This window comes from Streptomyces sp. NPDC002870 (assembly GCF_042888505.1).
Taxonomy (GTDB): domain Bacteria; phylum Actinomycetota; class Actinomycetes; order Streptomycetales; family Streptomycetaceae; genus Streptomyces.
The window spans coordinates 1-222,642 of the sequence record NZ_JBIAPW010000006.1 but is presented as its reverse complement, the minus strand read 5'-3'; the positions used below and the strand labels follow the sequence as shown (position 1 = coordinate 222,642).

The following is a 222,642-nucleotide window of genomic DNA, read 5'->3' as shown; positions in this document are numbered from 1 at the left end:
GTGAAGTCCTCGAAGGTGATGCCGCAGAAGAGGGGGTTGTCGTAGCGGGTGCGCTCCAGCTCGGCGAGCCAGTCGGGCCAGACCATGCGCAGCACGACCGCTTCGAGGTTGCGGTCCGGGTTGCCGTTCTGCGTGTACATGGGGAAAAGGGCCAGGTGCTGCAGTCCGTCGGCGCGGGTGGCCGCGGGCTGGAAGGCGAGCAGCGAGTCCAGGAAATCGGGGACGTCGAAGCCGTGATCGGCCCACTTGCGCAGATCGGCGACGAGCGCGCGGTGGTACGCGGCGTCGTGCGGGAGCAGCGGGGAGAGCTCCTCCACGGCGTCGATCACACGGTGGAGCGCGGCTTCGGCGGTGACGCGGGCGGGGGCGCCCTCGGCATCGAAGTCGATCGAGCCGTCCTTGGACTGCCAGGGGCGGATCTGCTCGACGGCATTCTTGAGCGTCAGCCAAGCCGGGTGGTCGATCACCCGGGGTGTATGAGATATGCCCCCGGCGGCAGCGGTCTGCACAAGAATTTCCGTCATGTCACTTCCTTCACAGGAGAACCTCGCGTCAAGACACCGTATCTGTGTGAGCTTCTCCCGTACAAGTAGGACCTTAGGAAATTATCCTGCCCCACCCCCGTGATCACAGGAGTTTTTGCGGTCGAGGGTCGTTCGGGCGATTGCTTCGACCAAGTCGTCAGCTGATCGCAACCTCACGTCAAGCCGCGAGGGACGCGCCCACGGGCGGGTGACGCGACTGGCTGCGGGCGGCCCGCCATGGGTAGTACGGAAGGGTCCGCCCTTCGCCCGTCTCTCCCGGAGCCGACCGCGTGAGCACCCGTGCCGTACTTGTCGCAGCCCTCATCACCGGTTTCGTCCTGGGCATCGCGGCGGCCAGAGCGGACCACTCCACTCCCCCGCGCGAGACCGGTCCCATCGCGGAGACGGGCCGTTAGGCTGCGTGCTTGCCGCGCGGCTGCCGGGATGCGCCTCGCGGGAGCCGCCGTCGACGGAAGCGAGAGAATCTTGACTTTCCTCACCATCGGTCATCGCGGGGTCATGGGCGTCGAGCCGGAGAACACCCTGCGCTCCTTCGTCCGCGCCGAGCAGGCCGGAATGGACGCCATCGAACTGGATCTGCATCTCACCAAGGACGGCGCGCTCGCCGTCATGCACGACGCCGACGTGGACCGTACGACCGACGGAAAAGGCCCGATCGCCGACAAGACGCTCGCCGAGCTGCGGGAGCTCGACGCGGGTGACGGCGAGCGGGTGCCGGTCTTCGAGGAGGTGCTCGCCGCCGTGCGAGCACCGCTGCAGGCGGAGATCAAGGACGTGGCCGCAGCCCGGGCACTGGCCGAGGTGATGCTCAGCCGCGATCTCGTCCACCGCGTCGAGGTGTCGTCGTTCCACGACGACGCGGTTGCCGAGATCGCGGGCCTGGTGCCCGGTGTACGCACGGTGCTCATCGCCAGCCGCTGGGGCGCCGACGTCGTGGACCGTGCCAAGGCCGTGGGCGCCGCCTCCCTCGCGCTGAACATCCGCCGGCTGACCCTGGAGACCGTCGAGCACGCGCACGGCGAAGGACTGCAGGTGATCGGCTGGGTGGTCAACACCCAGGAGCATCTGCGGCTGGTGCGCGCCCTCGAACTCGACGGCGCCACCACCGACTTCCCCGAGATCCGGCGCACCGGCCGGTTCACGGCCTGAGGACGCCGTTCTTGCGACCGTCCCCCTAGGACAGTTCCTTCACCAGCAGCTCGAAGGCGAGATCGTCGCGCTGCGGGATGCCGAAGCGCTCGTCGCCGTACGGGAAGGGGCTCAGCTTTCCCGTACGGCGGTAGCCGCGGCGCTCGTACCAGGCGATCAGTTCGTCCCGAACCGAGATCACGGTCATGTGCATCTCGCGCGCGCCCCAGCGCTCGCGGGCGGTGCGCTCCGCCTCCGTGATGATCCGGCGGCCGAGACCTCCGCCCTGCAGCTCGGGGCGGACGGCGAACATGCCGAAGTACACGGCCTCACCACGGTGCTCGAGCTGGCAGCAGGCGATCGGCTCGCCGCCGCGCTCCACTATGAGAAGAGTGCTGCCGGCGGCGTGGATGACCTCCAGGACGCCTTCCGGGTCGGTGCGCTGTCCGTCGAGAATGTCCGCCTCGGTCGTCCAGCCGGTGCGGCTCGCATCGCCTCGGTACGCGGACTCGATCAGCGGGACGAGCGCGGGCACATCGGCCTCGACCGCGTCACGGTAGGTGAGCTCGCCGGAGTCCCGGGCCGGTGCGGTGTCCATTGAGGGGGCACTCCCATCTCGAGGGTGTACAGGTGTCCCGAGACTAACCCGTCCCTTTCCGCCCTAGGGTTTGGCCATGGTGCATGTGCTGAGCAGCCGGATCCTGCTGCGCCCGACCGACCCCGAGCGGTCGCGGCGGTTCTACGGGCAGACACTCGGCCTCCCCGTCTACCGCGAATTCGGCACCGGTCCCGAGCGGGGCACGGTCTACTTCCTGGGCGGCGGTTTTCTCGAAGTCTCCGGGCGCTCCAAGGCCCCGGCCGCGACCGGTCCCGAGCTGTGGCTCCAGGTCGAGGACGCGGCCGCCGTCCACGACGAGCTGTCGGCGCGGGACGTCGAGGTGCTGCGGCCGCCCAGGCGTGAGCCGTGGGGGCTGATCGAGATGTGGATCGCCGACCCGGACGGTCACCGGATCGCGATCGTCGAGGTGCCGGCCGATCATCCACTGCGGTACCGCCCCTGAGCCGCTGTTCCTGAGCCGCTGTTCCTGACACGCAGTTCCTGGGCCGCAGTTCCTGGGCCGGCGGCGGTCGCCGCGAAGTGGCGACGGCCACGGGGCGTCCGGGGCGGGCCGCATTGCCGCGCCGCGCTCCCCCCGCACCTCCGTGCGCTCGCGTAGCCCCCCGAGCCGCCGGGCATCGACTCCCCGACAGCGTCGAGGGGGGAGGTGCTCCGTGCACGGACCGGCCACGTCCGGCTGGCTGCTCGTGGTGCTGTGCGGCGGGACCGGCGCGTACTGCCTGGTGCGGATGCGCAGTTGCGTCGGCGAGGCACGCGAGGCGGTCGGCGGCGAAGCCCTGATGGGGTGGGGAATGGCGGCGATGGCGGTACCCGCCGCCGTGTTCGCGCCGCCCCGCTGGGGGTGGGTGGTGTACGCGGTGGTCTTCGGGGCGGCGGCGCTGCGCGCTCTGCGGCCTGCCCGCCGCGGCGCTCACCATCTGCATCACGTCGTGGGTTCCCTCGCGATGGTCTACATGGCGGTCGCGATGACGTCCGGCAGCGGCCACCCCGGGCATGCGGCCGCCGGAATCCCCCTGCTCACGGGCGGGCTGCTGGTGTACTACACCGTGTACGTGCTGCGCTCGGGCGTCCGCTTGATACCTGCGCCATACCCGGTGGGCGGTGCGGCGACGGCCTCCTGGAGCGCACAGCCCGAGCTGACGCCGGCCTGCCGGCTCGTCATGGGCCTGGCCATGCTGGCGATGCTGCTCGCTCTGTGAGCCGTCTGCGGCCGGGTGGCACAGAAACCGTGTCGTACGTCACTTGGAGCTCCAGGCCATACCCGCAAGTAGCGCCGCGCTCATAGGCTGACAGCATGTTGGTCTCCCTCGTGCTGCTGCTGCTCGGCGCACTGGCCGCGGTCGTGGCCCCGCGACTCGTGTCGCGCGCCGACTGGCCGGAGCGCGAGCCCGTGGTGGCCCTGTGGGTCTGGCAGTGCGTGGTCGCGGCCGTACTGCTCTGCTTCGCGCTCTCCATGACGTTCAGCGCGGCGGCGGCCTGGCAGCTTGTGCGAGGGCATGTCTTCGCGCCCGCACCGCACGGCGTGGTGGAGGCGTACGCCCTCGGCGCGAACGGGCCGTGGTCCGCCGTCCTCGCCGTCGTCCTGGCCTGCGGGGGCCTGTGGACCGGCGCGATGCTCACCCGCGAGATCCATCGGGCGCATGTCCGGCGCAAGCGGGGGCGCACAGAACTTCTGGTGCGTGCCCCCCTGATGCCGGGCGAGGAGCCGGGCAGCGAACCTCTGGTCGTCCTGGAGGGCGAGCGGCCCGACGCCTGGTCGCTGCCGGGCGCGGCGCCCCAACTGGTCGTCACGACGGCCGCGTTGCGCCGCCTGAAGGGCCGTCAGCTCGATGCCGTACTCGCGCATGAGCAGGGGCACGCGCAGGCGCGGCACGACTGGCTGCTGCACTGTTCCGCCGCGCTCGCCAACGGCTTTCCGCAGATCCCGGTGTTCGCGGCGTTCCGCGACGAGATGCACCGACTGGTCGAGCTGGCGGCCGACGATGTCGCGTCCAGGCGCTTCGGCCGGCTGACGATCGCCCTGGCCCTGGTCGAACTCAACGAGGACCGCGGTGTGTTCGGGCCCTGCCCCACGCCGGACGCCGAACTGCCGCAGCGGGTGAACCGGCTACTGACACCCGTCCCGCGGCTCACCGCGGGCCGCCGGCTGCGGCTGACCGCGGCGGCCGCCCTGGTGCCTGTGATCCCCCTGCTGGTGGCATTCGTGCCCGCGCTGCGCGCGCTGGGATAGCCGTGTGAGCCGGTCAGCGACGAAGATCTCCCCCATGCACTTCCCGCGCTCAGCGCCTCCCACTCCGCCGGCGCACACCCCGGGAGCCGCGGCCGCCCGTACAGGCGCGCTGCTCGCCGCCCTCTCGGCGGTGCTGCTGACCCTGGTCGCGGTCTCCTGGGCCCCCCTCGTCTCCTTCGACCGCACGGTCGCGGACGGCCTGCACGGCTGGGCGGTGACCGAGCCGGGGCTCACCCGGGTGAACCGGGTGCTCACCGACTGGGTGTGGGACCCATGGACGATACGTGCGCTGATCGCGGCGGCCGTGCTTTGGCTGTGGTGGCTGCGGGAACGGCTGCTGGCGGTGTGGGTCGCGGTGACCAGCGCGGTGGGCACCTTCGTACAGCAGGGGCTGAAGTCCGCCGTGGGCCGGGAGCGGCCGCATTGGCCGGATCCCCTCGACTCCGCGCACTACGCGGCCTTCCCGTCCGGCCACGCGATGACGGCCATGGTCAGCTGCATTCTGCTGCTGTGGCTGCTCAGACGGCACGAGGCAGAGGGGCGACCGTGGCACTGGGGCATCGCGGCCGCCGTCGTCTCAGTCGTCGGGGTCGGCCTCACCCGGCTCTATCTTGGCGTGCACTGGCCCTCGGACGTGGTGGGCGGCTGGCTGCTCGGCGCCTGCTGGGCAGCGCTTTCGATCGCCGCGTACGAGCGTTGGGTCTTGTCCCGGCAGCGCTGACCCCGGAAGGATCGTGGCCATGGCGATCAAGGGCGTGCTCTTCGACTTCTCCGGAACGCTGTTTCGCATCGAGCCCGCGCGGGACTGGCTTCGCGCGGCCCTCGACGCACGGGGCGGCAGTCTCCCCGAGGCCGAACTGTCCGGGTACGCCGAGCAGTTGGCGGCTGCCGGGGCGCTACCCGGCGGCTCGTCGCCGCAGCGGATGCCACCGGGTCTCGCCGGGCTGTGGGAGACCCGCGACGAGAGCGCGGAACGGCACCGTGCCGCGTACACCGGTCTCGCCCGCCAGGTGGAGCTGCCGGACCCGGGTCTGTACGACGCGCTCTACGAACGCCATATGACGCCCGCCGCCTGGCGCCCGTACCCCGACGCCGCCGACGTGCTGCGCACGCTGCGGGAGTGGGGGGTCGGCATCGCGGTGGTCAGCAACATCGGCTGGGATCCGCGGCCGGTCTTTCGCGCACACGGCCTGGATGCCTGGGTGGACGCGTATGCCCTGTCGTACGAGCACGGCGTGCAGAAGCCCGACGTACGTCTCTTCCGCACGGCCTGTGAGGCGCTGGGCAAGGACCCGGGCGACGTCCTGATGGTCGGCGACGACAGATTCGCGGACGGCGGGGCCGCGAATCTCGGGTGTGTGGTCCATTTCGTGGACCATCTGCCGGTGGACGAACGTCCGGCGGGGCTGCGCCCGGTGCTCGGGCTCATCGGCTGAAACCGACCGGAGACTCACGGAGGCACACTTAAAGCATGGCAAAGCCACCCGAACCGGACGATCCCCCGCGTCGCCCGGTTCGGGCAGCACCCCCGCTGACCAGCCCCTGAAGGCCTCGCACCGGGGCACGCTGAGTATATTGGCTCAGAGCCAGTCAACGCAGGAGTCAAGCATGTCCCCGCGGAGCGCATCGGTCAATGAAGAGCTTCGTCGGCGTTCCCGGGAGCGGCTCCTGCAGGCCACCGTAGAGCTGGTCGGAGAGCGCGGCTACGAGGCGACGACACTGGCCGACATCGCCGACAGAGCGGGCTCGGCACGCGGGCTTGTCTCGTACTACTTCCCGGGCAAACGGCAGCTGCTGCAGTCAGCCGTGCACCGGCTGATGCATCGCACACTGGAAGCGGCACTGGAGCGCGAGCCCAGAAGCGACGACGGGCGGGAACGGCTGGCGCGGGCGATCGACGCCATCCTCGGGCTCGCGGTCGACCGGCCCATGCTGATGCGAACACATATGTCGGGGGTCCTGCAGGCCGAGGGATTCAGGCAGTGCCCGGAACAGCAGCGTCTTGCGGTCCTGCTGCGCGACACGGTGGAGCGCTACGGATCACCGGATGTCGACTCGGACTATCCGCTGCTGCGCGCCCTGCTGATGGGCGCGGTCTTCGCGGTCCTGCTGCCGGGGGCGCCGATGCCGCCGGCTCGGCTGCGCGCGGAGCTGTTCCAGCGGTACGGGCTGGACTGGGACCTCGGCGTTCCGCCGGGCGAGAGGCCGCCCGGCGGAACGCCTGTTGAGGCAGGGGATCAGTCGCGGTCGAAGTAGTCGGGCTGGGTCTGCACATTGAGCTCGGGCAGCCGCACCCGCTTCGCCGGATCCGTGCGCCTGTCGTTGATCTTCAGGACGTCGAGGCCCTTGGCGATGTCGTTCGAGTAGACGTACCCGTTGTAGTAGTACGCCGACCAGGGGCCTGCGGTGGTGACCCGGTCGAGGGTGACGGGACCCCGCTCGAAGTAGCCGATCTCCTTCGGCTTGGAGGAGTCGGTGAAGTCCCACACCGAAACGCCGCCCTGGTACCAGGCCTGGACCATGATGTCGCGGCCCTTCACCGGGATGATCGAACCGTTGTGGGCCACGCAGACCTCGGCGTCGGCCTGGTGCCGGTCGATCTTGAAGTAGCTGCGGAAGACCAGCTTGCTCCGCTCGCCCTTGCCAACGATGTCGTAGATGCCGTCGGCGCCGCGGTTCGGGCCGATCTCGGCGTTGCAGGTCGCCGCGCCGCCGCCGCCCAACTCGTCGGTGAAGACGACCTTGTTGGCCTTCTGGTTGAAGGTCGCCGAGTGCCAGAACGCGAAGTTGACGTTGTCCTGGATCCGGTCGATGACCTTCGGGTGCTCCGGGTCCTCGATCGAGAACAGGATGCCGTCACCCATGCAGGCGCCGGCGGCCAGGTCCTTCGAGGGGAGCACCGTGATGTCGTGGCAGCCGGTGGTCTTGGAGACGCCCGGGTTGGTCGGCGAGCCGGGGTTGCCGCCGCCGTCCGGGCCCTCACCGGGGAAGAGCACCGGGAAGTTCACGATCGCGGACTTCTCGGGAGCCTTGCGCGGCACCTTGATGACGGAGATTCCGTCGTGCGGCGGCTGGCAGTCCGGGAAGGTCGCGCTCGGCGAGTACGAGGAGACGTAGATGTAGACGTTGCGGCGCTCGGGCACGAGCGTGTGCGTGTGCGAGCCGCATGCGGTCTCGACAGCGGCAACGTACTTCGGGTTGCGAATGTCGCTGATGTCGAAGATCTTCATGCCCTCCCACGACGACTTCTCGGTCGCGGGCTGCGAGGTGCTGTTGCACGAGTTGTCGCTGCGCGAGGAGTCGGTGGAGAGGAAGACCAGATTGCCGGAGACCGAGATGTCGTTCTGCCCACCGGGGCAGAGGACCTGAGCCACGGTCGTGGGCGACTTCGGATTGCTGATGTCGAAGATCCGGAAGCCGTCGTAGTTGCCCGCGAAGGCGTACTTCCCCTGGAAGGCGAGGTCCGAGTTGGTGCCCTTGAGCGCGTCCTTGGGGATGTTGGCGAGATGTTCGATGTTGTCGCTGTGGACGATCTCGTCCACGCCGGGTATGTCGCCGCTCGTGATGGCAGCCCTGTCCTCGGCTGCCTGCCCCGAGGAGACTCCCTGTTGAGCAGGGGTGTCGCCGGGGTCGGGTGTGGCGACCGCGGGTCCGGCCGTCAGCAGTGTGGCGAGGAGCCCGGCCGCGGCTGCCGCCACGCCCAGACGTCTGCGCCGCACTCGGGTGGGGTGCAACAGGGTCACTGCGTCCTCCCTTGTATCCGTTCGCTGTTGAACGGTTCACGGACCCCGGCAGTATCTTCCCTTCCATGTACATCTCAACAGATGGCAACAGAGACGTAATGAAAGTTTTTGATCAACCGCGTATGGAAGCGTGCCAGGAACGTCCCCAAACACCCCAAGTGCCACAGGAGGTCACCGTGTTGAACCGCCGTAGGGCCGCGTGTGTCCGCAGGTCGGTCGCCCTGGCCGCGGTCACGGCCGCCGTACTCGCCCTGGGTGCCTGCGAGTCGGACTCCGGCACTCCCGCCAAGGCCAAGGGGGATGCCGGACCCTCCGTGGTGGCACCCGGCAAACCGGGTGAGCCGGCCAGGACCCTCTCCGCCGAGGAAGCCGCGAAGGCCACCCCCGACGACTCCCCCAACGCGGCGGACTTCTCCTACGCACACATGATGATCGCGCACCACGGCCAGGCGCTGCAGATGACCGCCCTGGCACCGGACCGGGCGGGATCCACGCAGGTCAAGCGACTGGCAGAGCGGATAGCCGCCTCGCAGAAGCCGGAGATCGGCGCGATGCAGGGCTGGCTGAAAACGAACGGTGGGGAGAAGGGCGGTCACGACCACGGGCAGGCCGCGATGCCGGGAATGGCCACCACGGCCCAACTCGCCCAGCTGCGCGGGGCGAAGGGCAAGGCGTTCGACGAACTCTTCCTGAAACTGATGATCACTCACCACCAGGGAGCCGTCACCATGGCCACCGACGCCCTTTCGAAGGGCAACAACATCCTGGTCGAGGAGATGGCGAGCGATGTGATCGCTCAGCAGACGAGTGAGATCAACCGGATGCGCGCGTTGTGACCCACCACCGGACGGCGCCGGGCGCGGGCCAGGAGGGCCAGGGCCGGCGGCGGTTGTGGCGTGGCGCGAGGTAGCCCTCGTCGCGGGCGACCGCAATGAGCCGGAGCGACTTGCGGCGGCTCCGCCCGGTCGCGGCCATCACGGCGAGCACGGGGTCGCGCCCGTCTCGCTGTGCGGCCCGGTAGGTGTCGGCCACCATCCGCCTGCCTGCGCTGCCGCGCGGCACCGCGTGGCGGGCCCGGCGACGGCCGGGACCCGGCGCGTCCGCGTGCCCGCCGGCGCACGGCGGGGCGGGTTCCGGTTCATCGGGGGCAGGGGGCGGCGCGGCCACCCGGCAGGCGTCCTCGAGCGGGCCCTCGATCCGCTCGGCCAGCACCGCGAAGCCCCCGAGCGGCAGCGGCGGGTCGGCGCGCAGATCCTCAATGGCGATCTGCCCGCCGTCGACGACGGCGAGGACGTCGATGCGGACACCGTCGGCGAAGGTCAGCCGGACGTCGAACCAGGGCGGGGGGATCTCCAGTCCGCTGTGCTCCGAGGTGACCGTGCCGGAACCTTGCAGCTCCCAGGCAGGTGGGTAGGGCAGCGCCCCGCCCAGGTCATACAGATCATTAACGTTAAGAAACGTAGTTTCTTGCACAATTAGCACGTAACCAGCCAAATCGCAGCCTTCCGCGGCGGCACGCACGTCGTGACGCCACAAGACACCCCGTTAGAGCATCTCCCTCATCGGCACACACCGGTGCGATGCTGGAATCCCCTGATGGGAAGGAGCGCAGCTGTGCTTCGCGTCGCTGTCGTCGGATCGGGACCCAGCGGGGTCTACGCCGCGCAGGACCTCGTCAAGCAGAGCCGGGTGCCGGATGTGCGGGTGCACGTACTGGACCGGCTCCCCTGCCCCTACGGACTCGTGCGGTACGGAGTCGCGCCCGACCACGAGAAGATCAAGTCCCTGCAGAACAATCTGCGCACCGTGCTGGAGCACGAGCGGATCGACTTCGTCGGCAATGTGGAGGTGGGCAGGCACGGGCTCGGCCCCGAGCGGCTCCTGGATCTCTACCACGCCGTCGTGTACTGCGTCGGGGCCGCCAGGGACCGCAGGCTGGGCATCCCCGGCGAGGATCTGCCCGGCAGCCGCTCGGCCACCGATTTCGTCTCCTGGTACAGCGCGCACCCCGACTCGGCGGGCAACGGCTTCGCCCTCGGGGCCCGTTCCGCCGTTGTCATCGGCGTCGGCAATGTGGCCGTCGACGTGGCCCGCATCCTCGCGCGGGGCGCGGACGAGCTGCGGCCCACCGATGTGCCGCAGACGGCACTGGGGGCGCTCTCACTCAGCCAGGTGCGCGAGGTGCACATGGTGGGCAGGCGCGGCCCCTCGCAGGCAAAGTTCACCACCAAGGAGCTGCGGGAGCTCGGCTCGCTGCCCGCGGCCCAGGTGCTGGTCGACCCCGCGGACCTCTCGCTCGACCCCGCGTACGCGGATCCTTCCGCTGCCGAGGTGTCCGCGCTGCCCGCGGTCAGCCGGCGCAACCTCGATGTCGTACGCGGCTGGGCGGCGCAGCCTGCGCAGAGCCGGGACCGCCGGATCCATCTGCGGTTCTTCCTGCGCCCGGTGGAGCTGCTGGAGCAGGGTGGGCGGGTGGCCGGCGTACGCTTCGAGCGCACCGTTCCGGACGGTGACGGAGGTGTCCGGGGCACCGGAGCCTACGAAGAGATCGAGGCGCAACTGGTGCTGCGGGCGGTGGGGTACCGCGGTGTCCCGCTGCCCGGGCTGCCTTTCGACGAGAGACGTGGCACGGTGCCGCACGCGGCCGGGCGGATACTGCGGGACGGCGTACCGTCGCCCGGGGAGTATGTGGCGGGGTGGATCAAGCGCGGCCCGACCGGGGTGATCGGCACCAACCGGCCGTGCGCCAAGGAGACGGTGGCCTCGCTGCTCGACGATGCCGAGACGCTCGCACTTCGGCCCGTCGCCGCGGATCCGCTGACCGAACTGCGGGAGTCGGGACACCGCCCTGTGCAGTGGCCGGGGTGGCTGGCGATCGAGACGGCGGAGTCGGCGCTGGGTCAGACGCTCGGCCGGCGTACCGTCAAAATCCCTGACTGGCCAGGGCTGTTGAGCGCGGCGGCGATTGAGTGACAAGCGTGGGCGCGCCTGTGAGTGACGGGCGTGGGCGCGCCTTTCAGCCCTCGCCGAGGCGTTCCGCCTGGCCCGCGGCGGCGGCGAGGATTCTGTCGAGCAGCCCGGGGAACAGCGCGTCCAGGTCGTCACGCCGCAGTCCGTTCATCTTGGCGGTGCCCTGGTAGTTCTGCTGGATCACGCCGTTCTCACGCAGGACGCGGAAGTGGTGGGTGGTCGTCGACTTGGTGACGGGCAGGTCGAAGTGCGAACAGGACAGGTCGTCCTCGGCAGTGGCGAGCTCGCGCACCACACGCAGCCGCATCGGGTCGGAGAGCGCGTGGAGCACGTTCTCCAGACGGATCTCTTCGCGCGTGGGGTGGGCAAGCACGCGGGGGCTTGTCGCGGCGGTCACGGCGGCTCCACTTCATCGGGGCCTCCATTGTACGAGGACCCTCGTAGTTTGACACTCACCGTAATACGATGAGTGTCGTACGAGCCGGAGAGCCGAGCCGCACAGGCACCGCGGGACGACGGATGGCATGATCGCCGCGAACCGTGCCCCTCGTACAGCCGGGAGGCACGGTGCACTGCACGAAGGGAGCTGACTCCATGTCCCGGCGCGGAACTGACCTTGACGAACTCGACCGCAAGATCATCGCGGCCCTGATGGCCGACGCGCGGGCGAGTCTGCGGGAGATCGGCGTGTCCATCGGCCTGTCGGCGCCCGCCGTCAAGCGCCGGGTGGACCGGCTCAGGGAGCAGGAGGTGATCGCGGGTTTCACCACGGTGGTGAAACCCGCGGCGCTCGGCTGGCACACCGAAGCGTATGTGGAGGTGTTCTGCGACGGGGCCGCTCCGCCGAGGAGGCTGGCCGAGGTGGTGCGAAATCACCCCGAGGTGCACTCGGCCGTGACGGTCACCGGACGGGCCGACGCGATCCTGCACATCAGGGCGCTCGACGTCGCGCACTTCGAAGACGTCCTCGAACGGATCAGGTCCGAGCCTTTCGTCAAGGCCACCAACAGTTTCATCGTGCTCTCGCACCTTCTGCCGAGCAGCCCAGAGGCCGGGTCGGGAAGTATCGCGCCGGACCTGACGTAACAAGTGGTGGCTCCACATCCCTTACACGCAACATTCTTGCGAGCAGGCGCAATTCATTCGTCTTGTCACTGTCCGTCACCATCTCTAGCGTGGTCAGCAACCCCCGGCCCGGATGAGAGGGAGACGCGGATGCCGTCCATCAGAACCGCGAGGAAGCGCCGGTATCTCGTCTGCCCGCCGGAGCACTTCGACGTCCGGTACGCCATCAATCCCTGGATGACCTCGGAGGAGCCGGTCGACATCGGCCTTGCGCGGAAACAGTGGGACGGGCTTGTAGCCCTGTATCGCGCACTGGGTCACACCGTGGAGGTGGTGAATCCGGTCGTGGATCTCCCCGACATGGTGTTCGCGGCCAATTCGGCACTCGTACTCGACGGCAAGGCGTTCGGCGCACAATTCCATGCGCCGGAGCGGCAGCCGGAAGCCGCCCATTACCGTGCCTGGTTCCAAAGCGCCGGATTCGAGACCCGGATCCCGTCCCACACCTGCGAAGGAGAAGGGGATTTCACCCCGGTCGGCGGCTACATCCTCGCCGGCACCGGGTTCCGCACACTCCCGGCGGCCCATCACGAGGTCCAGGAATTCTTCGGCACGCCGACGGTGAGCCTTCACTTGATCGACCCACATTTCTATCACCTCGACACAGCGCTCTTCGCTCTCGACGACCGCAATATCGCCTACTATCCGGGCGCTTTCTCCGAAGGCAGTCAACGGGTCCTGCGGACCCTCTTCCCGCACGCCGCCGTTGCCACCAGGGAGGATGCGCTGGCCTTCGGGCTCAACTCCGTCTCCGACGGACGCAACGTGGTGATGGCGCAGGATGCGGCGGGCCTCATGGAAGACGTGGCGGCGCGTGGCTACGTCCCCGTACCCGTGGACCTCTCGGAGTTCCGCAAGGCGGGCGGTGGAGCGAAGTGCTGCACGCAGGAGATCCGCGAGTAGGGCGCCGCCGGGGCAATGTACGAGACCTCTCGTAGTTTGACACTCTCCGTACTACGATGAGTATCGTACGAGTCGTACACCGGCCCCGCCCCGATTGGAGTCCGCCGTGAGCGCGCTGTTCCAGCCCTACACCCTGCGGTCGCTTACCGTCCCCAACCGCGTCTGGATGGCGCCCATGTGCCAGTACAGCGCGGAGGTGTCCGGTCCGAACGCCGGCGTCGCGAACGACTGGCACTTCGCCCACTACGCCGCCCGCGCCACCGGCGGCACGGGCCTGATCCTCACCGAGGCGACCGCGGTCAGCCCGGAGGGCAGGATCAGCCCCGCGGACCTCGGGATCTGGAACGACACCCAGGTCGAGGCGTTCCGCAGGATCACCCGCTTCCTGGGGAGCCAGGGGACCGTCCCCGGCATCCAGCTGGCGCACGCCGGGCGCAAGGCGTCCACCGACCGCCCGTGGAAGGGCGGCGCACCGGTGGGCGCCGACGAGTACGGCTGGCAGCCGCTCGGGCCCAGCCCTCTCCCCTTCGACGCGGGGCACCCGGTCCCCACCGAGGTGACGGTCGCACAGATACGGGAAATCACAGGCCAGTTCGCGGCCGCCGCCCGCCGCGCGCTGGACGCCGGATTCGAGGTCGCCGAGATCCACGGTGCGCACGGCTATCTGATCGGCGAGTTCCTGTCGCCGCACAGCAACCAGCGGACCGACGCGTACGGCGGGTCCTTCGAGAACCGCACCCGCTTCGCCCTCGAGGTCGTCGACGCCGTACGCGCGGTGTGGCCCGACGGGCTGCCGCTCTTCTTCCGTATCTCCGCCACCGACTGGCTGGACGAGGCCGGCTGGACGGCCGACGACACCGTTCGCTTCGCCGCCCTGCTCAAGGAGCACGGCGTCGACCTCCTCGACGTCTCCACAGGCGGCAACGCACCGCGGGTGCGCATCCCCGCCGGCCCCGGCTACCAGGTGCCGTTCGCGGCGCGCGTGAAGGCGGAGACCGGGCTCCCGGTCGCCGCGGTCGGCATGATCACCGAGGCCGGGCAGGCGGAGAAGATCCTGGGCAACGGCGAGGCCGACGCGGTGCTGCTCGGCCGCGAGCTGCTGCGCAACCCGTCGTGGGCCCGGCACGCGGCCCGTGAGCTGGGCGGCGAGATCCACATCCCGGAGCAGTACCACCGCTCCGTCTGAGAGCCCCGTGGAGCCCCGGAAATCCCCGTGCCGCCCGTTGCCGTCCCCGTTGCCGTCCCCGTGAGATCCGCGTGAGAGCGGCGTGGGATCCGCGTGCTCCGGCGACCGATGAGTTCCGGGGCCCCGGCCGGTCTGCACTGAGTACGTACGTACTCAGGAGGCACGCCGTGCTGCTCAAGAACAAGAACGCCGTCATCTACGGAGGGGGCGGCGCGATCGGCGGGGCGGTCGCCCGCGCCTTCGCGCGCGAAGGCGCGCGGGTCCATCTCGCCGGACGCACCCGCGAGAGCCTGGAAGATGTCGCCGATGCCATCCGCGCCGCGGGTGGCACGGCCGAGATCGATCAGGTCGACGCCCTCGACGAGGCGGCGGTCGACCGGCACGGCGACGCCGTGGCCGAGCGGGCCGGGAGCCTCGACATCTCGTTCAATCTCATCTCGTGGGCCGAAGTCCAGGGGACGCCGCTCGCCGAGATGACGCTTGCGGACTTCGAGCGGCCGGTCCACAACGCGGTGCGCACGATGTTCCTGACCTCCAGGGCCGCGGCGCGGCACATGATGCGGCAGAAGTCCGGCGTGATCCTCGCCTTCGGCGGCTACGGCGACCCGCCGCGCAACCACTACCTGGGCGGATTCCAGGTGGCGTTCGGCGCCGTGGAGTCCCTGCGCCGGAATCTGGCCTGCGAGCTGGGCCCGCACGGAATCCGCGTCCTCACGCTCCAGACCGGCGGCGTGCCCGAGACGATCCCCCTGGGATTCGAGTGGGGCAAGGCCATCACCGAGGAGATCGCGCGGAACACCATGCTGGGCCGGGCCGCCTCACTCGCCGACGTCGGCAATGTGGCGGTCTTCGCCGCCTCGGACCTGGCTCGTTCGATGACCGCGACAACTCTCAACATCACCGGCGGCTCGGTCGTCGACTGAACCGCTGATCCGCCCGCCGAACCTTCCGCACACATCGCCCAGAAAACCGTACACACCCAGGCTGAACTGCAAGAACACCCGTCCCACGGGCCGCTGTCGGTGGGCGGGTGCAGACTGGCCCGTATCCGCGACAACGGCGTCCTGGAGGTAAAAGATCATGACCGATGTTCTTCTGACTGTAGGCACTCGAAAAGGGCTCTTCATCGGCCGCAGGCGCGGCGGCACATGGGAGTTCGACGGCCCGCATTTCAATGCGCAGGCCGTGTACTCGATCGGGATCGACACACGCGGGCCCGTGCCCCGCCTGCTGGTCGGCGGCGACAGTGCGCACTGGGGCCCTTCGGTGTTCCACTCCGACGACCTCGGCAAGACCTGGATCGAGCCGGAGCAACCGGCCGTGAAGTTTCCGAAGGACACCGGAGCGTCGCTGGAGCGCGTCTGGCAGCTGCATCCGGCCGGTCCCGCCGCGCCGGACGTGGTGTATGCGGGGACGGAACCTGCCGCGCTGTTCCGCTCGGACGACCGCGGCGAGACCTTCGAGCTCGTACGGCCCCTGTGGGAGCATCCGACCCGCTCGAAGTGGGAGCCGGGCGGCGGCGGGGAGGCGGTGCACACCGTGGTGACCGACCGCCGGGACCCTCAGGCCGTGACGGTCGCGGTGTCGGCGGCCGGGGTGTTCCGCTCCAAGGACGGCGGCGCGAGCTGGGCGCCCTCCAACCAGGGGGTGTCGGCGGTCTTCCTGCCCGACCCCAACCCGGAGTTCGGGCAGTGCGTCCACAAGATCGCGCAGGACGCGGGCGATCTGGACCGGTTGTATCTGCAGAACCACTGGGGTGTGTACCGCAGCGACGACGCGGGCGCCAAGTGGACCGACATCGGCGCGGGACTGCCGTCCGACTTCGGCTTCGCGGTCGCCGCGCATCCGCACCGCCCCGACACGGCTTATGTCTTCCCGATCACGGCGGACGCGGACCGGGTGCCTGCCGGACGTCGGTGTCGCGTTTACCGTACGAGCGACGCCGGCGGTAGCTGGGAGGCGATGTCGGCCGGGCTGCCCGAGGGCGATCACTTCGGCACCGTGCTGCGCGACGCGCTGCGCACGGACGACGCGGATCCGGCCGGTGTGTACTTCGGCAATCGCAACGGCGAGGTGTATGCGAGCGCGGACGACGGAGACAGCTGGCAGCTGCTCGCCTCCCATCTGCCGGATGTGCTCTGCGTACGAGCAGCGGCCATGGGTTGAGAGGTGCTGCCGCCGCACCAGTAGAGTAACGCCCCGTGGCAGCACGACCCTTGAAAGAAATCATCGAGCCGGGGTGGGCGGACGCCCTCGCTCCAGTGGCCGAACGCATCACAGCGATGGGCGACTTCCTGCGGGCGGAGATCGCCGCGGGACGCACCTATCTGCCGGCCGGATCGAATGTGCTGCGCGCCTTTCAGCAGCCCTTCGAGGATGTGCGCGTCCTGATCGTCGGTCAGGATCCCTACCCCACACCCGGGCACGCCGTGGGGCTGAGCTTCTCGGTGGCGCCCGAGGTGCGGCCGGTGCCCGGCAGCCTGGACAACATCTTCCGCGAGATGCACGCCGACCTGGGGCACCCCCGGCCGGCCAACGGCGACCTCACGCCATGGACCCGGCAGGGCGTGCTCCTGCTCAACAGGGCGCTGACCACCGCGCCCCGCAAGCCCGCCGCGCACCGCGGCAAGGGCTGGGAGGAGGTGACCGAGCAAGCCATCCGGGCCCTCGCCGCGCGCGGCAAGCCCCTGGTGTCCGTGCTGTGGGGCCGTGATGCCCGCAATCTGCGACCACTCCTCGGCGACCTCCCGGCGATCGAGTCATCGCACCCCTCCCCCATGTCCGCGGACCGCGGCTTCTTCGGCTCCCGCCCGTTCAGCCGAGCCAATGAACTCCTTGAACGCCAGGGGGCGCAGCCGGTCGACTGGCGGCTTCCGTGACCGTGAGCTGGGTCCTCGCAGTGGACTCCGGAGGCTCCGGCCTGCGTACGGCGCTCGCCGACTCCTCCGACCCGGCACGTACCGACAGTGTCGAGTCGAGCGAACCGGTGCGCACCGGCGACGGGGGCATCGACGCGGAGCATCTGCTGGACCAGATGCTGCCGATGGCGCGCACACTGCTGGACCGGGCCGGTGGCGGCACGGTGTCCGCGGTCGCGATCGGCGCCGCCGGAATGGCGACGCTCGGCGGCCGGCTGCGCGCCGAACTGCCCGCCGCACTGGCCGAGTCACTGGGTGTACGCCGTCTCGCTCTCGCTGCGGACGCGGTCACCGCATACGCAGGGGCGCTCGGCCAGCGTCCCGGGGCCGTGGTCGCGGCCGGCACCGGCATGATCGCGATGGGCACGGATCTGTCCGCCTGGCACCGGGCCGACGGCTGGGGCCATCTGCTGGGCGACTGCGGCGGGGGCGCCTGGATCGGCCGGGCCGGTCTGGAGGCCGCGCTGCGCGCCCACGACGGGCGGCGCGGAGGTTCTGCCGCGCTGCTGGCCAGGATGGAGTCGGTGTTCGGTCCGGCGCAGGAGCTGCCGGGAATGCTGTATCCGCGCCCGGACCGGCCCGCGGTGCTTGCCTCCTTCGCGCCCGAGGTCGGGCGGTGCGCGGCGGAGGGCGACGCGGTGTCCGTGGCCATCCTCGCCGGTGCCGCCCGGCATATCGCGGAAGCGGCCGCGGCCGTGTGCCCGTCGGCCGCCAGTGCACCCGGTGGTTGTGAAGTCGCCCTGACGGGCGGGCTGTTCAAGATGGGTGACCCGCTGCTCGTTCCACTGAGGAGCGAGCTGGCCGGACAACTGCCGCACGCCCGGCCGGTGTCCGCGGCCGGCGATCCGCTCACCGGCGCGCTGCTTCTCGCGGCCGCTCTCGCCACCGATTCGCTGCGGCTGCCACGCCATCCGACGCTGCTGCACGTACCGACAGAGCAGGGCAGTTGAGGCGTACGACATTCACCGGATAAATACGGACAGATGACGCTTGAGTGCCCCCTCCCCGAACAGCCGCACCTCCAAAACCAGTAGCATGCGGCGCCATGAGCTCCCCCACTGGGCCCGCATCCGGCCTGCCTGTACGAATGCCGCGACCCCGCCAGTCCGGGCGGCACCGCCGCCCGGAACCCGTGGCGGCTCCTGAGGGCGCGCCCGCGCTTGTGCTCGCCGTTCCCGGCGCTCCCGCGCACGCCACGCGCAGCCTGGCCGAAGAGGTCATAAGCATCGCCCGTTCCGAGCTGCCCGGCCTCGACGTGGCCATCGGGTATCTCGACGGCGACGACGCCGAGTACCCCACGCTCGCGAGCGTCCTCGCGCACACCGCCGCCCGGCGCACCGAGCGGTACGAGATCGCGAAGGCCGCCGGCCGTGAGGTGGCCGCTCCCGAGGGTCCCGCCGCCGTCGTGGTGCCGCTCCTCGCGGGCCCGGACAACGCCCTGATGCGGCGCATCCGCCAGGCCGTCATGGACAGCCGCGCGAGCGCCGAGCTGACCGACGTCCTCGGCCCGCACCCGCTGCTCGCCGAAGCCCTGCACGTGCGGCTCTCGGAGGCCGGCCTGGCGCGCGCCGACCGCGCCCGGCTGTTCACCGTGGCCACTGCGGCCGACGGCATCATCCTGGCCACGGTGGGCGGCGAGGAGGCGGTCCAGGCCGCCGGGATCACCGGCATGCTGCTGGCCGCACGCCTCGCGGTGCCGGTCATGGCCGCGGCGCTGGACCAGGAAGGCTCGGTGGCCGCGATCGCCGAGCAGCTGCGCGGCTCCGGCTCGGCGCAGCTCGCCCTGGCCCCGTATCTCGTCGGCCCGGAGCTCCCAGAGGGCCTGCTGGACTCCGCCGTCAAGGAGGCGGGCTGTGCCGCCGCCGAGGCGCTCGGCGCCTATCCGGCGATCGGCAAGCTGGTGCTGTCGCAGTACACGACCGCGCTGGGCATCTCTCCGCGGCCGCAGGGCTCACCCTCGTACTGAGCAGATACGCAGAAGGGCCCGCACCACTCGAACGGTGCGGGCCCTCGCGCTACGGCCGGGTGATCAGGCGAAGATCACGCAGGAGGCCGCGGGGGCGTCAAGGGAGCCCGCCCTGCGCGGCACGCCGGTCTCCGGGTCGATGTCGAACCAGGTGACGTCCCCGGAGCGCTCGTTGGCCGCGTACAGCCTGCGTCCTGCCGGGTCCAGGGCGAGGTCGCGCGGCCAGTGCCCGCCGCACGGCACCGTGGTGACGAGCTCCGCCTTCTCACGCGTCTCGTCGAGCGCGAGTACGGCGATGCTGTCGTGGCCTCGGTTGGCGGTCCACAGATGCCTGCCGTCGTGCGAGACGACCACCTCGGACGGGTAGACGGGTCCTTCGACGCCGTCCGGCAGCACCGGCGTCTCGCCGACCGGTTCGAGCACGCCCGCGTCCGCGTCCCAGCGGCAGACGGTGAGGGTCGGCTCGAGCTCGTTCAGCACGTAGGCATGACTGCCCGCGGGGTGGAAGGCGAGATGGCGTGGCCCGGTTCCGGGGCGCAGCGCGGTCTCGCCGTGCAGGGTCAGCTCGCCCGCGTCGGTGTCCAGTACGCAGATCCGTATGGAGTCGGTGCCCAGGTCGACGCCGAGTACCCAGCGCCCGGTCGGATCGGGCAGCACCTGGTGCGCGTGCGGACCGCGCTGCCGTTGCGGGTCCGGTCCCGCGCCCTCGTGCTGCAGTACGCCACTGGCGGCGCCCGGCTCTCCGCCGGCCCCGACGGGGAGCACGGTGACGCTGCCCGAGCCGTAGTTGGCGGTCACCAGATGGCCTGCTGCGAGCGCGAGATGGGTGGGGCCTTCGCCGCACACCGGGATCCGCACCCCGATCGGCTTCGGCGAGGGCCCGTTGACGTCGAAGGCCGCCACCGCGCCCTCGGCGGTCTCCGAGACGGCGTAGAGGACCGGGCCGCCGGATCCGATCGCGATGGCGAGATACGACGGGTCGGCGACCGCGTCGCTCGCGCCCGTCTCGGCGAGCGCACCGGTCTCCCCGTCCACGGCGGCGGCGATGATCCCGCGGCCTCCGGCCGAGGTGAACGATCCGATGAATGCACGCCCGGCGCCTTCGTCACCCACAGCGTTTCCCCTCTCCGCCGACTGATCGCTTGTTGCCGGGCCGACGGTAGCAGGCGGTCTAGACCAAGTCCGGCTCCTCCTCGCCCTGCTCACCGAGGGCGCGCGCCTGCGCCTCCGGGTGGTGGACGTAGGCGGGCCGCCACTGGGTGGGGTCGTACGTACGGTGGAAGACGGGCGTCGCGGAGCCCGAGATCGGCGGCACGATCCACGACCAGTCCGCGCCGACGCGGCGGCCCCGGCTCGCCTCCCGGTCCAGGTGGGTGAGGAAGCGGCGCGATTCGGTGTGGTGGTCGGTGACGGTGACGCCCGCGCGGTCGAAGGAGTGCAGCACGGCGCGGTTCAGCTCTACCAGCGCGCGGTCCTTCCACAGCGAGCGGTCGTTCGTCGTGTCGAGGCCCAGCCGCTCGGCGATGCGCGGCAGCAGGTCGTAGCGGTCGGTGTCGGCGAGGTTGCGGGCGCCTATCTCGGTGCCCATGTACCAGCCGTTGAAGGGGGCTGCGGGGTAGCAGATACCGCCGATCTCCAGGCACATGTTCGCGACGGCGGGTACGGCGTGCCAGCGCAGGCCCAGCTCCTCGCACCAGCGCTCCTCCGGATGGTGCAGCTCCACTTCGAGCACGGCCTCGGGCGGCAGGTCGAACCAGCGCGGCTTGCCGTCACCGTCCTCGATGAGGAGGGGCAGCAGGTCGAAGGGCGTGCCGGGGCCGCCCGGCCAGCCGAGCCGTAAGGCGACGTCGGTGACGGCGGCGTTGCGAGGGTCGCCCACGGTGTGCCCGTGGGCGGAGCTGTAGCCCGCGTACCGTACGAGCTGCTCGTTCCAGATCCGCGGGCCGGGGCGGCCGGGCGCGTCCGGGGCGAAGACGGTGATCATCGGGCGGATGCGGCCGCCGTTGGTGGCCTGGCGCAGGTGTTCCGCCGACTCGCGTGCCACGGAGTCGGCGTCATCGATGTGCCTTCGGTCGCGTACGCGCAGGGAGCGCCAGTAGAGGCGGCCGATGCAGCGGTTGCTGTTGCGCCAGGCGACGCGTGCGCCGTAGGCGAGTTCTGCGCGGGTATGGCGGTATGTGCCGGTCTCGCCTATCTCCGCGAGGACGGCAGCGATCCGGGCCGCGGGATCGGCCGCCGCTCGCTCCTCCCGGTGGTGGAGGCGGATGAAGTCCTCGGCCTCCTGGCGGTCCACCTGTGCGCCGGTCAGGCACAAGGGTCTGAACAGAGACTTCCGCATGGTGCGCACCCCCGGGCTCCTGGAGGGACGTACGTGGATGCCGCTGTGGCTACCCCTTGAACAGACTGATCTACCCTGTGTGTGCCGGGGGAATTTGCCTCGTTCAAGGGCTTTGCGGCTATTCCCCAGGTCAGCCAGGCACGAGCGGCGCCCCGCGCCGAGACACGAAGGGGCGCGTCCAGCTCCGCGAGCGCCCGCTGGAGTGCCTGGAGATACCTGAAAGGGCCGCCTCGGCACCGGGGTGTTGCTGAGGCGCCGGTACGGAGCCTCAGCGGGCGTCTCCGCGTCCCCGCCGCCCGCGCCTTCGCTTCCCCGCCTCCCGCGTCCCCGCCGCCCGCGCCTTCGCGTCCCCGCCTCCCGCGTCCCCGCCGCCCGCGCCTTCGCGTCCCGCGCCTCCGCGTCAGGACCCGACCAGCGGAGAGCTCGGGGAGCTGTGCAGCGGCTTGGCCAATTCGGTGAGCACCTTCTCCAACCCGTGGAGGTGGTGAAGCGCGGCCTCGGCGCTTGGGTGGTGGTACGCGTCGGGCGTCTCGGCCTTGGGCACTGCCACGGCGGCCGGCTGGGCGCCGGGCGACACCAGGGCCTGGACGGCGGCCTCCACGCGCCAGCAGGCCGCAGCCAGCCGGGCGTCGTGCGACGCCTGCGGGTCGGCCGCGACGGAGGCCAGCCCCCGAACCTCACGGGCGCAGTCGTCCAGCAGGGCCAGGACCTGGCGGGCGCGGGCCTTGCGGGCACGCAGCGGGTTCAGCGGGTGGACCAGCGGGGCCAGGGAGAGTCGTGCTCGGCCGAGCACCACCTCAAGCTCGGCGGCCGGCGGCGCCGGGTCGGCCTGCTCGTCCCCGGCCAGCCGGCGCGCGGTGGTCGTGGTGCAGTCGTGCACGCTCTGCACGGCGCGCTCGATCCAGGCGTTGGTCGCTGCGTGCGTCGTGACGGGCAACACGAATGTCACAGCCAGCGCCGCACCGATCGCGCCGACGCCTGTCTCCGCGAGACGCAGCACCAGCAGGCCGGGTTCCAGCACCCCGAGCAGCCCGTACAGCAGGGCGACCATCAATGTCACCGCCAGCATCATCCAGCTGTACGAGACCGGGGCGGCGTAGAAGATCGCGAAGACGCACACGGCCACCAGCGCGGCCGTGGGGGCTACCGCCCCGTGCAGCGGCAGGGCGAGGAGGAGTCCGGCGGCGATGCCGACGACCGTACCGAGGATCCGCCGGAAGCCACGGATCAGAGTTTCACCCCGCGAGGAGGTATTCACGAAGATCCACCACGCGGCGCCCACGGCCCAGTACCAGCGTCCCTCGGACAGGACCTGGCCCACCACGAGCGCGAACGCACCCGCGACGACGACTTGGATCGCCTGGCGGGTGGTGATCCGCGCGATGCCCGAGCCACCCGGCGGGACCGGCGCGGCGGGCGGCGGCAGTCGCCGCTCGTAACACCAGAGGCCGAAGCGGACGCCCGAGGAGGCGAGCAGAGCGAGCACGACGGCCGAGTACAGGCCGGGCAGCTGCTCGGGCACCGTGTGCAGGAACTGCGCCACGAAGAAGGTCATGAAGGCAAAGACGCCCAGGGCGTGGCCCCGCGGGCCCCAGCGCCTGGCGTACACCCCGAGGCCGGCGACGGCGAGGAACGCCACGTCGCGCAGCAGCGCAACGTCGTGCAGCCCGGCCGCGAGGGCGAGCACCGGGAAGCCGACGGCAGGCAGCAGGGCAGTGGTGGCGGCCTGGGCGCGGACCGTCGCGTCGGTGACCGTGAAGAGGGCGAGGAGCGCGGCCAGACCGCCGGCGATGACCGCGGTGAGGTTGTGACCGGTGAGGCCGCACAGGGCTACCGCCAGACCGACGCCGAGGACGGACCGAGTGGCGCTGCGCAGCCGCAGCCGCTCCGGATCCGGCACCACGAACATCCTCCGCATCACTGCTTTCCGCCCCGCCTTCGCCCTGACATGGAAAAGGCGCCGCGGAGTCCGCAGCGCCATCGACCTCTACATCAGAACATCCGCAACCCCATTGGCTCAAGCGAGGCCGGAATCACTGGACCATTGACCCAGTCAGACCTGCTGATCACGGCCGCAATGCGAGCCAACGGACTACTGAGTCGAGGTCTGGCCCACCATCGACCCTGGCTACTCGAACCGCGCGGTGTCGCCTGCCCCTCGGCGGACGATCTCGAGTTCGCCGCCGGAGAAGTCGATGACCGTGGTCGGCTCGGTGCCGCAGTCGCCGGAGTCGACCACGGCGTCCACCACGTGGTCGAGCCGTTCCTTGATCTCCCAGCCCTGTGTCATCGGCTCGTCCTCGTCGGGCAGGAGCAGGGTGCTGGAGAGCAGCGGCTCACCGAGTTCGGCGAGCAGAGCCTGAGCTACGGCATGGTCAGGGATCCGGACTCCGACCGTCTTCTTCTTCGGGTGCAGCAGCTGGCGCGGCACCTCCTTCGTAGCGGGGAGGATGAAGGTGTAACTGCCGGGCGTCGCTGCCTTGATCGCGCGGAACACGTCGTTGTCGACATGCACGAACTGACCCAGCTGCGCGAAGTTCTGGCAGACGAGGGTGAAGTGGTGACGATCGTCGAGGTTCCGGATCGACCGGATCCGGCCGATGCCGTCACGACTGCCCAGCTGGCATCCCAGTGCGAAACAGGAGTCCGTCGGGTACACGACGAGCGCGCCGGATCGGATGCTGTCAGCCACACTGCTGATGGTGCGCCGCTGAGGATTGTCGGGGTGCACGTCGAAGTACTTGGCCATCCGCCGAGTCTAGAGCGTGTTGCGGATGGCTGTGATCTGGGCGTTTTCCTCGTATGCGTGGTGTGTTGAGGGCCGAGCCGTTGATGTACGGGCGGGTGAGGTGGTCGGCCGGCGAGGCGCGGTCACAAGCGGACGACGACGACGGCGATGTCGTCGCGGGCGCCGCCGCTGACGCCGAGGTGGGCCAGCAGGGCGTCGGCGAGCCGCTCCGGGCCGAGGCGGCTGAAGCGGGCCAGGGCGTCGGTCAGCCGCTCAAGGCCCGCGTCGATGTCCTCGCCGCGGCGTTCGATGAGTCCGTCGGTGTAGAGGACGAGAATGTCGTCGGGGGTGTAGGGCAGGGCGGCCTGGGGGCGGGAGACGTGCTCGGGCCGGGCGCCCAGCGGCGGGTCGGTCGCCCCGTCGAGCAGCTCCCAGGTGCCGTCGGGGTGCACCAGGACGGGCGGCGGGTGGCCGGCACTGCTGTAGGTGATCTGTCGACCGCTGGTGTCGATTGTCGCTTCGACCGCGGTGGTGGCCAGCGCCCCTTCCACCGAACGGGCGTACAGGCCCAGCACCTCCAGGGCATGAGCGGGGCCCGGGACGGCCCGCGTGGCCGCACTCAACGCGCTGCGGAGCATGCCCATGACGGTCGCGGCTTCCAGGCCGTGGCCGACGACATCGCCGACCGCCACGGCGAAGCCGTTGCCGGGCAGGTCGACGACGTCGTACCAGTCGCCGCACACGTTCAGCGAGCCCATCGCGGGCAGGTAGCGCACTGCGACGTCCCTGTGCCGGGCCAGGTCCGGGGAGTGGAGCATGGCCTCCTGGAGGGTGAGGGCCACCTGGCGTTCGCGAACGTGGGCCTGGCGCAGTTCGTCGTTCAGCCGCTGCAGTTCCCGGGCCCGGGCGTACAGCTCGGCCTCCATCGCATCGGCCCGCTCGCTCAGCGCCCCGCCCGCCGTATGGCGGGAGCGGCGGGAGAGGACGAAGGCGGTCACGTCCTCCACCCGGTGGATGATCCACGCGACCGACCCGTCCGGACCCAGGACGGGGGTGTTGATCGGGGACCACCACCGCTCCTCGAACGCCCCGGCGCGGTGCACGATGGGGATGTCGTACTTCTGCAGCGCCATGGTGTCCGGCTCCCGGGAGGTCAGAGCCCGGTGCAGCGATTCGCTCAGGTTCCGCACGCCGTCGGCATCCGGGTCCGCGGGATTGTCCGGAAAGGCATCGAAGATGTACTGCCCGATCAGATCTTCGCTGGTCCGGCCGGTCGCCTGAAGGTATGCGTCATTGACGTCAACGATCACCAGGTCCGGGCCCAGCACCAGGTACGGGCTGGGCGTGGCGGCGAACAGCGCCCTGTAGTCGATCTCCGGTGTCGTCACCCGCTGCCTGCCCGTCCATGTTCCGGCTCACGGACCTCCCTGTGCCGTCAATCTACGAGACGTCCGGCATCCGCGCCCCTCACGAGCCGCCTCACGGAGGCCGCGGTTTACGCCTCCGGGTCGGTGGACGGACCCGACCGGTGGGCGGGATGTGCGGGCTGAGGTCGCCTCGGCACACGAGCAGGGCGGTTCGGGCTGCCTCTGCCGACGAGCTGGGCATCGTCGAGGCGTAGAGGTCAGGAGCGCGGTGGGCGGGGTTGATCGGCGCGCGCCGCGTTCTTCTCCCTGATGCGCACGGCTTCTTGCCGGACCTCGGCCTGAGTGGCGCGTTCCTGCTGCAGCCACTCGGGGCAGTCCCTCTTCAGCGCGTCGATCTGTTCCGTGGTGAGAGCCTCCGTGACTCCGCCACGCGCGAGACCAGCGATGGAGATACCCAGCTTCGCCGCGACAACCGGCCGGGGATGCGGGCCGTTGCGTCGCAGTTCCAGCAGCCACTCGGGCGGATCGGCCTGGAGCTCGTTCAACTCGGTGCGCGAGACGACACCCTCCTGGAAGTCGGCGGGGGTGGCCTCGAGGTACACACCCAGCTTCTTTGCCGCGGTTGCGGGCTTCATCGTCTGGGTGGTCTGGTGCGACGTCATGACGTCAAGGGTATCGAACGCGTGCGCTAGGTCCGACCATGACCGGTAACCTGGCGGAGTGACAGGCTCGGAAGCATCCCCCTCGTTCCGGCTCGCGTATGTCCCGGGAGTGACGCCCACGAAGTGGGTTCGGATCTGGAACGAGCGCCTGCCCGAAGTCCCACTGACCCTCATCGGGGTGTCTGCCGCCGAAGCATTCGACGTGCTGCGGGGCGGCGGCGCAGACGCGGGCTTTGTACGGCTGCCGATCGACCGGACGGACCTCAGCGCGATCCCCCTCTACGCCGAGACGACGGTGGTCGTGGTCCCGAGGGACCACGTCGTGGCGGCGGTGGACGAGGTGCGCGCAGAGGATCTGGCCGACGACATCGTGCTGCATCCCCTCGACGACACTCTCGACTGGGAGCGCCTGCCGGGACTGCCCGCGAACGAGCGCCCCGCCACGACGGCGGACGCCGTCGAACTGGTGGCGGCAGGCGTGGGACTGCTCGTCGTCCCGCAGTCGCTCGCCCGCCTGCACCACCGCAAGGACCTCACGTACCGGCCGGTGGCGAACGCCCCCGAGTCGCGCATCGCGCTGTCGTGGCCGCAGGACGAAACCACCGAACTGGTGGAGCAGTTCATCGGGATCGTCCGCGGGCGGACCGTCAACAGCTCACGGGGCCGCCCTCCGACCCCGGCGCAGCCGAAGCGCAAGCGTCCCGACACGGGCGGCGCACAGCGGAAGCCCGCGGTCGGCAAGTCGACCGGCAAGTCGACCGGCAAGAGCCCACGGAGTGGTTCCGGCGGCCCCAAAGGCGGCAAGCGCGGCAAGCCTCGCCGCCGGCCGTAGCCCCGGCTTCGCGCATCCGTGCAGGTCTCTTCAGACGTGGACGAGGCGGCGGTACTGAGCCCGGCGGAGATCCCCTCTCGACAATCCACCGTCGTGGGATGCCTTTGAAGCCCTTGCTGTGCGGGGGAAAACCCCACCGCGAATGCTCGTGCAGGCATGATCGATCCGGCGTACGACGACTGTGATCGTGGAAGCATGGAGATCACGCAGCAGCCACATAGGCGTTCCGCCAGTTCGTTAGTTTCGAAGACCTTGGGCAGGCCCGGCCAGAGGTGGGTCTGGCGGGGGATCACATTGCTGCCGGTGTCAACGGCCCGGTTCATGCGCACGGTATCGATGGGGCGCTTCGCCCACGCGCCGGCGGCGCTTCTGGGGATGGGGCTGGGGCTCGTCGCCTGGTTCGTCGTCCTGATCAGCACACAGGCGGCCGTAAACGGCGCTCTCTACCCGCTCTTGGATGCGCACGATTACCAGAACTCCTGGGGCGGCCCTACCCTGGCGGGTGCCTGGGCGGTACACGCGGCACTGGCCGTGCCGATTGTCCTGGCTGCCGTATGGCTGCTGCGTGGCCTGGTCGTACTCGGCTCCTGCGATCAGGAATCATCCACCGTAGCGAGGTCCCACTGGTGGAGCAGGCCGCTCGCCATCCTGTTGGCCGCAGCAGGAGCGGTGCTGTTCGTGGGATGGATCAATCAGCTGTGAACCGGACGGCGTTGGGTCCCGGCTCAGGTGTCGCGCCGAAACGCACGGCCCCGCTGCGGTGCGTCCACCGGGCCCCAGGTCGCGCCGACTGCTGCCGACGGGCCACGTCCCTGTCCGGTTTCGGTCAGCGCTCGTGAGCCTGGACTGGTTGCAGGCGCCAACCTCACCGGACAGTGGCTCAACCCGATCGCCGCAAGCCGGCCATTGGTACAGTCATGCACCGGAGTACCGGACCAGGCGGAGGCCAACGGACCATGGCGGTGGACGCGCTCGACACCCGCATCCTGCGGCTGCTGATCGAGCAGCCGCGCACCAGCGTGCGCGAGTACGCCCGGATCCTGGGCATCGCCCGCGGCACCCTGCAGGCACGAATCGACCGGCTTGAGCGTGACGGCGTGATCACGGGCACGGGGCCGTACCTCTCCCCCGCGGCACTCGGGCACCCGGTCCTCGCCTTCGTCCATATCGAGGTCACCCAGGGGCATCTGGACGAGGTCGGCGACGCGCTCGCGGCCCTGCCGGAGATCATCGAGGCGTTCTCGATCACCGGCGGCGGGGATCTGCTGACCCGGGTCGCCGCGCGCGACAACGGACATCTCGAAGACGTCATCCAGCGGCTGATCCAGCTGCCGGGCGTGGTGCGCACGCGCACCGAGATGGCGCTCCGCGAACGGGTGCCGCACCGGTTGCTGCCGCTGGTCGAGTCGGTGGGCCGGACGGCAGGCACCTCACGCTGAGAAGCACCTTGGCATGCTGGACCGCATGAGCACATCGCGCACCGCTTCGGTCATCTTCGATCTCGACGGCACCCTCGTGGACAGCGAGCCGAACTACTACGAGGCCGGGCGCAGGCTCCTGGCCCAGCACGGCGTACCGGACTTCACCTGGGAGCACCACACGCGCTTCATCGGCATCGGGACGCGGGAGACGCTGGAGATTCTGCGCGGGGAGTACGGGATCGAGGCGCCGGTCGAGGAGTTGCTGGCCGGGAAGAACCGGCACTATCTGGAGCTGGCGCGCGCCTCGACGGTGGTCTTCCCCGAGATGCGGAAGTTCGTGGAACTGCTGCATACGGAGGGAGTGCCGATGGCGGTGGCATCCGGCTCGTCCCGCGCCGCCATCGACGCGGTACTGGCGGGCACCGGTCTTGACGCGTTCATCCCGACGGTCGTCTCCGCCGAGGAGGTCGCGCGGGGCAAGCCGGAGCCCGACATCTTCCTGGAGGCCGCGCGCCGCCTGGGGGCCCGTCCCGACGATTGCGTGGTGCTGGAGGACGCGCCTCCGGGCGCGGCGGCTGCACACGCGGCCGGCATGCGCTGTATCGCCATTCCCTACGTGCCCGCGACGGCCGACGACCCGGCGTTCCGGGCGGCGGGGCTGCTCTTCGCGGGCGGGCAGGGCGAGTTCACGGCGCGAGCCGCGTACGACTGGCTCGTTGCGGCATCAGAGTGACCGTGCAAGAACTGGAGCAAGCCGTACCGGTCACGCCGGCATCCAGTTCCCCATGACCAGCGCGCCCAACGGCCGGCGCCCGCACCCGCGGACCTCGGTGGAGGCTTCAGGCGCGTTTGGTGGAGTCGAGGTGGGCGAACACCACCACGTTGTCCGTGTAGTCCTTCGCCTTCTTGTCGTACTCGCCTCCACAGGTGATCAGACGCAGCTGGGGGGAGGGGGTGTCGGCGTAGACCCGTTCATCGGGGAAGTGCGCCTTGCTGAAGGTTTCGACGGAGTCGACCTTGAACGTGGCGATGGTGCCGTCCTCACGGGTGATGTCGACCTTGCTCCCGGGCTTGAGCAGGCTGAGCTGCAGGAATACGGCGGGTCCGGTCTTGGTGTCGACGTGGCCCGCGACGACTGAGGTGCCGCGCTCGCCCGGTGTGACACCACCCTGGAACCAGCCGACCAGATTGGTGTCGTCCGGGGGTGGTGGGTTCAGCTGTCCGGATGGGCCGATGGCCAACGCCGTGAAGGGCGCGTCGACGGCGATCTCCGCGATCACGAGTCGCTTCGGGACGGAACGGGGCAGCACAAGCTCGACGGCGGGGGCGACAGCCCCAGGTGCGGCGGGAGCGGAGGCCACAGCGCGGGCCGGCGGCTTGAGTTCCGCCGAGGGTGCGAAGAAGTTGTAGACAAGAAGGAAACCCAGCACAACCGCGACAGCAGGCCACAGCAGGGCGCGGCCGAGGGAGCGGGAGGCGAGGGCGGTACCGGGAGGCTGCTGGGCGGTCATGCGAGCGTGCCTTTCGCGTACGGGACGTCAGTGGGGCGCGGGGAGGCGACGGAACAGGCTGCGGTGCGACAAGGGCAATCGCCGCGGCCACCGCCCGGGGAGGGACGGCGGCCGCGACGGCAAGCGAACTGCTACTTGTTCGGTCCCATCAGGCCACCGAAGTGCCCGACGAGTTGCGGCGACGCAGCTGGTACGCCCCTGCGCCGAGACCACCGAGCATCAGCGCCGCGCCGGCAGCCAGGCTCCCGCCGGACATGGCCAGGCCGCCGCCACCGGTGTGAACGCCACCGTTCGGCTTGTCGTGGTCGTCCTTGTCGTGGTCGTCCTTCTTGTACTCGTGGTCGTCCTTGTCGCCCTTGTCGTGGTCGTCCTTCTTGTACTCGTGGTCGTCCTTCTTGTACTCGTGGTCGTCCTTCTTGGAGTCGTGGTCGTCCTTCTTGGACTCGTGGTCGTCCTTCTTGGACTCGTGGTCGTCCTTCTTGGAGTCGTCGTCCTTCTCGGACTTGTCGCCCTTCTCGGACTTGTCTCCGTAGCCGCCCTCGTCCTCCTCGGCCGCGATCATGGCCAGGGCGCCGCCACCGGTGTCAACGCCACCCTTCGGCTTGTCGTGGTCGTCCTTGTCGCCCTTGTCGTGGTCGTGCTTCTTGTACTCGTGGTCGTCCTTGTCGCCCTTGTCGTGGTCGTCCTTCTTGGACTCGTGGTCGTCCTTCTTGGAGTCGTCGTCCTTCTCGGACTTCTCGTCCTTCTTGGAGTCGTCGCCGTTCTCGGACTTGTCACCCTTCTCGGACTTGTCTCCGTAGCCGCCCTCGTCCTCCTCGGCCGCGATCATGGCCAGGGCGCCGCCACCGGTGTCAACGCCACCGTTCGGCTTGTCGTGGTCGTCCTTGTCGTGGTCGTCCTTGTCGCCCTTGTCGTGGTCGTGCTTCTTGTAGTCGTGGTCGTCCTTGTCGCCCTTGTCGTGGTCGTCCTTCTTGTACTCGTGGTCGTCCTTCTTGGACTCGTGGTCGTCCTTCTTGGACTCGTGGTCGTCCTTCTTGGACTCGTCGTCGTCCTTCTTGGACTCGTCGTCGTCCTTCTTGGACTCTTCCTTCTTGGAGTCGTCGTCCTTCTCGGACTTCTCGTCCTTCTTGGAGTCGTCGCCGTTCTCGGACTTGTCGCCCTTCTCGGACTCGTAGCCGTATTCGCTGGAGGAGGAGCCACTCTCGTGGTCCTCGCCGAGGGTCAGCGCGTATGCGGCGGGAGTGGTGATCGCCAGGACCGCGGAGACGGCCGCTGACGCGAACAGGGTGCGGGCAGAGCGCATGAGGCACATTCCTTTCGCCGCGACTACGACGGCCGACACTTCATCGGCTCATGGAATCGCAGGGGCGACGTGATTCACCGTTAGCCGGATTTCGCCTGCGCACCACCGGAGAGCGCCGCATTCGAGCTACACCATGGGGCCCTTCGTGTGACAACCAGCCAATAGTCACCCGTTGGACGGCACGCCGCGCCGAAGGGAGGTTTGAGCCCCGACCCGTCAGCCGAGGAGGCTCAGCCGGACCTGACGGTCCGGGTTGTCGTGGTTCGTGTCCGCCGACCTCCGTGAAGGCAACACTGAACGTCATCGCATGGGTGGTAAGGCACCCGGGGCCACCAGCGCGGCCCGCCCGCCGGGGACCGGGCACCGGCCGGCGACTCCCGTGCCCTGAGACCAGTCGGCCCCGAGCGGACCTTCACGCCCTGCCCATGTCGCGCGTCCCTGGACGAGCCCGCAGGGCTCGCCGTCGACATCGCCCGCCTCCTCCTTCGTCAACGGAGCCGTCCTCGCCGTCGACGGCGGCGTGACGGCCCTCGGCCCCGGCACGCTCGCCTTCGACTTCCGGATCGAACCGCGAGCACCGCGGGCCTGACGCCTGACGCCTGACACCTGACGCCTGGTCAGGGCTTGCGTCGAAGCCGTGCAGAAAGGTGGTGCTGAAGGGGCTGGCCGACCGCCGCCAGGTCATGGACGAAGTCGAGCGTGTCCTCGTCCGTCACGGTGTAGCGGCGGCGGGTGGCGTTCACCTCCTTGGCCGTGGGAGTGAGAGCCACCTCGCGGGTGCTGAGGTCGACCGTCCCGGCGTCGGCGCTGCCGACCAGAATCTCCGCGATGCCGGTGGGCTGGGTGATCAACGCCTCGACCCGTCCATCGGGTTGGAGCCGCCACCAGCCGCTCTCCCGGGCCGACGGCCGCAGCGGGGTACCGTCCGCATCGAGCAGCCAGGCGCGCGCCTCGTAGTGGAGAAAAGGCCGCCCGTCGTGGCTGAAGGTGACCTCCTGCGCGTACGCGAACTCCTCCTCGAGCGTCGGATATCCGCCCCGGCCCCGGCCGGCCCAGGTACCCAGCAGCCCGATCACCGGCGCGAGCAGTGCGTGCGGTGCGGGTGCGTCGTCCGGTCCCAGGGCGTCGGGATACGGGGGCTTGTGGGCGGGGTCGTACATGAGGTGCGCTCCTGGGTCGAGTCCGGTGCCGGACGGCAGCTTAGGCGGACGTGCGAACCGGCCGGGCGTAGGCTTTCGCTCAGCATGGACGCGGCGGCGGGGGGCGGAGCACATGACGGCTGAGACGACTGGGAGATGGGGGTCGACCCTCGATTCGGTCGTGGTGTACGCGCAGGGCGCGGTCTGCCGCCGCCTGGCCCGGGGCAGCGTGCCGCCCGACGGCCGGGTACGGGTGACGGGACTGCCCCGCTCGCTGGACCCGGGTTCGCTGCGGGCCCATGTCCTGGGCGCCCCCGGGGTGCGCGTCACCGAGGCCCGGGTGGAAGTCGAGGCAGAGCCGCTCGCCACGGGCACGCCCGACGAGTCGCGGCGCGAGGTCGAGCGGCTGAGAGATGCGTACGCCGCGGCCCTGGGACGCCGGGACCGACAACTGAGCCTGATCGAGGAGGTAAGGGCCCTCCACCCGGTCCCACCTGTCCGCAGGCGCGAGGACCCGCACCGCCGCACCCCGGTCGACGCGTGGCTGGAGCTCGCCGACTTCGTCGACGAGCGGCTGACGGGACTGCACACCCGCCTCGTCGAGCTGGAGGAGGCGCTGTGCAACGTCGAGCACGAGCTCACCGTCGCCGCCGACAGGCTCGCCCGCGCCTCCACCGACGCGCCGTCAGCGCATGTGGAGACCACGGTCTGCGCGGTCCTGGCCCTGGACGGCACCGGGGACGCGGAGGTGGAGCTGGAGCTGGAATACGGGGTGCCGGGCGCCGTCTGGGTGCCGGCCTACCGTCTCACTCACCGTCAGGGCGGCGGCAGCGGCCGTCTGTTGCTGCGCGCCTCGGTCGCCCAGCGGACCGGCGAGGACTGGACCGGCGTGCGCATCGCCCTGGCCACCGCCGATCTTCGGCGCCGCACCGACCTGCCGAGGCTCCGCTCGATCCGGATCGGACGCAGTCAGCCCGCCCCCGCGCCTTCCGGCTGGCGCGAGCCCCCGGCCGGGCTCGTCGACCTGTTCTCCGGGTACGACGCGGCAGGCCCTGGCCCGGCCACGACCGCGGCGCCCGTGGCTGTCGCGGCCGGCTCCGCGCCCGCCGCGGGCGGCTCCGCGTCCGGTCCCGTCCCGCCACCGCCGCCTCCCCCGCCGCCGGCACCGCAGGGCTACGGCGGTCCGCCGGCCGCGGTCCCGGTGCCCGGCGGCGCGTACGGCGCTCCCCCGGAAGTCTTCGGCGGCGGGATACCCGACCTCGCCCAGCCGGCGGCCCGGTCGCGACCGACCGGCAGGCCGGGTGCCGGCGGCAGGTCCTTCGCGGGTGCCCCCGCCGCCATGGCGCCCGCGGCTCCTGGCCGGGCTGCGCCGCCACCCCCTCCGGCGCCGGTAGCCGGTCCGCCGCAGCCGAGCGGCGCCGAGCTCGACTACGCCGCCCTCGTCCTGTGCGGCCCCGACGAGCAGGGCGGTCGCAGAGGCCGGCTGTTTCCCGACTCTCCCTTCGACCCGGTGGCGGCCGAGTACCGCCGCCGCGCCGAAGCCGTAGCCGCGCTGCCGCTGCCCGGACAGGCCGTGCGGCCCCGCGAGTCCGCGGGCTCCTTCGACCACCGCTTCGATGCCACCGCCCGCGCCGACATTCCGTCGGACGGCGCCTGGCACACCGTCACCGTCGGCGAGATCCCGGTCGGCCTGCGTACCGAGTTCCTCTGCGTGCCGTCCGTGGAGCAGACCGTGTACGCGACTTTGGTGCTCTCCAACGCCACCGACCAGGCACTGCTGGCCGGCCCGGTGGAGGTCACCGTCGACGACGACTTCCTGCTGACCGCCGCACTGCCCACGCTCGCCCCCGGCGGTGTCCGCCGGGTGGGGCTCGGGCCGGCCGAGGACATCCGGGTCACCCGCCGTACGAACCTGCACGAGTCCACCTCGGGCCTGCGCAACAACACCACCGTGCTCGACCACCGCGTCCACGTCGAGCTGGCCAACCGGCTCGCGAGGCCCGTCACAGTCGAAGTCCGCGAGCGGGTGCCGGTCACCTCCGATCCGGACGTCCGGATCGAGGAACGGGCCGACTGGACGACACCCGAGGAAGGCACGGGGCCCGATCGCCATGCGCCGGGCACCCGCGTCTGGCGGCTGGACCTGCCCGCAGGCGCCACTGCCGCCCTCGACGGCGGCTACGAGATCCGCATCCCGACCGGCAAGGCCCTGGTCGGCGGCAACCGCAGGAGCTGACACACGCCATGTCCACGGCCCAGAAGCCGATCGCCCTCCCCGTCACCGCCGTCACTTGCCTTGAGGATCGCGCCCACATCGAGCGCGCCGTCGTGCTCGACCTGGAGGCCGGGGTCCAGCAGTTGCGTCTCGGGCCGGTCAGTTCGCTGACCGTCGACCGGACCCTCCATGCCGAGCTGACCACCGATCACCCCGCGACCGTGCTCGACGTGCGGATCGTCCGCAGCTGGACGCCGCGCGGGCCGCTGCCGTCCACCGACGACGACTCCGCCCTGCGCCACCGCGTACACACCCTCGAAGAGGAGCGGCTGGCCCTGGGGCAGCGACGCGACCGGCTGCATGCCCGCCTTGACCTGCTCGGCCGCCTCGCCGCCGATCTGCTGCGGGAGATCGGCGAAGGCGCCGGCTCGGGGGAGACCGAACTGCCCCGCTGGGCCCGCGAACTGGACCGGGTGGACGACGAGCGCGACGCGCACGGCGAGCAACTCCGCACCGTGGAGGCCCGGCTGGCCGCCCTCACTGCCGAACTCGAGGAAGCCCAGCGGGCCATGCACCTCTCCGAGGAGGAGCCCGCCGAGCTGGTCGGCCATATCGAGTTGACCGTGGAGGCCGCGGTCGCCGGGCCGGTCGGGCTGCGCCTGAGCCACCTCACCCCGTGTGCGCTGTGGCGGCCCGCCTACCGGGCCGTGCTCGACGGGGACTCACTGACACTGGAGACCGACGCGATGGTCTGGCAGCGCACCGGTGAGGACTGGTCGGACGTACGGCTGACATTGTCGACGGCCCGCTCGGCGCTGGCCACCGATCCGCCACGGCTGGGCGAGGACCGGCTGACGCTCAAGGACCGCTCCGCAGCGGAGCGCCGCACGGTCGACGTCGAGCTGCGCGAGGAGGAGATCGGGGCCCTCGGCCCGGTCCCGGTGCTCGGCCTGCCGGGGGTGGACGACGGCGGCGAGGCGCGGGTGTTGAGATCCCCCGCGCCGGTCTCGGTACCCGGTGACGGCCGCGCCCACCGGGTGCCGCTCTCCGCATTCACCACGGCCGCGCGCAGCGAGTACGCGTGCTCAGCGGAGTTGTCCCCCCTGGTCACCCAGGTGGTGCGGTTCGACAACCTGTCCGGCCACGCGCTGCTCGCCGGGCCCGTGGACCTGGTCCGCGGCAGCGGATTCAGCGGCCGCGGCACGCTGGACTTCACCGCCCCCGCCGCCCCCGTTGAGCTGGCCTTCGGCAGCTGCGACGACTACAGGGTGGTCCGGCATGCCGAGGAGTCCCGCGACTTGACCGGAATCACCCAGCGGACCGTGGTCACCCGCACGGTCCGGCTGCACCTGTCCCGGTTCTCCGCCCCCGGAGAGCACGGCGAGCGGGTGGTCGTTCTTCGGGAGCGGATCCCGGTCTCCGAGGTCTCGGCGGTGGAGATACGCCTGCACAAGGATTCATGCTCCCCGGCGCCCGACGTGGTCGACGCCGAGGGCATCGCCCGCTGGGACGTCACCCTCCCGCCCGGCAGCCGCCGCACGGTCACCCTGGTCTACGAGCTGTCGGCGAGCGCCAAAGTCACCGGCCTCTGAGCCAGGTGGGCCGCTGCACGCCTCCTGACGGTCACGAACTGCCAGAGTCGGGCAGTTCGGCGGGCAGTGCGTCGTGTTCCTGCTCGACGGCGGGCTCGCCGGAGGAGGGGAGCAGTTGCGGGATGCCGTCGACGATCGGATAACGGCGGCGCAGGCGCGGATTGTAAAGAGCGCCCCCGATCTCGTCGAGGATCAGCGGACCCTTGTCGAGCGGGCAGGCGAGGATCTTCAGCAGCGGGTTGTCAGGCTTCATGGCCGGGTTCCTTCAGAGGTGGAGTTGTCCGCGTCGTGTCGCGGCATGGTGAGCAGGACCATTAGGGCCAATGCGGTGCCGCCGAGGCGCAGCAGCAACCGCAGCGGGTCCTCTGGCAGGGGCTCGTCGAACGCGATCGTGCCACTGACGATGGTGAACACGCAGGTCACCGTCGAGCAGACCGGGACGATCAGCGACGCGCGGCAGCGCTGCAGGGCGGTCTGGGACAGCACCAGTCCGCTGACCCCGGTGAACACCAGAAGGTACGGGTAGGGGGAGGCGAGCAGGGCCGGCAGGGAGCCTTGGAGGTCCGAGGTGCCCAGGTGCCCGGAGATGCCCTTGATCGCGAGCGAGCTGACCCCGTACAGCAGACCGACCGCCACCGCGTAGGCCACTCCGGTGGTCGGCTGCCGGTGACGCCGGCGGGCTCGCCGTTCCGCGGCCGCGTACAGCAGCAGTCCGGCCGCGAGTGTCGGCACGCACAGTGCCAGCAGGAGACCTGCGGGCGCGCTGCGGCTGATCTCCTCGCTGCTCTCGTACAGCGAGGACACCACCATGACCAGCGCCACCCCGATGACGGCCACCGCGCGCTGCTCACGGCGGGAGGGGCGCTCACCGAGCACCACCGACGAGAGCACCAGCAGGAGGACCAGCCCTGACAGGAACAGACCCTGGGCGGCGGCGATCGGCAGTGTGCGGTAGACGGCCAGTTGGGCGGCGAACCCCAGGGCGAGCGCCGTGGCCCCGCAGATCCACAAGGGCCTGCCGGCCAGCAGGAGCAGGGCCCGGCCCGGCTGTGCGGCGCTCAGCGGCGGCATGCCGGCCAGAGCCCGCTTCTCCAGGACGAAGCCGGTGCTGTACAGGACGTTCGCAGCCAGTGCGGCGGCCACTCCCCACAGCACGGGCTACACCTTCCTCGCGTGAACCAGGAGGATGGAGGCGAGGGACGGCAGTCGGCAGGCCAAGCGGTCCAGCGGGCGGAGCGGGCGCGGCACTCCGTGGAACGGCGCGCCGGCGACCGTCACCACCTCGAACCCTGACGCCGCCACGAACTCGCGCAGCGCGCGCGCCGTGTACAGCCGCAGATGGCCCACCACCTGGCTGCCCGGCCTGCCGTGGATGCGGCGCAGACTCACCTCGGAGAACACCGGTTGGACCCCGGCGAGCAGCAGCCCGCGGTTGTACCAGGCGGCAAGGTTCGGGGTGGAGAGCATCAGATGCCCCCCGGGGCGCAGCACCCGGTGCAGTTCATCGAGGGCGCTGTCGGGGTCGACGAGGTGCTCGACGACCTCGCTGAACAGCACGGCATCGGCGCTGCCGGAGGCGAAGGGCAGCCCGCCGCCGGTCAGCTCGCCGCGGACGACCTGGCTCAGACGCGGCGCCGCCCGACGCAGCGCGTCCTGCGACCAGTCGACTCCGACGATGCGATGACCGTTCAGTACGCGGGCGGCGGTCGCGGCCGCCGAGCCGTCACCGCAGCCCACGTCGAGCACGGTCGCGGCCGGGCGGTCGGGCCCGGCGGGCCCGAGCGCATCGGCCAGGATCCGGGCCTGGCGCAGACTACGGGCCTCGCCGGAGGCGACGGGGACGGTGGGGTCCTCGTAGAAATCCCGCAGCCCGGGGACGGGCCGGATCGGCGAATGCACCGGTGCCTCGGGCGATTTCCCGGCGGCGGAGCCGTTGGACGAGGGGGTCATGACGGCCTCCCACGGTTCTCCCGGGCGGAGCGGGCTCCACCCGGTGTCGGGTCGGGACGCAATGCGTCGCGGTCGTAGGGGCGGCCGGGTCGGCATGCCTTGCCCCGGGCTCCGGGCGCCTCGGGGTCCGGAGCGGTGGCGGCCACCTCCGGAATGTCGGCTTCCGGAACGGCTTCCGGCCCAAAACCCCAAGCGTTCGACCCGGCCCGGGTGACCTGTGACGTCGTCGAAAGCGACTGCTCGAACAAGCCTGCCAGGTGCGCGCCCGCCGCGTCACCGAGCAGCGCCCGCGACCAGCGCAGCGTCACATGCAGTCGCCCGTCGGTGGAAGCCGCCGCCACGCTCAGCCCGCGCGGCATCCGCGCCGGTGCGGAGAACCACACGGCATGCGCCCGGCCGGCGTCACCGAAGTCCAGCGAGTACGGAACGCGTCCGATATTGGTGACCAGCGCCGTCGACGTCCAGGGCGCCGCCGCCCGCCGCGCGCCACGGGTGAGCGCGCCCCGGATTCCGACCGGCAGCAGTCGCGCGGTCAACAGGCTCGCCCCGGAACCCAGCGGCGCACCCTGGGCCGACTTCAGCGCGCGGGTGCGCCGAGCGGTGGTGCCCAGCAACCGGGCCACGGCCGCCAGGTCCGGCCGCTCACCGAGCAGCAGGTCCGTGTCGCGCGGGTCCTCGGAGGTCATCGCCACCTCGACGAGCCGGGTTCCGTTCCCCATCGGCATCTCTCTGCCGCGCGGACGGTCGTCGACGGGCATGGTGATCCGCACCGGACCGGCCGGCCTGCCCTGCGAGACGTTCCAGCGACGCACCATCAGTGACGCCGCGACCAGCAGTTGGTCGTTGACGGTCCACGGCGCGAGCCCGCCGGTCCGACCCGCACGCGGCGGAACGGACAGTTCCGCCTGCAGCATGCCGTTGCCCGCGGCGCGGGCGCGCACCGGCTCGGGGCGGGAGTCCGGCGCGACTCGCACGGGCCGCGCGCACACCGCGCTGCCCGTGCCGTCGGTCGCGGCCGAGGCCGGCCCCGAGGGGTACGGCCGAACCGGCCCGGGGACGGAAAGAGCGGCCGAGCCGCCGTACCGTTCCGCGGTCGTGGCGAGCACCCGCAGCCCCGACCCCGCGTCGAGGGCCGTGTGATGCATCGTCAGCAGCAGCACGGTCCGGGTCGCCCCCGGCACGCCCGCCTCCGGCGGCTCACCGGCGGCCGTTCCCCCGTCCACCTCGATGACTTCCAGGCGCATCGGCGGCGACAGGGCCAGTGACGGGCATTGGGTCAGGGCTCGCGCGCGGGCGCGGCCCAACGCGTCGGGTCCCGGCCGCGCGAAGCTCACCGGGTCGCTGTCCGGTTCGCCCGTCAGCTCCCACGCGAAGGATTGCCGGTGCCAGCGGCCGGGCACTTCCCGCATCAACACCCGGGGGTGCGTCAGCAGCGCCCGCCGGAACGCGGTCCGCAACCGTGCCGGGTCCAGCCGTCCGGGCAGATGGACCTCGACGTGTACGGTCTCCGGCTCGTCGTCACTGAGGCAGTGCCGCGACACCTCATCGATGATCGGAAAGGGAAGCCGGACCCCGCCGGGACGGGTTGCGGTCCCCCACCCGGCTGCGGTCCGCGACGAGGTCATGACGGGCCACCGCCTCCTGGATACCAAGGGGACGGCTCGGGCCAGTCCCCGGCGCCCGTGCTTCCCTGCTGGGCCGTGACCATCTCTCCGGCTTCCGGCGCGTCGGCACCGCCGTCGTCTTCCCGACCGGCGGCCGCGGACGCCGGGCTTACCGCCGTCACCAAGGCGGCGGACAGGGCCACCAGTGCCAGTACCTGGGCGAAGGCGCTGAACGCGCCTTGCCCGGCGGCAGCCGGCTCCCCGGCGCCGACGGCCGCGACGATGCCCGCTCCGGCCATCGCCACCGCGGCGGTCGGCACCAGGACGGCCGGCCGGAACCGGGCCGCCACGGCGAGTACGGGCACCACCAGGGCCAGCGGACCCGCCGCCACCGCGACGACGGCGGTCAGCGCCAGCGTCCCGAGCAGCATCCCGGGGGCCGCCGGTTCGGGCAGCTCCTCGTCGGTTCGGCCGGCGTTGCGCCTGCGGCCCACGAAGGCCAGTGCGGCAAGCGCGGCGAGCGCGATCACACCGCCGATCAGGGCGGCCCGGTACGGCATGGAGGGCTCGAACTCCAGGTTCACCGTGCCGGACGCCCCGGCCGGGACCACCCAGGCCTGCTGCCAGCCGTCGAGCCGCACCGACTCCAGCTCCGTGCCGTCCAGGGTGGCCTTCCAGCCGTCGTTGGCGTTCTCGTAGGTCTGCAGGTACGTGGCCTCGTCGGAGCCGACCGACACCGACACGGTCCGGCTGTCGTCGGTCCACTTGGTGACGGTGGCCTCGCGGCCCGCCGCTCCCGCGATCTCCTGCGGGGCGCCATGGGTCAGCGTGACGTCGCTGATCGCCAGCGGACCCGCGTCACCCGCCTCCACCTCGTGCTTTCCGGCCGGAAGGTCCAGGGTGCCGTCCTTTTCCTCTCCCGCGCAGAGTGCGACGGTGACGGGACGCCGCTCGGTGAGGTCCCGGACGGATCCGGAGGCCTTCGTCTTGTGCAGGACGCCGCCGACGGCAAGGTCCGGGCCCTCACCGCACGGCAGCGAGAAGCGCGCGGACGGCTTCGGAGGCGGCACCCGCAGGTCGGCCAGCGCGGGAACGTGGACCTCACTGAGCCCGACCGGCAGCTGCAACTGCGCGCCCGCCACCGGATTGTGGACGGTGAGCGGGGCGACCCTGCTGACGGTGATGTCGAGCCGGTTCGTCTCGATCTCCGGGAAGCGCACCCGCCCGTTCTCGTCCACTTCAGCCGTCGCGGCGCCGTGCGGCGAGCTGATCAGCACCTGCTCGGGCCGGGTGGACACCCCGCCCGCCGACGCCAGGATGATCTCGTCGACCTTCTCCTTCTTGGGCCAGCTCAGGTGGACGACCGGCCGGTCGCCCGCGATCCAGGCGGTCGTCAGATCACCGTCGACCAGGTTGCGGGCGCTGAGTGACAGGCCGTTGCGGCTGGTGGAGTCCGCGGAGGCCGTCACCCGGTTCTTCGATCCCGGAGCCGAAAGGTCCAGCAGTTCGTCCAACGGGCCGCCGGGCACGGCGACCGCTCGCGCCGACACCTTGTACTCGCCCGCTTCCTGGGTGCTGAACTGCCGGTGCAGTCCCACCTCGGCCGATACGGGCGACAAGCCGCCCGCGTCGCTGCCGCGGTGCAGGGAGTACACGGTTGCCGCCGCGTCGGTGCGCTTCGCGTCGGCGGGCAGCGCCAGCATGCGCGTCACCTGCACATCCGGTATCGACACCTCGGAGAAGCCGGCCCCGGACAGGCCCGGCCGCGCCTGCTGCGCGGCAAGGACGGTGATCTTCATCCAGGAGGCCTCGCCGACGGGCGCCTTGACGGTCTGCAGCTGGCCGTTCGTCTGCAGCGGGCTTTCGGCCGAACCACGGTCGGTCTCGATCCGCACCCGCGTGGGCGCAGCGCGCATGCTGTCGCCCGGGAGGGGCGTCAGCTGGATGGAGGCCGGAATGTCGGTCGGCCCGGAGAAGTCCACCTTGAGCCACTGACCGGCCGGCTTGCCCGGGCTGCCCTCGGCCCACGCGGTGTCCGGGTTGCCGTCGAAGGCGTTCACCGGGTCGTACTGCGGCAGGTGGAACAGCCAGTTGCCGCTGCTGGAGGCCGTCACGGACGTCGCGCCGCGCAGGTCGGCCGTCGTCTGGTGATCGGTGCCCTCCGACGGCAGGATCTGCTTGGGCTTCTCGCCCGGGTTCTGCAGGCTGCCGGAGTGATTACGCTCGTCCGGGGTGTACGTGTACGAGGTGTTGTTGTTGACCAGGCCGAACCGGGTGTCGGCTCGGCGCAGCCCGTCCGCGACGGCCTTCACCGGTGCGGTGACGCCCTTGGGAAGACTGTCCCCGGCCAGTACGGCCGGCCGGTCGGCCATCGAGGGATCGGCCGACAGCTGGAGCAGCGCCTCGGGTCCGCCACTGACCACGGCCGTGTCGGCCACGGCCGACACACCGACCCTGTCGGGACGCCTGTCGCGATCCTGCGGCTGATAGATCTCCACGGACTGGAGCCGCGGATACAGCCCCTGCACCTGCAGCGGGGTGTCGGCGGCGATGCGCCCGCCGGTCACGAGCGGGCCGAACCCTGCGACCTTGCTGTAGCCGGACGATTCCAAGGTCCGTTTCACCGTCTGCGGCGGGACATAACCGATCTGGTCGGGGTCGAGGTCATTACGCACGACCACCTCGTGCATGCCGGCCCGTGCCAGGTACGCCTGAAGGCCCGGAACCTCGGTGCCGGACAGCAGCGCCTGCTCGACGGCGTCCGTCGCACGGCGTGAACCGGGTGTACCGAAGGGGACGAAGTCACGCTGTGCCCAGGGCGTTTCTGCCAGCACGTCGAACGGCTGGTCGATGGGGGAACCCCAGGTGTAGATGCCGTGCGCCGTCGCCGGTACGACCATGGCCCGGCTGTTCGGGGCGTTGTCCTTGAGCCAGTCGGCAGCCTTCTCCCAGTGGGTGGGCAGCTTGGTGAAGGCGCCGGGCTGCAGGATCGAGCCATTGAGGTACGGCAGGGCCAGGCCGGGCAGTACCAGCACCGCCACCACCGCGGGCGCCCAGCGGCGACCGGGAAGTGCGCGAGGACTTCTGCTCACGGAGAACACAGCCGTCAGGTGGGCCAGGCCGAGGGCGAGCGCGAGGGCCAGTCCCGGCTGGAACTTGTAGATGTTGCGGAAAGGCTTCAGCGACCCGTTCAACCACTCCTGCACGACACCGTGGAACGGACCGCCGAAGGCGCCGCCGTACCCGGCCAGCGTCGTCAGGACGACGGCCAGGACGGTCAGCAGCAGCCAGCGGCGCTCCGGCAGGTCCCGGCGTGCCAGGCCCGCCAGCCCCAGTGCCGCGGCGAACGCCGAACCCAGGACGGTGATGACGGAGGCCGCGACGGTCCAGCCGGCCGGCAGCCATGCCTCACCGAAGTTGAGATACGCCACCCAGTTGCCGGCGCCGCGCAGCAGCTCGGTCGCGGACATGGTGGCGGTGGTGGTCTCGGCCTGCTCGACGTACGGCATGAAGTTCTCGCCGTGGACGGCGAGCAGGAGCAGCGGCACCACCCACCACACGGTGGCCAGCACGACGCCCGGTATCCACCAGGCCAGCAGCGCGCGCCGACGCCGGCCGGCCGGGCGGCTGAGCAGGTACAGACCCACGGGCAGCAGCGAGGCCAGCGTCGAGGCGGCGTTCACGCCACCCATGAAGGGGATCAGCAGGGCCGAACGTGCGGCGGCCATACGGGGGCTCAGCGCCGCGGAGGTCAGCGGCAGCAGCACCCAGGGCAGCAGGGCGCCGGGCAGCGCGGCGGCGGAGGTCGAGCCGATGACGATCGTGAAGGTGGGCCACAGCGCGTATACCACCGCACCGAGCAGCCGTGTCGCGGGCGTGCCCACACGCAGCCGTTCGGCGAGCCTGAGCGCACCCCAGAAGGCGGCGGTCACGATGATCGACAGCCAGAGCCGCTCGGCCAGCCACACCGGCACCTGCAGCAGGTCCATGAACGCGTAGTAAGGGAGCGCCGGGAAGGCGTAGCCGATGTACTGGTTGGCTATGCCGCCGAGGCCCGCGTTGCCGTTCCACAGCGAACCGAGGTCGCCGAGGAAGCGCCAGGGGTCGAGGGCGACGCCGAGCTTGGTCTCGAACGTCATCTTCCCCGGTGACACCGCGAGGAAGGACACCAGCACGACGGCCCAGAAGCCGAAAAGCAGACGTCGTCCGCGCGGCGCCCCGGTCGCCTCGGACGGCGTCGCGCCGGGCTGCGGCGCCCGGGTGGGCGCCTGGACCGTAGTGGTCATGACCGTTCCTCGCTTCGCTTGTTCATGGGCTTCGCCTGAGAATCAGCAGCAGATTCCAGGTGGCGATCTCGCGGAGTCCCGGCACCCGGGTGATCGTGCTCGCGAAGAATGGCCAGTAACGGGACCGCGCCGTGACGATCTGCACGTCGTCGCGGCCGCGGACGTGCCGCAGGGTGGGACCGATATGAACGGGGAACAGGTTTTCGCCGACCGTGTGCTTGGCCTCGCGGCCGGTGCGCCGTTCGTAGCGTTCGCGGGCCCGGTCGGCCCCGAGGTAGTGCCACGGCGCTGTCTCGTGACCTCCCCAGGGCGAGAGCCAGTTGGTGAACGACAGGTAGATCAGTCCGCCGGGGCGGGTGACCCGCACCATCTCGCTGATGAACGTCTGCGGGTCCGACACGTGCTCCAGCACATTGGACGAGAAGCACACGTCCGCCGCACCGTCGGCGAGCGGCAGCAGATAGCCGTCGGCGAGCACCGCGTCCTCGGTCACCGGACCGCGGGCGCTCAGCTCCCGCAGGTCGGGCTCGAAGAGGTAGCTCCGCGCGCCGTGGCGGCGGAACTCCTCGGTGAAGTGGCCGCTGCCGCCGCCGATGTCGACGACGATCTTGCCGGGCAGGTCGATGTGACGTGCCACTTGTGCGACCGAGTCACGGGCCAGCAGGGTGTAGCACTGCTCGGGGTCGCTCTGTTCGCGCATGAACGCCCGGAAGAGGGTGGCCGATCGCCGCAGCGACGGATCCTTGAACGCGCGTTGGGTGACGTCAAAAATGGCCGCTCACCTCCCGCGTCCCGGGGCGTAGGCGAGCGCCGCGGCCTCGGCGGCGACCGCCTGGAACTGACGGACCGTCGATCTCCAGCGGAAGCGCTTGGCGCGACGCGCGGCGGCACGTCCCATGGCTGCGCGCCGGTGGGCACTGAGGGACAGAGTGCACCACGCGGCGGCGAACGAACTCTCGCCCCGGGCGAGCACCCCGGTCTCCCCGTCCTCGATGGAGTCGCACAGGCCCGGTATGTCGAAACCGACTGCGGGAGTGGCCCGGGCGGCGGCCTCGGTGACGACCAGCCCCCAGCCCTCGACGAGGGAGGGGTGCAACAGCAGCCACGCCTCGCACATCAGCCGGTGCTTCTCGGCCTCCGACACCCGGCCGGCGAACGTCACGCCGGGGCCGGCCATGGCTTCCAGCCGCTCCCGTTCGGGGCCGTCACCGACGATGACGAGCCGACCGCCGGTGACCGGACGGACCCGCTCCCACAGCCGCAGGAGCAGATCGATGCGCTTGTACTCCACCAGCCGGCCGACGGCCAGGAACAGCGGTTCCTTCGCCTCGGGCAGCAGCACGCCGGGGTCTTCGACGCCGTTGTTGACGATCCGGATGCGGTCCGCGGCCACGCCGATGCCGCGAAGTTCGGAGGCGGTCGACTCGGAGACGGCCACCATCAGGTTTGCGCGGTGGGTGCCTGCCAGCGCCCAGTGCTCCAGCCTGCGGCCGAGCCGGGCCGCCGGGCCCGGGTAGCGCATCTGCCAAAGATCGGTGTGCACATGGTTGACCAGGCACAACGTCGGTCCGCGGTGCCACAGCGGCGCCAGGTACGGCATGCCGTTGCACACCTCGACCAGCAGGTCGCAGGCGCCGACCTCGCGGGCGAAGGTCTTCCTGGCGCGCAGGAAGTGTCCTGCGTCACCGCCCGCGGAGACCACGCGGTAGTCGCGTTCAGCGGCCGGGCCGCCACACACGAGCGTGACCTCGTGGCCGCCGGCGGTCAGACCGCCGGCTATCCGGTCGATGAGCAGTTCCGAGCCGCCGGCGGCCTGGTTGCCCAGGTCACGGCGGGCGAGGAAGGTGATCCGGCGCGGCAGAGGTTCCGCGACGGGTGCGATGTGCGGGTCATCGGCGAGCGAGTTGGTGACTGCGCTGCCGGTGCGGGCTTGAGCGGGAACGGAGTCCTCCTGGCCGGAGGCCAGAGCGGACGCGTGCTGGGGCATAGAGGTGCTCCACTCGGCGGCTGCGGGAGCAGGCGGGTGAGGGATTGCCGGGCTTCCGGGGGTGAAGCGCTGGGCTGGCTCGGTGTGCGGGGTACTGCCGGGACGGTGCCGACCGGGATGTGCGGTCGATGTGTTGAGCATCGGACCGGTGGCGGACTCCTGAGGGTGGGAGCCTGGCACGAACCGGAATAACTGGTTCTACTGCGGGGTAACCCAAGTGTTCGTTCGAGTGATTCGTTCCACTACTCACGCGGGTGCCAAGTTTGGGCTGGTCGGCAGCCCCGCTTTCATCACTCTCCTGAGTGTTCCGTCCGTCGGCGGCCACGGATGAGCATGAGCACGCCGGCGGCGGCGAGCAGACCGCCCGCGATCCCGCCCACAACGGGCACTGTCTCGCCGAGCAGCTTCAGCCGACTGCCGTCGTCCGAGGCCAGCGTCACCTGCTCGCGCCGGGTCGCCTCGGTGAACTCCAGCCGCTTACTGGACAGCAGGGTGATCGCGTCCTTCTTCGAACCCGGGGCCCGCAGCGTCTTCGTCGGCGCGATCACCGCGTTCATGATCCGGCCCGTGCGCTGGTCCACCGTCAGCTCGATCCCCGCGTTGGAGTACCACTCCTCGGCGAGCACCTGGCCCTGCGGGCGGCCCACCAGCACGCCGGGCACCTGACGGGTGCCGGTGGCGGTGGCCGCGACAGTGCCGACGAAGAGGTAGCCCCGGTGGCCGCGGATCTTGGTGGTGCCCTTGAACTCCAGCGGCACGGCGGCACCCAGGGTGCTGTCCCACCAGGTGTAAACGCGCTTCTCGACGTCGAACGGGAACTTCAGGTAGGCCTCGCCCTCGAACCTGGGCTTCTCCTCGCAGCAGCGCACCGGCAGGTTCGTCCGGCGGTCGGTGACCCAGCGTTCCGTGGTCCACTGCAGGGATTTCCGCGGGTCGGCCAGCGGCAGCGTCTTCGGGGTGTCGATCTGTGTCGACACGTCCCAGATCGCGTTTCCGCTGCGCTCGCTGCCTGCGACGTCGCCCAGCACCCGGCGGGTGATCGTTATCGTCTGGCCGTCCACCGTGGAGACGGATCCGGTGTCGAAATAACTACCCTCACCCTTGAAGACCGTCGTGGAGTTCACGTCGGTCGGCGTGCGCTTGGCACGCGGCTCCACGTACCAGACGAGCAGCTGAGTGAGTACCAGCAGAAAGACGCCAGTACCCAGCAGAATCAGGGACCAACGCGATGTTGAACGGCGCATGCCGGTACTCCAATGCGGGCGGGTGATGCGGGGCATTCGTGGACTGTGCGGGAAGGGGTCACACGCACGGATCTCAGCCTGTCCGGGCCGAGGAGTGGCGTACCCGGGAGTAACAGCGCTGTGACCGGCGAAATTAGGCGGAGCTTGACCACCTGTCAATGCGACTCGCATACTGATCGCGCCGGACCGGGCCGGCGCGCTGGGTGACAACCTCATCGATAGAGAGGCCGATCACCCTCATGCCCAGACTGCTCGCCGCCTTCCTGACCTGCGTCGCCTCCGCCGTCCTGGCCACAGGCGCCGCCTTCGGAATCGTGGCCGCCCTCAATGTCACACCCGAGCAGCAGAATGTGCCGCTCGTCACGTTCCCCGACCCTCCCGCCAACGGGACGTCCAGCACACCGAGCCCCAGCACGGGCTAGGTCGTGAAGATCCAGGCCCGCTGATCGAGCGGCATGCGGACCGGACGTCCGGGAGAAGGTGCTGTGGCAGCATCGTCAGCGTGGCACGACGTGCCACGAGAACGGATTCAGCGGTTCGCCGACCGAGCCTTGGAGCAGGTCCCCGAGCTCGCACAGGACATCCTCGTCGCGATCCGACGGGAATATCCGGGTCTGGCGTTCATCGCCGACGAGTCCGGAGAGCCGAAGGCCCTGGTGGCGATCCGGCGCGCGCTGGAGCTCTTCGTGGAGCAGATGACCACGGGCTCGGACCGGCCGCGCGCCCTTCCCGAGATGTTCCAGGACTTCGGGCGCGGCGAAGTCACTCAGGGGCGCAGCCTGGACTCCTTGCAGGGGATCTACCGGCTGGGCGTACGCCTTTCCTGGCGGCGTATGGCGGAGATCGGCCAGCAGGTCGACATCCCGCCCGCAGCCATGTACGAACTCGCCGAGTCCGCGTTCGAGTACCTCGACGTCATGGTGGCCCAGTCGGTACGCGGCTACGCCGAGGCCGTCGCCCGCCAGGCCGGGGAGCGGCTGCGTCTGCAACGACAACTCGTCGAGCTGCTGCTCACCGAGCACCGCACGGATCCGTCCGCTTTCCTCGCCGACCGCGCGGCCGTCGTCGGCTGGCAACTGCCGGAAAAGGTGGCGGTGGCCGTGCTGCTCCGCCCCGCCCCAGAGGCTGTCGCCCCCGCCGTGGGCGTCGAGGTGCTGCTCGACATGGAGGGCGAGCACCCGCGCATGGTGGTGCCGGACCCGGAGGCCCCCGGGCGCGCGGAGTTGCTGCACCGGGGGATGGCCAACTGGTCCGGCGCGATCGGCCCGTCGGTTCCCCTGGCGGAGGCCGCCACGTCGCTGCGCTGGGCGGAGACCGCCGTAGGGATGATCGAGCAGGGCCTGCTGCCGCAAGGGCGGCTCCTGCGCTGCGGCGAGCATGTCGAAGCCTTGGTGCTGCTGCCCGCAGGGGAGTTGATCGACGAGCTGGCGCGGCGGCGGCTCGCCCAGTTGGGCGAGTGTGGCGGCCCGGCGCACGCCCACCGTCTCGCCGAGACCCTGCTGGCGTGGCTGGAAACGCGGGGTGGCGCGCCGGAGGTGGCCGCCCGGCTCGGAGTCCACCCGCAGACCGTGCGCTACCGGCTGAGACAGCTCCGTGAGTTGTGGGGCGAAGACCTGGACGACCCGGACCGCCGCTTCGAACTGGAGCTGGTGCTTCGCGCTCGGCGGCTGCGCGGTGATCTCGTCCCACCGCCTTGACCATCATCGGACCCTGCTCCGCACGAGCGTAGGGAGAATCGGCGGCCACCCCCAGGACGATCTTGATCAACCTAGGAAACTCAGCCGCACCTGGCGGTTCGGGTTGTCCATGTTCGTGTCCGCGAAACTCCGTTAGTGCAACCCCGATTGAGCCGTCAGTGGCGGAGGGCCGCCAGATCCGTACCGGGCAGGTGGATCCAGCCCTCCTGCCCAGCGGCCGTGCGCTCGTCCGGAGAACGCGGCCACAGAGTGTCCCCGACCAGGACGGCGCGAGCTACCAGAGCACAGACCAACGCGTCGAGATGGTCGTGGCTGTTGACACACTGCCCGCGCACCGCCTCGGGGAGGGCCAACCCCAAGCCCGCCTCGACCGAGCCGACGATGTGCTCTCGGACGGCACGCGCTTCGGGCGTGGCGCTCTTGTAGCTACCAGGAAGGCGAATCCCCCACCGCCTCAGTGCGGCAGCGGGGTAGACCTCGGCAATTGGTCCCGACCCGTCCCTGGGCACAGGGGCACCGATCGCCGCGAGGGCATCCAGCAGATAAGCCGCTCGCAGCGCCACGACACCCAGAAGATCGGTGGACACCGACAGCGGAGGCCGCATCGAGGTCGCCTTCCATGTGAGGTCGTCGGTGAACCTGAATCGCAGCGCATCCAGACCGGGCCTCCCGTCCGCACGCTCCTCGAACCTGACGGGGGGCGGCAGCCGCAGGCCCCGGTGGTGGGCCAGGACCGTTGCCACGAAGCTCGACGGCCAGCCAAGAGGGCAGTCGAGGCCGGTCTTGTCGGCCGCCCGGACAACCGCCAGCAGATCCTCATCCCCCTCGGGCTCGACGAACTCCGCCGCCAAGCCGTCCACGCCGCCCCAGACCACCCGGCACACAGCCGTACGCCGTGCACTCGCAGCAAGGTCGACCCCGACCGTCACCGCCTGTCGTTGCCTCATGCCGCGATCCTTCCGCAGCACGCCCGTGGGCCACCGCACCCCCGCGCCACAAAACAGGTGCCATGCCCAGAACCCTCGGGCTCACCGATCCTGAGAATGACCGGCACCGGCCCACGCCGGACCGGCGAGCGATTGACGGCGACAACCTTGAAGCCGTACTCCTTCGCGGCACCGGTGATCGGCGGCACCTCGCCGACGCTTCCCAGGTCGAGCGTTCACCGCGTTCATCGCCTCCGGCCGGTTCAACGTGATGATGCCGATGTGCTCGCGTCGCTCGAACAGCACCGCTGAGTTCTGGGCGGACGACCCCATCACTACTCCTCCTCAGATCCCGGCTTCGCAGGCGAGCCGGCAGGCCTTGTCCACGAGCGCATCGATACGTTCCACGGTGGGCGTTCCCGTCGTGGTCTTGTTCTTCGGTTCATCGATCGCTCGCCTCATCACGCCCTCAGCAATCACGGCCACCTTCCACAGGCCCAGCACGTGCCAGAACGTCAGTGCCGCCGGGTCCCGGCCTGTTTCCGTCAGGTACACGTGAGCGAGCTCGTCACGGTTCGGGAAGCCGTCGAGGACGGAGGCGGCGAAATCGCCCCCGGTCTCCTCCTCTCCCGGTTCCGGCCAGTACGCCAGCAGGCTGCCCATGTCCGCCAACGGATCCCCGAGCGTCGACAACTCCCAGTCGAGCGCCGCGGTCACCTCCCCGCTGTCGTAAGAGGTGATGACGTTGCGCAGATGGAAATCGCCGTGAACGAGCGTCAGTTCGCATTGCTCCGGGACGGCGGCGACAAGGCGCCGGGTGAGGTCCTCGAGGGCGGGCAGCTCGCGGGTCCTGGACTTTTCCCACTGGCCCGTCCACCGCTTGAGCTGACGCTGCGCATACGGCTTGTGGCTGGCCAGTCCGGTCAGCCCGGTCGCCTCGAGATCGACCGCGTGGATCTTCGCCAGCGTCCGAGGCAAGGACATCCCGATCGCCCGGCGGCGCTCCGGCGTCAACGACTGCGCGATCGGCATCGTGTCGACGACCTGGCCGTCCACGAACTCCATGAGCAGCAGTGGGACGTCGGTCACGGCGGGATCAGCGGTCAGCCCGAGCACCCGCGGGGTCGGGACGGCAGTGCCCTCCAGCGCGGTCAGAATCCGCGCCTCGCGAGCCACGTCGTGCGCCGACGCCAACAGGCGACCCAGCGGTGGGCGCCGCAGCACCCACCTGCGGCCGTCCTGGTCCCGTACCAAGTAAGTCAGATTCGACTGACCGAGCCCGATCCGGTCGAAGGTCAGTGGCCCGGCGAAGTCGACGCCGAGGGTCTCGAGCCAGCGGCTCACCGCCCCGGCGTCGACTCCGACGATGTCCGCGCTAGACACCGATGCCGACTCCTTGCCTGAACAGGAGCGCGTCACCGAGGAGTTGCCCGCCGTCGATCACCATGGTCTCGCCGGTGATCCAACTCGCGGCGTCCGAGACGAGAAAGGCGACCGCGGAGGCGATGTCGGCAGGCTCCCCTATGCGCCCGAGCGCCGTCGAGGCAGACAGGGCCTGCTCGTGCTCCTTCCACAGCGCCTCGGCCAGCTTCGTGCGGACCACACCCGGTGCCACCGCGTTGACGCGAACCTTCGGCGAGAGTTCCAGGGCCAGTTGCTTGGTGAGATGGATCAGTGCGGCCTTCGAGGCGTTGTACAACCCGATGTTCGCCTCGAAGGCCATGCCGCCGACCGACGCGGTGTTGACGACCGCCCCGCCGTGCTCGCCCATCCAGGCCCGCGTGGCCAGACCCGTCCACAGGACGGGAGCCCACAGGTTCACGTCGAAAGTCTTGGCGAACCGCCCGTGGTCCTGGTCGAGGACCGGCCCGAAGGCCGGGTTGGTCCCCGCGTTGTTGACGAGGATGTCCAGGCTTCCGAAGCGCTCGAGCGTCAGATCCACACAGCGCTGAGCCGCCCCTTCGTCGACCGCGTGCGCACCGACCCCCAGCGCTGAGCCGCTCATCCGCGCCGCGGCTGCGTCCGCCGCCTGCTGGGACCGGGAGGTGAGCACGACGTTCGCACCGGCCGAGGCAAGGGCCTGGGCGATCGCCAGCCCGATCCCGCGCGAGGCGCCGGTGACGACGGCGGTGCGACCGGTGAGATCGAGTCCTGCCATCTCAGCTCACCGCTGCCGTGGCCGCGTCGCGGTACTGCCGCAGTTCCTGTTTGGCGATGGCCCTCTTGTGGACCTCGTCGGGACCGTCCGCCAACCGCAACGTCCGCAGACCCGCATACATCATCGCCAACGGGAAGTCGTCGGTCACTCCTGCTCCCCCGTGCACCTGGATCGCGCGGTCGACGATCTTCAACGCGATGTTCGGGGCGGCCACCTTGATGGCCGCGATCTCGGTGCGCGCTTCCTTGTTCCCGACCGTGTCCATCAGATACGCGGCCTTGAGCGTGAGGAGGCGGATCATCTCGATGTCGATACGTGCTTCCGCTATCCAGTCCTGGACATTGGACCGTTCGGCAACCGGACTACCGAATGTCACCCGTGACTGCGCGCGCCGGCACATCAGCTCAAGCGCCCGCTCGGCCGCGCCGATCGCTCGCATGCAGTGGTGGATACGACCGGGCCCGAGCCGGGCCTGGCTGATCGCGAAACCCTCACCCTCGCCCTTGAGTACGTCCTTGGCCGGCACCCGTACGTCGGTGAAATCGATTTCGGCGTGCCCCTCACGGTCCTGGTAGCCGAACACCGGCAGCCCGCGCATCACCGTGACCCCAGGGGCGTCGATCGGGACGACCATCATCGACTGCTGCCGGTGCGGGGCAGCGGTGGGATCTGTCTTCCCCATGACGATGAGCACCTTGCAATTGCGGTGCAGGGCATTGGACGCGAACCACTTACGGCCGTTGAGCATGTACTCGGCGCCGTCGCGCTCCATCCGCAACTCGATATTGGTGGCGTCCGAACTGGCGACACGCGGCTCGGTCATCGCGAACGCCGAGGCCATCGTCCCGTCGAGCAGGGGCTTGAGGTACTTCTCCTTGTGCTCGTCGCTGCCGAAGCGTGTGAGCACCTCCATGTTGCCGGTGTCGGGAGCATTGCAGTTGCACGCCTCAGAGGCGATATGGCTGCGCCCCATGATCTCCGCCAGCGGCGCGTACTCGAGATTCGTCAGCCCCGGGCCCCACTCGGCGTGCGGGTGGAAGAGGTTCCACAGTCCGCGCTTCCGCGCCTCCGCCTTGAGTTCCTCGAGGATCGGCGGATGGAAGTGCGGGTCACCCGACGCGCACATCTGCTCGTGGTACACCGCCTCAGCGGGGTAGATGTTCGAATCCATGAATTCGAGCAGATCCGCCTGGTACTTCTTGGCGCGGTCCGACGTCTCAAACAGGGACATCTGAACTCCTGACAGGTAGGGAGGGAAAATTCGGTGGGCGCTTGTCGAGGTGACTGGCCACGCCTTCGACGAAATCGGCCCCGCGGAAGGCCTGGAGCATGACGCCTTCCGCGCGGGCCACGGAATCGGCGTACGTGCCGTCCGCGTCGCTCTGCAGTTGGCTCTTGATGGTTGCCATGGATGCCGGGGAGCAGCGCGTCGCCAGATCGGCGGCGTACGCGACAGCGGCATCGGCGACCCTGCCGGTGGGGACCAGGTGGTCGAGGAGTCCGATACGGAGTGCCTCCTCGGCATCCACCATGCGACTCGACAGCAGCAGGTCCGCTGCCCGGCTGTGCCCCACGAGCCGGGGCAACAGACAGGAGATCCCGTACTCGGCGATCAGCCCACGCTGCGCGAATGCCGTGGTGAACCGGGCCGAGGGCGAGCCGAAGCGAATGTCGCAGTAGAGCGCCTCCACCATGCCCAGGCCCGCGGCAACCCCGTTGACCGCACCGATCAGCGGTTTGCGCAAGGAAAGCGGCACGTCGCGCGGCCGGCACCGCGACCTGTCCGCCTCGGAGACCTCGCCGACCGCCTGCAGCTGCTGGAGGTCGGCGCCGGCGCAGAACCCGCGTCCCGCGCCGGTGACCACGACGGCGCGTACGTCCGGGTCGTCTTCGGCGGCGTCGAGCAGCGTGAAGTAGCGGTTCTCGAGTTCGTCAGTCCAGGCGTTCAGCTTGGCGGGCCGGTTGAACGTGAGCAGCAGCACAGGCCCGCGGTGTTCGGCGAGGACGAGCTCGCCCGGCGCGCCGGTCATGCCTGTGCCAGCAGGGACTTCTGGTAGCGGCGCATCCCGCGCAGCCACCGGTCGTAGTCCGAGCCCTTGTGCCGGTACATGTCCAGAACCTCTTCGTGCGGCAGGATCAGGAAGCGCTCGTCCTCGATCGCGGCGAGGACGGCGTCGGCGACCTCGGCAGGCTCGAGGACGTCACCCGCGGACGTGACGGCCTGCGTGGCCGCTCTCCCCAACGCGTCCTCCGAGTCCTTCCCCAAGGACAGCATGCTGGTGTTCACTCCCATCGGGCACAGACAGCTGACACGGACCCCGCGATCGCCATAGGTGACACTCAGCCATTCGGCGAAGCCGATGGCCGCGTGCTTGGTGACGGCGTACGTGGCGGAGCCGATCTGGGTGAGCAGCCCGGCCGCCGAAGCGGTGCTGACGAAGTAGCCCTCGCCGCGCTCGACCCACCGCGGCACCAGCAACGTTGCCGCACGGATGTGGGCTCGCAGGTTCACGTCGATCGAGAGGTCCCAGTGCTGCTCGCCCGCATCCAGACCAGGCGCCCCGGCGATGCCCGCGTTCGCGAAGTAGAGGTCGACCGGACCGAATGCGCTCTCCGCCAGAGCGATCAACTGCTCGATCCGGGCGGTGTCCGACACGTCCACGCCCGCGCTCACGGTGCTTCCCGGATGGTCGGCGTTGACTGACTCCGATACCGCCCGCGCGGTGTCCGCGGCGAGGTCAGCGACGACGACCCGGGCACCCTCGCGAGCGAGCCGAGCGACCAGCGCGCCACCGATGCCGCCACCGCCGCCGGTGACGATCGCGACTCTTTGTGCAACGTTCACAGCGAACCCTCTCCATAGCCGAGCGTGCGGTGCCAGGGCCCGGCCCGAGATGGTGAGATCGTGGCCGCCGTCCACTTGTATAATTGAATCTGACGTCAAGTTCAAGTAATTGGTGCGCATCAACCCGCGGAGAAGGCCTCTTGGTTCGTCCACCCAGTACGAGCGGCTCACCGAACGGATCGGCAGGGGCTCGGGCCTACGGAGAACTGAAAGGGGACAACGCCTTCGTCGGGCGCGCAGGACGGCCACCTAGTCATGGGCGCCGGGCCGCGCGCCGTGCGCCATCGCGCACCGGCTCTACGCCTTCGACCCGGCCCGCCGGCTCCGTCGCCGCAACTGGTGAGGTTCGCCGGCTTCGCCGGAGCCCCGATGACGGCTGCGGCCACGTGCCGTTCCCAGCCCCGCCGGTCAGCTCGCCCAGCCGCCGGCGCGCGATCGCCACATCCGCGGAGGAGAGGGTGAGGCGAGGCGGCGAGAAGGGCAGAAGGGACCCGGGACCACCCGAGTCAGGCCGTCGAGCGTGCAGGCTCACGCAAGCCCGTCTTCGCCGCAAATGCCGGGGCCAGGGTCGCGAACACTCGTAGGCGGCGGGGCTCCGTCCCGGGCGGGCGCCATTGCCGGATCGTCAGTGGCCGGGGAACCGCAGGGCGTTCGCCCAGAGCCGGGTGACTGTGGAGACAAGCTCCTCGAAGTCCGCCGGCGTACCTTCTTCTTGCCCTTCGCCGCGCACGAAGGCGCTGTAGGCCATGACGCTGACCATGCCCGACAGCGCGCGGGAGGCCATCATCGGATCGACCTCACGGTCTGCGACATCCCGCGCCTGCAGGTCGGCGATGCCGCGGGCGTTGCGATGGATGAACGCATCCGCGCGCCGGCTTCGGAACTCACGGAACTCCGGCTCCACTTGTGCGACCTGCTCAAGCAGTGCCATCAGCTTCGCGTTCCGTTTATACGCCTCGAGATACGCGCGATTGCTCGCCTCGAGTACTGCATACGGATCGTCGGTATCCTGCACCCGGCCCATGCCGGGGTGCATCATGTCCTCCTGCGCCTCCAGCAGGACGGCGGCAAGCACCTCTTCCTTGTTGGCGAAGTAGGTGTAGAAGGATCCCGCAGCGCATTGGGCCTCTTTGGCGATGTCGGCCAGGCGGGTGTCGAGGTAGCCGTCTCGCTCGAACACCTTCCGCGCGGCCTTCACCAAAGCGGCGCGTGTCCGCGCTCCGCGCTTCGTCGTCGGCGGCTCGCGAAGTGGCGAGAGGGGCGCCATCGGAGGTGCCTTCTCGCTGTCCTCGGGCGCAGTGGTGTCCATCCCCCGAAGTGTACTTGAATCTGACGCCAGCATCACAAATGGGCATGGTTCGCGGGCTCGGAGGAATCCCGGAGCCGGTTCCCATCGGCGACGAGACGAGGGGCAGGCGGAGCCGGTCCTGCAGGATGGGGCGCAGGCTCATGAGCAACACACCTGCTTCGCTACTTCTGCGGCGGACACATTTCGCCCGTCGGCGGATGTTCAGTGCCGCAGCGCGGGTACGTCGCCGAGCGCGGGGCTCGGGTCAGCTCCGTACGGTCGATGGACCGCTTGAGGATCTTCCCGCTCGGGCCCTTGGGCAGCGCGTCGACGAACCGGATGATGCGCGGGACCTTGTAGGCGGACAGTCGCTCTCGTGTCCAGCTCGACACCTCAGCGGCACCGAGCTCGGAGCCGGGCCGGGCGGCGACGAGCGCGGCGACCTCCTCGCCGTAGTGGTCATCGGGAACGCCGATCACGGCTGCCTCGATGATGTCCGGGTGCTCGTAGAGAACTGCCTCGACCTCACCGGGGTAGACGTTGTAGCCGCCGCGGATGATCAAGTCCTTGATCCGGTCGACGATGCGCAGGTCGCCGTCCGTGTCGGTAGCGCCCAGGTCGCCGGTCCGGAACCAGCCGTCCGGCGAGATCACCGCGGCGGTGTCCGCGGGGCGGTTCCAGTAGCCACGCATCACCGTGGGTCCCTTGATGTGGACTTCGCCGACGGTACCCGGCGGGCACTCATTGCCGTCGATGTCACGCACCTGAACCTGCAGCCGCGGGACCGCCCGGCCGGTGTACCCGGTCTTGCCGCCGCGGTCGATGTCGTTGAAGGTGCCGAACGCGGTGGTCTCGGTGAGCCCATAGCCTTCGAGGATGGTGCAGCCGAACCGGGCCTCGAAGGCCCGGGCGATCTCCCCGGGGAGCGACGCGCCGCCGGAGACGGCGACGCGGAGCCCGGCGAAGTCCGCCGGATCGGCGTCACCCGCCACGTGCAGCATTGCGTTCCACATGGTCGGTACGCCGGCCATGATGGTGAGCCGGTCGCGGCGCAGCATCTCCAGCATCGACGCCGGGTCGAATCGGGCCAGCAACGACATCGAGCCGCCCACGGTCAAGGTCGCCATCATGACCGATGCCTGGCCGAACACGTGGAACAGCGGAAGTCCGGTGCCGGTACGGTCGGCGCTCGATCCGCTGCTGCACTCGGCGCCGATCTCCCCTGCGGACAACAGGTTCCCGACCGTGAGCTGGGCACCCTTCGGCCGCCCCGTCGTACCCGAGGTGTACAGGATGGCCGCGGTCTCATCGCGGTCCCGGTCGACTACAGGGGCGTGGGCGGCACCGGTGACCGTCGCGCCGGGGGACAGCGTCCAGGAGGGCACATTGAGCGTCGCGGCCGCCTCCGCGACGGCGTGGCCGAGGGCGTGCCATGCAATCGCCAACGCACACCCGGCGTCGCCGAGGACGTACTCGGCTTCGGCCCGGGTGGACATCGTGTTGACCGGCACCACGACGCAGCCCGCGGCCTGGATCCCGAGGTAGGCCACCACGAACTCGGGCACCGACGGCGCCGCCAGCAGTACGCGGTCCCCCGGGGACAGGCCCGCGGCGGCCAGGGCGCCCGCGTACCGGACACTCGTGTCGCGCAGCTGCCGGTAGGTCCATTGATCCGCGCCGCCGCGCAGCGCGATGTTGTCGGGAGTTGCAGCCGCGTGGCGGCAGACCGGATCGAGAACACTGGCCATGGGCGGTGCCTTCCGGGGATGTGAGCAGGTGAGGCAGTGCGAGTCTCCCCCTCACCCCTCAGTAGAATTGAATGCGACCTCAACTTCAAGTCATTCGACTGCGGAAATGCCGGAAGGCTCGTATCACCCGGGCATCTCGCCGTGGACGACGGCGACGCTATCGTCACGAACCGCATAGGGCAGCTCATCCAGGAAGGATCCGGCCTGCGGCGGGACTTGAAGAAGGGTGCATGCGTCCGGCCGCTTGGCGGGCGGAGGTGGTACCGAAGTACATGAGCACCGCACTGGGCGGGCGCGAGCACCGCCGCTCGGCCCGCGGGCGGTGTCGATTCCGGGCATGACCGGTTTCCCGTCGATCGGTCGATCGGGCATGACCGGTTTCCCGTCGATCGGTCGATCGAGCATGACCGGTTTCCCGTCGATCGGTCGATCGAGCATGACCGGTTTCCCGTCGATCGGTCGATCGGTCAGGCGGTGATCCTGAAGCGTTCTGCGAGTTGGCGGCGAGTGTCGGCAGCACCGGTGTGAAGCACACCCCCGATTCCGATCCGCGCCGCTCCCTCGAGGTTCTGCCGCAGGTCGTCGATCATGACTGCCTCCTCGGGGGAGACGCCGAGGCGTTCACATGCGATCGCGTAAATCCGCCGGGAAGGCTTGCGGATCCCGACCTCGGCGGAGATGACGACCGCGTCGGCCACAGCAGCGAGGTCGACGCCATCGTACGTTCCGGTCCCGAAAGAATTGGATACCAGCGCGACGGGATACCCGGCGGCGCGAAGATCACCGAGCAGGGCGAGCATGTCCTGGTCGATCGACATTCCAGCTTGCATCCGGGCAGTGAGCCCCTCGGCGGGTACGTCGGCGCCGTGGACACGGAGACGTTCGGCGAATCCTCGCTCGAAGGCTTCGGCGTCAATACGGCCGCACTCGTGGTCGGCCAGGAGGGTGCGTGATGGCTGATCCCGGCTGAGGAGGTCCAGCGGCAGGCGCGGATCGCCACCGAGCGAGGCGCCGAAGTCGGTGAACGCCCGCAACACACTGGAGGTGATGACCCCGCCGAAGTCCACGAGGACGGCGGTGCGGGCCCTTTCCATCACGCTCGACACAGTATTCACACCCTCCCTCGCGGCCGGCTTCCCACCGGCCGATGCGACCGCGACCGGCTTCCCACCGGCCGCGGCGACGACAGCCATGGTTCGCCGATTCTCATGCGACTTCGAACAGCCCGGCTGCGCCCATTCCGCCGCCGACACACATCGAGATCACTACATATCGGACGCCGCGGCGCTTGCCCTCGATCAGGGCGTGCCCCACCAGGCGGGCACCGGTCATTCCGTACGGATGGCCGACCGAGATTCCGCCGCCATTGACGTTGAACCGCTCCGGGTCGATGTTCAGTTCGTCACGGCAGTACAGCGCTTGGGAAGCGAACGCCTCGTTGAGTTCCCACAGACCGATGTCGTCGATGGTGAGATCGTGCTGCTTCAGCAGTTTCGGAATGGCGAACACCGGACCGATCCCCATCTCGTCCGGCCCGCAACCGGCAACGGCCATACCCCGGTATACGCCCAGCGGCTCCAGTCCACGGCGTTCGGCTTCCTTCGACTCCATCAACACCGAAACCGAAGCCCCGTCCGACAATTGCGAGGAGTTGCCCGCCGTCACGCTGGAGTACGCGGTCACCTGACCGTCCGGCAGCACCGGCGCCAACCCGGCCAGGCCCTGGAGTGTGGTCGACGCGCGGTTGCCCTCGTCCCGGGTCAGGGTCACGGCCTCCTGCCGCACCTCCCCGGACTGCTTGTCCAGGACCTTCTTGACGCTGTCGAGCGCGACGATCTCCTGGTCGAACCGCCCGGCCTCTTGCGCCGCCGCAGTGCGCTGCTGTGACACCAGCGCGAACTCGTCCTGTCGTTCGCGGCTCACGCCGTAGCGTTCGGCGACGATCTCCGCCGTCTGCAACATCGGCATGTAGACACTCGGCTTGTGCTCGACCAGCCAGGGATCCGTCATGCGGTGGGTGTTCATGTGCTCGTTCTGCACCAGGGAGATCGACTCGACACCGCCGCCGACGGCGACCTGCATGCCGTCGCCGACGATCTGCTTGGCGGCCGTCGCAATCGCCATCAGGCCCGACGAGCACTGCCGGTCGATCGTCATCCCCGACACGGAGTCCGGAAGTCCGGCACGCAGAGCGGCCTGGCGGGCGACGTTGGCACCGGATGACCCCTGCTGCATGGCGCAGCCGAAGATCACATCTTCGACCTCGCCTCCCTCGAGCCCGGCGCGCTGCACCGCGTGCGAGAGGACATGGGCGGCAAGTTCCTGCGCCTGGGTGTCGTTGAACGCACCGCGGTACGCCTTCCCGATCGGCGTCCGTGCCGTCGAAACGATGACTGCTTCCCTCATGTCGCCGCGCTGCTTCCTGTCGGTCCGGTTCGTCTGGTCGCTTCAGGGCTGGGATCCCGAGCTTCGTGAGCCGGGGTCGATACCAGTTGGGGCGCGATGCCGCGGTTGGCCGGACTCGATGCCGGTAGGCGGTACCAACGCCAACTGGAGCGCTATGAGCAGTCGGTGACCGTCCCCTCCGTTACCGATCACGTGCGTCACGGCCACGGGGTGACGGGAGCCGACCTCCCGAAGCGGTTATAGTCGAATTCGACGTCAAGTTCAACCAGGCTGACCTGAAGGAGGGCGGCGCCCGGCTACCGTTGGGGAAACCAGGCATGTTCTCGACCTTGACAATCCCCTTCCACAACTTAGGCTGACCGACCAGTCGGTATGAAGGGGCGGATCGTGACCGAGCTGAGCATCTCCACCGCTGCGGGCGTGTTCGACGCGAACATGGCGGGTCCGCCCGAGGGCCGCCCGGTGCTGCTGCTCCACGGCTTCCCGCAGACGCGGCTGGTATGGCAGCGGCAGATCGCTGAGTTGGCCGCGCGCGGCTACCGGGTGGTCGCACCCGACCAGCGTGGGTACTCTCCTGGGGCACGCCCCGAGCGGCCCGCGGACTACCGCATGAACCTCCTGGTCGACGATGTGGTCGCGATCACGGAAGAACTGGGCTGGGGGGCATTCGACCTGGTCGGCCACGACTGGGGAGGCGCGGTGGCGTGGTGGACCGCCGATGCCCACCCCGATCGCGTACGTACCCTGACAGTTGTCTCGACCCCGCACCCGGGCGCCCTGGCCACCACCCTGCGCACCGACAAGGACCAGCGCGAACGATCGCAGTACATGATCGCCTGGCGTGAAACGCCCGCGACCGAGGTGCGCATGCTCGCAGGCGATGCCGAGGCGCTTCGCGCCACTTACGCCGGAAAGGTCCCGCAGGCCAGTGCTGAGGCCTACGTGCGACACCTGTCCCAGCCGGGTGCTCTCACCGCGGCGCTGAACTGGTACCGGGCCGGCCGCCCCGACGGTGCGATCGGCGTCATCGAGGTGCCCACGCTGTACGTCTGGAGCACACGGGACAGCGCGTTCGGCCCGGCGGCCGCGCGGGAGACCGGACAGTGGGTCAACGGACCGTACCGGTTCGAGACCCTCCAGCGCGTCAGCCACTGGGTCCCCGAGGAGGCTCCCAAGACGCTGAGCCGCCTCCTGCTCGAGCATCTGCGAGCGCACGGCGAGCCCGGAACCACAGCCACTACCCCCTCTGTCGACTAACAGAAGAGGTGACCTCCGTGAAAACAGCGCGAGCAGCCTGGCGCCGACTCGAGCCCGTACACGGCATGATCTACTTCGTCCCCGAGGCAAGGCGACGGTACGCGGACCTCGGACTGAGCGGACGCGCCGGGTACTTCGCCTCCCGGAGCGCCGCCTTCGGCCAAGCATCCGCTGAGCTGGTCATCTCGACCTTCTACAACTTCAACCCAGGTCTCGTACGGGAAGCGGTCGACGGGGTCTGGGAATCGACGACGCCACAGCAGGTGCTGGACGCACGGCACGCTGCCGCGAGCGAGGCCCTGCGACGGGCCGGCATCCACGAACTCCCCGCCTTGGACGAGGTCCTGACGCTGACCCGTAGGGCCGCCGACGCCGCCTGCGAACACGCGCAGGGCCGCCCGCTGTTCGCCGCGCATGCCGCGCTGCGCTGGCCAGAAGAACCGGTGCTGCAGCTGTGGCACGCCCAGACGCTGCTCCGGGAGTTCCGTGGAGACGGCCATGTCGCGTGCTTGCTGAGCGAGGGCGTGGGGGGCTTGGAGGCCCTGGTTCTGCACGCTGCCACCGGTGACGTTCCCGTCGACTTCCTCAAGGGAAGCCGCGCATGGCCCGAGGAGGAATGGGCCGCCACCGAGGAGCGCCTGCGCACGCGAGGTCTCCTGGACGGCGACTCCCTGAGCCCGGAAGGCCTACGTCTGCGCCAGCACATTGAGGACCGCACCGACCGCCTGGCCCTTCCCGCCTACGCTGCCCTGGGCGACGCCGACTGCGAACGTCTCGCCGAACTCGCGAGCCCCTTCGGCCGCGCCGTCGTCGAAGCCGGCCTCCTCACACTCGGCTGACCTCCGCCCTTCACCCGGCGCGGAGATCATCGGTGCCGGTTCAGCTCATCCGACGACGCCGAGAAGTCCCTTTGACCAGCGCCAGAGCGGGTGTGGCAGACGAGCCGGGCTGGACGCCGGTTCTGCCCCGCAAGGCCCAGTCCGGCTCATCCATCCCATCCAGAACGAGGATGCGGCCGGGCGCTCCATGGCTCGCTGGCGCACTACCCGAGGAAGCTGAGCCGGACCTGCCGATGCGGGTTGTCCATGTTCGTGTCGACGAGGCAGACGGACTGCCAGGTGCCGAGTACCAGTCGCCCGCCGACCACAGGCAGGGTGGCGTGCGGCGGGAGGAAGGCAGGCAGAACATGGTCCCTGCCGTGGCCGGGGCTGCCGTGCCGGTGCTGCCACCGGTCGTCGGCGGGCAGCATCGCGTGCAGCGTGGCGAGCAGATCGTCGTCGCTGCCCGCGCCGGTCTCGATGACGGCGATGCCGGCCGTCGCATGCGGGACGAAGACGTTGAGCAGGCCGTCCCTGCCGCCCGCGGTCTCCTGGAGGAACTGCTCGCAGGCGCGGGTCAGATCGGTCACCGTCTCGTCGGAGCCGGTGGAGATGTTCAGGATTCTGGTGGTGAAGGGTTCGGACATGCGGCCATCGTCTCGTTCATTCCGCAAGATCGCGTGTCCGAGCACCGAGACGCCATGGACCGGATCCGGAACATCCCCCGAACTGGGGCCGGTGGGCGCCACCTCGCCGCGGCGAGTTCACAGCCCGACCCTTCAATGACGCGCCGTCGCCGCGTGGCGCAGCGCCTCGATCAGGACCTCCACCGACGGCCGCCCGCGGGATGCGGCCCGTACGGCCACCACCACATGGCGTTCGACCACGTCGTGGAGCGGCGCCGGGGCGATGCCCTCCGAGCGCAGTCGCAGCATGAGCCCGGTCAGCGGGGCCACACCGAGCCCCGCGCCGACCATCGCCAGCGAGGTCGCGGTGTCGGTGACCTCGTGAACGACGCGCGGTTCGAACCCGGCCCGGCGGCAGGCCGTACGCACAGCACGTCCGTAGTAAGAATCGGGGGCAGGCAGGATCCACTCCCGCTCGGCCGGCTGGGTCAGCCGCCAGGCCGTCCCGGCCGGCGGCGCGTCCGGCGTCGGCACGGCCACGGAGAACCGCTCGGAGTGGAGCCGTACCAGCTCGGAGGCCTCGTCCCGGGCGAGCGGGGCGTCGGGGTAGTCCAGGCCGAGCGCCAGGTCGACCCGTCCGGCGGAGACCTCGGCGTGGGCCTGGTCGACGTCCACCTCCTGGCTGACCACCCGTACACCCGGGTGGTGCTCGCAGAGCCACTGCAGGGCGGGCGGCAGGAACGCGGACCGCCGCCGTGCCGAACACCCCGAGCCGCAACCGCGCCGCGGTCTCCGTGCGGGTGCGCTCGATCGCGGCCGCCGCCTCGGCCTGGGCCCGCAGGATGTGCCCGGCGTGTACGACCAGGGTGTGCCCGGCGTCCGTGAGCTCGACCCGCCGCCCGACCCGCCGTATCAGCAGCGCGCCCGCCGTCCGCTCCAGCACCTCGACATCGACGAGCTCTACCGGCGCATGGGCGAGCGGGGCATCACGATGATCGACCGGATCCAGGGGCCGCCGCGCTGGGACGGTCCGGATGTGCTGCTGCGCCAGACGTCGTTCCGCGCGCTGGCCGAGCCGCGCCGCTTCCGCGAGCCGGACGGGAGCGTCGGCGAAGGTTCTCTGCGGGTCCGCTTCGGCGAGGTCGAGGCGCGCGGCATCGCACTCACCCGGGCGGGCCGAGCCCTCTACGACGAGCTGATCGGCGAGCCTGCCGAGGTCTGGGCCGGCCGCTTCCCGCGCACCGAACGCCAACTGGCCGTCCAGGAAAAGGCGTTCTTCCGCTACGAACCGACAGGCGATCGGCCCCGGGACGGCCGCACCCCGCCGCGGGACCTCGCGGGCCTCGTCGACGGCGGCTGGGTGAGCGCCGACCCCATCGTCTACGAGGACTTCCTGCCCCGGTCGGCCGCCGGGATCTTCCAGTCGAACCTCACCGACGAGGGCACCAGGGACTCCACCGTCACCGGCGCCCACTACGACCAGCAGTGGCTCTCCGACGTGCTGGAGCGCCCCGTCCACGACCCCTTCGACCTCTACGCCGCTCAGCAGGACAATTCATTTCGGCAGGCCCGCCAGGCCCTCGGACTCCCCAAGGACACGCCGTGACCAGCAACAGAAATGATCGACATCTGTGACTTCGCGGTCGGTCTCTCCCGGCAGCTCTACGGGCGGACCATGGCGTCCGAGCGGCCGGGCCACCGGCTCTCGGAGAGCTGGCACCCTCTCGGCGTGGTCGGAGTGATCTCGGCCTTCAACTTCCCGGTCGCCGTCTGGTCGTGGAACACCGCGATCGCTCTGGTCTGCGGCGACACCGTCGTCTGGAAGCCCTCGGAGCTGACTGGGCTGACCGCTCTGGCCTGCGACGCCCTGCTCGCCCGCGCCGCCGCCGACACCGGCGCGCCCTCAGGTGTGCACCGGCTCCTCCTGGGCGGCCGTCAGACGGGCGAGCGGCTGGTCGACGACGCGCGCGTCGCGCTGGTGAGCGCGACCGGCTCGGTCCGGATGGGTCGCGAGGTCGCCCCCCGGGTCGCCGCCCTCTTCGGCCGCTGCCTGCTCGAACTGGGCGGCAACAACGCGGCGATCGTCACCCCCTCCGCCGACCTCGACCTCGCGGTGCGCGGGATCGTCTTCTCCGCGGCGGGCACCGCGGGCCAGCGCTGCACCACCCTGCGCCGGCTGATCGTCCACGAGGACGTCGCCGAGCAACTGCTGGAGAAGATCGTCCACGCGTACGGGCAGCTGCCGGTCGGCGACCCGTTCGAGGAAGCCACCCTGGTGGGCCCGCTGATCTCCGGCACGGCGCACCTCTCGATGACCGAGGCGCTGACGGAGGCCGAGGCCGACGGCGGGAAGATCCTCACCGGCGGCGACCGGCAGCTGGCGGAGCAGGCGCCCGACGCGGCGTACGTACGGCCCGCGGTCGTACGGATGCCGGCGCAGACGGCCGTCGTACGCCGGGAGACCTTCGCCCCGATCCTCTATGTGCTCACCTACCGGACCCTGGAGGAGGCGGTCGCGCTGCACAACGGCGTCCCGCAGGGCCTGTCGTCCAGCATCTTCACGCAGGACCAGCGGGAGGCGGAGCGCTTCCTGGCCTCCGACGGCTCCGACTGCGGCATCGCCAATGTCAACATCGGCACCTCCGGCGCCGAGATCGGCGGGGCGTTCGGCGGGGAGAAGGAGACCGGCGGCGGGCGCGAGTCGGGTTCGGACGCCTGGCGGGCATACATGCGCCGGGCGACGAACACGGTGAACTACTCGGACAGCCTGCCCCTGGCCCAGGGAGTCAACTTCCTGTAGGTCCCGCGGGGGCAGCGGGAAGTTCCACGGCCCCGGCGCGGTTGGTAGAAGCGTGAACAACTTCGGGGTGCGGGACGTTGATGTGGTCGTCATCGGCGCCGGACAGGCGGGCCTGTCCGGCGCCTACCATCTGCGGCGCGTCGGTCTGGTTCCGGACCGCGACTTCGTAGTGCTCGACCACGCCCCACGAGCGGGCGGCGCCTGGCAGTTCCGCTGGCCCTCACTGACGTACGGCAAAGTGCACGGCATGCACGCGCTGCCGGGCATGGAGCTGACCGGCGCGGACGAGGCGCGACCCTCCTCCGAGGTGATCGCTGCGTACTTCTCGGCGTACGAGGAGCGCTTCGATCTGCGCGTCCACCGGCCCGTCGACGTCACCGCGGTACGCGAGGGCGAGGGCGGGCGGCTGCTCGTGCAGACCTCGGAGGGGACCTGGTCGACGCGGGCGCTGATCAACGCGACCGGCACCTGGGACCGCCCGTTCTGGCCGCGCTACCCCGGCCAGGATGCCTTCCAGGGACGGCAGTTGCACACCGTTCACTACCCCGGGCCCGAAGAGTTCGCCGGACAGCGCGTGGTGGTGGTCGGCGGAGGGGCCTCGGGGACCCAGCATCTGATGGAGATCGCCGAGGTGGCGGCGGACACCACCTGGGTGACACGGCGGCCGCCCGTCTTTCGCGAGGGCCCGTTCAACGAGGACTTCGGGCGGGCGGCCGTGGCCATGGTGGAGGATCGCGTACGCCGCGGACTGCCGCCGCAGAGCGTGGTTTCGGTGACCGGGCTGCCGCTTAACGACGCCGTGCGGCGCGCCCTCGACTCGGGGGTGCTGGACCGGCAGCCGATGTTCGACCGGATCACGCCGACGGGAGTGGCCTGGGGCGACGGGCGGACGGTGGAGACTGATGTGATCCTCTGGGCGACCGGCTTCCGAGCGGCGATCGACCATCTCGCGCCGCTGAAGCTGCGCGAGCCGGGCGGCGGCATCCGGGTCGATGGCACTCATGCCGTACGGGACGCACGCATCCATCTCGTGGGATACGGGCCTTCGGCCTCGACTATCGGCGCCAACCGCGCCGGGCGGGCAGCGGTCCGCGAGATCATGCGGCTGCTGGAGGACGAAAAGGCACTGGTGTGAGGGCAGTCGGCGGCCGCTGAGGCCCCGAACCGCTCTCCTGGGCGGCGATCATGCCGTGCCCGACCGAATGCGGGTCGGTCAGGGTGCGACCGGGGCCAACTGCGCGTCCCTGCGCACCAGAGCGGCATAACGGCCGTCCCGGTCGAGCAGCTCCTCGTGGCTGCCGCGCTCGGCTATCCGCCCCGCGTCGAGGACCACGATCTGATCGGCGTCCCTGACGGTGGAGAGCCGGTGGGCGATGGTGATGGTGGTGCGGCCCGCGGAGAGCGCGTCGATCGCCTGCTGCACCGCGTACTCCGTGCGGGTGTCGAGGGCGCTGGTCGCCTCGTCGAGGATGAGGACTGGCGGGTCGCGCAGAATCGTCCTGGCAATGGCGAGGCGCTGCTTCTCGCCGCCGGAGAAGCGGTAGCCGCGCTCGCCGACCAGAGTGTCGTAGCCATCGGGCAGCGACGCGATGTGGTCGTGGATCTGAGCGGCGCGCGCGGCCGCCTCTATCTCCGCGGCCGTGGCGTCCGGCTTGGCGAAGCGCAGATTCTCGGCGACGGAGGCATGGAAGAGATACGTCTCCTGGGAGACGACTCCCACGGCCCGGGCGAGGGTGTCGAAGTCGAGGTCCTGTACGTCGACTCCGTCGATGGTGACTCTGCCCCCGGTGACGTCGTACAGCCGGGGCACCAGATAGCTGAGCGTGGACTTGCCTGAGCCGGTGGGCCCGACGACTGCGAGGCTGCCGCCCGCGGGCACCGTGACATCGATGCCGTCGAGGGTCGGCCGCGTCTGCTTGTCGTCGTACGCGAAGTCGACGTCCTCGAACCGCACTTCGCCGCTGATCTTCTCCAGCCGGACCGGCTTTTCTGGCTCGGTGATGTCGACCGGCAGGTCGAGATACTCGAAGATCCGCTGGAAGAGGGCGAGCGAGGTCTGCATCTGCACTCCGGTGGAGAGCAGGCTCACGGCCGGGCGGAACAGGCCCTGCTGGAGCGAGACGAAGGCGACGAGCGTGCCGATCGATATCTGGGGCCCGCCGGACTGGAGCGCGAAGCCCGCGGCCCAGTAGATCAGGGCGGGCATGGCGGCCATGACGATACCGATGGTGGACATCCGCCACCGTCCGGCCATGCTGGAGCGCACTTCGAGGTCGACGAGGCGCTCGGACTCCTCGGCGAAGGACTTGGTCAGCGAGTCGGCGCGGCCCATCGTGCGGCCGAGCAGGATGCCGCTGACGGAGAGCGACTCGGTGACGGTGGCGGCCATGGCGGCCATCTGCTTCTGACGCTGCGTGGTGATCTTCTTGCGCTCTCGGCCGACACGGCGGCTGATCCAGACGAACAGCGGCAACAGGAGCAGCGAGACGGCGGTGAGCCGCCAGTCCAGCGCCAGCATCGCGACGACGGTGGCGACCACCGCCGTGAGGTTGGAGACCAGGGAGGTCGCGGTGGAGGTCACGGTCGCCTGCATCCCGCCGATGTCATTGGCGATGCGCGACTGGACCTCTCCGGTGCGGGTCCTGGTGAAGAAGGCGAGCGGCATCCGCTGCAGCTGGGCATAGACGGCAGTACGCAGATCGTGCATGACGCGCTGGCCGACGGTGGTGGAGATCAGCGTCTGGAGCACGCCGAAGACGCTCGTCATCACCGCAGTGAGGATCATGCCCAGGGCGAGCAGGCTGAGCAGGCCGGTGCGGCCCTGCGGGATCGCGGTGTCAAGGATCTCGCGCAGCATGAAGGGGGAAGCGACCGAGACGAGCGACGCGGCGCCGACCAGCAGGCCGACCACCGCGAGGCGGCCTCGGTAGGGACGGAAGAGCCGGAGGATCCGCGGCACCTGGGCGGGCGGCTGCTCCGGATCACGTGGTGGTGGTGTCCAGTTGGACTCGGCGTCGATACGCATGGGCTCCTTCGACAAGGGTTCGACGGGATGGAAACAGTGAAGATCTTTGGGAGCATAGCTCATTGTTACCTAACTTCACAATGAGTCTGGTCCTGATATTGTTCCCACATGCTGTCCTCATCTTCAGGGCTCCCCGACCCCGACGGCCTGCTGGCCGAACAGTTGCTGCGGCTGACCAGGCGACTCCACCGCAGCCAGAAGCGGCAGCTGGAGTCGGCCGACATCGCGATCACCCCCGCCCAGTCCCGGCTGCTGCGCACCCTCGCGCATTACGACGCGCCGCCGCGCATGGCCGATCTCGCCGCCCGCCTGGAGGTGGTCCCCCGCGCCGTGACGAGCCTGGTGGACGGTCTGGAAGCGAGTGGCTGCGTACGCCGCGCCCCCGACCCGACCAACCGCAGGGTGATCCGGATCGAGCTCACCGAGACCGGCCGCGCCACGCTCAGGGCGCTGCGCGACGCGCGCCGCGCGGCCGCGGAGGACATCCTGGCTCCCTTGACCGCCGACCAGCGCGAGGTGCTCGGGGGGCTGCTGTCCACCCTGGTCGACGCGCCGGGCCCGCGCTGCTGAACGAGCCACTTTCAGGTCGCCCCAGTCGGCGCACTCCCTCCTGTCGCCCCTCCTGTCGCCCCTCCTCTCGACCCTCACGTGCCGGCCACTCATGTCGCGGCCGCGAAGGCCTTCCGCATGCGCCGGGCCAGGTCCGCCGTGAAGTCGCGCAGAAGAGTCCATGAGCTCGGACCAAGAGTCCAAACAAGTGCTCTTGCGCATCAGCAGCACCAACTACCAAGGTCCTTACCGAGGTTCATGAACCCGCCGCAGTAAAGCCGCGCAACGTCAGCTCAACGACTTGTCTCCTGGAGGCTCGATGAACGACGCAGCACAGCAGAACCCCGGTATGGCGGAGGGCGACGACGGCTGGCTGAGCCGGCGCTCCGTCCTGCGGACCACGGCCGGTGTGGCGGGCGCGGGGCTCGGCCTCGGCGCGCTCGGCACCGGCGCCGCGGCGGCGACGGAGAGCGGCACGGCCGGTGCGGCGGCGCAGGCGGCAGCCTCGCAGGCCGAACGGGAGACCGCCGAAGCGCCCGCCCGCAAGGGCAGCACGATGGCCGGGGTGCCCTTCGAGCGGCGCGGCACCGTACGCGTCGGGATCGTCGGCCTCGGCAACCGCGGCGGCAGCATGATCGACCTCTTTCTCGCCCTTTCCGGAGTCCAGGTCGTCGCCCTCTGCGACCCGGTGAAGGCCAAGACCGAGAGCGCAGCCGCCAAGGTGGTCAAGGCCGGTCAGCCCGCGCCGGCCGTCTACACCAACGGCGAGGACGACTACGAGAACCTGTGCAAACGGGGCGACATCGACTTCGTCTATGTGGCCACGCCCTGGGACTTCCACTTCGAGATGGCCAAGGCCGCCATGCTGAACGGCAAGCACGTCGGCGTGGAGTGTCCGATCGCCATGCGCCTGGACGAGCTGTGGGAGCTGGTCGACCTCTCCGAGCGCACCCGACGGCACTGCATGCAGTTGGAGAACTGTTGTTACGGCAAGAACGAGATGCGGGTGCTGCGCATGGCGCACGCCGGCAAGTTCGGCGATCTGCTGCACGGCGCGGGCGCGTACAACCACGATCTGCGCGGCCTGATGTTCGACCAGGACTACTACGAAGGGCCCTGGCGGCGACTGTGGCACACCCGGCTGCGTGGCGACCTCTACCCGAACCACGGCTTCGGCCCGGTCTCCAACTACATGGACATCAACCGCGGTGACCGTGTGACGCACATATCCAGTTTCGGTACGCCCGCGCTGGGTCTTGCCGAGTACCGGAAGGCCACCATGCCGCCGGGCGACCCGAGCTGGAAGGAGACGTACATCGAGAGCGACCGTACGATCAGCCTGGTCCAGACGGCGAAGGGACGCGTCATCCGCCTGGAACACGATGTGTCGACCCCCCATCCCTACAGCCGGATCAACAGCCTCGGCGGGACGAAGGGTGTCTTCGAGGACTACCCGGCGCGGATCTACGTCGAGCCCGACCACACCGACGACCAGTGGGGCGACTTCGCGAAGTACGCCGACTGGGACCACTGGCTGTGGAAGGAGCACTCCAACCCGCCCGGCGGCCATGGCGGCATGGACTACATCATGGTCTTCCGGCTGATGCAGTGCATGCGGCTGGGTCTCGTGCCCGACTTCGACGTGTACGACGCGGCGACCTGGACGGCCCCCGTGCCGCTGAGCCACGCGTCGATCAAGGCCAAGGGCGCACCGCAGCAGATCCCTGACTTCACCCGGGGCGAGTGGAAGAGGTCCCGCCCCGGCATGGACTCGGCCAAGCCCACTGCCTGATGCGGCAGGCGGGGCCCGGCTCGCACGGGCCGGGCCCCGCCCACCTCGACTCGCCTGGCCGACTCGCCCTTTGCGCCGATGGGCGGTACGGCGGTGACCGGGCCGGAGTGAATCGTGCGGCGCGTCCGAAGTGCCAGGGCGAGTTGTTCGATCTTGGCGTGTTGTGTGTCCTGCCGCACAAAAATCGATTGCGGGAGAGGGCTCCGAAAGGCGAACCTTGCACGGTTTCCGCCGCAATTTCGAGCCCTGGGACATCATGCAGATTCGCGATCTTCCTTACCCCGACCCCGGTGTGGCCGATGCCAGGTCAGGGCCGCGATTCCTGCTGTGGCTGGGGCGGAATCAGCTGGGCGGCCAACTGAAGGCGCTGGCCTGGGGACTGCTGCACTTCTGCGGTGTCGCCGGGCTGCCGCTGGGCGTCGGCCAGGCCGTGCAGGCGGTCGTGGACCGCTCCGGCGGTCGCCTCGCGCTCGCAGGCGCGCTCATCGTGCTGTGCGGCGTGGCGATCACCCTGGGTGACACGATGCTGCACCGCACCGCCGTCACCAACTGGATCACCGCCGCGGCACGCGTCCAGCAGCTCCTCGCACGCAAAACGGCGGACCTGGGCTCGGCGCTGACCCGCCGGGTCGCCGCCGGCGAGGTGGTCGCGGTCTCCACCGGCGACGTCGAGAAGATCGGCTGGTTCGTGGAGGCGCTCTCGCGCTTCGCCGCGGCCGCCATCACGGTGGTCCTGGTCTGCGCCGGCCTGGTCCTGTACGAGCCGGCACTGGGCGTCGTGGTCGCCGCCGGCGTACCGGTGCTGGCCCTGGCCGTACTGCCGCTGCTCCCGCGGGCCACCCGGCGCGCCGACATCCAGCGCGAGAAGGCCGGCAAGGCCACCGAACTGGCGTCGGACACCGTCGCGGGCCTTCGGGTCCTGCGCGGCATCGGCGGCGAGGAACTGTTCCTCGGCCGCTACCGCCAGGCCTCCCAGGAGGTGCGCAGGGCTGCCGTCCGCAGCGCCCGCATGTGGGCGCTGATCTCGGCGATCCAGGTGCTGCTGCCGGGTCTGCTGCTGATCACGGTGGTCTGGTACGGCGCGGGGCTCGCCCGCGACGGCCGGATCGACGTCGGCGAGCTGGTCACCGCCTTCAGCGCGGTCACGCTGCTGATGTATCCGCTGCGGCACTTCGAGGAGATCGCCATGGCGTACTCCTTCTCGCGGCCCTCCGCAATGCGGGCGGCCCGGGTGCTGTCGCTGGAGCGGACCACGTACGAGGGCGATCGAGGCGGCCTCGACGTCGCCGCCCTTCCCACCGGGGACCTCTACGACCCCGCCACCGGTCTGCTGGCCCCCTCGGGCCGGTTCACCGCCGTCGTGTGCGGCGACCCGGACGCGGCCGGGCTGCTCGCCGAGCGGCTCGGCGGTCATGCCGCCGAGGAGGAGAAGAGCCCCTCCGTCCTGCTGGGCGGGGTGGCGCTGGACGACCTGCCGCTCGATGGGGCGCGGACCTGCGTCCTCGTACAGGACAAGGACCCGGTGCTGCTCTCCGGGACGCTGTGGGAGCTGCTGGACGTGCCGGCCTCCGGCGAGGTGAGTGCCGAGGCGGCGCTGAGTGCCGCGCAGTGCGGTGACGTACTGGACGCGCTCGCGCAGGCGTCGGAACAGGACTCGCGTGACCCGATGCGGACGCGGATCACCGAGCGCGGCCGCTCGCTGTCCGGCGGGCAGCGCCAGCGGCTCGCGCTGGCCCGTTCCTTGGTCACCGACCCCGAGGTGCTGGTCCTGGACGAGCCCACGTCGGCCGTGGACTCGCACACGGAGGCGCGGATCGCGCAGGGCGTCAGGGAGCTGCGGGCCGGCCGCACCACGGTCGTGTTCGCCTCCTCACCGCTGCTGCTCGACCGTGCGGACCGGGTGGTGTTCGTGCACGAAGGCGAGGTGGCGGCGGTCGGCGTGCACCGCGAACTGCTGCACGGCAACGCCGAATACCGCGCGGTCGTCACCCGCGAGACCGAGGAAGAGCAACTCGGTGGCATTGCCGCCATCGACGAGCTGAAGGCATTGGAAGAGATCGAGGAGTCGGCATGATCGGCGTGGCGCCACCGGCGTACGACCCGGCGGCCCCGGAGGCGACGGCGACCCTGCCCGTCGGGACACCGGCGACCGTGCGGGCATACGTCAGCGAACTGCTGCGGCGGCACCGCAGAGCCTTCGTGCTGCTCGTCTCCGTCAACGCCGTCGCGGTGACCGCCTCGATGGTCGGCCCGTATCTGCTCGGCGGACTCGTCGAGGACCTGGCGGACGGGGCGCGCGAGCTCCATCTGGAGCGCACCGCCGCGCTGTTCGCGCTCGCGCTGGTCGTGCAGACCGTGTTCGTGCGGCTGATGCGGCTGCGCGGGGCGATGCTCGGCGAGGAGATGCTGGCCGACCTGCGCGAGGACTTCCTCGTACGGTCGGTCGGGCTGCCGCCCGGTGTGCTCGAGCGGGCCGGTACGGGCGATCTGCTCTCCCGTATCACCACCGACATCGACCGGCTGGCCAACGCGATGCGCGAGGCCGTGCCGCAGCTGGCGATCGGCGTGGTGTGGGCCGGCCTGCTGATCGGCGCGCTCACGGTGACCGCGCCGCCGCTGGCGCTCGCGGTGCTCGTCGCCGTCCCGGCTCTGGTGATCGGCTGCCGCTGGTACTTCAGGCGGGCGCCCTCCGCGTACCGCTCGGAGGCAGCCGGATACGCGGCGGTCGCCGCCGTGCTGGCCGAGACCGTGGACGCAGGGCGGACGGTGGAGGCGCACCGCCTCGGCGGACGCCGGGTGGCACTGTCGGAGCAGCGGATCAAGGAGTGGACCGCGTGGGAGCGCTACACGCTCTATCTACGGTCGGTGCTCTTCCCCGTCCTCAACGTGACGCATGTGACGATCCTCTGCTCGGTGCTGCTGATCGGCGGCGTCTTCGTACTGCAGGGGTGGATCAGCGTCGGGCAGCTGACGACGGGCGCCCTGCTCGCGCAGATGCTGGTCGACCCGGTCAACCTGATCCTGCGCTGGTACGACGAGCTCCAGATCGCCCAGGTGTCGATCGCCCGCCTGGTCGGCGTACGTGACCTCGAGCCGGACGCCGGCGACGCGGGCGTGGTGCCGGTCGGCCGCAAGGTTCGCGCCGACTCGGTGCACTTCGGCTACCGCGAGGGCGTCGACGTGCTGCACCGGGTGACGCTGAATGTCGAACCGGGCACCCGGGTGGCCCTGGTCGGTCCCTCGGGCGCCGGCAAGTCCACGCTCGGCCGGCTGCTCGCGGGCATCTACGCACCGCGCGCGGGACGGATCACGCTCGGGGACGCGGAGCTGGCCGAGATGCCCGCCGAGCGGGTCCGTGAGCATGTGGCGCTGGTCAACCAGGAGCACCACGTGTTCGTGGGCTCCCTGCGCGACAATCTCCGGCTGGCCCGTACGGGCGCGTCGGACGTGGAGTTGTGGGCCGCGCTCGGAGCGGTCGACGCGGACAGCTGGTCGCGGGCGCTGGACGACGGCCTGGACACCGAGGTCGGCTCGGGCGGCCTCGCCCTCACCCCGGCCCAGGCCCAGCAGATCGCCCTGGCCCGGCTGGTCCTCGCGGACCCGCACACGCTGGTCCTGGACGAGGCGACCTCACTGCTCGACCCGCGCGCGGCCCGCCATCTGGAGCGCTCGCTCTCCAGGGTCCTGGACGGCCGCACGGTGGTGGCCATCGCGCACCGCCTGCACACCGCGCACGACGCGGATGTGATCGCGGTGGTGGAGGAGGGCCGGATCAGCGAACTGGGCAGCCACGACGAACTCGTCGCGGCCGAGGGCGCGTACGCGGCGCTGTGGCGGTCCTGGCACGGGTAAGGGCGGAAGCGGCTGGCAGTCCCGCGCAGCTGTCGCGACGCGGGAGTGCCGTAGAAGTAGACCAACAACGACTATTGCCGTCGTAACGACGATTGTCGTCGTTGCTGCGATCGAAGTGGCGGCTCCGGTTGTCGTCAAAGCGGCCCGAGTTGCCGTGCAATCGTCGCGACTATCGCAGGATTATCAACACCCGCAAGAATTGACTGTCGTGGAAATGACGAAAGTCATCGAAGCCGCGGTGCCGGTCGTCAAAGCGGCCCGAGTTGCCGCCGACGCAGAAGCCGTCACGATCCCAGTTGTGGCAACCGTTCGACGAAACGGAGTTGGACGTACTGGCGGCACTGGCCACGCCGGCTCCACCAAAGGCCAGAGCCAGAGCAGCGAACAGGCTGGCGAGCAGCCGGAAACTCTTGGATGTCATTACCCGCATGGTGCTTTCCCTTCCCGGAAGCGTAGACGGGTCCGAGCCCTGCACGGCCGCGGTGGCGTCAACACCAGTGAGGCAGTGATGCGTTTCGCGAAAGGGTCCGGTACATCGGCCTTGAATATGGCAGGGGTTGCCCTCGTCATGGCTGATGTATCGCCATGAACGGCAGGAGTTGCCATCGCCGACTCACGCGCTGAATGCGCGGCATCGGGCCCACCTGGGCTGCTGAGTGCAGCAGACCCCGGGGCGGGGCATCCGTCAATTGAGATTTTCCGTCTTCACGCGAGGCGTGAAGACGAATATTTCATTCAATCTTGCATCCAACGTAGACATACGCGCCTAAAGAAGTCAAACGCGGCATATGCCCCCGGGCGCACAGGGAGTCGGCTACGGCTCCATGCGCATTTTTCTTTCGCCGTCAGGCAATTGGCGCCCTGCCCGGGCCGAGGCGCCCCGCCATTGGCGCGCCCCCCTCATAGGTATCCGAGGGCCGCCGCGCCGCCCACTCCCCCGAGCAGCATGAACGCCGGCATCAGCACCTTCAGCTCCACCCAGCTGCCCGCCCTGAACCGCATCGGCTTGGGCGGCCCCAGCGCGTACCAGCGCTTGCGCCCCACGGGTATCGGCCACAGTATCGGGCAGCCCGAGACCGTCAGCGCGTCGCCGATGTCGTGCACCAGCGCGCCCAGCACGATCGGCAGGCCCAGCCACAGATACTCCTGGCCGGGGGCGGTGAACAGCCAGTCCGCGCCGTTGCCCGGCTTGTCGAGGATGTCGGCCAGGATCCACGCGCTCGTCGCGCCGAGCAGCCACACCAGTACGTCACTGGAGACCCGCGCCGCCCGCCACAGCAGGCCTTCGACCGCGAGCACCAGGTGGATGAAGAGGATCACGAGGACCGCCCAGCGGCCGCCGGTGATCGCCAGCGCGGAGGTGCCCGCGCCGATCAGGACCGCCCACAGCCAGGTGTGGGTGAGCGTGCGGTGGCCGCCCGTCCTGCGCTTGTCGCCCTGTTTCTTCGTCGCTTTGTAGACCGCGTACGACAGCTTGTCGACGACCTCGCACAGTCCGCGCGAGATGGGCCCGAAGGCCCGCGAGATCGTCGCCGCCTTGTGGTCGAGGTCCGGCGCCAGCGCCGCGCCCGCGCAGAGCAGCGCTCCGACGACGAGGACCGGCCACGGCATCGGGTGGCCTGCGGCAGCGGTCGCCGCGCCCACCCCCAGCCAGGCAGCCGCCCCGGACAGAGAGTGCGCCGGTCCCATCATTTACGTTCCCGCCCCATTTGCTCTTGTGGTGAAGCCCAGTTGACAGGGCAGCGTATCGTCCGTGATCTTGCCGTCGCCGTCCGGTTCCCTGATCGGAGGTGAAGGCAGGCAAGATGGGGGGTGTGACCCTTATCGATCAGCTGCCGCCGGATGCCGACCCCGATGCCCTCTTCGAAGCCTTCTCGTCATGGGCCGAAGGCCAGGGCATCACGCTCTACCCGGCTCAGGAGGAGGCGCTGATCGAGGTGGTTTCCGGGGCAAATGTGATCCTTTCCACCCCCACGGGCTCCGGCAAGAGCCTCGTCGCCGCGGGCGCCCACTTCACGGCTCTGGCCCAGAACAAGGTCACGTTCTACACAGCGCCGATCAAGGCGCTGGTCTCCGAGAAGTTCTTCGACCTCTGCAAGCTCTTCGGCACCGAGAACGTCGGCATGCTGACGGGCGACGCGTCCGTCAACGCCGACGCTCCGGTCATCTGCTGCACCGCCGAGGTGCTGGCCTCCATCGCCCTGCGCGACGGCAAGGACGCCGACATCGGCCAGGTCGTGATGGACGAGTTCCACTTCTACGCCGAGCCGGACCGCGGCTGGGCCTGGCAGATCCCGCTGCTCGAACTGCCGCAGGCGCAGTTCATCCTGATGTCGGCGACCCTCGGCGACGTCTCCCGCTTCGAGGGGGACCTGACCCGCCGCACCGGCCGTCCCACCTCCGTCGTCCGCTCCGCGTCCCGCCCGGTCCCGCTCTCGTACGAGTACCGGCGCACCCCGATCACGGAGACGCTGACCGAGCTGCTCGAGACCAAGCAGGCGCCGGTCTACATCGTGCACTTCACGCAGGCGGCGGCCGTGGAGCGGGCCCAGTCGCTGATGAGCATCAATATGTGCTCGCGCGAGGAGAAGGACCAGATCGCCGAGCTGATCGGTAGCTTCCGCTTCACCACCAAGTTCGGCCAGAATCTCTCCCGTTTCGTACGGCACGGGATCGGCGTCCATCACGCCGGCATGCTCCCCAAGTACCGGCGGCTGGTCGAAAAGCTGGCCCAGGCAGGCCTGTTGAAGGTCATCTGCGGTACGGACACCCTCGGCGTCGGCGTCAACGTCCCCATCCGCACGGTGCTGTTCACCGCGCTCACCAAGTACGACGGCACTCGTGTGCGCACCCTGCGCGCCCGCGAGTTCCACCAGATCGCCGGCCGCGCGGGCCGGGCCGGCTTCGACACGGCCGGTCTGGTCGCCGCCCAGGCGCCCGAGCATGTCATCGAGAACGACAAGGCTCTCAGCAAGGCGGGAGACGACCCGAAGAAGCGCCGCAAGGTCGTCCGCAAGAAGGCGCCCGAGGGCTTCGTCGCCTGGTCGGACACCACCTTCGACAAGCTCATCGACTCCGATCCCGAGCCGCTGACCTCCCGCTTCCGGGTCACACACACCATGCTGCTGTCGGTCATCGCCCGCCCCGGCAACGCCTTCGACGCGATGCGCCGGCTCCTGGAGGACAACCACGAGCCGCGCAAGAACCAGCTCCGCCACATCCGCCGGGCGATCGCCATCTACCGCTCGCTCCTCGACGGCGGCGTCGTCGAGCGGCTTGACGGGCCGGACGCGGAAGGCCGGATCGTCCGGCTGACCGTCGACCTCCAGCAGGACTTCGCGCTCAACCAGCCGCTGTCCACCTTCGCACTGGCCTCCTTCGAGCTGCTCGACCCCGAATCGCCTTCGTACGCCCTGGACATGGTGTCGGTCGTCGAGTCGACGCTGGACGATCCGCGCCAGATCCTCGCCGCCCAGCAGAACAAGGCGCGCGGTGAGGCCATCGGCGCGATGAAGGCGGACGGCGTCGAGTACGAGGAGCGGATGGAGCGGCTCCAGGAGGTCTCGTACCCCAAGCCGCTGGAAGAGCTGCTGTGGCACGCGTACGACGTCTACCGCAAGAGCCATCCGTGGGTCGGTGACCACCCGGTCTCGCCGAAGTCGGTCATCCGTGACATGTACGAACGGGCCCTGTCCTTCACGGAGTTCACCTCCCACTACGAGCTCGCCCGCACCGAGGGCATCGTGCTGCGCTATCTCGCGAGTGCGTACAAGGCGCTGGAGCACACCATCCCGGACGATCTGAAGTCCGAGGATCTCGAGGACCTGATCGCCTGGCTCGGTGAGATGGTGCGGCAGGTCGACTCCAGCCTGTTGGACGAGTGGGAGCAGCTTGCCAACCCGGAGATCGAGACCGCCGAGCAGGCTCAGGAGAAGGCCGACCAGGTCAAGCCGGTCACGGCCAATGCCCGCGCCTTCCGGGTGCTCGTGCGAAACGCCATGTTCCGCCGGGTGGAGCTGGCCGCGCTGGACCAGGTCGGCGCGCTCGGCGAGCTGGACGCCGAGTCCGGCTGGGACGCGGAGGCCTGGGGCGAGGCGATGGACAAGTACTGGGACGAGTACGAGGACCTGGGCACCGGGCCGGACGCGCGTGGGCCGAAGCTGCTCTTGATCGAGGAGGACGCGCAGCACGGACTGTGGCGGGTCCGGCAGATCTTCGCCGACCCGAACGACGACCATGACTGGGGTATCAGCGCGGAGGTCGATCTGGCGGCCTCCGACGAGGAGGGCCGGGCCGTCGTGCGCGTCACCGACGTCGGCCGGCTCTGACACTGGGAACACAGGAGAACACCCGATGACGAACCCGGCCGAGCGCCTGGTCGATCTGCTCGACCTGGAGCAGATCGAGGTCAATATCTTCCGCGGGCGCAGCCCCGAGGAGTCCCTGCAACGGGTTTTCGGCGGGCAGGTGGCGGGCCAGGCGCTGGTCGCGGCCGGCCGCACCACCGACGGCGAGCGCCCGGTCCACTCGCTGCACGCGTACTTCCTGCGCCCGGGCATCCCCGGGGTGCCGATCGTCTACCAGGTCGAGCGCGTGCGGGACGGCCGGTCGTTCACCACCCGCCGGGTCACGGCGGTGCAGCAGGGCAAGACCATCTTCAATCTGACCGCCTCCTTCCACCGGCCGGAGGAGGGCAGCATCGAGCATCAGCTGCCGCCGCGTCTCGACTTCCCGGACCCCGAGACCCTCCCCACGGTCACCACGGAGATCCGTGAGCATCTGGGCGAGCTGCCCGAGGCGCTGGAGCGGATGGCCCGCCGCCAGCCCTTCGACATCCGCTATGCCGAGCGGCTGCGCTGGACCCCGGAGGAGATCAAGGAGGCGGACCCGCGCAGCGCGGTGTGGATGCGCGCGGTCGGGCCGCTGGGCGACGACCCGCTGGTGCACACCTGCGCGCTGACATACGCGAGCGACATGACGCTCCTCGATGCCGTCCGCATCCCGGTGGAGCCGCTGTGGGGCAGGCGCGGCTTCGACATGGCCTCCCTGGACCACGCGATGTGGTTCCACCGGCCCTTCCGCGCGGACGAGTGGTTCCTGTACGACCAGGAGTCGCCGATCGCGACGGGCGGCCGGGGACTGGCGCGCGGCCGTATCTACGACCGTGGGGGCAATCTTCTGGTATCGGTCGTGCAGGAAGGTCTCTTCCGTCCCTGGAGTTCACAATGAACGTCGACTGCCTGCCACTGAGGAGATATCCATGACCCTGTACGACATCCCGCTGCGCACGCTCACCGGTGAACCCGCCTCGCTCGCCGACTACCGGGGCAAGGCCGTCCTGCTGGTGAACGTCGCCTCCAAGTGCGGGCTGACCCCGCAGTACGCCGGTCTGGAGCGGCTGCAGAAGCAGTACGGCGACCAGGGGTTCAGCGTCCTCGGCGTGCCGTGCAATCAGTTCGCGGGCCAGGAGCCGGGCAGCGCGGAGGAGATCCAGTCCTTCTGCTCGGCCACCTACGGCGTGACCTTCCCGATGCTGGAGAAGACGGATGTGAACGGGGCCGACCGGCACCCGCTGTACACGGAGCTGACGAAGGTCGCGGACGCCGACGGCGAGGCGGGCGACGTCCAGTGGAACTTCGAGAAGTTCCTCATCGGCAAGGACGGCCAGGTCGTGGCCCGGATCCGGCCGTCCACGGAGCCCGAGGCCGCGGAGGTCGTCGCCGCGATCGAGGCGCTGCTCGCCGCCTGACCTCGCTGCGGGTTCGCGCCCGGTCGCGGTCCTCTCAATCGCCGGACGGGCTTGATGACCAGCCCGTCCGGCGCTTGAGGTCGGGAAACTAGCGGATCGGCATGCCCGAGAGGGTTCTGGCGATCACCAGGCGCTGGATCTCGCTGGTGCCCTCAAAGATCGTGTAGATAGCGGCGTCGCGGTGCATGCGCTCCACCGGGTACTCGCGGGTGAAGCCGTTGCCGCCCAGGATCTGGACGGCCTGCGCCGTGACCTTCTTCGCGGCCTCGGAGGCGTACAGCTTGGACATGGAGCCCTCGGCGGAGGTGAACGGCTTGCCCGTCGCCGCCATCCAGGAGGCGCGCCACACCAGCAGCCGCGCGGCGTCGATCTGGGTACGCATGTCGGCCAGTTGGAAGGCTATGCCCTGGTTGTCGATGATCGGGCGGCCGAACTGGCTGCGGGTGCTGGCGTAGTCGAGGGCGACTTCGTACGCGGCGCGGGCGGTGCCCACCGCCATCGCGCCGACGGCCGGGCGGGACGCCTCGAAGGTGGCCATGGCCGCGTTCTTCAGACGCTCGCCGCCCGCCTTGGCCTTCTCATGCGCCCGGGCCAGACGCTCGTCGAGCTTCTCCTTGCCGCCGAGCAGGCAGTGCCCGGGGACGCGGACATCCTCCAGGACCACCTCGGCGGTGTGGGACGCGCGGATGCCGTGCTTCTTGAACTTCTGGCCCTGCGAGAGGCCGGGGGTCTGCGGCGGGACGATGAAGGAGGCGTGGCCCTTGGAGCCGAGCTCCGGGTCGACGACGGCGACCACGACATGGACGCCCGCTATGCCGCCGTTGGTCGCCCAGGTCTTGGTGCCGTTCAGCACCCATTCGTCCTTGGCCTCGTCGTATACCGCGCGGGTACGCATCGCCCCGACGTCGGAGCCGGCGTCCGGCTCCGAGGAGCAGAAGGCCGCGACCTTGACGTCGTCCACGTCGCCGTACATCTGGGGGATCCAGGTGCCGATCTGCTCCTCGGTGCCGTTCGCGAGGACGCCGACGGCCGCGAGCCCGGTGCCGACGATCGAGAGCGCGATGCCGGCGTCGCCCCAGAAGAGCTCCTCCAGCGCCATCGGGATGCCGAGGCCGGTCGGGTCGAAGAACTGCTGGGCGTAGAAGTCGAGGGAGTAGATTCCCACCTTGGCCGCTTCCTGGATCACCGGCCAGGGGGTTTCCTCACGCTCGTCCCACTCGGCGGCGGCCGGGCGGATCACGTCCTTGGCGAAGCCGTTCAGCCAATCGCGGACCTGCTTCTGGTCGTCGTTGAGTTCGAGCGTGAACTCGGCCATGTTTCCTCCAGCACTGCGGCGACTTCCTGCGTGTTACTTGCGGTAACCGAAGTGTGTTACCGGCAAGTAGTGCATGTCAACCAGCCATGACCGGTTGACCTGTCACGGCGCTCGGGGTGTTACGTTGCGCAGGCGTCACGCAATCGCTCGGGTGGGGAGATACAACCATGGAGACCACACAGCAGGCGGCGGCCCAGCAGAAGCCGGCCGACCAGCGGCGCCGGGAGCTGCTCGAGGCGGCCGACCGGGTGGTGCTCCGGGACGGGCCACAGGCCTCGATGAACGCCATCGCCGCGGAGGCGGGCATCACCAAGCCCATCCTGTACCGGCACTTCGGCGACAAGGGCGGCCTGTACCGGGCGCTCGCCAAGCGCCACACGGACGCGCTGCTGGACGCGTTGAGGGCGGCGGTCGACGCGCCCGCGGACCGCCGCGAGCGGGTCGAGGCCACGCTGGACACGTATCTCGCTGCGATCGAAGCGCGCCCGCAGGTCTACCGCTTCCTTATGCATCCGGCCGAGGACGCCCAGCCGTCGGAGGCGGGCTTCGACGTCGGCCGCCACTCGGCGCCGCTGCTGCGCCGGCTCGGCGAGGAGTTGGCGAAGGTGATCCACGACCGGGTCGACCTCGGCCCCGGCAGCGAGCAGCTGGCACGGGTGTGGGGCCACGGCATCGTCGGCATGATGCACGCGGCGGGCGACTGGTGGCTCGGCGAACGCCCTTGCTCCCGTGCGGAGTTGGTGCGCAGCCTGGCCGATCTGCTCTGGGGCCGCCTGGCGGCGGCGGGCGACCGCGCGGGCGGCCCGGGCTTCTAGGGGCCTTGCCGGCCGGGGCTCCGCCCCGGAGTCCGGTACTCGCGCTGGGAGTGCCCTACGCCCGCACGTCGTAGGGGGGACTGTCCTCAATCGCCGGACGGGCCGAATGTCAGCCCTGCCCTGCGTGCCGCGCGCTGTGTCTTCGCGCGGCGCCAGCCCCTGAGGCGGTCGGTGTAGACCAACCCGTCCAAGTGGTCGCACTCGTGCTGTAGGCACCGCGCGAAGAAGCCGGTGGCCTCCACCCGCACCGGCGCCCCGTCCGACGTCACGCCCTCCACCACCGCGTGGTCATAGCGCTCCGTCCCGGCCTCCAGGCCCGGCAGCGAGAGGCAGCCCTCCGGGCCGCGCACCCTGACCCCGTCCGCCTCCACCAGCCGGGGGTTGACGATGTGTCCGAGGTGGCGGACGTCCTCGTCGTCCGGGCAGTCGTAGACGAACACCCGCAGAGGCATTCCCACCTGGTTCGCCGCCAGGCCCACGCCCTGCGCCGCGTACATCGTCGCGAACATGTCCTCGATGAGCTTGTTCAGCCCGGTGGAGAAGTCGCTGACGGTCTCGCACGGGGCGTGCAGCACCGGATCTCCGAACAGGCTCATGGCCCTCACGAGTCCGGAACTGCCGGGGATCGGCCGGTTTCGCATGGCCGCAAGCGTACGGTCCCGCGTGACCTCCACGTTTGGGGCGGTGCCGACGTACGGGCGTCAGACCGGACCTCGATAGGCTGGGCCGGACCGATGCAAGGAGGATCAAGGACGATGTCAGGCAACTCGGAGCCCCTGACGCCGCGCGCCAAGCTGGCCGTGACGGCAGGCAAGGCCGCGGCAGCGGTGTCGCGCGCCGCCGGACGCGGCAGCGGATCAGTGATCGGCGGCCGGGTCGCGCTCAAGCTCGACCCCGATCTGCTGGGGCGGCTGGCGCAGCACCTGGACGTCGTCCTCGTGTCGGCGACCAACGGCAAGACCACGACGACCCGGCTGATCGCCGAGGCTCTGCGGGCCAGCGGCCCTGTCGTCTCCAACGCGCTCGGCGCCAACATGCCCGCCGGCATCACTTCGGCACTGGCCGGCGGCTCCGACGCCAAGTTCGGTGTGATCGAGGTCGACGAGAAGTACCTGGCCGGCGTCGCCCGCGATGTGACCCCGAAGGCGATTGCGCTGCTCAACCTCTCGCGCGACCAGCTGGACCGCGCGGCCGAGACCCGGATGCTCGCCGAGAAGTGGCGCGAGGGCCTTGCCGGTACGAAGGCCATGGTCATCGCCAACGCCGACGACCCGCTGATCGTTTGGGCCGCGTCCTCTTCGCCCAATGTGGTGTGGGTGGCCGCCGGCCAGGAGTGGAAGGACGACGCCTGGTCCTGCCCGTCCTGCGGCGGTGTGATGCAGCGCCCCGGCGACGACTGGTTCTGCGGCGAGTGCGGCTTCCGCCGGCCCGCCCCGAGCTGGGTGCTCAGCGGCGACCACGTCCTGGACCCGCACGGATCGGCCTGGCCGATCCACCTGCAGCTGCCGGGCCGGGCCAACAAGGCGAACGCCGCGACCTCCGCCGCGGTCGCCGCCTGCTTCGGCGTGCCGCCGCAGGTCGCCCTGGAGCGCATGTACTCCGTGCAGGCCGTCGCCGGCCGCTATGACGTGGTCTCTTTCCTGAACCGCGATCTGCGCCTGCTGCTGGCGAAGAACCCGGCCGGCTGGCTCGAAACGTTCTCCCTGATCGACCCGCCGCCGACCCCGGTCATCCTGTCGGTCAACGCCCGTGGCGCCGACGGCACGGACACCTCGTGGCTCTGGGATGTCGACTACACCCGGCTCGCCGGCCACCCGATCCTCGTCATCGGCGACCGCAAGCTGGACCTCGCGGTCCGGCTCGAGGTCGCGGGCCTGGACTTCCGTGTGTGCGAGTCCGTCGACGAGGCGGTGCAGCTGGCCCCGCCCGGGCGGATCGAGGCGATCGCCAACTACACCGCCTTCCAGGACCTGCGCCGCCGCGTGGGCAACTGACCGCGGACCGAAAAGGACATGAGCATGAGCGACAACAGCCTGCGTCTGGTCTGGGTCTACCCGGACCTGCTCAGCACCTACGGCGACCAGGGAAACGCCCTCGTCATCGAGCGCCGGGCCCGGCAGCGCGGCCTGGACGTGATGCGTATGGACGTACGCAGCGACCAGCCGGTCCCCACCTCCGGCGACATCTATCTGATCGGCGGCGGCGAGGACCGGCCCCAGCGGCTGGCGGCCGAGCGGCTGCGCCGGGACGGCGGGCTCAGCCGGGCCGCGTCCAACGGCGCGATCATCTTCTCGGTCTGCGCCGGGTACCAGATCCTCGGCCACGAGTTCATCAACGACCTCGGCGAGCGTGAGCCGGGTCTCGGTCTGATCGACGTGGTCTCCACGCGCGGTGAGGGCGAGCGGTGCGTCGGCGACGTACTGGCCGACATCGACCCGCGGTTGGGGCTGCCGCAGCTGACGGGCTTCGAGAACCACCAGGGCATCACGCATCTCGGCCCGGCGGCCCGCCCGTTCGCGCGCACGATCCTCGGCCGGGGCAACGGCACGGGCGACGGAACCGAAGGCGCGTACAACGAGACGGTGTTCGGCACCTACATGCACGGTCCCGTGATGGCCCGCAACCCGCAGATCGCGGACCTGCTGCTGAAGCTGGCCCTCGATGTGAACGCGCTGCCGCCGACGGACGACCGGTGGTACGACTCGCTGCGCGCCGAGCGCATCTCAGCCGCGACGCAGCCCGCCTGAGAGCCGGACGCGTCCCATCACTCGGACGCCCGGTTCGGCCCCGTCACCCCGCGCCGGTAGGGTGGCGGGGATCGAACCGGACGACGTGGTCCGGAAGTCGGCCCACGTTGCAAAGGTACTTTCGGGCTATGCGCATTGGTGTGCTCACCTCCGGCGGCGACTGCCCCGGTCTGAACGCCGTCATCCGTTCCGTCGTGCACCGCGCCGTCGTCGACCACGGCGACGAGGTCATCGGCTTCCACGACGGCTGGAAGGGCCTTCTGGAGTGCGACTACCGCAAGCTCGACCTTGACGCGGTGGGCGGCATCCTGGCCCGGGGCGGCACGATTCTCGGCTCCTCCCGGGTCCAGCCGGCTCATCTGCGCGACGGTGTGGAGCGGGCTAAGGGGCATGTCGCCGAGCTGGGTCTCGACGCGATCATCCCGATCGGCGGCGAAGGCACCCTCAAGGCCGCCAATCTCCTCTCCGAGAGCGGGCTGCCGATCGTCGGCGTACCGAAGACCATCGACAACGACATCGCGTCGACCGACGTCACCTTCGGTTTCGACACCGCCGTCGGGGTCGCCACCGAGGCGCTCGACCGGCTGAAGACCACCGCCGAATCGCACCAGCGTGTGCTGATCGTCGAGGTCATGGGGCGGCACACCGGCTGGATCGCGCTGCACTCCGGTATGGCGGCGGGCGCGCACGCCATCGTCGTCCCGGAGCGGCCGTTCGACATCGGCGAGCTGACCGCGCGGGTCGGTGAGCGTTTCTCGGCGGGCAAGAAGTTCGCGATCGTCGTGGTCGCGGAGGGCGCCAAGCCGCGCGAGGGCTCGATGAAGTTCAACGAGGGCGGCAAGGACGTCTACGGACACGAGCGCTTCGCGGGCGTGGCCCAGCAGCTCTCCGTCGAACTGGAGGAGCGGCTCGGCAAGGAGGCTCGGGCGGTGATCCTCGGCCACGTCCAGCGCGGCGGTACCCCGACCGCGTACGACCGTGTGCTCGCCACCCGCTTCGGCTGGCATGCCGTGGAGGCCGCGCACCGCGGTGAGTTCGGCATGATGACGGCGCTGCGCGGCACGGACATCACGATGGTGCCGCTGGCCCAGGCCGTGGAGACGCTGAAGACCGTCCCGGCCGACCGGTACGCCGAGGCAGAGTGCGTGCTCTGAAATCGCACAACACAGAAACCGCGCACAACTGAACGAACTGCCCCCGGTCGCAGGCGCGACCGGGGGCAGTTCTACTCTGGTCCGGACAAGCGGACAACCCAGTACGAAACAGGAGCCGGCGGATGGATCACAGCGGGCACGGCATGACGATGGATCTGCCGCCGTTCACGCTGGGGCGGGGGCTCGAACTCTCACCGGACCCGTTCTTCCTCATCGGCTGTCTGCTCGGGCTCGGTCTGTACGGCTGGGGCGTGCTGCGGCTGCGCAGGCGCGGCGACAGCTGGCCGGTCAGCCGTACCGTCCTGTTCACCGTCGGCGTGCTGAGCGTGGCGCTGGTGATGTGCACCAAGCTCAATGACTACGGCATGGTCATGTTCAGCGTGCACATGGTGCAGCACATGGTGATCAGCATGATCTCCCCGATCTTGCTCCTGCTCGGCGCGCCGGTGACGCTGGCGCTGCGCGCGCTGCCGGTCGCCTCCCGCCGCGGCAGCAAGGGTCCGCGAGAGCTGCTGCTCGCCCTGCTGCACAGCCGCTACATGCGGATCGTCACGCACCCCGTATTCACGATCCCGCTCTTCATCGCGAGCCTGTACGCGCTCTACTTCACGCCGCTGTTCGATTTCCTGATGGAGTCCAAGACCGGGCATGTGGCGATGATGGTGCACTTCCTCGCGGTCGGGATGGTGTTCTTCTGGCCGATCATGGGCGTGGACCCGGGGCCGCAGCGGCCCGGCTATGTGATGCGGATGCTGGAGCTCTTCGCGGGCATGCCGTTCCACGCCTTCTTCGGCATCGCGCTCATGATGGCGACCGAGCCGATGATCAAGGCGTACGAGAATCCGCCGGCCTCGCTCGGCATCGACGCGCTCGCCGATCAGAACGCGGCCGGCGGCATCGCCTGGGCGTTCAGCGAGATCCCTTCCGTGCTGGTGCTGGTCGCGCTGGTCTTCCAGTGGTACCGCTCCGAGCAGCGGGAGGCGAGGCGCATGGACCGTGCCGCGGACCGGGACGGCGACAAGGATCTCGCGGCGTACAACGCGTATCTCGCCTCGCTCCAAGCACGCGGACAGTAGCGGGGCAGTAGCGCGAGGCCCTACTCACGGGTGACGATGAGTCCGACGGCCGTGGCCGTCGGAGGAGGGCGCGCATGTCCGGATCCACGAAGGCGATGGGAGTGCTCACCGTCGGGACCCTGGTGGTCGTGACGGCCTACACGGCGGCACTCGGAAGCAATGGCTGGCTCTGGTTCGGCTGGGTGGTTCTCGGCCTGGTGACGATCGGGGTGATCGCTTCACGCGGCAACTGACGCGGCGTACCGGGCAGGCGGCTCCGAGCGAAGCGGTGCGGGCAAGGCGCCGCGCGGCCGGGCAGCGCGTACGGGCGAGGCGTTTCGCCCGTACGGCTCCTTCGTCAGCCGATTGCCGCGACGCGGACTCGGTCCCGCTCCTGGATGTGCTCCGGCGCGGCCGGGTCCGGGTCCCGCCGCAGCGGCGTGTCCGGCGGCAGGGGCTTGAACGCACGCGTGGGCAGCATCGGCACAGGCGCGAACCGCAGGATGTGCTGGACTTCCTTGACGCGCCTGGAGAACCAGATCACCTTGCCGGTGGCGGTGCCGCATGTACCCCAGCTGTCACTGAGGTGCGCAACGGTGGCGAGCCCGCCCTTCGTCGGGGAGGAAGTGGTCACCCGCGGCATCCGGCGGTCCTTGTCCGCCACGGACGCGATCAGGTGCCTTCCCGTCCAGCGCACCTCGACCACGCATGTCTTGTCGCCCTCGACGTGCTGGACGACGTTGCCGACGAGTTCGTCGACAGCGCGGCAGACCGGTGTGATGTGGTGCTCGAGGCTCCAGTACCGAAGGTGCGCTGACAGAATGCGCCGGATCTGGGGAATCCGCTCTGTGGATGCCTGCACTTCCAAGGTGTAGCGGCAGGCGGTCGTGACGTGCATGACCGTTGCTCCTCACCGCGACCTGGTCACCTCTTCGGCTGCGGACCCCCGAGTGCGAAGAGTGAGCGCATGTCGCTTCTGGGTCACACACCAGAGTGACCGGGGGTCTCCAAGACCGCAACACGTCGCCCGTCCGGCGCAAACCGGGCGCCCCGGTATCGGCGGGTTCAGGAGCTGAGTGAGCGTGCCCTCATCGGCATCCTGGGCACCTGATGGCCGCCGCTGGCGATCATCCGTACCTCCCCCCGGTCGCTGATCTCCGCGCGTACGATTCCCGTTTCGTCCTCGTAGATCGGATATCCGCCCGCTCCCGCCTTGTCGGTGCGCCGGACGATCACGACGTCGTCCTCCACGGCGGGCGCCTGAAATATCAACTCGTAGCTTTCTGGGTATTCCATGGGAGCCTCCCGACTCCTTCCATCGTCGGCCACGCGCGCCGAGTCGGCGCGCCCGGCAGCCCGCATCGACCGGGTATCCCGATGTGCGGGTGGCCCGGCGGGTAGGACACTGGGGATATGGCTACAAAGGCAGTCCTTGAGGGTGGTCCGGACGACCTGCACGAGCGGATCGTTCCGATCACCCCTCCCGGACAAGAGCTGAAGATTCCGCACCGTGGCGGGTACGAGCACTTCAAGATCACTTCGCGGCATCAGGACAGCCCGGAGGGACGTCTGCCTGTCTACGAGTGGTGGGAACGGACCGAGATCGCCGAGTGACCTCAACCGCCGCCGTCCCCGAGAGCGGCCGGGCGGCGGCGGGCAGGGGCCAGTGAGCGACCGCGGGGCAGGGCGTCCTGCCACGGGTCGCTGTCCAGGCGGTCCGTGACGGTCTTCATCGTCCAGCGGCCGACGTCGAGGTCCGGATCGTCGACCTCCGGCGGTGGCGGCCGAGGCCGCGTCGGTCCTGCCGCTGCGACCGCCCCTCCAGGGAACGGCTGCCGTCCGGCCGGATTCAGGTGAGGGGCTCAGGTGCCGGGACCGGCCCTGGCAGCGGGCCCGGGTGGGGTCGCGGCTCCGGGGGTGGCCGCCGGCGCGGGTGGGTCCGGGGCCGGGCGCGGGTGTCGGGCTGGGCGGTACCGGATCGTTCGGAGGTGTGCTCACCGGCCTGTCCCCCCGAGCCTGCCGATCGAATCTGCCGTTCCTTCCTGCCGGGCGAGTGCCCAGGCCGCCGTCGGCTAACGGCGGCGGCGCGGGTGCCCGCCCGACCATTGACGGGGCCTTCGCACGGTTCACCGGCCACGACCGGGGGCCTGCTGGGCGCGGGGCTGCTCCACGAGGCCGTGCGCCCGCCTGCGCTGCCGGCGGCGGCCGCGTACGTGATGAGGCACCGCGGCCGGCTTCGGCGTCGCCCCGCACGCCCACCCTCGCGCGCCCGCCCTCTCCCCCACGCGGCGCGTCAGGACGCCTGACTTGCCGTCAGGAGGGTCGGCATCGAGTCAGGATATGTCTGATCGCAGACGCTTACACGTGGCGATACCTGCACCTACACTGATCCCTCCCGGCATCCCCGATGACCTGGCACAACGTGGCCCGGGAGCAGGCCCTGCGGAGTGAGGAGCGCCCCCCGTGTTCTACTACGTGCTCAAATACGTCATTCTGGGGCCGCTGTTGCGGTTGCTGTTCCGGCCCAGGATCGAGGGACTCGAGCACATCCCGGCCGAGGGCGCGGCGATCGTCGCCGGCAACCATCTGTCGTTCTCCGACCACTTTCTGATGCCGGCGATCATCAAACGGCGCATCACCTTCCTGGCGAAAGCTGAGTACTTCACCGGGCCGGGGCTCAGGGGCAGGCTGACCGCGGCGTTCTTCCGCAGCGCCGGGCAGATCCCGGTGGACCGCTCCGGCAAGGAGGCGGGGAAGGCGGCGATCCGCGAGGGGCTCGGCGTGCTGGGCAAGGGCGAGCTGCTGGGTATCTATCCCGAAGGCACACGCTCGCACGACGGCAGGCTCTACAAGGGCAAGGTCGGTGTCGCCGTTATGGCGATCAGGGCGCAGGCCCCGGTGGTGCCGTGCGCGATGGTCGGGACGTTCGAGATCCAGCCGCCCGGACAGGTCCTGCCGAAGATCAAGAGAGTCACCGTGCGGTTCGGGGAGCCGCTGGACTTCTCGCGGTTCGCGGGCATGGAGAACGAGAAGGCGGCGATCCGGGCCGTCACCGACGAGATCATGTACGCGATTCTCGAGCTGTCCGGCCAGGAGTACGTGGACCGCTACGCAGCCGACGTCAAGGCGGAGCTGGAGCAGCCGAAGAGGTTCCCGCGACGCAGAAGCTGAGAGCGGATCGCGCTGTACCTGGACGACTGGTTCGACTACGCGGCGGAGGACTCCTGGCTGAACGGGACGCGGTGAGCCGGTCCGGACGCGAAGGAGGGGCGGCCGTGACCGGCCGCCCCTCCCCCGTACCGCTGTGTCTTACGGCTTCGGCGTGGCGTGCGGAGCGCACGTCACATCGCTGCTGTCCAGCTTGCCGCTGAGCAGGTAGGCGTCCACCCGCTCGTTGACGCACGGGTTGACCAGGCCGGTCACACCGTGCGAGCCGGCGTCCTTCTCGGTGATCAGACGCGAGCCCTTGAGCCGCTTGTGCAGCTCGACGGCGCCCTCGAAGGGAGTGGCGGCGTCACGGGTCGCCTGAACGATCAGCACCGGCGGCAGCCCCTTGCCCGACTTCACGTACAGCGGGGTCTGCTGCTTGGACGACCAGGTGGCGCACGGAAGGTTCATCCAGGCATTCGCCCACGTCATGAAGGGGTAGTCCTTGTGGAGCCGGGTGTTGTCCCGGTCCCACTTCCGCCAGCTGGTCGGCCACTTGGCGTCCGCGCACTCGACGGCCGTGTAGACGGCGTTGCCGTTCTCCGAGGCGATGTTGCCCTTGGTGTCGGACAGGTCGGGCGCCGCGGCGTCGACCAGTGCCTGGGTGTCACCGGCGAGGTACTTGCTCCAGGTCTGGGCGACGGGCACCCAGGAGGAGTCGTAGTACGGCGCGCTCTGGAAGAAGCCGATGAGCTCCGCCGGTCCGACGACCCCGCCGAGCGGGGCCTTCTTGGCGGTGGCCCGCAGCTTCAGCCACTGCTGCTCGACCTTCTCGGGGGTGTCCCCGATGTGGAAGGCCGCGTCGTTCTTGGCGACCCAGGCCTTCCAGTCGTCCCAGCGCATCTGGAAGGCGACGTCCTGGTCGAGGTTGGCCTCGTACCAGATCTTCTCCCGCGAGGGGTTGACCACGCTGTCGACGATCATCCGGCGGACATGGCCGGGGAAGAGCGTCGCGTAGACCGCGCCGATGTACGTGCCGTAGGAGACGCCCAGGAAGTTGAGCTTCTTCTCACCGAGGGCGGCCCGGACGACGTCCAGGTCGCGCGCGGTGTTCGGCGTGGTCATGTGCGGCAGCATCCAGCCGCTGCGCTCCGCGCACCCGTCCGCGTACTCCGCGGCGAGCTTGCGCTGGGCGCGCTTGTCGGCCTCACTGTCGGGCACCGGATCGGCCTTCGGCGCCTTGACGAACTCCTGCGGGTCGACACAGGAGATCGGCGTCGAGTGCCCGACACCCCGCGGGTCGAAGCCCACGAAGTCGTAAGCCTTGGCGGTGTTGGCCCAGAGCGGGTTCTTGTTCGTGACCCGGGTCGGGAAGCGCATGCCCGAGCCGCCGGGGCCGCCCGGGTTGTAGATGAGGGCGCCCTGGCGATCCGCCTGGGAGCCGGTGTTGCCGATCCGGTCGACGGCAATCTTGATCTGCTTGCCGTTCGGCCGCGCATAGTCGAGCGGAACGCTCACCCAGCCGCACTGGATGGGCTTGGCGATCCCCCAGTCCGCCGGACAGTCCGTCCAGTCGATGCCCTTCTTGGCGGCCCGCTCGGCGGCGACCTGAACGCCGCGTGCCTCGGACCAACCACTGTGGCTGCCCTCGGCACTTGCCGCCGGAGCCGCGATCGCACCCGCTATGAGGGTGCCCGCGACCAGAGTGCCGGCCGAGCCGAGCACTGCTGTGCGTCTCACGTAGAACTCCCCCTTCTGTTCTGTTGTCTGGTCTCCGGGGGATCCTTTCGTCTGCGGGGCTGCCGCGACCAGGCCGTACTGGTGTTCTTTACCGAACCAATAACCGGTGTGAGGTGTCCCGCTGAGCGGTGTTGTCAGCCGGGCAGTTGGGCCTGTAGCACCTCATCGAGTACGCGCCGCAGTTGGCGGGCGTCCGGTGCGACGGCAGTGACCAGAAAGGCCGGACCGGCGAGCGGCGTGAGGGCCGCGGTCCCGCCGAGCAGCTGCGGCTCGGCCGGCTTGTCCTCGAACTCCGGGTCCACGACGAGGAGTTGGCCCACCGCCCGGTGACCGGCGAGGACCGCGGCGCCGTCCCAGCCGCCGGGTGCGCCGGGGCCGTAGCCGAGCTCCTGGTCGAGCAGAGGCCGTCCGGCGCGGTGGACGGTGAGGCGGGTGGCGAGGGTGCCGGACTGTTCGCCGTACCGGCCCAGGATCTGCTCCTCGCGCAGCACCAGCCGGGCAGTGGGGGCCAGTTCGACCCGCGTACGCATGCGCAGATCGCTGCCGTACGCGGAGATGAGCTGCTCCGGCAGCCAGTGCAGCTCGGCGTTCTCACCGACCGTCAGCCGCACGTCGTAGTGGGCCTGTTCGGGAGTCGGGCCGGGCAACGCGATGGTCGCGGCGGCGGAGTCGACGAGTAGTCGCGCCCCCTCCCCCGCGTCCGCCTCGATGGCGAGCCGGTCGCCGCCGAGCGGTGCGCTCATCGCGCCGACGACGGTGACGCGGGTGTACGGGCCCGTGGCACGGGTGCGGCGCACGGCGAGCGGCCCGTCGCTCATCAGCACCGGCAGGCCGTCGCGGGTGGCGACGATACGGGCGGTGGCCTGGATGCTCATGCGGTCCAGGCGGCGAACTGTGCGCGCACCCAGTCGGCGACCGGGCCGACGCCCTCGTCACCCTTCAACGAGGTGAAGGCGACGGGGAGTTCGCCGCGCTGTTCCTTGGCGTCGCGAGCCATGCGCTGCAGATCGGAACCGACGTGGGGCGCGAGGTCGGTCTTGTTGATGACGAGGAGGTCCGCTGTGGTGACGCCGGGGCCTCCCTTGCGCGGGATGTCGTCGCCGCCCGCGACGTCGATGACGAAGATCTGGGCGTCGACGAGGCCCTTGGAGAAGGTCGCGGTGAGATTGTCGCCGCCGGACTCCACGAGGATCAGATCGAGCGGGCCGACGCTCTCCTCCAGATCCTCGACGGCTTCGAGATTGGCGGAGATGTCGTCGCGGATGGCGGTGTGCGGGCAGGCGCCGGTCTCGACGGCCTGGATTCGCTCGGGCGGCAGTACGGCGTGACGGAGGAGGAATTCTGCGTCCTCGCGGGTGTAGATGTCGTTGGTGACGACGGCGATGGACAGCTGGTCTCGCAGTTCGCCGCAGAGCGCGGCGACGGTGGCGGTCTTGCCGGAGCCGACGGGTCCGCCGAGGCCGATGCGCAGGGCGCGCCGGTTGCCGTCGGGGCGCACGGCGTCGGCGCTGACCGCGGCAGGACCGTCGTGTGCGTGGTCGAGGTGCATGTGCGGCTCCTTGATGTCTTACGAGGCGAAGAGGCGGACGGGCCAGGCGGCATGGGCCTCAGCCGTGATGTCGAGCAGCGGCGCGGATGCGGCGGGCAGCGCGTCGATTCCGTCGCGCGCGGCGCGTGCCGCCCGTTCGGCGACCTGGTCGAGCTCGGGAGCGAGGCGGGCGAGGACGGCGGTGGCCTCGAAGGGGTCCAGGCTGAGGAGGCGTACGGCGGCGGTCGCCGGGCCGCTGACCGTCTCGTACGCCGCACAGTGCGCGGCGTCCTCTGGGCCGAGCCCGGCGGACCGGGCGGCGAGCCCGAGGACGATCGGCTGATGGGCGCCGCGCGGGCGGGCGGCGGCCAGCGCGTCGAGTTCGGTGCTGGGCCAGGTGGAGCGGGCGGCGCGCATCAGCTGCCGGCCGAGCTTGCGGGCGGTGGCCCGCAACGCGGGCGAGGGGGTACGGGCGTCGGCCGCTTCGTCCAGCTCCAGCGGGTCGAGGCCCAGGGCGGCCGCGGCGGCGAGCGCCGCCGAGGTGAGGCCGGTGGTGTGCAGCCGCCCCCGGCAGAACTCCGCCAGGTCCCGGGCATCGCGGATCCGCCCCGCCTTGACGGCCGGTTCGGCGCCGCCGGAGTGGGCGTGGCCACCGGCGGGAAACCGGCCGTCGGCGAGGACCAGCAGGGCTGCCCTACTCATCGTGGCTCATCAGAAGAGGAAGTAACGCTGGGCCATGGGGAGTTCGGCGGCGGGTGCCGGTTCGACCGGCACGCCGTCGATTCTCACCGTGAAGGTGTCGGCGTCGACCTCGACTCGCGGCCGGGCGTCGTTCTCCCGCATATCGGCCTTGGTGACATGCCGGGTGCTGGTGATCGGCGTGAACTTCTTGGCCAGGCCGAGGCGTTCGGGAAGTCCGTCCTCGATCGCCGCCTCGGCGACGAAGTTGACCGAACTCACCGACGCTGCCCGCCCCAGCGCACCGAACATCGGCCGCGGCATGACGGGCTGCGGTGTCGGGATGGAGGCGTTGGCGTCGCCCATCTGCGCGTATGCGATCTGCCCGCCCTTGATGACGAGAAGCGGCTTGACACCGAAGAACGCCGGGTCCCACAGCACCAGGTCGGCGAGCTTGCCGGTCTCCACCGAGCCGATCTCATGGTCGAGGCCCTGCGCGAGCGCGGGGTTGATGGTGTATTTGGCGACATAGCGACGTGCGCGGTGGTTGTCGGCTCGGCCGTCCCCGGGCAGTGCGCCCCGGCGCTTCTTCATCACATGCGCGGTCTGCCAGGTACGCATGATCACTTCACCGACGCGGCCCATGGCCTGGGAGTCGGACGAGATGATCGAGATGGCACCCAGGTCGTGCAGTATGTCCTCGGCCGCGATGGTCGAGGGCCGGATCCGCGACTCGGCGAAGGCGAGGTCCTCGGGCACGGACGGGTTCAGGTGGTGGCAGACCATCAGCATGTCGAGGTGTTCCTCGATGGTGTTGACGGTGTGCGGCCGGGTCGGGTTGGTGGAGCTGGGCAGGACATACGGCTCGGAGACGACGGTGATGATGTCCGGTGCGTGCCCGCCGCCCGCGCCCTCGGTGTGGTACGCGTGGATCGTGCGGCCCGCGATGGCGGCGAGGGTGTCGCCGACGAAGCCCGCCTCGTTCAGCGTGTCCGTGTGGATGGCGAGCTGCGCGCCGGTCTCTTCGCAGACGGTCAGGCAGGCGTCGATGACGGCGGGCGTCGCGCCCCAGTCCTCGTGGATCTTGAACCCGAGCGCCCCGCCGCGCAGTTGGGAGTGCATGGCCTCGCGGGACATCGTGTTGCCCTTGCCGAGCAGTCCGATGTTGACGGGCAGGGAGTCCATCGCCTCGAACATCCGGGCAAGGTGCCACGGTCCGGGCGTGATGGTGGTGGCCTTGGTGCCTTCGGCCGGCCCGGTGCCGCCGCCGACGAGGGTGGTGACGCCGGTCGCGAGGGCTTGGTCGATGATCGTCGGCGAGATGAAATGGACGTGCGCGTCGATCGCGCCCGCGGTGACGAGCTTCCCGTTGCCGGCGATGATCTCGGTCTCGGGGCCGATGACGAGGCCGGGGTGGACGCCGTCCATCGTGTCGGGGTTGCCGGCCTTGCCGATGCCCGCGATCCGGCCGTCGCGGATGCCGATGTCGGCCTTGACGATGCCCCAGTGGTCGATGATGACCACACCGGTGACCACCGTGTCGGGTGCGCCTTCGGCACGAGTCGTACGGGACTGGCCCATGGACTCGCGGATCACCTTGCCGCCGCCGAACACGGCCTCGTCGCCCGCGAGTCCGGGTCCGCCGGAGCGGTCCTCCTCGATCTCGACGAAGAGGTCGGTGTCGGCGAGGCGGATCCGGTCGCCGGTGGTCGGGCCGAAGAGGTCGGCATAGACGGCACGGTTGAGTTCAGGCATCGAGCGGACCTCCGGTCTCTCCCCGCAGCCCGGCGATGACGCGCAGTCCGGTGAAGGGGACGAGTTCGACGTCGACGGGGATACCGGGCTCGAAGCGCACGGCGGTGCCCGCCGCGATGTTCAGCCGCAGGCCGCGGGCGGCCGCGCGGTCGAAGTCCAGACCGGGGTTCGCCTCGGCGAAGTGGTAGTGGGAGCCGACCTGGACGGGGCGGTCGGCGGCGTTGACGACGGTGAGGCGGGTGACTTCGCGGCCCTCATTGAGCGGAACGCGACCGTCCGCGTAGAGGATCTCTCCGGGGATCATCGGCGGCCCTCCCCCTCAGTCGATCGGGTCGTGGACGGTGACGAGCTTGGTGCCGTCCGGGAAGGTCGCCTCGACCTGGACGTCGTGGATCATCTCGGGGACGCCTTCCATGACGTCCGCGCGGGTGAGCACCTTGCGGCCGGACGCCATGAGCTCGGCGACGGTGCGTCCGTCCCTGGCGCCCTCGAGGATGTGCGAGGTGATGAGGGCGACGGACTCGGGGTGGTTCAGCTTCACGCCTCGCCCACGGCGCTTCTGCGCGACGTCGGCAGCCACATGGATGAGCAGTCTTTCCTGCTCGTGCGGGGAGAGTTGCACGCGTCCACCTCACAGTCGTCCGGCCCGGGCCCGCCTGGGCGCAGCGGGCTCCAGGTCATGTCAACGCGTCGTTGACCTGTAGGCGAGCACCTCGCGGGCAGGGGTTGAACGGTAAGGCGGAATCTTTTCCGGCGCGTTAACTGATCTTTGTATCCCCCATGGACGCAATTCCCATGGACGAATCCCCCATCGACATCAGCGCCCGCAGTCCGTCCTCCCGGACATCGACCTGGACATCACCGATGAGTGCCTGCTGGGCGGCCTGCCGCCGCGACCGCCCAGCTGGAGGAGTGCGTCGAGCAGCGGGAGGGAGCCTTCGACGTTCACCGCTACGACGACGAGGCCACCGCCCGCACCGCCATCGAGCAACGGGCCGTATACGGAGCGGTGGTCGTCACCGGCCGGGGCCCGCAGCTGCTGACCGCCTCGGCGGCCGGCCCCGTCGTCGCTGGGGCGCGTCGGGGCGGACGGCCTGCCATGGCCGCGGAACGCCGGGAAGGCACTCCCGTACCGGCCGGCTGATCCCGGCGGGACGCCTGGTCAGTCGCGGCGGTCGGGGCGGCGGTGCTCGGCCGCCAGACCGAAGCGTCCCTGTTCGCCTGAAGCGGATGCGACCGAGCCGAGCGAGGACACCGAGCTGATCACCTGCCCCTCGGCATCCTCCTGCTCCGCCTCGAGTCGCTCCAGGTCAGCGGCCGACACCAGCGCCACGAGCGGCTTCCCGTGCCGGGTCACGACGACGCGCTCCCCGCCGTAGACAACGCGGTTGATCAGTTCGGCGAGCTCTGCGCGGGCTTGCGTCACCGGAATCTCGTAAGCCATGCTCCCCATCATAACGGCCTGTACGTCCTGTACATTTTTTACAGAGCCCTCAGAGCCATCTGTGCGAGGAGAGGTACGTCATGAACCGCCCTGCCCGCCCTGCCGCCCGCTACGTCCTGCCGCAGTTCACCGAGCGCGCCGGCACCGGATCGCGCACCCTCGATCCGTACTCCAAGCTGCTCGGCGAGCGGATCATCTTCCTGGGCACCGCCGTCGACGACACCGCGGCCAATGATGTGATCGCGCAGTTCCTGTACCTCGAGTACGACGCGCCGGACCGGGACATCTCCCTCTACATCAACTCTCCCGGTGGCTCGCTGAGCGCCATGTCCGCGATCTACGACACGATGCAGGTGGTCACCTGCGACGTGGAGACGACCTGTCTGGGGCAGGCCGCATCGACCGCCGCCCTGCTGCTCGCCGCCGGCGCGCCTGGCAAGCGGATGGCGCTGCCCGGCGCCCGGATCGTCCTCCAGCAGCCCGCGTTCGAGGAGCCGTTGCAGGGCCAGCCGTCCGATCTGGAGATCCAGGCGCGGGAGTTGCTGCGGCTGCGCGCCCAACTCGCCGGGATGCTCGTACGCCACACCGGCCACAGTCCGGAGCGGATCGCCGCCGATCTGGAGCGCGACAAGATCTTCGAAGCGCAGGACGCCAAGGCCTACGGACTGGTCGACCACGTGATCAAGAACCGCAAGACGTCGCTCTCCGCCTCCGGTTCCAGGTGAGCGCCCGATGCTACTACCCGAGCTGCCGCCGCTTCCGGCACTGACCCGCGCCGAGTGCGAGTTCATCGACAGCTATCTCGAAGTACTCGACCTGCTGGGACGGATCAATCCGGCCCGCTCGACGCACACCTACGGAGCGCTGCGTGCGGCGCAGGCGCTGGTCGGCCGGGCCACCGCGCTCAAGGACGCACTGACGGTGATGCATATGCGCGGCGAGAACGAGGTCCATGCGGCGACCCTCGCCGAGGCGCTCAGGGTTCTCGACGGCGAACGCAGGGCGCGCCGGGTGACGATGCCGCCCGTGTCGATGAGTTGACGCATTCGCCGCTTCCGTCCACCGCCATTGGGGTACCGGCAGCCATCCTCCATTCGATGTATTCCCGGTCCCCTCAACTACTGCGGACAACTTGCGCTCCCCGACTACCGATTTGACGGAATGACCTGTTCCGCTGCTGGTGCGGGAGTCCTCAGGTGTCCGCCGCCGGGCCCCGCAACAACTCTGTCCACCCGAACAGATCAGTGGTGTCGAAGCTCACAAACCGTCATTTCGGCTCGGAAATCCGGCATGGTGTGGGTCAAGATCCCTGGGACGACAAGCCCCCGCCAACCACGGCGGGGCGGTCCGGGCGGACGCCGAGTCCTGCCGCCGCTCCGGATGACTGGTCGACAGAAGTGCACCGGCAGGAGTGGAGGACCCAATCAGCACGGGACATCCGGCAAGTCCGGTGGTCCCTCGGGGTGAAGCCGCGTTCCGCGGCCGGGCATCTTCGTCCGTCCGAACCCGACAGGTCATCCTTCACAGGCGGCTGACGAAGGGTTGCGCATGGCTGCGCAGATTCACGGCCCGATTTTGCTGACCCGGGCGGGTGCCGTATCGGCCCTGACCCTCGCCGCCCTCGGCGGCTCACTGCTGGTGCCCGGCGCCGCTTCCGAGGCGCACGCGGCTACGGCCCACGCCAACAAGGCACTTCAGGTGGCCTCTTCGAAGAAGGGAGCGCCGTACAAGTACGGCGCGTCGGGTCCATCCCGGTTCGACTGCTCGGGGCTGACGCGTTATTCGTACAAGAAGGCGGGCAAAAAGCTCCCACGCACCGCCCAGCAGCAGTTCAACAAGACCCGCCGCGTCTCGGCCTCCTCGCGCCAGCGAGGAGATCTGGTCTTCTTCCACTCCGGCAACAGCGTCTACCACGTGGGGATCTACGCCGGCAGCGGCAAGATCTGGCACTCGCCCAAGACCGGCTCCTGGGTCAAGCTCGAGAAGATCTGGAGCAAGCGCGTCTGGTACGGCCGGGTGCGCTGACGGCCCGGTGGCGCACCGGACACGCTCCCGGTGCGCCACACCGCGTCAGTGCGCCAGCGGCTCGGCCAGCAGGGTCACGCCCAGCGCGGTGAGTGCCCCGCCGGTGACGCCTTCCACGGCGCGGGTGGTGCGCGGGCGCCGCAGCCATGTCCCGAGCCGGTCCACCAGCAGTGCAACCGCCGGGAACCAGAGCAGCGCCAGTACGACGACGATCGTGGCGAGCAGCAAGGTGCGCGGCAGCACCGGTGCACCATCCGGCACGAACTGCGGAAGCAGGCTGAGGAAGAGGACCGGCGCCTTCGGATTGAGGACGTTGGTCAGAAAGCCCTGCCGCAGACTGCGGCCGACGCCGTCGGCCGCGTCGCCCTCCGGGTCCGGCCCGGCGGGCGCCGGACGCAGCGCGCCGCGCACCGCCTGTACCCCCAGGTAGAGCACATAGGCGCCGCCCAGGATCTGCAGCGTGCGGAACAGCACCGGCACCGCGACCAGGACCGCCGCGAGCCCCGCCACCGCGAGCGCGGTGTGCACGAGCAGTCCCCCGGCGACCCCGGCGGCGCAGGCCACGCCGGCGCGCCGGGAGGCGAGGGCGTTGCGCACGACAACGGTGAAATCCGCGCCCGGCATGGCGACCATGCCCACGGCGACCCCGGTGAAGGCGACGAGTTGTGTGTCCATGGCAGCCATCCTGGACCGGAGGAGGCATTAGCATGTACTTGCAATCCTCTGGGTCTGCCCAAAGCAATGCTTAAGGTGTGGCATGTACGACCCGACACGGCTGGCGGCGCTGGTGGCGGTGGCCGAGGCCGGTTCGATCACCCGGGCCGCGGCCCGTCTGGGCTACACCGCGCCCGCGCTCTCCCAGCAACTGGCCAAGCTGGAGCGCGAGGCGGGGGCGGCGCTGCTGGTCCGCCACCACCGAGGCGCGCGGCTCACGGCCGCGGGCGAGCTGCTGGCGACGCGGGCACGCCGGGTGCTGGACGAGATGGAGCAGGCTCGGCACGAGCTGGCGCGGCTGGCGGGTCTGTCCGGCGGGCGGCTGCGCGTGGGCACGTTCACGACGGTCGGCATCCACCTGCTGCCGCCGGTGCTGAGCGCGTTTCGCCGCGCGCATCCGGATGTGGAGCTCACCGTCACGGAGTACGAACCGCCGGGCGGGGTCCTGGCGGTGGCGGCCGGCGATGTGGATCTGGCGCTGACCCATGCGTACGAACCGGCCGAACCGGCGCAGCTGCCCGCGGGTGTGGTGCTGGATCCGCTGCTGGTGGAGGAGCTGGTCCTGGTCACGGCGCCCGGCCATGCGCTCGCGGGTGGCTCGGGGCGGCTGCCGGTGGCCGAGCTGGCCGGCCAGCCGCTGATCAGCAGCGCTCCCACGCATCCGCCGCGCAAGGGGGTCGAGGGGGCCTTGGCGCAGGCCGGGGCGACCCCGGCGGTGGTCTGCGAGTCGCCGGGCTATGCGCTGGTGTGCGCGCTGGTCAGCGCGGGGCTCGGGGTGGCGGTGGTGCCGGAGATGGTCGCTGCGACGACCGCGACGCCACTCGGCGTACGGCAGTTGGAGCCGGCCGCGTTCCGGCGGACGATCTCGGTGGCGCACCGCGGCGAGGAGTCGGGCCCGGCTGCCGAATCACTGCGGGCTCTGCTGCGCGGCGCGTTCGGCCGCGCGGGAAACTGACCGCCGGGCGGATATCAGCTCTTCACCGGGGCGGTCCACGGCAGGACGATCCAGACGGTCTTGCCGCCCTCCGGGGTCGGGGTGACGGAGAGCTGTCCGCCGTACTCCGCGGTGAGGCTGCGGATGATGACCATGCCGCGGCCGTTGTCCTGGCGGACGGCGGCGGGCAGCCGCTGTGGCCAGCGGGGGTGGCTGTCGGTGACGCCGATGCGCAGTTCCTCGTCCCGCTCGAGACGCAGGTCCACGGTGAAGGTGGGCGACTGGCCGAAGGTGTGCTGGACGGCGTTGGTGGCGAGTTCGGAGACGATCAGCCGGACGGTGTCGACGGCTTCGGTCTCGACGGGCAGGCCCCACTCGGAGACGACGTCGGTGGCGTATCTCCGGGCGGCGGAGACCGAGGCTGGGGCGCTCGGCAGAGTGACGGAGGCTTCCTGATGGTCTGCCATGGCGACGCTGTCCCTTTCCCACCGGGGCCGGGCTCCGACTCGTAGCGGATGAATGCGAGGACGGCCACGGATTGCGCTTCGCGCCAGAGTGCCACCTATCGTGCTGTCGAGGGCGGCGATCCACCGAGATGTGCATATATCTGTCGCTCAAAGCGGTGAACTCTGCTACGCGAGACCGTATTTGGGCGGCACACTCACCAATTGGTCACGTGCGGGAAGGAGCGGGAGATGCGGCACGGTCCCGCGGTGCGCCGTCGCAAGCTCGGCGAGGAGCTGCGGAGGCTGCGCCTGGAGGCGGGCCTCACCAGCCGGGACGCCGGGCGGCTGGCAGGCTGGCACCAGTCGAAGGTGAGCCGGATCGAGACCGGCGCCAGCGGGGTCAAGGCGGCCGATGTGACCCTGCTGCTGGACGTGTACGGCGTCGGTGATCCTCAACTGCGCGCGCTGCTCGAGACCTTGGCAGGCGCGGCGGACGGTGCGGGCAGCGGCTGGTGGCATGCGTTCCGCGGGCTGATCCCGCCCGGGTACCGGGACTTCATCAGTCTGGAGGCCAATGCCTGCGCGGCGCGCACGCTGGAGACCTCGGTGGTGCCGGGCCTGCTGCAAACGCCCGACTACGCACATGCGGTGACGCGCGCGGCGCTGGAGGAGCTGCCTGCCGAGACCGTCAACTCACTGGTGGAGGTGCGGATCGCCCGCCAGTCGGTGCTGCGCGCGGAGCGGCCGCTCAAGCTGAGTGCGGTGCTCGACGAGGCGGCGCTGCGGCGCGAGGTGGGCGGCTGCCGGGTGATGCGGGAGCAACTGCGGCAGCTGGCGGAGACGGCACAACTGCCCCATGTGCGGCTCCAGGTACTGCCGTTCTCGGTCGGCGGCTACGTAGGACTCACGGGCCCTTTCGTTATCTTCTCCTTTCCGAGCACTTCTGATCTGGATGTGGTTGTTCTCGACCACTTGACGAGTAGCCTCTACCTCGAGCGGAAAGAAGACCTTGAGGTGTACAGCGCCGCCTTCCACACGATGCAGAAGCGCGCTCTGTCACCAGCGGACTCATTGGATCTCATCGCACGGATCAGTGACGGCGCATAGGAGGCACCCCCCACATGTCCGATCGCCTCGCACAGGACTCACTACGGTGGCGGCGCAGCAGCCGCAGCACGGGAATGAACAACTGCGTCGAGGCGGCCCGGCTGCCCGACGACACGCTCGCGGTAAGGGACTCCAAGAACATCGCGCGGCAGGCCCTGCGTTTCTCCCCGCAGGCCTGGTCCCGCTTTCTGACCGCGGTCCACGAGGAAACCGTCGGTTGACCGTCGGCTGACGGTCACCCGACCGGCGCGGTCCCGGTGATCGTGGCGATCGCCGCCTCGATCTGCTGATCCGTGAGGTCTGCCCTCGCCGTGAGCCTGATCCGGGAGATGCCGTCCGGCACCGACGGAGGGCGGAAACAACCCACGACGAGCCCGGCGGCCCGGCAGTCCGCGGCCCAGCGCAGCGCGGACTCCGGAGACGGCGCCCGTACGGAGACGACGGCGGCGTCCGGTCGTGCGGCGGTCAGGCCCGCGTCCGTGAGGCGGCGGTGCAGGGTCGAGGCGACCGTGCGGGCGCGCTCGGCCAGCGCCGGTTCGCGGCCGATCAGTCGCAGGCTCGCCAGCGCGGCTCCCGCTGCGGCGGGCGCCAGACCCGTGTCGAAGATGAACGTACGGGCGGTGTTGACCAGATGGTCGATCACCCGGGCCGGGCCGAGGACCGCTCCGCCCTGGCTGCCCAGGGACTTGGAGAGGGTGAGCGTGGCGACGACGCCCGCGCCGCCCGCGATGCCCGCGGCGTTCAGGGATCCGCGCCCGCCGTCGCCCAGTACGCCGAGACCGTGCGCGTCGTCGACGAGCAGCGCGGCGCCGTGCTCGCCGCACGCCTCCGCGAGGTCCGCCAGCGGAGCGGCATCGCCGTCCACCGAGAAGACCGAGTCGGTGACCGCGAGGGCGCGCCGCCCGGGGTCCGCGTCGAGCGTTTTGCGTACGGCGTCGACGTCGGCGTGCGGGACGACCACGGTCTCGGCGCGCGAGAGCCGGCAGCCGTCCACGATCGAGGCGTGGTTGCCCGCGTCGGAGACGATCAGCGAGCCGCGGCCGCTCAGCGCGGTCACGGCGGCGAGGTTCGCGGCATAGCCGGAGGACAGCACCAGGGCGGCCTCGAATCCGCAGAAGGCGGCAAGCTCCCGCTCCAGCTCGGCGTGGAGCGCTGTGCTGCCCGTGACCAGCCGGGAGCCGGTGGCCCCCGCGCCCCAGCGGCGGGCGGCCTCGGCCGCCGCGCCGGTGATCTCCGGTCGGCGGGTGAGTCCCAGGTAGTCGTTGCCGGCGAGATCCAGCAGCTCGGAGTCGGCGGTGCGCGGCCGGAGCGTACGCACGAGGCCCGCGCGCTCACGGCGGCGCGACTCGTCGTCGATCCAGTCGAAAGGATCCTGGGGCATGGTGGTCCGGTCCTTTTGTAGGCAGCGCACAGACCCTAGCCGGGGTCACCGGAGGAGCGGATGTGGCCATGCACACACCTCAAACATGCTCTGTTGTGGGGTTCCTCCTTGGCCACGACGTGTGCCGTACGTCAGGATCTGCGCCATGGACCTGCTGAACACGCTGGTGGAGAAGGGGCTGCGGCGCGAGCTGCCGACCCGTGAAGAAGCGCTCGCCGTGCTGGCGACCTCCGACGACGATCTGCTCGAAGTGGTGGCCGCGGCCGGCAAGGTGCGCCGCCAGTGGTTCGGTCGACGGGTGAAGCTGAACTATCTCGTCAACCTGAAGTCGGGGCTGTGCCCCGAGGACTGCTCGTACTGCTCCCAGCGGCTCGGCTCCAAGGCCGAGATCCTCAAGTACACCTGGCTGAAGCCCGACGAGGCCTCGCAGGCGGCCGCGGCCGGGGTGGCGGGCGGCGCCAAGCGGGTCTGCCTGGTGGCCAGCGGCCGCGGCCCGACCGACCGCGACGTCGACCGGGTCTCCAAGACGATCGAGGCGATCAAGGAGCAGAACGAGGACGTCGAGGTCTGCGCCTGTCTCGGGCTGCTCTCGGGTGGGCAGGCGGAGCGGCTGCGGGCCGCCGGCGCCGACGCGTACAACCACAACCTCAATACGTCCGAGGGGACGTACGGGGACATCACGACCACTCACACGTACGCCGATCGGGTGGACACCGTGCACCAGGCGCAGGCCGCGGGTCTCTCCGCGTGCTCCGGGCTGATCGCGGGCATGGGCGAGAGCGACGACGACCTGGTCGACGTCGTCTTCTCGCTGCGCGAGCTCGACCCGGACTCGGTGCCGGTGAACTTCCTGATCCCGTTCGAGGGCACGCCGCTCGCCAAGGAGTGGAACCTCACCCCGCAGCGCGCGCTGCGCATCCTGGCCATGGTCCGGTTCGTCTGCCCGGACGTGGAGGTACGGCTCGCGGGCGGGCGCGAGGTACATCTGCGCTCGATGCAGCCGCTCGCGCTGCACCTGGCCAACTCGATCTTCCTCGGCGACTACCTCACCAGCGAGGGGCAGGCCGGGCAGGCCGACCTCGACATGATCGCGGACGCTGGGTTCGAGGTGGAGGGCGCGGGCACGACGACGCTGCCGGAACACCGTACGGACGCGGCGGCCCCGGGCGGCTGCGGTTCGCACTCCGGCGGGTGCGCGCCGTGCGGTGACAGCGAGCCCGCCGCCGAGGCGCCCACGGCGGATGTGCCCGCCGCCCGTACGGATCTGGTCTCGGTACGCCGCCGTGGCGCCGGCACCGATCTGGCGCCCAATGCCTGAGTCCGGTCTGGGTCCCGGCGAGCTGCTGGCCCTGGACCGGGCGCATGTCTGGCATCCGTACGGCCCCATGCCGGGGCGGAATGATCCGCTGATCGTCGAGTCGGCTGCCGGGGTACGGCTGCGGCTGGCCGAACCGGTGCACGGGCAGCGCGAGTTGATCGACGGCATGTCGTCCTGGTGGTCGGCAATCCACGGCTACAACCACCCGGTGCTCAACGAGGCGGCGCACAGCCAGCTGGGGCGGATGAGCCATGTGATGTTCGGCGGGCTCACGCACGAGCCCGCCGTCCGGCTGGCGGCCCGGCTGGTCGAGATCACGCCCGAGCCGCTGCAGCATGTCTTCCTCTGCGATTCGGGCTCGGTCTCGGTCGAGGTCGCGGTGAAGATGTGCCTGCAGTACTGGCGCTCGGTGGGGCGGCCGGCCAAGCAGCGGCTGCTGACATGGCGGGGCGGGTACCACGGGGACACCTGGCAGCCGATGTCGGTGTGCGATCCCGAGGGCGGGATGCACGAGCTGTGGTCGGGCGTGCTGCCGCGCCAGGTCTTCGTGGACGCGCCGCCGGCCGGGTTCGAGGAGTCGTACGCACAGCGGCTGCGCGATGCCGTCGCGCGGCACGCGGACGAGCTGGCCGCGGTGATCGTGGAGCCCGTGGTGCAGGGAGCGGGCGGGATGCGGTTCCACTCCCCCGAGTATCTGCGGGTGCTGCGGGAGGCGTGCGACGAGCACGGCGTGCTGCTGATCTTCGACGAGATCGCGACGGGGTTCGGCCGTACGGGCGCGCTGTTCGCGGCTGAGCTCGCGGGGGTCTCACCGGATGTGATGTGCCTGGGCAAGGCGCTGGCCGGCGGCTATCTCACGATGGCGGCGACGCTGTGCACCTCGCGGGTGGCGGACGGCATCTCCCGGGGCGAGGTGCCGGTTCTGGCGCACGGACCGACGTTCATGGGCAACCCGCTGGCGTCGGCGGTGGCCTGCGCCTCGATCGATCTGCTGCTCGGCCAGGACTGGCAGCAGGAGGTCAAGCGGATCGAGGCCGCACTGGCGGAGGGGCTGGCGCCGGCGCGCGGGCTGCCGGGCGTGAAGGACGTACGAGTGCTCGGCGCGATCGGCGTCGTACAGCTGGACCACGCGGTGGACATGGCGGCGGCGACGGAGGCGGCGGTGCGCGAGGGGGTGTGGCTGCGGCCCTTCAGGGACCTGATCTACACCATGCCGCCGTTTGTGTCGGCCGACGAGGACGTCGCCCGGATAGTGCGGGCGGTGTGCGCGGCGGCGTCGTCCGGGTGAGCCCGGGCAAGGGCTGAGCCCCAGGCCGGGGCAAGGATGCGGGACAGGGCAAGGAGCGGGATGAGCGTCATCGTCGTCAGCGGGACCGGGACCGAGATCGGCAAGACCGTCGTGACCGCCGCCGTCGCCTCGGTCTTCCGGGCGCAGGGGCGGTCCGTCGCCGTCGTCAAACCGGCGCAGACCGGGGTCGGTCCCGGTGAGCCGGGGGACGTGACCGAGGTTGTCCGGCTGGCGGGGGCGGTGACCGGGGTCGAACTCGCGCGGTTTCCCGAGCCGTTGGCCCCTGCGACCGCCGCACGGCGGGCCGGGATGGCTACGGTGCGGCCGCAGGACGTGGCCGAGGCCGTCGAGAAGCTGGCCACTGAGCACGATCTCGTGCTGGTCGAGGGGGCCGGGGGGCTGCTCGTGCGGTTCGACGCCGACGGAGGGTCGCTCGCCGACGTCGCCCGGCTGCTGGGCGCGCCGGTGCTGGTCGTCGCGCCCGCCGGTCTTGGCACGCTCAATTCGGTGGCGCTGACCGCCGAGGCCCTGCGGGCACGGGAGTTGGAGCAGCTCGGCGTGGTGGTCGGGAGCTGGCCCGGCGAGCCGGATCTGGCCGCGCGGTGCAATCTCGCGGATCTGCCCGAGGCTGCGGGCGCGCCGCTGCTGGGAGCCGTACCGGAGGGAGCGGGCGCGCTGGCGCCCGCCGAGTTCCGTGCGCGGGCCGGGAGTTGGCTCGCACGCCGGCTCGGCGGCGAGTGGGACGCCGAGGCGTTCACCGCCGCCGTACGCTGATCTTCATGCGTGCCCGGATCGACGAGATCGTCTTCGATTGCCAGACCCCGCCCGGCTGGTGCGCTTCTGGGCTTCCCTGCTCGGCGGGGACCCGGTGGACCGCAGCACCGACCGGTCGTACTTCGATCCGCATCCTGACCGACCTTGAGGGGAACGAGTTCTGCTTTGTCGCCGCCGGGGGACAATGACGGTGAGCGCACCGACGTTCCGAGGAGGCCCGCAATGCCCCTGTGCAGCAGCAAAGTGCCCCGGGACGCCGTCCACCACCCGGTCTTCGCCCGCTTCTACGCCAAAATCAGCGTGGCGGCCGAGACCAAGGCGGGTATCGCCGCCTACCGCAAGGAGTTGCTGTCCGGGCTGTCCGGCCGGGTGATCGAGATCGGTGCGGGCAACGGTCTGAACTTCGCGCACTACCCGCCGGCCGTCTCGGAGGTCGTGGCGCTCGAACCGGAGCGCCGCCTGCGGCACTTGGCGGCGCAGGCCGCGCGGAGCGCCGAGGTCCCGGTGGACGTGGTGCCGGGGGCGGCCGAGGCTCTGCCGGTCAAGAGTGAGGCGTTCGACGCGGCCGTGGTGTCGCTGGTGCTCTGTTCCGTACGGGACCTGCCGCGGTCGCTCGCCGAGATCAGACGGGTCCTGAGGCCGGATGGCGAGCTGCGGTTCTTCGAGCACGGTCTGGCCGAGACCAGGGGCATGGCGCGGACCCAGCGCGCCCTGGACCGCACGGTGTGGCCGCTGCTGTTCGGCGGGTGTCACACCGCGCGGGACACCGTCGCCGCGATCGAGGCGGCGGGCTTCGAGCTCGGGACGTATCGCAGATTGCAGGTGCCCGAGAAGGGCATGCGGCTGCCGTCGTCGCCCTGTGTGCTGGGCGTTGCGCGGCGGCCCTTCAGCGACACCGCGAGCGCGTGATCGTCCGGTCGCGCGTGATCAGTGGCTCCACTGCCGCAGCTCGTCGGCGATGGTCCTGACGTCCGCCTTGCCCTCCTTGACCAGCCGGGCCAGGTCTCGTACCTGCACGGGCGAGGTGACGACTTTCAGTCCGCTGGCCACGAGATAGCCGTACGCGACGGCGGAGGCGAACATCGCGTTGGAGTGCTCGAGCGCGGGCACGTGGAGCAGCAGCTGAAGCAGTGACGCGGCGCGGGCGTGCGGGTCGCTGTAGACGGGGATGCCGAATATCTCGGCGTCATGACGGCTGACCGCGGCGACGAGCGCGCCCCAGTCGGTGACCTGTGGGTCGCCGGGGGTCTTGTGCTCGGCGACCATGAGCAGCCACGCAAGGTCGATCTGAAGAGTCAACGCTTGCCTTCGCGTCCGGTGCCGGTGCCGGTGCCCCTGCCGGTGGCGGCACCCGTGCCGGTGCCGGACTCGCCGAACTCCTCGGCGAACACGGATTCGTACTGCTTCATGAAGTCCGACGCCGCCTCCACGAAGGTGCGTCCGACCTCGCCGGCGTCCTGCTTGACGAGCTCCTCGATGTAGCGGTTCACGCTCATCCCGCGCTGCATGGCCCGCCGGCGCGCGGCGTCCGCGGTGGTCTCGTCCACTCTCACGTTCAACTGAGTCTTCGCCACAGAGTAAAGCTAGCGTACAGGCGCTAGCATGAGCAACAGGTCCGTCAGGTGCCCCTTACATGAACCCCGAGGACCGGACCTACGAGGGATACCGACGCACACACGTCCCCTCTACTCTCGCCACTTGTACGGGAGCCGGAGCGGTCACGACCCGGGAGGCGGCCTTGTCCACACCTGCCACTGCACCCGCCCACGACCAGGCCTCGGATGTGCCACTCGCCGCCCGGGCGCGGGCCCTGACCAAGGCCTACGGCAGCGGGGAGACGACCGTACGCGCCCTGGACGCCGTCGACGTCGACATCGCTCGCGGCCGGTTCACCGCGGTCATGGGCCCCTCCGGGTCCGGGAAGTCCACACTGATGCACTGCCTCGCCGGGCTCGACACCGTCTCCGCCGGTCAGGTCTGGCTGGGCGACACGGAGATCACCGGTCTGAAGGACCGCGAGCTGACCCGGCTGCGCCGGGACCGGATCGGCTTCATGTTCCAGGCGTTCAACCTGCTGCCCACGCTGACCGCCGCCGAGAACATCACGCTCCCCATGGACATCGCCGGTCGAAATCCCGACCGCGAGTGGGTCGAGCAGGTCATCGACACACTCGGCCTGCGCGACCGGCTGCGACACCGGCCCGCCCAGCTCTCCGGCGGGCAGCAGCAGCGGGTCGCCTGCGCGCGGGCGCTCGCCTCCCGCCCGGAACTGATCTTCGCGGACGAGCCGACCGGCAATCTCGACTCGCGCGCGGGCGCCGAGGTGCTCACCTTCCTGCGCGAAGCGGTCGACCGGCTGGACCAGACGGTGGTGATGGTGACGCACGACCCGGGTGCGGCCGCCTACTCCGACCTGGTGCTGTTCCTGGCGGACGGGCGGATCGTCGACGTCATGCAGGACCCGACGGCGGAGGCGGTCCTGGAACGCATGCGCCTCTTCTCCGGCGGCCACCCCCAGACCCCGGGCTCCGACGCCCTGCGCAAGAGCTGAGGCCACGATGCTGAGAGCGACGCTGCGGAGCTTCTTCGCACACAAGGGCCGGCTGCTGCTTTCCGCGCTGGCGGTGCTGCTGTCCGTGGCCTTCGTCAGCGGCAGCCTGATCTTCTCGGACACAGTCTCCCGTACCTTCGACCGGCTCTTCGCCTCCACCTCCGCGGATGTGACGGTGGCACCGAAGGAGGGCATCGGCGAGAGACTGCCGACCGGCGTCGTACGCACCGTGCCCACCGAACTCGCCGACCGGATCGGCTCGGTCGACGGCGTCAAGGCCACACACATCGACGCAGCGGTGGAGAACATCACCGTCGTCGACGACAAGAACGACCCCGTCGGACCGACGACCGGCGCCCCCACCATCGCCACCAACTGGAATCTCACCGAACGCAGTCCGGTGAAGCTGACCAGCGGGCGCGAGCCGAGCGGGCCGGGCGAGGCGCTGCTCGACAAGGACACCGCCGACAAGAAGAAGGTGGACATCGGGGACACGCTCACCGTCCTCGCGCAGCCCGGCTCGTTCAAGGTCGAGGTCGTCGGCATCGCGACCTTCACCACCACCAACCCGGGCGCCGCGCTGGTCTTCCTGGACACTCCGACAGCGCAGACCAAGCTGCTGGGCAGGCCGGGTGTGGCCACCTCGATCTCGGTGGACGCCGCGGACACGGTCAGCGACGCGACGCTCAAGCAGCGGATCGCGGCCGAACTGGGTGATGCGTACGACCTCAAGACCGCCGACGAGCAGGCCGAGTCGGCCACCGACCAGCTGGGCGGCTTTCTCGATGTGATCAAGTGGGTGATGCTCGGCTTCGCCGGTGTCGCCGTGCTGGTCGGCATCTTCCTGATCGTCAACACCTTCTCGATGCTCATCGCCCAGCGCACCCGCGAGCTGGGGCTGCTGCGGGCGCTGGGCGCGGACCGCCGTCAGGTGCGCCGCTCCGTGCTCACCGAGGCGGTGCTGCTGGGGCTCGTCGGCTCGACGCTCGGCCTTGCCGCGGGGATCGGGCTGGCGGCCGGACTGATCGAGCTGATGGGTCTGCTCGGCATGAATCTGAGCGCCGCCGAGATGGTGCTGGGCGTGGCGACACCGGTGTCCGCGTACGCGGTCGGTCTCGGCGTCACCTTCGTGGCCGCCTATCTGCCGGCCCGGCGGGCGGCCAGGGTCTCTCCCATGGCCGCGCTCGCGGACGCCGAAGTCGCCGGTGTGGGGCGGCCGTTGAAGATCCGGGCGATCGCCGGAACCGTGGTCGGCGCGGCGGGAGTGGCAGCGCTGGCCGGCTGCGTGGTGAGCGAGAAGACCGCGACCGCGTCCTCGCTTCTCGGCCTTGGCGTGGTGCTGACGCTGATCGCGACCGTGGTGGCGGGGCCGCTGCTCGTGCGGCCGGTGATCCAGGTGCTCGGCGGCGCGTTCCCCAAGGTGTTCGGCTCGGTCGGCCGGATGAGCCAGCGCAACGCGCTGCGCAATCCGCGGCGCACGGGCGCCACGGCGGCCGCGCTGATGGTGGGCCTGGCCCTGGTGGGCGGGCTCTCGATCGCCAGCGCCTCGATGACCAAGTCCTTCGACGACCAGATCGACAAGACGCTGGGCGCCGACTTCGTCGTACAGAACAGCAACTTCATGCCGTTCCCGCAGGAGATCACCGAGAAAGTGAAGGGCGTCGACAGCGCGGGCACCGTCGTACGGCAGCGCTTCGCGCCGCTCGCGCTGAGCCTGCCGGACGGGAAGCGGGTGGAGTCGACGGCTGCCGGCTACGACCCGCAGCTCGACGAGGCCGCCCGCATCACCTATGCGAGCGGGGACACCGCGGCCGCCCTCGCGCCGGACAGCATCGCCATGGACCGAAAGTACGCCGGCGAACACAAGGTGCGCGTCGGGTCGGTCCTGCCGGCCGAGTTCGCGGGCGGCCAGCGCGCGAGGTTGACGGTGGGGGCGCTCACGGACATGGACCAGAGCGGCGGGCCCGGGATGGAGGGCGGCCTGTTCATGGGGCTCGCCACTGCCGAGAAGTATCTGCCGGGCGGGCAGGAGGCCGCGCTCTACGTCAACGCCAAGAGCGGCAGCGACGTCCAGGAACTGCGCAAGGGCCTGGAGACGGCCCTCGCTCCGTATCCGCAGGTGCAGGTCAGGGATCAGGCCGACTACAAGGAGCTGATCCGCCAGCAGATCGCCGTGATGCTCTACCTGGTGTACGCACTGCTGGGGCTGGCGATCGTCATCGCCGTGCTCGGCGTGGTCAACACCCTTGCCCTGTCGGTGGTGGAGCGGACCCGGGAGATCGGGCTGCTGCGCGCGATCGGTCTCTCCCGCGTTCAGCTGCGCCGCATGATCCGGCTGGAATCGGTCGTGATCGCGGTCTTCGGAGCGCTGCTGGGTCTGGCGTTGGGCATGGTGTGGGGTGTGGCGGTGCAGCAGGTGCTGGCGCTGGAGGGGCTGACGGCGTTCGCGGTGCCGTGGGGCACGGTCGTCGCGGTCGTGGTGGGCTCGGTCGTCGTGGGGTTGGCCGCAGCGGTGCTTCCCGCCCTGCGCGCCTCGCGGATGAACGTGCTGGCCGCCATCGCGCACGAGTAATGAGCAGCTCGCCCCCGTAATGAGCAGCTCGCCCCCGGCGCGTCTCGAACACTGGAAGTCAGTGGCACGCCCGTTCTCGCACGTGCTTGGCTCCCTTCCATGATCGATCTGCAGATCCGGGCCGCCCGGGCCGACGAGGCCGAGACCGTCCTCAGCTTCTGGCAGGAAGCGGCGGAGGGCGCGAGCATCACGGACGACGTGGACGGCGTCACCCGTCTCCTCGCCCGCGATCCCGAGGCGCTGATCCTCGCCGAGTCCGAGGGCCGGGTGGTGGGCTCGGTGATCGCCGGGTACGACGGGTGGCGCTGCTCGCTGTACCGGCTTGCCGTGCTGCCGTCCCACCGTCGGCAGGGGATCGCTTCTGCGCTGCTGGAGGCGGCCGAGAAGCGTTTCCTGGCCGTGGGCGGCAGGCGCGGCGACGCCATGGTCCTGGAGGCCAATGAGCGGGCCCGGCGGGCGTGGGCCGCCGCCGGCTACCAGCGCGAGGACCACTGGCGCCGCTGGGTGAAGCCGTTCGCCTGAGCACCGCCGCCGACGCGTCGGGCACTTTACAGGTCCTTTACCATGGGCAGACTGAACCTCTCCTTACGAAAGGTGTGAGCGTCCGCCCATGGGCGAGCCTCCCAGTAGCCGACATCGAGCATTCCTCCAGTCCCTGCCCGATCATGGGACGGAGGTGAACCGATGACCGAAGTGCTCTTGCTCGTCGTGGCGGTGCTGCTCTCGATCGCCTGCGGCGCGTTCGTCGCGGCGGAGTTCTCCCTCACCACGGTCGAGCGCGGCGACCTCGAGCGGGCCGCCGAGCGCGGCGAGCGCGGTGCGGCCGGCGCCCTCAAGGCCGCACGGAGCCTCACCTTCCAGCTCTCCGGCGCCCAGCTCGGCATCACCGTCACCAACCTGATCGTCGGCATGCTCGCAGAGCCGTCCATCGCCAAGCTGATCCGCGGCCCGCTCGAGGCGCTCGGCGCCTCCCCCTCGGTGGCCTCTTCGACGGCCCTGGTCATCGGCACCGGGCTGTCCACCATCGTGCTGATGGTCGTCGGCGAGCTGGTCCCCAAGAACTGGGCGATCTCCTCTCCACTCGCCGTGGCGAAGGTGGTGGCACCCCCGCAGCGGATCTTCACCGCCGCCTTCAAGCCCTTCATCCGCCACCTCAACAACACGGCCAACCGCATCCTGCGCCGGCTCGGCATGGAGCCGACCGAGGAGCTGGCCTCCGCACGCAGTCCGAAGGAACTGGTCGCGCTGGCCCGCCATTCAGCGAAGGAGGGCGCGCTGGAGGCGGACACCGCCGAGCTGTTCGTACGCACCCTCAATCTGGCCGAGCTGACCGCGGAGAACGTGATGACCCCGAGGGTCCAGGTCACCGCCCTGGAGGTGCGGGCCACCGCCGAGGACGTCGCCAATGCCACGCGCGCGACGGGCCTGTCCCGCTTCCCCGTCTACCGGGGCAGCCTCGACACCGTCGTCGGGATCGCGCACATCAAGGACCTGCTGGCGGTGCCGGCCGCGCAGCGGCTCCGGCACCCGGTCTCCGAGCTGCTGCGCGAGCCGCTGCTCGTGCCCGAGACGCTGACCGTGGACCGGCTGCTCGACCGGCTGTCCGGCAAGAACACGATGGCCGTCGTCATTGACGAGTACGGCGGCACGGCCGGTGTGGTCACGCTTGAGGACATCGTGGAGGAGGTCGTCGGCGAGGTGCGCGACGAGCACGATCCGCACGAGACGCCGGACCTGGCGCCGGCCGGCGAGGACGCGGAGGGACGCGCCCTGTGGTCGGCGGACGGCGCCGCCCGCACCGACCAACTGGAGCGGGTCGGGCTGCGGGTGCCGGAAGGCCCGTACGAAACGCTCGCAGGACTTGTCGCCACCAAGCTCGGGCGCATCCCCCAAGTGGGTGACCAGATCGAGCTGGAGGGCTGGCGGCTCGATGTCGTGGACGCCTCCGGGCGACGTGCGGCGCGGGTGCTGATGCATGCGCCGCTCCCGGCCGACGACGCCGAGGAGGCCCAGCGATGATCGCGATTCAGCTCCTCATCGGCTTTCTGACCCTGGTGGTCAACGCCTTTTTCGTCGGCGCGGAGTTCGCCCTGATCTCCGTACGCCGCAGCCAGATCGAGCCGGAGGCGGAGGCCGGGAACCGTCGGGCGCGCAGCGTCCTGTGGGGCCTTGAGCATGTCTCGGCGCTGCTGGCCGCGGCCCAGCTCGGCATCACGCTGTGCACCCTGGTGCTCGGCATCGTCGCCGAGCCCGCCATCGCGCGTCTGCTGGAGCCCGTCTTCGACGCGGTGGGCGTGCCGCACGGCCTGGTGCACCCGATCTCGTTCGTGATCGCGCTGTCGGCGGCGACCTATCTGCACATGCTCCTCGGCGAGATGGTGCCGAAGAACATCGCGCTGGCCGAGCCCACCCGGAGCGCGCTGCTGCTCGGACCGCCGCTGGTCACGTTCGCACGGACGCTGCGCCCGGTGATCTTCACCGTCAACGCCTTCGCCAACGGGCTGCTGAAGCTGCTGCGGGTGGAGACCAGGGACGAGGTGTCGGCGACCTTCTCGGACGACGAACTGGCGCGGCTGGTACGGGACGCGGACAAAGCCGGGCTGCTCGACGGCCGGTCTGCCGAGCGGTTGCGCGACGCCCTGGAGCTTGGGCGCCGCCCGGTCCGCGATGTGGTGATGCCGATCGAGCGGGTGGTGTACGCACGGGTCGGGACCACGCCCGAGCAGCTGGAGCAGTTGGCGGCCGAGTCCGGGTTCTCCCGCTTCCCGGTTGTCGACGAGGGCCGCCGGATCCTCGGTTATCTCCATGTGAAGGACGCGCTGGACGCGACGCCGCGCGATGTGCCGTTCCCGGTCTCTGCGATGCGCCCGATCGCCCGGGTCCGGGCGACCACGCCGCTGGACGATGTGCTGACCGCGATGCGGCGCAGCCGTACGCATCTGGCGGCGGTGCTGGACGAGGAGGTCACGCCGGTGGGACTCGTGACGATGGAGGACGTGCTGCGCGAACTCGTGGGCAGGCCGAGCTAGCTCACTTCTTGGTGGCAGGCCCGGCTGAATCACTTCCCGGTGGCAGGCCCGGCTAGCTCACATCCCTGGTGACGGCCCGTTCCGTGGTCTCGGTGATACCGGGTCCCGGCCGTCCGGCCTTTGCCGCGCCGATCGCGGTGAGGACGGCGAGGAGGGTGGCCAGGCCGGCGGTGGCGAGCGCGGCCTGCCAGTCGACGTCGAAGAGGTTTGTCGCACCGGCCGTCAGGACGGCGACGAGCGACTGCGCGAAGGTGCGCACAGCGCGCTCCGCGGTGGCTTTCCAGAAGTCTGTGGTGAACATGCTCTGGACATACTGCGGAACGCTCCGTGCCGATAGCCCAGGCGGCAGACCGGCCTGCCCCGACTGCGGACCGGCTTACCGAATTGCCTGCCGAATCACAGAGCGGTGGCCGCGAGCCAGGCGTCGAGAACCGTGCGGTCGCCGCTGACGGCGAAGCGCGCGTCGTCCGCCCTGAGGCGTCCGTAGACGAGCAGCAGCAGATCGCCCGCCACGGCCTCGATGCCCGCGGCGGCCGCCCCATCGCTCTTCGTCCAGGCGAAGCCGCCGCCCCCGAAGCTGATCGTCCAGGCTGCGCCGGTGTCCGTGGCGGTGAGCCCGACCGAGCCGTTCGCGAGCGCGGCGACCGGCTGGGCGATCCAGGAGTAGTGCGGCAGGTTCTCCAGAAACTCCTCGATGCCGTCGGCCGCCGTCCCCGCCGCTATTCGTGGTTCCACGCCCAGGGCGAGCTCCGCGTCGGCGAGATGGACCACGGCCTCGAAGAGCAGCCTGCGCGGGAAGAAGCGCACCCGCTGGTCGGCGCCGTGGGACCACATGGGCGTCTCCGGGTCGACGCCGCGCAGCGTGCGCAGCGTGCGCTCGGCGCTGCCGGCCAGCCACTGCGGATACGCCGTGGGGTCTTCGGGCAGGTCGAGCGGGACGTCCCGGGACCTGACGCGCTCGGCTGCCCGGGTCCGTACGAGATGCTCCATCCAGCGGTGCGTCGTGCCGTGGTGCTTGACGAGGTCGGCAAAGGTCCAGCCGGGGCAGGTGGGAACGGGCGTGGCGGGGTCCACGTCCCGTACGGTCTCGACGAACCGGCGCTCCAGATGCTCGACGGCGTCGCAGTACAACTCGTGCTGGTCGTCGTCGAGGCCGAACTCCTCGGGAATCCGCAGCAGATCGTCCCGCCAGGCTCCGTCGGGCTGGCGGGCGGCGGCCCGGCGCACCAGTGCGGACAGGGCCCGGCGGTCGGCGGGTGACAGCCGGTCGAGCAGATAACTGGTCGTTTCCAGCCATTTCACCGCGATGTCGGGGTCGAGCACATCGTCGTCACAGGTGTCGATCGAGGTCACTAGATCGGCCAGCGCCTCGGCCAGCGCGTTCAGCAGCGCGTCACTCACAGGGCTCCCTCCCGGTACGGAACCGACGGACCTTACCGCGCGGTAGGATCACTCCGCCATGGAGATGAATGCCTCTTACACCAGCTTTGTCGCGGTCGGCGATTCGTTTACCGAAGGCATGTCCGACCTGTTGCCCGACGGTTCCTACCGCGGGTGGGCGGATCTGCTCGCGGGCCGACTGGCAGCTCGGGCACCAGGTTTCCGCTACGCGAATCTCGCCGTGCGCGGAAAGCTCATCGGCCAGATAGTCGACGAGCAGGTCGACCTGGCGGCAGCCATGCGGGCGGATGTGGTCACGCTGGTGGGCGGGCTCAATGACGCGCTGCGGCCCAAGTGCGACATGGGGCGGGTGCGCGGGCTCCTGGAGGAGGCCGTGGAGAAGCTGACGCCGTCCTGCGGTCAGCTGGTGCTGATGCGCAGCCCGGGCCGCAACGGTCCGGTCATGGAACGCTTCCGCCCCCGCATGGAGGAACTCTTCAGTCATATCGACGAACTGGCGGCCCGGCACGGTGCGCTGGTGGTGGATCTGTACGGGTCCCAAGTCCTCAGCGACCAGCGGATGTGGGACGTCGACCGGCTGCATCTGACCGCCGAGGGTCACCGGCGCGTCGCCGAGGCCGTCTGGCAGACGCTCGGACTGGGCGCGGAGCACGACTGGCAGGCAGTGCTGCCGTCAGCGGCACGGGTCCGGTGGGCGGCGCGGCGGGCCGGCGATCTTCGGTTCGCGCGGCAGCATCTGGGGCCGTGGATCGCGCGCCGGGTGACGGGGCGCTCGTCCGGCGACGGCCTGCCGGCGAAGCGGCCCGAGCTCCTGCCGTACGAGCCGCCGCTCCCGTAGCCCGTCGTGGTTCCAGGTCGTCCCTGGTCGTCCTTCGGAGTCCCTTGTCGTCTCTTGGGGACCCTCGGAGCCTTTCGTAGCAAGGTACAACCGGGACCGCGGCGCTGGCCTGCAGAAACCGCCAGTAGAATCTGGACACGTGACTGCTGTGTCTGCGAAGCCTCGCATCCCCAATGTCCTGGCCGGCCGCTACGCCTCCGCGGAGCTGGCCGTCCTGTGGTCCCCCGAGCAGAAGGTGAAGCTGGAGCGTCAGCTCTGGCTCGCGGTGCTGCGCGCCCAGAAGGACCTCGGCATCGAGGTGCCCGAGGCCGCGATCGCCGATTACGAACGGGTGCTCGATCAGGTCGACCTGGCGTCGATCGCCGAGCGCGAGAAGGTCACCCGCCACGACGTGAAGGCGCGGATCGAGGAGTTCAACGCGCTCGCGGGTCATGAGCAGGTCCACAAGGGCATGACCTCCCGCGACCTGACCGAGAACGTCGAGCAGCTGCAGATCCGGCTCTCGCTGGAGCTGATGCGCGACCGCACGGTCGCCGTGCTCGCCCGGCTGGGCAAGCTCTCCGCCGAGTACGCCGAGCTGGTGATGGCCGGGCGGTCGCACAATGTCGCCGCGCAGGCCACGACTCTCGGCAAGCGGTTCGCGACCGCGGCCGACGAACTGCTTGTGGCATACGGACGGCTCGAGGACCTGCTGGGCCGCTATCCGCTGCGCGGCATCAAGGGCCCGGTCGGCACCGCGCAGGACATGCTCGACCTGCTCGGCGGCGACGCCGCGAAGCTCGCCGAGCTGGAGCAGCGCATCGCCGGCCACCTCGGCTTCGCGCACGCCTTCACCTCGGTCGGCCAGGTCTACCCCCGCTCCCTCGACTACGACGTGGTGTCCGCGCTGGTGCAGCTGGCAGCCGCGCCGTCCTCCGTCGCCAAGACGATCCGACTGATGGCCGGGCACGAGCTGGTAACCGAGGGCTTCAAGCCCGGCCAGGTCGGCTCCTCCGCCATGCCGCACAAGATGAACACCCGCTCCTGCGAGCGCGTCAACGGCCTGATGGTCATCCTGCGCGGCTACGCCTCGATGACCGGCGAGCTGGCGGGCGACCAGTGGAACGAGGGCGACGTGTCCTGTTCCGTGGTGCGCCGGGTGGCGCTGCCGGACGCGTTCTTCGCCTTCGACGGCCTGCTGGAGACCTTCTTGACGGTGCTCGACGAGTTCGGCGCGTTCCCCGCCGTCGTCGCCCGTGAGCTGGACCGGTACCTCCCCTTCCTGGCCACGACCAAGGTGCTGATGAGCGCGGTACGGGCCGGAGTGGGCCGCGAGCTCGCGCACGAGGCCATCAAGGAGCACGCGGTCGCGTCGGCGCTGGCGATGCGTGAGCAGGGCGCCGAGCGCAATGAACTGCTCGACAAGCTCGCCGCGGACGAGCGGATCCCGCTGGACCGGGCGGAGCTGGACGCGCTGATGGCCGACAAGCTGTCTTTCACGGGCGCGGCGAGCGACCAGGTGGCGGCGGTGGTCTCCCGGATCGAGGAGATCGTCAAGCAGCACCCGGAGGCCGCCGGCTACACCCCGGGGTCGATCCTCTGACCCCCGCCGAGCTCGAGGCCGCCCGCGACCGCATCGTTCCGGACGTGGTGGCGGGCGGTCTTTCGGTGCTCTTCTGCGGCATCAACCCCGGCCTGATGACTGCGGCGACGGGCCATCACTTCGCCCGTCCCGGCAACCGGTTCTGGCCGGTGCTGCATCTGTCGGGCTTCACGCCGCGTCAGTTCAAGCCCGCGGAGCAGGAGGAGCTCCTGGGCCACGGTCTCGGCATCACCAATGTGGTGGCCCGGGCGACCGCGCGCGCCGATGAGCTGAGCGACGAGGAGTTCCGGGAAGGCGGGCGGCTGCTGACCGCGAAGGTGGAACGGCTGCGGCCGCGGTGGCTGGCGGTCGTCGGCGTGACGGCGTACCGCACGGCCTTCGGCGAGCGGAAGGCGAAGATCGGGCCGCAGGAGCGCACAATCGGGGAGACCGGGATCTGGGCGCTGCCCAATCCGAGCGGGCTCAACGCCCACTGGACCGCGCAGACGATGGCCGAGGAATTCGCGCGGCTGCGCGCCGCGACAGCAGAGAACGGCTGAATCCAGGACGGCTCGCTCCCCCACGGCCGGCTCCAGGATCGCTAGGGCGGGTCTGTCTCGGTCACCACGGCCAGCAGCTGGGACGCGGAAAGTCCGACCCCTATCCACCGGTCTCAGTAAACCTGCCGACACTGACATCTGGCTGCCCGTCAGGCGTCGCGTCGCCGCAGGGCCCACCAGCCCGCCGCTATCGCCAGTGCGCTCCAGACCGCAAGCACCGCCGTGCCGCTCCAGGGTCCCAGCGTCCCGGCCGGATCCTGCAACAGGATCTGCTGCCCCGCCCGGTCCGGGAGGAACTCGGCCGCGCTGCTGTCGCGCGATACGTCTCCGATCACGAACGGCATTATCAGGAACAGCGGAACGTGCAGGCTCAGCGCACCGGTCACACTGCGCAGCAGGGCTGCGAGCCCGGCTGCCAGCAGGCTGATCAGCGCGAAGTAGAGGGCGCAGCCGACGACCGCGCGCAGCGCTCCCGGGTCGCCGATGCCTATGCCGAACCCCTTGTCGATGAGTGCCTGCCCCGACAGGAAGCAGCTCAGACTTGTGACCAGGCCGACGACGAACGTCAGCCCGCCCACTACGGCCAGCTTGGCCGCGTAGAAGAGCCCCCTGTTCGGAACAGCCGCCAGGGAGACCCGGATACCGGCGTTCTTGTACTCGGCGGCCATGGCTATGGCACCGAAGGTGAGGGCCGCCATCTGGCCGAAGTTCAGGCCGTAGAGAGATCCACGACTCCATCGGGCACGCGCTGACCGTCGCCGTGGTGCAGGCGGGTGCCGCGCGGGCCGCCGGGGACCCGGAGTTCACCGAACGGGCCCTGGCCGCGATCGAGGAGACGGGCCGGGCCGCGCTCGACGATCTGGAGCGCGTTCTGCTCGTCCTGCGCGAGACCGGGCAGCCGGTGAGCCAGCGGCCCTCTCTCGAAGAGTCGGACCGGCTGCTGGAGTCGGCACGGGCCTCAGGGGCGAAGGTCGAGGCCGAGCTGACAGGCCCCCTGGAGCTGGTGCCCGGGCCGGTCTCCCGGGAGGGGTACCGCATCCTCCAGGAAGCCCTCACCAACGTGCTGCGCCACTCCGGTCCCGTCCCGGTGCGGGTGCGGATCGCCGTCATCGGGCAGCGACTGGAGATGGACGTGACCAACCCGCTCGCCGGCGGCACGGCGACGAGGGGGCACGGCGGCAGCGGGCTGCGCGGCATACGGGAGCGGGCGGCGCTGCTCGGCGGAGAGACCCGGACCGGACCGTGCGAGGGAGAGTGGAGGGTGCGCGTGAGACTGCCGCTGAACGGCCTACGCTGACCGGATGCCGGTTACCGTTCTGCTCGTTGACGACGAACCCCTGGTCCGCGCGGGGTTGCGCGCAGTGCTGGAGGCGCAGCCCGACATCAAGGTGGTGGGCGAGGCGGCCGACGGCGCGGCCGTGGTCCCCCTCGTCCGGCAACTGCGGCCCGACGTGGTCGCGATGGACGTGCGGATGCCGCTGCTCGACGGCATCGAGGCCACCCGGATCGTGCTCCGTACGGTCCCGCAGCCGCCGAAGATCCTGGTCGTGACGACCTTCGAGAACGATGAGTACGTGTACGAGGCGCTGCGCGCCGGGGCGGACGGCTTCCTGCTCAAGCGCGCACGGCCGGCCGAGATCGTGCACGCGGTGCGGCTGGTCGCCGAGGGCGAGTCGCTGTTGTTCCCGGCCGCGGTCCGCTCCCTGGCCGCCGAGTACGGGAACCGCGCCGCCCGCGACGCGATGGAGCGGGCCCAGCTCACCGAGCGCGAGGCGGCGGTGCTGCGGCTGATGGCCCGGGGGCTGTCCAACGCGGAGATCGCCGCCGAGCTGATCGTCGGCGCGGAGACAGTGAAATCCCATGTCAGCGCGGTGCTCGCCAAGTTGGGCGCCCGCGACCGCACCCAGGCGGTGATCGCCGCGTACGAGTCCGGTTTCGTGGCCCCGGCCTGACCCCGGTCCGTCCCGCAGATGCTCGCCGCCGTCGCGGCCAGCGAGTACGATCCGGCAAACACGCGCTCGAGCTGGGAGGACACACGGTGGGGCGGCTGACCGGCGGAGACCCGTCCCTGCTGAGGCGGATCAATTCCGCGGTGGTACTCCATGCGCTGCGGGGCGCTGAGTCCCCCACGCTCACCGACCTGACCCGGATCACCGGGCTCTCCCGGCCGACCGTCGAGGGCGTGACCGAGGGGCTCATCGAGGCAGGCCTGGTCGTGGAGACCGTCCCCGAGGAGGGCGGTGCGCGCCGTCAGGGACGCCCGGCCCGGCGGTTCAGGTTCCGGGCCGAGGCGGGTCATCTGCTGGGTGTCGAGATCGGCTCGCACCGTGTCGCGGCGCTGCTCTCCGGCCTGGACGGGCGCATCATCGGCGCGGGGTCCCGGGATGTGTCGGAGACAGCTCCCGAGGACGAACGGCTGGAGCGGGTGCGCGTGCTCGTCGCCGATGTGCTGCGGCGGGCCGGGGTCGCGCGCAGCAGTCTGCGCGCCGTCGGGGTCGGCTCCCCGGGGATCGTGGAGGCCGACGGAACCGTACGGCTCGGGACCGCGCTGCCCGGCTGGACCGGGCTCGCGCTCGGCGAGAGGCTCCGCAGGTCGTTCCGCTGCCCTGTGCTGGTGGAGAACGACGCGAACGCGGCAGCGGTCGCCGAGCACTGGAAGGGCGCGGCCACCGAGTCCGACGACATCGTGTTCGTTTTGGCCGGGCTCAGCCCGGGTGCGGGCTCACTGATCGGCGGGCGGCTGCACCGCGGCTACGGCGGAGCGGCGGGCGAGATCGGGGCGCTGCATCTGCTGGGCCGCGAGGTGACCCCGGAGAAGCTGCTGTCGACGACGGACGAGCCGTTGCACCCGCTGGACGAGCAGGCGGTGGCCGATGTCTTCGCCCTGGCCAGGCAGGGCGATACCCGTGCGCAGGAGGCGGTCGAGCGGTTCATCCGGCGCCTGGTGCACGATGTGGCGGCACTGGTGCTGGCGCTCGACCCGGAGCTGGTGGTGGTCGGCGGCTGGGCGGCGGGGCTCGACGGCGTACTCGATCCGCTGCGCGACGAGCTGTCCCGGTACTGCCTGCGGCCGCCGCGGGTGACGCTGTCGCTGCTCGGCGAGGCGGCCGTGGCGACCGGCGCGCTGCGTCTCGCGCTCGACCATGTCGAGGAGCAGCTCTTCGCTGTCGAGACGACGGTGACGGCCCGCCGCTGAGCACGAGCTCGGTGCGACGGGCCGTAATGTGCGACAGGCCGTGACGGGGCGTACTGTGCGACAGGCCGTACTGACAGCGCCGGATTCAGGAAGCGCGGCGCTCCTGGTCGTGGTGGCTGATCTCCAGGTCACCCGAGTCACCGAAGGTGAGCCGGCAGGTGTCGGCCCGGTACGTGGCCACCGAGACGGCCGCGGTCCTGCCCTCGGAGACGTACCGCGTGGTGACGACCAGCACGGGCGCACCCGGCAGCCGGTCGAGCTCCTTGGCGTCGTCGACACGGGCAGAGCCCAGCTCCACCGCCCGGTCCTGGCCCTCGAGGTCGAGGCGCTGGAGCTCACGCAGCACCGCGCGGGCGCGGGCGGGCCCGGACGGCGCGTCGATGGCGGAGAGCTCGGGCACGGACGAGGCCGGGATGTACAGCAGCTCGGCGGCGACCGACTGGCCGCGCGTCACGCGCAGCCTGCGTACGGTGTGGGTCTCTTCGCCCGTGTCGGTGTCGAGCAGCCGGGCCACCGCCAGTGGCGGCACCACCGTCGTGCAGTCGACGGACTGCCAGGTGTCTTCTCCGGCGCCCGGCCAGGTGTGCTCGGTGGTGGAGACGTCCACGCCCATGCGCGGCGGGGCGACGGTCGTGCCGACGCCGCGACGCCGCTGCAACCGGCCTTCCAGCTCCAGCTGTTCGAGCGCCTGTCGGAGTGTGGCGCGGGCGACTCCGAAGCGAGCGGCGAGATCACGCTCGTTGGGCAGGACCTCCCCCACCGCGAAATCCGAGTCGAGCGCTTCGCCGAGCACGGTCTTGAGGTGCCAGTACTTAGGCTCCGGCACTGATTCCAGCTGCGTGGTCCCCACCCTGATCCTCCGCAATCGCCGTGTCAGCGGCGGCTATTCCGCGCCCTTGTTTATTAAAGGTTCCTGCACTAACTCTGCCGACCATAGGACGGCACTCCCCCTTGGTCAAGACCAATCCTGCGCCTGTAACGCAGTGGAACCAACCGGCTTCGCAGAGCGTTCACAGGACGTTCGTGCCGCTGTGAAGCGCAGGCAGCACAAGACCCCGCGACCTCTTGGGACACGGGGTCCGACGTGCGGAGACAGGAGCGGCTAAGCAGCATCCAGGGAGACGAGCTTGTCGGGGTTGCGAATGATGTAGACGCACTGGATCCGTCCGTCCAGGACCTCCAACTGCATTACGGTGTCCGGCTTTCCGGCGGAGAGCACGAGAAGCGCGGGCGCGCCGTTGAGCTCCACGAAGCGGACGTCCAGCTCCGGGATCGGCTCCTTGGCCACGGTGAACAGGAAGCGGCCGACCTTGTCCGCGCTGTCCATGACCCGTAGCGGGGCCTTGGCCTTGCCGCCACTGTCGCCGACCAGCCGCACATCGGGCGCGAGCAGCGTCAGCAGTGCGTCCAGGTCGCCGCCGGACGCGGCGGCCAGGAAGCGCTCGGTGAGGTCGCGGCGTTCGTCCGGATCGACGTCGTAGCGGGGCTTGCGCTTCTCCACATGCCGGCGAGCCCGGCCCGCGAGCTGGCGCACGGCCGCCTCGGACCGGTCGAGCGTGGTCGCGATTTCTTCGTACGGGAATCCGAACGCCTCGCGCAGCACGAACACCGCGCGCTCGAGCGGCGACAGTGACTCCAGTACGACAAGGACCGCGAGCGAGACGGATTCTGCGAGGACGGCACGCTCGGCCGTGTCGGGGAGGGTGGGCCCGAAGTCCGTGGCGATCGGCTCGGGCAGCCAGGGGCCGACGTAGGCTTCGCGCCGCGACTGGACGTGGCGCAGCCGGTCGATGGCGAGGCGGGTGGTGATCCGTACGAGAAAGCCGCGCGGCTCCCGGACGTCGCTGCGGTCGTCGGCCGACCAGCGCAGCCAGGCATCCTGCACCACGTCCTCGGCGTCGGCCACCCGGCCGAGCATGCGGTAGGCCACTCCGGTCAGCACGGGCCGGTGCTCTTCGAAGACATCGGTCACGGTGTCTGCTGCCACCCTTCCATCCCAACCGACCACACACCGTCTGTCCAGGCAGGCTTCAACCCGCATGCCCACTTGAACCGGAAGCTACTGAACGGTAATTGTTACTGACGAGCCGTCCAAAACGCCTTCACGTGGGCGTCACCGCGCGTGACACCGCGGGCGACACGTGGGCGACACCAGGGAGCAGCAAGCATGGCCGCGAAGATCTCGTTCTCCATCTCTTCCCCCATGGGCAGCCACACGCTGTCCGTCACCTACGAGCGCGCCGGCGAGGGTGAGCCGCTGCTGCTGCTCCACGGCATCGGGCACCACTGGCAGGCCTGGGAGCCGGTCCTCGGGATTCTGGCCGCCGAGCGCGATGTCATCGCCGTGGACCTGCCCGGCTTCGGCACCTCTCCGGCACTGCCCGACGGCGTGTCGTACGACCTCACCACCGTGGGCTCGCTCCTCGGCTCGCTCTGCGAGGCGCTGGAGATCGAACGCCCCCATGTGGCGGGCAACTCCCTCGGCGGGCTGCTCGCCCTGGAGTTGGGGCGGGAGAAGCTCGTACGGTCGGTGACGGCGCTCTCGCCCGCCGGTTTCTGGACGGAGCGCGAGCGGCTCTATGCCTTCGGGACGCTGCGCGCGATGCGGTTCGGGGCGCAGTCGATGCCGCTGCCGCTGATCGAGAGCCTGTCCCGCACGACGGCCGGGCGGGCGGCGCTGACGAGCAGCATCTACGCCCGGCCCGGACGACGTTCACCGGAGGCGGCTGTCGCCGAGACCCTCGCGCTGCGCCGGGCCACCGGTTTCCACGAGACCCTCGCCGCCGGGCGCTCCGTCCTGTTCTGCGACGACGTCCCCGATGTGCCGGTCACCATCGGCTGGGGCACACGGGACCGGCTGCTGCTGCGCCGCCAGGGCATCAGGGCCAAGCACGTCATCCCCGGGGCGCGGCTGGTGCGGCTGCCCGGCTGCGGCCATGTGCCCATGAACGACGACCCCGCGCTTGTCTCGCGCGTCATCCTCGACGGCAGCCGCTGACCGCTTCTCGAACACCCCCGAGCCGAGAGCCGCGCCCGCTCCGACCAGCACACCGCCCGCCGCCTGAGCCGGACCGAACGTCCCTGTGCCCACCAGGGGCGCGGTGAGGGCGGCGGCGACGGGGATCAGCCCGGTGAAGAGCGTGGCGCGCTCGGTGCCGATGCGCTGCACGCCCATGTACCAGATGACGAAGCCGACGACGGTCACGACAGCCGCCTGCCACAGCAGCGCCAGGGTCTCGCCCTGGTCGGGCATCCGCACAAAACCCGAGCCGTCGATGACCAGGCCGAAGACGGTGGACTCGACGGCCGCGATGCCGCAGACGGTGGCGGTCAGCAGTCTGGGGCCGAGCGGTCGCAGTACGGGTGCGGCCAGTACGGCGAAGCCCACCTCGCCGACCAGCGCGCCCACCGACCAGAGGATGCCCGCCGGGTCGGTACGGCCCCAGCCCTGCACGGTGAAGGCTCCGGCGGCGACGAGCAGGGCCCCGTACAGCACGGGCCGGGCGGGCTGACGGCCGTCCAGGAGCGGTACGAGTACGGCGACGATGACGGGCGCGCAGCCGACGAACACGCCGGGAACGGCGGGCTCCGAGGTACGTTCCGCGGCCAGGATCGCCAGATTGAAGCCGACCATGCCGACGGCGGCGAGCAGGGCGAGCCGTCCCCACTGCCGTCGGCTGAGGGCACGCAGCGGACCCAGTGCGGCCCGGCCGCCGAGCAGGGGCAGAAGGAGCAGACAGGCGAGGGCGTAACGCAGGGCCTGGCCACCCGCGTACGGATAGTCGCCCAGGACGCTGTTTGCGGTGAAGGAGACGCCGACGAGGGTGTAGGCGAAGGTGACGAGGAGCGCGCCACGCAGGGAGTTCAGGTGCATCTGTTTCCGTCTCACGGCTTGTGGGCGATGAGCCCGCCGGCCTGCTTGCCGGCCGGGGGTCCGGGGGGCCGGCCCCCGGGAGGTGCGGCATGGTCCGACGCTATGGATCGGGGCGGTCCCGTTTAAGGTCCACTTCCATGACGTCATCGGGGACCACTTCTGCGACCGGCGACCCCAGCGAGCGGGGCCGGCCGGGCGGGCCTTCCCGGGGTGACTCCTGGAACGCCGCCTGGGAACTGCTGCTGCCCGCGGCCGCCGCCCCCGCCCGGCAGCGTGGCCGGGCGTTGCAGTCGGCTCTGCGCGAGGCGGTCAGATCGGGGCGGCTGGCGGCGGGAACGCGGCTGCCTTCGAGCCGCGAACTCGCCGCCGACCTGGGCGTTTCACGCGGACTGGTGACCGAGGCCTACGAGCAGCTGACGGCTGAGGGCTATCTGCGCAGCGACAGGGGTGCGGGCACCTGGGTCGGGGACGCGGCGCGGGCGGCCGTGCCCGGCGCGCGCGACCTCGCGCCGCGCGCTCCCGGCGCGCTGGTGGACTTCCGTCCAGGGACGCCCGATCTCTCGCTCTTCCCGCGCACCGCCTGGGCCGCGGCGCAGAAGTCCGTCCTCGCGCGGCTGCCGCACCGGGCGCTCGGCTATCCCGATCCGCGCGGCCTCCCGGAGCTGCGTACCGCGGTGGCCTCGCTGCTGACCCGGCGGCGGGGTGTGGTGGCCGACCCGGAACATGTCGTTGTGTGTTCCGGTGTCGCCCAGGCGATGACGGTGCTCGGGTTCGTACTGCACGAGCACGGCTTGCGGACCTTGGGTGTCGAGGATCCGGGGAGCCCCGGGCACGGGCCGCTGTTCGCGGCGGCCGGGCTGGGCATGACTCAGCTGCCGCTGGACGACGAAGGGCTCGCGACCGGGCCGCTGGAACGCTCGGGCGTACGTGCCGTGGTGACCACCCCGGCCCACCAGTTCCCGACCGGAATCGCCTACTCGGCGCGGCGTCGCGTCGAACTCCTCGACTGGGCGCGGGCCGTGGACGGCCTGATCCTCGAGGACGACTACGACGGCGACTTCCGCTACGACCGGGCGCCCGTCGGCGCTCTCCAGGGACTCGACCCCGGCCGGGTCGCATACACCGGCTCGGTCAGCAAGTCCCTCGCACCGGGGCTGCGGCTCGGCTGGCTGCTCGTACCCGCACGACTCATGGACGAGGTCGTGGAGCGCAAACGCACCCTGGATCTCGGCAATCCCACACTCGACCAGGCACTCCTCGCCGACTTCATCGACCGCGGCGGTTACGACCGGCAGCTGCGCCGCTGCCAGCGCGCCTACCGGGAAAGGAGGGACGCCCTCGTCGGCGCGCTGACGGAGCACTTCCCGGGCGCCGAGGTCAGTGGCATCGCGGCCGGTCTGCACATCATCGCCCGGCTGCCCGAGCGGTACGGTCCCGAGCCGCGGTTCCTGCAGAGCGCGGCCGGGGCCGGTGTGGCGGTACACCCGCTGGCCGACTACGCGGCGGCGCTCAGCCAGGATGCCGGGGTGCGGCTGGTCCTCGGATACGCGCATCTGACGCCGTCCGAAATCGCGCGCGGGGTACGGCTGATGGCAGAGGCCGCCGGGACGACACGCTGAAGGGGCGATCGGCCGCTGGTCGTCGGTCCAACGCACGGAGAGGTTTGTTCACTTGGGGTTCGTGTGACGGCCGCGGCCGGGCGCTAGGCATGGCACGGCACACCCGCCCGACCTGCCCTGGAGGCGCAGCGATGTCGCACAACCCGCGGATTTCGTCCCCCGACCGCCGTTCCGTGTTGCGCGGCACGGTCGCCGCATCGGCGGCACTGGCACTGCCCGCCATCGGAGCGGCGCCCGCGCTGGCGCTGTCCGGCCGCCCGCGCGCCGCGTGGGGTGTGCAGACCGGCGATGTCACGGCCTCGTCCGGCCTGGTGTGGGTGCGCTCGGACGGGCCCGCCCGAATGATCGTGGAGACGTCCGCGACGGACTCCTTCCGGCGCGCGCACCGCCACCACGGCCCGCTCATAGGGTCCGGCACGGACTTCACCGGGACGACGTCGCTGCGCGGTCTGCCCGCCGGGGAGCAGGTGCACTACCGGGTCACGCTGGCCGACCCCGACGACCCGCGGCGCACCGGTGAACCGGTGTACGGGACGTTCCGCACGGCTCCCGCGAAGCGCCGCGAGGGCGTGCGTTTCCTGTGGTCGGGCGATATCGCGGGCCAGGGATGGGGGATCAACCCGGACATCGGTGGCTACCGCGCGTACGAGGAAATGCGCCGTCTCGACCCGGACTTCTTCCTGTGCAGCGGCGACACGGTCTACGCGGACGGTGTGATCCAGCCGAGCGTGACGCTGCCGGACGGCCGGATCTGGCGCAACATCACCACCGAGGAGAAGTCCAAGGTGGCGCAGACGCTGGCCGACTTCCGCGGCAACTTCCGCTACAACCTGCTCGACGAGAACGTCAGACGCTTCAACGCCCAGGTGCCGACGGTCGTGCAGTGGGACGACCACGAGGTGCGCAACAACTGGTATCCGGGCCAGATCCTGGACGACCCGCGCTACACCGAGAAGAACGTGGACCTGCTCGCGGAGCGCTCAATGCGCGCCTTTAGCGAGTACTTCCCAATCTCTACGCTCCCCGCGGGCGGGGACGAGGGCCGCGTCCACCGGGTGGTGCGCTATGGTCCGCTGCTCGACGTCTTCGTCCTCGACATGCGTTCGTACCGCAACGCCAACTCCCCCGGCCGGCAGGCCGACGACACGCAGGGCATCCTCGGCGCGGAGCAGCTCGCCTGGCTGAAGCGTGAGTTGTCGCGCTCGCGCGCGATGTGGAAGGTGATCGCCTCCGACATGCCGATCGGTCTTGTCGTCCCGGACGGCGCGGCGAACATCGAGGCGGTGGCTCAGGGGGATCCGGGTGTGCCGCTCGGGCGTGAGCTGCAGATCGCCGAGCTGCTGCGGTTCATCAAGCACCGGCGGATCACGGGGACGCTCTGGCTCACCGCGGACGTCCACTACACCTCGGCGCAGCACTACGCACCGGAGCGTGCGGCCTTCAAGGACTTCGCGCCGTTCTGGGAGTTCGTCTCGGGCCCGCTGGCAGCCGGCGGCTTCCCGGCCAACGCGCTGGACGCCACCTTCGGTCCGGAGCGCGTCTTCGTCCGGGCGCCGGAGCGCGCGAATGTATCGCCGATGGAGTCCCCGCAGTACTTCGGGGAGGTCGACATCGACGGCGGCAGCGGCGAGCTGACGGTGCGCCTGCGGGCGGAGGGCGGAACCGTCCTGTTCAGCAAGGTGCTTCAGCCCGGGCGAGTGGGCCAGTAGCAGCCCCACCCACAGCTCCCGCCCGATTGTCAGTGGTGGGATTTATCGTCACTTCCATGACGCGATCAATGAAGGCACTTGCCTACGCCCGACCGTCCGCCCTCAGTCCGCAGGGGGCGGACGGCTCCTCGACCTGAAGACATCGGGCGGACTTGGGGAAGCCTCGCTGCTTCCCGGCTGGTGATCGCCTTGAATCGTGGAGCCGAGCACTCCACGCCAGGAACGGCGAAAAATAGACGATAGCGGTCCAGATCCATGCTTAACCCGTCAGTCACAAAGCGTTCGTGATCACGCAACACCATTCGGTCACAGTGGGGTCATGACTGATGTGACTTCTGCGAAGACAGCCCGCCGCCCACACCACTGGCGGCGGGATCTCATCGAGCTGGCGGCCTTGTTCACGGCGGTAGCGGTCGCCGACGCCGTGGCGAACATGATCGGGCACGGGCCGGACGGCCCGTTCCTTCTCATCACCTCCGCCGTGATCCTCGTTGCCACGGCCACCTTTCACACATGGTGGGCACGACACCACAGCCATGCGCCTCCGGCCGCCATCACCCACACCGCCGGCGGCACGGGTCCGGCCGCCGCGGCGTACGCACGGGCCATGATCGATCCGGCCGGGCAGGACGACGACGTGCGCGAGACCGCACTGTGGCGGATGCGGACCACGGTGCGGGACACGCCCGGGAGCCTCGCCGCGCTGTGCATCGCCCTCGCACAGCACCGCGTCGACATCCTCACCCTCCAGACGCACCCGCTCGCCGACGGCACGGTGGACGAGTTCCTGCTGCGCGCCCCCGCGTCCCTCCAGGCCCAGCAGCTCACCCGGGAGATCGCGACGGCGGGCGGCAGCAGCACCTGGATCGAGCGCGCCGACGCCCACGATCTCGTCGACACCCCGACCCGGGTACTCGGCCTCGCCACCCGTACGGCGCTCGACGCGGCCGAACTGCCGCTTGCACTACGGCAATTGCTCGGCCGCTGCACCATCCACTCGCTGCCCGCCGTCACGCTCACCGGCCGTCCCTTGGGCGACCCCCCGCCGGTGGAGGGCGTGCTGGAGGACACGGTGATGCGGCTGCGCGACCCGAACGGCGGCGCGCTCACCATCGAGCGGCCCTATCTCCCCTTCACACCCACGGAGTTCGCCCGGGCTCGCGCCCTGGTCGAGCTGGATGCCCGCCTCGGCCCGCGCATCCCGCGCAGCGAGGACATCCTCACCCTCCCCGAGGGCAATGAGATCACCGTGCGACGTGCCGACCAGAGCGATGTCGAGGCGGCCACGGCCATGCACGAGCGCTGCTCCGACCGCACCCTGAGCCTGCGCTACCACGGCCCCGTCAGCGACGCCGGCCGCTACCTCAACCACCTGCTCAGCCCGCGCTTCGGCCGCACCCTCGCCGTACAGACGGCCTCCGGCCGGCTCGTCGCCCTCGGTCATCTCCTCTGGGACGGCGATGAGACCGAGGTCGCCCTGCTCGTCGAGGACGCCTGGCAGCGCCGCGGCATCGGCTCGGAGCTGCTCGGCCGACTGGTCACGCTCGCCGTCGAGGCCGGCTGCGAGAGCGTGTACGCGGTGACCCAGTCCTCCAACACCGGCATGGTCGCGGCCATGCGCGGCCTCGGCCTGCCGCTCGACTACCAGATCGAGGAGGGCACACTGGTGATCACCGCCCGACTGGACTCGACCGCTGTGCGTCCCCGCGCCTGGTCCGAACAGGCTGAGCGCTGAGCGCCTCGGCCAGATCGCGCCACAGATCCTCGACGTCCTCGAGCCCGACCGACAGCCGCAGCAGCCGGTCGCTGACCCCCGCCGAGTGCCGGTCTCCCTCAGCCACGATGCGGTGGCTGATGGAGGCCGGGTGCTGGATCAGAGTGTCGACGCTGCCGAGGCTGACGGCCGGAGTGATCAGCCGTACGCCCGCGATCACTTGGTGCGGGTCGCCGTACACCTCGAAGGAGACCATCGCACCGCCGATCCGCGGATAGTGGACGCGGGCGACGCGCGGGTCGGCGGACAGCCGGCAGGCCAGGTCGGCGGCCGTGGTGGACGCGGCCCGGACCCGTACCGGCAGCGTGGACAGCCCGCGCAACAGCAGATATCCGGCCATCGGGTGCAGTATGCCGCCGGTGGCGAAGCGCACCTGGCGCAGCATGCGGGCGAAGTCCTCGTCGCAGGCCACCACGCCGCCCATCACATCGCCGTGCCCGCCGAGATATTTGGTGGCGCTGTGCAGCACGATCCGCGCGCCGTGTTCCACCGGCCGCTGAAGCACCGGGGTGGCGAAGGTGTTGTCGACGAGCAGCGGCACGGAGCCGCAGGCGTGCCGTACCGCGCGCAGGTCGACCTCCGCGAGCGTCGGATTGGCCGGCGTCTCCACCATCACCAGACCGGTGTCGGGCCGGATCGCCGCGGCGATCCCGGCCGGGTCCGTCCAGGTCACCTCGGTTCCCAGCAGCCCTGCGCTGAGAAGATGGTCGCTGCATCCGTACAGCGGCCGCACCCCGACCACATGGCGCAGGCCCAGGCTCGCCCGTACCAGCAGTACGGCGGTGAGCGCCGCCATCCCGCTGGCGAAGGCCACCGCGCTCTCCGTCCCCTCGAGCCTGGCCAGCGCCGTCTCGAAGCGGGCCGTCGTCGGGTTGTCCAGCCGCGCGTAGACGGGCGGCCCCTCCAGGCGCGCCCCGGTGGCGGCGAACTCGTCGATCCGCGCGGCCTCCCCGGCGGAGTCGTGCGACGGGTAGGTGGTGGACATGTCCAGCGGCGGTGCGTGCAGACCGAGCTGCGCGAGGTCCTCGCGACCGGCGTGGACTGCTTCGGTGGCCAGCGCCCGGGGTGCGGGGGCGGCGAAGGCTTCGTTCTCCATGCCCGCACTCTGAACACCTACCGGAGGGTATGACTGATGGCCCGTGTTACGTTCGGCGAATGGCTGAAACTGTCGCTCTCGACCCGGTGGATCTCCACATACTCCGCCTTCTGCAGAACGACGCCCGGACCACCTATCGCGAGCTGGCGGCGGAGGTCGGAGTGGCTCCCTCCACCTGCCTCGACCGGGTGGCGAGGCTGCGTCGGTCGGGTGTCATCCTCGGGCACCGGCTGGCCCTGGACCCGGCCCGGCTGGGGCGGGGACTGCAGGCGTTGCTCTCGGTCCAGGTGCGTCCGCACCGGCGCGAACTGATCGGCCCGTTCGTGGAGCGGATCCGCGCGCTGCCCGAGTCCCGGGCGCTGTTCCATCTGACGGGCCCCGACGACTACCTGGTGCATGTGGCCGTGACGGACACAGCGGATCTGCAGCGCCTGGTGGTGGACGAATTCACCTCACGGCCCGAAGTGGCCCGCGTCGAAACGCGGTTGATATTCCAGCAGTGGGACTGCGGCCCGCTGCTTCCGCCGGCCATGGAGGTGACGCATACCTGACAGGCCACTGGGCATCGATGATGGTGACGCGGAGGCCCCACTCGTATGAGGATATGCGCATGCCAGTCACCCCCAGCAGCGAGCTGCCCCGCCAGGTCGCCGACGCCTACGTCGACGCACTCATCGAACTCGACCCGACCATCGGCACATATCTCGGGATCAAGGAGAGTTCGGGTTTCCTTCCCGACTACTCACCCGACGGTCAGGAAGGAGTCGCCGAACTCGCCCGCGAGACGCTCGCCCGGCTCGACGATGCCGAGAAGCTGCCGGGCGCCGAGAGTGATGCGGAGCGGCGCTGCGGCCGGTTGCTGCGAGAGCGCCTGACGGCCGAACTCGCCGTGCACGAGGCCGATGAAGGGCTGCGCACGGTGAGCAATATGCGCTCGCCGGTGCACACGGTGCGCGAGGTGTTCACCGTGACGCCGACGGAGACCGATGAGGACTGGGCGGCCGTCGCGCAGCGGCTTCGTGCCGTGCCGCACGCGCTGGAGGGTTACCGTGCCTCGCTGGAACTGGGGCTCGAGCGCAAGCTCCTGGGTGGCCCCCGTGCCACGCAGACGAATATCGGCCAAATGACGGAGTGGCTCGGCGCGGACAGCAGCTGGTTCGAGGACTTCGTGACGGACGGCCCCCACGCGCTCCGCCCCGAGCTCGACGACGCGGCGCGCACGGCCACGAACGCGCTGGCCGAGCTGCGGGACTGGATGCGCGATGTGTACGCGCCGACGGTCGTGGACGCGCCCGACACGGTCGGCCGGGAGCGCTACGCCCGCTGGTCGCGCTTCTTCAACGGCACCGATCTGGACCTCGACGAGGCCTACGCGTACGGCTGGTCGGAGTACCACCGGCTGCTGGCCGAGATGAAGACCGAGGCCGACAAGATCCTTCCGGGAGCCGGGCCGTGGGAGGCGCTCGCCCATCTCGATGTGCACGGCGAGCACATCGAGGGTGTCGAGGAGGTGCGGGTCTGGCTGCAGAAGCTGATGGACGAGGCGATCGATGCGCTGGACGGCACGCACTTCGAACTCGCCGAGCGGGTACGGAAGGTGGAGTCCCGGATCGCTCCGCCGGGCGGCGCGGCCGCGCCGTACTACACCGCTCCGTCGGAGGACTTCACCCGGCCGGGCCGCACCTGGCTGCCGACCATGGGCGCCACCCGCTTCCCGGTGTACGACCTGGTCTCGACCTGGTACCACGAGGGTGTGCCCGGCCATCATCTGCAGATCGCGCAGTGGGTGCATGTCGCGGACCAGCTCTCCCGCTACCAGGCGACGATCGGCGGCGTCAGCGCCAACGCGGAGGGCTGGGCGCTGTACGCGGAGCGGCTGATGGACGAGCTGGGCTTTCTGCCCGACCCGGAGCGCAGGCTCGGCTATCTGGACGCGCAGATGATGCGGGCGTGCCGGGTGATCGTGGACATCGGCATGCATCTGGAGCTGGAGATTCCGGCGGACTCGGAGTTCCACCCGGGCGAGCGGTGGACTCCGGAGCTGGCGCAGGAGTTCTTCGGCAGCCACAGCGGGCGGCCGGCGGACTTCGTGGAGAGCGAGCTGACCCGGTATCTGTCGATGCCGGCGCAGGCGATCGGCTACAAGCTCGGGGAGCGGGCCTGGCTGCTCGGGCGGGAGAACGCCCGCAAGGCGCACGGCGACGCGTTCGACGCGAAGGCGTGGCACATGGCGGCGCTGTCGCAGGGCTCGCTGGGACTGGACGACCTGGTCGACGAGCTGTCGAAGCTCTGACGACGGGGCCCGCTCCGACGCGCTCGAAAGGGCGGCCGGAGCGGGCCCGGGCCGGCGGCCTGCGGCCGGGGCCGGGCCCGGGGTGAGGGCTGGGTGCCGTGCCTGGCGACCCTCCCCCGCCGTCGCGGCAGCGGTTCAGCAGCCGCAGTCGTCCGCGTCGACGGGCGCAGTCAAAGGGTCCGCGGCACGCTGCTCCCCGCCCTCCCAGGTCTCGAACTCGAAGCCCTCACGGACCCAGTATTCGAAACCCCCGAGCATCTCCTTGACCTGGTAGCCGAGCTCGGCGAGAGCGAGGGCAGCGCGCGTCGCACCGTTGCACCCCGGGCCCCAGCAGTACGTGACGACCGGCACCGACTTGTCCAGCAGTTGCTCGGCCTGCTCGGGGATCAGGGCGGTAGGCAGGTGGACGGCGCCGGGCACGTGTCCCTGGTCCCAGGACTCGGTGGACCGGGAGTCGAGAACGACGAATCCGGCCTCGCCGTCGGCCGCCAGGGCCGCGGCGACATCGGAGACGTCGGCGTGAAAAGCCAGGGCCGCGCCGAAATACGCGGCGGCCACGGCCGGCGAGGCCGGGGGGACACGGAGGCCGGGGTTCGAGGCGAGCTGCGTCGTGGTCATGACTGACAACCTACGGTCGGCGATCGGCTCCATGAAGTGACGATCCCCGGCACTGGTCTTGATCGGCCGGGGATTCCCCTGTTATCTCTCGGGGATGACCGGATATTCACCGGACGCCACGGACTGGCGCATCCTCGCGGCTCTGCAAAGCCAGGGCAGGGCGAGTTTCACCGAGCTGGCCAGGGCCGTCTCGATGTCCCCGAGCGCCGTGACCGAGCGGGTGCGGCGGCTGGAGGAGGCCGGGGTGATCGCCGGCTACACCGCGGTGGTAGACCAGGAGCGGCTCGGGCTGCCGGTCCTCGCGTTCGTACGGCTGCGGTATCCGAACGGCAACTACAAGCCGTTCCATGATCTGCTGGAGACGACGCCCGAGATCCTCGAGGCGCACCATGTCACGGGCGACGACTGCTTCGTACTGAAGGTCGCCACCCGGTCCATGAGCCATCTCGAGGAGATCTCGGGCAAGATCGGCGCGCTCGGCTCGGTCACCACGAGCGTCGTCTACTCCTCCCCGCTGCCGCGCCGCGCGATCAGCCGCTGAGCGATATCCCGCAGAGCCGCACCGTGGAGCCCTGGCGGCCCTTGACGACCTCCAGCTGGGCCGGGATGCGGCGGCGCAGATCGGCGACATGGCTGACGATGCCGACACTGCGGTCCCGTTCGCGCAGCGAGTCCAGTACGTCCAGCACCTCGTCCAGGGTCTGGTCGTCGAGGCTGCCGAAACCCTCGTCGATGAAGAGGGTGTCGAGCTGTACACCGCCGGCCTCGTCGGTGACGACGTCGGCGAGGCCGAGCGCGAGGGCGAGCGAGGCGAAGAAGGTCTCGCCGCCGGAGAGGGTCGCGGTGTCGCGTTCGCTTCCGGTCCAGGCGTCCACCACATGCAGGCCGAGTCCGGAACGCTTGCCGCCGGTGCGGGCGTCGGAGTGCACAAGGGTGTAACGGCCGGACGACATGCGCTGCAGTCGTACGGTGGCCGCTGCCGCGACCTGTTCGAGGCGGGCCGCCAGGACGTACGACTCGAGGCGCATCTTGCGTTCGTTGTCGGCGGAGGTGCCGGCGGTGAGCCCGGCGAGGCGGGCCACCCGGTCGTACTCCTCGCGCAGCGGGCCGAGACGGAGCACTTCCGCGCCGGCCTGCCGGGACAGCCGCGCGAGTTCGGCGCACCGGTCGCGGGCGGCGGCAAGGCCGGACGCGGCGTCGCGCAGGGCCCGCTCGGCCTCGTCCTGCGCGGCCCGGGCCGCTTCGGGGTCGGCGGACGGATACTCGGCGGCGCTGCTGGTGTCCGCCTCGGCGAGCCGGTCGGCGACGGCCGCGGCCTCGGTCTGCCAGGCGTCGATACGGTGCTGCAGATCCCGCTGCTCCGCATCGCCGAGCAGCACGGCGGCAGCAGCACGGGGGGTGTCGAACCCGGCCCGGAACGCGGCGTCGGCCAGCAGGTCGTCGGCCTCCTTCAGGCGCTGCGCGGTGAGGTCGACGTTTCGTACGGCCTCGGCGGCATCGGCAAGCAGCCCCACCCGGCGCTCCAGCAGCGCGGCATGCTCGGCGACGCTGCCCGCGCCGCCCCGGGCCCGGGCCAATTCGCTTTCCAGCGCTGCCTGTTCGCGATCGAGTCCTTCCCGCCGCGAGGTCCTGGCGGCGACCCGACGATCGGCCTGCTGCTGCGCGGCAAGCCGCTCCTCGTGTTCACGCTCGGCCTGGTCGAGCGCCTCGCGAGCGGCGTGCATGCCGGAGGCGAGGCTGTGGACGTGCTGGTGGTCGCGCTCCAACTGCTCGACGAGACACAGCAGTTCGGACACGTCGGGCTCGTCCCCGGTCAAGTGGGCGGCCTGCGGCCGCACGTCGGCGTCACCGCCCCGCTCCGCCGCCCGGGCCTCCTGTCTCGCCGTGGTCAACGACTCGCGCACCACCGCCAGTTCACGTTCCGTCTCCGCCCTGGCCGCGTCGGCCCGCGTGTAACTCTCGTACGCCGACTCCTCCGCCCCGCGGTCCACATGGCCGTCCCCCGCGCGGGCCGGCGCGGGGTGGTCCGCCGAGCCGCAGACCGCGCAGGGTTCGCCCCGGACCAGGCCCGTCGCCAGTTCCGCCGCGATGCCGCGCAGGCGGCGTTCCTTGAGGTCGAGCCAGCTCTCGCGGGCCGTGTTGGCGTGTTCGCGGGCCGCGTGCAGCTGGTCGTCCAGTTGCTCGGTGCGGGCGGCGAGCCGGTCCCGTTCGCGGGCCGCGCGGAGTCGGCGGCGGGCCGGGTCGAGGCGGCCCGCGAGGTGTTCGGCGCGGGTTGCGGCGTCATGGGCGGCCGCGATGCGGTCCTGGTGGGCGCGCCGGACCGTCTCCCAGCCGGCCAGCCAGCCCGCCGCGTCGGCGAGAATGTCTTCGTCGGCCCGGGCCTGGCGGTCGAGGTCCGCGCGCTCGCCGGTGATCTCCGAGCTGCGCCGCTCCGCCCGCCGGGCGGCTTCGAGGCCGCCCAGGTCTTCGCGCAGCTTGCGTTCGAGCGCCGCCAGTTGTTCCGCGCCGGCCTCCGCGAGCTCCGGCGGGAGTCCGGCCCGAGCCCGCTCCCGGTCCGCGCTCGCGCGCCGGTGCTCGCGCTCGGCGTCGTCGCGGAGCCGTAGCGCGGGCTCCACGAGCTCCGCCTTGCGGGCCCGTGCCAGCCTGGCCTGCAGTTGCTCCCACTCGGGCCGCCGCGCCTGAAGCGCCTCGCTGCGCCGCCTGGCGTCCGCGTATCTCTCCTGGAGCCGGGCGAGTTCACGCTCGGCATCCAGCTCACGCCGTGCTGCGGCCTGCCGGCTTTCCGCCGCGGCCAGCGCGCATTCGGCGATGTCCAGCCTCTCCCGGGCCCCCGCGCGGGCGACGGCCGCCCACTGCAGTACGGCCGCGGCGAGCCCCGGATCGCCCGGCTGCTGCGGCGGCAGCGGCCAGTCCCCCGCCGCCGTGCCCGCGGCCTGTTCCATCCGGTGGGCGACGGCGAGCAGCCGCTCGTCACCGGCGCGTACCTGCTGCTCGGCGGCGCGACGCTGTTCGGCGAGGCGCTCCTCGACCGCGGCGAAGCGGCGGGTGTCGAAGAGCCGCCCGAGCAGCTTGCCGCGCGCCTCCGCGTCGGCGCGCAGAAAGCGTGCGAAGTCGCCCTGCGGCAACAGCACCACCTGGCAGAACTGGTCGCGGCTCATCCCGACGAGCCGGCTGATCTCCTCGCCGATCTCCTGGTGTGAGCGGCTCAGGGCCCGCCACTGGCCGGTCTCGGAGTCGTACTCGCGCAGCCAGCTCTGGGCCCGCTCTGTGGTGAAGCCCTTGCCGTTCCTCTTGGGGCGCGGCTGGGCGGGCCGCCGCCTGATCTCCAACCGCCGCCCTCCCACGGTCAGTTCGAGGCAGACCTCGGTGAAAGTGCCGGCTGGGGCGTGGTCGCTGCGCAGCGACGCCGCGGCGCTCTGCCGCGCGCCCGGCACCGCTCCGTACAGCGCGAAGCAGACCGCGTCGAGGACGGACGTCTTGCCCGCGCCGGTCGGGCCGTGGAGCAGAAAGATCCCGCCGGCGGACAGCGCGTCGAAGTCGACGTCCTGGCCGGCTCCGAACGGGCCGAAGGCGGTGACGCTCAGCCTGTGCAGCCTCACCCGGCCACCTCGCGCACGCCCTCGTTCACCCGTACGTCGTCGAAGGCGCCGCGCAGCACGGTGCGCTCCAGATCGTCGGGCCCGCTGCCGCCGCGCACATGGGCCACGAAGTCCTCCGCGATCTGGTGATCGTCGCGCCCCTTCAGCCGCTGTGCGTACGAGGCAACGGCGTCCTCGCCGGTCCGCTCGGGCTCGAAGACGAGGCTGAGGGTGTGCGGGAACCGCTCGGTGAGCCGCGCCATCGGCTCGGCCGGGCGCACCGGGTCGGTCAGGGTCGCCTCGACGAACGACTGCTCGTGCGGGGCCAGTGCCGGGTCGTCGAGCAGTTCCTCCAGTGCGCCGCGCAGCCGGGTGAGCGGCCGCGGCACGGGACATTCGATGCGCTCGGCCTCGATCTCGCCCCGTGCGCCGAGGTCGATGAGCCACATGGTCTTGCGGTGCCGTGCCTCGGAGAAGGAGTAGGCGAGCGGCGATCCGGAGTAGCGCACGCGGTCGGCGATGGTCTGGCAGCCGTGCAGATGTCCGAGTGCGACATAGTCCACGCCGTGGAAGACCCCGGCGGGCACGGCGGACACGCCTCCGACGGTGATGTCCCGTTCGCTGTCGCTCTCTTCGCCGCCCGCCACGAAGGCATGGGCGAGGACCACGGACCGGGTGCCCTCCGCACGCGTCGCGAGGTCGGCCCGAACCCGCTCCATCGCCGCGCCGATGACGGTCTCGTGCCGTGCCTTGTCCGTTTTGAACTCGTCCTTCACCAGGGCGGGTTCGAGATACGGCAGCCCGTAGCAGGCCACATCGCCGTCCGCGTCGTGCAGCAGCACGGGTGTGTCGCACCCGGCCGGATCGGTGCGCAGATGTATCCCGGCGCGGTCGATCAGCCCGGCCCCGACGCCGAGCCGGCGCGCCGAGTCGTGGTTCCCGGAGATCATCACGGTCGGCACGCCGGCGGCGGCGAGCCGGTGCAGCGCCTCGTCGAACAGCTCCACGGCCGCGAGCGGCGGCACCGCTCTGTCGTACACATCTCCTGCGACCAGCACCGCGTCCACGTCGCGCTCACGCACCGTCGCCACCAGGTGGTCGAGGAACGCCGCCTGGGCGTCGAGCATGCTCACCCGGTGGAACGACCGCCCCAGGTGCCAGTCCGACGTATGCAGGAATCTCATGATCCCCGAGAGTATCGGTGGGGTCGGACATCACGGGCGGCTTCAGGCGTCTCCATAAGCCTCACCGCCGAGTTCGAGTCCCGCGGTCCCCGCCGTGGCATCGGCGAGCCAGCCGCGGAAGGCGTCGACGTCGGCGTCCGGCAGCCCGATCTCGATGGTGACCGCCTCCGCGTACCGCACCTCGCGCACATCCCGTCCGGTCGCCCGCAGATCGTTCTCCAGCTTGCCCGCCCGCTGATGGTCGACGGTGACGGTGGCGAGCCGGAAGCGCCGTCGGGTGAGGGTGCCGAGCGCGTCCAGGGCTTCGCCGACGGCTCCGCCGTACGCCCTGATCAGACCGCCCGCGCCGAGCTTCACACCGCCGTAGTACCGGGTGACTACGGCTACGACATAACGGACTTCGCGCCGCATCAGCATCTGCAGCATGGGCACGCCGGCCGTGCCGCCCGGTTCGCCGTCGTCGCTCGCCTTCTGTACGGCGGCGTCGGCGCCGATGATGTACGCGAAGCAGTTGTGCGTGGCGGTCGGGTGCTCCTTGCGGATGCGTGCGACGAAGGCCTGCGCCTCCTCCTCGGTCGCGGCGGGCGCGAGCGCGCAGATGAAGCGCGATCTGTTGATCTCGGTCTCGTGCACGCCCTCGCGGGCCACCGTCCGGTACTGCTCCTGCATCCGGCCACCCTATGTGCCGCCCGGAGGGGAATGCTCCGCGCGGGCCCCGGGTTGTCCGGAGCATGTACGCAGACACGGAGACGATCCGCAGGATTCTGACCTCGACGGGCAAGACCTGGGCGGTGGTCGGCCTGTCCAACAACGAGGCGCGGGCGGCGTACGGCGTCGCCGCCGTCCTCAAGCGCTACGGCAAGCGCGTCGTCCCGGTGCACCCCAAGGCCGAGACGGTCCACGGCGAGCAGGGCTACGCGACGCTCGCGGACATCCCCTTCGAGGTGGACGTGGTCGACGTCTTCGTGAACTCCTCTCTGGCCGGACCGGTCGCGGACGAGGCCGCGGAGATCGGCGCCAAGGCCGTCTGGTTCCAGCTGGGGGTGATCGACGAGCAGGCGTACGAGCGCACGCGCGCGGCGGGGCTGGACATGGTGATGGACCGCTGCCCGGCGATCGAGATTCCGCGGCTGGGCTGACCCGCCGCGGGGAACGCATTGAGCGTGACCCACAACGAGCGTCGGCTCGCCTCTGACCTGGCGAAGTTGGGCGTCGAGCAGGGCGGCGTCCTGATGGTGCACGCATCACTGCGCGCGGTGGGCCCGGTGGACGGCGGCCCCCGGGCCGTGGTCCGCGCGCTGCGCCGTGCGCTCGGGCCGGAGGGGACGCTGGTCGTACCGGCCTTCACTCCGGAGAACTCCGACACCTCGCCCAGCTTCCGGGACCGGGTGCGGGGCCTTGCTGACGAGGAACGGGCGGCGGTGAAGGCGAGCATGCCGCCCTTCGACAGGGCCACTACGCGCGCGCCATCGGTCGGCGCGCTGGCGGAGACGGCGCGGCTGACGCCGGGCGCCCTGCGCAGCGCGCATCCCCAGACGTCTTTCGCGGCTCTGGGACTTCGCGCCGGGCGGATCGTCGGGGGCCACAGTGCCGACTGCCACTACGGGGAGCAATCCCCGCTGGCCCGGCTGTACGACCTGCGGGCGCAGGTGCTGCTGCTGGGCACGGGGTACGACACCTGCACTGCCTTCCACCTCGCCGAGTACCGGGTGCCGCGAGCGCCCAGACGCCTCTACCGCTGTGTGGTGTCGAGGCTCGGCGGACGCGAGTGGTGGGAGTACGAGGACGTGGATCTGGACGACGGGGATTTCGGGGCCTTGGGGCTGGATTTCGAGGGTGATGCCGGAGCAGGGAACGTGAGGAGGGGGCTGGTGGGGTCGGCCCAGAGCCGGCTCTTTCGGCTGACCGACGCGGTCGACTACGCGCGGCGATGGCTGCCGGAACATCGACGGGGCGCTCGGGGGCCCGAGTGAGCACAGTGCTTCGCGGGAGCACAGGCGGGTTGTGGGGGTATGTACCAAGTCCCGTGCGTGCGCCCATACTTGCCGCGTGACGGTCGCATGTGGAGGCACCAGTTGGGGCAGCTGATTCGCACCCGGGACGGTCGGAATCTCGCCGTGGAGCACCACGGGAATCCGCGTGGCAGACCGGTCTTCCTGCTGCACGGTACGCCGGGCAGCAGACTCGGACCGGCTCCCCGCAGTGCGGTGCTGTACCGGCTGGGCGTGCGCCTGATCACCTTCGACCGTCCCGGGTACGGGGCTTCGGACCGATTACCGGGCAGACGGGTCGCCAGTGTCGTGGCCGATGTCGAGACGATCGCGGACGAGCTGGGGATCGGTGAGTTCGCTGTCGTCGGACGGTCCGGCGGCGCCCCGCACGCACTCGCCTGCGCCGCGCTGCTGCCGGAGCGCACGGTGCGGACGGCATCGCTCGTCGGCCTCGCCCCGCGGGACGCGCAGGGCCTCGACTGGTTCGCGGGCATGACCGAGTCCAATGTCCGTGAGTACATCAACGCGGCGGCGGGCCACCATCATGTAACCGCCGCGCTGACCTTTCGCGCGGTGGCGATCCGGGCGGACCCGACGGGATCGGTCGCCGAGATGCGCCAGGGGCTGCCCGAATCGGACCGCGAGATCGTCGCCGACGCGGGCATCCGGGCGATGCTGGTGCGCAACTTCGCCGAGGGGCTGCGCAGTTCGGCCGGCGGATGGATAGACGACGTCATGGCGTTCAGCACGGACTGGGAGTTCAGACCCGAGGACATCAGCGGTCCCGTACTGCTCTGGCACGGCGAGGACGATGTCTTCGCCCCCGTACAGCACACGCGTTGGCTGGCCGAGCGCATCCCGAGGGCGCAACTGGTGGTGGAGCGCGGGGCGGCGCACTTCGGGGCCCTTCGGGTCCTCACCCGCATCCTGAGCTGGGCCACCTGGTGAGCCGCCCGCCTGTGCCGCGCGTTCGCCTTGCTCTGCCTCAGACCGGCTGCGGTTCGAGGTCGCGGTTGACGCGCCGCCACGCACGGGCCGCCTCGGTGATCGGATGCTCGACGCCCAGCTGTTTGGCGGCAGACTCCAGAACCTGGGCACGCAGTCGCTGGCCCTCTTCCTCGCGGCCGGCCGAGCGCAGGGTGATCGCGAGATTGGCCCGGCAGGCCAGTACATCCGGGTGAGTCGGCTCGTACCGCTCCAACAGTCCTTCCAGCGCGGCGCGTTCCCAGAGCTCGGCGCGCTCCTGCTGCCCCAGATCGCCGTAGGAGTTGGCGAGGTTGATCGCGGCGCACAGTGTGAAGGGATGGCGCGGGCCGAGTGCCCGCTCCAAGTCGTTGCGGATTCGTTCGCCGGCCTCCGCCGCCTCCGCGGCGGCGCCCAGGCCTCGCTGGTAGATGGTCACGTTGTTGCGGCAGGCCATGGTGAAGGGATGGTCCTCACCCAGCGTTTCCCGGTATCCGTCCAGGATCTGGTGGGCGAGGTCGAGGGCGGCCTTCTTGTCGCCGATCGCCGAGTAGTCGGCGGCCAGATTCAGGCCGCAGGCCAGAGCGTCGGGCACCTTCGTTCCATACCGTTCCCGATAGCGGTTGTACGTCTCCTCGGTCATGCGCTTCGCCTCGTGCGGGTAGCCGGCCTTGCGGAGGGATACCGCAAGGCTCTTGGCGGTGCGCAGCACCTCGGGCACATCCGCGTTCAGCACCCGCTCGAACGCCGCCACCACTTCCCGCAGGACCTGCACCGAGGACCGGTACTCGCCGGTTTCCCGCAGGTCACGGGCGAGGTGGCCCTTGGTCGTCAGGGTGAAAGGATGGTCTTCCCCCAGTAGTGCGCTGCGGCGCTCCACCGTCTCCTCGTCGAGCCGGCGCGCTCTCTCGCTGTCGCCCGTCAACCGGTAGTCGATCGCCAGGTTGTTGGCGGCGATCAGGGTCCTCGGATGGTCCTCACCGAAGATCTGGCGCAAGCCGTGATAGATCCGCTGATCCCGTTCCAGCGCCTCGTCGAACCTCCCCAGGGCCCGCAGGTCTGCGGCGAGGCTGCCCGTGGTGATCAGAATGCTGGGGTGGTCGTCGTGAGGGTGGTCCTCGTGAAGCACCCGGATCTGCCGTGCGAGGGTGTCCTCGTCCATTTCTCGGGCCTCTTGGTACTTGCCCTGTGCGCGCAACGCGTTGGCCAGTTCGAAGCGGATGTTCAGTGTCTGGAGATCGTTCTCGCCGAGTTCCCGGGTCCAGGTCTCATTCAACTGCGAGCCCAGCACGCGTGCGGCCTCCAGTTCGCCGCGCTTGAGCAGATACCGGATCCGGTCGACCATCAACTGCCGTACCTTCTCCTCGTCGCAGTCCGCGATACCCGACGGGCCGAGGTGAGGCCAGATCAGGTCGAAACTCGGCCAGCTCTTCGGGTCGTTGACCGGGTTGTCCCTGTCCACCCCTTCTGCGGGCCGGGCCTCCGCGAGCACCCGGTGCACCTCGTGCTTCGCCTTCTCCTGCTCCTCCGGCGAGAGTCCGGCCCGGACCGCTGCCTGCACCAGCCGGTGAACCTGAATACTGCTGTCCGCGGGGTCCACCTTGGCCAGCGCAAATCGGTTCAGCATCTGGATGACCTTGCCGAGCATGTACCTTTCGCGCAGGTCGGGGTCGTACGGCAGGAGCGACTGGAACATGGAGTCGCTGCCGATCAGCCTCATGGAAATCGGCTCGGCGGAGAAGAACGAACACAGCTCCAGCAGTCGCACCGCCGCCCTGGACTCGTTGCGCAGCCGGGCGATGGAGATGTTCCAGGTGGCGCCGATCTGCAGCGAATAGTCCTCCGGCTTGCCCAGTGACAGCACCTTGGTGCTCTGCTCTTTGAGCTGTTCCACATACGAATCCACCGGCGTGGCCGTCTCGGCGAGCCAGGCGGCCGCCACCTCCACCGCCAGTGGGAGGTCGCCCACTGCTTCGGCCACCCGGTCCGCGTCCCCGGGAGGCAGTTTGGACACCCTTCGGCACAGGTGCTCCACGCTCTCCGCGCGGGTGAAGACCTCCACCTCCATCGGCTCCAGGCGGGTCGACACCGGCTTGTTGCGGCAGGTGGCGAGGACATGCCCGTAGACACCGTCGGAGATGGGGCCGGTCTCCTCAGGCAGCAGATCCATCGCCTGGTCGAGATCCTCGACATTGTCGAAGATCAACAACCAGCGGGAGTACGGCTCGCCGCGCCGCAGCGCCTGGAGCGCCGCCTTGGCCGCCTCGGCCACCACGTCGCCGGCCCGCAGATCCAGCTCCGCGGCCAGCTCCGCCAGCGACGAGACCACCCGGTCGGGCTGTTCCGCCTCGACCCACCACACCAGGTCGTAGTCGGCCCGGTATCGGTGCGCGTACTCCCGGGCCACCTGTGTCTTTCCCACGCCGCCGAGTCCGTACAGCACCTGGGGGAAACGCTGGGCGGAGTGCGTGTCGCCGCGCAACTGGTCCCGCAGTCGGTCAAGTACTGGAGCGCGACCGGTGAACCAGGCGTGGCGGGGCCGTACATTCCACACCTTGGGCACTGCCCCGGGGTAACGCACCGAGCCGGGAGCGACCGTCTGCGTGGCGGGGGCCTCCCCCCGGTCCAGCGCGGACAGCAGTGCGTTCGCAGCCTCGGCCTCGTCCAGCCGGACCAGGTCGACGACGCCCCGGTTGCTGAAAGGCAGGCTCAGCCGGACATCGCCGACCCGCACCGGCATCAGCTGACGCCGACTGCCGGAGGAGTCGAAGCCCATGGACGACTCCCACACGTTCCCGGCGCCCTGCGCACTGAGAAACGCCTGTGAGACCACGGGGAGCACCCGATATGCCCCGCCCGACGCGAATTCGGCTTCGATTCCCGCCAGATGAGCCGCGCGAACGTCCACGGACGCCACGAGAAAACCAGCACCGGTGAGAACCGCCTCCAGCCAGTCGGCCCACATCTGGTCCTCGGCCACATGAGCCAGCACGACATTGGACGGGGGCACCGGCCGTCGCCGCGTATAGGCCGCCACGTGCGCGAGCCGTTCCGCCTCGTCGATCGGCGGCAGCGTACTCACCAGCCCGTCGGTGAGCACCGAGGTGAGCCGCTCACAGGCGGTGAGCATCGAACTGGAAATGTTCGGAGCGTCGCCGAAGGTCGCCAGTATCTCCTCATAGGCGTAGAACGGGCGGTACGGAACCTCCACCGATCCCCAGTAATTCACCAGTTCGTCCCTGCTCAACCCGGCGGGAAGGCCGGGAAAACTGTCCCTGGCCAGCGCGCGTCCGGCGTCGGCCTTCTCCTTCTCGCCGTCGTCTATCCGCATGGGCACCGGCAGGATGCGAATGCCCTTCTCCTGGAAGCGTTCTCCGATGTCGCGGGCCACAGCCGAGGCCCCTTCGATGCTCTGGTCGCTCAGAGTGAAGCAGACCACCAGAACCTGCGGCATCTGGACGGTACAGATATCAGCGATATCACTGAGTCCGGTCCTGCTGTCGATCAGTGTGTAGTCGTAGTGCCGCCGCATGTCGGCGCGCATGGCGTCGAAGAACTGGCCGCCTCCGAAACGCTCGTAGAAGTCGTCCCAGTCCATCCTGCCGACGGTGGAGGAATAGTCACGGTTGCGACGGCCGGCGGAGAGGAAATCGAGGCTGCCGCCTTTCGGGAAAGCCCAGTTGAGAGATGTCGCATGCGGCCTGACTCGCGCGTAGTCGCGGTGCCAGTCGGGTTCGCGCTCCGCGGCCCGGCGGGCCTCCTCCTGGTATTCGGTGATCAGATTGATCAGCCCGGGAGTGGCCTCCAGGTCGGAGAGATCGAGAAATGGGTGGAAGAAGCGGTGCAGACCAGGTGCTTCCAGGTCCCAGTCGACTGCCAGGACCCGATAACCGTTCGCTGCCAGAATCCAGCCGACATTGGCCAGCGCCATGGTGCGGCCCGTACCGCCCTTGTACGAATAGAAGGTGACTATGGTTCCTTCGCGGTTCTCTGTCACGACGACTCCTCCCCCTTGTAGGCGTTGCCCTTTTCCGGGTCCGCGTCGCGGGCGGCGGATGCGGGAACTCCCGCGCCGTATCCGATCCCCGAGGGAAGCACCCGAGGCAGGGGATCGTTCGGCCCCGTGGGCGGATAGGTCCGCGCATGGGCCGCGTAATGCTTGTCCGCCGACTTCACAGCGGCGGGCAGCTCCTGGCTGAATGCCTCCAAGGTGGGGAGCCCGCCGCTCGGCGAGCGGTGTGCCCCGCTCTCTTGGGGCCGCGGGGCCAGCGACTCCTCGGTGAGCGTCCGCAGCTCGTCCGCACGCTGTCCGGCCTCCGGGTCCTCCCGGTTCCAGGGGATCATGACGCTGATCCAGGGCCGGTCCTCGGCACACAGACGCCGCACCAGTTCCCTGCGGTGCGGTGCGTCGAGCGCCCAGCGGTCCAGCAGCAGCAGCCCCGGCGCCTGCGGCGAACCCGGCGCCAGCAGTCGCTCGGCCTCGGCCTCGAACTCCCCTACGCGCACTCGGTAGTCCAGGTTCCGCACGAGATCCACGGCGTGATCGGCCAGCGGTCTGGAAGATTTCGGGTGGTACGGATTCCAGTCGCGAGGTCGCGGGCCGTAGCAGTCGGGACCCCGGCCCTCCGGCAGATCGGTCCGGGAGCAGGCAAGAACCGAGACCTCCATTTCCCGTACGGGGCCGGGCGGCCCGAAAGCGCTCGGCATGGCACCGTAGTCCTGGTGAGGGTCGCCCCCGGCGATACGGGTCTGTTCCGCGACGCTGACTATGCGCTTCGCCAGGAGATAGACCGCACGCTCGTACTGGTCCCGCAAATACCGGAGCTTGATCAGCCCGTAGAAGCCTTCGTCGGCGTAGTCGTCGCCGAACGTCGCGTGATTGAACTGCAACCGCTCCGCAGGCTGCGGCAGTTGCTTCGCCGGTACCGGCACCCAGAGCGCCGGTACGATCCCGCTCACCGAGCTGCTGTTGCTGCGCGCCTGATGATGCGCCGCGCGCTTGGAGAACACGAACCACTCCCGGCCACACTGCTCACTCAGGAAGTACCGCGGCGAGTAGAGCGGCACAAAGACCCTGCAGTTCGCCAGAGCCTCGGAGAGCCGCTCCTGCCAGCCTTCCCCCGGCTGCATCTGCTGATCCATGAACCCGGCCGGCACCCCTGCCGGAAGCGAGGTCAACTGCAGCACGTGCGCGCATAAGTCTCGATAGAACCTCTCCACCCACACGTTTGGATCTTTGTCTTTAGGGTGGTTCTTCGGCGTGTGCGCGTAGCTGAGGAAGAAGTATGGTTCTGGACCGTCTCCCCCTGCCCCCTTGGCTCCAAGCACCAACGTCTCCCCCGGTTCAGTTGGATGGGGCCTCAGTGTAAGAACAGCGATTCCTCGGCGGAACAGCGCAAACCCGCCTCGACGACGCCGACGGCATTTTCCTCAGCCGCCCGAGTTCCTGACCTGCCAGTCGGCTCGATGGCGCTCAGCCGCGCGCCCGGCCTCTGACAGTGCCTTCGCCGAGACCGGTTCGGCCGACCAGCCGTCAACTGTCTTCGCCATCCCGGCCACGAACCGCTCGCCCAGTGGCGTCAGCGCACCGGACCCTGCAAGCACTTCGAGAGCCTCGGTGGTCTGCTGCCGCCAGCGGGCGAACAGTGCCTCCGCCGGGCGCACCGCCTCACCGTCGGCCGTGAGCCGCCTTGAGCGCCAGAAGTCGGTCACCGCGATATGGGCGTACGTTCCCTGGATCAGGCCGGCCAAGGGCCTCGGGTCGTCGCGCCAAGGGGCGTAGAACGTCCGGATGTCAGCGGGATCGTAGAGATCGTGGCTGTCCAGCACCGCACCCAGCTTCACATGCTGGAACTCGTGAATGATCAGCAGCGCCAGCAGGTCCGGCGAAGCGGGTCGAGCCGCTCCCACCGCTCCGAAAGCCTCCCTGGAGGCGGCACTGACATCGCCGCTGCCCGGGGAGTGCAGCGGTGTGATGACGCGGAGACCGGCGGCCACGCCCGGTGCGTACAGGGGCAGTTCACGCCGGATCAGCGACCATGCCTGGTTGAGGTCCTCCGCCCACATCTTGGCCTCACCGGGACTCAGGCGCTGTGCCGCGGGCCACTGATGGCAGTCGCGCAGCGGGTCGGTGTCCTCCAATGCCACGGACCAGCCGGGCAGTTCGACCAGGCGCACGGGCTGCCAGTACGGGGTGAGCCCGTCGACTTCGTCGTCCCAGCCGATCCGCAGCTCCCGCCCTGCCGCCAGCACCGTGAAACCCTCGGCATCAGTGGTGACTTCGGCGTGGCCGGTGCCGTCCGGGAGGGTCACCCTCCCCAGGCCCGGCAGCCTCAGCAGTCCATCACGCACCGGAACGACGATCGTGCCGCTGTGCCGTGCCCGCATCGCGCCGGCGGCCGCGAGCTCCGCGAGACCGGGAGTGATGGCCGACGAGGAGCGGCCTTCCACAATGCGCAGCGCCCATGGGCGTGTGTAGGGGTGCGCCGCTACCGCGTCCACGGCTTCAGGGGCGTGCTGGTCCAGCTCGAGGAGCAGTTCCCAAGCCGCTGCCGCGACTGGGTCCGTATGTGGAGCGCGCTCGCCCACGGCCGCCAGCAGTTCACGGTTGAGGTCGAGTTGGGCGGCCGCCAGCCGCTCCACGGTCTCCGCGCTGCCGAACCCTGCTGCCAGCTCGTCCAGTTCGCCGGATTCCGGGGGCGGTACGGAGCCTGCCGACTGCGCCGGTGCGGATGCTTCCCTGTTGCGGACATTCATGATCAGTCCCATGAGATCCGGGCAGAACACGGACGGGTTGTCGAATCCACTTCCCGTGCGGTACCGGTGGGCGTAGAGGCCGCCGCCGCAGGACGTGACCACCTGGCAGGCCCGGCACTGCTCACTCAACTGCTCGACTCCCCGCAGGCGTGCGAGCATGCCGGGATGCTCGAGCACATCGTCGAGGGAGTTCGCGAAGACATCCATGCCGGTGACGGGCGCGCCGTCGTATGCCGTCTTGAGGCTGTCGGCCTGTTCGAAGGTGCCGTCGGTCTCGATGACCACAAGGTCCGCGGGTGACAGGCCCAGAGATTCGGTCAGGCTGCTCTCACCGCGCAGGGTGCGCAGTACGGAGTCGAAGATCCGCACGGGGACCGGTCGCCCCGCACCGTCCCAGCGCTCATAGATGACGTCGAGCCAGTCCGCGTAGGGCGTCGCCGATCCCTCGGGCCGCAACGGCGGCAAGTCCCAGGTGGCGTGGGGCAGAAGAAAATCGATACGCGGCGGGTGGAGAGCAACCAGCGCGTCGTAGACGGCCACGGGATCGTTCTCGACGTCGATCGTGCACAGAAGTCCCGCGAACAACCGCCGGTATCTGGGCCGATTGAGGAGTTCCACCGCCCGCAGCACCTGCGGGTGGCTGCTCCTTCCGTCGGCATAGCGGCGATGACGATCATTGGATGCCCTGTCACCGTCGAGGGATACGCCGACCCGGATGCCCTTCTCGAGGAAGAGCTCGCAGAAACGCTCGTCGAGCAGTACGCCATTGGTGTGGATGCGCAGATCCAGCCGGCACACTCCGTCCAGGGCGCGGTACAGCTCCTCGGCGGTCCTGCGTAATCTGCCGGGTCCCGCGAGCAGCGGCTCTCCGCCGTGCAGCACGACGTGGACCATCGAAAGCCGGTGGTCTCTGGCGTGTTCGGCGATTCGTTCCGCCGTCTGCTCCATGACCTTTTCCGACAGCGCCCTGGGCCGACCACGCCAGCTCGTATCCGCGTGCTCGTACACATAACAGTGGTCACATGCAAGGTCGCACCGACTGTGCACCTTCAGCACGATTTGCGTGAGAGCTGGCAATGGCCGGTCCATGGCTCCGTTCCGTTCGGTCACTCAGACCGAAGACTGAAAGGCTGCCACAACCACCGGATTCAGACCGTCACCGGTCGCCAGCAGCCGCCTGACGGACGTGGGCAGCTCCCCACCGTTGTGAGCGGCGGCCGGTTTGGCCAGCGGCACCCGCTGGGTAGCCTGCCGACCGGGTGCCACCCCGGGTCTGCGGACCGCGGAGACGAGAGCAGTGTCCATTGAGCGCCTTTCGGTACGGATGACTCATGGCATGCATGGACGCGCGCCACGGGACTATTGTGTACGAATCTGTCGATTCGGACATATCACGCGACGCGTGCCTCCGCGCGCCAAACGAAAAATGCGGCGCAAAGGTTCTGGGAGCACCCGGCCAGGCACACAATCGAGCGACATGCCCGGTCGACCTCCACATTATTTCGCCGCCGCATGCCTGCGTCGAGGATCGGTCAAGAAGAAGAACCGATTCCCAGCCCTTCGACAACCACCGCACCCGGCAGCCCCGCGAACGCCTTCCCCGGCACGATCAGCTTTCCGCGCCGCCTGCCGCTCCCGATCAGGACCCACTCCGTGTCGACCACGGCCGAGTCCACGAGCAGCGGCCAGTCGGCGGGCAGCCCGATCGGCGTGATGCCGCCGTACTCCATGCCGCTCTCGCCGGTCGCGGTGTCCATGGACGCGAACGACGCCTTGCGGACGCCCAGTTGCTTGCGGACGACGCCGTTGACGTCGACGCGCGTACTGGACAGGACGACGCACGCGGCAAGCGAAGTCTCGCCGCCGCGCTTGCCCGCCACAACCACGCAGTTGGCCGACTCGTCGAGCAGTTCCTGCCCGTAGTGCTCCACGAAGACGGCGGTGTCGGCGATCTCCGGGTCGGTGTCGACGTAGATCAGCTGCTCGGCGGGTACGTCACCCTGCCAGGCGCGCACGGCGTCGGCGACCGGCGGGATGAGCAGTTCGAGGCAGTCGGGGGCGGGCCGGGCGTCGTCGAAGTTTCCGATGGGAGCACGCATACGCATCACGCTAACAGCGGCTGCCCCGCGTGCGATCGGCCGCCTAGCGCACGGGCGGGATGGAGACGGCCATCGTCATCTCGACCGTCTCGTCACCGTCGTTGCGGTAGGCGTGCGAGACATTCGCCTCGAAGGTGGCGGACGTCCCGGCCGGCAGGGCGTGCGGTTCACCGTCGACGACGAGCGTGAGTTCACCCGCGGTGACATGGAGCAGCTCGACCGTGCCGTCGGGGTGCGGGTCGGACTCGCTGCGATCGCCGGGCATCAGCCGCCAGGCCCACAGTTCGAGTGGCCCGCGGCGCTCGGTGCCGACCAGCAGGGTGGTGAAGCTGCCGGTCGAGGTGGACCACATGCGTACGGCCTGCTCGGGGGGCACGACGCGGACCTGCGGGCCCTGCTCGTAGTCGAGGAGCGTGGTGATGCTGACGCCGAGTGCGTCGGCGAGCTTCACCGTGGTCCCCACGCTCGGATTCGTACGCGCCTGCTCAATCTGGATGATCATGCCGCGGCTTACCCCCGCGCGGGCGGCGAGGGCGTCGAGCGTGAACCCCCGCTCGCCGCGCCAGCGCTTGAGATTGCGGGCGAGCGACTGCGTGAGCTGGTCGAGGTCCGACACGTTCCGTCCAATATTCTGGATGACAGAGTTCAATAGACTGCACTATGGTGTGGTGCACCCAAACGTTCACTGCACTGTACTGCGAGGCCTGCCATGACCGCACTGTTCGCCCTGGCCACGAGCTTGTTGTGGGGCCTGGCCGACTTCGGCGGCGGGCTGCTGACACGGCGTGCGCCGGCTCTCACGGTGGTCGTCGCCTCGCAGTCGATCGCGGTGATCGTCCTCGGTGCGATCGTCATGGCCACCGGCGGCCTGCACGAGGCGGGACCGCAGCTCTGGTACGCCGTCGCGGCGGGCGTCGTCGGCCCGGTGGCGATGCTCTCCTTCTACAAGGCGCTCGCCCTCGGACCGATGGGCGTCGTCTCTCCCCTCGGATCGCTGGGTGTGGCCGTGCCCGTCGGCGTCGGCCTGATGATCGGCGAGCGGCCCGGGCTGCTCCAGTTCGCGGGTATCGCGGTGGCCGTGGCCGGCATAGTCCTGGCGGGCGGACCCGAGCTGCGCGGTGCGCCGGTGCAGCGGCAGGCGATCGGACTGACCGTGGTCGCCGCCTTCGGCTTCGGCGCGGTGATGGCCCTGATCGCCGAGGCCTCGACCACCATCACCGGGCTTTTCCTCGCGCTCTTCGTACAGCGCGTGGCCAATGTCGCGGTCGGCGGCGCGGCGCTGTACGTGTCGGCGAAGCGCGGCGGGCGGGCGCTGCCGCAGGACGGCGGAATGCGGGTCATCTGGACCTCGCTCCCGGCCCTCGCCTTTGTCGGGCTCGCCGATGTCGCGGCCAACGGCACCTACTCGATCGCCGCGCAGAACGGGCCAGTCACCGTCGCCGCCGTGCTCGCGAACCTCTACCCGGTGGTGACGGTGCTCGCGGCGCTGGTGCTCCTCAAGGAGCGGCTGCGCGTGGTCCAGGCGACCGGCGCGGGGCTCGCGCTGGTGGGCACCGTACTGCTGGCGGGCGGCTGAACGGCACTGCCGGCGGGCGGCTGAGCGGCCCGGTTCAGCTCTCCTCCAACTCCGCCAGCGCCAGCAGCTGTTCGGGCGTGACGCCGTCCGGAATCGGCACCGGGGCGGGCGTACGCAGCGGCGGCTGCCAGCCGCGGACCGGATCCCAGCTCCTCACGACCCGGGCCGGGGCCCCGGCCACCACCGAGTGGTCGGGGACCTCTCCCCGTACGACCGCTCCCGCGGCGACCACCACATTGCGGCCGAGCCGCGCGCCGGGCAGGACCACCGCGCCGGTGCCCAGCCAGCATCCGGGCCCGATTTCCACCGGTTCGGTACGAGGCCACTGCTTGCCGACGGGCTGGTGGGGGTCGTCGTAACTGTGGTTGGTCGAGGTGATGTAGACGAACGGGCCGCAGTAGGTGTCCGAGCCGATGGTCACCCTGGTGTCGGCGATGACATGGCTGCCGCGGCCGAGGACCACGCCGTCGCCCAGCGTCAGGATCGGGTCGGGTCCCAGGTCCAGATCGGGCATCATCCCCGCGGTGAGCGTGACCTGCTCGCCGATGATGCAGTGGTCGCCGAGCTCGATCCACGCCTCACCGAAGACGGTGCCCTGCGGGAAGGCGAGCCGGGTGCCGGAGCCGAGCCGGCGGAAACTCAGCCGTCCCGGGTGCTCGGCGGTGACGGCACCAGCCTCCTGCACCCAGCGCCAGCCGCGGTGGACGGCGCGTGCGAGAACGCGCCTGCGCCAGGCGGCGAGCGATGAGAACGTGTTTCTGTTCTTCGGCACCCGCACACGGTAGTCGGCCGGACCTGGCCCGATCAGAGCGGTGGGCTGTGATGTTCGCCCCACCAATGTCCAACGGGCGACGCTCTCATGCGCATTGACGGACACCCGACCGTGCCCGGGGCCGGGCCTCCCCTTGCCTCAACGAGGGCAGCCACCGAGGTGGGGATGTGGCGCACACTCGCCCGGCACATTCCGGCAACCCGGGCACAGCACCGAACGCGGGCACTCCGGCTGCCGTGATCAGACGCGGCAACGGTGCATTCCGCTTTTCGGTGCCTGGAAGCTAAGCCAGGGCGCCGACACGCGCCTATCCGTGCAGGCGATCTACGGATACGTAAATAAATCAGCCGGGCAATAAGATCAGCCGGAGCGGGAGTTCCGGGTCCGGCTCAGCTGCCGGGACTGCGATTCGAGCTTCCGCCTGGCCCGGGACACGTGCTGTTCGACCGTACGCGGCGACAGGTGCAGGGTTGCGGCGATCTCCCGGTTGGTCAGACCCGCGTTGGCCAGGTCGACGACTTCCTGCTCCCGGGGGGAGAGCTGGTCCCCGTAGCTCGGGCGGCCGCGACGGCGCTGCTCAGCCGCGGGCTGGTGGGAACGGAGTGTGGCCCGCACCCGCGCGGCATCCCAGCCCGCGCCCACATCGGTCAGTTGCTGCACGCAGGAGGCGAGGTCTTCCACCGCGCCGGCCGCGGCCCCGGCGTCCGGGCCACACTCCAGCGTGCACTGGGCGGCCGCCTCGGTGGTGAGGATCACCGCGTACGGCCGGGGCATCTCGGCGAACACGGCCGCCGCCTGGCGGAAGTGGGGTACCGCCAGGGCCTGTTCACCCGCCGTCTGCGCCAGGGCACCGCGGCACCAGTGGAGTGCCGCAGCGGCCGACGGGACGACGTTTCCCTTCAGCCCGGCCTCGAACTCGGCGACCATGTCCTGGGCGGCTGTCAGTCGGCCTGCCCGGGCGGTCGCCTCGACTGCCCAGGGCGCGAGTTCCGCCGCCCACACCCAGACGCCCTTGTCGCGCAGCCTGTCCCAGGCCGCGGCCGCCTCGGACGCCGCCGTGTCGACGTCGCCGCGGGCCAGGGCGGTGCGGATCAACGCACCGGCGGCCGCCGCCACATGCGGCAGCGGTGAGCCGATGGGCAGCGGATGCCCGTCGCCCGACAGCCAGGCCGCCATCTGCTGCCATTCGCCCTGGGCCAGGGCGAGCATGCCGAGGACGACCCGGGCGTCGGCGGCGGGTCCCGGCATGACGCCGGCCTCCGCGACGAAGGCCCGGGCCCGCCCGGACAGTCCCGTCCACCGGCCGGTGAACCAGTCCAGCAGCAGGCCGGTGCCACGCCCGTCCTGCTCGACGTAGGAGGCTCCGCTGCGGGCCGCCAGATCGAGCCCCTCCTCCAACAGATCTCCGACGCGCTGCGGATGTCCCAGCCACAGCGCGGCGTCCGCGCCGTTCACCAGGCCCCGGGCCACATGCGGCAGCCGCTCGGTGTGGTCGCTGTCGGGGTCGGTGTCGGTGCGCAGCCGTGCCAGCACGTCCCATGCCGTGGGGTCCCCGGTCTCCAGCAGCACGGCGATGGTGTTGGCCGCGACCGCCGTTCGCACTTCGGCGTCATCGCTGTGGGCAGCCAACTCCTGGACCTTCTCGAGCCAGTGCAGGTTGCGTTCCAGCGGGACCGCGGACATGACCGGCATGGCGAGCGCCGACATCGCGCGCGCGGCGAGTGCCGGCCGTTCCGCCAGCTCGCCGACCGCCTGCTCCAGTTCCACCCAGCCCTGCAGACCCATTCCCGCCTGGTTGTACAGGACCAGCCCCAGGTCGAGCCGGATCTGGCCGCGTACGGCAGGAGGCAGGGACTGGTCGTCGAGAATCTGCCGCAGCACCTGCACCGTCTGGTCGGTGTGCAGCCCCAGCACCGCGCTGTGGGCCAGCAGCGGCGCGAGCCGGGCCCGCATCTCCCGAGGGACCGCGTGGTGGGAGAGCGCGTGCTCCAGCAGGTCGATCGCGGTCTGGTGCTCACCGGCCTCTGCGCACTGCCGCGCGGCCCGCTCGACCGCCCTCAGCCAGCCGCGCAGCCGCCCGGCGCGGTGCCGGTGTTCCGCGAGGCGGGTCCAGGGCACCGGTTGGCGCTGCGCCAGCACATCGGCCGCCCGGCGGTGCATCTCCTGCCGCAGCGGCCCCGGCAGCTCCTCGTAGACGGCCGCGCCCGCCAGCGGCGAAGGGAAGCCGTACACATCCCGGCCGGTCTCCTGGAGTACCGCTCTGCGCAGGGCCGCGACGAGCGCCTGCCGACCGGTTTCGGCGGGCAGCGCGCCCACCGCGTAGAGATCCTCGTCGCTGCTGGCCTCGTCCAGCACCGCCGCGGCCCGGACGACGGCCCGGTGTTCCTCCCGCAGCGCGGCGAGGCGGCCGAGGACGAGCTCGGCCAGCCGTACGGGCGTCCCCGTGGCGTCCACGTCCTTGGCGGTGTACCGCTCCTTCGGCCCGCACACGTCCTCCAGCTGGCGCACCAGGTCGACGACAACCTGGGGCGCGCCGGCCGAGCGCTCATGGATGCGGGCGACCAGTTCCGGCGGACAGCACTCGGCGCCGAGCCGTTCCTCGACCATCAGACGCACCTGTTCGACGTCGAGCGGCATGAGGCGTATCCGCAGCAGCGACAGCCGGGCGGGGTAGGTCACGGCCCGGCCGAGGACCAGCCCGGGCTCGGCCAGTTCCTCGGGCCGGTAGGCCAGTACGGCAGCGAGCCCGGCCGGCGGCCGCTCCAGCACTCGTCGCAGCACCTCCTGGCCGTCCCGGTCGGCGCGGTGCACGTCTTCGGCGATCAGCAGCACCGGCCCGTCGGATTCCAGCAGCGGCACCAGGTCGTCGGCGAGCGCGGCGGCGTCCGGGTAGAGGCGCGGTGGCAGGGCAAGCGGGTCGTGGCGTGCCCGCCCGGCGGACTGGCCACTGCCCGCTTCCGACCGCCCCGAGCGGACTGCGTGGTGCGCGAGTGCGACGCCGGACGCGCTGAAGGTCAGCACGACGCGTGGTCGCGGGCCGGACTCCGCGGCCTCGAGCAGCTTGTCGACCAGTCGGCTCTTGCCGACTCCGGCCGCCCCCTCGATCAGCAGCAATGCCGGTTGGCGGGTGGGATGGCCGAGCGTCTGTTTCAGCCACCGTTCCCAGGCCTCGTCACTGAGCGTGCTCACCGGCTCACTCTCCTCGACATTTCCGGTCATTTCATTTCTTTACGTATCCGTACTTCAGTCTCCCCAATTGCGCTACTACCTGACGACCATGAGCGTAGAGCTGCCGCTCGGGCGTCCACCTGAGCAGAAGGAGCCGACGTGATCGCATCAGAGGAGTCATCCCACCCTCCGTCTTCCGGCCTTGTGCCACATGGCGGAATCTCGGGTCTGGCCCAGTGTGCGATGTCGGCGACACCAGAAGCGGTGCGCATGCTGCGACATTTCGCCCGCGCCGCGGCGCACCGGTGGCGGCTGGGCGACGACTTCCACGAGGCGCTGTCGGTGATCGTCACCGAGCTGGTCAGCAATGTGGTGCTGCACAGCGGCAGCCCGTGGGTCGCGGTGGCCATCAAGGTCCGCGGCAACACCCTGACGACCCAGGTCAGGGACGGCGGGCGGTGGAAGCACCGCCCGGTGCGGCGCCAGGAACCGCTGGACGCGCATGCCGACTGCGGTCATGGGCTGGGGCTGGTGGAGTCCTATGCGACCCGGACCATCACACGCCGTCTGGAAGCCGGCAGCGTGGTGGTGGCGGAGATCGTCATGCCCGCCCAACGCGGCAGGCCTTCGCCCTAGCCGCGACGCCGGGTAGACGCCGGTTAGACGCCGGGTAAGGAGGGCCGGAGGGCCCCCGGGGTCAGACGGGCACCGCGGCTCAGTCCGTCTTGGACGCCTCGCGGTGGCTTTTGGCGAGCACCAGATACATGGCGGCGTTGAGCTTGATCCCCTCGCGCTCCTCCTCGGTCAGCTCCCGCCTGACCTTGGCGGGCACGCCCGCGACCAGGGAGCCGGGCGGGACGCGCATCCCCTGAGGTACGAGCGCCTGTGCCGCGATCAGCGAACCGGCGCCGATGTGCGCGCCGTTGAGGACGGTCGCACCCATGCCGACCAGTACGTCGTCCTCGACGGTGCAGCCGTGCAGCACGGCGTTGTGGCCGACCGAGACTCGCTCGCCCACGGTGACCGGGAAGCCCGGGTCGACATGCACCGTGCAGTTGTCCTGGATGTTGGTGTCGGCGCCGAGGACGATGGGACCGCAGTCCGCGCGCAGCACGGTGTGGTACCAGACGCTGGAGCCCGCGGCCATGGTGACCTCACCGATCACGACCGACGTGGGAGCGGTGAAGGCGTCCGGGGCGATGCTCGGCTCCTTGCCGCCCACCCCCGCGATCAGCGCCTGTCCTGCCATCGCCTTCTCCTCGTTCATGGGGCGGTTCATCCCGGGCCGCTCAGTCGGCGGCGGGCACGGGCTCCGGCTCGGCGACCGCCGGACGGGCCTCCGCCTGCGCGGCCGCCTTCTTGGCGCGGCTCTTGAGCACCAGCATCGAGGTGAGCCCGATCAGCACGGCGAGGACCAGACCCAGCCAGGAGAAGCGCTTCAGCCAGGCCTCTGCGACCACGCCGACGGAGTAGATGACGGCGGTCGTGCCGCCGGCCCAGAGGATCCCGCCGAAGACATTGGCGATGAGGAACTTCCAGTACGGCATCCTCAGCACGCCCGCGAGCGGCCCGGCGAAGATACGCAGCAGGGCGACGAAGCGGCCGAAGAAGACGGCCCACATGCCCCACTTCTCGAACGACCGCTCCGCCATGGCGATCTGCGCGTCGCCGAAGTGCTTGGGGAACTTCCCGCCGAGCCAGGCCAGCAGTGGGCGTCCGCCCCTACGGCCGATGGCGTACCCGATCGAGTCGCCGATGATCGCTCCGGCAGTCGCGCAGGAGCCGAGGATGTACGGATTGATGTCCCCGTGCTGTGAGGCCAGCAGCGCCGAGCTGACAAGGACGATCTCGCCCGGCAGCGGGATGCCGAGGCTCTCGAGCCCGATGACCACCCCCACCAGGATGTAGATGCTGACCGCAGGGACGGTCTCGAGCCACTCCTGGACGTGCAACGCCGGCTCCTCCCGAGTTTGCTGGGCCTGTGCTGCCCGGCGCGCGCCCCCGTCGGCGCACGCCGGGCAGCCTACCTGGTCAGCGATGTTCCGGCGGCGGGGGCCTCAGGCGTTCGGGCGCAGCGTCCAGACGATGGTCATCACGCCGGTCACCGCGCCGTCCGCGCGCTGAATGGCGATCTCCACCGGGAACTCCGGTCGCTCGCCCGCATCCAGCTCCGCGACGACGTCCGCGATGGGACGGCCGAGGGTGGCGGTCGCCGTGACGACGCCCATCGCCAGCTTCTTGTAGCCGATCTCCGCCTTGACGGCGAGCGGCACGGCGCGCGACATCTGGTCGCCGAAGGCGGCGATGACGATAGCGCCGCTCGCGGACTCGGCGAGCGTGAACATCGCCCCGGCGTGCGGTCCGCCTACGTGGTTGTGGAAGTCGGGCTGGTCCGGCAGGCGAACGACGGCACGCTCGGCGGTGGTCTCCACGAACTCCAGGTTGAGAGTCCGGGCCATGGGGACGGTAGCGGCGAGCATCTCGCCGACGGACATCTGATCAGCGCTCATGGACGGTATGTTACCCGCGAGTAGCGCGCTTGGCCATCCCTGGACGGGGCGGCCGTAGCACCCGTGATGCCGCACCTCTATCGTTACTCGCCATGTGGCCAGGACAGCAGCCGCCCGGGGGCGAGCAGAACCCGCAGGACCAGAACCCGTACCAGCAGCCGGGGTACCAGCAGCCGAATCCGTACCAGCAGCCTGGGTACCAGCAACCGGGGTACCAGCAGCAGCCCAACCCGTACCAGCAGCCGACTGCGCCGCAGTACGCCGTGCCCGGGCAGCCGCCGGGTGGGCCCCAGCCGCCGCAGGACGGCAAGAAGAAGACGACCGTCGTCGCGATCGTCGCGGCCACGGCGGTCGTCGCGGCCGCGGTGGTCACCGGCGTCATCGTGCTGAAGGACGGCGACAAGGGCACCGACGACGGCGCCAAGGTCAGCTCCTCGAAGACGCCCGCGACGGACAAGCCCAGCCAGGCTCCCGCGTCGCCGACCGAGAACCCGCGCGGCGGCGACGAGGGCAAGCCGACCATCGCGGGCTGGAAGGTCGTCAGCAACCCGAAGCACGGCACGCAGTTCGACGTCCCTCCCGCCTGGGAGGTGGCCGGTTCGAGCATCAGCACCTTCTTCGAGGACGAGAAGAAGGGCGACGGCACGCCGGTCGTCGTCATGTCGGCCCCGGCCCACTACAAGTCCAAGTGGTGCACGTTCGACACCGACAAGGACGGCAAGCCCGAGACGTGGGGCCAGAGTTCGGTCGGCACCAAGGGCGGCAAGGGCGCCACCGACAGCGCCACGGCCGCCTACAACGAGGCCGGTAACTGGGTGTGGGCGGGCTACGCGCAGACCGAGCCCAAGGGCACCGTCAAGATCACCAAGGCCAAGCCGTACACCACCAAGTCCGGCCTCAGCGGAAGTGTCGCGACGGCCACCGCGCTCGGTGTCAAGAAGGAGAACAAGTGCGAGACCGACGGCAAGTCGATCGCATTCTCCTTCAAGGACAGCAAGGGTGACTTCAAGAGCTGGGTCCTGTACGCCAACACCGGCGTCAAGGACGAGGTCCCGGACGCGACCATCGCGCAGATCCTGAGCACGGTTCGGCTGGCGGGCACGCCCACCGGCTAATCCGTTTGGCACGACGGTCCGGCAGCGGGGATAGTCCCGAGGTGACCACTCCCGCCGCCGGACTCCGCCGCCGTGCGCACCGCCCCGAATGGGCCGGACGCAACTACACCCTGCTGACCGCCGCCGCGATCGTCACCGGCCTGGGCACCCATGGTGCGCTGATCGCGGCGGCGTTCGCGGTTCTGCAGTCCGGCGGGGACGGCGGCGACGTGGGCCTGGTCGCGGCGGCCCGCACTCTCCCCCTCGTACTCTTTCTGCTGATCGGCGGCGCGATCGCCGACCGGGTGCCACGGCACCGCGTGATGGTCGCCGCCAACGCGCTCAACTGCGTCTCGCAGGCGGCCTTCGCCGTGCTCGTGCTGGCCGGTGATCCGCAGCTGTGGCAGATGATGCTGCTGACCGCGCTCTGCGGCACCGGCCAGGCGTTCTTCAGCCCGGCCGCCGAGGGCATGCTGATGTCCAGCGTCACCGGCGACCAGGCCGGCCGGGCCTTCGCACTGTTCCGTATGGCCATGCACGGCGCGGCCATCGGCGGTGCCGCGCTCGGCGGCGCGCTGATCGCGGCGGTCGGTCCGGGGTGGGTGCTGGCCGTGGACGCCGCGGCGTTCGCGGTCGCGGGCGCGCTGCGGGCTTTCCTCGACGTCAGCCATATCCGCCCGCGCGAGCCCGGCGGCGGGCTGCTGTCCGATCTGCGGGACGGCTGGAAGGAGTTCAGCAGCCGGCCGTGGCTGTGGGGGATCGTCGCCCAGTTCTCGGTGGTCGTCGCCGTCGTCGGCGCAGCCGAGGCGGTGTACGGGCCGCTGGTCGCCCGGGACGAACTGGGCGGCGCGGGCCCCTGGGGCATTGCGCTCGCCGCGTTCGGCGTGGGCACCCTCGGCGGGGCGCTGCTGATGATGCGCTGGAAGCCCCGGCGGATGCTGCTCGCCGGGACGCTGTGCGTCTTCCCGCTGGCCGCGCCGTCGGCCGCGCTCGCCGTGCCCTTGCCTGTCGCGGGACTCGCGGCGGTGATGCTTGTCAGCGGTGTGGCGATCGAGGTGTTCGGGGTGGCGTGGATGATGGCGCTGCACCAGGAGATCCCGGAGGAAATGCTCTCCCGGGTCTCCGCGTACGACTGGTTCGGCTCCGTGGCGATGCTGCCGCTGGCCACCGCGCTCGCCGGTCCCGCGGAGAGCCTGTTCGGGCGGCGCGAGTCGCTGTGGGGATGTGCGGCGCTGGTGGTGCTGGTCACCGCCGCGGTGCTGTTCGTGCCGGACGTACGGAATCTGACCCGCCGCACCAAGGAAGTCGCGGTGGCCACTGCCGTGACGCCCTCAGCCGACGCTGAAAGCGCCGTCGGGCGGCTCGGGTGACGGCACCGCGTCCGCGTCCCGTACCGCCGTCGCGTCGCCGATGAGCCGGGTCAGCGAGGAGCCGTGTGCGACTCGCGCCGGGAAGGCGTCGGCGGCGGTGCGGCGGGCCAGGGCGGCCGTGTCGATGGGGGTGTGCGAGGCGAGCAGCAGGGCGTTGCCGAAGCGCCGACCGCGCAGCACGGCCGGTTCGGCGATCAGCGCGAGCTCGCCGAATACCGCGGCGAACGTGGCCAGTTGGGAGCGGAGGAAGGCGAAAGGCGCGCCGTCGGCGAGGTTGGCCGCGTAGATCCCGCCGGGGCGCAGGACGCGCTCCGCCGCCCGCGCGTATTCGGCCGAGGTGAGATGGGCCGGTATCCGAGAGCCGCCGAAGACGTCCGCGATCAGTACGTCCGCCGAGTCCACGGGGGCCGCCTCGACCCAGGCGCGGGCGTCCGCGCCGTGCACCTCGATGCCCGATCCCGCGGGCAGCGGCAGATGCTCGGCGACGAGCTCCAGCAGTCCGCGGTCCGCCTCCACCACGTCCTGGCGCGAGCCCGGCCGGGTCGCGGCCACGTAGCGGGGCAGGGTCAGCGCGCCGCCGCCGAGATGGAGCAGATCGAGCGGAACGCCTTCGTCCGCGGCGCAGTCGACGACATGGGCGAGGCGCTGCGTGTACTCGAACTCCAGATGGGCCGGTGCGTCCAGGTCGACATACGACTGGGGTGCGCCGTCCACCGTCAGCAGCCAGGCCCGCTCCCGGTCGACGTCGGGCATCAGTTTGGCGGTGCCGCCGTCGACGTCGCGCAGGACGGGTATCTGCTCGTTCACCGTCTCATTGTGCCCGGACATGTGCCCCGGCCGGCCACCCGTGAGGTGCGGGAGGCCGGCCGGGGCCGGATCAGACCAGCGCGGTGACGGTGCCGGCGCCGACCGTGCGGCCGCCTTCGCGGATCGCGAAGCCGAGGCCCGGCTCGAGCGGGATGTCACGTCCCAGCTCGACGGTCATGGTGACCGTGTCGCCGGGTCGCGCGAGCGCCGCCTCACCGAGGTCGACGTCCCCGACGACGTCCGCGGTGCGGATGTAGAACTGCGGCCGGTAGCCGGTGGAGACCGGGGTGGTGCGGCCGCCCTCGCGGCCCGAGAGGACGTACACCTGCGCGGTGAAGCGCCGGCTCGGTACGACGCTGCCGGGCGCCGCCACCACGTGCCCGCGGCGGACCGCGTCGCGCGCCATGCCGCGCAGCAGCAGGGCGACGTTGTCCCCGGCCTCCGCGGACTCCATCGGCTTGCCGAAGGTCTCCAGTCCTGTGACCACCGTTTCTGTGTCGGCCCCGAGCACCTGCACCCGGTCGCCGACGCGGACGGTGCCGCGCTCGACGGCCCCGGTGACGACCGTGCCGCGCCCGGTGATGGTGAGGACGTTCTCCACCGGGAGCAGGAACGGTGCGTCCGTGTACCTGACGGGCATCGGCACATAGGTGTCGACCGCGTCGAGCAGCGCCTCGACCGCCCCGGTCCAGCGTGGGTCGCCCTCCAGCGCTTTGAGTCCCGACACCCGGACGACCGGCGCGGCGTCGCCGCCGTACCCATGGGCCGTCAGCAGCTCGCGGACCTCCAGCTCCACCAGGTCGGTGAGCTCGTCGTCGCCCGCGTCCGCCTTGTTGAGCGCGACGACGATGTGGTCGACGCCCACCTGGCGGGCGAGCAGGACGTGCTCGGCGGTCTGCGGCATGACCCCGTCGAGCGCGGAGACGACGAGGATCGCGCCGTCGAGCTGGGCGGCTCCGGTGACCATGTTCTTGATGTAGTCGGCATGGCCGGGCATGTCCACATGGGCGTAGTGCCGGGTGTCGGTCTCGTACTCGACGTGCGCGATGTTGATCGTGATGCCGCGCTGCGCCTCCTCGGGCGCCCGGTCGATCCGGTCGAACGGCACGAAAGTGCCGGTCCCGCGCTCGCTGAGGACCTTGGTGATGGCGGCGGTGAGAGTGGTCTTGCCGTGGTCGACGTGGCCCATGGTGCCGATGTTGAGGTGCGGCTTGGTGCGCACGTATGCCGTCTTGGGCATGGCTGTATCCCTCGGATTTCCTCGGAACTCGAAGCGTGATGGGGACCCCTGGGCCTTGCCGACCCTCCCCCTGTGGGGTCCGCCGGACGATCCGGGAAGGGTCAGCTTCGGGCGCCGCCGAAGGGCGCTGCGGAAGCGGCGGCTGCGGCCGCTGCGGGGAATGCGGCAGCCTTCGGCGCGTCCGCGACTGCGGACGGCGCTGCGAGGAAGGCGTACCGGAACATGTCGTCGATGATCGCTCACGGCCCCGGCCGCGTCGAATGGTTTTCCGCGTACGGCAGTTCAGCAGGTCACAGATGCTTGGTGGCTTCGCGTACGGACAGCGGCGCGAGCCGGTCGCGGGCGCCGTCGACGAAGTCGCGTACCGCCTGCGGATCCGTTTTGGCGTACTCGCGCAGGCACCATCCGATGGCCTTGCGGATGAAGAAGTCGGGGTGATCGGCGCGGCGCAGACAGTAGGAGAAGAGCCGGTCGGCGTCGGTCGCGTCCTTGTAGCGGAGTTGGTGGAGCAGCGCGGTTCGCGCGACCCACAGATCGTCGTCTTCGATCCAGGCGTCCATGTCGGACTTCAGCTTGGGATCTGCGCTCACCAGCGGGCCGACGACGTGCGAGGCGAGCGCGTCGACGGTGTCCCACCAGGGGACGGTGACGACGAGCCGGCGGACGACCGGAAGGAAGCCGGACGAGCAGCGCCCCACATGGCGGCGCAGATAGTCGACGGCGAAGTAGTGGTACTCCCGCTCGGGCAGCTCCCAGCAGCGCAGGGCGATGGCCGTGCAGTCGGCCTCGTCGGGCCGCGCCATTCCTTCGACGACGGTGCGGGACAGGGCGCGCCGATCGGGTGTGCAGAGACCGAGGAAGGGCGCGACGCCCTTCATGTACGCGGCGGCCCCCGCGGCCCTGGTCGCGTCCGCGCCGGTCGGGTACACGGCGGTGAGCCTCTCCATCACGGTGTCGGCGAGATCGCTCTGCGGTGCGGCGCGGGTCATGGCGCTCACATTACGGCGATCACATCCCTTTGTCGGCTAGTCTCCCCGGATGCTCGACCCCGTCCCCAGGCCGGCATCAGGCCTCGCCGTCCGCTGCGCCCGAGCGCTGTTCTCGCCGTGGTCGCGGCTGTCGCTGCTCGTGGCCATGCTGGCCGCGGCGGCCGTGACGGTGGTGCTGTACGAGCCGCAGCGGCTGCTGTCGGCCGGCTGGCCGCCGCAGCTGAGCGGCGCCGCGGCAGTGGTGCTCTTCGGCGTCGCGTACGGGGCGTGCACGGCGGCTTTCGTGCCGCGACCGCTGCTCAACCTGGCGGCGGGCGCGCTGTTCGGCTCGCAGGCCGGCCTGGTCTCGGCGCTCGCCGGCACGGTGCTGGGCGCGGGCATCTCCTTCACGCTCGGCCGGCTGCTGGGGCAGGACGCGCTGCGGCCGCTGCTGAGGGGCCGCTGGCTGAAGGCGGCCGACACCCAGCTGAGCACGCACGGCTTCCGGTCGATGCTGGCGCTGCGGCTCTTTCCGGGCGTGCCGTTCGCCGCGGCCAACTACTGCGCCGCCGTCTCGCGCATGGGCTATCTGCCCTTCCTGCTGGCGACGGGCCTCGGCTCGATCCCGAACACGGCGGCGTATGTGGTCGCGGGCAGCCGGGCGGGCTCCCCGACCTCTCCGGCGTTTCTTATCGCGATCGGCTTCATCGTGGTGACCGGCCTTGCCGCGGGCGTGATCGCCTGGCGCAGGCGGCACCGCCTGCGGGGTCACTGATGCCCTGCGCCGTGCGCCTACGGCCGTTGTGTCTCCCCTCCCAGGTCGAACTGCCGTACGGGAAATAGCCCCTTGTTCCCCGTGACGAGGCGGTGATCAGGTGCGTTCTCCGACCGTTGGCCCCGCACCCACCCGTCAGGAGCGCCCATGGCCGATCGCAGCACCCATGCCGCTGAAACACCGAGCGAAGAACCCTCCGAGTCCGAGCAGTTACTCTTCGGCGGACCACTGCGCTACGACATGGGCTGGAACAAGCACGAAGAGGCCTTCCTCCAGCTGAACCTACGGTCCATGGTGACCCGGCTGCCCCATCTGGTGGTCACCACCGCGCAGTTGGCGTGGGAGGCGGACAAGGGGGCGCTGCGTCTGGTGGTGTTCGCCGAGATCGGCCGCGGCGTCAGCCAGGCTGTCGGGCTCATCGCGGTCAACCGTGTCCTCGCCCATCTACTGGGCGCCGGCAGCACCGCCGAGCGGCTCACCGAAGCCGCTCCGGCGCTCGCCGTGGCCGGAGCGGCGGCCCTGGCCGGCGCGCTGCTGCGGGCTCAGTCCACCGCCGGCACAGGGCAGTTGGAGCCGAAGGTGGAGCGGGTGGCCACGGAGCGGTATCTGAAGCACACCGCCAATGTCGAACTCGAGGCCGTGGAGGACGAGGAGTTCCACAAACTCCTCGACAGCGCCTCGTACGGCGCGGGTTCGGCCCGCCGCATGATGAAGTACTGCACCAACGTCATCAACGCGCTGCTGTCGCTGGTCGCCGCGGCCGGTGTTCTCGCCGTACTCCACCCCGTGCTGCTGCCGCTGCTCGTGGCGATGACACTGCCCAGCGCCTGGGCCGCGCTGTCCGTGGCGCGGCGGCGCTATGTGTCCTTCCACGCCTGGGTGCAGCATTCGCGGGCCGGCCAGCTGATCAGCCAGCTGCTGATCACCACCGAGGCCGCTCCCGAGATCCGCGTCCACAACGTCGGCCCTTTCCTGCTCCACCACTTCCGGACCATGTCCCTGTCGCAGGAGGCGGAGCAGCGCAGGCTGGCCAGGCTCGCCGCTCGTACGGGACTGATCGCGGCGGGCTGGACCGGGCTCGCGACGGCCGCCGCGTACGCCACACTCGGCGGACTGCTGTGGACCGGGGCGATGGCCCTGTCCGTCGGCGGCACGGCCGTGCTCGCCATCCGCAGCGGATCCTCCAGCCTGGAGAACCTGGTGCTGCAGGTGAACTTCATGCATGAGGAGAGCCTGTTCGTAGGCGACCTGCACCGGTTGTGCGCGGAGGCCGCCGACCGCGCGATCCCCGTGGGCGGGCTGCCGCTGCCCGCGGAACCGGCCCGGATCACCTTCGAGGACGTCGTCTTCACCTATCAGGGCAAGGACAACAAGCGGGCCCTGGACGGCGCGAGCCTGACCATCCCCACCGGCAAGATCATCGCGCTCGTCGGGGAGAACGGCAGCGGCAAGACCACCCTGGTCAAGCTGTTGTGCGGGCTCTACCGCCCCGACTCGGGCCGCATCCTGTGGGACGACGTGGACGCCACGGAGGCCGATCGGCAACAGCTCGTCTCCCGGGTGGCCGTCGTCGGGCAGGACTTCTACCGCTGGCCCTTCACCGCGGCCGTGAACATCGGCATCGGACGCCCCGAAGCGCCGCTCAGCCAGGAGCAGCTGGAGCACGCCGCTGAGTACGCGGGTGCGGACGAGCTCATCGAGGAGCTGCCGCGCGGCTGGCAGACCCTTCTCGCCCGCGGCTACAAGGGCGGCCATCAGCTCTCCGGCGGCCAGTGGCAGCGCCTGGGCCTGGGCCGTGCGCACTATCGGGCGGGCGAGATCCTCATCGTCGACGAGCCGACCTCCGCGCTCGACGCAAAGGCGGAGCAGCAGCTGTTCGAGCAGATCCGGCGGCTGGCCGACGGGGGCCAGACAGTCATCCTCATCACACACCGGCTCGGCTCGGTCCGGGCGGCGGACCTGATCCATGTGCTGGAGCGCGGCCGGGTGGTTGAGAGCGGCACCTTCGCCGAGTTGCTCTCGGACGAGGTCGAAGGCCCGAGGGTTTTCCGCGATCTGTACGGGATCCAGGCGGCGCAGTACGCAGTGGACGGGCCCGCCCTTCCCACCCAGAAAAGGCGGCAGACCGCGGACCGGGACACGGCGTCGGCCCCAACTGACGATGCCCCACAAGGCAGATCCCACGGGGGCTGACGCAGCCCCGACATCCGAGGACGCTACGCTTCCTCACAACTGGCGCATGATCGGGAACGCTACGCGCCGTCAGACCGTGATCATTTCTTGGGTGGCGTAGTTTTCCATGTCTTGGTTCGAATCATTCATCCTCGGGCTCGTCCAGGGGCTGACCGAATTCCTGCCCATCTCCTCCAGCGCGCATCTGCGGCTCACCGCCGCCTTCGCCGGCTGGCACGACCCGGGCGCGGCGTTCACGGCGATCACGCAGATCGGCACGGAGACGGCTGTCCTGATCTACTTCCGCAAGGACATCGCCCGGATCGTCTCCGCCTGGTTCCGTTCCCTCACGAACAAGGCGCTGCGCAGCGACCACGACGCGCAGATGGGCTGGCTCGTGATCATCGGCTCGATCCCGATCGGTGTGCTCGGCGTCACGTTCAAGGACCAGATCGAGGGCCCGTTCCGCGATCTGCGGCTGATCGCCACCACCCTGATCGTGATGGGCATCGTGCTCGGCATCGCCGACCGCCTTGCGGCCCGCGACGAGGCCGGCGGCAAGCACCGCGTGGTCAAGCAGCGCAAGACCCTCAAGGAACTGGGTGTCCGGGACGGTCTGATCTACGGCGTCTGCCAGGCGATGGCTCTGATCCCCGGTGTCTCCCGCTCCGGCGCCACCATCAGCGGCGGTCTGCTGATGGGCTACACCCGTGAGGCGGCGGCCCGCTACTCGTTCCTGCTGGCGATCCCGGCCGTGCTCGCATCCGGCGTCTTCGAACTGAAGGACGCGAGCGAGGGCGGGCATGTGTCCTGGCCGCATACGATATTCGCGACGATCATCGCCTTCGCGGTGGGCTACGCGGTGATCGCCTGGTTCATGAAGTTCATCACTACGAAGAGCTTCATGCCGTTCGTGATCTACCGCATTCTTCTCGGAATCTTGCTGTTCATCCTGGTCGGAACGGATGCGCTGAGCCCGCACGCGGGCGAGTCGGCCGGCTGACGCCCGCTGTCGCGATGGAGACGGCTGTCGTACCGAGGCCTTAGCCTGTCGCCATGTCGCCGTTTCCCCGCGAGTCAGAAACTGCACTGTCCGCAGCCGAGCTGAATGTCCGGATCCGTGAACTCTGGGCGGACGGCGAGCTGCCCGACGACCGGCGGCCGGAGTACGAGGCACTGGTGGTGGAGTGGGCCGCGGCGTCGCTCGAGGACGTCGAGAGCGCAGCGTGAGCACGGCGTGAGCGCGGGCTGACCGCCCCATGGAGCGCTCGGCCGACGTGAGCTCGACTAGCCTGAGTGCACGATGAACCGTTTGACGACGTCATGGGGCGCGTTCGACCTCGCCCGCTTCCCCGAGGACCCCCGCGACCAGCTCCGCGCCTGGGACGCCGCCGATGAGTACCTTCTCCGGCAACTCAAGGGGGACGAGCCCCTCAAGGGAATCGAGGACGCCGGGCCCACGGATCTCTCCGGCACCGTGGTCGTCGTCGGCGACCGGTGGGGCGCCCTCGCAACCTCGCTCGCCGAGCACCGCCCCGTACAGATCACCGACTCCTTTCTCGGCCAGCAGGCGACCCGCGCGAATCTGGCGCGCAACGGCGTCGACGCCGATGCGGTGCGGCTGTTGTCGGTCAGGGAGGTCCCGCCGGAGCGCATCGACGTACTGCTGGTGCGGGTACCCAAGAGCCTCGCGCTGCTGGAGGACCAGCTGCACCGTCTCGCGCCCGCCGTGCACGCGGACACCGTCGTCGTCGGCACCGGCATGGTCACCGAGATCCACACCTCCACGCTGAAGCTGTTCGAGCGGATCATCGGTCCGACCAGGACCTCGCTGGCGGTGAAGAAGGCGCGGCTGATCTTCAGTACGCCCGACCCGCGCCTCGCCCGCACCGCCGGCCCCTGGCCGCTGCGGTACGCACTGCCCGCCGATGCCGGAGCGCTCGCCGGCCGGACGGTGACCAATCATGCGGGCATCTTCTGCGCCGAGCGCCTCGACATCGGCACCAGGTTCTTCCTGCGCAACCTGCCGAAGCGGCGCGGCCCGGAGCGGGTGGTGGATCTGGGCTGCGGCAACGGCGTGATCGGCACGGCGGCCGCGCTGGCCAATCCGGAGGCCTCGGTGACGTTCATCGACGAGTCGTTCTCCGCGGTGGCATCGGCCGAGGCCACGTACCGCGACAATGTCGACTCGGACGCGCAGGCCGAGTTCCTGGTGCGCGACGGGCTGTCCGGGGTGCCGGCCGACTCGGTCGACCTGGTCCTGAACAATCCGCCGTTCCACTCGCACCAGGCGACGACGGACGCGACGGCCCGCCGGATGTTCGGCGGAGCGCGCCGCGCGCTGCGGTCCGGGGGCGAGCTGTGGGTGATCGGCAACCGGCACCTCGGGTACCACGTGAAGCTGCGCCGTATGTTCGGCAACTGCGAAGTCGTGGCCTCCGACCCGAAGTTCGTGGTCCTGCGGGCCGTCAAGAAGTAGCGGTCAGCAGGGCGGGCCGCCGGGCCGCCACCTGGAGGCGCTCACAGCGCCCTGCTTCTCGGAGGCCGAACTGACGGAGATCGACCGTTTGCTGACCAAGAGCGGGTGAAGAGCGGGTGACTGGCGCGCACAGCTCTTGGCGTCGGGCTCTCGCTGCCCGAAACTGACCCGATGACGCAGCGCGTAGATCTCGCGACCGTGATGGACCGGCTGTCCATCGACGAATTGGTCACCAGTTACGCGGTGGCCGTGGACGACGCCGACTGGAGCGCCTACCGGGCTCTGTTCGCGCGGGAGGGGCGCGCCGACTACCGCAGCTCGGGCGGGATCGAGGGTCCGGCCGCCGAAGTCGCCGACTGGCTGGCTCAGACGCTCCGGCTCTTTCCGGTGCGACAGCACCTCATCGTCAACCGGCGGCTGCACATTCAGGACCTGGGCGGCTATCCGGGCGACCGTGCGGAGGTGCAGGCCGACTATGTGAACCCGATGCGTCTCGAGTCGGGGGACGACTTCGTCTCCGGGGGCCGGTACGCGTTCAGTCTGCTGCGTACGGACGAGGGCTGGCGGCTGCGGACCGTGGTGATCCACGAGAAGTGGCGGCGTTCCGCGGGGGCGCTCGACGGCGGCTGACGCCCGGAGTGCCCTGTCGGTGCAGATCCCGCTCGCGCACACTGGAGGGGAACAGTGCTCGCGGGCCCTTCGAGGCAGCACGAGGAGGCGCGGCATGCGGATTCCGGTCGGCCGGCCGAAGCGGCGGGAGGGGCTGGAGGGACACGAGCGGCACGAGAGTCACGAGAGTGGGGAGCGGCGCGAGAGCGAGTCGTTCGCGCGGCGGGCGCTGTCGTCCCCGCGGTGGCGCGGCGCGGCCGCGGTGGCTGCCGGTGCGCTGCCCGCTCTCGCCTTTCCCGAGCCCTCGCTGTGGTGGTTCGCGTATGCCGCGCTGGTGCCGTGGATGCTGCTTGTGCGTTCCGCGCCGACGGGCCGCCGTGCGGCGGTCGAGGGCTGGCTGGGCGGCATCGGCTTCGTGATCGCCGTGCACCACTGGCTGGTGCCGAGCCTGCATGTCTTCATCGTCGTGATTGCCGCGCTCGTCGGGCTGATGTGGGCGCCCTGGGGCTGGCTCGTGTGGTCGCTCCTCGGCGGGACGCCGTCGCCGTGGCGTGCGGCCGCGGCGCTCGCGGTCGTCCCTTCCGGCTGGCTGATGATCGAACTGGCCCGGTCCTGGGAGAGCCTCGGCGGACCTTGGGGTCTGCTCGGGGCGAGCCAGTGGGAGGTCTCCCCCGCCCTGCGGCTCGCCTCGGTAGGTGGCGTGTGGCTGGTGAGTCTGCTGGTGTTGGCCGTGAACACGGCGATCACCGTGCTGATTGCGGTGCCGCACGCCCGTACGGCCGCGGTGGGTGGCGGCCTCATATGTGCGCTCACCACCGCGGCGGTCTGGATGTGGGTTCCGCAGCCAGGGCAGTCGGGGCGGGCGCGTGTGGCGGTCGTCCAGCCGGGAGTCGTCAACGGCATGGAGAGCGTCGAGCGCCGCTTCGCCCGCAGTGAGGAGCTGACCCGCGAACTGGCCGGGCAGGACCTCGATCTGGTGGTCTGGGGCGAGAGCAGTGTCGGCGCGGATCTGCGCGAGCGTCCCGATCTGGCCGCTCGTCTCGCGGTGCTCTCGCGCGCGGTCGGGGCCGAGGTGCTGGTGAATGTGGACGCCCGGCGCGCGGGCGGCACGGGCCCCGCCGGGATCTTCAAGAGCTCGGTCCTCGTGGGCCCGCAGGGCCCGACCGGCGACCGCTACGACAAGATGCGGCTGGTCCCCTTCGGTGAGTACGTCCCGGCCCGCGCGCTTCTCGGCTGGGCGACCTCGGTCGGCAAGGCCGCGGGCGAGGACCGGCTGCGCGGCAGCCGCCCGGTGGTGATGGTGCTGCCCGGCGACGGCGGCCTGCGGCTGGGCCCGCTGGTCTGCTTCGAGTCGGCGTTCCCCGACATGAGCCGGCGGCTCACCCGGGACGGCGCACAGCTGCTGATCGCCCAGTCGGCGACCTCGTCGTTCCAGGGGAGTTGGGCGCCGGAGCAGCACGCCTCTCTGGCGGCGCTCCGGGCGGCCGAGAGCGGGCGGCCGATGGTGCATGCCACCCTCACCGGCGTCAGCGCGGTGTACGGGCCGGACGGCGAGCGGGTCGGCGGCCTGCTGGGCACGGACAGCAGCACCGCGGCGGTCTACGACATCCCGCTCGCCCGCGGCACGACCCCGTACGTGCGGTTCGGCGACTGGCCGGTCTACGGCGCGCTGGCCGTCCTCGCCGCGCTCTGCGCGACCGAGGGTGCCCGGTCTCTCAGGCGGCCTGATCCAGAGCTTGCCGAACCACCCGTTCACACAGCTCATGAGTCCGCAGCGCGTCCTGGGCGCTGAGGAGCTTCCCGGCGCGTACGGCGTCGAGGAAGGCCAGCACCGACTGCTCGATGCCGCGCTGGCGGGCGACCGGCACCCAGTCGCCGCGCCGCCGCAGGCTCGGCTGTCCCTTGTGGTCCACGATCTCCGCGAGATTGCGGACCTCGCGCTTGGTGTCCTGGCCCGACACTTCGAGGATCTCCTCGGTCGAGCCGCTCATCCGGTTCATCGTGCCGATCGCGGTGAAGCCGTCGCCGGACAGCTGCAGCACGACGTGGTGCATCAGGCCGTCGACGATCCGGGCCCGTACGTCCGTGTGGTCTACCGGTCCGGGGACGAGGAAGCGCAGGGTGTCTACGACGTGGATGAAGTCGTCGAGGACGAGGGTGCGTGGGTCCTCGGCGAGACCAACGCGGTTCTTCTGCATCAGGATCAGCTCGCGCGGGTGCTCGATGCACTGTGCGTAGCCGGGCGCGAGGCGGCGGTTGAAGCCGACGGCGAGGCTGGTGGCGCGCTCCTCGGCGAGGCTCACCAGCCGCTCCGAGTCGGCCAGTTCGTACGCCAGCGGCTTGTCGACGTACGTCGCGACACCCGCTTCGAGCAGTCGGGTGACGATCTCGGCGTGCACGGACGTCGGCGCGTGCACAAAGGCGGCGTCCAGGTCCTGGGCGATCAGTGAGTCGAGGCCGGTGTGGCGCCGTTCGGCGGGGATGTGGTGGGCCTCGGCGATCCGCGCCAGGGTGGCGGGAGTGCGGGTCTGCAGATGCAGTTCGACCCCGGGCAGGGCGGTGAGCACGGGCAGATAGGCCTTCCGCGCGATGTCGCCGAGCCCGATGCAGCCGACCTTCACAGGGGCCTCCCTTGGCGCTCTGCCGGTTGTCAGTGGCGAACGTCGTGTACGTCCTGCGCTCCGGCAGCATACGTGCGCTGCGGCGGCTGCCAGTCGGCGATTCCGTCGAACGTCCGCAGAACGATGCCGGGTCCGAGCCGGGAGACGGCGGAGATCAGGGTCTCGCGCACCAGGACGGCCGGAGTGCTCGTCAGGGACATCAGCCGGGCGACCTTCGCGGCCTTGCGGACGATGTCCGTGGTGCGCGGCAGGCGCTGCGCGCTGTACGCGGCGAGCCCCGCGCCCAGGTCGCCGCCGGGGGCCGCGTGGTGGGCGAGCACGATGCCGTCCTCGATGGCCTGGTTGCCGCCCTGGCCGAGATTGGGCGCCATCGCGTGGGCGGCGTCACCGAGGAGCACGGTCCGGCCGCGGTGGAAGGACGGCAGCGGGTCGATGAGGTGGTGGACGTCGTTGCGCAGCACCTGGCCCGGTTCGACGGCGGCGATGATCCCCGGGATGGGATCGTGCCAGCCGCCGAAGCGGCGCAGCAGTTCGGCCTTCTCGTCGTCGGCACGGGCTCCGGCGGGGGCGACGGCGGCTGCGTACGCGTAGATCCGGCCGTCCTTGAGGGGCTGGGTGCCCCACAGGGTGCCGGGGCCCCAGGTCTCGTGCGGTTCGAAGGGACGGTCGGGCGCGGGGACGACGACGCGCCAGGTGGTGAATCCGGCGTAGGCGGGGCCGGGGTGGTCCGGGAAGAGAGTGCGGCGCACACCCGAGTTGATGCCGTCCGCACCGATGACGAGGTCGGCCTCGATCTCCCCGTCAGGGGTGGCCACACGGGCCGGGCGGCCGGCCGTGGCGCCGGGATCGGCGAGCTGCCCGGGGCTGCCGGTGCGCACCGCGGCGGCGGGCAGCCGGGACGCGATGCGGTCGATCAGGGTGGCGCGGTGGACCAGCACCAGGGGTCCGCCGAATCGTTCGGCCGCGGCGGCGCTGTTCGTACGGGAGAGCCAGCGGCCGCCCGGATTGCGCATGCCGCCGTCGCCCTGCCAGGCGGCCAGTTCGCGGATCTCGTCGCCGAGGCCGATGACGTCGAGGGCGCGCTGGGCGTTGGGGGCGAGGCCGATCCCGGCGCCGACCGGCTCCAGGGATTCGGCGCGCTCCAGGACGGTGACCTGCCAGCCGCTCTGATGCAGGGCCACGGCGGCGGTCAGTCCGCCGATTCCGCTGCCGATGACGACGGCCCGGGGCTTGGGCATGGCTCCTCCTCGGTTCGGGTTCCTGGGTTCGGTTACTTCGGTGCCGGTTCACCGATCCGCTCACTACACCTGTAGTAGGACTCACCGTACTACAGCTGTAGTTCCGGCGGTAGATTGTCCGCATGGCCGAACGCACCACCACGAGCAATTCCCGTGCCGAACTGATCGCCGACGCCGCGCTGAGGCTGCTCGCCGAGCGCGGAATGCGCGGGCTCACCCACCGCGCCGTGGACGAGGCGGCCGGACTCCCCCAGGGCTCGACGTCCAATTACGCGCGCACCCGGCAGGCGCTGCTGGAGGCGGCCGTACGGCGGCAGGCGGAGCGCGAGGCGGCCGTCCTCACCCCCCACGAGATGCCGGTGCCCGACGGCAGTATCGAGGGCCTGGTCGACGCGCTCGCGCCGGCCCTGCACCGCCATCTGACCCGCCACCGCGAACTGCTCGTCTCCCGCTACGAACTGGCGCTGGAGGCGACGCGAAGGCCCGAGCTGCGGGAGTTCTACGACGCGACGGGCAACCAGTTCCGCGCCCCGCTCAACGCCCTCATGGCCGCGGCGGGTTCGCCAGAACCGGAGCGGCACGCCCTGTCGTTGCTGGCCTGGTGCGAGGGCCTGATGTTCTCCTGCGCGGCCGGGTCGTACCACTCCGCCGTCCCCGACCTCGCTCAGCTGCGCACCGGACTCACCGAACTGCTGCGCGGAATGCTGGGCGAATAAGCCCTGGCGGCACGGGTGGTTCGTACATCAGGATGATCGCCATGACGACACCTGAACGGACCGAACCCGCCACCACCGCGGGCGAGCGCGAGATGCTCGACGGCTGGCTGGACTACCACCGCGAGACGCTGGCATTCAAGTGCGCGGGCCTGGACGACAATCAGCTGAAGGAGCTGGCCGCGCCGCCCTCCGAGCTCTCTCTGCTCGGACTCCTACGGCACATGGCGGAGGTCGAGCGGGGGTGGTTCCGCAACACGCTGGCCGGGGAGGCTTCCGAGCCGCTCTTTTACACCGAAGACGACCATGACGGCGACTTCCACTGCACCGAGCAGGACACCTATGCCGAGGCCTATGCCGCCTGGCAGGCCGAGATAGCACGGGCGCGGGAGCTGGCCGCCGCCCATGGGCTCGACGACGTGGGCAAGGTGAAGTCCCGACGCACCGGGGAGAGCTACAACCTGCGGTGGATCATGACGCACATGATCGAGGAGTACGCGCGCCACAACGGCCACGCGGATCTGCTCCGTGAGCGGATCGACGGCGCGACGGGCGACTGACCGGAGGCTGACCGGCGTCACCCGTGCGGGCCATTGTGAGCCCGTACGACTGTGAACGGGCCCCGCGCACAGCAGAGTTGCGCGGGTGCACCGATCAAGAACCACCGCGAAGGTCCTGGCAGGGGTAGCCGTCTGGGCCGTGTCCGGCTGTGTGGCCGTGGAGCCGCAGCCCGTGCCCGCACCCCCGTCCCACGGCGGGCGCCCGGCACAGGCCGTGGAGCCGCAGATCGTACAGAGACCGGCCCGCGAAGTCCTGGCGCCCCCGCCCCTGACTTCGCCCCCGGCCGAAACCGCCGCTCCCCCGCCGGCGCCGGCTCCCGCCGCCCGTCACGTACCGAACGATCTATCAGAGTCCCCGCTGCCGAAGTCGCCGCCACCACGGCCCCGGCCCGCCGCGCCGCCTCCCCTGCAGCCGTTGCCGGCCGTCGGGCCGGACGTCTGCGCCCTGGGCGAGAGCTACGGCCGCTGGCGGCCAGGCAGCCCCGAGTCCCGGATCTGCCGGGAGGCCTACCGGAGTTGAGCCCCGCCCGCCGGTCGAGCCTCACCCGCGCGAGCCTCACTCGCCGGTCAGTAGGCGCTCCAGCCGGTCGATAGCGGCCCGGACGCCGTTTCCGTATCCGTCGTCCCCCAGGGCGTCGGTCGCCGCGCGCGCCCGGTCGAGGTGGACGCGCGCGGGCTCCGGGCGCCCGAGCTTCACATAGTCGGCGGCGAGGTTGAGATGGAGCGAGGGGTAGAAGGCCCGCACGGCGAGCGTCGCCTCGTGCCGGGCCAGCCGCTCGTCGCTCAGTCCTTCCGCCGCCGCAAGCGCCCGCAGATCCCAGGCGAGCTCGTCGCCGGCGTCGTCCTGGGCGTCGGCCATGTAGTGCGCCAGAGTGCAGCGGTGGAGAGGATCACCGGCCTCGCCGATCTCCGACCAGAGCGCGCCGAAGCGATTACGCGCCTCCTCGCGGTCTCCGCCGTGCAGCAACATGATCGCTTGCCCGATCCGGGTCATGACGGCGTCCTCCGACGCCTCCTGCTGCTCCATCACTGCGGCCTCCCACGTCCGTGCGGCGAATCGCGACCATCCACGGATCACGACGCTAGCCGCCGCCACGGACAATGCCGCACAGGCTCGGGCGCGGGCCCGAGCCTGTCAGCCGGGTGCGCGAACGCTCGGCCGAGGCGCTCAGCCGAGGTTCGGAATCCGCCAGTCGATGGGCTCGTGCCCCTGGGCCGCCACCGCCTCGTTGATCTGTGTGAACGGGTGGGAGCCGAAGAACTTCTTGGCCGAGAGCGGCGAGGGATGCGCGCCCTTGACCACCGCATGACGCGTCTCGTCGATCAAGGGCAGCTTCTTCTGCGCGTAATTGCCCCACAGGACGAACACCGCGGGGTCGGGCCGCGAGGCCACGGCGCGGATCACCGCGTCCGTCACCTTCTCCCATCCCTTGCCCTTGTGGGAGTTGGCCTCACCGGCCCGCACCGTCAGCACGGCGTTGAGCAGCAGCACGCCCTGCTCGGCCCACGGCATCAGATAGCCGTTGTCCGGGACGGGGTGACCGAGCTCCGCTTCCATCTCCTTGTAGATGTTCCGCAGGGAGGGCGGGGTCTTGACGCCCGGCCGCACGGAGAAGCAGAGGCCGTGCCCCTGCCCCTCTCCGTGGTACGGGTCCTGGCCGAGGATCAAGACCTTGACGCGGTCGTACGGGGTGGCGTCGAGCGCGGCGAAGACCTCTTCGCGCGGCGGGTAGACCGGCCCACGCGCCCGCTCCTCCTCGACGAATTCGGTGAGCTCCTTGAAGTAGGGCTTGTGGAGCTCTTCGCCGAGGACGTCGCGCCAGGACTCGGGCAGCATGTCGGTGTCGGTCACGTCAACAACCTCCGGTATGCGATCAGTTGGACCACAGAACCTACCTGCGGCCACTGACAGTCGCGTCTACCAGCTGGCCTTCCGGTACAGCTCCCACAGTTGCATGATCGAATTCGGGTCCGAGGCGCGCTCGCAGCCACCGACTTCCTCGCTGGTGGCAATGAACAACTTCCCCTGCCACAGAGGCAGCAGACGCACGTCGTCGACGAAGATCTCCTGCGCCCGCTCGAACTGCGAGCCGACCGCGCCGCGGTCGCTCTCACGCCGGGACGCGGGCAGCAGCTGTTCGGTGATCTCGCTGTTCTCGTACGGAGTGTTGAGCACGTTGTTCGAGCCGACGAACGGCGCGATGAAGTTGTCCGGGTCCGGGAAGTCGGGAAACCAGCCGCGGCCGAATACGGGGTACTCGCCCTGCCGGTAGCCCTGCTGGAATTCCGCCCAAGGCTTGCCCTGAATCGTGATCTTGAAGAGTCCCGTGGCGTCAAGCTGCCGCTTGAGCTCGGCGAACTCCCGCGCGGTTGCGGAGCCGTAGCGGTCGGTGGTGTGCCAGAACGTCAGCGGCACCGGCTGGGTGATGTCCGCCTCCTGGAGGATCTTCCTCGCCTTGTCCACATCCGGCTCACCGTAACGGTCGAAGAACTCGGTGGTGTGCCCGAAGATGCCCTTGGGGATCATCGAGTACAGCGGCTCCGCCGTGCTCTTGTAAACTTCGGAGACCAGGGCACCGCGGTCGACGATCTGGGCGATCGCACGCCGTACCGCGAGCTTGCCCGCCATGGGGTCTTTGGGGTTGAAGACGAGGTAGCGGATTTCCGCACCGAAGGTCTCCACCAGCTGGAGGTGAGCGTTCTCCGGCTTCCGCTGCTGCAGCTCAACGACGGCCGGCGCGGTCAGCACGCGGTCGACGACGTCGATCTCCTTCTTCTTGAGCGCCCCCAGCATCACATCCGAGTCACTGAAGTAACGGATGGTGACGCCGTCGTTCTTGACCTCCGCGTTCCCCCGGTACTTGGAGTTCTTGGTCAAAACGGCCCGGTCGCCCTTCTTGAACGCATCCAGGGCGTACGGCCCAGAGCCGGTCAGCTTGCCGTCCTCGCGGAGCTCGTCCGCAGGGTACTCCTTGGGCGGAACCATGGCCATCGCGGGTGTGCCGAGGATGAACGGGAACGTGGCGTCCGGCGTCTTGAGGCTGAACTTCACGATGCGGTCGCCGACCGTCTCGATCTTGTCGAGGGAGCCGAGCAGACCGTTCGGGCCACCCTGCACATCGATCTTCCGGACCCGGTCGATGGAGTGCTTGACGGCCGCGGCGTCGAGCTTGTCGCCGTTGGAGAACTGCAGCCCCTCACGCAGCTCGCACTGGAAGATCTTGCTGTTGCCGTCCACGAACCCGCAGCTCTTGGCCGCGTCGGGCTGCGGCACGGTGCTCCCAGTGGGGAAGCTCAGCAGCGACTGGAAGACGTTCCGGTACAGCTCCCATGAACCGTCCCAGGCGGCGGCCGGGTCGAGGGTACTGGGCTGACTCGTCGTCCCGACCGAAATCTTCTGCTCACGCTCGGCGTCCTCACCCGAGAACACACTGCATCCGGCCAGCAGAGATATGGACGCTAGGGCTGCAGCGGCCTGCAGACAGGTCCGGTAGAACACGTGCACGCTCCTCGTTCAGCCATGGGTCGGCCGACCATACCGCAGCGCCCCGCCGGGTCAACCTTCTGGCCCGGCAGGGCATTTGATGCATTCAGCAACAAATCGGTTCAGGGCGGTCAGTGAACCCCGGCATTGAGGAAGATACCGCCGTCCACCACCAGCGTCTGACCGGTGATCCAGTCCGACTGGTCGGACGTGAGGAACGCTGCTGCGCCCCCGATGTCCTCCGGGACTCCGAGCCGTGCCAGCGGGTAGGCCGCGGCAGCCTCGGCCTCCCGGCCCTCGTACAGCGCTTCGGCGAACTTCGTCTTGATCACCGCGGGGGCGATCGCGTTGACCCGGACGCCCGGCGCGAACTCGTGCGCCAGTTGCAGGGTCAGATTGACCATGGCCGCCTTGCTCATACCGTACGCACCGATGAAGGGCGACGGGGCGATACCGGCGACAGAGGCGATGTTCACGATCGCACCGCCGTTCTCCTTCTGCCAGGCCTTCCAGGTCTGCTGCGCGAAGCCGAGCGCCGAGATCACATTGGTCTCGTAGACCTTGCGCGCCACATTCAGGTCGAGATCCGCCATAGGCCCGAAGACCGGATTCGTGCCGGCGTTGTTGATCAGGAAGTCGACCCGGCCGAAGGCCTCCATGGTGCGCTCGACGGCGGCCGCCTGGTGGGACTCGTCGTGGGCCTTGCCGGGGACGCTGATCACGCGATCGGCGCCGAGCCGCTCCACGGCCTCCTTGAGCGCGTCCTCACCACGGCCGGTGATGCACACCCGGTCGCCGCGCGCGACGAGCGCCTCGGCGACGCCATAGCCGATGCCACGGCTCGCGCCCGTGATCAGGGCGACCTTCCCGCTGTCCTGTACCTCTGAGGTCATGGTCCTGGTCTCCCGGTTCAGTTGAGCGGTCCGCCGGCGACGTACAGGACCTGGCCGGAGACAAAGCCGGCGTCCTCGCCCGTGAAGAAGGCGATCGCGTTGGCAATGTCGTCGGGCCTGCCGACGCGCTGGACCGGGATCTGGGTGGCTGCCGCGGTCTGGAACTCCTCGAAGCCCATGCCTACGCGGGCGGCCGTCTGGGCCGTCATCTCGGTGACGATGAAGCCGGGGGCGACGGCGTTGGCCGTGATGCCGAACTTGCCGAGCTCCTTGGCGAGGGTCTTGGTGAAGCCCTGCAGACCGGCCTTGACGGCGGAGTAGTTGGCCTGGCCGCGGTTGCCCAGCGCGGAGCTGGAGGAGAGCGAGACGATACGTCCGAATCCGGCGTCCACCATGTGCTTCTGGCAGGCCTTGGCCATCAGGAACGCGCCCTTGAGGTGCACGTTCACCACGGTGTCCCAGTCGGACTCGGTCATCTTGAAGAGCAGGTTGTCGCGGAGCACGCCCGCGTTGTTGACGAGGATGGTCGGCGCGCCGAGTTCGGCGGCGACACGCGCGACGGCTGCCTCCACCTGGGCGCTGTCGGACACGTCGCAGCCTACGGCGAGGGCCTTGCCGCCGGCCGCAGTGATCTTCTCGACGGTGTCCTTGCAGGCCGCCTCGTCCAGGTCGAGTACGGCTACGGCGCGGCCCTCGGCCGCCAGCCGTACCGCGGTTGCGGCGCCAATGCCGCGCGCCGCCCCGGTCACTACGGCGACGCGCTGCTCGGTGGTGGACATGCTGGTTCTCCTCGCCCTTGGATGCGGCTCACCCGGAAACGTCCCACGTCCCCCGGATGAGCGACCGCTTAGTACCTTCAGCAGACGAGACGCTAGAAGCCCTGGCACCCGGTGTCAACGGCCCATCGGGTGCCGCGGGTCACTGAGAGCCCCTATCGGACCAGCAGCGCCAGCAGCCGCTCCACCTCTGCCTCCGGATCGGCGGTCAGCCCGGTGTGCACCGGGCCCGGCTGTACGACGGTCGAGCGCGGCGCGATCAGCCAGCGGAAGCGGCGGCCCGGGTCGTCGCGCGCCGCCTGGCCCGCGTCCTCACCACCGAGGCAGACGCCCTCGACGGCGTGCAGCGCGGCGCGTACACCCGTCACATCGGCGTCCGGGTCCAGCGCTCTGAGTTTCGCCTCGTCCAGATGCGTACGCGCGGCGACGAAGGACTTGGCACGGCAGTAGACCACCACACCGGCGTTGAAGCACTCGCCGCGCTCGACCCGCGGCACCACACGCAGCAGCGCGTACTCGAAGACATCGCGCCCGCTCACTTCGCGCCGCCCTTCCCGGTCAGCCAGCCGGGGGCCCGGGACGGCCGGTGCCCCTTGGCTGGCTCGCCCAGGGTGATACGGGTGTGCATCGTCGCCGCGCGCGGCAGCAGCGCCTCGACATAGGCGCGGCGCAGCGCGTCGGTGGTCGCGAAGCCCGGCTCGTCGACCAGCCACTCGTCCGGGACGTCGGCGGCCACCTCGGTCAGCAGTTCCTCGGTGACCAACGGCGCGAGATCGGCCGCCGCTCCATCGATGTCCGGCTTGAAGGGGGCGAGGACATGGTCGGAGGCGTCGTACGGCTTGACTGCGGAGGCGGCGGCGCCCGGCCAGTTGTGGTGCCAGATCATGGTCGCGCCGTGGTCGATCAGCCACAGGTCGCCGTGCCACACCAGCATGTTGGGATTGCGCCAGGAGCGGTCGACGTTGTTGATCAGAGCGTCGAACCAGACGACTCGGCCGGCCTCGGCCGCGTCCACCTCGTAGGCGAGCGGGTCGAAGCCGAGGGAACCGGGCAGGAAGTCCATCCCGAGGTTCAGCCCGCCGCTCGCCTTCAGCAGCTCCTGCACCTCCTGGTCGGGCTCGGCGAGACCGATCACCGGGTCGAGCTGGATGCCGACCAGCTCCGGCACGCGCAGGCCGAGCCGCCGTCCCAGCTGCCCGCAGATGACTTCAGCGACCAGGGTCTTGCGGCCCTGTCCCGCGCCGGTGAACTTCATGACGTACGTACCGAGATCGTCGGCCTCGACGATGCCGGGGAGCGAGCCGCCTTCACGCAAGGGCGTGACGTAGCGGGTCGCGGTGACCTCTGTAAGCATTTCCCCAGGCTATACGGCCGGACCCCCTGCAAATCCACGGTTCGGGCGGGCGTCGCACAACCTGGGGACTCGCGGCGCCCTCTCAGGCGGTCGCTGCGCCGAAGAGTCGTCACGGCGGACAGTCCGGCCGAGCGGCAAACCACCCGCCAGCCGCGTCCCCAACCTCCGTCTCGCCGTTCACGACGGCACTCCGGCGGGCTGTCGGAGCGGTAGCGGTGTCTGGACCTTGGTGCCTACGATCGGAGGGCCGATCAATGGAAATAGGATTCGAGCACGCCACGACGCCGGATATCGAGCGTCACGCAGTGGAATGAGCCGCCGAACGGGGCGCAGTGCAGCAGGTCGCACGGGATCGGCTCGAACCCCCACCTTTCGAGCGCGCGCAGTATGTCGGTGTGGTGCCGCTCCGCGATCACCCGTTTCTCATCGATCATCAGAACGTTCATGCTGAGCCACTTGCCGCACATCGAGGTGATCTTGAGCAAGCGCTCGTCGATCGGGTTGGGCTCGGGAGCGATCAGGATGTCCCACGAGCTCAGAACGTCAGGCAGGCGGTCGACGTCGATGTATACAGGATTGACCAGTGCCTTGCCGGGCGCGAGCAGGACGAACGTTGTGTCGATGTGCATCGGCGTACGGCAGCGGCTCTCGATCTCGTGGATGCGATAGCCAGGTCCAAGATGGCGGCGCAGCCAATCAATGCCCATCTGGTTGGTGACGTTGCTCCGCGTAACGAAGAGGTCGCGTCCCGCGCGCACGAAATCCGCCGCATCGAACACCGGCTCGAACTCGGTCAGGACGTAGCGCATGGGCTCGCCGGCCTCGGGGATACGGAAATCCGCCTCGAACAGTGCGTCGGTGAGCTGCGGCTTCGGTGCGGCCGTCCAGCGCGCGCCGCGCCGGAAGTAGTCTTTGAGGATCGCGCGATAGGGGTGGGTCTCGAAATACCGGCACGGCCATGCCATCGGGGTCTCGATGATTTCGTCGCCGATCACGAGCATGCTGTCACGCGGATTGGTGTTGCAAAAACCGCGGGACGACCAGTCGGGGGTGCCGAAGCGTTGCCTGTGGTTGACCGCGTCCGGGCGTCTGACCGTGATACCGAGGGACTGCAGGAGAGTGATGAACTGATCGAGCTCATGCTGCGCCGGTTCGATCAGCATGCGCGGATACCTGAAGCCGGCGGCCAGCCCCTGCAACCCCGCCGCCCATGGCGGGATGTTGCAGGTCACGACCGGATGGTTGGAGGGGACCGTCGCGCCATCGAGACGCCCAACGATGACCTCCTCCAGCGGGTCCCACTCGTTGTGTGAATTGACCGGCGACACGGGTTCCGCAGCGTTGTCAGCCGTGGCCGATGGTGCCGACATCACGCGTAGTCCACAGCCCACGTCTGGGTATCGTGGTCTGCCGCCGCCGTCAGAATGCGGGGCCTCTGCATTACCGCCATGCTCAATCGCTTTCGATTTGCAGGAATCGGTACTGGCCATCTCCGATGTTGCCGAAAGTGGCGTGGCCGGGGCTGGTCAGCGTAAACGAGCAGGACCTCGCCGTGTGCGCTGCGAAGCCAGCCTGGCTCGGTGCCCCGCCGCTACGGGCGATGGACCTGCTCCGCCTGCGGACCCTTGGGCCCTTGAGTGACTTGGTACTCGACCTTGTCACCCTCCTGCAGCTACTTGAACCGGTGCTCTGAATCGCGGAGAAACGGACGAACATGTCCGGGCCGCCGTCGTCCTGCTGAATGAACCCAAATCCCTTGTCGGCGTTGAACCACTTCACGGTGCCTGTTGCCATCGGTCCAGATCCTTGTTCATGCCGGAGCGCGACCTTGGCGCGCCCCGCAGCACAATTGCGGCTGCGGCTCCTGAACTCTGCCATCCAGAGCCGCTTCCACCGGTAAGCGCACTGCCCTAGTCGCCCGGGTGGCCCGATGCCAATGGGCAAGTCGACGCGGCTTCCACGGCCCAAGGCGGGCGCGCCTGCCTCATTGTCCGTACACCTACAGCATTGTCCGTACACCTACAGCGGACCCTTCGGTCCCTGTCCGCCCGCTTGTACATGGGGTCGATGCCTCTGCCGCCATGCCGCTCTCCTGCTCGCTCTGCTCCTCCGGCCCGCGGGCCGCGGCGAACAGGAACTTGCCCAGCAGTTGCTGTTCTGGTTCGGCTGGAACGCGGCCGGCTGAGTGCCACTTCCAGCGCCGCCGGGTGGACGACTGGCCGATGCCGTTAGCGGGCGCTGGTACGGGGCACCCGTGGGGTGCCCAGGGCTTCTCCGCGTCAGCGGTGTAGCCCGCACCCGTAGGTGAGGAGAGGAGTGCTGGCGGATGACGACCGCGCGAGAGATCATGACGGCGGGCGCCGAGTGCATCGGCGCCCAGGAGACGGTGCTCGAAGCCGCGAAGAAGATGACCGAGATGGGGGTCGGTGCGCTGCCGATCTGCGGCACGGACGAGAGGCTCAAGGGCATGCTCACCGACCGCGACATTGTGGTGAAGGTTCTCGGGGTGGGCAAGGATCCGGCCGAAGTGAAGGCCGGTGACCTCGCACAGGGCGAGGCGGTCACCATCGGCGCCGACGATGACGCCGAGGAGATCCTGCGCACCATGAGTGAGCACAAGGTCCGGCGTCTGCCCGTCATCGACGGGCACATTCTGGTCGGCATGGTCGCCCAGGCCGACGTCGCCCGTGCCCTGCCGGACCCGAAGGTCGGTGATCTCCTCCAGGCGTTGTCCACCGACTGATCGGCCCGTGTGTGCGAGGGGCGGGCGTTCGGTGCATGACAGATACGAGAATCCGGAAGATCTGGCGTGTGGCACGGACGGCACATCGCGCGGCACCAGGTCAGATGGCATGCCGGCCGTGCCACACATGTGTGCACGCGATGTGTGGCCCAGGGGGTGGATCTGAGTCACCGGGAACTCGCAGGCGTACTTGTTCAGCTCCTCGGAGTACATCCAGGACAGGGCCTCGTGCCCGTCGCACGCCTGGGGTGGGGCCCTGGACTCGGGGCTTCATGACGTCAGGTGTGAGCGGAGATCGCCGCAGCACGCTCGGAAAGGAACAACGGACCCGACGGATCGTCCAGGTCCTCCGTGAGTGTGGAGGACGTGCGAAAGCCATCTTCAGTGCCGATGCGGCGCCCAACTGTGCACCAGCCAGCTTGACCTCGACGCCAGACGTTGACTCTCTCCGTCACCAGCAGCGGAGCGCTATCCGGGCCGTTGGCGCGCGAAGGAATCCACCGCTTCACGGTGGCTTCCTGGACGTACGGCGCAGCCGGTCCAGGCGGGTGATGACAGGGGTCGCCGTGATCCCGTGCACGACGACCGACACGAGGACTGTGAAGGCGATCAGCGACCACATCTGATCGGCGAGGCCGTTGAAGTCGTTGTGCCCCAGGGCGTAGGCCAGATAGAACAGCGACCCCCCGATACCGCGGACGCCGAACGCAGAGGTGACGATCTTCTCCCGCGGTCCGGTCGACAGGCCAATCTGTGACACCCATGCGGTGACCGGACGAACGGCCAGGACCAAGAGAAGACCAAGGAGGGCGGTGGGCCAGGTAAGGGCGTCGAAGCCCCTCTCGGCGAGGTAGCCGCCCAGCAGGAACAGGAGGAACGCGGTCAGCAGTCGCTCGATCTGCTCGGTGAACTCGTGCAGCACTTTGTGGTAGCCGTGGCTGCGTTCGGCAGCCCGTACGGAGCAGGCCGTGACGAACACCGCCAGGAAGCCGTACCCGTGCGCGATTTCGGCGATGCCGTAGGAGACAAATGTTGCTCCCAGGGCCACGAATCCTTCCAGGTGTTCGGAGAGCCGGACGGCGGAAGGCTTGGCGCGAAAGAACATCCATCCCAGAAGACGCCCGATCACCAGGCCGGCGACGATGCCGATCGCGGTCTTGGCCAGCAGATCGCCCAGGACCCACGGATCCAGTCGGCGGACCAGCCGCCGCCGGATGCAGCGGCCATGGCGACGGCGGCCAGGACAAAGGGGAACGCCAGGCCGTCGTTGAGTCCCGCCTCTGCGGTCAGGGTGAAGCGCACCTCGTCGTCGTCGCGCTCGGAATCAGCGGGTTCCCCGACTCGTACCTCCGAGGCGAGGACCGGATCGGTGGGAGCGAGCACGGCAGCAACCAGCAGCGCGGCAGCCGGCGGCCAGTCCAGCAGAACGACGGCAAGCAGACCGGTCGTGGCGATCGTGAGCGGCATCGCCAGGCCCAGCAAACGCCATGGCCCCGCCCACCGGCCCAAGCCGAAGGGACGGTTGAGGGCCAGACCCGCACCCATGAGAGAAACGATCAGGCAGACCTCCGTCGCGTGCTCCACCCACAGACGGTCTTGTACCGGATCCACCACGGGCAGCGGCAGCGGCAAGAGCGCCACAGCCGCGCTGGCGGCCAAGAACACCATCGGCATCGAGAAAGGACGGCGGAACACCAGCCGTGGCAGCACGGCCGCGGCCAGAGCACCTCCTCCCAAGGCGGCATACACGGCGTCAGAGAACTTCATCTGCAAGATCCTCGCAGAACAATGCCCTCTACCTTCGGTCAGTTCGGCTCACAGCCATTTACGCGACGATCCCCCACGGAGGCCTCTGCACGTTCGTGCAGGCGGCGGCCCCTACGGGTCGTCCCTTGGTCAGCAGAGGTGGAGCTGGTGCAACCGCTGCGCGGGATTGTTTACATATGCGTGGAGAGGCACCACAAGTAGATGCCCCAACTCCCGCTGGCCCAGTGGAATGCACGACACCTTGGGCTCGGGCATCTACAGAATCGCGCGGGTTCGCGGAATCTCGGATGGCTGAAGGCAAGAACCCGCTGGTGCGGCTTGGGTTGGCGAGCTGGCGGGAGGGGCTGCCATGGTGATCGAGCCGCTGTGTGTGGTGCTGTCGCCGACCCAAGCGGCTGGGCTGCGGCGTCGGTTGAGGGCTCGTGATCTCGTACCCATCGAGCGGATGCGCCTGGAGTGCGTGCGCCCGTCGGCTCAGGGCCGGACTGCGCCCGAGATCGTCTCGGTTCTCGAGAAGTACATGGTCACCGCACTGGTAGTCACTGGTGGCCGTCATCGAGGACGACGGGCTCGGTGCCTGCCCGGTGGGGCGGCCGGGCAGGCACCGGTGGGTGGAGTGTTCAGGCGGGGTCGGGTGCCGTGCCGTCGTCGAGCACGGGTGGAAGTAGAACGTCTCGTTGTCGGCGAAGCCGCCGTTCGGTCCCCAGCGGCGCCGATCCTGCGCCACCGGCGCGCCCGGGCGCGGATCGTTGTGCGGGATGGCCACGTACTCGCGGGTGCCGTTCAGCCGGAGCACCGTCATGTTCGGGAACATCGGGTCCGGGTGTTCCAGGACTACGTTCTGGGTGTCCCGGCGCGGGCCGCCGGGCTCGGGCCAGCCGTTGGGGCCGTGGCAGTCCCACAGGTGCAGCGGGGTGCCGGGTTCGGAGTCGTGCCCGCCGCGTACGTCCAGACACTTGCCGGTCTTCGTGTGGACCAGCTTGTAGAGCGGTTTGCCGTCCTGGGACTCACCGTCGGCCGGCTCCAGGGCCCAGCGGCGGGTTCCGTCATCGAGGGCGACGTTCTGCTCGATGCCGGTGCCGTTGGCGGTGCCGCTGGCGTGGTTGGTCAGCAGCAGGTGCGAGGTCTCGGAGTGGATCTCGAATTCGGCCGGGAGGCTGCCGGCCCGGAGGCTGCCGAAGTAGACCGGCCAGTGGTCACTGCCCCGGCCGGTCTCGACGGTGGCCTGCCACTGCTCGGTGGTGAAGTTGGCGACCATCCAGTCGTACTCGCCGCCGAGCCGGTGAGTGGGCTGGCCAGGGTTGTAGACCACGGATTCGGCCGGGGGCTCCAGCGTGCGCAGGGTGCTCGGCGAGCGGTTGAAGTCGCCGATGGCGGCCCAGTGGTTCATGTTCTCCTCGGCGGCGGCGTCCCGGACGCGGCGGAGGATGGAGCCCGAGTCGGAGCCGCCACCGGGCCAGTTGGGCGGGTCGATCCGTCCCGCCGCGGCGTGCAGCGAGGCGAACAGGATGTCGTCTCGCTGGTTGACCACGCCCAGCATGGGCCGGTACCGGCCGGGGATGTTGAGGACCCGGTCCGGGGCCCAGGCGGTGATCATGCCCAGGTTGCGGGTGTGGTGCTCCAGGATGAACAGGTAGCGCACCGGTTCCCGGTCGCTGGGCTGCCAGGCGTACTGGGTGATGCCGTTGCTCCGGCCCAGGCGGCGGGCGCCCTCGGGGGGCGTGGACGGCGTCTCCTGAAGGGCGACCACGTCATGGGTCCGGGATATGTCGTAGGCGGCGGCCCAGTGGTCGCGGCTCTGGTTCATGTTCCAGGTGGCCGGCCGGTGGGTGTCCGGGGGCGCCGCCTGCGCCGTGCCGGAGGTGGCGGTGATGACCCCGCACACCATCAGGAAGGTGGCGAGCACCGAGACCAGTGCGCGCAGGCGCCGGGACCTGCCCGGACGTAAGAAACCGGCGGCGTCACGCCCGCCGGGACGTTGAGAGTGCATGAATCTGCCCTTTCCTTCTGCGAGAGCACGTCAGGCGAGGAGGTTTCCTCGCCTGTGCCGCGACGACGGCGCACGGTTGGTGGGCCGGGTGCATCGCGGCCACGGCCTCGGGGGTGCCCGGCCAACTGCCATGCGACAAGCCGGCAAGGGGAGGACCGACCGGGCCGATGCTTGCGGGTGCGGTGACGGCGGGCTACCCCTGGTTTCATTGAGTGGACCCGTCCGGCGCGATCCGCAGGGGGTTTGGCGTGACCGGCTCGCACGACGGCAACGGCACGCACGAGGAACCCTCCCGCGTCCGAGGACACCGCCCGGCCCACGGCGAACCCCTCCTGGACCGGGCCTTTCGTGTGCTCGCCTGTTTCGGGCCGGACACACCGGTGCTGTCCCTGACAGCGCTGGCCGCGCGGGCGCACCTCCCCAAGGCCACCGCGCTACGCATCGCCCGCAAACTCACCGAGCATGGCGCGCTGGAACGCACCGCCCGCGGTCACTACACCATCGGCTTACGGGTCCTTGAGATCGCCTCGGCGGCACCACGCGGCCATGGCCTGCGCGTCGTCGCCCTGCCCTACCTGCACGACCTCTGGCACGCCACGCGCCAGCACGTACAGCTGGTCGTGCGCGAGCGCCTGGAATGCGTCCTGGTCGAGCGGATCTCCGCACCCGACGCCCAGCGCGTGATGTACCGGGTCGGCGGCCGGATGCCGCTGCACGCCACCACTCCCGGACTCGTCCTGCTGGCCTTCGCCCCCACCCAGGAGCAAGAGGACTTCCTCGCCGCCGAACGCCCGGCCGACGAGGACAACCCAATCGGCACGCCCGACGCACTGCGGTCCCGGCTCGCGGCCATCCGCCGCGACCGGTACGCGGTCTACTCCCGCCCCCAATGGGACACCCTCATGACCGGCGTCGCCGCGCCCGTCCTCGACCGGCACCAGAACGTCATCGCCGCCACCTCGGTCATCACCCCGTCTGAACAGAGCGAGCCGACCGCACACATCCCCGCCGTGGTCGCTGTGGCACGCGCCATCACCCGCGCCATGGCCACCGCACCATAGGCAGCCCCCTGCCCCAGGCACTGTCCGGTCGGTCACCTCCGCCAGGCTGTGGCTGGTGCCATCGCAGCGGCCTTCCGTGTGAGAGCCCGGTCAACGGCCGCGTGTAGCTCCTATGGCTGCCTCTGAGATACCTCGAGCTCGATACGCCGAACACCGCATGCAACGAAGAGCAACGCCCCGAAAGCTGGGCAAGCGACGAAATGCGCAGCACGGGGTGACGAAAGAGCGGCGGCGAGCCCTGGCTCTCCTGCTGCATGAAGAAATCGTTGAAATCGTTGACGATGTGAACATCCCGGCCTGCCCGCGCGTACAACATCGAGAACCGGCCGACGCAGGGCCGACCGTGAAGAGGGAGCCAGCATGACCGGATCGCAGGGCCCGTCGCGGACCGTGACTCGCCGTACCGTCGTCGCTGCGGTGGGCGGGGCTGGCCTCACCGTCGCGCTGACCGCGTGCGGCGGCTCGGACGACGGCGGGCAGAAGGTGGCCGACACACCGGCAGGCGGAGCGGGTGACACGGGCAAAGTGATCGCCAAGACCGCCGACATCCCCGAGGGCGGCGGCAAGGTCATCGGCGATGTGGTGGTCACACAGCCGAAGGCCGGGGAGTTCAAGGCGTTCTCGTCGAAGTGCACCCACCAGGGCTGCGCGGTGAAGGACGTCGCCGACGGCGTCATCAACTGCCCGTGTCACGGCAGCCTGTTCAACGCCGCGGACGGCAGCGTCAAGAAGGGGCCCGCCACCGCGCCGCTGCCACCCGCCTCCATCACCGTGGACGGAGACTCGATCAAGCTCGCCTAACACGACGCGGCCGCTTCCAGCAGGAAAGCACATCGTCGGTCGTGGTGATCGTGGCGACCAGAGCGAGCGTGTTGCGGATCATTGCGGGGGTGTAGTCGGCGGGCACCCCCGCGATGGCGTCCTGGGGAACCACCGCCGTATAGCCGAGGTTGACCGCGTCGAAGACGGCGTTGGGGATGGCGACGTTCGCCGAGACGCCGGTGACGACGAGGGTGCGGCAGCCGAGGTTGCGCAGCAGCGCGTCGACGTCGGTGCCGGCGATGGGCGACAGGCCGTGCAGCCGCCGTACGACGAGATCTCCGTCCGCGACCTCTATCGGCGGCGCGATACGGACGGCCGTCGTGCCGGAGTGCTGCTGGACGGGGAGCCGGGCGGCCGCCCGGAACAGCCGCGCGTTGTGGTTGGCGCCGCGCCCGTCCGGGCGCCGCTCGGCCACCGCGTGCAGGACCTGCACGCCGGCTTCGTGAGCGCCCGCGACCAGCCGGGCGACCCTGTACAGCGCGCCGGACGACCGTGCCTGCGCGGCGAGTTCGGGCAGGGCGCTGTCCTCGCCGACCACACCTTGCTGGCACTCGACGGTGAGCAGCGCCGTGGTGACCGGGTCGAGCTGCTCCGCGAGCTGTTCGAAGGACGGCACGACTCCTCCATCTTCGACTCTTCGACTCTTCTGACTGACTCTTCGGACCGGGCGCGCGACAGTAACCGCCATTGCGCGACGAAGGAAGAGCCCTCATGATTTCTGACACACAGTCAGCTATGTGGTCAGCTACGAGGAGGGGGCCGCCATGGCCGTCACACAGCGCAGGGGCCGTCGCATCATGATGACGCCCGGCGAACTGGACGAGTTCCTGGCCGAGCAGCGCACCTGCCGGGTGGCCACCGTGTCCGCCGACGGCCGCCCGCATGTCAGCGCCCTGTGGTTCGCCTGGGACGGGACCTCACTGTGGCTGTACTCCATTATGCGCAGCCGCCGCTGGGCACAGCTGCGGCACGATCCGCGGCTCGCGGTCGTGGTCGACGACGGCGAGGAGTACGGGGAGCTGCGCGGCGCGGAGCTGTCCGGCGCCGCGGTCTTCGTGGGCGAAGCGCCGCGCACCGGCGAGTCATGCCCCGAACTGGACGTGCCGGAGAGGCTGTTCGCGCGGAAGAACTTCGGGGTGGACGAGATGCCGCACGACGGCAGGCATGCGTGGCTGCGGCTGACCCCCGACTCGATCGCGTCCTGGGACTTCAGGAAGCTGTCAGGCCTCTGAGCACCCTCCGAGCCGACAGGACTCCGAGCCGACAGGACTCCGAGCCGACAGGGCCCGGAGCCGACAGGACCCGGAGCCGTCAGTGCTCCGACCGCTCCACCGCGCCCGCGGCCTCGCGCAAGGCCTCGACCGCCGCCCTGATCGACGGGCGACGATCCGCGTCCGTCCGCCACACCGCATAGATGTGCCTGCGCATCCTCTGCCGTACAGGCACGAGCCGCACCCCCTCAGGCACCCAGCCGCGTCCCAGCCTGGGCGTGACGCACACTCCCAGCCCCGCCTCGATCAGCGCCAGCTGCGTATGGTGCTCCTCCGCCATGTGCGCGATCCGCGGCTCGAAGCCCTTGGAGCGCAGCGTGAACATCAGCCACTCATAACAGAATTCGCCTTCCGGCCAGGACACCCAGTCGTCCTCGGCGATCTCCTCGAGATCCACCTCCGCCCGGTCCGCCAGCGGATGATCCGCGTGCATGGCGACATCAGGGACGTCGTCGAGCAGGTGTACCTGCGCGAGCCCGCCCGGCACGGGTAGCCGCTTGTTGCTCCAGTCGAGCACGACCGCGAGGTCGAGGTCGCCCCCGACCACCTCCCGGATCCCCTGCTCGGGCTCCAACTCGCGCGAGCGCACTCGCAGTTCGGGGTGGCGCGAGCGCAGCGACCTCAGGGTCGCGGGGAAGAGCCCGCGCGCGGCCGTCGGGAACGCTCCGATCCTGACCTCGCCCACCACCTGCCCCCGCTGCGCCTCGATGTCGGCCTGCGCGAGCTCGACCTGGGACAGGATGCGCGCGGCGTGGTCCGCGAGCAGCTGACCGGCGTCGGTGAGGCGCACGCCACGCCCGTTCTTGGCCAGCAGCTGCTGGCCCACCTCCCGCTCCAGCTTCGCCATCTGCTGAGAGACGGCCGAGGTCGTCACATGCAGCCCGTCGGCCGCTCCGCTCACCGAGCCATGGCGGGCCAGCGCGTCCAGGGTCCGCAGGCGCTCCAGATTCAACATGTAAGTAATGCTAAGCGAACGCAGCAAATAATTCTCGCTTGTCCTACGAGATGGGAGCGGCCAAGGTGGACGGCATGAGCACCGACGTCCCCTCCCGGACCTCATCGACCTCCACCCCGGCGCCCGCCGACCCCGTACGCCGCAGCGGCCTCGACTGGCGCATCCGCTTCGCGGTGCTCTCTACGGTCTGGGGCTTCAGCTTCCTCCTCATCAAGGTCGGCACCGGCGGGTACGCGCCCTTTCAAGTCACCTTCGGCAGGCTGTTCTTCGGTACGGCGGTGCTGGCCGTCGCGATGGCGGTGCGGCGGGAGCGGCTGCCACGCGGGATCCGGACGTGGATGCACCTCACCGTCGCCGCGTTCGTGCTGAATGCGTTGCCGTTCTCGCTCTTCGCCTACTCCGAGCTGACGATCCCGTCGACGCTCGCCGGCATCTGCAACGCCACCTCGCCGCTGTGGGGCATGGTCCTGTCACTGGTGGCGCTCTCCGAGGACCGGCCGACCCGGCGCCGGGTCGCCGGGCTCGGCATCGGCTTCCTGGGCGTGCTGACCGTGCTCGGTGCGTGGCAGGGATTCTCCGGGCTCGACTTCGGCGGCACGGCGATGGCGCTGCTCGCCTCGCTGAGCTATCCGATCGGCTGGATCTACGTACGCCGCACACTGGCCGGCAGCAGCCACTCCAATCTCTCACTGACCGGCGCGCAGCTGCTGCTCGCGACCGTCCAACTCGCGGTGGTCACACCGCTGTTCACGACCCTGCCGACCTCCTTCCCGCTCGTTCCGCTGCTCGCGGTGGTCGCGCTCGGCGCCCTGGGGACGGGCTTCGCGCTGCTCCTCCAGTACGGTCTGGTCGCCGAGGTCGGCCCGACGACGGCGCAGATGGTCACGTACTTCATCCCGGTCATCGCGACGGCCGCGGGCGTCGCGGTGCTCGACGAGCAGCTGGGCTGGAACACCCCGGTGGGCGCGCTGATCGTCCTGGCGGGCGCTGCGCTGACCCAGAGCCGGCCGAAGGCACCGGCCGCCACGACACTCACTCAGCCGTAGCTGCGCGCGGGGGCCGGGCCGGCGGCAGCCGCGACCGCGTCCGCGACCGGCTCGATGTCGTCCGTCGTGAGGCTCGACACGGTGAGCCGCACGCCGGGTGGCGCGGACATCCGGAAACGCGCTCCCGGCGCGACCGCCCAGCCGGCGTGCAGCAGTCGCGCCACGGCACCGGTCTCGTCGGAGACCGGCACCCAGACGTTCATCCCGCTACGCCCATGGGCCTCGATGCCACGCTCCGCCAGCGCCCGCAGGAGCGCGTCGCGCCGTTCCCCGTACGCGTGCGCGACTGCAAGCGGGTCCACCGCGCCCGAGGTCCACAGGTCGACCACCGCACGCTGCAGCAGCCGACTGACCCAGCCGGGTCCGAGCCGCTGCCGGCCCATCACACGGTCGATGGTGACGGTGTCGCCGGTCAGCACGGCGACCCGCAGATCGGGCCCGTACGCCTTGGCGGTCGAGCGTACGAACGCCCAGCTGTCCGTGACCCCGGCGAGCGGATGCAGTGGAAGGTCGACAATCGCGTGTCCGTGGTCGTCCTCGATGAGCAGGGTGTGCGGGAACGTGGCCAGTACGGCGCGGAGTTCACGCGCGCGTGCCTTGCTCACCGCGGCGCCGGTCGGGTTCTGCGCCCGGTCGGTGACGATGAGCGCCCTGGCCCCGGCGGCGATCGCCCTGGCCACCTCGTCCGGCACCGGCCCGTCGTCGTCGAGCGCCACGGGCACGGGTTTCAGCCCCAGCGCCGGCACCAGATCCAGTGTGCTGCCCCAGCCGGGGTCCTCGACGGCGACCGCGTCCCCAGGCTTGAGGTGCGCGGAGAGGACGCGCTCGATGGCGTCCAGCGATCCGGAGGTGACGGCGACCGGCCCTGCGGGCACGCCGTCGGCGTCCATCGCGGCGCGGGCGAGCCGAGCGAACTCCGCGTCGACGGGTGCCTGTCCGTACAGACCGGGTTCCTCCGCGTTACGCCGGGCCGCGGCGGCTAGCGCCTCGCCCAGCGGCGGCAGCAGGGCGGGGTCCGGGTTCCCCTCGCCCAGGTCCCGTACGCCAGGGGGCGCGTCGACCCGGATCGACCCGCGGGCCGTGCTGGCCGGCCGCGGGCGCACCCGACTGCCCTTGCGCCCCGCGGTCTCGATGACTCCGCGGTCGCGCAGCGTCCGGTACGCGGACGCGACGGTGTTCGGGTTGACGCCCAGCTCGGTCGCCAGCTCCCGCATGGGCGGCAGCAGTTGACCCGGCTCCAGGTCACCCGCGCCGACCGCGCGCTCGACGCTGGCGGCAATCTCCGATGCACGACGCCCGACGATCCGATACTCTCCTAGCACAAACGAGATTATGCACTAGTACAATGGAGTTGGCAATGCCGGACGTCTACGAGCCGACCGAACGCACCGTCCCCACCCGCTCCCGGGACCGCGCCGCGTACGACCGCGAGCTGGTCCACTCCATACTCGACGAGGCATACGTCTGCCATCTCGGCTTCGTCCGCGACGGCGCGCCGGTCGTCCTGCCGACGCTCTTCGCCCGCCTAGACGATCACTTGTACATCCACGGCTCGACGGGCTCACGCCCCTTGCGCATGGCCGGCGAGCCGGACCCCGGCCTCGACGTGTGCCTGACGGTCACCCACGTCGACGGCCTGGTCCTTGCCCGCTCGGCGTTCCACCACTCGATCAACTACCGCTCGGTCGTGGTGCACGGCACCGCCCACCAGGTCATGGACCCGACGGAAAAGCGCATGGCCCTCGACGCCCTGGTCGACAATGTCGTCCCGGGCCGCTCACTCGACTCCCGCCCGGCCAACCCGAAGGAACTGGCGGCGACGGCGGTGCTGCGCCTGACCTTGACGGAGGTCTCGGCCAAGCTCCGCACGGGCGGCCCGAACGACGACCCGGAGGACACGGAACTCCCGTACTGGACGGGCGTGGTTCCACTGACCACCCATCAGGGCACACCGATCCCGGCGGCGGATCTGGACGACTCGATCGGGGTACCGGGATATTTGACCGGAGCGTGAGGTGGCGGCCAAGCCGCCCCCGCCCGCGGCGGGCGTGAGGTGGCGGCGGGCCGCCCCCGCCTACCCCTTCCCCACCCGGGTCTCCGCCATCGCCAACCCCGCCACCGCCACCAGCAGCAGCGCCGTCCCCACCACCGTCGCCGCCGTGAGCCGCTCATCCAGCGCCGTCACCGCGATCACCGCCGCGCTCACCGGCTCCAGCAGCATGATCACCGAGACCGTCGCCGACCGCACCACCGCCGCCCCCGCGAAGTAGAGCGCGTACGCAAGCGCCGTCGGCACTGCCGCGACGTACGTCAGCAGCCAGACCACCCGCCCCAGTTCCGCGGTGTGCGGCAGCAGCCCTTCGCCCAGCGCCATCGGCAGCAGCCCCACCGCCCCGATCGCGAACGCCCACGCCGTCGTGGCCAGCGAGTCACCGCTCCCGTCGCGCCCGAGCCACCGCGTGAGCAGCGTGATCGCCGCGTACCCGGCCGCCGAGAGCAGCGCGAGCGCGACCCCCACAGGCCGTACCGTCCCGCCCTCGCCGCCGAGGACCAGGACGAACAGACCGGCAAGTGCCCCGGTGACGGCGATGACGCCGCCCCGCCCGAGCCGCTCCCCCATCGTCAGCCGCGCGCCCACGGCGATGAGGACAGGCCCCGCGCCCAGCGTGACGACCGTGCCCACCGCGAGACCCGTCGCCTGGACGGCCGCGAAGTAGGCGCTCTGGAAGACGGTGAGCCCGATGCCCGTAGCGAGAATGCGCAGCAGTCGGCGCCGCCGCGGCTCGACGGGCCCCGCGACAGCTCCCCTGGCCACAGCAGTTCGCCGCGTCCGCAGCGTGAGCGCGCCCAGCAGCAGCACCAGACCCCCCGCGCAGCGCCAGAACGACAGCGCAAGAGGACCGAGATCGCTCACCCGGAAGACCAGCGAGGCAGCAGCGCCCGCGGTCCCCCACGCGACTCCGGCAAAGATCAGATAGAGGAGGCTCCGCCCGATGGGCACGCCGACAGCAGGAGCGCAGGAAACATTCGACACGTGACTTCTCCGTGTGAAGAACGGGATGGGTGGTCGCTCGGCTGCGTCACACGGGCAGCGACGAACCGCTCGGGGACACCCCGAGCCCGGTCTTCGTCAGAGAGTTGCTGCCCGCGCTAGACGGCGGGCGGCGGAAGTACGGTCAAGTGCATGATCGTCACCCTACGGTGCGGCGTGCGGCGCGGACAACTCCCCCTCGGCAGCGGCGACGGCGCCGCTCTGGGCGGGCACACCCCCCGCCACCGGCCCCGACGCGGCCTTCGGCGCCTGAGACTGCGCGATGAACGCCCCCACGAGCACCACCGCTCCGCCGAGGATCTGCGGCGCCGACAGATGCTCACCCAGCAGCACCCACGCAAGCACCGTCGCGATGACCGCCTCCAGGCACGCCACCACACCCGCCACCTGCGGCGAGAGCCTGCGCACCGAGATGACCCCGGTGACATACGCCAGCACTGTGGCGATCAGCACGATCCAGCCCAGCAGCAGCGCCGCCGGCACCTGCGTACCGTCCATGTCCGCGCTCCCGCCGAGCAGCGAGAAGTCCATCCCCCACGGCCGCGCCACCAGCGTCAGCACCGCCGCGCCGATGAGCAGTCCGTACGCGATCACACCCAGCGGATCCGCCGCGTCGTCTCCGTCGCCGCCCTGGTCGGACAGGACGAAGTAGCCGACCTGGCAGCATGCCGCGGCCAGCGCGAGCAGCAGCCCGATCGCGTCGAACCCGACCCCCGCCCACACCTCGACGACGCATGCGAGTCCGGCGACCGCGAGAACCACGCCGACCGCCGCGGCCCGGGTGACGGGCCGGCGCTGCACGAAGCGGACCCAGCCGAGGACGAGCGCGGGGGCGAGATATTCGATGAGCAGTGCGACGCCGACCGGGATCCGGGAGATCGCCGCGAAGTAGCAGGCCTGTACGCCGGCGACGGCGAGCAGCCCGAAGCCGACGAGCAGTGCGGGCTTGCGCAGCACCAGGTCCCGGTGGCGCCAGGCCACCGGCAGCATGATGAGGGCGGAGCCGGCCACTCGCAGCCACACCACATGCAGCGGGTCGAGACCCGCTTCGATCAGCGGCTTGGCCGCGACACCTGATCCACCGAATGCGAACGCCGAGCCCAGGGCGAGTCCCAGGCCGGCGCTCCTTTCCTGAGACGCGCGCATCGGCACATCATGTCAGCGCCGGTCATGACCGTCACCCCCGTGACACATGTCGAGATGTGCGGGTCGCCCAGGAGTTGCCCGGCCGCTATCCGGCCACTATCCGGCGGCGAGCCGCCCGCCCAGGAGCTCCAAGTCCACCCCGGCCCGCTCCAGCACTTCCACGGCCCGGCACTCCTGGTCGGCGGCGAGGCGGCCGAGCAGATCGATGCCCCCGGCTCGTGCGTCGCCGCGCACATGCGCCCGCTCCACCGCGCCCTCCATCGCGGCCGCCGCCGAAGGCGACCATCCCGACACCTCCACGCCCGTCCCTCGTACGACGGGAACGGTGCCCGAGTCCTCCACCGAGCCCTGCCAGCGCAGCCCGTACCCGATGCTGCGCTGCACGAGATACCCGAGCACCCGCGCGACCTGCGGTCCGGCGCCGAGAGCGGCACGGACTTCCGGGTCCGACTCGATCAGGGAGTGCAGCAGATGGGCCGTATCGATCTGCCGGTCGCCGTCGCGCAGCGCCCTCCTGCGCGCACCCGCGACCACCGAGGCCAGCTCCACGGTGAGTCTGGCGTCGATCTCCGTACGGGTGGCGGCGGGCTGCTGTGGCACCCGCGGGAGAGGGCTTTGCACATCTCCTACCTCATCAGCTCCCGGGGGCCCGGGCGTCGCCGTCGGGGCCCATTTGCACGTCCCACGGAGGTTGGGTGCACCCGACCGGTTTCTCCTCCTTGCGGATGAGATCACGACAGTTCTCCCCGAGGGGCGCGCGCCGCCTTGCCATTCGCCCCGTACGCACCATGTCCGACTGAGCAAGGTGATCTGACTGTTCATCAGTATTGAATGTTCCGGCAGGTACAGCTACGTTCCGCGACACCGTAACCCGACACGAAGGGGTGGTCGTATGGCCGAAGTCAGTGCCGAGGCCCGTATCGAGGCACCGGCCGAGAAGGTCTGGGCCCGGCTGACGGACTTCTCCAGTTACGGCCAGTGGAACGCCACCCACACCAGCTTTCCCAAGGGCGGTCCGGCAAGCCTGGAGCGGGGAGCCACCTATGAGGAGAACATGAAGCTCATGGGGTTCCCGGCCGAAGTGGCCTGGACCGTGTACGAGTTCGAGGCCGGCCGGGTGCTGGGCATCAAGGGCAAGGGCCCGATGGGCGTCAGCGTCGGCAACCGCTACACGCTCACCCCGGACGGGGACGGCACGAAGGTGCGCATCGACGGGGAGTTCACCGGCGCCGCCGTGTCCCTGATGGCGGGAAAGCTGAAGGACTCCGCGACCGCCGCTCTCAACGAGTCGCTGCGCAAGCTGGGCGGACTGGTCACCTGAGATCCGCACCCCCGCACCCCCGCACCCGTATACGAGGAAGGGCCCCGCGCGAGTGCACGGGGCCCCTCTCATACCTCTCCTGCGTACTCAGTGTTCGTCGGCGAGGATCAGATAGAGCTTCTTACGGGCTTCGTTGATCACGGCGACTGCCTTCTGCCGCTGCTCGGTGCTGCCGGTCTTCCAGACCTGGCCGAACGCCTCCATCAGGCCGAACCCGGCCTGCCGGATCTCGTTGACCGTCTCCCAGTCGACTCCACGCCCGGCCTCTTCCCACGGAGCCTCCGGCCCCGATTCGGCCTCGGCGCGCCCCGAGTCGGTGAGCGTGAACAGCTTCTTGCCGCCCTCGCTCTCATTGGTGATGAGACCTTCGTCCTCGAGCAGCTGGAGCGTCGGGTAGACCGAGCCCGGGCTGGGCCGCCAGGCCCCGCCGCTGCGCTCGCCGATCTCCTGGATCATCTCGTAACCGTGCATCGGCCGGTCCTTGAGCAGCGCCAGGATCGAGGCGCGCACATCACCGCGCCGCGCCCTTCCCCGACCGCCGCCACGACCGCGTCCGCCACCGAAGGGCCCGCCGAACGGCGGCCCGAACGGGCCGAACGCCCCACGGCGTCCCTCGAAGTCGCCCCGACCCTGATGGCCGGGACCGCAGTGCCCATGTCCCTGACCGTGTTCGTGTCCTTGTCCATGTGAACGCATCGCTACGCTCCTTCCATCGTTGATCTGTCGCGATGCGTCAACGATATATCGGAATGTGTCGCCTGGCAACGGTCAAACGGTCCAGCAACCCCGAATTGGCCTTGGCCTGCGGCTTTGCGCCGCCCCTACGGTCAGCTCATGCGGATTCGAATCGTCGACGCCTTCACCGACCGCCCCTTCACCGGTAACCCCGCCGGAGTCCTGCTCCTGGACTCCGACCGGTTCCCTGACGACTCATGGCTCCAGCAGGTGGCGACCGAGGTGAACCTCTCTGAGACCGCCTTCGCCCACCCCCTGCCCCCCGGCGGCGAAGCCGACTGGGCGCTGCGCTGGTTCACCCCGGCCACAGAGGTCGACATGTGCGGCCATGCCACGCTGGCCACCGCTCATGTGCTGCACACCACCGGCACCGCGAGCGGCACGGTGCGCTTCGCCGCACGCTGCGGCATCCTCTCCGCCACCGCTCACGAGGACGGCACGATCACCCTCGACTTCCCGACCTCCCCGCTCACCCCCGTCGAGATCCCGGACGGCCTCGCAGAGGCGCTCGGCGCCAAGGTCGTCTCGGCGCACGACACGGGCCCGCACATCGGCGATCTGGTCGTCGAACTGGCCGACGAGAGGGCCGTACGGGCGCTGACTCCGGACTGCCGCGCCCTGGTGGCCCACTCCGAGCGCGGCATCATCGCGACAGCAGCCGCCGAAGACCCGGCCGGCTCCTACGACTTCGTGTCGCGCGGCTTCTTCCCCCGGGTCGGCATCGACGAGGACCCGGTGACCGGCAGCGCGCACACGGAGCTCGCTCCGTTCTGGTCCGCCCGTCTCGGCCGCACGGAACTGACCGGCCTGCAGGTCTCCGCCCGCTCAGGCCTGGTCCGCACCTCGCTGCGCGGCGAGCGCACCCTGCTCACCGGTGACGCAGTCACCGTCATCGATGGCGAGCTGCTGACCACGCCGAGCAGCTGACCGCGCCCCGACCGGCAACCGCAACGCCAAGGGGCGTACGGCAGCCGCCGTACGCCCCTCGTCCCACCCCGGTCACGGCGTGGGCAGCCATCCCACCTTCCCGGCCAGCAGCGCGTACCCGACGAAGGCCGTGATGTCGAGCAGCGCGTGCGCGGCCACCAGCGGCCCGACCCGCCCCCACCGCCGGTAGAGCAGCACGAAGACCACGCCCATCACCATGTTGCCGACGAAGCCGCCGATGCCCTGGTAGAGGTGGTACGAACCGCGCAGCACCGAGCTGGCCACCAGCGCCGCCATCGGCGTCCAGCCCAACTGCCCAAGTCTGCGCAGCAGATACCCGACGACGATCACTTCCTCCAGTACGGAGTTCTGGATCGCAGAAAGGATCAGCACGGGGTACTTCCACCACACCTCGGGCAGCGCCTCCGGCACCACGGTGAGGTTGAACCCGGAGGCCCGGGCCACCAGGTAGAACGCGAGCCCGGCGCTGCCGATGCCCGCCGCGACGAGGGCGCCGCGCCCGAGGTCGGCCCATGGTCTGCTCCGGTCGAAACCGATCGACCGCAGCCCCACGCCCTCCCGCAGCAGCAGATGCGCGACGAGCAGGACAGGCACCAGGCCCGTCGCGATGTCGAAGAGCTGCCAGGCGAGATCGAGCCATGGCCGCCCAGGGGCGTACGACCCGTTCAGCGTCGCCGCCTGCTCCTTGAGGCCACCCGGCTTTGTCACCGATCCGACAAAGCTGATCAGCGCCGACACTCCGCTCGCACCCAGCGAGACCGCGAGTACGAGCAGCGTCTCGGACCGCAAGATCCTTCGCGACATGCCCTCTTGAGGAAGAGAACCAGCCACGCGTCCCGCCTCCGCCTGCACACCTGCCTCCAGTTGAGTAGTCCCGCCGCATCCCCATCCTCGCCCCGCCAGGGTCTCGAATGCAGGTGCGAAGATCGCGCGCGACAGGCCGGAGGACAAGCGTCATCGCAATGACGCGGTCCCCTTTTCCTTGCTCGTCTTTTCCTTGCTCGTCGTTCAAGGAGGGGCACCACCGCATGGGACGTCACAGCTTGCCCGACGACGAGGCGACGGACACAGGCAGGTCCCGTCCGCGTGGACGCCGTTACTGCAAGGTCGCGCAGGAACCCGCCGCCGGCACCGCCACGCCCGGCTACGAGATCTGGCCGCAAGGCGATCACGGCGGTCGGTCAGGCGGGCCGGACCGCCGCTCGGTGAAGGCCCACCCAGCGAAGGCCGCCCAGTGAAGCCGCTCAGCGAAGGGCGCTCAGGAGTGCGCGCCGGGGTAGCCCACCGGCCAGGTGTGCACCGGCTCGCCCTGGTGCATCAGCTCGCAGTATCGGCGGGTGGTCGCGGCGAGGGCGGCGTCCCGTTCCAGACCGGCCTCCAGCGCGCGGTGGTACGTGTCGGCCTGCCACGACGCCCCGTTCACCCGCCGCTTGCACCGCTCCTCGATCACGCCGAGATAGAAGTCCCGGTCGGCGGGCTCGACATTCCAGGCGTCGAGCCCGGCCGCGGCCAGCGGCAGCAGTTCGTCGCGTACGAGTTTGACGGCCGGCACCTGCGTGATGCCGCCGATCCGGCCAGGGCGCGGCCACTGGAGCTCGGCGTCGATGCCGTGGCGGCACGCGGTGTCGAAGTTGTCTGCCGCGGCGGCGAACGGCAGCCTGCTCCACACCGGCCTGGCCTCTTCCGCGAGCGCGCGCACCAGCCCGTAATAGAACGCGGTGTTGGCGATCACATCGGTGACGGTGGGCCCGGCGGGCAGTACGCGGTTCTCCACCCGCAGATGGGGCACGCCGTCCACGACCGCGTACACCGGGCGGTTCCAGCGGTAGACCGTGCCGTTGTGCAGGACGAGTTCCTGCAGCCGCGGTACACCGCCGTCGTCGAGCACCCGCAGCGGGTCCTCCTCGTCGCAGATCGGCAGCAGGGCGGGGAAGTAGCGCAGATTCTCCTCGAAGAGGTCGTACGCGGAATTCACCCACCGCTCGCCGAACCAGGTCCGCGGGCGCACGCCCTGGGCCTGGAGCTCGGGCGGCCTGGTGTCGGTGGCCTGCTGGAACAGCGGTGGCCGGGACTCACGCCACAGCTCCCTGCCGAACAGGAAGGGCGAGTTGGCGCCCACCGCGACCTGCACGGCGGCCACCGCCTGCGCGGCGTTCCACACGTCGGCGAAGCGGGCAGGCGTCACCTGGAGGTGCAGCTGCACCGACGTGCAGGCCGCCTCGGGAGTTATCGACGCCGAGGTGCAGGTCAGCCGCTCCACGCCCTCGATGTCGAGCGTGAAGTCCTCGCCGCGCGCCGCGACGATCTGGTCGTTGAGCAATATGTATCTGTCGACGTCGGAGAGGTTCGCGGAGACCAGGTCCTGCTGGGCGAGCGTCGGCAGAATTCCGATCATCACGATCCCGGAGCCGACCTCGGCGGCTTTCCGGTTCGCGTATCCGAGACCGGTGCGCAACTCCTCGGCCAGCTGGTCCAGCACACGTCCGCTCAGCCTGTGCGGAACGATATTTACTTCCAGGTTGAACATTCCGAGCTCGGTCTGGAAATCACGGCTCGCGATACGCTCGAGAACTTCCGCATTCCTCATCCGTGGCAGCCCGTCGGCACCTGCGAGATTCAGCTCGATCTCCAGGCCCATGAGATTCTTGGGCCGGTCGAACCTCTTCTCCGCCAGCAACCTCCCCAGTCCCGCGAGGCACTGCTGCAACTTTCGCCGGTACCTTTGCCGATCGGACAGGTCGATCCCGCCTGCCACGACCTTCTCCCCCATCGAAGCGTCCCTCCTCGAGTGGGCACCACGCAGCATCAGCCGCTCGCGTCACGGACGATAATGCCCAGACTGACTGATCCCTAACGCCCCGCGAACGGTCCGCAGCCGGTAGGGTGTACTGAGTGATCGAGCGGCACATTCCTTCGGCATGATGCACTACGCAGTTACCACCGCCTGACGCCTGGTGAAAAACACCGACGGGTTTCGGCCTACCGCTCGGCCGATGAAATCCCAGGCCGCGGCCCTGCGCTCACGATAAATCGGCAGAAAGACGGCAATAGAAAGACCTGATACCGCCTTGCCGGAAATGCGCACGAGCGCTAGCAGAAACACTGCGTGAACACGATTCGTATAAACTCCGTGAACAAGGCAGAGAGTTGGCGCCCGGCGGCCTTTCCGGCCCCTCTGGCCCCGCACGCTGACAGCGCCGTCCGCACCTGCCCTTGCCCCTTGCACCAACCCTTGCACCAACGTGTCTCCGAAGTGAGAGGCGACCCACCATGCCGCTGCATGTCCCCCCGGCTCCCGCGCCTGCCCTGCGCAGCGTCCTCGCGGCACTCGGTTCCCCGACAGCCGTCCGCGAGGCCCGCACACCCGCCCTCAGGTCCGTCCAGGGACCTGTGAGCCCCGAACTGCCGCTTCCCGTCCACGTACTCGATCAGATCGTGCCGATCGACAGTGCCCCCTACACCCGCCTCACGGGCTGGCGTTTCCTGATCCGCAGCGGCGAACGAGCCGTGGCCGCGGCGGAGACGATACTCACCCCCGACGGCTGGGCCTTCTCCCACTTCTTCGAAGGGCCCTACCTCAACTCCACCGAACGAGCGCTGCGCCAGGCCGAGTCGATGAAGACTCCCTTCCAGCCGCGGCTGCTCTCCATCCCCGAGCTCTACATGCTCACTCTCTGGCTGCACGGCGACACGGACGCCGACGCCTCGGCAGGCACACCCCTTCCGACGGACGTCCTGGTGCCGCTGCGCCCCGCGCCTCCCGGCATCACGGCACACCGGCCGCACCGGGTCGCCGATCTGCTGCCGGTGATGACCCTGCGGCTCACACCGGCGCCGCTGCTCGGCTCCCCAGCCTGACCGTCCGCCCCGGCTCGAGCCGCACCAGCGCGCTGCTCGAGCCCAGCTCACGCCCCCTTCGCGCCCCGTGACCACCCGGTCACGGGGCGCACTGCTGCCCCATCCGGACTAGCCCAAACCGGCCCCCTCGAACCACCCGAAAGGACAGTGGAGTTGAGCTGAACCCTCCGCCCGAGTGATACGTCATTAACCAGTAAGAAGAGCTGCCGCGAAATCCCTGCGGATTGACGCCCGTGGGGCAACACTGGGATCGGACCGACAGATACGGGGGGCGGCCATGAACACCTCATCGAGCCGCAGGACAGTCACAGTCACTACAACGCAGCGAGAGAACCCACCCATGTGCCAGCACAAGCCTGCCTGCCCGACATCCGACTCAGCCGACCGGGAAGCCGCCCGCCTCATGGCGCACCACCCGGAGCAGGGCTGGAGCCTGCTGTGCAACGGCGTCCTGCTCTTCGAGGACACCGGTGAGCTGCTGCCGGACGGCCAGATCATCGCGCCGCACCGTCCGCGGGCGAGCGGGCAGGTGATGACGGCCGCCTAGCGCCGTCCGTACGAGAAGGGGGCCGGCCCGGAGACAGATCTCCGCACCGGCCCCGACGCATGAGCGCCGCCGCGCCCGTCAGTTGTCGTACTCCTCCAGCGGCGGGCAGGAGCAGACGAGATTACGGTCGCCGAACGCACCGTCGATCCGGCGCACCGGCGGCCAGTACTTGTCCGAGGCGCTCACTCCATCCGGGAAGACCGCGTCCTCGCGGCTGTACGGGTGCTCCCACTCCCCGCCCAGCGCCGCCGCGGTGTGCGGAGCGTTGCGCAGCGGGTTGTCGTCCGCGGGCCACTCGCCCGAAGCGACCTTCTCGATCTCCCCGCGGATCGCGATCATCGTGTCGCAGAAGCGGTCGATCTCGGTCAGGTCCTCGCTCTCGGTGGGCTCGATCATCAGCGTGCCGGCCACCGGGAAGGACATCGTCGGCGCGTGGAAGCCGTAGTCGATCAGGCGCTTGGCGATGTCGTCGACGCTGACGCCGGTCGCCTTCGACAGCGGCCGCAGGTCCACGATGCACTCGTGCGCGACCAGACCGGCCGGACCGGTGTAGAGCACCGGGTAGTGCGGCTCCAGGCGCTTGGCGATGTAGTTGGCCGCGAGCACGGCGACCTGCGTGGCCCGCTTGAGGCCCTCGCCGCCCATGAGCCGTACGTACGCCCACGAGATCGGCAGGATGCCCGCCGAACCCCACGGGGCGGCGGAGATCGGTCCCACGCCCGTCTCGGGACCGGCGGTCGGCTGAAGCGGGTGGTTCGGGAGGTACGGGGCGAGGTGCGCCCGTACGCCCACCGGGCCCACGCCCGGACCGCCGCCGCCGTGCGGGATGCAGAAGGTCTTGTGCAGATTGAGGTGCGAGACGTCGCCGCCGAACTTGCCCGGCTTGGCGAGGCCCACCAGCGCGTTGAGGTTGGCGCCGTCGACGTACACCTGGCCGCCGGCCTCGTGCACCTGCGCGCAGATGTCGGCGACATGCTCCTCGAACACGCCATGCGTGGACGGGTAGGTGATCATCAGGACCGAGAGCTCGTCGCGGTACTGCTCGATCTTGGCGCGCAGGTCCTCGATGTCCACCTCGCCGTCGTCGGCGGTCTTCACCACGACGACCTTCATGCCCGCCATCACCGCGCTGGCGGCGTTGGTGCCGTGCGCGGAGGACGGGATGAGGCAGATGGTGCGCTGATCGTCGCCGTTGGCCCGGTGATACGCGCGCACGGCCAGCAGACCCGCGAGCTCGCCCTGCGAACCGGCGTTGGGCTGGATGGAGACCACGTCGTACCCGGTGACCTCGGCGAGGCGCTCCTCCAGCTCGTGGATGAGCGTGAGGTATCCGGCGGCCTGCTCGACCGGCGCGAAGGGGTGGATCTGCCCGAACTCCGGCCAGGTGACCGGCTCCATCTCGGTGGTCGCGTTCAGCTTCATGGTGCAGGAGCCGAGCGGGATCATGCCGCGGTCCAGCGCGTAGTCGCGGTCGGCGAGCTTGCGCAGGTAGCGCAGCATCGCCGTCTCGGAACGGTGCTGATGGAAGACGGGGTGGGTGAGGTAGTCGTCCGTGCGCAGCAGGGCGGCCGGCAGGGTGTCGTCGGTCGCCGCGTCCAGCGCCTCGACATCGGCCTCGACGCCGAAGGCCGCCCAGACCGCGGTCAGTTGGGTACGGGTCGTGGTCTCGTCACACGCGATGGAGAGGTGGTCGGCGTCGACGAGGCGGAGGTTGACCCCGCCCTCACGCGCGGCGGCCACGACGTCCGCGGCCTTGCCCGGCACCCGTGCGGTCAGCGTGTCGAAGTACCCCCCGTGCACGACCTCGACGCCACCGGTCCGCAGCCCCTCGGCGAGGATCGCGGCGTACCGGTGGGTGCGCTGCGCGATCCCCCTGAGCCCCTCCGGGCCGTGGTAGACGGCATACATCCCCGCCATCACGGCGAGAAGCACCTGCGCGGTACAGATGTTGCTGGTGGCCTTCTCGCGGCGGATGTGCTGCTCACGGGTCTGCAGCGCGAGCCGGTACGCCTTGTTGCCGTCCGCGTCCTGGGACACGCCGACGAGCCGGCCGGGCAGGCTGCGCGCGAACTTCTCGCGCACGGCCATGTAACCGGCGTGCGGGCCGCCGAAGCCCATCGGGACGCCGAAGCGCTGCGTGGTGCCCACCGCGATGTCGGCGCCCAGCTCGCCGGGCGAGGTGAGCAGGGTGAGCGCCAGCAGATCTGCGGCGATGGTGACGATCGCGCCGAGCTCGTGCGCCTGCTCGATGACGGGCTTGATGTCGCGTACGGCACCGGAGGCGCCCGGGTACTGCAGCAGCAGGCCGAAGACGCCGCGCTCCGCGATCTCGGCGGGGATGCCGTCGCTGAGGTCGGCGGCGACGACCTCGACGCCGGTGGGCTCCGCGCGGGTCTCGATCACCGCGAGGGTCTGCGGCAGGGTGTCGGCGTCGACCAGGAAGACGCCGTTCTTCACCTTGCCGACCCGGCGGGCCAGCGACATGGCCTCGGCGGCGGCCGTGCTCTCGTCGAGCAGCGAGGCGCCGGAGGTGGGCAGACCGGTCAGATCGGCGACCATCGTCTGGAAGTTGAGCAGCGCCTCCAGCCGGCCCTGGGAGATCTCCGGCTGGTACGGCGTGTAGGCGGTGTACCAGGCCGGGTTCTCCATGACATTGCGCAGGATCACCGGCGGCGTGAAGGTGCCGTAGTAGCCAAGGCCGATCATGGGCGCCAGCACCTGATTGCGGTCGGCCAGCGTGCGCAGCTCGGCGAGCACATCCGCCTCGGTGCGCGCGCCCGGGAGGTTCAGCGCCTCCGCGCTCTTGATCACATCAGGCACCGCGGCGGCGGTCAGCTCGTCGAGCGAGCCGTAGCCCACCTGCGCCAGCATCTTCGCCTGAGCCCCGGCGTCGGGCCCGATGTGGCGCTGCTCGAAGGGGATGCCTTGCTCAAGCTGGGAGAGCGAAATGCGGTTGGCGGTCATTTAGGAGGCCTCCTGGTCTGACACGACCGGCGAAGGGCACCACGCGCGGATGCCCGGACGGCCTCCCCCTCTGTCATCTCAACCTGAGAGCTTCACCGGGGCGCACGCATGTGACGCTCCGGCTTTCACCGTCGGTGAGAGCGGATGCCGTCCGACGCCCGCCCTGCTTTCCAGAGTGACCTCGTCCGTGCGGTACAGGGGCCTGAGAGATTCCGGGGAGGATTTGCTCCTTCGGCGCCGCCGGTACCTTCTACCGGTGGACTCTCCCGCACGGGGTCAGCAGCCGCTTGACAGCCTACCAGCGCGCCCCCTCGCCGATCGCTCAAGTGGCCGACACCCTCGATGTGCACTTTTGTAGTATTTAATCAGCAGTTGCGACCTATTGGAGGGACCGTGCAGACCGATATCGATCCGCGCAGCCTGATCGGCCGCAAGGCGTTCGACCGCAACGGCCACAAGATCGGGACTGTGGACGAGGTGTACCTGGACGATGCCACGGGTGTGCCCGAGTGGGCGGCTGTGCGAACCGGCCTGTTCAGCCGGGACGCGTTCGTCCCGCTGGAGCCGAGCAAGCTCGTCGACGACAGCCTGCACGTCCCGTACGAGCGCTCGCTGATCAAGGATGCCCCGGACTTCGGAGTCGGTCGCCATCTCTCCCCGGAACAGGAGCTTCAGCTCTACCACCACTACGGCCTCGACCTCTCCGAAGGTCCCGAAACGCCCGCTCCCTCCTCGGGGGACCGGTCCTTCGGCCGAGTCGCAGGCCAGGAGGACTGACCCGCACTCTCCACCGCCGCGGGCCGCCCTACGAGCGGCAGCGGATCGGAGGGCTCCAGATCGGGGTCGTCGACCCGGAAGGTGCGTACGCGCCCCGGCGGCGACCCCGGCTCCTCGAACCGGACGGTGACCCGGCCGAGCCCGCTGCCCTGCACCCACCCCGCCCCGTACTCGGCATGCCGCACGTCGTGCCCGGCCGCCCAGCGCCGCGCCGCGAGCGCCTCGTGCTCCGCCCCACCCGCCCCGGCACCTGCTCCCGTCCCTGCCCTGGCCGCGCCGCCTGCCCCTGCCCCCGCTACGGCAGCGGTTCGGGTCCCTGCCCCAGCTGCGACCGCGCTCCCTGCTCCTGCTGCGGCAGCGGTTCGGGTCCCTGGCCCAGCCCCCGCCCCCGCCCCAGCTGCGGCCGCGGCTGGGGTCCGTGCCCCAGTTCCCGCCCCCGCCGCGACTCGGGTCCCCGCCTCTGCCCCGGCTCCCGCCGTGTCCTTGGTCGCGTGCGCGTCCCCCTCGCCCTCGGCCGCCTCCGCATGTGATTCGTGCTCGGCCCGCTCATCGGCCGCGGCCTGGGCGAAGAGATCCTCCTGCGTGTAGTCCGCGAGCCCCGTCACGCCCACCCCCAGCAGCCGCACCCCACCCGTCGTGTCCACCGCTTCCAGCAGCCGCCCGGCGGCCTCCCGCACCACCGCCCGATCATCCGTCGGCCCACGCAGCGTCTCCGAGCGCGTCAGCGTCGAGAAGTCGTACCGCCGTACCTTCAGCACGATGGTCCGCCCCGAGTGCCCGGACGCCCGCAGCCGCTGCACACACCGGTCCGCCAGCCGCTCCACCTCGATCCGCACCCGCACCCGGTCGTGCAGATCCACATCGAAGGTGTCCTCCACCGACACCGACTTCGCGTCCCGCTCGGCCACCACCGGCCGGTCGTCGTACCCCATGGACATCCGGAACAGCGAGGTGCCGTGCGCCTTGCCCAGCAGCCGTACGAGTTCGTCCTCGCCCGCCTCCGCCAGCTCGGCGACCGTCGTCATCCCGGCCCGCCGCAGATGCTCCCCGGTGGCAGGCCCCACCCCCGGCAGCGTCCGCACGGACATCGGCCCGAGCAGTTCACGCTCCGTACCGGGCTCTATGAGCAGCAGACCGTCCGGTTTCGCCTGCTCGGAGGCGATCTTGGCGAGCATCTTGGATCCGGCGAGCCCGACGGACCCCGTCAGCCCGGTGACGGCGAGGATGTCCCCACGCAGCCGCTCACCGGCCGCCCGCGCGGAAGCCGCGTCATCGGCCGAGCCCCCCGCCTCCAAGTCGACGAAGGCCTCGTCCAGGCTCAGCGGCTCCACCAGCGGCGAGAGCCTGCCGAGCAGCTCCATCACCTGCTCGCTCACCGCGCGGTAGAGCGAGAAGCGCGGCACGAGATACGCGGCGTTCGGCGCCAGCCGCCTCGCCTGCGCCATCGGCATCGCCGAGTGCACGCCGAAGCGCCTTGCCTCGTACGAAGCGGTGGCGACGACCCCGCGCGGCCCGAGCCCCCCGACGACCACCGGCTTTCCGCGCAGACTCGGCTTCGCCGCCTGTTCGGCGGCGGCGAAGAAGGCATCCATGTCCAGATGCAGAATCGTCGGCGCGGTTCTCACATGTTCGATGCTGCCCTACGCCACTGACAATGGCGCCGACAGACAGGGGCACCATCCTGCAGTGGCGATCAGCAGCGACGACGGGCGACCCGCGCCGGGGCTCAGACGGCCCGGTCGCGCCTGCGCCTGGCCAGCTCGTCCGAGGGGTTGTTCCCCACGAGGGTCTCGCCGGTGTCGATCCGCTCGCCGTGCAGCTGAGACAGCGCCGCCTCGACATCCCGCCACACCACACCGACGGCGATCCCGAAGACCCCCTGCCCGCCCTGAAGCAGGTCGACCACCTCGTCGGGCGACGAGCACTCGTAGACCGTGGCGCCGTCGCTCATCAGCGTCATGCGTTCGAGGTCCGTGACGCCGCGCGCCCGCAGATGCTGCACCGCGGCGCGGATGTTCTGCAGCGCCACGCCGGTGTCGAGAAAACGCTTGACGATCTTGAGGACGACCACATCGCGGAAGCTGTAGAGCCGCTGTGTGCCCGATCCGTACGCCGGCCGCACGCTGGGCTCGACCAGCCCGGTACGCGCCCAGTAGTCGAGTTGCCTGTAGGTGATGCCCGCCGCCGCACAGGCGGTCGGCCCCCGGTAGCCGATCGTCTCCCTCGAAGGGTCGGCCGCACTTCCGTGGAGCGGATACGGCCCGCCCTCCCCCAGACTCCGTCCGGGGGCGCCCCCTGCCGTACCGTCGCCGCTATTTCTCACGCCGACCTCCGTCCTTGACCTGCCATCTCGACGGTAGGCAGTCACCCGGGGTGCGTCAACGATCGCCACACTCGGCACGCCGAGTGATAATCACCCTGAGAGTGGTTTCTCGTGCCCCTATTCGGGGAAAAGCTACTCGAATGCGCTGACGCCGCCCGTCGCGGCGGTCACTGGCTGTTGGTGCCGAAGTCCTCTGGCGAGATCTGATCGAGGAACTCGCGGAACTTCTCCACCTCGTCCTCCTGCTCGTCCGGGATGGCGATTCCCGCGTCGTCGAGCACCCCGTCACTGCCGTAGATCGGCGTACCGGTGCGCAGGGCCAGCGCTATGGCGTCGGAGGGTCTCGCGCTCACCTCGACTCCGCTCGCAAAGACCAGCTCCGCGTAGAAAACCCCTTCGCGCAGGTCAGTGATGCGGACCTCGGTGAGCTCCTGGCCCACCGCCTCCAGCACGTCTTTGAAGAGGTCATGCGTCAGCGGCCTGGCCGGTGCCATGCCCTGCTGGGCAAAGGCAATGGCGGTGGCCTCCCCGGGACCGATCCAAATGGGGAGGTACCGGTCGCCTCCCACTTCACGTAGGAGCACGATCGGTTGGTTCGAGGGCATTTCGACCCGGACACCCACTACGTCGAGCTCGTTCACACAGCAACCCTAGGACTTGCCCGACCGGTTTGGGTAGTCGGGCTCCCCCAAGATCAGTGCAGTCGTACTCCGAGCGCTGTCTGCACCAGGGCAGCGTGAAGCCGCACGGACAGGGCCGCCAGCTCCTTCGTCGTCGCCTCGGCGTGCGCTCTGGTCTGCGGATTACGGTGCCGCCGCAAGGGTGCGACCACCTGCTCGACCAGCCCCGCCTCACGGTCGGCGGCAGCCTTCATCGCCCGCAGATGCCGGGGTTCGAGACCGAATCTCCCCAGATCCGCGACCAGCCGCGCAACGGTCACCGATTCGGCGTCGTAGCCGCCGTCCCCGTCCCGCGCCAGCAGGCCGTACGACTCCCACTCGTCCAGCTCCGCCTCACTCACCTCGGCGGCGGCAAGGAGCTCCGAACGGCCCACCCGGGCAGCGGTCACACGCTCCGAGTCGGATTCCCAGGCACCGTCGAGCAGCTCCCGCTGCGGCCCCTGCGCAGGCATCTGCACCTGCTCACCGCGGCCGAGGGCGTCGAGATGCTCGCGGATGACCTTCAGCGGAAGATAGTGGTCCCGCTGCATCCGCAGCACCTGGGCCAGCCGCTCCACGTCCTCGGGGCTGAATTTGCGGTACCCGGACGGGGTGCGCCGCGGCTCGACCAGCCCCTCGGCCTCCAGGAAACGAATCTTGGAGATGGTCACTTCGGGAAACTCGTCGCGCAGCTGGCTGAGCACCGTGCCGATGCTCATCAGCCTCTCGCCCGCTGTGGCGGTGCCGTGACCGGCACCGCCCGTCGGTGTTCGCAGCATGTACCTTCCCTGGGGGTCCCCCCGGACGGAGTCTGGGGGAGGGTCACACGCCCCGCTGGCTCGCATAGAAGACCAGCCGGTACTTGCCGATCTGAACCTCGTCACCGTTCGCCAGGAGGACCGAGTCGATCCGCTCGCGGTTGACGTAGGTGCCGTTGAGACTGCCGACGTCCGCGACGGTGAAACTGCCGTCCGGGCCCCTGCGGAACTCAACATGACGGCGCGAGACGGTGACGTCGTCGAGGAAGATGTCGCTCTGCGGATGGCGGCCGGCCGTGGTCAGCTCGCCGTCCAGCAGGAAGCGGCTACCGGAATTGGGCCCGCGGCGCACCACCAGGAGCGCCGAGCCGAGCGGCAGCGCGTCGACGGCCGCCTGGGCCTCGGGAGAGAGCGACGGAACCTGCGTCTGGCCCGTCACCTCGGAGTCGTACGCCTCGATGCCGGAGATGGAGATCGTCGAGGTCGTCTCAGAAGGACGCTCCGCCGGTGTCCCGCCGCGCAGCGGTGCGCCGCAGTTGGAGCAGAACCGGCTGGCCTCGGCATTGCGGTGCCCGCACCTCGTACAAACCAAGGCCGACATGGACGGATCCTCCTGCCGCGGCTGTGCCGCGTGGGGATTGGTCGCATACGGGTCGGAGGGAAACCCTCCACCCGTACTTGAGGTTGATGGTTCCCCGAAACCTATGCGGCCGGGACCGGCAGGGTCAACAGACGACGCGCCCTGACCGCCCGAAATGTCACCGCCCGGACCACCGACCTCGTCCCGGAAGAGCGGCCGCTCAGCGCCCTGCTCCTCACTCTGGCCATGGCGCGGCGCGCGATGCTTGGCGTTGCCGCCGTCCTCGCGTGCGCTCTTGCCGAACAACTTCCCAAACAACTTCACGGGCGATTCCCCTTGACCGAAATAGACCCGCCCGTGGGGCAGGACGAACCCTCAATGATCACACCTGCCGACCCGGACATCCTCACAACGTCCGTAACCACCAGACAGTTTCCACCACACCGCAGCGTTGTGATGTGCCGACCCCCCGCAACCTCATGCCCTGGTCCGCCCGACCCCATGCGCCCCCGCCTCACTGCGCCGACGACCGAGCGTAGTCAGGCCGCTTCGCAGGTCGCAAGGCATCCACGACGATCTTCTGTGAGCGCTCCACCGTGGCGGTGGCCTGCTCCTTCTCAAGCGTCTGCACCACACCGCCGGGGATGTTCAGGGCGGGCTCCAGGTCCTGCGGCTTGCCGATGACCTTGAAGCTGTACGGCGCGGTGATCTTCTTGCCGTCCACCTCGATCTCACCACCCGTACCTGTGAAATGGGTGTCAGCGACGACCCGGATGTCGTTGACCTGGATGGCTTCCGCACCGGCGGCACGCAGTTCCTGGATCGCGTCCAGCAGCATGTCCGACTCAACCGTGCCGGACGGGTCCTCGATGGTCAGCGTGATGCCGGGGCCCTGTGCCGCGACCGTGCCCGCCAGGATGCCGAGTTGCTGCTCCTTCTGCCGCGTCTGCTTGCGCGCCTCTTCCGCCTGGTCCGAGCTGCTCTCCAGTTCGGTGCGCTGGTCCTCGAGGCGCTGCTTCTCGTCCTCGAGGCGCTGGGTGCGGTTGTCGAGTTCGTCGAGGATGCGCACCAGGTCCTCCTGACGGGCCCCCCGCAGCGCGCTGTTGTCGCTGGTCGAGCGGACCTGGATGGCGAGCCCCAGACCGAGGACGAACAGCAGCAGGGCGACGATGAGTTGGGCGCGGCTGACCCGCGGCGGCCACAGCACCGCGCCGAGCCGCTGGCGACCGGTCTGCTGCTCGGCCTCGGGCTGGTCCTGCTCGGCATGCCCCGGCTCTGGCTGCTTCGGCTCTGGCTGGTCCTGCTTGGGCTGGTCCTGCTTGGACTCGGGCCGCTCAGGCTCGGGCCGGCTGGGCTGGTCCGGCCGGCTCGGCTGGTCGGACTGGCTCGGCTGGTCGGACTGGTCCGCCGACGGCGCGACCGCCTCCGGCTCCTCACCCTTCGGGTTCTCTTCGCTGTTCATCGGCCTCACGCCCGGAACACATGCCGGCGGATCGCGGCAGCGTTGGAGAAGATCCGGATGCCGAGCACGACCACCACACCCGTGGACAGCTGGGCGCCGACGCCCAACTTGTCACCCAGGAACACGATCAGTGCTGCCACCACCACGTTCGACAGGAAGGAGACGACGAAGACCTTGTCCACGAAGATCCCGTCGAGCATGGCCCGCAGGCCGCCGAAGACCGCGTCGAGAGCCGCGACGACAGCGATCGGCAGATAGGGCTCGACCACCGCCGGTACCTCGGGCCGGACCAACAGTCCGACCACGACTCCCACGACGAGGCCCAGTACGGCGATCACGATGTGCCCTTCCCTGTGTCAGCCGTGCCCTGCCCGTTGCCCGTCCCGGCGTCGGCGGTCTTCGGCTCTGCTGTACGTACGATCAAGCTCGGCGCGGCCGGCAGCCGCACCTTCTCCTCGCTGGAGATGCTGGTGCGGATACCGAAGTTCTCCTGCAACGCGTGCAGATACTGTCCGTCGGCACTGTCCTGGAAGGCGGTGCTCAACTTCTTGCCGTCCCCCACCGCGAGCACCGTGTACGGCGGCACCAGCGGCCTGTTGTCGACCAGTATGGCGTCGCCGGCCGCGCGGATCGCGGACAGGGCGGTCAGCCGCTGCCCGTTGATCGCGACCGCTTCCGCACCCGACTCCCAGAGCCCGTTGACGATCCGCTGCATATCGCGGTCGCGGACCCGGCCCGTGTCGCTGAAGCCGCTGCTCTCCCGCGGCCCGTCGCCCCCCTGATCGGTGTCCTTCGCATCGTCTACGACGAGCTTCACACCCGGCCCCTCCACCTCGGTGGCGCCGGAGAGCAGTGCGACGAGTTCCCCCTGGCCCCCGCCCTGTGTCTTGAGGGCCTTGCGCTGCCGGTCCCCCACCTCGTCCCGGAGTTCGTCGACGCTCCGCTCCAGCGCGTCGGCGTCGGACGTCTCGGCGCCGATCCGGTCGATGAGCTCCTCGCGCTCCTTCGCCACGACCGGTGCCGATATCCGCGCCTGCGCGGCTCCGACGGTGACGACCAGAGCAGTCAGCACAAGGCCGGCGGCGAGTCCGAGCTTCGCACGTAGCGTGCGAGGCAGTCCCCCGCCCTCGGCCTCCCTGCGGGCAGCCGCCTCCGCGTATCCGTCGTCGAGGCTGTGCTCCATAACGTTCGTCAGCAGCGACATGGACGCATCGGGACGTACGGGTGGAGCGCCGGTGCTCCGAACGGGGGGCTGCTGCGACATGCCGCACATCGTCGCACGTCGCGGGCGCTACCGCCGAATGGCCCCACCGGTGTGCCGGAAGCCGTCGAAAGACAACTTCCGGCACACCCGTCCCACCTCAGTTACCTGCGCTGTCCACGACGGCAGACCACTCGTCGAGCAGCGCCTGCGCCGAAGCGTCATCAGGCCCCTCTGCCCACAGATGGGTGACGGCCTCCGCGGGGTCGGGAAGGACCATGATCCAGCGGCCGTCGGCCTCGACGACCCGTACCCCGTCGGTCGTGTCGACGTGCCGGTCCCCGGCCTCCTCGACGACCCGCCGCATCACCAGCCCCTTGACCGCCCATGGGGTCGCCAGATCGCGCCGCAGCACATGTGCCCGCGGGATGCGGGCATCGATCTGGCTCAGCGTGAGCTGCGTACGGGCCACCAGCCCGACCAGCCGCACGAACGCCGCCGAAGCGTCGAAGACACTGCTGAACTCCGGCACGATGAAGCCACCGAGGCCGTCACCGCCGAAGATCGTGGTCTCCTCACGCGCGACCCGCGTCAGATCGTCGGGCGATGTCGTCGTCCACTCGACCTGCGTGCCGTGGTACGCCGCCACCTGCTCGGCGATCCGTGTGGTGGTCACCGGCAGCGCCACCCGCCCGCTGCGCCGCTCCGCGGCGACCAGGTCGAGCAGCACCAGCAGCGCGCGATCGTCCTCGACGATCCGTCCTCGTTCGTCGACGAGGGAGAGCCGCTCGCCGACGGGGTCGAAGCGCACCCCGAAGGCGGCCCGCGCCGAGGCCACGATCTCGCCGAGCCGAACCAGCCCGGACCGCCGGGCGTCGGCCGACTCCGTGGGCCGGGACTCGTCGAGGCCGGGGTTGATTGTCAGAGCGTCCACCCCGAGCCGGCCGAGCAGGCTCGGCAGAACAAGTCCGGCGCTGCCGTTGGACGCGTCGATGACGACCTTCAGCCCCGATTCGGCGATCCCAGATTTGTCGACATTGCGCAGCAGGGATCCGGTGTACGAGTCGAAGACGCTGGACGGGAAGTACAGGTCCCCGATCTCGCCCGGGAACGCCCTCCGGTATTCCTGGCGCGCGTACACCCGGTCCAGCTTCCGCTGTCCGGCCTGGGAGAGGTCCGCTCCGCGTTCGTCGAAGAACATGATGTCGACGGAGTCCGGCACACCTGGAGACGTACGGATCATGATGCCGCCCGCGCTGCCTCGCGCGGTCTGCTGCCGCGCGACGGGCAACGGCACGTTCTCCAGGTCCCGTACGTCGATGGCACTGGTCTGCAGAGCCGAGATCACGGCCCGTTTGAGCGCACGGGCACCACGGGAGTGGTCACGCGCCGTGGTGACCGTCGCCCCCTTCTTGAGGGTGGTGGCGTACGCACCGGCCAGCCGCACCGCCAGTTCCGGCGTGATCTCCACATTGAGGATCCCGGTGACGCCCCTGGCACCGAAGAGATGTGCCTGCCCCCTCGACTCCCAGATCACCGAGGTGTTGACGAAGGCGCCGGCCTCGATGGTCTTGAAGGGGTAGACGCGGACATTGCCCTGGATGACCGATTCTTCGCCCACCAGGCACTCGTCACCGATGACGGCGCCTTCCTCGATGCGCGCCGCTCGCATGATGTCGGTGTTCTTGCCGATCACGCAGCCGCGGAGGTTGCAGTGGTCCCCGATGTACACGTTGTCGTGGATGACGGCCCTATGAAGAAAGGCACCGCTCTTCACGACGACGTTGGAGCCCACGACCGTGTGCTCGCGGATCTCCGCATTGGCTTCGACCTTGGCGTAGTCCCCGATATACAGCGGACCGCGGAGCACGGCGTCCGGATGCACATCCGCGCCTTCCGCCACCCACACACCGGGAGAGATCTCGAACCCGTCGAGCTCCACGTCCACCTTGCCTTCGAGGACGTCGGCCTGCGCCTTCACGTAGCTCTCGTGCGTGCCCACGTCCTCCCAGTAGCCCTCGGCGATATAGCCGTAGATCGGCTTGCCTTCCTTCATGAGCTGCGGGAACACATCCCCGGACCAGTCGACGGACACGTCTGCCTCGACGTAGTCGAATACTTCGGGCTCCATGACGTAGATGCCCGTGTTCACGGTGTCCGAGAAAACCTGTCCCCAGGTCGGTTTCTCCAGGAAACGCTCGACCTTTCCCTCTTCGTCCACGATGGTGATACCGAATTCCAGCGGATTCGGCACTCGCGTCAGACACACAGTGACCAAACCGCCCTTCTCCTTGTGGAAGGAGATCAGATCGGTGAGATCGAAGTCTGTGAGCGCATCACCGGAGATGACGAGGAACGTGTCGTCCTTGAGTGCTTCCTCGGCGTTTTTCACGCTCCCCGCGGTGCCGAGTGGCTTCTCCTCATTGGCATAGGTGAGCTCCATCCCGAGCTCTTCGCCGTCACCGAAGTAGTTCTTGACGAGTGAGGCGAGAAACTGCACGGTTACGACGGTCTCATTGAGTCCATGCCGCTTGAGCAATCGCAGCACATGCTCCATGATCGGCCGATTGGCCACCGGCAGGAGCGGCTTGGGCATGCTCGAGGTCATAGGGCGAAGTCGGGTTCCTTCGCCACCGGCCATCACGACGGCCTTCATGTCGGAAGCGTCCTCCTTGAAGAGACGACGGTCTAGCCGACTTCACCCGCCTAACGAAGCCCTCTGGCGTCATGCGCGGCCGGCAACGCTGCACGGCACCGCATCGACGAGGTCAATCGGCCACTGTGTCCGCCTTGACGAGTCGGCGGACCTGGACCACATAGAGGATCCCTGCCCACCAATAGAGAGTTGTACCCCATCCTGCGAACGCCCATCCGAAAATAGCAGCCAGTGACGCAAGCCACCCGCTGCCGTCACCGAGTAGCAGCAACGGGAAGGCACACATCAGGTTGAACGTGGCTGCCTTGCCCAGGAAGTTCACCTGGGGCGGCGGATAGCCGTGCCGGCGGAGGATTCCCACCATCACCAGCAGCATCACTTCCCGCGCCAAAAGGGCGGCGGTGAGCCAGATGGGTAGAATCTCGCGCCAGGTCAGGCCCAGCAGGGTGGACAGGATGTACAGACGGTCGGCGGCGGGGTCGAGAAGCCGCCCCAGGCGGCTGATCTGGTTCCATCGTCGGGCAAGCTTGCCGTCGAGATAGTCAGTGACGCCGCTCAGCATCAGCACGAGCAATGCCCAGCCATCACTGTTGGGCCCCCCGAAGACGGGGCGAAGAATCAGCCACAGGAAGAGCGGCACACCGAGGAGACGCGCCATGCTGAGGATGTTGGGGATGGTGAGTACCCGGTCCGTCTGAACGCGGGTCTCCTGGACCTCCACCCGGGAGCCTCCTGTGTGGAACGTGCCAACGATGCCCCCTGACCTTACCCTCAGCCACTGTCGACGCATGCACAGGGGTAGGACCGCGCAACCCTGAACGCAGGAAAGCCCCGCACCAAAATGGTGCGGGGCTTTCCCACAAAGATTGTTCGGCGGCGTCCTACTCTCCCACAGGGTCCCCCCTGCAGTACCATCGGCGCTGAAAGGCTTAGCTTCCGGGTTCGGAATGTAACCGGGCGTTTCCCTAACGCAATGACCACCGAAACACTATGAAGATATCGATCCGGAACCCCGGCCATGGGGGCTCGACAGTTCGTTACTTCAGAACTGACACAGTGGACGCGAGCAACTGAGGACAAGCCCTCGGCCTATTAGTACCAGTCAGCTTCACCGGTTACCCGGCTTCCACATCTGGCCTATCAACC

At 70.1% G+C, this 222,642-nt stretch carries 208 protein-coding genes, 2 rRNA genes, 7 pseudogenes and 2 riboswitches (1 of these 219 only partly in view); of the genes and pseudogenes, 104 read left to right on the top strand and 113 right to left on the bottom strand.

The genetic code is table 11. From position 1 onward, the window contains the following. Positions 1-524, bottom strand: the start of a protein-coding gene (locus ACFYWY_RS10620) for a DUF6421 family protein (protein ID WP_389182873.1). 874 nt of this gene lie to the left of the window's left edge; only the first 524 of its 1,398 coding nucleotides appear in the window; it begins with the start codon at positions 522-524; its stop codon lies off the left edge, out of view. 290 nt (positions 525-814) lie between these two features. Here ACFYWY_RS10620 and ACFYWY_RS10615 point away from each other — a divergent pair, with 290 nt between their 5' ends. Together ACFYWY_RS10615 and ACFYWY_RS10610 are read left to right on the top strand one after the other, a co-directional pair. Continuing rightward, positions 815-940: a hypothetical protein gene (locus ACFYWY_RS10615; protein ID WP_389182871.1), complete on the top strand. Its 126-nt coding sequence runs from the start codon at positions 815-817 to the stop codon at positions 938-940. 103 nt (positions 941-1,043) lie between these two features. Further along, entirely contained in the window at positions 1,044-1,694 is a 651-nt protein-coding gene (locus ACFYWY_RS10610; RefSeq protein WP_389183102.1) for a glycerophosphodiester phosphodiesterase, read from the top strand. 25 nt (positions 1,695-1,719) lie between these two features. Here ACFYWY_RS10610 and ACFYWY_RS10605 read toward each other — a convergent pair whose 3' ends face one another. Beyond that, positions 1,720-2,271 carry a GNAT family N-acetyltransferase gene (locus tag ACFYWY_RS10605; RefSeq protein WP_389182868.1) on the bottom strand — a complete coding sequence of 184 codons (552 nt, stop codon included), beginning with the start codon at positions 2,269-2,271 and terminating at the stop codon, positions 1,720-1,722. A gap of 76 nt (positions 2,272-2,347) precedes the next feature. Here ACFYWY_RS10605 and ACFYWY_RS10600 point away from each other — a divergent pair, with 76 nt between their 5' ends. From ACFYWY_RS10600 to ACFYWY_RS10575, 6 genes are all read left to right on the top strand, one after another. Beyond that, complete coding sequence (locus tag ACFYWY_RS10600; RefSeq protein ID WP_389182865.1) at positions 2,348-2,734, top strand: VOC family protein; 387 nt, start codon at positions 2,348-2,350, stop codon at positions 2,732-2,734. A 211-nt stretch (positions 2,735-2,945) separates the two neighbouring features. Next, positions 2,946-3,491, top strand: a complete 546-nt coding sequence (locus ACFYWY_RS10595; RefSeq protein ID WP_389182861.1) for a DUF5134 domain-containing protein — start codon at positions 2,946-2,948, stop codon at positions 3,489-3,491. Between the two features lie 95 nt (positions 3,492-3,586). Further along, positions 3,587-4,522 (top strand): M56 family metallopeptidase, encoded by a 936-nt coding sequence (locus tag ACFYWY_RS10590; RefSeq protein WP_389182858.1) that lies wholly within the window; start codon positions 3,587-3,589, stop codon positions 4,520-4,522. A 34-nt stretch (positions 4,523-4,556) separates the two neighbouring features. Beyond that, positions 4,557-5,243, top strand: coding sequence for a phosphatase PAP2 family protein (locus ACFYWY_RS10585; RefSeq protein ID WP_389183099.1), 687 nt, complete (start codon positions 4,557-4,559; stop codon positions 5,241-5,243). Positions 5,244-5,262: 19 nt separating this feature from the next. After that, on the top strand, positions 5,263-5,958 hold the full coding sequence (locus tag ACFYWY_RS10580; RefSeq protein WP_389182855.1) for an HAD family hydrolase: 696 nt from the start codon (positions 5,263-5,265) through the stop codon (positions 5,956-5,958). A 172-nt stretch (positions 5,959-6,130) separates the two neighbouring features. Next, positions 6,131-6,778, top strand: coding sequence for a TetR/AcrR family transcriptional regulator (locus tag ACFYWY_RS10575; protein WP_389182852.1), 648 nt, complete (start codon positions 6,131-6,133; stop codon positions 6,776-6,778). Here the strand turns inward: ACFYWY_RS10575 and ACFYWY_RS10570 are convergent. After that, a complete protein-coding gene (locus tag ACFYWY_RS10570) occupies positions 6,760-8,265 on the bottom strand; it encodes an LVIVD repeat-containing protein (RefSeq protein ID WP_389182850.1) in 1,506 nt (501 codons plus the stop codon). The genes ACFYWY_RS10575 and ACFYWY_RS10570 overlap by 19 nt on opposite strands. Positions 8,266-8,441: 176 nt before the next feature. Between ACFYWY_RS10570 and ACFYWY_RS10565 the strand changes: the two genes are divergently transcribed. Further along, positions 8,442-9,101: a DUF305 domain-containing protein gene (locus tag ACFYWY_RS10565; protein WP_389182846.1), complete on the top strand. Its 660-nt coding sequence runs from the start codon at positions 8,442-8,444 to the stop codon at positions 9,099-9,101. On the opposite strand, the gene ACFYWY_RS10560 is transcribed toward ACFYWY_RS10565, so the two are convergent. Then, entirely contained in the window at positions 9,079-9,738 is a 660-nt protein-coding gene (locus ACFYWY_RS10560; RefSeq protein ID WP_389182843.1) for a DUF6214 family protein, read from the bottom strand. The genes ACFYWY_RS10565 and ACFYWY_RS10560 overlap by 23 nt on opposite strands. A 141-nt stretch (positions 9,739-9,879) precedes the next feature. On the opposite strand from ACFYWY_RS10560, the gene ACFYWY_RS10555 reads away from it, so the two are divergent. After that, entirely contained in the window at positions 9,880-11,238 is a 1,359-nt protein-coding gene (locus ACFYWY_RS10555; protein WP_389182840.1) for an FAD-dependent oxidoreductase, read from the top strand. A gap of 43 nt (positions 11,239-11,281) precedes the next feature. Here the strand turns inward: ACFYWY_RS10555 and ACFYWY_RS10550 are convergent, their stop codons facing one another. Beyond that, on the bottom strand, positions 11,282-11,632 hold the full coding sequence (locus ACFYWY_RS10550; RefSeq protein WP_389182837.1) for an ArsR/SmtB family transcription factor: 351 nt from the start codon (positions 11,630-11,632) through the stop codon (positions 11,282-11,284). A gap of 197 nt (positions 11,633-11,829) precedes the next feature. On the opposite strand from ACFYWY_RS10550, the gene ACFYWY_RS10545 reads away from it, so the two are divergent. The 8 genes from ACFYWY_RS10545 to ACFYWY_RS10510 all read left to right on the top strand — a co-directional run bounded on the left by ACFYWY_RS10545 (position 11,830) and on the right by ACFYWY_RS10510 (position 19,333). Then, entirely contained in the window at positions 11,830-12,321 is a 492-nt protein-coding gene (locus ACFYWY_RS10545) for an Lrp/AsnC family transcriptional regulator (RefSeq protein ID WP_389182834.1), read from the top strand. A 129-nt stretch (positions 12,322-12,450) separates the two neighbouring features. After that, positions 12,451-13,263, top strand: a complete 813-nt coding sequence (gene ddaH / locus ACFYWY_RS10540) for a dimethylargininase (RefSeq protein ID WP_389182831.1) — start codon at positions 12,451-12,453, stop codon at positions 13,261-13,263. A gap of 106 nt (positions 13,264-13,369) precedes the next feature. Continuing rightward, positions 13,370-14,449 (top strand): NADH:flavin oxidoreductase/NADH oxidase, encoded by a 1,080-nt coding sequence (locus ACFYWY_RS10535; RefSeq protein WP_389182828.1) that lies wholly within the window; start codon positions 13,370-13,372, stop codon positions 14,447-14,449. Positions 14,450-14,616: 167 nt separating this feature from the next. Next, on the top strand, positions 14,617-15,372 hold the full coding sequence (locus tag ACFYWY_RS10530; RefSeq protein ID WP_389182826.1) for an SDR family NAD(P)-dependent oxidoreductase: 756 nt from the start codon (positions 14,617-14,619) through the stop codon (positions 15,370-15,372). A 157-nt stretch (positions 15,373-15,529) separates the two neighbouring features. After that, entirely contained in the window at positions 15,530-16,615 is a 1,086-nt protein-coding gene (locus ACFYWY_RS10525; protein WP_389182823.1) for a WD40/YVTN/BNR-like repeat-containing protein, read from the top strand. Positions 16,616-16,650: 35 nt separating this feature from the next. Further along, positions 16,651-17,328 carry a uracil-DNA glycosylase gene (locus ACFYWY_RS10520; protein WP_389182821.1) on the top strand — a complete coding sequence of 226 codons (678 nt, stop codon included), beginning with the start codon at positions 16,651-16,653 and terminating at the stop codon, positions 17,326-17,328. Beyond that, positions 17,325-18,317 (top strand): N-acetylglucosamine kinase, encoded by a 993-nt coding sequence (locus tag ACFYWY_RS10515; RefSeq protein WP_389182818.1) that lies wholly within the window; start codon positions 17,325-17,327, stop codon positions 18,315-18,317. The genes ACFYWY_RS10520 and ACFYWY_RS10515 overlap by 4 nt, the downstream gene beginning before the upstream one ends. 95 nt (positions 18,318-18,412) lie before the next feature. Next, on the top strand, positions 18,413-19,333 hold the full coding sequence (locus tag ACFYWY_RS10510) for a sirohydrochlorin chelatase (RefSeq protein ID WP_389182815.1): 921 nt from the start codon (positions 18,413-18,415) through the stop codon (positions 19,331-19,333). A gap of 63 nt (positions 19,334-19,396) precedes the next feature. On the opposite strand, the gene ACFYWY_RS10505 is transcribed toward ACFYWY_RS10510, so the two are convergent. From ACFYWY_RS10505 to ACFYWY_RS10480, 6 genes are all read right to left on the bottom strand, one after another. Next, on the bottom strand, positions 19,397-20,446 hold the full coding sequence (locus tag ACFYWY_RS10505; RefSeq protein ID WP_389182812.1) for a lactonase family protein: 1,050 nt from the start codon (positions 20,444-20,446) through the stop codon (positions 19,397-19,399). A gap of 58 nt (positions 20,447-20,504) precedes the next feature. Beyond that, positions 20,505-21,671, bottom strand: coding sequence for a nitric oxide synthase oxygenase (locus tag ACFYWY_RS10500; RefSeq protein ID WP_389182809.1), 1,167 nt, complete (start codon positions 21,669-21,671; stop codon positions 20,505-20,507). Between the two features lie 400 nt (positions 21,672-22,071). Continuing rightward, entirely contained in the window at positions 22,072-23,592 is a 1,521-nt protein-coding gene (locus tag ACFYWY_RS10495) for an FUSC family protein (protein ID WP_389182806.1), read from the bottom strand. Positions 23,593-23,799: 207 nt separating this feature from the next. Then, positions 23,800-24,420: an L-threonylcarbamoyladenylate synthase gene (locus ACFYWY_RS10490; protein WP_389182803.1), complete on the bottom strand. Its 621-nt coding sequence runs from the start codon at positions 24,418-24,420 to the stop codon at positions 23,800-23,802. Between the two features lie 122 nt (positions 24,421-24,542). Then, entirely contained in the window at positions 24,543-25,787 is a 1,245-nt protein-coding gene (locus ACFYWY_RS10485) for a PP2C family protein-serine/threonine phosphatase (protein ID WP_389182800.1), read from the bottom strand. Positions 25,788-26,023: 236 nt separating this feature from the next. After that, positions 26,024-26,428: a DUF5997 family protein gene (locus tag ACFYWY_RS10480; RefSeq protein WP_389182797.1), complete on the bottom strand. Its 405-nt coding sequence runs from the start codon at positions 26,426-26,428 to the stop codon at positions 26,024-26,026. A gap of 58 nt (positions 26,429-26,486) precedes the next feature. Between ACFYWY_RS10480 and ACFYWY_RS10475 the strand changes: the two genes are divergently transcribed. The 4 genes from ACFYWY_RS10475 (at position 26,487) to ACFYWY_RS10460 (ending at position 29,414) form a co-directional block, all read left to right on the top strand. Beyond that, entirely contained in the window at positions 26,487-27,260 is a 774-nt protein-coding gene (locus ACFYWY_RS10475; RefSeq protein ID WP_389182795.1) for a LysR substrate-binding domain-containing protein, read from the top strand. Positions 27,261-27,455: 195 nt separating this feature from the next. Next, a complete protein-coding gene (locus ACFYWY_RS10470; RefSeq protein WP_389182792.1) occupies positions 27,456-27,962 on the top strand; it encodes a hypothetical protein in 507 nt (168 codons plus the stop codon). A gap of 254 nt (positions 27,963-28,216) precedes the next feature. After that, positions 28,217-28,699 carry an Lrp/AsnC family transcriptional regulator gene (locus ACFYWY_RS10465; protein WP_389182789.1) on the top strand — a complete coding sequence of 161 codons (483 nt, stop codon included), beginning with the start codon at positions 28,217-28,219 and terminating at the stop codon, positions 28,697-28,699. A 25-nt stretch (positions 28,700-28,724) separates the two neighbouring features. After that, positions 28,725-29,414 carry an HAD family hydrolase gene (locus ACFYWY_RS10460; protein WP_389182786.1) on the top strand — a complete coding sequence of 230 codons (690 nt, stop codon included), beginning with the start codon at positions 28,725-28,727 and terminating at the stop codon, positions 29,412-29,414. Positions 29,415-29,520: 106 nt separating this feature from the next. Here the strand turns inward: ACFYWY_RS10460 and ACFYWY_RS10455 are convergent, their stop codons facing one another. The 3 genes from ACFYWY_RS10455 to ACFYWY_RS10445 all read right to left on the bottom strand — a co-directional run bounded on the left by ACFYWY_RS10455 (position 29,521) and on the right by ACFYWY_RS10445 (position 32,655). Beyond that, positions 29,521-30,192, bottom strand: a complete 672-nt coding sequence (locus ACFYWY_RS10455; RefSeq protein ID WP_389182783.1) for a class F sortase — start codon at positions 30,190-30,192, stop codon at positions 29,521-29,523. Positions 30,193-30,340: 148 nt separating this feature from the next. Next, positions 30,341-31,495 carry a hypothetical protein gene (locus ACFYWY_RS10450; RefSeq protein WP_389182781.1) on the bottom strand — a complete coding sequence of 385 codons (1,155 nt, stop codon included), beginning with the start codon at positions 31,493-31,495 and terminating at the stop codon, positions 30,341-30,343. 617 nt (positions 31,496-32,112) lie between these two features. Then, positions 32,113-32,655: an FABP family protein gene (locus tag ACFYWY_RS10445; protein WP_389182778.1), complete on the bottom strand. Its 543-nt coding sequence runs from the start codon at positions 32,653-32,655 to the stop codon at positions 32,113-32,115. A gap of 112 nt (positions 32,656-32,767) precedes the next feature. Here ACFYWY_RS10445 and ACFYWY_RS10440 point away from each other — a divergent pair, with 112 nt between their 5' ends. Together ACFYWY_RS10440 and ACFYWY_RS10435 are read left to right on the top strand one after the other, a co-directional pair. Further along, positions 32,768-34,870: a DUF4139 domain-containing protein gene (locus ACFYWY_RS10440; RefSeq protein WP_389182775.1), complete on the top strand. Its 2,103-nt coding sequence runs from the start codon at positions 32,768-32,770 to the stop codon at positions 34,868-34,870. An 8-nt stretch (positions 34,871-34,878) separates the two neighbouring features. Continuing rightward, positions 34,879-36,441, top strand: a complete 1,563-nt coding sequence (locus ACFYWY_RS10435) for a mucoidy inhibitor MuiA family protein (RefSeq protein ID WP_389182773.1) — start codon at positions 34,879-34,881, stop codon at positions 36,439-36,441. 31 nt (positions 36,442-36,472) lie between these two features. Here ACFYWY_RS10435 and ACFYWY_RS10430 read toward each other — a convergent pair whose 3' ends face one another. The 8 genes from ACFYWY_RS10430 to ACFYWY_RS10395 all read right to left on the bottom strand — a co-directional run bounded on the left by ACFYWY_RS10430 (position 36,473) and on the right by ACFYWY_RS10395 (position 47,512). Continuing rightward, positions 36,473-36,694, bottom strand: coding sequence for a Trm112 family protein (locus ACFYWY_RS10430; protein WP_389182770.1), 222 nt, complete (start codon positions 36,692-36,694; stop codon positions 36,473-36,475). After that, on the bottom strand, positions 36,691-37,596 hold the full coding sequence (locus ACFYWY_RS10425; RefSeq protein WP_389182767.1) for a DMT family transporter: 906 nt from the start codon (positions 37,594-37,596) through the stop codon (positions 36,691-36,693). The genes ACFYWY_RS10430 and ACFYWY_RS10425 overlap by 4 nt, the downstream gene beginning before the upstream one ends. 3 nt (positions 37,597-37,599) lie before the next feature. Continuing rightward, a complete protein-coding gene (locus ACFYWY_RS10420; RefSeq protein ID WP_389182764.1) occupies positions 37,600-38,391 on the bottom strand; it encodes a class I SAM-dependent methyltransferase in 792 nt (263 codons plus the stop codon). Further along, entirely contained in the window at positions 38,388-40,016 is a 1,629-nt protein-coding gene (locus ACFYWY_RS10415) for a condensation protein (RefSeq protein ID WP_389182762.1), read from the bottom strand. Before ACFYWY_RS10415 ends, ACFYWY_RS10420 begins: the two co-directional genes overlap by 4 nt. Then, the gene (locus ACFYWY_RS10410) at positions 40,013-44,281 is read right to left on the bottom strand and encodes an alpha-(1->3)-arabinofuranosyltransferase family protein (RefSeq protein ID WP_389182759.1); all 4,269 of its coding nucleotides are present in this window, start codon (positions 44,279-44,281) and stop codon (positions 40,013-40,015) included. Before ACFYWY_RS10410 ends, ACFYWY_RS10415 begins: the two co-directional genes overlap by 4 nt. A gap of 22 nt (positions 44,282-44,303) precedes the next feature. After that, the gene (locus tag ACFYWY_RS10405; RefSeq protein ID WP_389182756.1) at positions 44,304-44,981 is read right to left on the bottom strand and encodes a class I SAM-dependent methyltransferase; all 678 of its coding nucleotides are present in this window, start codon (positions 44,979-44,981) and stop codon (positions 44,304-44,306) included. Between the two features lie 78 nt (positions 44,982-45,059). Continuing rightward, the gene (locus ACFYWY_RS10400; RefSeq protein ID WP_389182753.1) at positions 45,060-46,268 is read right to left on the bottom strand and encodes a glycosyltransferase family 4 protein; all 1,209 of its coding nucleotides are present in this window, start codon (positions 46,266-46,268) and stop codon (positions 45,060-45,062) included. A 290-nt stretch (positions 46,269-46,558) separates the two neighbouring features. Beyond that, on the bottom strand, positions 46,559-47,512 hold the full coding sequence (locus ACFYWY_RS10395) for a DUF3068 domain-containing protein (RefSeq protein WP_389182751.1): 954 nt from the start codon (positions 47,510-47,512) through the stop codon (positions 46,559-46,561). A 239-nt stretch (positions 47,513-47,751) separates the two neighbouring features. Between ACFYWY_RS10395 and ACFYWY_RS10390 the strand changes: the two genes are divergently transcribed. After that, entirely contained in the window at positions 47,752-47,934 is a 183-nt protein-coding gene (locus ACFYWY_RS10390; RefSeq protein WP_389182748.1) for a hypothetical protein, read from the top strand. A 33-nt stretch (positions 47,935-47,967) separates the two neighbouring features. Next, a complete protein-coding gene (locus tag ACFYWY_RS10385) occupies positions 47,968-49,209 on the top strand; it encodes a PucR family transcriptional regulator (protein WP_389182746.1) in 1,242 nt (413 codons plus the stop codon). Positions 49,210-49,364: 155 nt separating this feature from the next. On the opposite strand, the gene ACFYWY_RS10380 is transcribed toward ACFYWY_RS10385, so the two are convergent. Further along, entirely contained in the window at positions 49,365-50,156 is a 792-nt protein-coding gene (locus ACFYWY_RS10380; RefSeq protein ID WP_389182743.1) for a DUF429 domain-containing protein, read from the bottom strand. A gap of 96 nt (positions 50,157-50,252) precedes the next feature. Here ACFYWY_RS10380 and ACFYWY_RS10375 point away from each other — a divergent pair, with 96 nt between their 5' ends. Next, positions 50,253-50,447, top strand: coding sequence for a hypothetical protein (locus tag ACFYWY_RS10375; RefSeq protein WP_389182740.1), 195 nt, complete (start codon positions 50,253-50,255; stop codon positions 50,445-50,447). A gap of 33 nt (positions 50,448-50,480) precedes the next feature. On the opposite strand, the gene ACFYWY_RS10370 is transcribed toward ACFYWY_RS10375, so the two are convergent. From ACFYWY_RS10370 to ACFYWY_RS10330, 9 genes are all read right to left on the bottom strand, one after another. After that, the gene (locus tag ACFYWY_RS10370; RefSeq protein ID WP_389182738.1) at positions 50,481-51,518 is read right to left on the bottom strand and encodes a phosphotransferase family protein; all 1,038 of its coding nucleotides are present in this window, start codon (positions 51,516-51,518) and stop codon (positions 50,481-50,483) included. Then, positions 51,511-52,293, bottom strand: coding sequence for an SDR family oxidoreductase (locus ACFYWY_RS10365; RefSeq protein ID WP_389182735.1), 783 nt, complete (start codon positions 52,291-52,293; stop codon positions 51,511-51,513). The genes ACFYWY_RS10370 and ACFYWY_RS10365 overlap by 8 nt, the downstream gene beginning before the upstream one ends. A gap of 1 nt (position 52,294) precedes the next feature. Beyond that, positions 52,295-53,524 carry an acyl-CoA dehydrogenase family protein gene (locus ACFYWY_RS10360; RefSeq protein WP_389182732.1) on the bottom strand — a complete coding sequence of 410 codons (1,230 nt, stop codon included), beginning with the start codon at positions 53,522-53,524 and terminating at the stop codon, positions 52,295-52,297. Continuing rightward, positions 53,511-54,323: an enoyl-CoA hydratase-related protein gene (locus ACFYWY_RS10355; RefSeq protein WP_389182729.1), complete on the bottom strand. Its 813-nt coding sequence runs from the start codon at positions 54,321-54,323 to the stop codon at positions 53,511-53,513. The genes ACFYWY_RS10360 and ACFYWY_RS10355 overlap by 14 nt, the downstream gene beginning before the upstream one ends. After that, the gene (locus ACFYWY_RS10350) at positions 54,320-55,138 is read right to left on the bottom strand and encodes an SDR family oxidoreductase (RefSeq protein WP_389182726.1); all 819 of its coding nucleotides are present in this window, start codon (positions 55,136-55,138) and stop codon (positions 54,320-54,322) included. Before ACFYWY_RS10350 ends, ACFYWY_RS10355 begins: the two co-directional genes overlap by 4 nt. Positions 55,139-55,763: 625 nt before the next feature. Continuing rightward, positions 55,764-56,447: a TetR/AcrR family transcriptional regulator gene (locus tag ACFYWY_RS10345; protein WP_389182724.1), complete on the bottom strand. Its 684-nt coding sequence runs from the start codon at positions 56,445-56,447 to the stop codon at positions 55,764-55,766. Between the two features lie 161 nt (positions 56,448-56,608). Then, a complete protein-coding gene (locus ACFYWY_RS10340; RefSeq protein WP_389182721.1) occupies positions 56,609-58,174 on the bottom strand; it encodes an AMP-binding protein in 1,566 nt (521 codons plus the stop codon). Positions 58,175-58,641: 467 nt separating this feature from the next. Further along, a complete protein-coding gene (locus ACFYWY_RS10335; RefSeq protein ID WP_389183096.1) occupies positions 58,642-59,268 on the bottom strand; it encodes an HAD family hydrolase in 627 nt (208 codons plus the stop codon). Positions 59,269-59,380: 112 nt separating this feature from the next. After that, complete coding sequence (locus ACFYWY_RS10330; protein WP_389182718.1) at positions 59,381-60,580, bottom strand: acetyl-CoA C-acyltransferase; 1,200 nt, start codon at positions 60,578-60,580, stop codon at positions 59,381-59,383. A gap of 387 nt (positions 60,581-60,967) precedes the next feature. Between ACFYWY_RS10330 and ACFYWY_RS10325 the strand changes: the two genes are divergently transcribed. Together ACFYWY_RS10325 and ACFYWY_RS10320 are read left to right on the top strand one after the other, a co-directional pair. Beyond that, complete coding sequence (locus ACFYWY_RS10325) at positions 60,968-61,837, top strand: alpha/beta fold hydrolase (protein ID WP_389182715.1); 870 nt, start codon at positions 60,968-60,970, stop codon at positions 61,835-61,837. Between the two features lie 17 nt (positions 61,838-61,854). Next, positions 61,855-62,676 (top strand): hypothetical protein, encoded by an 822-nt coding sequence (locus tag ACFYWY_RS10320; RefSeq protein ID WP_389182713.1) that lies wholly within the window; start codon positions 61,855-61,857, stop codon positions 62,674-62,676. A 203-nt stretch (positions 62,677-62,879) separates the two neighbouring features. On the opposite strand, the gene ACFYWY_RS10315 is transcribed toward ACFYWY_RS10320, so the two are convergent. Together ACFYWY_RS10315 and ACFYWY_RS10310 are read right to left on the bottom strand one after the other, a co-directional pair. Continuing rightward, complete coding sequence (locus ACFYWY_RS10315) at positions 62,880-63,302, bottom strand: YjbQ family protein (protein WP_389182711.1); 423 nt, start codon at positions 63,300-63,302, stop codon at positions 62,880-62,882. A 132-nt stretch (positions 63,303-63,434) separates the two neighbouring features. After that, the gene (locus ACFYWY_RS10310) at positions 63,435-63,971 is read right to left on the bottom strand and encodes a LysR substrate-binding domain-containing protein (RefSeq protein WP_389182708.1); all 537 of its coding nucleotides are present in this window, start codon (positions 63,969-63,971) and stop codon (positions 63,435-63,437) included. A gap of 253 nt (positions 63,972-64,224) precedes the next feature. Between ACFYWY_RS10310 and ACFYWY_RS10305 the strand changes: the two are divergent. The 3 genes and pseudogenes from ACFYWY_RS10305 to ACFYWY_RS10295 all read left to right on the top strand — a co-directional run. After that, positions 64,225-64,887: pseudogene (locus ACFYWY_RS10305) on the top strand (2-oxoadipate dioxygenase/decarboxylase family protein); the annotation flags it as partial. 9 nt (positions 64,888-64,896) lie between these two features. Beyond that, a pseudogene (locus ACFYWY_RS10300) lies at positions 64,897-66,081 on the top strand (aldehyde dehydrogenase family protein); the annotation flags it as partial. A gap of 67 nt (positions 66,082-66,148) precedes the next feature. After that, positions 66,149-67,216: an NAD(P)-binding domain-containing protein gene (locus ACFYWY_RS10295; RefSeq protein WP_389183094.1), complete on the top strand. Its 1,068-nt coding sequence runs from the start codon at positions 66,149-66,151 to the stop codon at positions 67,214-67,216. A gap of 78 nt (positions 67,217-67,294) precedes the next feature. Here ACFYWY_RS10295 and ACFYWY_RS10290 read toward each other — a convergent pair whose 3' ends face one another. Next, entirely contained in the window at positions 67,295-69,106 is a 1,812-nt protein-coding gene (locus ACFYWY_RS10290) for an ABC transporter ATP-binding protein (protein WP_389182705.1), read from the bottom strand. A gap of 108 nt (positions 69,107-69,214) precedes the next feature. Between ACFYWY_RS10290 and ACFYWY_RS10285 the strand changes: the two genes are divergently transcribed. The 4 genes from ACFYWY_RS10285 to ACFYWY_RS10270 all read left to right on the top strand — a co-directional run bounded on the left by ACFYWY_RS10285 (position 69,215) and on the right by ACFYWY_RS10270 (position 75,299). Next, positions 69,215-69,676, top strand: a complete 462-nt coding sequence (locus ACFYWY_RS10285) for a MarR family winged helix-turn-helix transcriptional regulator (protein WP_389182702.1) — start codon at positions 69,215-69,217, stop codon at positions 69,674-69,676. A gap of 298 nt (positions 69,677-69,974) precedes the next feature. Continuing rightward, positions 69,975-71,447, top strand: coding sequence for a Gfo/Idh/MocA family protein (locus ACFYWY_RS10280; protein WP_389182699.1), 1,473 nt, complete (start codon positions 69,975-69,977; stop codon positions 71,445-71,447). A gap of 256 nt (positions 71,448-71,703) precedes the next feature. Beyond that, positions 71,704-73,521 carry an ABC transporter transmembrane domain-containing protein gene (locus tag ACFYWY_RS10275; protein WP_389183091.1) on the top strand — a complete coding sequence of 606 codons (1,818 nt, stop codon included), beginning with the start codon at positions 71,704-71,706 and terminating at the stop codon, positions 73,519-73,521. Next, complete coding sequence (locus tag ACFYWY_RS10270; protein ID WP_389182696.1) at positions 73,518-75,299, top strand: ABC transporter ATP-binding protein; 1,782 nt, start codon at positions 73,518-73,520, stop codon at positions 75,297-75,299. Before ACFYWY_RS10275 ends, ACFYWY_RS10270 begins: the two co-directional genes overlap by 4 nt. 169 nt (positions 75,300-75,468) lie before the next feature. On the opposite strand, the gene ACFYWY_RS10265 is transcribed toward ACFYWY_RS10270, so the two are convergent. Beyond that, on the bottom strand, positions 75,469-75,720 hold the full coding sequence (locus ACFYWY_RS10265) for a hypothetical protein (RefSeq protein ID WP_389182693.1): 252 nt from the start codon (positions 75,718-75,720) through the stop codon (positions 75,469-75,471). A gap of 479 nt (positions 75,721-76,199) precedes the next feature. Further along, positions 76,200-76,991, bottom strand: a complete 792-nt coding sequence (locus ACFYWY_RS10260) for a metal-dependent hydrolase (protein ID WP_389182690.1) — start codon at positions 76,989-76,991, stop codon at positions 76,200-76,202. 122 nt (positions 76,992-77,113) lie between these two features. Between ACFYWY_RS10260 and ACFYWY_RS10255 the strand changes: the two genes are divergently transcribed. Genes ACFYWY_RS10255 through ACFYWY_RS10245 form a run of 3 tightly spaced genes read left to right on the top strand, consistent with a single transcriptional unit; the run spans position 77,114 to position 81,048 of the window. After that, positions 77,114-79,627, top strand: a complete 2,514-nt coding sequence (locus tag ACFYWY_RS10255) for a DEAD/DEAH box helicase (protein ID WP_389182687.1) — start codon at positions 77,114-77,116, stop codon at positions 79,625-79,627. 25 nt (positions 79,628-79,652) lie between these two features. Next, a complete protein-coding gene (locus tag ACFYWY_RS10250; protein ID WP_389182684.1) occupies positions 79,653-80,528 on the top strand; it encodes an acyl-CoA thioesterase in 876 nt (291 codons plus the stop codon). Positions 80,529-80,559: 31 nt separating this feature from the next. Continuing rightward, on the top strand, positions 80,560-81,048 hold the full coding sequence (locus tag ACFYWY_RS10245) for a glutathione peroxidase (protein WP_389182681.1): 489 nt from the start codon (positions 80,560-80,562) through the stop codon (positions 81,046-81,048). Positions 81,049-81,136: 88 nt separating this feature from the next. On the opposite strand, the gene ACFYWY_RS10240 is transcribed toward ACFYWY_RS10245, so the two are convergent. Next, entirely contained in the window at positions 81,137-82,363 is a 1,227-nt protein-coding gene (locus ACFYWY_RS10240; protein WP_389182678.1) for an acyl-CoA dehydrogenase family protein, read from the bottom strand. Positions 82,364-82,530: 167 nt separating this feature from the next. Here ACFYWY_RS10240 and ACFYWY_RS10235 point away from each other — a divergent pair, with 167 nt between their 5' ends. Continuing rightward, a complete protein-coding gene (locus ACFYWY_RS10235; RefSeq protein ID WP_389182675.1) occupies positions 82,531-83,178 on the top strand; it encodes a TetR family transcriptional regulator in 648 nt (215 codons plus the stop codon). Positions 83,179-83,264: 86 nt separating this feature from the next. Here the strand turns inward: ACFYWY_RS10235 and def are convergent, their stop codons facing one another. Beyond that, positions 83,265-83,819 (bottom strand): peptide deformylase, encoded by a 555-nt coding sequence (def, locus tag ACFYWY_RS10230; protein WP_389182672.1) that lies wholly within the window; start codon positions 83,817-83,819, stop codon positions 83,265-83,267. Positions 83,820-83,933: 114 nt separating this feature from the next. On the opposite strand from def, the gene ACFYWY_RS10225 reads away from it, so the two are divergent. The 5 genes from ACFYWY_RS10225 to ACFYWY_RS10205 all read left to right on the top strand — a co-directional run bounded on the left by ACFYWY_RS10225 (position 83,934) and on the right by ACFYWY_RS10205 (position 88,388). Further along, entirely contained in the window at positions 83,934-85,172 is a 1,239-nt protein-coding gene (locus ACFYWY_RS10225; protein ID WP_389182669.1) for a MurT ligase domain-containing protein, read from the top strand. Positions 85,173-85,196: 24 nt separating this feature from the next. Then, positions 85,197-85,925: a type 1 glutamine amidotransferase gene (locus ACFYWY_RS10220; protein WP_389182667.1), complete on the top strand. Its 729-nt coding sequence runs from the start codon at positions 85,197-85,199 to the stop codon at positions 85,923-85,925. A 128-nt stretch (positions 85,926-86,053) separates the two neighbouring features. Continuing rightward, positions 86,054-87,079 carry a 6-phosphofructokinase gene (locus tag ACFYWY_RS10215; RefSeq protein WP_389182664.1) on the top strand — a complete coding sequence of 342 codons (1,026 nt, stop codon included), beginning with the start codon at positions 86,054-86,056 and terminating at the stop codon, positions 87,077-87,079. Between the two features lie 122 nt (positions 87,080-87,201). Then, positions 87,202-88,155: a cytochrome c oxidase assembly protein gene (locus ACFYWY_RS10210; protein WP_389182661.1), complete on the top strand. Its 954-nt coding sequence runs from the start codon at positions 87,202-87,204 to the stop codon at positions 88,153-88,155. 74 nt (positions 88,156-88,229) lie between these two features. Continuing rightward, positions 88,230-88,388 carry a hypothetical protein gene (locus tag ACFYWY_RS10205; protein ID WP_266488210.1) on the top strand — a complete coding sequence of 53 codons (159 nt, stop codon included), beginning with the start codon at positions 88,230-88,232 and terminating at the stop codon, positions 88,386-88,388. A gap of 104 nt (positions 88,389-88,492) precedes the next feature. Here the strand turns inward: ACFYWY_RS10205 and ACFYWY_RS10200 are convergent, their stop codons facing one another. Together ACFYWY_RS10200 and ACFYWY_RS10195 are read right to left on the bottom strand one after the other, a co-directional pair. Next, positions 88,493-89,032, bottom strand: a complete 540-nt coding sequence (locus ACFYWY_RS10200; protein WP_389182658.1) for an ATP-binding protein — start codon at positions 89,030-89,032, stop codon at positions 88,493-88,495. A 167-nt stretch (positions 89,033-89,199) separates the two neighbouring features. Further along, complete coding sequence (locus ACFYWY_RS10195) at positions 89,200-89,430, bottom strand: DUF6296 family protein (RefSeq protein ID WP_389182655.1); 231 nt, start codon at positions 89,428-89,430, stop codon at positions 89,200-89,202. Positions 89,431-89,547: 117 nt separating this feature from the next. Between ACFYWY_RS10195 and ACFYWY_RS10190 the strand changes: the two genes are divergently transcribed. Continuing rightward, positions 89,548-89,748, top strand: coding sequence for a DUF5988 family protein (locus ACFYWY_RS10190; protein ID WP_389182652.1), 201 nt, complete (start codon positions 89,548-89,550; stop codon positions 89,746-89,748). An 849-nt stretch (positions 89,749-90,597) separates the two neighbouring features. Beyond that, complete coding sequence (locus tag ACFYWY_RS10185; protein WP_389182649.1) at positions 90,598-91,305, top strand: lysophospholipid acyltransferase family protein; 708 nt, start codon at positions 90,598-90,600, stop codon at positions 91,303-91,305. Positions 91,306-91,443: 138 nt separating this feature from the next. On the opposite strand, the gene ACFYWY_RS10180 is transcribed toward ACFYWY_RS10185, so the two are convergent. From ACFYWY_RS10180 to ACFYWY_RS10150, 7 genes are all read right to left on the bottom strand, one after another. Further along, positions 91,444-93,021: an alpha/beta hydrolase gene (locus ACFYWY_RS10180; RefSeq protein WP_389182646.1), complete on the bottom strand. Its 1,578-nt coding sequence runs from the start codon at positions 93,019-93,021 to the stop codon at positions 91,444-91,446. 134 nt (positions 93,022-93,155) lie between these two features. Then, positions 93,156-93,896: an urease accessory protein UreD gene (locus tag ACFYWY_RS10175; protein ID WP_389182643.1), complete on the bottom strand. Its 741-nt coding sequence runs from the start codon at positions 93,894-93,896 to the stop codon at positions 93,156-93,158. Continuing rightward, entirely contained in the window at positions 93,893-94,570 is a 678-nt protein-coding gene (ureG, locus tag ACFYWY_RS10170) for an urease accessory protein UreG (RefSeq protein ID WP_389182640.1), read from the bottom strand. The genes ACFYWY_RS10175 and ureG overlap by 4 nt, the downstream gene beginning before the upstream one ends. 18 nt (positions 94,571-94,588) lie before the next feature. Beyond that, positions 94,589-95,251: an urease accessory protein UreF gene (locus ACFYWY_RS10165; RefSeq protein WP_389182637.1), complete on the bottom strand. Its 663-nt coding sequence runs from the start codon at positions 95,249-95,251 to the stop codon at positions 94,589-94,591. A gap of 9 nt (positions 95,252-95,260) precedes the next feature. Next, the gene (locus tag ACFYWY_RS10160) at positions 95,261-96,982 is read right to left on the bottom strand and encodes an urease subunit alpha (RefSeq protein WP_389182635.1); all 1,722 of its coding nucleotides are present in this window, start codon (positions 96,980-96,982) and stop codon (positions 95,261-95,263) included. Beyond that, positions 96,975-97,286 (bottom strand): urease subunit beta, encoded by a 312-nt coding sequence (locus ACFYWY_RS10155; RefSeq protein ID WP_389182632.1) that lies wholly within the window; start codon positions 97,284-97,286, stop codon positions 96,975-96,977. The genes ACFYWY_RS10160 and ACFYWY_RS10155 overlap by 8 nt, the downstream gene beginning before the upstream one ends. Positions 97,287-97,301: 15 nt before the next feature. After that, positions 97,302-97,604 carry an urease subunit gamma gene (locus ACFYWY_RS10150; RefSeq protein WP_389182629.1) on the bottom strand — a complete coding sequence of 101 codons (303 nt, stop codon included), beginning with the start codon at positions 97,602-97,604 and terminating at the stop codon, positions 97,302-97,304. A 261-nt stretch (positions 97,605-97,865) separates the two neighbouring features. Between ACFYWY_RS10150 and ACFYWY_RS10145 the strand changes: the two are divergent. Next, positions 97,866-98,105: pseudogene (locus ACFYWY_RS10145) on the top strand (ABC transporter permease); the annotation flags it as partial. Positions 98,106-98,144: 39 nt separating this feature from the next. On the opposite strand, the gene ACFYWY_RS10140 reads toward ACFYWY_RS10145, so the two are convergent. Beyond that, on the bottom strand, positions 98,145-98,426 hold the full coding sequence (locus ACFYWY_RS10140; protein WP_389182626.1) for a type II toxin-antitoxin system Phd/YefM family antitoxin: 282 nt from the start codon (positions 98,424-98,426) through the stop codon (positions 98,145-98,147). An 80-nt stretch (positions 98,427-98,506) separates the two neighbouring features. Between ACFYWY_RS10140 and ACFYWY_RS10135 the strand changes: the two genes are divergently transcribed. The 3 genes from ACFYWY_RS10135 (at position 98,507) to ACFYWY_RS10125 (ending at position 100,451) form a co-directional block, all read left to right on the top strand. Next, complete coding sequence (locus tag ACFYWY_RS10135; protein WP_389182623.1) at positions 98,507-99,151, top strand: ATP-dependent Clp protease proteolytic subunit; 645 nt, start codon at positions 98,507-98,509, stop codon at positions 99,149-99,151. 7 nt (positions 99,152-99,158) lie between these two features. Then, positions 99,159-99,467, top strand: a complete 309-nt coding sequence (locus ACFYWY_RS10130; RefSeq protein ID WP_389182620.1) for a hypothetical protein — start codon at positions 99,159-99,161, stop codon at positions 99,465-99,467. Between the two features lie 318 nt (positions 99,468-99,785). After that, positions 99,786-99,971: riboswitch (cyclic di-AMP (ydaO/yuaA leader) on the top strand. Between the two features lie 3 nt (positions 99,972-99,974). Continuing rightward, a complete protein-coding gene (locus ACFYWY_RS10125) occupies positions 99,975-100,451 on the top strand; it encodes a C40 family peptidase (protein WP_389182617.1) in 477 nt (158 codons plus the stop codon). 45 nt (positions 100,452-100,496) lie between these two features. Here ACFYWY_RS10125 and ACFYWY_RS10120 read toward each other — a convergent pair whose 3' ends face one another. Next, positions 100,497-101,126: a LysE family translocator gene (locus ACFYWY_RS10120; RefSeq protein WP_389182614.1), complete on the bottom strand. Its 630-nt coding sequence runs from the start codon at positions 101,124-101,126 to the stop codon at positions 100,497-100,499. Positions 101,127-101,208: 82 nt separating this feature from the next. On the opposite strand from ACFYWY_RS10120, the gene ACFYWY_RS10115 reads away from it, so the two are divergent. Then, a complete protein-coding gene (locus ACFYWY_RS10115) occupies positions 101,209-102,120 on the top strand; it encodes a LysR family transcriptional regulator (protein WP_389182611.1) in 912 nt (303 codons plus the stop codon). Positions 102,121-102,134: 14 nt separating this feature from the next. Here the strand turns inward: ACFYWY_RS10115 and ACFYWY_RS10110 are convergent, their stop codons facing one another. Then, positions 102,135-102,566, bottom strand: coding sequence for an ATP-binding protein (locus ACFYWY_RS10110; RefSeq protein ID WP_389182608.1), 432 nt, complete (start codon positions 102,564-102,566; stop codon positions 102,135-102,137). A 228-nt stretch (positions 102,567-102,794) separates the two neighbouring features. Between ACFYWY_RS10110 and ACFYWY_RS10105 the strand changes: the two genes are divergently transcribed. Both ACFYWY_RS10105 and ACFYWY_RS10100 read left to right on the top strand, forming a co-directional pair. Then, complete coding sequence (locus ACFYWY_RS10105; RefSeq protein ID WP_389182605.1) at positions 102,795-103,652, top strand: helix-turn-helix domain-containing protein; 858 nt, start codon at positions 102,795-102,797, stop codon at positions 103,650-103,652. Between the two features lie 14 nt (positions 103,653-103,666). Then, on the top strand, positions 103,667-103,873 hold the full coding sequence (locus tag ACFYWY_RS10100) for a DUF397 domain-containing protein (protein ID WP_389182602.1): 207 nt from the start codon (positions 103,667-103,669) through the stop codon (positions 103,871-103,873). Positions 103,874-103,887: 14 nt separating this feature from the next. Here the strand turns inward: ACFYWY_RS10100 and ACFYWY_RS10095 are convergent, their stop codons facing one another. Next, positions 103,888-105,033: an 8-amino-7-oxononanoate synthase gene (locus tag ACFYWY_RS10095; RefSeq protein WP_389182599.1), complete on the bottom strand. Its 1,146-nt coding sequence runs from the start codon at positions 105,031-105,033 to the stop codon at positions 103,888-103,890. Positions 105,034-105,178: 145 nt separating this feature from the next. Here ACFYWY_RS10095 and bioB point away from each other — a divergent pair, with 145 nt between their 5' ends. The 4 genes from bioB (at position 105,179) to ACFYWY_RS10075 (ending at position 109,322) form a co-directional block, all read left to right on the top strand. Next, on the top strand, positions 105,179-106,351 hold the full coding sequence (gene bioB, locus ACFYWY_RS10090) for a biotin synthase BioB (RefSeq protein WP_389182596.1): 1,173 nt from the start codon (positions 105,179-105,181) through the stop codon (positions 106,349-106,351). After that, positions 106,344-107,639 carry an adenosylmethionine--8-amino-7-oxononanoate transaminase gene (locus tag ACFYWY_RS10085; RefSeq protein WP_389182593.1) on the top strand — a complete coding sequence of 432 codons (1,296 nt, stop codon included), beginning with the start codon at positions 106,344-106,346 and terminating at the stop codon, positions 107,637-107,639. Before bioB ends, ACFYWY_RS10085 begins: the two co-directional genes overlap by 8 nt. A 60-nt stretch (positions 107,640-107,699) precedes the next feature. Next, positions 107,700-108,413, top strand: coding sequence for a dethiobiotin synthase (bioD, locus tag ACFYWY_RS10080; protein ID WP_389182589.1), 714 nt, complete (start codon positions 107,700-107,702; stop codon positions 108,411-108,413). Between the two features lie 222 nt (positions 108,414-108,635). Next, positions 108,636-109,322, top strand: coding sequence for a class I SAM-dependent methyltransferase (locus tag ACFYWY_RS10075; protein ID WP_389182584.1), 687 nt, complete (start codon positions 108,636-108,638; stop codon positions 109,320-109,322). Positions 109,323-109,340: 18 nt separating this feature from the next. Here the strand turns inward: ACFYWY_RS10075 and ACFYWY_RS10070 are convergent, their stop codons facing one another. Together ACFYWY_RS10070 and ACFYWY_RS10065 are read right to left on the bottom strand one after the other, a co-directional pair. Continuing rightward, positions 109,341-109,712 carry a fic family toxin-antitoxin system, toxin component gene (locus ACFYWY_RS10070; RefSeq protein WP_389182581.1) on the bottom strand — a complete coding sequence of 124 codons (372 nt, stop codon included), beginning with the start codon at positions 109,710-109,712 and terminating at the stop codon, positions 109,341-109,343. Beyond that, positions 109,709-109,987 (bottom strand): antitoxin, encoded by a 279-nt coding sequence (locus ACFYWY_RS10065; protein WP_389182578.1) that lies wholly within the window; start codon positions 109,985-109,987, stop codon positions 109,709-109,711. Before ACFYWY_RS10065 ends, ACFYWY_RS10070 begins: the two co-directional genes overlap by 4 nt. Positions 109,988-110,151: 164 nt before the next feature. Here ACFYWY_RS10065 and ACFYWY_RS10060 point away from each other — a divergent pair, with 164 nt between their 5' ends. The 5 genes from ACFYWY_RS10060 to ACFYWY_RS10040 all read left to right on the top strand — a co-directional run bounded on the left by ACFYWY_RS10060 (position 110,152) and on the right by ACFYWY_RS10040 (position 116,565). Continuing rightward, positions 110,152-110,964, top strand: coding sequence for an ABC transporter ATP-binding protein (locus ACFYWY_RS10060; RefSeq protein WP_389182574.1), 813 nt, complete (start codon positions 110,152-110,154; stop codon positions 110,962-110,964). A gap of 7 nt (positions 110,965-110,971) precedes the next feature. Continuing rightward, complete coding sequence (locus tag ACFYWY_RS10055) at positions 110,972-113,536, top strand: FtsX-like permease family protein (RefSeq protein ID WP_389182571.1); 2,565 nt, start codon at positions 110,972-110,974, stop codon at positions 113,534-113,536. Positions 113,537-113,635: 99 nt separating this feature from the next. After that, on the top strand, positions 113,636-114,058 hold the full coding sequence (locus ACFYWY_RS10050) for a GNAT family N-acetyltransferase (protein WP_389182568.1): 423 nt from the start codon (positions 113,636-113,638) through the stop codon (positions 114,056-114,058). Between the two features lie 162 nt (positions 114,059-114,220). After that, entirely contained in the window at positions 114,221-115,555 is a 1,335-nt protein-coding gene (locus ACFYWY_RS10045; protein WP_389182565.1) for a hemolysin family protein, read from the top strand. Next, on the top strand, positions 115,552-116,565 hold the full coding sequence (locus tag ACFYWY_RS10040) for a hemolysin family protein (protein WP_389182562.1): 1,014 nt from the start codon (positions 115,552-115,554) through the stop codon (positions 116,563-116,565). Before ACFYWY_RS10045 ends, ACFYWY_RS10040 begins: the two co-directional genes overlap by 4 nt. A 52-nt stretch (positions 116,566-116,617) precedes the next feature. Here ACFYWY_RS10040 and ACFYWY_RS10035 read toward each other — a convergent pair whose 3' ends face one another. Both ACFYWY_RS10035 and ACFYWY_RS10030 read right to left on the bottom strand, forming a co-directional pair. Next, positions 116,618-116,866, bottom strand: a complete 249-nt coding sequence (locus tag ACFYWY_RS10035; protein WP_389182559.1) for a holin — start codon at positions 116,864-116,866, stop codon at positions 116,618-116,620. A gap of 95 nt (positions 116,867-116,961) precedes the next feature. Beyond that, on the bottom strand, positions 116,962-117,966 hold the full coding sequence (locus tag ACFYWY_RS10030; RefSeq protein ID WP_389182556.1) for a maleylpyruvate isomerase family mycothiol-dependent enzyme: 1,005 nt from the start codon (positions 117,964-117,966) through the stop codon (positions 116,962-116,964). Between the two features lie 58 nt (positions 117,967-118,024). Between ACFYWY_RS10030 and ACFYWY_RS10025 the strand changes: the two genes are divergently transcribed. From ACFYWY_RS10025 to mug, 3 genes are all read left to right on the top strand, one after another. Beyond that, on the top strand, positions 118,025-118,804 hold the full coding sequence (locus tag ACFYWY_RS10025; RefSeq protein ID WP_389182553.1) for an SGNH/GDSL hydrolase family protein: 780 nt from the start codon (positions 118,025-118,027) through the stop codon (positions 118,802-118,804). A 139-nt stretch (positions 118,805-118,943) separates the two neighbouring features. Next, entirely contained in the window at positions 118,944-120,386 is a 1,443-nt protein-coding gene (gene purB / locus ACFYWY_RS10020; protein ID WP_389182550.1) for an adenylosuccinate lyase, read from the top strand. Beyond that, entirely contained in the window at positions 120,383-120,925 is a 543-nt protein-coding gene (gene mug / locus ACFYWY_RS10015) for a G/U mismatch-specific DNA glycosylase (RefSeq protein WP_389183088.1), read from the top strand. Before purB ends, mug begins: the two co-directional genes overlap by 4 nt. Positions 120,926-121,074: 149 nt before the next feature. Here mug and ACFYWY_RS10010 read toward each other — a convergent pair whose 3' ends face one another. Beyond that, on the bottom strand, positions 121,075-121,623 hold the full coding sequence (locus tag ACFYWY_RS10010; RefSeq protein ID WP_389182548.1) for an ABC transporter permease: 549 nt from the start codon (positions 121,621-121,623) through the stop codon (positions 121,075-121,077). A 20-nt stretch (positions 121,624-121,643) separates the two neighbouring features. On the opposite strand from ACFYWY_RS10010, the pseudogene ACFYWY_RS10005 reads away from it, so the two are divergent. The 3 genes and pseudogenes from ACFYWY_RS10005 to ACFYWY_RS09995 form a co-directional block, all read left to right on the top strand. Beyond that, positions 121,644-122,222: pseudogene (locus ACFYWY_RS10005) on the top strand (sensor histidine kinase); the annotation flags it as partial. 4 nt (positions 122,223-122,226) lie between these two features. Continuing rightward, the gene (locus ACFYWY_RS10000) at positions 122,227-122,877 is read left to right on the top strand and encodes a response regulator (protein WP_389182545.1); all 651 of its coding nucleotides are present in this window, start codon (positions 122,227-122,229) and stop codon (positions 122,875-122,877) included. A gap of 86 nt (positions 122,878-122,963) precedes the next feature. Continuing rightward, on the top strand, positions 122,964-124,121 hold the full coding sequence (locus ACFYWY_RS09995) for an ROK family transcriptional regulator (RefSeq protein WP_389182542.1): 1,158 nt from the start codon (positions 122,964-122,966) through the stop codon (positions 124,119-124,121). An 85-nt stretch (positions 124,122-124,206) separates the two neighbouring features. Here ACFYWY_RS09995 and ACFYWY_RS09990 read toward each other — a convergent pair whose 3' ends face one another. Both ACFYWY_RS09990 and ACFYWY_RS09985 read right to left on the bottom strand, forming a co-directional pair. Further along, complete coding sequence (locus tag ACFYWY_RS09990; protein WP_389182539.1) at positions 124,207-124,971, bottom strand: GntR family transcriptional regulator; 765 nt, start codon at positions 124,969-124,971, stop codon at positions 124,207-124,209. A 252-nt stretch (positions 124,972-125,223) separates the two neighbouring features. After that, positions 125,224-126,108, bottom strand: coding sequence for an RNA polymerase sigma-70 factor (locus tag ACFYWY_RS09985; RefSeq protein ID WP_389182536.1), 885 nt, complete (start codon positions 126,106-126,108; stop codon positions 125,224-125,226). Positions 126,109-126,288: 180 nt separating this feature from the next. On the opposite strand from ACFYWY_RS09985, the gene ACFYWY_RS09980 reads away from it, so the two are divergent. Beyond that, positions 126,289-127,119, top strand: coding sequence for an alpha/beta fold hydrolase (locus tag ACFYWY_RS09980; protein WP_389182533.1), 831 nt, complete (start codon positions 126,289-126,291; stop codon positions 127,117-127,119). A 36-nt stretch (positions 127,120-127,155) separates the two neighbouring features. Here the strand turns inward: ACFYWY_RS09980 and ACFYWY_RS09975 are convergent. Continuing rightward, positions 127,156-127,995, bottom strand: a pseudogene (locus ACFYWY_RS09975) (DMT family transporter); the annotation flags it as partial. Between the two features lie 137 nt (positions 127,996-128,132). On the opposite strand from ACFYWY_RS09975, the gene ACFYWY_RS09970 reads away from it, so the two are divergent. From ACFYWY_RS09970 to ACFYWY_RS09960, 3 genes are all read left to right on the top strand, one after another. Further along, positions 128,133-129,614: a PLP-dependent aminotransferase family protein gene (locus tag ACFYWY_RS09970; RefSeq protein WP_389182530.1), complete on the top strand. Its 1,482-nt coding sequence runs from the start codon at positions 128,133-128,135 to the stop codon at positions 129,612-129,614. Positions 129,615-129,745: 131 nt separating this feature from the next. Continuing rightward, positions 129,746-131,323, top strand: coding sequence for an alkaline phosphatase D family protein (locus tag ACFYWY_RS09965; protein ID WP_389182528.1), 1,578 nt, complete (start codon positions 129,746-129,748; stop codon positions 131,321-131,323). 319 nt (positions 131,324-131,642) lie between these two features. Beyond that, the gene (locus tag ACFYWY_RS09960) at positions 131,643-133,058 is read left to right on the top strand and encodes a GNAT family N-acetyltransferase (RefSeq protein WP_389182525.1); all 1,416 of its coding nucleotides are present in this window, start codon (positions 131,643-131,645) and stop codon (positions 133,056-133,058) included. On the opposite strand, the gene ACFYWY_RS09955 is transcribed toward ACFYWY_RS09960, so the two are convergent. Next, the gene (locus tag ACFYWY_RS09955; protein WP_389182522.1) at positions 132,994-134,193 is read right to left on the bottom strand and encodes a trans-sulfuration enzyme family protein; all 1,200 of its coding nucleotides are present in this window, start codon (positions 134,191-134,193) and stop codon (positions 132,994-132,996) included. The genes ACFYWY_RS09960 and ACFYWY_RS09955 overlap by 65 nt on opposite strands. A gap of 59 nt (positions 134,194-134,252) precedes the next feature. Here ACFYWY_RS09955 and ACFYWY_RS09950 point away from each other — a divergent pair, with 59 nt between their 5' ends. Continuing rightward, positions 134,253-134,744, top strand: coding sequence for an Lrp/AsnC family transcriptional regulator (locus ACFYWY_RS09950; RefSeq protein WP_389182519.1), 492 nt, complete (start codon positions 134,253-134,255; stop codon positions 134,742-134,744). A gap of 59 nt (positions 134,745-134,803) precedes the next feature. Next, positions 134,804-136,486: a DUF885 domain-containing protein gene (locus ACFYWY_RS09945; protein ID WP_389182516.1), complete on the top strand. Its 1,683-nt coding sequence runs from the start codon at positions 134,804-134,806 to the stop codon at positions 136,484-136,486. Between the two features lie 135 nt (positions 136,487-136,621). Here the strand turns inward: ACFYWY_RS09945 and ACFYWY_RS09940 are convergent, their stop codons facing one another. Further along, a complete protein-coding gene (locus tag ACFYWY_RS09940) occupies positions 136,622-137,104 on the bottom strand; it encodes a rhodanese-like domain-containing protein (protein WP_389182512.1) in 483 nt (160 codons plus the stop codon). 94 nt (positions 137,105-137,198) lie between these two features. Between ACFYWY_RS09940 and ACFYWY_RS09935 the strand changes: the two genes are divergently transcribed. Further along, positions 137,199-137,645 (top strand): Lrp/AsnC family transcriptional regulator, encoded by a 447-nt coding sequence (locus tag ACFYWY_RS09935; protein WP_389182509.1) that lies wholly within the window; start codon positions 137,199-137,201, stop codon positions 137,643-137,645. On the opposite strand, the gene ACFYWY_RS09930 is transcribed toward ACFYWY_RS09935, so the two are convergent. The 3 genes from ACFYWY_RS09930 to ACFYWY_RS09920 are packed head-to-tail and all read right to left on the bottom strand — an operon-like array spanning position 137,635 to position 142,535. Continuing rightward, entirely contained in the window at positions 137,635-140,703 is a 3,069-nt protein-coding gene (locus tag ACFYWY_RS09930; RefSeq protein WP_389182506.1) for an AAA family ATPase, read from the bottom strand. The genes ACFYWY_RS09935 and ACFYWY_RS09930 overlap by 11 nt on opposite strands. Further along, positions 140,700-141,866, bottom strand: a complete 1,167-nt coding sequence (locus ACFYWY_RS09925; protein ID WP_389182504.1) for an exonuclease SbcCD subunit D — start codon at positions 141,864-141,866, stop codon at positions 140,700-140,702. The genes ACFYWY_RS09930 and ACFYWY_RS09925 overlap by 4 nt, the downstream gene beginning before the upstream one ends. A gap of 42 nt (positions 141,867-141,908) precedes the next feature. After that, on the bottom strand, positions 141,909-142,535 hold the full coding sequence (locus ACFYWY_RS09920) for a YigZ family protein (RefSeq protein WP_389182501.1): 627 nt from the start codon (positions 142,533-142,535) through the stop codon (positions 141,909-141,911). Between the two features lie 62 nt (positions 142,536-142,597). Here ACFYWY_RS09920 and ACFYWY_RS09915 point away from each other — a divergent pair, with 62 nt between their 5' ends. From ACFYWY_RS09915 to ACFYWY_RS09905, 3 genes are all read left to right on the top strand, one after another. After that, positions 142,598-143,005, top strand: a complete 408-nt coding sequence (locus tag ACFYWY_RS09915) for a CoA-binding protein (RefSeq protein WP_389182498.1) — start codon at positions 142,598-142,600, stop codon at positions 143,003-143,005. Positions 143,006-143,029: 24 nt separating this feature from the next. Continuing rightward, positions 143,030-143,839 carry an aminoglycoside N(3)-acetyltransferase gene (locus ACFYWY_RS09910; protein ID WP_389182495.1) on the top strand — a complete coding sequence of 270 codons (810 nt, stop codon included), beginning with the start codon at positions 143,030-143,032 and terminating at the stop codon, positions 143,837-143,839. Positions 143,840-143,941: 102 nt separating this feature from the next. Beyond that, on the top strand, positions 143,942-144,805 hold the full coding sequence (locus ACFYWY_RS09905) for an alpha/beta fold hydrolase (RefSeq protein ID WP_389182492.1): 864 nt from the start codon (positions 143,942-143,944) through the stop codon (positions 144,803-144,805). Between the two features lie 37 nt (positions 144,806-144,842). Here ACFYWY_RS09905 and fxsT read toward each other — a convergent pair whose 3' ends face one another. The 5 genes from fxsT to ACFYWY_RS09880 all read right to left on the bottom strand — a co-directional run bounded on the left by fxsT (position 144,843) and on the right by ACFYWY_RS09880 (position 154,291). Then, positions 144,843-148,817: an FxSxx-COOH system tetratricopeptide repeat protein gene (fxsT, locus tag ACFYWY_RS09900; protein WP_389182489.1), complete on the bottom strand. Its 3,975-nt coding sequence runs from the start codon at positions 148,815-148,817 to the stop codon at positions 144,843-144,845. Then, entirely contained in the window at positions 148,814-150,148 is a 1,335-nt protein-coding gene (locus ACFYWY_RS09895) for a TIR-like protein FxsC (RefSeq protein WP_389182486.1), read from the bottom strand. Before ACFYWY_RS09895 ends, fxsT begins: the two co-directional genes overlap by 4 nt. A 102-nt stretch (positions 150,149-150,250) precedes the next feature. Next, entirely contained in the window at positions 150,251-152,665 is a 2,415-nt protein-coding gene (locus ACFYWY_RS09890; protein ID WP_389182483.1) for an FxsB family cyclophane-forming radical SAM/SPASM peptide maturase, read from the bottom strand. 443 nt (positions 152,666-153,108) lie between these two features. Continuing rightward, entirely contained in the window at positions 153,109-153,675 is a 567-nt protein-coding gene (locus tag ACFYWY_RS09885) for a YbaK/EbsC family protein (RefSeq protein ID WP_389182480.1), read from the bottom strand. 43 nt (positions 153,676-153,718) lie between these two features. Then, entirely contained in the window at positions 153,719-154,291 is a 573-nt protein-coding gene (locus ACFYWY_RS09880) for a helix-turn-helix domain-containing protein (protein ID WP_389182477.1), read from the bottom strand. A 93-nt stretch (positions 154,292-154,384) separates the two neighbouring features. Between ACFYWY_RS09880 and ACFYWY_RS09875 the strand changes: the two genes are divergently transcribed. After that, positions 154,385-155,251 carry an EamA family transporter gene (locus tag ACFYWY_RS09875; RefSeq protein ID WP_389182474.1) on the top strand — a complete coding sequence of 289 codons (867 nt, stop codon included), beginning with the start codon at positions 154,385-154,387 and terminating at the stop codon, positions 155,249-155,251. 34 nt (positions 155,252-155,285) lie between these two features. Here the strand turns inward: ACFYWY_RS09875 and ACFYWY_RS09870 are convergent, their stop codons facing one another. Further along, positions 155,286-156,023: an acyltransferase gene (locus ACFYWY_RS09870; protein WP_389182472.1), complete on the bottom strand. Its 738-nt coding sequence runs from the start codon at positions 156,021-156,023 to the stop codon at positions 155,286-155,288. A 360-nt stretch (positions 156,024-156,383) separates the two neighbouring features. Continuing rightward, a complete protein-coding gene (locus tag ACFYWY_RS09865; protein ID WP_389182469.1) occupies positions 156,384-159,212 on the bottom strand; it encodes a LuxR C-terminal-related transcriptional regulator in 2,829 nt (942 codons plus the stop codon). Between the two features lie 222 nt (positions 159,213-159,434). Between ACFYWY_RS09865 and ACFYWY_RS09860 the strand changes: the two genes are divergently transcribed. After that, positions 159,435-159,827 carry an ATP-binding protein gene (locus tag ACFYWY_RS09860; protein ID WP_389182466.1) on the top strand — a complete coding sequence of 131 codons (393 nt, stop codon included), beginning with the start codon at positions 159,435-159,437 and terminating at the stop codon, positions 159,825-159,827. Between the two features lie 79 nt (positions 159,828-159,906). Here ACFYWY_RS09860 and ACFYWY_RS09855 read toward each other — a convergent pair whose 3' ends face one another. The 3 genes from ACFYWY_RS09855 to ACFYWY_RS09845 all read right to left on the bottom strand — a co-directional run bounded on the left by ACFYWY_RS09855 (position 159,907) and on the right by ACFYWY_RS09845 (position 161,686). After that, a complete protein-coding gene (locus ACFYWY_RS09855; protein WP_389183085.1) occupies positions 159,907-160,440 on the bottom strand; it encodes a gamma carbonic anhydrase family protein in 534 nt (177 codons plus the stop codon). A 40-nt stretch (positions 160,441-160,480) separates the two neighbouring features. Then, positions 160,481-161,143: a DedA family protein gene (locus ACFYWY_RS09850; protein WP_389182463.1), complete on the bottom strand. Its 663-nt coding sequence runs from the start codon at positions 161,141-161,143 to the stop codon at positions 160,481-160,483. 105 nt (positions 161,144-161,248) lie between these two features. Beyond that, entirely contained in the window at positions 161,249-161,686 is a 438-nt protein-coding gene (locus ACFYWY_RS09845) for a DUF4442 domain-containing protein (RefSeq protein ID WP_389183083.1), read from the bottom strand. A 107-nt stretch (positions 161,687-161,793) separates the two neighbouring features. Here ACFYWY_RS09845 and ACFYWY_RS09840 point away from each other — a divergent pair, with 107 nt between their 5' ends. After that, on the top strand, positions 161,794-162,816 hold the full coding sequence (locus ACFYWY_RS09840; RefSeq protein ID WP_389182460.1) for a hypothetical protein: 1,023 nt from the start codon (positions 161,794-161,796) through the stop codon (positions 162,814-162,816). 41 nt (positions 162,817-162,857) lie between these two features. Continuing rightward, a complete protein-coding gene (locus tag ACFYWY_RS09835; RefSeq protein ID WP_389182457.1) occupies positions 162,858-164,165 on the top strand; it encodes an MFS transporter in 1,308 nt (435 codons plus the stop codon). Here ACFYWY_RS09835 and ACFYWY_RS09830 read toward each other — a convergent pair. The 3 genes from ACFYWY_RS09830 to ACFYWY_RS09820 form a co-directional block, all read right to left on the bottom strand. Further along, the gene (locus tag ACFYWY_RS09830) at positions 164,127-164,972 is read right to left on the bottom strand and encodes a spermidine synthase (protein ID WP_389182454.1); all 846 of its coding nucleotides are present in this window, start codon (positions 164,970-164,972) and stop codon (positions 164,127-164,129) included. The genes ACFYWY_RS09835 and ACFYWY_RS09830 overlap by 39 nt on opposite strands. Before the next feature lie 70 nt (positions 164,973-165,042). Then, positions 165,043-166,212 carry an elongation factor Tu gene (gene tuf, locus ACFYWY_RS09825; protein WP_389182451.1) on the bottom strand — a complete coding sequence of 390 codons (1,170 nt, stop codon included), beginning with the start codon at positions 166,210-166,212 and terminating at the stop codon, positions 165,043-165,045. Between the two features lie 290 nt (positions 166,213-166,502). Then, positions 166,503-167,201, bottom strand: a complete 699-nt coding sequence (locus ACFYWY_RS09820; protein WP_389182448.1) for a DNA alkylation repair protein — start codon at positions 167,199-167,201, stop codon at positions 166,503-166,505. 49 nt (positions 167,202-167,250) lie between these two features. Here ACFYWY_RS09820 and ACFYWY_RS09815 point away from each other — a divergent pair, with 49 nt between their 5' ends. The 7 genes from ACFYWY_RS09815 (at position 167,251) to lnt (ending at position 175,007) form a co-directional block, all read left to right on the top strand. Next, positions 167,251-167,955, top strand: coding sequence for a TVP38/TMEM64 family protein (locus ACFYWY_RS09815; protein WP_389182445.1), 705 nt, complete (start codon positions 167,251-167,253; stop codon positions 167,953-167,955). Between the two features lie 147 nt (positions 167,956-168,102). Further along, positions 168,103-170,148 carry an ABC transporter ATP-binding protein gene (locus ACFYWY_RS09810; protein ID WP_389182441.1) on the top strand — a complete coding sequence of 682 codons (2,046 nt, stop codon included), beginning with the start codon at positions 168,103-168,105 and terminating at the stop codon, positions 170,146-170,148. Positions 170,149-170,254: 106 nt separating this feature from the next. After that, on the top strand, positions 170,255-171,130 hold the full coding sequence (locus ACFYWY_RS09805; protein ID WP_389182438.1) for an undecaprenyl-diphosphate phosphatase: 876 nt from the start codon (positions 170,255-170,257) through the stop codon (positions 171,128-171,130). Between the two features lie 53 nt (positions 171,131-171,183). After that, complete coding sequence (locus tag ACFYWY_RS09800) at positions 171,184-171,357, top strand: hypothetical protein (protein ID WP_389182435.1); 174 nt, start codon at positions 171,184-171,186, stop codon at positions 171,355-171,357. Positions 171,358-171,430: 73 nt separating this feature from the next. After that, complete coding sequence (locus tag ACFYWY_RS09795; RefSeq protein ID WP_389182432.1) at positions 171,431-172,606, top strand: methyltransferase; 1,176 nt, start codon at positions 171,431-171,433, stop codon at positions 172,604-172,606. A gap of 171 nt (positions 172,607-172,777) precedes the next feature. After that, entirely contained in the window at positions 172,778-173,236 is a 459-nt protein-coding gene (locus ACFYWY_RS09790; protein ID WP_389182429.1) for a nuclear transport factor 2 family protein, read from the top strand. A gap of 94 nt (positions 173,237-173,330) precedes the next feature. Continuing rightward, a complete protein-coding gene (gene lnt / locus ACFYWY_RS09785; RefSeq protein WP_389182425.1) occupies positions 173,331-175,007 on the top strand; it encodes an apolipoprotein N-acyltransferase in 1,677 nt (558 codons plus the stop codon). On the opposite strand, the gene ACFYWY_RS09780 is transcribed toward lnt, so the two are convergent. Together ACFYWY_RS09780 and ACFYWY_RS09775 are read right to left on the bottom strand one after the other, a co-directional pair. Beyond that, a complete protein-coding gene (locus ACFYWY_RS09780) occupies positions 174,931-175,836 on the bottom strand; it encodes a Gfo/Idh/MocA family protein (RefSeq protein WP_389182422.1) in 906 nt (301 codons plus the stop codon). The genes lnt and ACFYWY_RS09780 overlap by 77 nt on opposite strands. Before the next feature lie 29 nt (positions 175,837-175,865). Then, a complete protein-coding gene (locus tag ACFYWY_RS09775) occupies positions 175,866-177,074 on the bottom strand; it encodes an FAD-dependent monooxygenase (RefSeq protein WP_389182419.1) in 1,209 nt (402 codons plus the stop codon). Positions 177,075-177,196: 122 nt separating this feature from the next. On the opposite strand from ACFYWY_RS09775, the gene ACFYWY_RS09770 reads away from it, so the two are divergent. Further along, positions 177,197-177,790, top strand: a complete 594-nt coding sequence (locus ACFYWY_RS09770; RefSeq protein ID WP_389182416.1) for a TetR/AcrR family transcriptional regulator — start codon at positions 177,197-177,199, stop codon at positions 177,788-177,790. A gap of 41 nt (positions 177,791-177,831) precedes the next feature. After that, entirely contained in the window at positions 177,832-178,347 is a 516-nt protein-coding gene (locus ACFYWY_RS09765; protein ID WP_389182413.1) for a DinB family protein, read from the top strand. 556 nt (positions 178,348-178,903) lie between these two features. On the opposite strand, the gene ACFYWY_RS09760 is transcribed toward ACFYWY_RS09765, so the two are convergent. From ACFYWY_RS09760 to ACFYWY_RS09720, 9 genes and pseudogenes are all read right to left on the bottom strand, one after another. Continuing rightward, complete coding sequence (locus ACFYWY_RS09760) at positions 178,904-179,377, bottom strand: hypothetical protein (RefSeq protein ID WP_389182410.1); 474 nt, start codon at positions 179,375-179,377, stop codon at positions 178,904-178,906. A gap of 138 nt (positions 179,378-179,515) precedes the next feature. Further along, complete coding sequence (locus ACFYWY_RS09755; protein WP_389182407.1) at positions 179,516-180,199, bottom strand: uracil-DNA glycosylase; 684 nt, start codon at positions 180,197-180,199, stop codon at positions 179,516-179,518. 66 nt (positions 180,200-180,265) lie between these two features. After that, positions 180,266-181,846, bottom strand: a complete 1,581-nt coding sequence (locus ACFYWY_RS09750; RefSeq protein ID WP_389182404.1) for an ABC transporter substrate-binding protein — start codon at positions 181,844-181,846, stop codon at positions 180,266-180,268. 116 nt (positions 181,847-181,962) lie between these two features. Then, the gene (locus tag ACFYWY_RS09745) at positions 181,963-182,724 is read right to left on the bottom strand and encodes an SDR family oxidoreductase (protein WP_389182401.1); all 762 of its coding nucleotides are present in this window, start codon (positions 182,722-182,724) and stop codon (positions 181,963-181,965) included. A 17-nt stretch (positions 182,725-182,741) separates the two neighbouring features. Further along, complete coding sequence (fabG, locus tag ACFYWY_RS09740) at positions 182,742-183,503, bottom strand: 3-oxoacyl-ACP reductase FabG (RefSeq protein WP_389182398.1); 762 nt, start codon at positions 183,501-183,503, stop codon at positions 182,742-182,744. Between the two features lie 152 nt (positions 183,504-183,655). After that, positions 183,656-184,039: a DUF3037 domain-containing protein gene (locus tag ACFYWY_RS09735; RefSeq protein ID WP_389182395.1), complete on the bottom strand. Its 384-nt coding sequence runs from the start codon at positions 184,037-184,039 to the stop codon at positions 183,656-183,658. Beyond that, on the bottom strand, positions 184,036-184,854 hold the full coding sequence (locus tag ACFYWY_RS09730; RefSeq protein WP_389182392.1) for a HipA family kinase: 819 nt from the start codon (positions 184,852-184,854) through the stop codon (positions 184,036-184,038). Before ACFYWY_RS09730 ends, ACFYWY_RS09735 begins: the two co-directional genes overlap by 4 nt. A gap of 251 nt (positions 184,855-185,105) precedes the next feature. Continuing rightward, positions 185,106-186,224 (bottom strand): amidinotransferase, encoded by a 1,119-nt coding sequence (locus ACFYWY_RS09725; protein WP_389182389.1) that lies wholly within the window; start codon positions 186,222-186,224, stop codon positions 185,106-185,108. 221 nt (positions 186,225-186,445) lie between these two features. Then, positions 186,446-186,648 (bottom strand): annotated as a pseudogene (locus ACFYWY_RS09720) (cold-shock protein). 532 nt (positions 186,649-187,180) lie between these two features. Here ACFYWY_RS09720 and ACFYWY_RS09715 point away from each other — a divergent pair. Beyond that, on the top strand, positions 187,181-187,597 hold the full coding sequence (locus ACFYWY_RS09715) for a CBS domain-containing protein (protein ID WP_389182386.1): 417 nt from the start codon (positions 187,181-187,183) through the stop codon (positions 187,595-187,597). Positions 187,598-188,102: 505 nt separating this feature from the next. Here ACFYWY_RS09715 and ACFYWY_RS09710 read toward each other — a convergent pair. Together ACFYWY_RS09710 and ACFYWY_RS09705 are read right to left on the bottom strand one after the other, a co-directional pair. Continuing rightward, positions 188,103-189,364 (bottom strand): annotated as a pseudogene (locus ACFYWY_RS09710) (cation:proton antiporter). A 58-nt stretch (positions 189,365-189,422) separates the two neighbouring features. Beyond that, positions 189,423-191,354: an RICIN domain-containing protein gene (locus tag ACFYWY_RS09705; protein WP_389182383.1), complete on the bottom strand. Its 1,932-nt coding sequence runs from the start codon at positions 191,352-191,354 to the stop codon at positions 189,423-189,425. A gap of 248 nt (positions 191,355-191,602) precedes the next feature. On the opposite strand from ACFYWY_RS09705, the gene ACFYWY_RS09700 reads away from it, so the two are divergent. Next, entirely contained in the window at positions 191,603-192,415 is an 813-nt protein-coding gene (locus ACFYWY_RS09700; RefSeq protein WP_389182380.1) for an IclR family transcriptional regulator, read from the top strand. Between the two features lie 360 nt (positions 192,416-192,775). Continuing rightward, on the top strand, positions 192,776-193,216 hold the full coding sequence (locus ACFYWY_RS09695; RefSeq protein WP_389182377.1) for a Rieske (2Fe-2S) protein: 441 nt from the start codon (positions 192,776-192,778) through the stop codon (positions 193,214-193,216). Here ACFYWY_RS09695 and ACFYWY_RS09690 read toward each other — a convergent pair. Further along, positions 193,203-193,853 (bottom strand): cysteine hydrolase, encoded by a 651-nt coding sequence (locus ACFYWY_RS09690; protein WP_389182374.1) that lies wholly within the window; start codon positions 193,851-193,853, stop codon positions 193,203-193,205. The genes ACFYWY_RS09695 and ACFYWY_RS09690 overlap by 14 nt on opposite strands. Before the next feature lie 148 nt (positions 193,854-194,001). On the opposite strand from ACFYWY_RS09690, the gene ACFYWY_RS09685 reads away from it, so the two are divergent. Beyond that, entirely contained in the window at positions 194,002-194,469 is a 468-nt protein-coding gene (locus ACFYWY_RS09685; protein ID WP_389182371.1) for a pyridoxamine 5'-phosphate oxidase family protein, read from the top strand. Between the two features lie 79 nt (positions 194,470-194,548). Here ACFYWY_RS09685 and ACFYWY_RS09680 read toward each other — a convergent pair whose 3' ends face one another. After that, a complete protein-coding gene (locus ACFYWY_RS09680) occupies positions 194,549-195,463 on the bottom strand; it encodes a LysR substrate-binding domain-containing protein (RefSeq protein WP_389182368.1) in 915 nt (304 codons plus the stop codon). Between the two features lie 74 nt (positions 195,464-195,537). Here ACFYWY_RS09680 and ACFYWY_RS09675 point away from each other — a divergent pair, with 74 nt between their 5' ends. Further along, positions 195,538-196,509, top strand: a complete 972-nt coding sequence (locus ACFYWY_RS09675) for a DMT family transporter (RefSeq protein WP_389182365.1) — start codon at positions 195,538-195,540, stop codon at positions 196,507-196,509. Here ACFYWY_RS09675 and ACFYWY_RS09670 read toward each other — a convergent pair. Then, positions 196,500-197,831 carry an aminotransferase class I/II-fold pyridoxal phosphate-dependent enzyme gene (locus ACFYWY_RS09670; RefSeq protein ID WP_389182362.1) on the bottom strand — a complete coding sequence of 444 codons (1,332 nt, stop codon included), beginning with the start codon at positions 197,829-197,831 and terminating at the stop codon, positions 196,500-196,502. The genes ACFYWY_RS09675 and ACFYWY_RS09670 overlap by 10 nt on opposite strands. Before the next feature lie 35 nt (positions 197,832-197,866). Between ACFYWY_RS09670 and ACFYWY_RS09665 the strand changes: the two genes are divergently transcribed. After that, positions 197,867-198,523 (top strand): pyridoxamine 5'-phosphate oxidase family protein, encoded by a 657-nt coding sequence (locus ACFYWY_RS09665; RefSeq protein ID WP_389182359.1) that lies wholly within the window; start codon positions 197,867-197,869, stop codon positions 198,521-198,523. A 60-nt stretch (positions 198,524-198,583) separates the two neighbouring features. Here the strand turns inward: ACFYWY_RS09665 and ACFYWY_RS09660 are convergent, their stop codons facing one another. From ACFYWY_RS09660 to ACFYWY_RS09650, 3 genes are all read right to left on the bottom strand, one after another. Next, positions 198,584-199,543, bottom strand: coding sequence for a DMT family transporter (locus tag ACFYWY_RS09660; RefSeq protein WP_389182356.1), 960 nt, complete (start codon positions 199,541-199,543; stop codon positions 198,584-198,586). Positions 199,544-199,705: 162 nt separating this feature from the next. After that, complete coding sequence (locus ACFYWY_RS09655; RefSeq protein WP_389182353.1) at positions 199,706-200,707, bottom strand: DMT family transporter; 1,002 nt, start codon at positions 200,705-200,707, stop codon at positions 199,706-199,708. Positions 200,708-200,803: 96 nt separating this feature from the next. After that, positions 200,804-201,328: a Clp protease N-terminal domain-containing protein gene (locus ACFYWY_RS09650; RefSeq protein ID WP_389182350.1), complete on the bottom strand. Its 525-nt coding sequence runs from the start codon at positions 201,326-201,328 to the stop codon at positions 200,804-200,806. A gap of 271 nt (positions 201,329-201,599) precedes the next feature. Here ACFYWY_RS09650 and ACFYWY_RS09645 point away from each other — a divergent pair, with 271 nt between their 5' ends. Next, on the top strand, positions 201,600-202,028 hold the full coding sequence (locus ACFYWY_RS09645; protein WP_389182346.1) for an SRPBCC family protein: 429 nt from the start codon (positions 201,600-201,602) through the stop codon (positions 202,026-202,028). 87 nt (positions 202,029-202,115) lie between these two features. On the opposite strand, the gene ACFYWY_RS09640 is transcribed toward ACFYWY_RS09645, so the two are convergent. After that, on the bottom strand, positions 202,116-202,724 hold the full coding sequence (locus ACFYWY_RS09640) for a PadR family transcriptional regulator (protein WP_389182343.1): 609 nt from the start codon (positions 202,722-202,724) through the stop codon (positions 202,116-202,118). A 138-nt stretch (positions 202,725-202,862) separates the two neighbouring features. On the opposite strand from ACFYWY_RS09640, the gene ACFYWY_RS09635 reads away from it, so the two are divergent. Further along, positions 202,863-203,690, top strand: coding sequence for a PhzF family phenazine biosynthesis protein (locus ACFYWY_RS09635; protein WP_389182340.1), 828 nt, complete (start codon positions 202,863-202,865; stop codon positions 203,688-203,690). Between the two features lie 72 nt (positions 203,691-203,762). Here the strand turns inward: ACFYWY_RS09635 and ACFYWY_RS09630 are convergent, their stop codons facing one another. Further along, positions 203,763-204,515: a CPBP family intramembrane glutamic endopeptidase gene (locus ACFYWY_RS09630; protein ID WP_389182337.1), complete on the bottom strand. Its 753-nt coding sequence runs from the start codon at positions 204,513-204,515 to the stop codon at positions 203,763-203,765. Positions 204,516-204,739: 224 nt separating this feature from the next. Here ACFYWY_RS09630 and ACFYWY_RS09625 point away from each other — a divergent pair, with 224 nt between their 5' ends. After that, entirely contained in the window at positions 204,740-204,949 is a 210-nt protein-coding gene (locus ACFYWY_RS09625) for a hypothetical protein (protein WP_389182334.1), read from the top strand. 20 nt (positions 204,950-204,969) lie between these two features. Here the strand turns inward: ACFYWY_RS09625 and ACFYWY_RS09620 are convergent, their stop codons facing one another. Further along, the gene (locus ACFYWY_RS09620) at positions 204,970-206,481 is read right to left on the bottom strand and encodes a glutamate-cysteine ligase family protein (RefSeq protein WP_389182331.1); all 1,512 of its coding nucleotides are present in this window, start codon (positions 206,479-206,481) and stop codon (positions 204,970-204,972) included. 500 nt (positions 206,482-206,981) lie between these two features. Between ACFYWY_RS09620 and ACFYWY_RS09615 the strand changes: the two genes are divergently transcribed. Together ACFYWY_RS09615 and ACFYWY_RS09610 are read left to right on the top strand one after the other, a co-directional pair. Continuing rightward, a complete protein-coding gene (locus tag ACFYWY_RS09615) occupies positions 206,982-207,569 on the top strand; it encodes a hypothetical protein (protein ID WP_389182329.1) in 588 nt (195 codons plus the stop codon). A 340-nt stretch (positions 207,570-207,909) separates the two neighbouring features. Beyond that, the gene (locus ACFYWY_RS09610; protein WP_389182326.1) at positions 207,910-208,116 is read left to right on the top strand and encodes a DUF5999 family protein; all 207 of its coding nucleotides are present in this window, start codon (positions 207,910-207,912) and stop codon (positions 208,114-208,116) included. Positions 208,117-208,194: 78 nt separating this feature from the next. Here ACFYWY_RS09610 and gcvP read toward each other — a convergent pair whose 3' ends face one another. Next, positions 208,195-211,080: an aminomethyl-transferring glycine dehydrogenase gene (gene gcvP / locus ACFYWY_RS09605; RefSeq protein WP_389182323.1), complete on the bottom strand. Its 2,886-nt coding sequence runs from the start codon at positions 211,078-211,080 to the stop codon at positions 208,195-208,197. Positions 211,081-211,260: 180 nt separating this feature from the next. Next, a riboswitch (glycine riboswitch) is annotated at positions 211,261-211,359 on the bottom strand. Positions 211,360-211,461: 102 nt separating this feature from the next. Here gcvP and ACFYWY_RS09600 point away from each other — a divergent pair. Beyond that, a complete protein-coding gene (locus tag ACFYWY_RS09600) occupies positions 211,462-211,857 on the top strand; it encodes a PRC-barrel domain-containing protein (RefSeq protein WP_389183080.1) in 396 nt (131 codons plus the stop codon). On the opposite strand, the gene ACFYWY_RS09595 is transcribed toward ACFYWY_RS09600, so the two are convergent. From ACFYWY_RS09595 to ACFYWY_RS09540, 12 genes are all read right to left on the bottom strand, one after another. Next, entirely contained in the window at positions 211,767-213,482 is a 1,716-nt protein-coding gene (locus tag ACFYWY_RS09595) for a DNA polymerase IV (protein ID WP_389182320.1), read from the bottom strand. The two genes, ACFYWY_RS09600 and ACFYWY_RS09595, sit on opposite strands and share 91 nt — an antisense overlap. Positions 213,483-213,583: 101 nt before the next feature. Beyond that, positions 213,584-214,180 (bottom strand): MerR family transcriptional regulator, encoded by a 597-nt coding sequence (locus tag ACFYWY_RS09590; protein ID WP_389182317.1) that lies wholly within the window; start codon positions 214,178-214,180, stop codon positions 213,584-213,586. 167 nt (positions 214,181-214,347) lie between these two features. Continuing rightward, on the bottom strand, positions 214,348-214,821 hold the full coding sequence (locus ACFYWY_RS09585; protein WP_006123076.1) for a bifunctional nuclease family protein: 474 nt from the start codon (positions 214,819-214,821) through the stop codon (positions 214,348-214,350). Between the two features lie 53 nt (positions 214,822-214,874). After that, positions 214,875-215,618, bottom strand: a complete 744-nt coding sequence (locus tag ACFYWY_RS09580) for a MerR family transcriptional regulator (RefSeq protein ID WP_389182314.1) — start codon at positions 215,616-215,618, stop codon at positions 214,875-214,877. 43 nt (positions 215,619-215,661) lie between these two features. After that, entirely contained in the window at positions 215,662-216,543 is an 882-nt protein-coding gene (locus ACFYWY_RS09575) for an FHA domain-containing protein (RefSeq protein WP_389183077.1), read from the bottom strand. A 148-nt stretch (positions 216,544-216,691) separates the two neighbouring features. Continuing rightward, positions 216,692-217,639: a DUF881 domain-containing protein gene (locus tag ACFYWY_RS09570; protein WP_389182311.1), complete on the bottom strand. Its 948-nt coding sequence runs from the start codon at positions 217,637-217,639 to the stop codon at positions 216,692-216,694. A 5-nt stretch (positions 217,640-217,644) separates the two neighbouring features. Beyond that, positions 217,645-217,977 carry a small basic family protein gene (locus tag ACFYWY_RS09565; RefSeq protein WP_003970459.1) on the bottom strand — a complete coding sequence of 111 codons (333 nt, stop codon included), beginning with the start codon at positions 217,975-217,977 and terminating at the stop codon, positions 217,645-217,647. Then, complete coding sequence (locus tag ACFYWY_RS09560; RefSeq protein ID WP_389182308.1) at positions 217,974-218,903, bottom strand: DUF881 domain-containing protein; 930 nt, start codon at positions 218,901-218,903, stop codon at positions 217,974-217,976. Before ACFYWY_RS09560 ends, ACFYWY_RS09565 begins: the two co-directional genes overlap by 4 nt. A 97-nt stretch (positions 218,904-219,000) precedes the next feature. Next, positions 219,001-221,496, bottom strand: a complete 2,496-nt coding sequence (locus ACFYWY_RS09555) for a sugar phosphate nucleotidyltransferase (protein ID WP_389182305.1) — start codon at positions 221,494-221,496, stop codon at positions 219,001-219,003. Positions 221,497-221,608: 112 nt separating this feature from the next. Beyond that, positions 221,609-222,217 carry a CDP-alcohol phosphatidyltransferase family protein gene (locus ACFYWY_RS09550; RefSeq protein ID WP_389182301.1) on the bottom strand — a complete coding sequence of 203 codons (609 nt, stop codon included), beginning with the start codon at positions 222,215-222,217 and terminating at the stop codon, positions 221,609-221,611. Positions 222,218-222,364: 147 nt separating this feature from the next. After that, positions 222,365-222,481 (bottom strand): 5S ribosomal RNA (gene rrf / locus ACFYWY_RS09545). Positions 222,482-222,568: 87 nt separating this feature from the next. Then, positions 222,569-222,642: ribosomal RNA gene (locus ACFYWY_RS09540) — 23S ribosomal RNA — on the bottom strand; the annotation flags it as partial.

Excerpts from the sequence above, each read along its gene's own strand:
- ACFYWY_RS10610 (WP_389183102.1), top strand. The coding sequence starts at position 1,044 with ATGGGCGTCGAGCCGGAGAACACCCTGCGCTCCTTCGTCCGCGCCGAG.
- ACFYWY_RS10605 (WP_389182868.1), bottom strand. The coding sequence starts at position 2,271 with ATGGACACCGCACCGGCCCGGGACTCCGGCGAGCTCACCTACCGTGAC.
- ACFYWY_RS10600 (WP_389182865.1), top strand. The coding sequence starts at position 2,348 with ATGGTGCATGTGCTGAGCAGCCGGATCCTGCTGCGCCCGACCGACCCC.
- ACFYWY_RS10590 (WP_389182858.1), top strand. The coding sequence starts at position 3,587 with ATGTTGGTCTCCCTCGTGCTGCTGCTGCTCGGCGCACTGGCCGCGGTC.
- ACFYWY_RS10585 (WP_389183099.1), top strand. The coding sequence starts at position 4,557 with ATGCACTTCCCGCGCTCAGCGCCTCCCACTCCGCCGGCGCACACCCCG.
- ACFYWY_RS10580 (WP_389182855.1), top strand. The coding sequence starts at position 5,263 with ATGGCGATCAAGGGCGTGCTCTTCGACTTCTCCGGAACGCTGTTTCGC.
- ACFYWY_RS10575 (WP_389182852.1), top strand. The coding sequence starts at position 6,131 with ATGTCCCCGCGGAGCGCATCGGTCAATGAAGAGCTTCGTCGGCGTTCC.
- ACFYWY_RS10545 (WP_389182834.1), top strand. The coding sequence starts at position 11,830 with ATGTCCCGGCGCGGAACTGACCTTGACGAACTCGACCGCAAGATCATC.
- ddaH (WP_389182831.1), top strand. The coding sequence starts at position 12,451 with ATGCCGTCCATCAGAACCGCGAGGAAGCGCCGGTATCTCGTCTGCCCG.
- ACFYWY_RS10525 (WP_389182823.1), top strand. The coding sequence starts at position 15,530 with ATGACCGATGTTCTTCTGACTGTAGGCACTCGAAAAGGGCTCTTCATC.
- ACFYWY_RS10510 (WP_389182815.1), top strand. The coding sequence starts at position 18,413 with ATGAGCTCCCCCACTGGGCCCGCATCCGGCCTGCCTGTACGAATGCCG.
- ACFYWY_RS10500 (WP_389182809.1), bottom strand. The coding sequence starts at position 21,671 with ATGCGGAAGTCTCTGTTCAGACCCTTGTGCCTGACCGGCGCACAGGTG.
- ACFYWY_RS10490 (WP_389182803.1), bottom strand. The coding sequence starts at position 24,420 with ATGGCCAAGTACTTCGACGTGCACCCCGACAATCCTCAGCGGCGCACC.
- ACFYWY_RS10480 (WP_389182797.1), bottom strand. The coding sequence starts at position 26,428 with ATGACGTCGCACCAGACCACCCAGACGATGAAGCCCGCAACCGCGGCA.
- ACFYWY_RS10470 (WP_389182792.1), top strand. The coding sequence starts at position 27,456 with ATGGAGATCACGCAGCAGCCACATAGGCGTTCCGCCAGTTCGTTAGTT.
- ACFYWY_RS10465 (WP_389182789.1), top strand. The coding sequence starts at position 28,217 with ATGGCGGTGGACGCGCTCGACACCCGCATCCTGCGGCTGCTGATCGAG.
- ACFYWY_RS10460 (WP_389182786.1), top strand. The coding sequence starts at position 28,725 with ATGAGCACATCGCGCACCGCTTCGGTCATCTTCGATCTCGACGGCACC.
- ACFYWY_RS10455 (WP_389182783.1), bottom strand. The coding sequence starts at position 30,192 with ATGACCGCCCAGCAGCCTCCCGGTACCGCCCTCGCCTCCCGCTCCCTC.
- ACFYWY_RS10450 (WP_389182781.1), bottom strand. The coding sequence starts at position 31,495 with ATGCGCTCTGCCCGCACCCTGTTCGCGTCAGCGGCCGTCTCCGCGGTC.
- ACFYWY_RS10445 (WP_389182778.1), bottom strand. The coding sequence starts at position 32,655 with ATGTACGACCCCGCCCACAAGCCCCCGTATCCCGACGCCCTGGGACCG.
- ACFYWY_RS10440 (WP_389182775.1), top strand. The coding sequence starts at position 32,768 with ATGACGGCTGAGACGACTGGGAGATGGGGGTCGACCCTCGATTCGGTC.
- ACFYWY_RS10435 (WP_389182773.1), top strand. The coding sequence starts at position 34,879 with ATGTCCACGGCCCAGAAGCCGATCGCCCTCCCCGTCACCGCCGTCACT.
- ACFYWY_RS10430 (WP_389182770.1), bottom strand. The coding sequence starts at position 36,694 with ATGAAGCCTGACAACCCGCTGCTGAAGATCCTCGCCTGCCCGCTCGAC.
- ACFYWY_RS10420 (WP_389182764.1), bottom strand. The coding sequence starts at position 38,391 with ATGACCCCCTCGTCCAACGGCTCCGCCGCCGGGAAATCGCCCGAGGCA.
- ACFYWY_RS10415 (WP_389182762.1), bottom strand. The coding sequence starts at position 40,016 with ATGACCTCGTCGCGGACCGCAGCCGGGTGGGGGACCGCAACCCGTCCC.
- ACFYWY_RS10410 (WP_389182759.1), bottom strand. The coding sequence starts at position 44,281 with ATGACCACTACGGTCCAGGCGCCCACCCGGGCGCCGCAGCCCGGCGCG.
- ACFYWY_RS10405 (WP_389182756.1), bottom strand. The coding sequence starts at position 44,981 with ATGCGCGAACAGAGCGACCCCGAGCAGTGCTACACCCTGCTGGCCCGT.
- ACFYWY_RS10400 (WP_389182753.1), bottom strand. The coding sequence starts at position 46,268 with ATGCCCCAGCACGCGTCCGCTCTGGCCTCCGGCCAGGAGGACTCCGTT.
- ACFYWY_RS10395 (WP_389182751.1), bottom strand. The coding sequence starts at position 47,512 with ATGCGCCGTTCAACATCGCGTTGGTCCCTGATTCTGCTGGGTACTGGC.
- ACFYWY_RS10390 (WP_389182748.1), top strand. The coding sequence starts at position 47,752 with ATGCCCAGACTGCTCGCCGCCTTCCTGACCTGCGTCGCCTCCGCCGTC.
- ACFYWY_RS10385 (WP_389182746.1), top strand. The coding sequence starts at position 47,968 with ATGCGGACCGGACGTCCGGGAGAAGGTGCTGTGGCAGCATCGTCAGCG.
- ACFYWY_RS10380 (WP_389182743.1), bottom strand. The coding sequence starts at position 50,156 with ATGAGGCAACGACAGGCGGTGACGGTCGGGGTCGACCTTGCTGCGAGT.
- ACFYWY_RS10375 (WP_389182740.1), top strand. The coding sequence starts at position 50,253 with ATGACCGGCACCGGCCCACGCCGGACCGGCGAGCGATTGACGGCGACA.
- ACFYWY_RS10365 (WP_389182735.1), bottom strand. The coding sequence starts at position 52,293 with ATGGCAGGACTCGATCTCACCGGTCGCACCGCCGTCGTCACCGGCGCC.
- ACFYWY_RS10360 (WP_389182732.1), bottom strand. The coding sequence starts at position 53,524 with ATGTCCCTGTTTGAGACGTCGGACCGCGCCAAGAAGTACCAGGCGGAT.
- ACFYWY_RS10355 (WP_389182729.1), bottom strand. The coding sequence starts at position 54,323 with ATGACCGGCGCGCCGGGCGAGCTCGTCCTCGCCGAACACCGCGGGCCT.
- ACFYWY_RS10345 (WP_389182724.1), bottom strand. The coding sequence starts at position 56,447 with ATGGACACCACTGCGCCCGAGGACAGCGAGAAGGCACCTCCGATGGCG.
- ACFYWY_RS10340 (WP_389182721.1), bottom strand. The coding sequence starts at position 58,174 with ATGGCCAGTGTTCTCGATCCGGTCTGCCGCCACGCGGCTGCAACTCCC.
- ACFYWY_RS10335 (WP_389183096.1), bottom strand. The coding sequence starts at position 59,268 with ATGGAAAGGGCCCGCACCGCCGTCCTCGTGGACTTCGGCGGGGTCATC.
- ACFYWY_RS10330 (WP_389182718.1), bottom strand. The coding sequence starts at position 60,580 with ATGAGGGAAGCAGTCATCGTTTCGACGGCACGGACGCCGATCGGGAAG.
- ACFYWY_RS10315 (WP_389182711.1), bottom strand. The coding sequence starts at position 63,302 with ATGTCCGAACCCTTCACCACCAGAATCCTGAACATCTCCACCGGCTCC.
- ACFYWY_RS10290 (WP_389182705.1), bottom strand. The coding sequence starts at position 69,106 with ATGCGTATCGACGCCGAGTCCAACTGGACACCACCACCACGTGATCCG.
- ACFYWY_RS10285 (WP_389182702.1), top strand. The coding sequence starts at position 69,215 with ATGCTGTCCTCATCTTCAGGGCTCCCCGACCCCGACGGCCTGCTGGCC.
- ACFYWY_RS10280 (WP_389182699.1), top strand. The coding sequence starts at position 69,975 with ATGAACGACGCAGCACAGCAGAACCCCGGTATGGCGGAGGGCGACGAC.
- ACFYWY_RS10275 (WP_389183091.1), top strand. The coding sequence starts at position 71,704 with ATGCAGATTCGCGATCTTCCTTACCCCGACCCCGGTGTGGCCGATGCC.
- ACFYWY_RS10270 (WP_389182696.1), top strand. The coding sequence starts at position 73,518 with ATGATCGGCGTGGCGCCACCGGCGTACGACCCGGCGGCCCCGGAGGCG.
- ACFYWY_RS10265 (WP_389182693.1), bottom strand. The coding sequence starts at position 75,720 with ATGACATCCAAGAGTTTCCGGCTGCTCGCCAGCCTGTTCGCTGCTCTG.
- ACFYWY_RS10260 (WP_389182690.1), bottom strand. The coding sequence starts at position 76,991 with ATGATGGGACCGGCGCACTCTCTGTCCGGGGCGGCTGCCTGGCTGGGG.
- ACFYWY_RS10250 (WP_389182684.1), top strand. The coding sequence starts at position 79,653 with ATGACGAACCCGGCCGAGCGCCTGGTCGATCTGCTCGACCTGGAGCAG.
- ACFYWY_RS10245 (WP_389182681.1), top strand. The coding sequence starts at position 80,560 with ATGACCCTGTACGACATCCCGCTGCGCACGCTCACCGGTGAACCCGCC.
- ACFYWY_RS10240 (WP_389182678.1), bottom strand. The coding sequence starts at position 82,363 with ATGGCCGAGTTCACGCTCGAACTCAACGACGACCAGAAGCAGGTCCGC.
- ACFYWY_RS10235 (WP_389182675.1), top strand. The coding sequence starts at position 82,531 with ATGGAGACCACACAGCAGGCGGCGGCCCAGCAGAAGCCGGCCGACCAG.
- def (WP_389182672.1), bottom strand. The coding sequence starts at position 83,819 with ATGCGAAACCGGCCGATCCCCGGCAGTTCCGGACTCGTGAGGGCCATG.
- ACFYWY_RS10225 (WP_389182669.1), top strand. The coding sequence starts at position 83,934 with ATGTCAGGCAACTCGGAGCCCCTGACGCCGCGCGCCAAGCTGGCCGTG.
- ACFYWY_RS10220 (WP_389182667.1), top strand. The coding sequence starts at position 85,197 with ATGAGCGACAACAGCCTGCGTCTGGTCTGGGTCTACCCGGACCTGCTC.
- ACFYWY_RS10215 (WP_389182664.1), top strand. The coding sequence starts at position 86,054 with ATGCGCATTGGTGTGCTCACCTCCGGCGGCGACTGCCCCGGTCTGAAC.
- ACFYWY_RS10210 (WP_389182661.1), top strand. The coding sequence starts at position 87,202 with ATGGATCACAGCGGGCACGGCATGACGATGGATCTGCCGCCGTTCACG.
- ACFYWY_RS10205 (WP_266488210.1), top strand. The coding sequence starts at position 88,230 with ATGTCCGGATCCACGAAGGCGATGGGAGTGCTCACCGTCGGGACCCTG.
- ACFYWY_RS10200 (WP_389182658.1), bottom strand. The coding sequence starts at position 89,032 with ATGCACGTCACGACCGCCTGCCGCTACACCTTGGAAGTGCAGGCATCC.
- ACFYWY_RS10195 (WP_389182655.1), bottom strand. The coding sequence starts at position 89,430 with ATGGAATACCCAGAAAGCTACGAGTTGATATTTCAGGCGCCCGCCGTG.
- ACFYWY_RS10190 (WP_389182652.1), top strand. The coding sequence starts at position 89,548 with ATGGCTACAAAGGCAGTCCTTGAGGGTGGTCCGGACGACCTGCACGAG.
- ACFYWY_RS10175 (WP_389182643.1), bottom strand. The coding sequence starts at position 93,896 with ATGAGCATCCAGGCCACCGCCCGTATCGTCGCCACCCGCGACGGCCTG.
- ureG (WP_389182640.1), bottom strand. The coding sequence starts at position 94,570 with ATGCACCTCGACCACGCACACGACGGTCCTGCCGCGGTCAGCGCCGAC.
- ACFYWY_RS10165 (WP_389182637.1), bottom strand. The coding sequence starts at position 95,251 with ATGAGTAGGGCAGCCCTGCTGGTCCTCGCCGACGGCCGGTTTCCCGCC.
- ACFYWY_RS10160 (WP_389182635.1), bottom strand. The coding sequence starts at position 96,982 with ATGCCTGAACTCAACCGTGCCGTCTATGCCGACCTCTTCGGCCCGACC.
- ACFYWY_RS10155 (WP_389182632.1), bottom strand. The coding sequence starts at position 97,286 with ATGATCCCCGGAGAGATCCTCTACGCGGACGGTCGCGTTCCGCTCAAT.
- ACFYWY_RS10140 (WP_389182626.1), bottom strand. The coding sequence starts at position 98,426 with ATGGCTTACGAGATTCCGGTGACGCAAGCCCGCGCAGAGCTCGCCGAA.
- ACFYWY_RS10135 (WP_389182623.1), top strand. The coding sequence starts at position 98,507 with ATGAACCGCCCTGCCCGCCCTGCCGCCCGCTACGTCCTGCCGCAGTTC.
- ACFYWY_RS10130 (WP_389182620.1), top strand. The coding sequence starts at position 99,159 with ATGCTACTACCCGAGCTGCCGCCGCTTCCGGCACTGACCCGCGCCGAG.
- ACFYWY_RS10125 (WP_389182617.1), top strand. The coding sequence starts at position 99,975 with ATGGCTGCGCAGATTCACGGCCCGATTTTGCTGACCCGGGCGGGTGCC.
- ACFYWY_RS10120 (WP_389182614.1), bottom strand. The coding sequence starts at position 101,126 with ATGGACACACAACTCGTCGCCTTCACCGGGGTCGCCGTGGGCATGGTC.
- ACFYWY_RS10115 (WP_389182611.1), top strand. The coding sequence starts at position 101,209 with ATGTACGACCCGACACGGCTGGCGGCGCTGGTGGCGGTGGCCGAGGCC.
- ACFYWY_RS10110 (WP_389182608.1), bottom strand. The coding sequence starts at position 102,566 with ATGGCAGACCATCAGGAAGCCTCCGTCACTCTGCCGAGCGCCCCAGCC.
- ACFYWY_RS10105 (WP_389182605.1), top strand. The coding sequence starts at position 102,795 with ATGCGGCACGGTCCCGCGGTGCGCCGTCGCAAGCTCGGCGAGGAGCTG.
- ACFYWY_RS10100 (WP_389182602.1), top strand. The coding sequence starts at position 103,667 with ATGTCCGATCGCCTCGCACAGGACTCACTACGGTGGCGGCGCAGCAGC.
- ACFYWY_RS10095 (WP_389182599.1), bottom strand. The coding sequence starts at position 105,033 with ATGCCCCAGGATCCTTTCGACTGGATCGACGACGAGTCGCGCCGCCGT.
- bioB (WP_389182596.1), top strand. The coding sequence starts at position 105,179 with ATGGACCTGCTGAACACGCTGGTGGAGAAGGGGCTGCGGCGCGAGCTG.
- ACFYWY_RS10085 (WP_389182593.1), top strand. The coding sequence starts at position 106,344 with ATGCCTGAGTCCGGTCTGGGTCCCGGCGAGCTGCTGGCCCTGGACCGG.
- bioD (WP_389182589.1), top strand. The coding sequence starts at position 107,700 with ATGAGCGTCATCGTCGTCAGCGGGACCGGGACCGAGATCGGCAAGACC.
- ACFYWY_RS10075 (WP_389182584.1), top strand. The coding sequence starts at position 108,636 with ATGCCCCTGTGCAGCAGCAAAGTGCCCCGGGACGCCGTCCACCACCCG.
- ACFYWY_RS10055 (WP_389182571.1), top strand. The coding sequence starts at position 110,972 with ATGCTGAGAGCGACGCTGCGGAGCTTCTTCGCACACAAGGGCCGGCTG.
- ACFYWY_RS10050 (WP_389182568.1), top strand. The coding sequence starts at position 113,636 with ATGATCGATCTGCAGATCCGGGCCGCCCGGGCCGACGAGGCCGAGACC.
- ACFYWY_RS10045 (WP_389182565.1), top strand. The coding sequence starts at position 114,221 with ATGACCGAAGTGCTCTTGCTCGTCGTGGCGGTGCTGCTCTCGATCGCC.
- ACFYWY_RS10040 (WP_389182562.1), top strand. The coding sequence starts at position 115,552 with ATGATCGCGATTCAGCTCCTCATCGGCTTTCTGACCCTGGTGGTCAAC.
- ACFYWY_RS10035 (WP_389182559.1), bottom strand. The coding sequence starts at position 116,866 with ATGTTCACCACAGACTTCTGGAAAGCCACCGCGGAGCGCGCTGTGCGC.
- ACFYWY_RS10025 (WP_389182553.1), top strand. The coding sequence starts at position 118,025 with ATGGAGATGAATGCCTCTTACACCAGCTTTGTCGCGGTCGGCGATTCG.
- ACFYWY_RS10010 (WP_389182548.1), bottom strand. The coding sequence starts at position 121,623 with ATGGCGGCCCTCACCTTCGGTGCCATAGCCATGGCCGCCGAGTACAAG.
- ACFYWY_RS10000 (WP_389182545.1), top strand. The coding sequence starts at position 122,227 with ATGCCGGTTACCGTTCTGCTCGTTGACGACGAACCCCTGGTCCGCGCG.
- ACFYWY_RS09980 (WP_389182533.1), top strand. The coding sequence starts at position 126,289 with ATGGCCGCGAAGATCTCGTTCTCCATCTCTTCCCCCATGGGCAGCCAC.
- ACFYWY_RS09970 (WP_389182530.1), top strand. The coding sequence starts at position 128,133 with ATGACGTCATCGGGGACCACTTCTGCGACCGGCGACCCCAGCGAGCGG.
- ACFYWY_RS09965 (WP_389182528.1), top strand. The coding sequence starts at position 129,746 with ATGTCGCACAACCCGCGGATTTCGTCCCCCGACCGCCGTTCCGTGTTG.
- ACFYWY_RS09960 (WP_389182525.1), top strand. The coding sequence starts at position 131,643 with ATGACTGATGTGACTTCTGCGAAGACAGCCCGCCGCCCACACCACTGG.
- ACFYWY_RS09955 (WP_389182522.1), bottom strand. The coding sequence starts at position 134,193 with ATGGAGAACGAAGCCTTCGCCGCCCCCGCACCCCGGGCGCTGGCCACC.
- ACFYWY_RS09950 (WP_389182519.1), top strand. The coding sequence starts at position 134,253 with ATGGCTGAAACTGTCGCTCTCGACCCGGTGGATCTCCACATACTCCGC.
- ACFYWY_RS09945 (WP_389182516.1), top strand. The coding sequence starts at position 134,804 with ATGCCAGTCACCCCCAGCAGCGAGCTGCCCCGCCAGGTCGCCGACGCC.
- ACFYWY_RS09940 (WP_389182512.1), bottom strand. The coding sequence starts at position 137,104 with ATGACCACGACGCAGCTCGCCTCGAACCCCGGCCTCCGTGTCCCCCCG.
- ACFYWY_RS09935 (WP_389182509.1), top strand. The coding sequence starts at position 137,199 with ATGACCGGATATTCACCGGACGCCACGGACTGGCGCATCCTCGCGGCT.
- ACFYWY_RS09925 (WP_389182504.1), bottom strand. The coding sequence starts at position 141,866 with ATGAGATTCCTGCATACGTCGGACTGGCACCTGGGGCGGTCGTTCCAC.
- ACFYWY_RS09920 (WP_389182501.1), bottom strand. The coding sequence starts at position 142,535 with ATGCAGGAGCAGTACCGGACGGTGGCCCGCGAGGGCGTGCACGAGACC.
- ACFYWY_RS09915 (WP_389182498.1), top strand. The coding sequence starts at position 142,598 with ATGTACGCAGACACGGAGACGATCCGCAGGATTCTGACCTCGACGGGC.
- ACFYWY_RS09890 (WP_389182483.1), bottom strand. The coding sequence starts at position 152,665 with ATGGACCGGCCATTGCCAGCTCTCACGCAAATCGTGCTGAAGGTGCAC.
- ACFYWY_RS09885 (WP_389182480.1), bottom strand. The coding sequence starts at position 153,675 with ATGCGTGCTCCCATCGGAAACTTCGACGACGCCCGGCCCGCCCCCGAC.
- ACFYWY_RS09875 (WP_389182474.1), top strand. The coding sequence starts at position 154,385 with ATGACCGCACTGTTCGCCCTGGCCACGAGCTTGTTGTGGGGCCTGGCC.
- ACFYWY_RS09860 (WP_389182466.1), top strand. The coding sequence starts at position 159,435 with ATGTCGGCGACACCAGAAGCGGTGCGCATGCTGCGACATTTCGCCCGC.
- ACFYWY_RS09855 (WP_389183085.1), bottom strand. The coding sequence starts at position 160,440 with ATGGCAGGACAGGCGCTGATCGCGGGGGTGGGCGGCAAGGAGCCGAGC.
- ACFYWY_RS09845 (WP_389183083.1), bottom strand. The coding sequence starts at position 161,686 with ATGTCCGTCGGCGAGATGCTCGCCGCTACCGTCCCCATGGCCCGGACT.
- ACFYWY_RS09840 (WP_389182460.1), top strand. The coding sequence starts at position 161,794 with ATGTGGCCAGGACAGCAGCCGCCCGGGGGCGAGCAGAACCCGCAGGAC.
- tuf (WP_389182451.1), bottom strand. The coding sequence starts at position 166,212 with ATGCCCAAGACGGCATACGTGCGCACCAAGCCGCACCTCAACATCGGC.
- ACFYWY_RS09820 (WP_389182448.1), bottom strand. The coding sequence starts at position 167,201 with ATGACCCGCGCCGCACCGCAGAGCGATCTCGCCGACACCGTGATGGAG.
- ACFYWY_RS09815 (WP_389182445.1), top strand. The coding sequence starts at position 167,251 with ATGCTCGACCCCGTCCCCAGGCCGGCATCAGGCCTCGCCGTCCGCTGC.
- ACFYWY_RS09810 (WP_389182441.1), top strand. The coding sequence starts at position 168,103 with ATGGCCGATCGCAGCACCCATGCCGCTGAAACACCGAGCGAAGAACCC.
- ACFYWY_RS09805 (WP_389182438.1), top strand. The coding sequence starts at position 170,255 with ATGTCTTGGTTCGAATCATTCATCCTCGGGCTCGTCCAGGGGCTGACC.
- ACFYWY_RS09800 (WP_389182435.1), top strand. The coding sequence starts at position 171,184 with ATGTCGCCGTTTCCCCGCGAGTCAGAAACTGCACTGTCCGCAGCCGAG.
- ACFYWY_RS09795 (WP_389182432.1), top strand. The coding sequence starts at position 171,431 with ATGAACCGTTTGACGACGTCATGGGGCGCGTTCGACCTCGCCCGCTTC.
- ACFYWY_RS09790 (WP_389182429.1), top strand. The coding sequence starts at position 172,778 with ATGACGCAGCGCGTAGATCTCGCGACCGTGATGGACCGGCTGTCCATC.
- lnt (WP_389182425.1), top strand. The coding sequence starts at position 173,331 with ATGCGGATTCCGGTCGGCCGGCCGAAGCGGCGGGAGGGGCTGGAGGGA.
- ACFYWY_RS09775 (WP_389182419.1), bottom strand. The coding sequence starts at position 177,074 with ATGCCCAAGCCCCGGGCCGTCGTCATCGGCAGCGGAATCGGCGGACTG.
- ACFYWY_RS09770 (WP_389182416.1), top strand. The coding sequence starts at position 177,197 with ATGGCCGAACGCACCACCACGAGCAATTCCCGTGCCGAACTGATCGCC.
- ACFYWY_RS09765 (WP_389182413.1), top strand. The coding sequence starts at position 177,832 with ATGACGACACCTGAACGGACCGAACCCGCCACCACCGCGGGCGAGCGC.
- ACFYWY_RS09745 (WP_389182401.1), bottom strand. The coding sequence starts at position 182,724 with ATGACCTCAGAGGTACAGGACAGCGGGAAGGTCGCCCTGATCACGGGC.
- fabG (WP_389182398.1), bottom strand. The coding sequence starts at position 183,503 with ATGTCCACCACCGAGCAGCGCGTCGCCGTAGTGACCGGGGCGGCGCGC.
- ACFYWY_RS09730 (WP_389182392.1), bottom strand. The coding sequence starts at position 184,854 with ATGCTTACAGAGGTCACCGCGACCCGCTACGTCACGCCCTTGCGTGAA.
- ACFYWY_RS09725 (WP_389182389.1), bottom strand. The coding sequence starts at position 186,224 with ATGTCGGCACCATCGGCCACGGCTGACAACGCTGCGGAACCCGTGTCG.
- ACFYWY_RS09715 (WP_389182386.1), top strand. The coding sequence starts at position 187,181 with ATGACGACCGCGCGAGAGATCATGACGGCGGGCGCCGAGTGCATCGGC.
- ACFYWY_RS09705 (WP_389182383.1), bottom strand. The coding sequence starts at position 191,354 with ATGCACTCTCAACGTCCCGGCGGGCGTGACGCCGCCGGTTTCTTACGT.
- ACFYWY_RS09695 (WP_389182377.1), top strand. The coding sequence starts at position 192,776 with ATGACCGGATCGCAGGGCCCGTCGCGGACCGTGACTCGCCGTACCGTC.
- ACFYWY_RS09685 (WP_389182371.1), top strand. The coding sequence starts at position 194,002 with ATGGCCGTCACACAGCGCAGGGGCCGTCGCATCATGATGACGCCCGGC.
- ACFYWY_RS09680 (WP_389182368.1), bottom strand. The coding sequence starts at position 195,463 with ATGTTGAATCTGGAGCGCCTGCGGACCCTGGACGCGCTGGCCCGCCAT.
- ACFYWY_RS09675 (WP_389182365.1), top strand. The coding sequence starts at position 195,538 with ATGAGCACCGACGTCCCCTCCCGGACCTCATCGACCTCCACCCCGGCG.
- ACFYWY_RS09665 (WP_389182359.1), top strand. The coding sequence starts at position 197,867 with ATGCCGGACGTCTACGAGCCGACCGAACGCACCGTCCCCACCCGCTCC.
- ACFYWY_RS09655 (WP_389182353.1), bottom strand. The coding sequence starts at position 200,707 with ATGCGCGCGTCTCAGGAAAGGAGCGCCGGCCTGGGACTCGCCCTGGGC.
- ACFYWY_RS09645 (WP_389182346.1), top strand. The coding sequence starts at position 201,600 with ATGGCCGAAGTCAGTGCCGAGGCCCGTATCGAGGCACCGGCCGAGAAG.
- ACFYWY_RS09640 (WP_389182343.1), bottom strand. The coding sequence starts at position 202,724 with ATGCGTTCACATGGACAAGGACACGAACACGGTCAGGGACATGGGCAC.
- ACFYWY_RS09635 (WP_389182340.1), top strand. The coding sequence starts at position 202,863 with ATGCGGATTCGAATCGTCGACGCCTTCACCGACCGCCCCTTCACCGGT.
- ACFYWY_RS09630 (WP_389182337.1), bottom strand. The coding sequence starts at position 204,515 with ATGTCGCGAAGGATCTTGCGGTCCGAGACGCTGCTCGTACTCGCGGTC.
- ACFYWY_RS09625 (WP_389182334.1), top strand. The coding sequence starts at position 204,740 with ATGGGACGTCACAGCTTGCCCGACGACGAGGCGACGGACACAGGCAGG.
- ACFYWY_RS09620 (WP_389182331.1), bottom strand. The coding sequence starts at position 206,481 with ATGGGGGAGAAGGTCGTGGCAGGCGGGATCGACCTGTCCGATCGGCAA.
- ACFYWY_RS09615 (WP_389182329.1), top strand. The coding sequence starts at position 206,982 with ATGCCGCTGCATGTCCCCCCGGCTCCCGCGCCTGCCCTGCGCAGCGTC.
- ACFYWY_RS09610 (WP_389182326.1), top strand. The coding sequence starts at position 207,910 with ATGTGCCAGCACAAGCCTGCCTGCCCGACATCCGACTCAGCCGACCGG.
- gcvP (WP_389182323.1), bottom strand. The coding sequence starts at position 211,080 with ATGACCGCCAACCGCATTTCGCTCTCCCAGCTTGAGCAAGGCATCCCC.
- ACFYWY_RS09580 (WP_389182314.1), bottom strand. The coding sequence starts at position 215,618 with ATGCTGCGAACACCGACGGGCGGTGCCGGTCACGGCACCGCCACAGCG.
- ACFYWY_RS09570 (WP_389182311.1), bottom strand. The coding sequence starts at position 217,639 with ATGAACAGCGAAGAGAACCCGAAGGGTGAGGAGCCGGAGGCGGTCGCG.
- ACFYWY_RS09560 (WP_389182308.1), bottom strand. The coding sequence starts at position 218,903 with ATGTCGCAGCAGCCCCCCGTTCGGAGCACCGGCGCTCCACCCGTACGT.
- ACFYWY_RS09555 (WP_389182305.1), bottom strand. The coding sequence starts at position 221,496 with ATGAAGGCCGTCGTGATGGCCGGTGGCGAAGGAACCCGACTTCGCCCT.